General features: G+C 47.7%; 194 protein-coding genes, 3 tRNA genes, 2 other RNA genes and 2 riboswitches (2 of these 201 running past the window's edge). Of the genes, 71 read left to right on the top strand and 128 right to left on the bottom strand.

All coding sequences use genetic code 11. The features are described from left to right. The 3 genes from WJT86_RS10275 to WJT86_RS10265 all read right to left on the bottom strand — a co-directional run. A protein-coding gene (locus WJT86_RS10275) for a monovalent cation/H+ antiporter subunit A (RefSeq protein ID WP_346337472.1) crosses the window boundary here: on the bottom strand, nt 1-2,714 show its 5' portion. 193 nt of this gene lie to the left of the window's left edge; only the first 2,714 of its 2,907 coding nucleotides appear in the window; its start codon is at nt 2,712-2,714; its stop codon lies beyond the left edge, outside the window. Nucleotides 2,715-2,908: 194 nt separating this feature from the next. Then, on the bottom strand, nt 2,909-3,331 hold the full coding sequence (locus tag WJT86_RS10270) for a universal stress protein (RefSeq protein ID WP_346337471.1): 423 nt from the start codon (nt 3,329-3,331) through the stop codon (nt 2,909-2,911). A 94-nt stretch (nt 3,332-3,425) separates the two neighbouring features. Then, the gene (locus WJT86_RS10265) at nt 3,426-3,746 is read right to left on the bottom strand and encodes a 2Fe-2S iron-sulfur cluster-binding protein (RefSeq protein ID WP_346337470.1); all 321 of its coding nucleotides are present in this window, start codon (nt 3,744-3,746) and stop codon (nt 3,426-3,428) included. Nucleotides 3,747-4,131: 385 nt separating this feature from the next. Here WJT86_RS10265 and WJT86_RS10260 point away from each other — a divergent pair, with 385 nt between their 5' ends. From WJT86_RS10260 to WJT86_RS10250, 3 genes are all read left to right on the top strand, one after another. Further along, nucleotides 4,132-8,892: an apolipoprotein A-IV repeat region-like domain-containing protein gene (locus WJT86_RS10260; RefSeq protein ID WP_346337469.1), complete on the top strand. Its 4,761-nt coding sequence runs from the start codon at nt 4,132-4,134 to the stop codon at nt 8,890-8,892. 143 nt (nt 8,893-9,035) lie between these two features. After that, the gene (locus WJT86_RS10255) at nt 9,036-9,722 is read left to right on the top strand and encodes a DUF1190 domain-containing protein (RefSeq protein WP_346337468.1); all 687 of its coding nucleotides are present in this window, start codon (nt 9,036-9,038) and stop codon (nt 9,720-9,722) included. A gap of 4 nt (nt 9,723-9,726) precedes the next feature. Continuing rightward, nucleotides 9,727-10,887, top strand: a complete 1,161-nt coding sequence (locus WJT86_RS10250; protein ID WP_346337571.1) for a glutathionylspermidine synthase family protein — start codon at nt 9,727-9,729, stop codon at nt 10,885-10,887. 7 nt (nt 10,888-10,894) lie between these two features. On the opposite strand, the gene WJT86_RS10245 is transcribed toward WJT86_RS10250, so the two are convergent. From WJT86_RS10245 to WJT86_RS10230, 4 genes are read right to left on the bottom strand one after another with little or no spacing between them, the layout of a single operon-like run. Further along, nucleotides 10,895-11,506 (bottom strand): ABC-type transport auxiliary lipoprotein family protein, encoded by a 612-nt coding sequence (locus WJT86_RS10245; protein ID WP_346337467.1) that lies wholly within the window; start codon nt 11,504-11,506, stop codon nt 10,895-10,897. Nucleotides 11,507-11,521: 15 nt separating this feature from the next. Next, entirely contained in the window at nt 11,522-12,394 is an 873-nt protein-coding gene (locus WJT86_RS10240) for an MlaD family protein (protein ID WP_346337466.1), read from the bottom strand. 4 nt (nt 12,395-12,398) lie between these two features. Beyond that, on the bottom strand, nt 12,399-13,196 hold the full coding sequence (locus WJT86_RS10235; protein ID WP_346337465.1) for an ABC transporter ATP-binding protein: 798 nt from the start codon (nt 13,194-13,196) through the stop codon (nt 12,399-12,401). Between the two features lie 30 nt (nt 13,197-13,226). Then, on the bottom strand, nt 13,227-14,372 hold the full coding sequence (locus WJT86_RS10230) for an MlaE family lipid ABC transporter permease subunit (RefSeq protein WP_346337464.1): 1,146 nt from the start codon (nt 14,370-14,372) through the stop codon (nt 13,227-13,229). A gap of 93 nt (nt 14,373-14,465) precedes the next feature. On the opposite strand from WJT86_RS10230, the gene dgcA reads away from it, so the two are divergent. The 4 genes from dgcA to WJT86_RS10210 all read left to right on the top strand — a co-directional run bounded on the left by dgcA (nt 14,466) and on the right by WJT86_RS10210 (nt 17,956). Beyond that, nucleotides 14,466-15,461 (top strand): N-acetyl-D-Glu racemase DgcA, encoded by a 996-nt coding sequence (dgcA, locus tag WJT86_RS10225; RefSeq protein ID WP_407066954.1) that lies wholly within the window; start codon nt 14,466-14,468, stop codon nt 15,459-15,461. Between the two features lie 46 nt (nt 15,462-15,507). Next, a riboswitch (TPP riboswitch) is annotated at nt 15,508-15,606 on the top strand. Nucleotides 15,607-15,709: 103 nt separating this feature from the next. Continuing rightward, nucleotides 15,710-16,375, top strand: coding sequence for a thiamine phosphate synthase (gene thiE, locus WJT86_RS10220; RefSeq protein ID WP_346337462.1), 666 nt, complete (start codon nt 15,710-15,712; stop codon nt 16,373-16,375). A gap of 18 nt (nt 16,376-16,393) precedes the next feature. After that, the gene (gene thiD / locus WJT86_RS10215; RefSeq protein ID WP_346337461.1) at nt 16,394-17,197 is read left to right on the top strand and encodes a bifunctional hydroxymethylpyrimidine kinase/phosphomethylpyrimidine kinase; all 804 of its coding nucleotides are present in this window, start codon (nt 16,394-16,396) and stop codon (nt 17,195-17,197) included. Between the two features lie 141 nt (nt 17,198-17,338). Continuing rightward, the gene (locus WJT86_RS10210) at nt 17,339-17,956 is read left to right on the top strand and encodes a helix-turn-helix domain-containing protein (RefSeq protein WP_346337460.1); all 618 of its coding nucleotides are present in this window, start codon (nt 17,339-17,341) and stop codon (nt 17,954-17,956) included. A gap of 373 nt (nt 17,957-18,329) precedes the next feature. Here WJT86_RS10210 and WJT86_RS10205 read toward each other — a convergent pair whose 3' ends face one another. Further along, on the bottom strand, nt 18,330-21,482 hold the full coding sequence (locus tag WJT86_RS10205) for an efflux RND transporter permease subunit (protein ID WP_346337459.1): 3,153 nt from the start codon (nt 21,480-21,482) through the stop codon (nt 18,330-18,332). A gap of 3 nt (nt 21,483-21,485) precedes the next feature. Next, a complete protein-coding gene (locus WJT86_RS10200) occupies nt 21,486-22,658 on the bottom strand; it encodes an efflux RND transporter periplasmic adaptor subunit (protein ID WP_346337458.1) in 1,173 nt (390 codons plus the stop codon). A 259-nt stretch (nt 22,659-22,917) separates the two neighbouring features. Here WJT86_RS10200 and WJT86_RS10195 point away from each other — a divergent pair, with 259 nt between their 5' ends. After that, entirely contained in the window at nt 22,918-23,529 is a 612-nt protein-coding gene (locus WJT86_RS10195) for a TetR family transcriptional regulator (protein WP_346337457.1), read from the top strand. Nucleotides 23,530-23,543: 14 nt separating this feature from the next. On the opposite strand, the gene WJT86_RS10190 is transcribed toward WJT86_RS10195, so the two are convergent. The 5 genes from WJT86_RS10190 to lysM all read right to left on the bottom strand — a co-directional run bounded on the left by WJT86_RS10190 (nt 23,544) and on the right by lysM (nt 27,663). Next, the gene (locus WJT86_RS10190) at nt 23,544-24,266 is read right to left on the bottom strand and encodes a cytochrome b/b6 domain-containing protein (protein WP_346337456.1); all 723 of its coding nucleotides are present in this window, start codon (nt 24,264-24,266) and stop codon (nt 23,544-23,546) included. A gap of 78 nt (nt 24,267-24,344) precedes the next feature. Next, nucleotides 24,345-24,779 (bottom strand): c-type cytochrome, encoded by a 435-nt coding sequence (locus WJT86_RS10185; RefSeq protein WP_346337455.1) that lies wholly within the window; start codon nt 24,777-24,779, stop codon nt 24,345-24,347. 236 nt (nt 24,780-25,015) lie between these two features. Beyond that, on the bottom strand, nt 25,016-25,348 hold the full coding sequence (locus WJT86_RS10180; protein ID WP_346337454.1) for a rhodanese-like domain-containing protein: 333 nt from the start codon (nt 25,346-25,348) through the stop codon (nt 25,016-25,018). Between the two features lie 142 nt (nt 25,349-25,490). Beyond that, a complete protein-coding gene (locus WJT86_RS10175) occupies nt 25,491-26,987 on the bottom strand; it encodes a CoA-acylating methylmalonate-semialdehyde dehydrogenase (protein WP_346337453.1) in 1,497 nt (498 codons plus the stop codon). Between the two features lie 226 nt (nt 26,988-27,213). Then, nucleotides 27,214-27,663: a peptidoglycan-binding protein LysM gene (lysM, locus tag WJT86_RS10170; protein ID WP_346337452.1), complete on the bottom strand. Its 450-nt coding sequence runs from the start codon at nt 27,661-27,663 to the stop codon at nt 27,214-27,216. A 203-nt stretch (nt 27,664-27,866) separates the two neighbouring features. Here lysM and WJT86_RS10165 point away from each other — a divergent pair, with 203 nt between their 5' ends. Continuing rightward, the gene (locus tag WJT86_RS10165) at nt 27,867-28,058 is read left to right on the top strand and encodes a hypothetical protein (RefSeq protein WP_346337451.1); all 192 of its coding nucleotides are present in this window, start codon (nt 27,867-27,869) and stop codon (nt 28,056-28,058) included. Nucleotides 28,059-28,103: 45 nt separating this feature from the next. Here WJT86_RS10165 and WJT86_RS10160 read toward each other — a convergent pair whose 3' ends face one another. From WJT86_RS10160 to WJT86_RS10050, 23 genes are all read right to left on the bottom strand, one after another. Further along, entirely contained in the window at nt 28,104-28,343 is a 240-nt protein-coding gene (locus WJT86_RS10160) for a hypothetical protein (protein ID WP_346337450.1), read from the bottom strand. Nucleotides 28,344-28,463: 120 nt separating this feature from the next. Beyond that, nucleotides 28,464-28,679: a hypothetical protein gene (locus WJT86_RS10155; protein ID WP_346337449.1), complete on the bottom strand. Its 216-nt coding sequence runs from the start codon at nt 28,677-28,679 to the stop codon at nt 28,464-28,466. A 44-nt stretch (nt 28,680-28,723) separates the two neighbouring features. After that, nucleotides 28,724-29,419 (bottom strand): lysozyme, encoded by a 696-nt coding sequence (locus WJT86_RS10150; protein ID WP_407066944.1) that lies wholly within the window; start codon nt 29,417-29,419, stop codon nt 28,724-28,726. A 4-nt stretch (nt 29,420-29,423) separates the two neighbouring features. Next, nucleotides 29,424-30,527 carry a class I SAM-dependent methyltransferase gene (locus WJT86_RS10145; protein ID WP_346337447.1) on the bottom strand — a complete coding sequence of 368 codons (1,104 nt, stop codon included), beginning with the start codon at nt 30,525-30,527 and terminating at the stop codon, nt 29,424-29,426. Nucleotides 30,528-30,607: 80 nt separating this feature from the next. After that, complete coding sequence (locus WJT86_RS10140) at nt 30,608-31,813, bottom strand: tail fiber protein (protein ID WP_346337446.1); 1,206 nt, start codon at nt 31,811-31,813, stop codon at nt 30,608-30,610. Continuing rightward, complete coding sequence (locus WJT86_RS10135; protein ID WP_346337445.1) at nt 31,810-32,151, bottom strand: hypothetical protein; 342 nt, start codon at nt 32,149-32,151, stop codon at nt 31,810-31,812. The genes WJT86_RS10140 and WJT86_RS10135 overlap by 4 nt, the downstream gene beginning before the upstream one ends. A gap of 7 nt (nt 32,152-32,158) precedes the next feature. After that, on the bottom strand, nt 32,159-33,442 hold the full coding sequence (locus WJT86_RS10130) for a hypothetical protein (protein WP_346337444.1): 1,284 nt from the start codon (nt 33,440-33,442) through the stop codon (nt 32,159-32,161). Nucleotides 33,443-33,454: 12 nt separating this feature from the next. Then, nucleotides 33,455-34,156: a methyltransferase family protein gene (locus WJT86_RS10125; RefSeq protein ID WP_346337443.1), complete on the bottom strand. Its 702-nt coding sequence runs from the start codon at nt 34,154-34,156 to the stop codon at nt 33,455-33,457. Next, on the bottom strand, nt 34,141-34,389 hold the full coding sequence (locus WJT86_RS10120) for a hypothetical protein (protein WP_346337442.1): 249 nt from the start codon (nt 34,387-34,389) through the stop codon (nt 34,141-34,143). Before WJT86_RS10120 ends, WJT86_RS10125 begins: the two co-directional genes overlap by 16 nt. A 9-nt stretch (nt 34,390-34,398) precedes the next feature. After that, nucleotides 34,399-35,232, bottom strand: a complete 834-nt coding sequence (locus WJT86_RS10115) for a hypothetical protein (RefSeq protein WP_346337441.1) — start codon at nt 35,230-35,232, stop codon at nt 34,399-34,401. Continuing rightward, nucleotides 35,225-35,392, bottom strand: a complete 168-nt coding sequence (locus WJT86_RS10110; protein WP_346337440.1) for a hypothetical protein — start codon at nt 35,390-35,392, stop codon at nt 35,225-35,227. Before WJT86_RS10110 ends, WJT86_RS10115 begins: the two co-directional genes overlap by 8 nt. Further along, a complete protein-coding gene (locus WJT86_RS10105; protein ID WP_346337439.1) occupies nt 35,392-36,813 on the bottom strand; it encodes a hypothetical protein in 1,422 nt (473 codons plus the stop codon). Before WJT86_RS10105 ends, WJT86_RS10110 begins: the two co-directional genes overlap by 1 nt. Beyond that, on the bottom strand, nt 36,813-37,175 hold the full coding sequence (locus WJT86_RS10100; RefSeq protein ID WP_346337438.1) for a hypothetical protein: 363 nt from the start codon (nt 37,173-37,175) through the stop codon (nt 36,813-36,815). The genes WJT86_RS10105 and WJT86_RS10100 overlap by 1 nt, the downstream gene beginning before the upstream one ends. 103 nt (nt 37,176-37,278) lie before the next feature. Beyond that, nucleotides 37,279-37,680: a hypothetical protein gene (locus tag WJT86_RS10095; RefSeq protein ID WP_346337437.1), complete on the bottom strand. Its 402-nt coding sequence runs from the start codon at nt 37,678-37,680 to the stop codon at nt 37,279-37,281. A gap of 110 nt (nt 37,681-37,790) precedes the next feature. After that, a complete protein-coding gene (locus WJT86_RS10090; protein WP_346337436.1) occupies nt 37,791-38,909 on the bottom strand; it encodes a phage capsid family protein in 1,119 nt (372 codons plus the stop codon). A gap of 31 nt (nt 38,910-38,940) precedes the next feature. Next, nucleotides 38,941-39,801 carry a hypothetical protein gene (locus WJT86_RS10085; protein WP_346337435.1) on the bottom strand — a complete coding sequence of 287 codons (861 nt, stop codon included), beginning with the start codon at nt 39,799-39,801 and terminating at the stop codon, nt 38,941-38,943. 72 nt (nt 39,802-39,873) lie between these two features. After that, the gene (locus WJT86_RS10080) at nt 39,874-41,790 is read right to left on the bottom strand and encodes a portal protein (protein WP_346337434.1); all 1,917 of its coding nucleotides are present in this window, start codon (nt 41,788-41,790) and stop codon (nt 39,874-39,876) included. 15 nt (nt 41,791-41,805) lie between these two features. Beyond that, nucleotides 41,806-42,858: a hypothetical protein gene (locus tag WJT86_RS10075; RefSeq protein WP_346337433.1), complete on the bottom strand. Its 1,053-nt coding sequence runs from the start codon at nt 42,856-42,858 to the stop codon at nt 41,806-41,808. A 58-nt stretch (nt 42,859-42,916) separates the two neighbouring features. Beyond that, nucleotides 42,917-44,359 (bottom strand): phage terminase large subunit, encoded by a 1,443-nt coding sequence (locus tag WJT86_RS10070; protein WP_346337432.1) that lies wholly within the window; start codon nt 44,357-44,359, stop codon nt 42,917-42,919. Beyond that, the gene (locus WJT86_RS10065) at nt 44,346-44,768 is read right to left on the bottom strand and encodes a hypothetical protein (protein ID WP_346337431.1); all 423 of its coding nucleotides are present in this window, start codon (nt 44,766-44,768) and stop codon (nt 44,346-44,348) included. The genes WJT86_RS10070 and WJT86_RS10065 overlap by 14 nt, the downstream gene beginning before the upstream one ends. 386 nt (nt 44,769-45,154) lie before the next feature. After that, a complete protein-coding gene (locus WJT86_RS10060) occupies nt 45,155-45,721 on the bottom strand; it encodes a hypothetical protein (RefSeq protein WP_346337430.1) in 567 nt (188 codons plus the stop codon). A gap of 40 nt (nt 45,722-45,761) precedes the next feature. Then, nucleotides 45,762-46,391 (bottom strand): hypothetical protein, encoded by a 630-nt coding sequence (locus WJT86_RS10055; RefSeq protein ID WP_346337429.1) that lies wholly within the window; start codon nt 46,389-46,391, stop codon nt 45,762-45,764. Between the two features lie 119 nt (nt 46,392-46,510). After that, complete coding sequence (locus tag WJT86_RS10050; protein WP_346337428.1) at nt 46,511-46,759, bottom strand: hypothetical protein; 249 nt, start codon at nt 46,757-46,759, stop codon at nt 46,511-46,513. 316 nt (nt 46,760-47,075) lie between these two features. Between WJT86_RS10050 and WJT86_RS10045 the strand changes: the two genes are divergently transcribed. Both WJT86_RS10045 and WJT86_RS10040 read left to right on the top strand, forming a co-directional pair. After that, entirely contained in the window at nt 47,076-47,768 is a 693-nt protein-coding gene (locus WJT86_RS10045) for an XRE family transcriptional regulator (RefSeq protein ID WP_346337427.1), read from the top strand. A gap of 84 nt (nt 47,769-47,852) precedes the next feature. Then, entirely contained in the window at nt 47,853-48,095 is a 243-nt protein-coding gene (locus WJT86_RS10040) for a hypothetical protein (protein ID WP_346337426.1), read from the top strand. Between the two features lie 160 nt (nt 48,096-48,255). Here WJT86_RS10040 and mntR read toward each other — a convergent pair whose 3' ends face one another. Beyond that, the gene (mntR, locus tag WJT86_RS10035) at nt 48,256-48,696 is read right to left on the bottom strand and encodes a manganese-binding transcriptional regulator MntR (protein ID WP_346337425.1); all 441 of its coding nucleotides are present in this window, start codon (nt 48,694-48,696) and stop codon (nt 48,256-48,258) included. 193 nt (nt 48,697-48,889) lie between these two features. On the opposite strand from mntR, the gene WJT86_RS10030 reads away from it, so the two are divergent. Beyond that, entirely contained in the window at nt 48,890-50,242 is a 1,353-nt protein-coding gene (locus tag WJT86_RS10030; protein ID WP_346337424.1) for an Nramp family divalent metal transporter, read from the top strand. A 67-nt stretch (nt 50,243-50,309) separates the two neighbouring features. Then, nucleotides 50,310-51,086 (top strand): hypothetical protein, encoded by a 777-nt coding sequence (locus WJT86_RS10025; protein ID WP_346337423.1) that lies wholly within the window; start codon nt 50,310-50,312, stop codon nt 51,084-51,086. 56 nt (nt 51,087-51,142) lie between these two features. On the opposite strand, the gene WJT86_RS10020 is transcribed toward WJT86_RS10025, so the two are convergent. The 4 genes from WJT86_RS10020 to WJT86_RS10005 form a co-directional block, all read right to left on the bottom strand. Next, nucleotides 51,143-53,848, bottom strand: a complete 2,706-nt coding sequence (locus tag WJT86_RS10020) for an autotransporter family protein (RefSeq protein ID WP_346337422.1) — start codon at nt 53,846-53,848, stop codon at nt 51,143-51,145. A gap of 788 nt (nt 53,849-54,636) precedes the next feature. Then, nucleotides 54,637-54,713, bottom strand: a tRNA-Arg gene (locus WJT86_RS10015). 166 nt (nt 54,714-54,879) lie between these two features. Next, a complete protein-coding gene (locus tag WJT86_RS10010; RefSeq protein WP_346337421.1) occupies nt 54,880-56,319 on the bottom strand; it encodes a sensor histidine kinase in 1,440 nt (479 codons plus the stop codon). Between the two features lie 76 nt (nt 56,320-56,395). Then, nucleotides 56,396-57,154, bottom strand: a complete 759-nt coding sequence (locus tag WJT86_RS10005; protein ID WP_346337420.1) for a TVP38/TMEM64 family protein — start codon at nt 57,152-57,154, stop codon at nt 56,396-56,398. Nucleotides 57,155-57,435: 281 nt separating this feature from the next. Here WJT86_RS10005 and rpmH point away from each other — a divergent pair, with 281 nt between their 5' ends. The 12 genes from rpmH (at nt 57,436) to dapE (ending at nt 68,942) form a co-directional block, all read left to right on the top strand. Then, on the top strand, nt 57,436-57,570 hold the full coding sequence (gene rpmH / locus WJT86_RS10000; RefSeq protein WP_346337419.1) for a 50S ribosomal protein L34: 135 nt from the start codon (nt 57,436-57,438) through the stop codon (nt 57,568-57,570). 19 nt (nt 57,571-57,589) lie between these two features. Next, nucleotides 57,590-57,985: a ribonuclease P protein component gene (gene rnpA, locus WJT86_RS09995; RefSeq protein ID WP_346337418.1), complete on the top strand. Its 396-nt coding sequence runs from the start codon at nt 57,590-57,592 to the stop codon at nt 57,983-57,985. Between the two features lie 65 nt (nt 57,986-58,050). Next, nucleotides 58,051-59,829: a membrane protein insertase YidC gene (yidC, locus tag WJT86_RS09990; RefSeq protein ID WP_346337417.1), complete on the top strand. Its 1,779-nt coding sequence runs from the start codon at nt 58,051-58,053 to the stop codon at nt 59,827-59,829. Nucleotides 59,830-59,948: 119 nt separating this feature from the next. After that, nucleotides 59,949-60,605, top strand: coding sequence for a ribosome biogenesis GTP-binding protein YihA/YsxC (yihA, locus tag WJT86_RS09985; protein WP_346337416.1), 657 nt, complete (start codon nt 59,949-59,951; stop codon nt 60,603-60,605). Continuing rightward, entirely contained in the window at nt 60,602-60,985 is a 384-nt protein-coding gene (locus tag WJT86_RS09980) for a DUF423 domain-containing protein (protein ID WP_346337415.1), read from the top strand. The genes yihA and WJT86_RS09980 overlap by 4 nt, the downstream gene beginning before the upstream one ends. 77 nt (nt 60,986-61,062) lie before the next feature. Next, entirely contained in the window at nt 61,063-61,980 is a 918-nt protein-coding gene (gene argB, locus WJT86_RS09975; protein ID WP_346337414.1) for an acetylglutamate kinase, read from the top strand. Between the two features lie 202 nt (nt 61,981-62,182). After that, nucleotides 62,183-62,947, top strand: coding sequence for a 3-hydroxyacyl-CoA dehydrogenase (locus WJT86_RS09970; RefSeq protein WP_346337413.1), 765 nt, complete (start codon nt 62,183-62,185; stop codon nt 62,945-62,947). A gap of 41 nt (nt 62,948-62,988) precedes the next feature. After that, a complete protein-coding gene (locus tag WJT86_RS09965; protein ID WP_346337412.1) occupies nt 62,989-64,182 on the top strand; it encodes an acetyl-CoA C-acyltransferase in 1,194 nt (397 codons plus the stop codon). Nucleotides 64,183-64,244: 62 nt separating this feature from the next. Next, a complete protein-coding gene (locus WJT86_RS09960) occupies nt 64,245-65,381 on the top strand; it encodes an acyl-CoA dehydrogenase (RefSeq protein WP_346337411.1) in 1,137 nt (378 codons plus the stop codon). Nucleotides 65,382-65,434: 53 nt separating this feature from the next. Then, nucleotides 65,435-66,733, top strand: coding sequence for an acetyl-CoA hydrolase/transferase family protein (locus WJT86_RS09955; RefSeq protein WP_346337410.1), 1,299 nt, complete (start codon nt 65,435-65,437; stop codon nt 66,731-66,733). Nucleotides 66,734-66,876: 143 nt separating this feature from the next. Further along, complete coding sequence (gene dapD, locus WJT86_RS09950) at nt 66,877-67,719, top strand: 2,3,4,5-tetrahydropyridine-2,6-dicarboxylate N-succinyltransferase (protein WP_346337409.1); 843 nt, start codon at nt 66,877-66,879, stop codon at nt 67,717-67,719. Nucleotides 67,720-67,778: 59 nt separating this feature from the next. Then, the gene (gene dapE, locus WJT86_RS09945; RefSeq protein WP_346337408.1) at nt 67,779-68,942 is read left to right on the top strand and encodes a succinyl-diaminopimelate desuccinylase; all 1,164 of its coding nucleotides are present in this window, start codon (nt 67,779-67,781) and stop codon (nt 68,940-68,942) included. A gap of 32 nt (nt 68,943-68,974) precedes the next feature. On the opposite strand, the gene msrB is transcribed toward dapE, so the two are convergent. Further along, nucleotides 68,975-69,370 (bottom strand): peptide-methionine (R)-S-oxide reductase MsrB, encoded by a 396-nt coding sequence (gene msrB, locus WJT86_RS09940; protein ID WP_346337407.1) that lies wholly within the window; start codon nt 69,368-69,370, stop codon nt 68,975-68,977. 227 nt (nt 69,371-69,597) lie between these two features. On the opposite strand from msrB, the gene WJT86_RS09935 reads away from it, so the two are divergent. Both WJT86_RS09935 and WJT86_RS09930 read left to right on the top strand, forming a co-directional pair. Beyond that, nucleotides 69,598-69,673, top strand: a tRNA-Lys gene (locus WJT86_RS09935). Nucleotides 69,674-70,126: 453 nt separating this feature from the next. Continuing rightward, nucleotides 70,127-70,993: an alpha/beta hydrolase gene (locus tag WJT86_RS09930; RefSeq protein WP_346337406.1), complete on the top strand. Its 867-nt coding sequence runs from the start codon at nt 70,127-70,129 to the stop codon at nt 70,991-70,993. 101 nt (nt 70,994-71,094) lie between these two features. On the opposite strand, the gene WJT86_RS09925 is transcribed toward WJT86_RS09930, so the two are convergent. The 9 genes from WJT86_RS09925 to WJT86_RS09885 all read right to left on the bottom strand — a co-directional run bounded on the left by WJT86_RS09925 (nt 71,095) and on the right by WJT86_RS09885 (nt 81,241). Continuing rightward, nucleotides 71,095-71,499, bottom strand: a complete 405-nt coding sequence (locus WJT86_RS09925) for a (R)-mandelonitrile lyase (protein WP_346337405.1) — start codon at nt 71,497-71,499, stop codon at nt 71,095-71,097. 164 nt (nt 71,500-71,663) lie between these two features. Next, on the bottom strand, nt 71,664-72,893 hold the full coding sequence (locus tag WJT86_RS09920; protein WP_346337404.1) for an MFS transporter: 1,230 nt from the start codon (nt 72,891-72,893) through the stop codon (nt 71,664-71,666). Between the two features lie 223 nt (nt 72,894-73,116). Beyond that, on the bottom strand, nt 73,117-74,091 hold the full coding sequence (locus WJT86_RS09915; protein ID WP_407066943.1) for an isoaspartyl peptidase/L-asparaginase family protein: 975 nt from the start codon (nt 74,089-74,091) through the stop codon (nt 73,117-73,119). Between the two features lie 17 nt (nt 74,092-74,108). Next, complete coding sequence (locus tag WJT86_RS09910; protein ID WP_346337403.1) at nt 74,109-74,927, bottom strand: M55 family metallopeptidase; 819 nt, start codon at nt 74,925-74,927, stop codon at nt 74,109-74,111. Then, entirely contained in the window at nt 74,924-75,964 is a 1,041-nt protein-coding gene (locus WJT86_RS09905; protein ID WP_346337402.1) for a DmpA family aminopeptidase, read from the bottom strand. Before WJT86_RS09905 ends, WJT86_RS09910 begins: the two co-directional genes overlap by 4 nt. Nucleotides 75,965-75,968: 4 nt before the next feature. Continuing rightward, the gene (locus tag WJT86_RS09900) at nt 75,969-76,862 is read right to left on the bottom strand and encodes an ABC transporter permease subunit (RefSeq protein WP_346337401.1); all 894 of its coding nucleotides are present in this window, start codon (nt 76,860-76,862) and stop codon (nt 75,969-75,971) included. Further along, on the bottom strand, nt 76,859-77,779 hold the full coding sequence (gsiC, locus tag WJT86_RS09895) for a glutathione ABC transporter permease GsiC (RefSeq protein ID WP_346337400.1): 921 nt from the start codon (nt 77,777-77,779) through the stop codon (nt 76,859-76,861). Before gsiC ends, WJT86_RS09900 begins: the two co-directional genes overlap by 4 nt. A gap of 56 nt (nt 77,780-77,835) precedes the next feature. Continuing rightward, a complete protein-coding gene (locus WJT86_RS09890; protein ID WP_346337399.1) occupies nt 77,836-79,368 on the bottom strand; it encodes a glutathione ABC transporter substrate-binding protein in 1,533 nt (510 codons plus the stop codon). Nucleotides 79,369-79,381: 13 nt separating this feature from the next. Continuing rightward, nucleotides 79,382-81,241, bottom strand: a complete 1,860-nt coding sequence (locus tag WJT86_RS09885; RefSeq protein ID WP_407066953.1) for an ABC transporter ATP-binding protein — start codon at nt 81,239-81,241, stop codon at nt 79,382-79,384. A 400-nt stretch (nt 81,242-81,641) separates the two neighbouring features. On the opposite strand from WJT86_RS09885, the gene WJT86_RS09880 reads away from it, so the two are divergent. The 5 genes from WJT86_RS09880 to WJT86_RS09860 all read left to right on the top strand — a co-directional run bounded on the left by WJT86_RS09880 (nt 81,642) and on the right by WJT86_RS09860 (nt 87,164). Further along, on the top strand, nt 81,642-82,523 hold the full coding sequence (locus WJT86_RS09880) for a thioredoxin domain-containing protein (protein WP_346337397.1): 882 nt from the start codon (nt 81,642-81,644) through the stop codon (nt 82,521-82,523). A 104-nt stretch (nt 82,524-82,627) separates the two neighbouring features. Further along, entirely contained in the window at nt 82,628-83,515 is an 888-nt protein-coding gene (locus WJT86_RS09875; RefSeq protein ID WP_346337396.1) for a fructose bisphosphate aldolase, read from the top strand. A gap of 330 nt (nt 83,516-83,845) precedes the next feature. Then, nucleotides 83,846-84,958, top strand: coding sequence for a copper-containing nitrite reductase (gene nirK, locus WJT86_RS09870; RefSeq protein WP_346337395.1), 1,113 nt, complete (start codon nt 83,846-83,848; stop codon nt 84,956-84,958). A 71-nt stretch (nt 84,959-85,029) separates the two neighbouring features. Continuing rightward, nucleotides 85,030-85,887 (top strand): SUMF1/EgtB/PvdO family nonheme iron enzyme, encoded by an 858-nt coding sequence (locus tag WJT86_RS09865; protein ID WP_346337394.1) that lies wholly within the window; start codon nt 85,030-85,032, stop codon nt 85,885-85,887. Between the two features lie 89 nt (nt 85,888-85,976). Next, nucleotides 85,977-87,164 carry an NnrS family protein gene (locus WJT86_RS09860; RefSeq protein ID WP_346337393.1) on the top strand — a complete coding sequence of 396 codons (1,188 nt, stop codon included), beginning with the start codon at nt 85,977-85,979 and terminating at the stop codon, nt 87,162-87,164. Between the two features lie 53 nt (nt 87,165-87,217). Here WJT86_RS09860 and WJT86_RS09855 read toward each other — a convergent pair whose 3' ends face one another. Then, on the bottom strand, nt 87,218-88,621 hold the full coding sequence (locus tag WJT86_RS09855; protein ID WP_346337392.1) for a pyruvate carboxylase subunit B: 1,404 nt from the start codon (nt 88,619-88,621) through the stop codon (nt 87,218-87,220). Between the two features lie 248 nt (nt 88,622-88,869). Between WJT86_RS09855 and WJT86_RS09850 the strand changes: the two genes are divergently transcribed. Next, complete coding sequence (locus tag WJT86_RS09850) at nt 88,870-89,700, top strand: arginase family protein (RefSeq protein ID WP_346337391.1); 831 nt, start codon at nt 88,870-88,872, stop codon at nt 89,698-89,700. Nucleotides 89,701-89,713: 13 nt separating this feature from the next. Here the strand turns inward: WJT86_RS09850 and WJT86_RS09845 are convergent, their stop codons facing one another. Genes WJT86_RS09845 through pdxY form a run of 3 tightly spaced genes read right to left on the bottom strand, consistent with a single transcriptional unit; the run spans nt 89,714 to nt 92,176 of the window. Then, complete coding sequence (locus WJT86_RS09845) at nt 89,714-90,418, bottom strand: NUDIX hydrolase (protein ID WP_346337390.1); 705 nt, start codon at nt 90,416-90,418, stop codon at nt 89,714-89,716. Then, complete coding sequence (locus WJT86_RS09840) at nt 90,415-91,323, bottom strand: PhzF family phenazine biosynthesis protein (protein WP_346337389.1); 909 nt, start codon at nt 91,321-91,323, stop codon at nt 90,415-90,417. Before WJT86_RS09840 ends, WJT86_RS09845 begins: the two co-directional genes overlap by 4 nt. Nucleotides 91,324-91,327: 4 nt before the next feature. After that, a complete protein-coding gene (gene pdxY / locus WJT86_RS09835; RefSeq protein WP_346337388.1) occupies nt 91,328-92,176 on the bottom strand; it encodes a pyridoxal kinase PdxY in 849 nt (282 codons plus the stop codon). Nucleotides 92,177-92,353: 177 nt separating this feature from the next. On the opposite strand from pdxY, the gene WJT86_RS09830 reads away from it, so the two are divergent. Next, the gene (locus WJT86_RS09830; protein ID WP_346337387.1) at nt 92,354-92,872 is read left to right on the top strand and encodes a DedA family protein; all 519 of its coding nucleotides are present in this window, start codon (nt 92,354-92,356) and stop codon (nt 92,870-92,872) included. 54 nt (nt 92,873-92,926) lie between these two features. Here WJT86_RS09830 and ilvC read toward each other — a convergent pair whose 3' ends face one another. The 5 genes from ilvC to miaA form a co-directional block, all read right to left on the bottom strand. After that, nucleotides 92,927-93,946 (bottom strand): ketol-acid reductoisomerase, encoded by a 1,020-nt coding sequence (ilvC, locus tag WJT86_RS09825; protein ID WP_346337386.1) that lies wholly within the window; start codon nt 93,944-93,946, stop codon nt 92,927-92,929. 176 nt (nt 93,947-94,122) lie between these two features. Then, on the bottom strand, nt 94,123-94,665 hold the full coding sequence (ilvN, locus tag WJT86_RS09820) for an acetolactate synthase small subunit (protein WP_346337385.1): 543 nt from the start codon (nt 94,663-94,665) through the stop codon (nt 94,123-94,125). Between the two features lie 20 nt (nt 94,666-94,685). After that, complete coding sequence (locus WJT86_RS09815) at nt 94,686-95,363, bottom strand: glutathione S-transferase family protein (RefSeq protein WP_346337384.1); 678 nt, start codon at nt 95,361-95,363, stop codon at nt 94,686-94,688. 28 nt (nt 95,364-95,391) lie between these two features. Further along, nucleotides 95,392-97,152, bottom strand: a complete 1,761-nt coding sequence (locus WJT86_RS09810; protein ID WP_346337383.1) for an acetolactate synthase 3 large subunit — start codon at nt 97,150-97,152, stop codon at nt 95,392-95,394. Between the two features lie 260 nt (nt 97,153-97,412). Then, complete coding sequence (miaA, locus tag WJT86_RS09805) at nt 97,413-98,333, bottom strand: tRNA (adenosine(37)-N6)-dimethylallyltransferase MiaA (RefSeq protein WP_346337382.1); 921 nt, start codon at nt 98,331-98,333, stop codon at nt 97,413-97,415. Nucleotides 98,334-98,367: 34 nt separating this feature from the next. On the opposite strand from miaA, the gene serB reads away from it, so the two are divergent. Further along, complete coding sequence (gene serB, locus WJT86_RS09800; protein WP_346337381.1) at nt 98,368-99,264, top strand: phosphoserine phosphatase SerB; 897 nt, start codon at nt 98,368-98,370, stop codon at nt 99,262-99,264. A gap of 96 nt (nt 99,265-99,360) precedes the next feature. On the opposite strand, the gene WJT86_RS09795 is transcribed toward serB, so the two are convergent. The 6 genes from WJT86_RS09795 to WJT86_RS09770 all read right to left on the bottom strand — a co-directional run bounded on the left by WJT86_RS09795 (nt 99,361) and on the right by WJT86_RS09770 (nt 104,906). After that, entirely contained in the window at nt 99,361-100,842 is a 1,482-nt protein-coding gene (locus WJT86_RS09795) for a DegQ family serine endoprotease (RefSeq protein WP_407066942.1), read from the bottom strand. A gap of 179 nt (nt 100,843-101,021) precedes the next feature. Next, the gene (locus tag WJT86_RS09790; protein ID WP_346337380.1) at nt 101,022-101,210 is read right to left on the bottom strand and encodes a DUF2065 domain-containing protein; all 189 of its coding nucleotides are present in this window, start codon (nt 101,208-101,210) and stop codon (nt 101,022-101,024) included. Nucleotides 101,211-101,238: 28 nt separating this feature from the next. Continuing rightward, nucleotides 101,239-102,168 carry a protease modulator HflC gene (gene hflC, locus WJT86_RS09785; RefSeq protein WP_346337379.1) on the bottom strand — a complete coding sequence of 310 codons (930 nt, stop codon included), beginning with the start codon at nt 102,166-102,168 and terminating at the stop codon, nt 101,239-101,241. A gap of 10 nt (nt 102,169-102,178) precedes the next feature. After that, nucleotides 102,179-103,330 carry an FtsH protease activity modulator HflK gene (hflK, locus tag WJT86_RS09780; protein ID WP_346337378.1) on the bottom strand — a complete coding sequence of 384 codons (1,152 nt, stop codon included), beginning with the start codon at nt 103,328-103,330 and terminating at the stop codon, nt 102,179-102,181. A 194-nt stretch (nt 103,331-103,524) separates the two neighbouring features. Beyond that, nucleotides 103,525-104,061 (bottom strand): dihydrofolate reductase, encoded by a 537-nt coding sequence (locus tag WJT86_RS09775; protein ID WP_346337377.1) that lies wholly within the window; start codon nt 104,059-104,061, stop codon nt 103,525-103,527. A gap of 50 nt (nt 104,062-104,111) precedes the next feature. Further along, entirely contained in the window at nt 104,112-104,906 is a 795-nt protein-coding gene (locus tag WJT86_RS09770) for a thymidylate synthase (protein WP_346337376.1), read from the bottom strand. Between the two features lie 165 nt (nt 104,907-105,071). On the opposite strand from WJT86_RS09770, the gene ssrA reads away from it, so the two are divergent. The 5 genes from ssrA to WJT86_RS09745 all read left to right on the top strand — a co-directional run bounded on the left by ssrA (nt 105,072) and on the right by WJT86_RS09745 (nt 108,221). Beyond that, nucleotides 105,072-105,428: a transfer-messenger RNA gene (ssrA, locus tag WJT86_RS09765) on the top strand. A 38-nt stretch (nt 105,429-105,466) separates the two neighbouring features. Then, the gene (locus WJT86_RS09760) at nt 105,467-106,048 is read left to right on the top strand and encodes an SspB family protein (RefSeq protein ID WP_346337375.1); all 582 of its coding nucleotides are present in this window, start codon (nt 105,467-105,469) and stop codon (nt 106,046-106,048) included. 299 nt (nt 106,049-106,347) lie between these two features. Beyond that, on the top strand, nt 106,348-107,742 hold the full coding sequence (fumC, locus tag WJT86_RS09755; RefSeq protein WP_346337374.1) for a class II fumarate hydratase: 1,395 nt from the start codon (nt 106,348-106,350) through the stop codon (nt 107,740-107,742). 48 nt (nt 107,743-107,790) lie between these two features. Further along, the gene (locus tag WJT86_RS09750; protein ID WP_346337373.1) at nt 107,791-107,979 is read left to right on the top strand and encodes a DUF4169 family protein; all 189 of its coding nucleotides are present in this window, start codon (nt 107,791-107,793) and stop codon (nt 107,977-107,979) included. After that, nucleotides 107,976-108,221, top strand: coding sequence for a ribbon-helix-helix domain-containing protein (locus tag WJT86_RS09745; protein ID WP_346337372.1), 246 nt, complete (start codon nt 107,976-107,978; stop codon nt 108,219-108,221). Before WJT86_RS09750 ends, WJT86_RS09745 begins: the two co-directional genes overlap by 4 nt. A gap of 32 nt (nt 108,222-108,253) precedes the next feature. Here the strand turns inward: WJT86_RS09745 and WJT86_RS09740 are convergent, their stop codons facing one another. After that, entirely contained in the window at nt 108,254-109,678 is a 1,425-nt protein-coding gene (locus WJT86_RS09740) for an FAD-binding oxidoreductase (protein ID WP_407066941.1), read from the bottom strand. Between the two features lie 109 nt (nt 109,679-109,787). Further along, entirely contained in the window at nt 109,788-110,708 is a 921-nt protein-coding gene (locus tag WJT86_RS09735; RefSeq protein ID WP_346337370.1) for a 50S ribosomal protein L11 methyltransferase, read from the bottom strand. A 91-nt stretch (nt 110,709-110,799) separates the two neighbouring features. On the opposite strand from WJT86_RS09735, the gene WJT86_RS09730 reads away from it, so the two are divergent. Next, nucleotides 110,800-111,189: a hypothetical protein gene (locus WJT86_RS09730; protein WP_346337369.1), complete on the top strand. Its 390-nt coding sequence runs from the start codon at nt 110,800-110,802 to the stop codon at nt 111,187-111,189. A 7-nt stretch (nt 111,190-111,196) separates the two neighbouring features. On the opposite strand, the gene WJT86_RS09725 is transcribed toward WJT86_RS09730, so the two are convergent. Continuing rightward, the gene (locus tag WJT86_RS09725; protein WP_346337368.1) at nt 111,197-113,332 is read right to left on the bottom strand and encodes an FUSC family protein; all 2,136 of its coding nucleotides are present in this window, start codon (nt 113,330-113,332) and stop codon (nt 111,197-111,199) included. 214 nt (nt 113,333-113,546) lie between these two features. Here WJT86_RS09725 and WJT86_RS09720 point away from each other — a divergent pair, with 214 nt between their 5' ends. Next, entirely contained in the window at nt 113,547-115,391 is a 1,845-nt protein-coding gene (locus tag WJT86_RS09720) for an SLC13 family permease (protein ID WP_346337367.1), read from the top strand. Here the strand turns inward: WJT86_RS09720 and WJT86_RS09715 are convergent, their stop codons facing one another. After that, nucleotides 115,392-117,758, bottom strand: coding sequence for an ATP-dependent helicase (locus tag WJT86_RS09715; RefSeq protein ID WP_346337366.1), 2,367 nt, complete (start codon nt 117,756-117,758; stop codon nt 115,392-115,394). Nucleotides 117,759-117,906: 148 nt separating this feature from the next. Between WJT86_RS09715 and WJT86_RS09710 the strand changes: the two genes are divergently transcribed. Together WJT86_RS09710 and WJT86_RS09705 are read left to right on the top strand one after the other, a co-directional pair. Next, complete coding sequence (locus tag WJT86_RS09710) at nt 117,907-118,152, top strand: hypothetical protein (RefSeq protein ID WP_346337365.1); 246 nt, start codon at nt 117,907-117,909, stop codon at nt 118,150-118,152. Nucleotides 118,153-118,931: 779 nt separating this feature from the next. Further along, nucleotides 118,932-120,767, top strand: a complete 1,836-nt coding sequence (locus tag WJT86_RS09705; protein WP_346337364.1) for an aminopeptidase P family protein — start codon at nt 118,932-118,934, stop codon at nt 120,765-120,767. A 4-nt stretch (nt 120,768-120,771) separates the two neighbouring features. Here the strand turns inward: WJT86_RS09705 and WJT86_RS09700 are convergent, their stop codons facing one another. The 23 genes from WJT86_RS09700 to WJT86_RS09590 form a co-directional block, all read right to left on the bottom strand. Beyond that, nucleotides 120,772-121,077, bottom strand: coding sequence for an AzlD family protein (locus WJT86_RS09700; protein WP_346337363.1), 306 nt, complete (start codon nt 121,075-121,077; stop codon nt 120,772-120,774). After that, the gene (locus WJT86_RS09695) at nt 121,064-121,807 is read right to left on the bottom strand and encodes an AzlC family ABC transporter permease (RefSeq protein ID WP_346337362.1); all 744 of its coding nucleotides are present in this window, start codon (nt 121,805-121,807) and stop codon (nt 121,064-121,066) included. The genes WJT86_RS09700 and WJT86_RS09695 overlap by 14 nt, the downstream gene beginning before the upstream one ends. 2 nt (nt 121,808-121,809) lie before the next feature. Then, entirely contained in the window at nt 121,810-123,963 is a 2,154-nt protein-coding gene (gene ligA, locus WJT86_RS09690) for an NAD-dependent DNA ligase LigA (protein WP_346337361.1), read from the bottom strand. Between the two features lie 159 nt (nt 123,964-124,122). Next, complete coding sequence (gene recN / locus WJT86_RS09685; RefSeq protein WP_346337360.1) at nt 124,123-125,844, bottom strand: DNA repair protein RecN; 1,722 nt, start codon at nt 125,842-125,844, stop codon at nt 124,123-124,125. A 7-nt stretch (nt 125,845-125,851) separates the two neighbouring features. After that, nucleotides 125,852-126,748, bottom strand: coding sequence for an outer membrane protein assembly factor BamD (locus tag WJT86_RS09680; protein WP_346337359.1), 897 nt, complete (start codon nt 126,746-126,748; stop codon nt 125,852-125,854). A gap of 240 nt (nt 126,749-126,988) precedes the next feature. Continuing rightward, complete coding sequence (lpxC, locus tag WJT86_RS09675; RefSeq protein ID WP_346337568.1) at nt 126,989-127,936, bottom strand: UDP-3-O-acyl-N-acetylglucosamine deacetylase; 948 nt, start codon at nt 127,934-127,936, stop codon at nt 126,989-126,991. 287 nt (nt 127,937-128,223) lie between these two features. Beyond that, the gene (gene ftsZ / locus WJT86_RS09670; RefSeq protein ID WP_346337358.1) at nt 128,224-130,026 is read right to left on the bottom strand and encodes a cell division protein FtsZ; all 1,803 of its coding nucleotides are present in this window, start codon (nt 130,024-130,026) and stop codon (nt 128,224-128,226) included. A gap of 104 nt (nt 130,027-130,130) precedes the next feature. Further along, a complete protein-coding gene (ftsA, locus tag WJT86_RS09665; protein WP_346337357.1) occupies nt 130,131-131,441 on the bottom strand; it encodes a cell division protein FtsA in 1,311 nt (436 codons plus the stop codon). Next, nucleotides 131,438-132,388 carry a cell division protein FtsQ/DivIB gene (locus WJT86_RS09660; protein WP_346337356.1) on the bottom strand — a complete coding sequence of 317 codons (951 nt, stop codon included), beginning with the start codon at nt 132,386-132,388 and terminating at the stop codon, nt 131,438-131,440. Before WJT86_RS09660 ends, ftsA begins: the two co-directional genes overlap by 4 nt. 355 nt (nt 132,389-132,743) lie before the next feature. Next, complete coding sequence (gene murC, locus WJT86_RS09655) at nt 132,744-134,147, bottom strand: UDP-N-acetylmuramate--L-alanine ligase (RefSeq protein WP_346337355.1); 1,404 nt, start codon at nt 134,145-134,147, stop codon at nt 132,744-132,746. A 58-nt stretch (nt 134,148-134,205) separates the two neighbouring features. Next, a complete protein-coding gene (locus WJT86_RS09650; RefSeq protein ID WP_346337354.1) occupies nt 134,206-134,913 on the bottom strand; it encodes an SAM-dependent methyltransferase in 708 nt (235 codons plus the stop codon). A 49-nt stretch (nt 134,914-134,962) separates the two neighbouring features. After that, entirely contained in the window at nt 134,963-136,066 is a 1,104-nt protein-coding gene (murG, locus tag WJT86_RS09645; RefSeq protein ID WP_346337353.1) for an undecaprenyldiphospho-muramoylpentapeptide beta-N-acetylglucosaminyltransferase, read from the bottom strand. Continuing rightward, on the bottom strand, nt 136,063-137,259 hold the full coding sequence (locus WJT86_RS09640; protein ID WP_346337352.1) for an FtsW/RodA/SpoVE family cell cycle protein: 1,197 nt from the start codon (nt 137,257-137,259) through the stop codon (nt 136,063-136,065). Before WJT86_RS09640 ends, murG begins: the two co-directional genes overlap by 4 nt. A gap of 1 nt (nt 137,260) precedes the next feature. Beyond that, on the bottom strand, nt 137,261-138,682 hold the full coding sequence (gene murD, locus WJT86_RS09635; protein ID WP_346337351.1) for a UDP-N-acetylmuramoyl-L-alanine--D-glutamate ligase: 1,422 nt from the start codon (nt 138,680-138,682) through the stop codon (nt 137,261-137,263). 17 nt (nt 138,683-138,699) lie between these two features. Further along, nucleotides 138,700-139,785, bottom strand: a complete 1,086-nt coding sequence (gene mraY / locus WJT86_RS09630) for a phospho-N-acetylmuramoyl-pentapeptide-transferase (RefSeq protein WP_346337350.1) — start codon at nt 139,783-139,785, stop codon at nt 138,700-138,702. Between the two features lie 70 nt (nt 139,786-139,855). Continuing rightward, nucleotides 139,856-141,307, bottom strand: coding sequence for a UDP-N-acetylmuramoylalanyl-D-glutamyl-2,6-diaminopimelate--D-alanyl-D-alanine ligase (locus WJT86_RS09625; RefSeq protein ID WP_346337349.1), 1,452 nt, complete (start codon nt 141,305-141,307; stop codon nt 139,856-139,858). Next, nucleotides 141,304-142,755 (bottom strand): UDP-N-acetylmuramoyl-L-alanyl-D-glutamate--2,6-diaminopimelate ligase, encoded by a 1,452-nt coding sequence (locus WJT86_RS09620; RefSeq protein WP_346337348.1) that lies wholly within the window; start codon nt 142,753-142,755, stop codon nt 141,304-141,306. The genes WJT86_RS09625 and WJT86_RS09620 overlap by 4 nt, the downstream gene beginning before the upstream one ends. Next, nucleotides 142,752-144,575, bottom strand: coding sequence for a peptidoglycan D,D-transpeptidase FtsI family protein (locus WJT86_RS09615; RefSeq protein ID WP_346337347.1), 1,824 nt, complete (start codon nt 144,573-144,575; stop codon nt 142,752-142,754). Before WJT86_RS09615 ends, WJT86_RS09620 begins: the two co-directional genes overlap by 4 nt. Nucleotides 144,576-144,589: 14 nt before the next feature. Beyond that, on the bottom strand, nt 144,590-145,006 hold the full coding sequence (gene ftsL, locus WJT86_RS09610) for a cell division protein FtsL (protein WP_346337346.1): 417 nt from the start codon (nt 145,004-145,006) through the stop codon (nt 144,590-144,592). Beyond that, on the bottom strand, nt 145,003-146,043 hold the full coding sequence (gene rsmH, locus WJT86_RS09605) for a 16S rRNA (cytosine(1402)-N(4))-methyltransferase RsmH (RefSeq protein ID WP_346337345.1): 1,041 nt from the start codon (nt 146,041-146,043) through the stop codon (nt 145,003-145,005). Before rsmH ends, ftsL begins: the two co-directional genes overlap by 4 nt. After that, nucleotides 146,040-146,537 (bottom strand): division/cell wall cluster transcriptional repressor MraZ, encoded by a 498-nt coding sequence (mraZ, locus tag WJT86_RS09600; protein WP_346337567.1) that lies wholly within the window; start codon nt 146,535-146,537, stop codon nt 146,040-146,042. Before mraZ ends, rsmH begins: the two co-directional genes overlap by 4 nt. 352 nt (nt 146,538-146,889) lie before the next feature. Next, an RNA gene (gene rnpB / locus WJT86_RS09595) (RNase P RNA component class A) lies at nt 146,890-147,259 on the bottom strand. Nucleotides 147,260-147,346: 87 nt separating this feature from the next. After that, nucleotides 147,347-148,777 (bottom strand): lytic transglycosylase domain-containing protein, encoded by a 1,431-nt coding sequence (locus WJT86_RS09590; RefSeq protein WP_346337344.1) that lies wholly within the window; start codon nt 148,775-148,777, stop codon nt 147,347-147,349. Between the two features lie 302 nt (nt 148,778-149,079). Here WJT86_RS09590 and WJT86_RS09585 point away from each other — a divergent pair, with 302 nt between their 5' ends. After that, nucleotides 149,080-149,373, top strand: a complete 294-nt coding sequence (locus WJT86_RS09585; protein ID WP_346337343.1) for a glycine zipper domain-containing protein — start codon at nt 149,080-149,082, stop codon at nt 149,371-149,373. 121 nt (nt 149,374-149,494) lie between these two features. Further along, complete coding sequence (locus WJT86_RS09580; RefSeq protein ID WP_346337342.1) at nt 149,495-150,253, top strand: N-acetylmuramoyl-L-alanine amidase; 759 nt, start codon at nt 149,495-149,497, stop codon at nt 150,251-150,253. Between the two features lie 33 nt (nt 150,254-150,286). On the opposite strand, the gene metH is transcribed toward WJT86_RS09580, so the two are convergent. Genes metH through WJT86_RS09565 form a run of 3 tightly spaced genes read right to left on the bottom strand, consistent with a single transcriptional unit; the run spans nt 150,287 to nt 155,994 of the window. Next, nucleotides 150,287-154,024 carry a methionine synthase gene (metH, locus tag WJT86_RS09575; protein WP_346337341.1) on the bottom strand — a complete coding sequence of 1,246 codons (3,738 nt, stop codon included), beginning with the start codon at nt 154,022-154,024 and terminating at the stop codon, nt 150,287-150,289. Nucleotides 154,025-154,067: 43 nt separating this feature from the next. Then, nucleotides 154,068-154,958 (bottom strand): methylenetetrahydrofolate reductase [NAD(P)H], encoded by an 891-nt coding sequence (metF, locus tag WJT86_RS09570; RefSeq protein WP_346337340.1) that lies wholly within the window; start codon nt 154,956-154,958, stop codon nt 154,068-154,070. 43 nt (nt 154,959-155,001) lie between these two features. Further along, nucleotides 155,002-155,994 (bottom strand): ArsR/SmtB family transcription factor, encoded by a 993-nt coding sequence (locus WJT86_RS09565; RefSeq protein WP_346337339.1) that lies wholly within the window; start codon nt 155,992-155,994, stop codon nt 155,002-155,004. 360 nt (nt 155,995-156,354) lie between these two features. On the opposite strand from WJT86_RS09565, the gene idi reads away from it, so the two are divergent. Then, nucleotides 156,355-156,879 carry an isopentenyl-diphosphate Delta-isomerase gene (idi, locus tag WJT86_RS09560; protein ID WP_346337338.1) on the top strand — a complete coding sequence of 175 codons (525 nt, stop codon included), beginning with the start codon at nt 156,355-156,357 and terminating at the stop codon, nt 156,877-156,879. On the opposite strand, the gene WJT86_RS09555 is transcribed toward idi, so the two are convergent. From WJT86_RS09555 to WJT86_RS09540, 4 genes are all read right to left on the bottom strand, one after another. Continuing rightward, entirely contained in the window at nt 156,880-157,215 is a 336-nt protein-coding gene (locus tag WJT86_RS09555) for a hypothetical protein (protein WP_346337337.1), read from the bottom strand. A gap of 37 nt (nt 157,216-157,252) precedes the next feature. Next, the gene (locus WJT86_RS09550; RefSeq protein ID WP_407066940.1) at nt 157,253-158,758 is read right to left on the bottom strand and encodes an AMP nucleosidase; all 1,506 of its coding nucleotides are present in this window, start codon (nt 158,756-158,758) and stop codon (nt 157,253-157,255) included. Between the two features lie 216 nt (nt 158,759-158,974). Beyond that, nucleotides 158,975-159,184 carry a cold-shock protein gene (locus WJT86_RS09545; protein ID WP_346337336.1) on the bottom strand — a complete coding sequence of 70 codons (210 nt, stop codon included), beginning with the start codon at nt 159,182-159,184 and terminating at the stop codon, nt 158,975-158,977. 207 nt (nt 159,185-159,391) lie between these two features. After that, complete coding sequence (locus WJT86_RS09540; protein WP_346337335.1) at nt 159,392-161,065, bottom strand: formate--tetrahydrofolate ligase; 1,674 nt, start codon at nt 161,063-161,065, stop codon at nt 159,392-159,394. Between the two features lie 402 nt (nt 161,066-161,467). Here WJT86_RS09540 and WJT86_RS09535 point away from each other — a divergent pair, with 402 nt between their 5' ends. From WJT86_RS09535 to WJT86_RS09525, 3 genes are read left to right on the top strand one after another with little or no spacing between them, the layout of a single operon-like run. Next, nucleotides 161,468-162,205 carry a gluconate 2-dehydrogenase subunit 3 family protein gene (locus WJT86_RS09535; protein ID WP_346337334.1) on the top strand — a complete coding sequence of 246 codons (738 nt, stop codon included), beginning with the start codon at nt 161,468-161,470 and terminating at the stop codon, nt 162,203-162,205. 45 nt (nt 162,206-162,250) lie between these two features. Then, entirely contained in the window at nt 162,251-164,023 is a 1,773-nt protein-coding gene (locus WJT86_RS09530) for a GMC family oxidoreductase (RefSeq protein ID WP_346337333.1), read from the top strand. A 15-nt stretch (nt 164,024-164,038) separates the two neighbouring features. Next, nucleotides 164,039-165,295, top strand: a complete 1,257-nt coding sequence (locus WJT86_RS09525) for a c-type cytochrome (protein ID WP_346337332.1) — start codon at nt 164,039-164,041, stop codon at nt 165,293-165,295. A gap of 159 nt (nt 165,296-165,454) precedes the next feature. On the opposite strand, the gene WJT86_RS09520 is transcribed toward WJT86_RS09525, so the two are convergent. After that, nucleotides 165,455-169,150, bottom strand: a complete 3,696-nt coding sequence (locus WJT86_RS09520; RefSeq protein WP_346337331.1) for an autotransporter outer membrane beta-barrel domain-containing protein — start codon at nt 169,148-169,150, stop codon at nt 165,455-165,457. A gap of 562 nt (nt 169,151-169,712) precedes the next feature. After that, on the bottom strand, nt 169,713-171,365 hold the full coding sequence (ettA, locus tag WJT86_RS09515) for an energy-dependent translational throttle protein EttA (RefSeq protein WP_346337330.1): 1,653 nt from the start codon (nt 171,363-171,365) through the stop codon (nt 169,713-169,715). Between the two features lie 268 nt (nt 171,366-171,633). On the opposite strand from ettA, the gene WJT86_RS09510 reads away from it, so the two are divergent. Beyond that, nucleotides 171,634-172,233 carry a peroxiredoxin gene (locus tag WJT86_RS09510; protein ID WP_346337329.1) on the top strand — a complete coding sequence of 200 codons (600 nt, stop codon included), beginning with the start codon at nt 171,634-171,636 and terminating at the stop codon, nt 172,231-172,233. Nucleotides 172,234-172,553: 320 nt separating this feature from the next. On the opposite strand, the gene WJT86_RS09505 is transcribed toward WJT86_RS09510, so the two are convergent. From WJT86_RS09505 to WJT86_RS09495, 3 genes are all read right to left on the bottom strand, one after another. Further along, nucleotides 172,554-172,907 (bottom strand): DUF488 domain-containing protein, encoded by a 354-nt coding sequence (locus tag WJT86_RS09505; protein ID WP_346337328.1) that lies wholly within the window; start codon nt 172,905-172,907, stop codon nt 172,554-172,556. Between the two features lie 4 nt (nt 172,908-172,911). Next, the gene (locus tag WJT86_RS09500) at nt 172,912-173,583 is read right to left on the bottom strand and encodes a hypothetical protein (RefSeq protein ID WP_346337327.1); all 672 of its coding nucleotides are present in this window, start codon (nt 173,581-173,583) and stop codon (nt 172,912-172,914) included. A gap of 80 nt (nt 173,584-173,663) precedes the next feature. After that, nucleotides 173,664-175,040 carry an amidase gene (locus tag WJT86_RS09495; RefSeq protein ID WP_346337326.1) on the bottom strand — a complete coding sequence of 459 codons (1,377 nt, stop codon included), beginning with the start codon at nt 175,038-175,040 and terminating at the stop codon, nt 173,664-173,666. A 119-nt stretch (nt 175,041-175,159) separates the two neighbouring features. On the opposite strand from WJT86_RS09495, the gene WJT86_RS09490 reads away from it, so the two are divergent. Then, nucleotides 175,160-175,300, top strand: coding sequence for a hypothetical protein (locus tag WJT86_RS09490; RefSeq protein ID WP_346337325.1), 141 nt, complete (start codon nt 175,160-175,162; stop codon nt 175,298-175,300). A 62-nt stretch (nt 175,301-175,362) separates the two neighbouring features. Here WJT86_RS09490 and WJT86_RS09485 read toward each other — a convergent pair whose 3' ends face one another. From WJT86_RS09485 to WJT86_RS09470, 4 genes are all read right to left on the bottom strand, one after another. Then, entirely contained in the window at nt 175,363-175,707 is a 345-nt protein-coding gene (locus tag WJT86_RS09485; RefSeq protein ID WP_346337324.1) for a septal ring lytic transglycosylase RlpA family protein, read from the bottom strand. Nucleotides 175,708-175,960: 253 nt separating this feature from the next. After that, nucleotides 175,961-176,203, bottom strand: a complete 243-nt coding sequence (locus WJT86_RS09480) for a transcriptional repressor TraM (protein WP_346337323.1) — start codon at nt 176,201-176,203, stop codon at nt 175,961-175,963. Between the two features lie 91 nt (nt 176,204-176,294). Continuing rightward, nucleotides 176,295-176,696 (bottom strand): hypothetical protein, encoded by a 402-nt coding sequence (locus WJT86_RS09475; protein ID WP_346337322.1) that lies wholly within the window; start codon nt 176,694-176,696, stop codon nt 176,295-176,297. 122 nt (nt 176,697-176,818) lie between these two features. Further along, nucleotides 176,819-177,010, bottom strand: coding sequence for a hypothetical protein (locus WJT86_RS09470; RefSeq protein ID WP_346337321.1), 192 nt, complete (start codon nt 177,008-177,010; stop codon nt 176,819-176,821). A gap of 261 nt (nt 177,011-177,271) precedes the next feature. Between WJT86_RS09470 and WJT86_RS09465 the strand changes: the two genes are divergently transcribed. Continuing rightward, the gene (locus WJT86_RS09465) at nt 177,272-178,741 is read left to right on the top strand and encodes a tetratricopeptide repeat protein (protein ID WP_346337320.1); all 1,470 of its coding nucleotides are present in this window, start codon (nt 177,272-177,274) and stop codon (nt 178,739-178,741) included. A gap of 158 nt (nt 178,742-178,899) precedes the next feature. Beyond that, complete coding sequence (locus tag WJT86_RS09460) at nt 178,900-179,736, top strand: tetratricopeptide repeat protein (protein WP_346337319.1); 837 nt, start codon at nt 178,900-178,902, stop codon at nt 179,734-179,736. 181 nt (nt 179,737-179,917) lie between these two features. Here the strand turns inward: WJT86_RS09460 and WJT86_RS09455 are convergent, their stop codons facing one another. The 7 genes from WJT86_RS09455 to WJT86_RS09425 all read right to left on the bottom strand — a co-directional run bounded on the left by WJT86_RS09455 (nt 179,918) and on the right by WJT86_RS09425 (nt 187,795). Next, the gene (locus tag WJT86_RS09455; protein ID WP_346337318.1) at nt 179,918-180,319 is read right to left on the bottom strand and encodes a hypothetical protein; all 402 of its coding nucleotides are present in this window, start codon (nt 180,317-180,319) and stop codon (nt 179,918-179,920) included. Continuing rightward, nucleotides 180,319-180,933: a Panacea domain-containing protein gene (locus tag WJT86_RS09450; RefSeq protein WP_346337317.1), complete on the bottom strand. Its 615-nt coding sequence runs from the start codon at nt 180,931-180,933 to the stop codon at nt 180,319-180,321. Before WJT86_RS09450 ends, WJT86_RS09455 begins: the two co-directional genes overlap by 1 nt. Before the next feature lie 359 nt (nt 180,934-181,292). Then, a tRNA-Ile gene (locus tag WJT86_RS09445) sits at nt 181,293-181,369 on the bottom strand. Nucleotides 181,370-181,483: 114 nt separating this feature from the next. After that, complete coding sequence (locus WJT86_RS09440; RefSeq protein WP_346337316.1) at nt 181,484-182,728, bottom strand: adenylate/guanylate cyclase domain-containing protein; 1,245 nt, start codon at nt 182,726-182,728, stop codon at nt 181,484-181,486. A gap of 205 nt (nt 182,729-182,933) precedes the next feature. Beyond that, nucleotides 182,934-184,997 (bottom strand): RNA polymerase sigma factor RpoD, encoded by a 2,064-nt coding sequence (gene rpoD, locus WJT86_RS09435; protein WP_346337315.1) that lies wholly within the window; start codon nt 184,995-184,997, stop codon nt 182,934-182,936. Between the two features lie 277 nt (nt 184,998-185,274). Further along, nucleotides 185,275-187,158 carry a DNA primase gene (gene dnaG, locus WJT86_RS09430; protein WP_346337314.1) on the bottom strand — a complete coding sequence of 628 codons (1,884 nt, stop codon included), beginning with the start codon at nt 187,156-187,158 and terminating at the stop codon, nt 185,275-185,277. A 187-nt stretch (nt 187,159-187,345) separates the two neighbouring features. Then, entirely contained in the window at nt 187,346-187,795 is a 450-nt protein-coding gene (locus tag WJT86_RS09425) for a GatB/YqeY domain-containing protein (protein ID WP_346337313.1), read from the bottom strand. A 169-nt stretch (nt 187,796-187,964) separates the two neighbouring features. Here WJT86_RS09425 and carA point away from each other — a divergent pair, with 169 nt between their 5' ends. The 3 genes from carA (at nt 187,965) to greA (ending at nt 193,515) form a co-directional block, all read left to right on the top strand. Then, entirely contained in the window at nt 187,965-189,158 is a 1,194-nt protein-coding gene (gene carA / locus WJT86_RS09420; RefSeq protein ID WP_346337312.1) for a glutamine-hydrolyzing carbamoyl-phosphate synthase small subunit, read from the top strand. 287 nt (nt 189,159-189,445) lie between these two features. Further along, entirely contained in the window at nt 189,446-192,916 is a 3,471-nt protein-coding gene (gene carB / locus WJT86_RS09415) for a carbamoyl-phosphate synthase large subunit (protein WP_346337311.1), read from the top strand. Nucleotides 192,917-193,041: 125 nt separating this feature from the next. Continuing rightward, on the top strand, nt 193,042-193,515 hold the full coding sequence (gene greA / locus WJT86_RS09410) for a transcription elongation factor GreA (RefSeq protein WP_346337310.1): 474 nt from the start codon (nt 193,042-193,044) through the stop codon (nt 193,513-193,515). A 133-nt stretch (nt 193,516-193,648) separates the two neighbouring features. On the opposite strand, the gene WJT86_RS09405 is transcribed toward greA, so the two are convergent. Further along, complete coding sequence (locus WJT86_RS09405) at nt 193,649-194,131, bottom strand: Lrp/AsnC family transcriptional regulator (protein ID WP_346337309.1); 483 nt, start codon at nt 194,129-194,131, stop codon at nt 193,649-193,651. 261 nt (nt 194,132-194,392) lie between these two features. Here WJT86_RS09405 and WJT86_RS09400 point away from each other — a divergent pair, with 261 nt between their 5' ends. From WJT86_RS09400 to WJT86_RS09375, 6 genes are all read left to right on the top strand, one after another. Continuing rightward, nucleotides 194,393-195,337 carry a mitochondrial fission ELM1 family protein gene (locus tag WJT86_RS09400; protein WP_346337308.1) on the top strand — a complete coding sequence of 315 codons (945 nt, stop codon included), beginning with the start codon at nt 194,393-194,395 and terminating at the stop codon, nt 195,335-195,337. Between the two features lie 43 nt (nt 195,338-195,380). After that, nucleotides 195,381-196,322: a thioredoxin-disulfide reductase gene (gene trxB, locus WJT86_RS09395; protein ID WP_346337307.1), complete on the top strand. Its 942-nt coding sequence runs from the start codon at nt 195,381-195,383 to the stop codon at nt 196,320-196,322. A 197-nt stretch (nt 196,323-196,519) separates the two neighbouring features. Next, nucleotides 196,520-197,410, top strand: coding sequence for a LysR family transcriptional regulator (locus tag WJT86_RS09390; RefSeq protein ID WP_346337306.1), 891 nt, complete (start codon nt 196,520-196,522; stop codon nt 197,408-197,410). Between the two features lie 51 nt (nt 197,411-197,461). Next, nucleotides 197,462-197,640, top strand: a riboswitch (cobalamin riboswitch). Next, nucleotides 197,604-198,611 (top strand): ABC transporter substrate-binding protein, encoded by a 1,008-nt coding sequence (locus tag WJT86_RS09385; RefSeq protein WP_346337305.1) that lies wholly within the window; start codon nt 197,604-197,606, stop codon nt 198,609-198,611. Its footprint overlaps the riboswitch before it by 37 nt. Continuing rightward, a complete protein-coding gene (locus WJT86_RS09380) occupies nt 198,608-199,606 on the top strand; it encodes a FecCD family ABC transporter permease (protein WP_346337304.1) in 999 nt (332 codons plus the stop codon). Before WJT86_RS09385 ends, WJT86_RS09380 begins: the two co-directional genes overlap by 4 nt. After that, a complete protein-coding gene (locus WJT86_RS09375; RefSeq protein WP_346337303.1) occupies nt 199,603-200,379 on the top strand; it encodes an ABC transporter ATP-binding protein in 777 nt (258 codons plus the stop codon). Before WJT86_RS09380 ends, WJT86_RS09375 begins: the two co-directional genes overlap by 4 nt. A gap of 33 nt (nt 200,380-200,412) precedes the next feature. On the opposite strand, the gene WJT86_RS09370 is transcribed toward WJT86_RS09375, so the two are convergent. Beyond that, the gene (locus tag WJT86_RS09370; RefSeq protein WP_346337302.1) at nt 200,413-202,470 is read right to left on the bottom strand and encodes an elongation factor G; all 2,058 of its coding nucleotides are present in this window, start codon (nt 202,468-202,470) and stop codon (nt 200,413-200,415) included. 245 nt (nt 202,471-202,715) lie between these two features. Between WJT86_RS09370 and WJT86_RS09365 the strand changes: the two genes are divergently transcribed. Further along, entirely contained in the window at nt 202,716-203,495 is a 780-nt protein-coding gene (locus tag WJT86_RS09365; RefSeq protein WP_346337301.1) for an SDR family oxidoreductase, read from the top strand. Nucleotides 203,496-203,538: 43 nt separating this feature from the next. On the opposite strand, the gene WJT86_RS09360 is transcribed toward WJT86_RS09365, so the two are convergent. The 5 genes from WJT86_RS09360 to WJT86_RS09340 form a co-directional block, all read right to left on the bottom strand. Next, entirely contained in the window at nt 203,539-206,916 is a 3,378-nt protein-coding gene (locus WJT86_RS09360) for an autotransporter outer membrane beta-barrel domain-containing protein (protein ID WP_346337300.1), read from the bottom strand. A 448-nt stretch (nt 206,917-207,364) separates the two neighbouring features. Continuing rightward, nucleotides 207,365-211,453, bottom strand: a complete 4,089-nt coding sequence (locus tag WJT86_RS09355) for an autotransporter outer membrane beta-barrel domain-containing protein (RefSeq protein WP_346337299.1) — start codon at nt 211,451-211,453, stop codon at nt 207,365-207,367. Nucleotides 211,454-211,739: 286 nt separating this feature from the next. Continuing rightward, nucleotides 211,740-216,485 carry an autotransporter outer membrane beta-barrel domain-containing protein gene (locus WJT86_RS09350; RefSeq protein ID WP_346337298.1) on the bottom strand — a complete coding sequence of 1,582 codons (4,746 nt, stop codon included), beginning with the start codon at nt 216,483-216,485 and terminating at the stop codon, nt 211,740-211,742. A gap of 492 nt (nt 216,486-216,977) precedes the next feature. Further along, nucleotides 216,978-218,180 (bottom strand): pyridoxal phosphate-dependent aminotransferase, encoded by a 1,203-nt coding sequence (locus tag WJT86_RS09345; protein ID WP_346337297.1) that lies wholly within the window; start codon nt 218,178-218,180, stop codon nt 216,978-216,980. A 128-nt stretch (nt 218,181-218,308) separates the two neighbouring features. Beyond that, nucleotides 218,309-220,228 (bottom strand): FUSC family protein, encoded by a 1,920-nt coding sequence (locus WJT86_RS09340; RefSeq protein ID WP_346337296.1) that lies wholly within the window; start codon nt 220,226-220,228, stop codon nt 218,309-218,311. A gap of 257 nt (nt 220,229-220,485) precedes the next feature. Between WJT86_RS09340 and uvrB the strand changes: the two genes are divergently transcribed. The 7 genes from uvrB to WJT86_RS09305 all read left to right on the top strand — a co-directional run bounded on the left by uvrB (nt 220,486) and on the right by WJT86_RS09305 (nt 227,402). Then, nucleotides 220,486-223,056, top strand: coding sequence for an excinuclease ABC subunit UvrB (uvrB, locus tag WJT86_RS09335; protein WP_346337295.1), 2,571 nt, complete (start codon nt 220,486-220,488; stop codon nt 223,054-223,056). Between the two features lie 14 nt (nt 223,057-223,070). Continuing rightward, complete coding sequence (gene arsC, locus WJT86_RS09330; protein ID WP_346337294.1) at nt 223,071-223,418, top strand: arsenate reductase (glutaredoxin); 348 nt, start codon at nt 223,071-223,073, stop codon at nt 223,416-223,418. Nucleotides 223,419-223,536: 118 nt separating this feature from the next. Continuing rightward, nucleotides 223,537-223,962 (top strand): hypothetical protein, encoded by a 426-nt coding sequence (locus tag WJT86_RS09325; RefSeq protein ID WP_407066939.1) that lies wholly within the window; start codon nt 223,537-223,539, stop codon nt 223,960-223,962. A gap of 177 nt (nt 223,963-224,139) precedes the next feature. Next, the gene (locus tag WJT86_RS09320) at nt 224,140-224,625 is read left to right on the top strand and encodes a MarR family winged helix-turn-helix transcriptional regulator (protein ID WP_346337564.1); all 486 of its coding nucleotides are present in this window, start codon (nt 224,140-224,142) and stop codon (nt 224,623-224,625) included. Beyond that, nucleotides 224,622-225,332, top strand: a complete 711-nt coding sequence (locus WJT86_RS09315) for a response regulator (protein ID WP_346337293.1) — start codon at nt 224,622-224,624, stop codon at nt 225,330-225,332. The genes WJT86_RS09320 and WJT86_RS09315 overlap by 4 nt, the downstream gene beginning before the upstream one ends. 9 nt (nt 225,333-225,341) lie before the next feature. Continuing rightward, complete coding sequence (locus WJT86_RS09310; protein ID WP_407066938.1) at nt 225,342-226,712, top strand: ATP-binding protein; 1,371 nt, start codon at nt 225,342-225,344, stop codon at nt 226,710-226,712. Nucleotides 226,713-226,790: 78 nt separating this feature from the next. After that, nucleotides 226,791-227,402, top strand: a complete 612-nt coding sequence (locus WJT86_RS09305; RefSeq protein WP_346337292.1) for a glutathione S-transferase N-terminal domain-containing protein — start codon at nt 226,791-226,793, stop codon at nt 227,400-227,402. Nucleotides 227,403-227,453: 51 nt separating this feature from the next. On the opposite strand, the gene WJT86_RS09300 is transcribed toward WJT86_RS09305, so the two are convergent. The 4 genes from WJT86_RS09300 to lgt form a co-directional block, all read right to left on the bottom strand. Beyond that, complete coding sequence (locus WJT86_RS09300) at nt 227,454-228,215, bottom strand: outer membrane protein (RefSeq protein WP_346337291.1); 762 nt, start codon at nt 228,213-228,215, stop codon at nt 227,454-227,456. A 357-nt stretch (nt 228,216-228,572) separates the two neighbouring features. Continuing rightward, nucleotides 228,573-229,355, bottom strand: coding sequence for a peptidoglycan editing factor PgeF (gene pgeF / locus WJT86_RS09295; RefSeq protein WP_346337290.1), 783 nt, complete (start codon nt 229,353-229,355; stop codon nt 228,573-228,575). A gap of 12 nt (nt 229,356-229,367) precedes the next feature. After that, the gene (locus tag WJT86_RS09290) at nt 229,368-230,462 is read right to left on the bottom strand and encodes a class I SAM-dependent methyltransferase (protein ID WP_346337289.1); all 1,095 of its coding nucleotides are present in this window, start codon (nt 230,460-230,462) and stop codon (nt 229,368-229,370) included. Then, a protein-coding gene (gene lgt / locus WJT86_RS09285; protein ID WP_346337288.1) for a prolipoprotein diacylglyceryl transferase crosses the window boundary here: on the bottom strand, nt 230,459-230,686 show its end. It continues 648 nt past the right edge of the window; the window shows 228 of its 876 coding nt (coding positions 649-876); its start codon lies off the right edge, out of view — the gene reads right to left on this strand; it ends in the stop codon at nt 230,459-230,461. Before lgt ends, WJT86_RS09290 begins: the two co-directional genes overlap by 4 nt.

Raw genomic sequence — 230,686 nt, 5'->3', positions numbered from 1 at the left:
CATGCCGCAGCACCTGTACAAGTTGCCAGCAAGAGGCCAATTCCCATCCAGCGCATGGGTAAAATACGTAAGCGTGTCTCAACCCAACGTGTCCCACCGGCCATATATTGCAGAATAAATGCAATAGCCATGGTCAGCCCCGCCGCAAAGCCACCGCCGGGCTGATCATGCCCACGCATGAACAGGAACACCGCCAGAACAATAATTGCCGGGAACATCAGCTGCATAACAATGGATGGAATGCGTAGATAATCAATAACAGTATCGCCCTTCTGACGCCCGGGCTGCGCATCGTCAAAGGCATTTTGAATACGCTGCTGCTCAGGCACGTCAAGGCTTTCAGGAGCTGGGCGGAAACGTCTCAACAACGCATAAACTGTCAGAGCAACAATTCCGAGAACCGTAATTTCACCAAGCGTATCAAACCCGCGGAAGTCAACAAGCAGAACATTCACGACATTCTTGCCACCAGCTTCCGTATAGGATTTCTCGAGGAAGAACTGCGAAATACTTTCTGGCGGAACACGGAGCATCACGACATAAGCAATCGACGCAAGCCCAAAACCTGCAACACCTGCAATGATGATATCGCGTGTATTCTTTACCCGCGCAACTAAGCCTCGACCTTCTGAACGTGTCTGCTGCGCTTTCTTGGGCAACCAACGCAGCCCAAGCAAGATCAGAACTGTTGTCACAATCTCAACCAGAAGCTGCGTAAAAGCCAGATCAGGAGCAGAGAACCAAGCAAAGGTTATGCAGGTTATGATACCAGCCCCACCCAGCAGAATAAGAGCCGCCATACGGTGAATCTTGGCGTAATAGGCTGCTCCAATCGCACAGCATCCGCCAATCAGCCAGAGAACGATTGGAACAGGGTTGACCAGAGCGGAAGGACGAACAAAATCAAGCCCCTGCCCCCATATCGGTAGAAATGCAGCAACAACAGCTACGCAGACCAGCAATCGCAATTGCGGTTGAAGAGACTTTGTACTGAAGAAGCTGTCAACTGAACGCGCCCAGCGCCAAGATAAAGCAACCATCATTTCATCAAAGATACGCCGCCCTTTGATACGACCGATAATCGGCGCAACATCACTGTCTTTCTGACGGTCAAGATAACCGCGCAGACAAATATACAACAGGCATCCCATGAGGAACGCAACGATACTCATGATGAGCGGGAAGTTCAAACCGTGCCAGACAGCAAGACTGTAAGCCGGTGTATTAACACCAAGAATTGAATAAATTGCAGCTGTCAGGAATGGCTTGATCGTCAGGGCTGGAATAATACCAACCACGAAACAGGTCAAAGCCAGAATTTCGACGGGGAACCTCATCCAATGCGGAGGCTCATGCGGAACTTTGGGAAGGTCTGTGGCAGGCTTCCCGAAGAATGTACCGTGAATAAAACGTAGCGAATATGCGACGCTGCAAGCGCTTGCAAGAACAGCAAAATAAGGCGTCAGTTGATCAAGCGCTGATGCTCTATGCGTCAGAATAGTCTCTGCAAAGAACATCTCTTTTGAGAGGAAGCCATTCAGCAACGGCACCCCTGCCATCGCCGCACTCGCAATCATCGCAAGTGTCGCGGTAATTGGCATATAATGGATGATGCCATTCAGCTTGCGAATATCTCGTGTTCCCGCCTCATGATCAATAATGCCTGCGGCCATAAACAATGAGGCTTTAAAGGTTGCATGATTGAGAATATGGAAAACGGCAGCAACCAGCGCAAGCGGACTGCCGAAACTGAGCAGCAGCGTAATCAGGCCGAGATGACTAATTGTTGAATACGCAAGCAACCCCTTAAGATCATTCTGGAAAATAGCGATATATGCGCCAATCAAGAGTGTTGCCAACCCTGCTGTACCAACGATAAAGAACCATGCATCTGTCCCCGCCAGAACTGGCCAGAAGCGTGCCATCAGGAAGACACCGGCCTTCACCATTGTTGCAGAGTGCAAATATGCGGAGACAGGCGTTGGAGCAGCCATTGCCTGCGGCAACCAGAAATGAAATGGGAACTGAGCACTTTTGGTAAGAGCGCCGAGCAGAATGAGGCACAGAGCTGGCAGATAAAGAGCATGCGAGCGGATCATGTCCCCAGAGGACAGAACCGTCTCAAGATCATAACTACCGACAATATGACCGATCAAAATTAAACCAGCAAACAAACACAGCCCACCAATACCCGTTACAGTCAGTGCCATACGAGCACCTTCCCGCGCATTGGCATTATGGTACCAATAGGAAATCAGCAGGAATGAAAACAGGCTGGTCAGCTCCCAGAATAAGGCAAGCTGAATGATGTTTCCCGACAGGACAACGCCAAGCATTGCCCCCATAAACCCAAGGAAAAATGAGAAAAATCGGGAAACAGGATCTTCCGGAGACATATAGTACCGGGCATAGATTACGACCAGAAAACCAATCCCGGTCACCATCATTGCAAACATCCAGGCAAAACCATCCATTCGCAATGTGAAATTCAGTCCGAGCTCAGGAATCCAGATAAGCGTGTAAGTTATAACATTCCGGGCAGATATTTCCGGAAAGAAGCCAAGTGTCAAAAGGATTGCAACAAGAGCAATAATACCGGCTACAAGTGCCCCGCGATCCCGATCATATGTTGGCAAAAAAGCAGCAACAACGCTTCCCACAAACGGTAGGCATAAAATAACAAGCAGAAATATACCGCTAAGGGAAAATGCCATACGCACCTTTTGATTGGTTTAGGGATTGCTGAATGATTCAATTTATATGAAGCAGTAGAACAACTTGCAACCCCGAAAAGTGCTTTTCTATACATTTCACAGCATCATTAGGATGAGACCGTAGTATTAAAAAATAATGCGGCCAATAATATCGACCGCATTATCCTGAATATAAATATTCTACAAAAAATTATTCAGCGGATAACGAGTACCGAAGCTTGAGCATGACGGACAATTGCCGAAGCGTTTGAGCCCAGGAGATAAGTTGCCATGCTTGGTCTATGTGACCCTACAACAATAAGGTCAGCCTTCATCTTGTCTGCTTCATCAAGAACTTCATTATAGATTGAGCCCATGCGCACAACAGCTGAAACATGACCGGCAGGAAGTGGAACTTTTGCGGCAATTTCAGCGAGCTTCTGCTCACATTCAACCTGTTGCTCTGTATCAAAAGACTGCGGAACAAATTCCATATAAGTTACCGGCATAACAGAACGGATATAAATCAGACGAAGATGCCCGTTAGAAATTTTAGCCAACTCGATAGCGCGTTCTAACGCAAGGCTGGAAGCCTCGGTTTCAGCAAGATCGACAGGTACAAGAATAGTATTGAACATAGGCACTCTCCTATTTACTCTAAAAATGTAATACCAATTTTCAGAATAATCCAGCCCAACGAATTACTTAGCCCAGACTGTTAAGAAAATATACTTATCCCTGTCGAACAGGTGTATTTACAACAAGGCCATCAAGCTCAGGTCTGACTTTGATCTGACATGACAGGCGGGAGTTCGGACGAACATCTGAAGCAAAATCGAGCATATCTTCTTCCATAGGGGAAGGTTCACCCACAGCACTCTGCCATTCCTCCGGAATATAAACATGGCAGGTAGCACAGGAACACGCTCCTCCACACTCCCCATCAATTCCGGGAATATCGTTTTTCAGAGCTGTTTCCATAATAGTACTTCCCTCTTCAGCATTAACTGAGCGGGCCGTTCCTGCATGGTCCACAAATGTAATTTCAACCATCAATTCACATCCGTTCTGGCATTCTTACCGACAATTTCACGACCATGGCCAAACAAATATCAGCAGATCTTATGACCATATATAATATCTCAACGCCGAGCCTTACCAGTGATAAAGTGCACCCATAAAATATTTAGGGTTATCCACCCCTTAAGCCCCTCTCATGTTTCTGAAACTTCCGCTGTTAACCAAGTTCTTAATGAAACCTTAAAATTGCCATCAGATTGGGTTCCATAGGTGACGTCAGCGGGATAGACTGGCATGTGATGAGTAGTAAAGTGCCCGAAATGGTAATTATCCATTTTTCTTGCATTTTAACACTTTTACCCTTGCCCAAGCTTTGGGTTGGGAAAGTTTTGAGTTTAGCGTCTTTGAGGACGAATTTATGGCGACGAAGCAGAAAAAAATTAACGATCCGGAATTTGCAGCATTCTCTGCAGTAGAGAACGCTCTGGCAATTGACCTGAACAGTGTCACATCCGAGCCTGCCACCCCGGAACAGGATGCTGCCGAGGTTAGTACGGATAACACCGTAACTGACAACCTCTCCTCGCATGAGGATAACGCTTCCCAAAGCGCAAGCACATCTGATCTCATGGATATGCCGGAACAGCCTGCAGTCGTCGCCCCTGACAAAGCTTCCGTCGCCAATGATGATCGCCGCAATGCTGGAATATTCATTCAGGCCTTACAGCGCCGTCCGTCCTCAGCACCTTACATCTGGGCCTCACTCTTTTCTGCATTATGGCTTGGTGGCATAGGTTATTTTGGCTGGTCGCAGGGTCTCTCCGCCATAGAGTCTCTTTCTGCAACCCTCTCGCCTGCTGTTATTTTCTTTGGTGCCTGCACTCTGCTTCTGCCGGTCGCCGCATTCTTCATTACAGCTATCCTTGCCGTCCGCGCCCACGAAATTCGCATCGCATCACGTGCCATTGGTGAAGCCGCTATTCATCTGGCTCAGCCTGAATCCTTGACGACCGACGCCGTTTTGACTGTTTCACAGACAATCAGACGTGAAGTTGCGGCTATTGGTGATGGCGTAGAGCGAGCAATTGCCCGCGCTGGCGAACTTGAAACCCTCGTCCGTAACGAAATCTCGACAATGGAACGCGCATACTTCGATAATGAAGTACGTATTCACTCACTCATTGATGAGCTTGGCGTTCAGCGTGAAGCCATTATTTCTAATGCTGATCGCGTACGCAGCTCCATGTCTGGCGCCCATGAAACAATGGTTGCAGACCTTGAGCAGATTGCACAACGCATTGCTTCTTCGATGAATGAAGCCAGTGAGCGTGTAAATTCGCTTCTGGATCAGCGTGGAGAAGAAATCCGTAATGGTCTTACCCTTGCTGGCGCAAGTGTGACATCAGCACTTGAAAGCAAGATCAGCGACATCACAGCCGCCTTTGAGCGCACAGGTGGTACACTGACCCAGCATCTTCAGGAAGGTGCAGAATCTGTAACAAAAACCCTTGCCGAAACAGGTAAAGGGGTTGTTGAGAGCCTCTCGTTACAGGGTGAATCTGTTAAGAAAGCCCTTGAAGCAACAGCTGGAAATCTTGAACTCAGCTTCATTACCCGCGGTAAGGAAGTTACGGATCGTCTGGCCGAAACAGGACAGGAAGTATCAGCTTCCATCGCCTCACAGGGCAGCTCGGTTCGCAGCGTTTTGGAAGCAACAGCAAACGAACTGGAAGAAAGTTTCAATCAGCGCGGCCGCGAAATGACAGACCGTCTGATGGAAACAAGCAGTATTGTTGCAGAAAATATCGGCAACAGTATCAATGAACTGCATTCTGCTGTTTCCGGCATTGGCCAGGAAATCGCAACAAACTCCACCCTTCTGGGTGAGCAGCTTACGACGGCAGGCACTAGCATCGTTAATGATATTGTTGCCCGTGGCAGTGAAGTACGTGAACGTATTTCACACGTTGGCTCTCAGGTTGCTGAAGAAATTTCAAGCCGTGGCAAGGAAATTTACGAGCGCCTTGATGGAACTGTTCAGCTTGCCAATGAAACAATTGGTGCACGTGTCGATACTCTTGCTGAGCGTCTGGACAGTGCCAGCCAGCGCGTGAACGATAATGTTCTGCTGCATGGACAAAACCTTGAAAGCAACATCATCGGGCTCAGTGACCGTTTCGCCTCTCTGGTTAACACCCAGATTGACAGCCTCAAAACAACCCTCAGTGGTTATGGGGAGGAACTGGCTGAAACCCTTAATAAACATACATCTGAAGCTCAGGCTAATCTGGCTGGAACCGGTAAAGATGTTGTACTGACAATGGCAGCTCAGGGCACACGCATCAATGACGCCCTGCGTCTGACAGCAGAAACTCTTGCATCTGTCGTTGAAGAGCGCGGTAAAGAAGTCCACACTGCCCTCTCCAACCGCCTTGATGACTTTGATAATGTTATTGGTCGCGGTGTCGAAGCCGTCAGCCATATTTCAACTGAAGTCAATAATCTGACTTCTGTTATCTCAGGCCGCATTGATGAGATGGATCAGCTCATTTCCGTCAAGGGACATGAAATGGCAGATAACTTCCTCAAACAGACCTCTGAAGTTGTTGATCGTCTGTCAACACAGACAACAACACTGTCTAATGCCATCTCCAGCAGTCTTGCTGACATGGATCATCTGCTTGCAACCCAGGGGGATGCCCTCGTCACCCGGACCAATCAGGTTGTTGAACAAATTTCCACGAAAGCAGACAGCATCAATACGGTTATCTCTGAACGTATTGAAGATATGGACCGTCTGCTCGGTGTCCGCGGTGAAGCACTTGTGTCATCAATGGGACAGCGTTCAACCGAGATCACCGCAAACTTTGACACACTGGTTTCCAAGATTGATCAGGCACTTGATGCACGCTCCAGTGCAATCAGTGAAGTTCTCGTTACCCGTACCGCCGAAATGGCTAAGGCTATGGCAGAAAGTGGTCGTGAAGCCGCCCGCACTCTCGAAGCCAGCGCAGAAGAGCTTGGCAAGTCTGTTGCGTCGAAGAGCACCCTTCTTGCTGAAACACTCTCTTCTGCAGCAGAAGAGATCAATGGTGTCCTCGGCCAGAAGGCAACAGAAATTGCCCATACGCTTGATAGCCGAGTCAATGATATTGAAGTCCGTGTCGTCAATCGTCTTGAATCCGTTACACAGGCACTTGAGGATAAAGGACGTTCGGCTTCCGGCATGCTTGGAAGCCGCATTGCAGAACTCTCTGATCTGTTTGACAGCAGAGGCTCTGGTCTCGTCGAGAACATTGGCCTCCACCTTGGTCAGATGACAGCTCTTGTCGATAATGGTGGTGCAAAGCTGATGGAAAATCTGAATGCGCGCATCGTTGATATTGACCGCCTGTTCGACAACAGCAGCTCATCATTGATGACAAGCCTCGGAAACCGTATTGCTGAGATCAGTGACGTCTTTGAAGTCAGTGGTGAGAATGCCATTGAAAAGCTTAACGCTCGCTTCAATGAAATGGGCCACGTTCTTGAGAACCGTGGTTCTGACATTGTGGGCTCAATCAGTGAGCAGCTGGCTGGCATAGAAAATATTCTGGCTAACAAGGGGCATGAAATCAACCATGCTGTTATCTCCGCAACAGCTAAGCTCCAGAACTCTCTGAATGAAAGTGCAAATGCTGCCATTTCTTCGCTTGTCAATTCACACAGCTCTATCCAGAGCGAAATGGCAAGCATTCTGGAGAACTTGAGCCAGGCAGGCGCCATTCTGCATAAAATCTCCAATAATGCCGGTGATCACCTCGGTTCACTCAGTGAAACTCTTGGTACACGTATTCATGAGATTGAAAATCTGCTGGGACAGGTTTCCCAGAAGACAGAAGTGTCTTCCAACCAGCTTGCCCACCACGTCAATACACTGCATCAGGTCTCCAGCGCCGTTATGGGCCGTACCACAGAGCTGACAGAAAGCATGGAGCAGAAAAGCCAGATGCTGACACATGCAGCACAGCTTCAGTCTGAAACACTTTCTGCAACCGCAGAAAAGCTGGAACAGGTCGGCATGCATCTGGGTTCTGTTCTCGATCAGCGTCAGCAGCAGCTTAACCAGCTGATGGAAGCTCTCAACGCACGTGCGAATGATATTGATACGGTTTCTGAGCATCTCACCAGCAACCTGACAAATTCACTTGCACAGATTGAGCAGCAGTTTAATCGCCTGCGCAATACATCTGATACTCAAGGTCAGCAGATCAATGCTGTCATCACGTCAGCATATGAAACCGCAGCGGGCGGGATGCATGAGACTCTCACAAGTGCCGCAACCCAATTCAGCGAAAGCATGAACGAATTGCGTGCAATGACTAGCCAGATCAGAAAAGAGCTGGATGAGACACGCTCAGAACTGCGCAAGGGCATAACCGAGCTGCCTCAGGAAACACAGGAAACAGCTGCAAGTATGCGTCGCGTTGTATCAGACCAGATCAAGGCTCTGAATGAACTTTCCTCACTTGTCACCAAATCCAGCCGTTCCGTTGATACGGAAGTCGCTCCCAAGCGTCAGATCAAAGCTGTAACGGCTTCCGGCATGAATGAAACGATCAGTTCTTCACCAGCTGCCATCAACCAGCAATCTGGAAATCCCTCACAGATTACATCTGTTGCACAGGTTACGGCATCACTGAACTCTGATCGCAAACCAATGCCACAGAGCGTCACGCCTGTCCCTCCTCCTCCGGCAGGAAAAGGCTGGTTGTCTGACCTTCTCAATCGTGCATCACGTGATGAAGATGCCCCAACACACAGCAGTGAAACTAGCCGCGAACGCAGCCGTAGAAACAGTCTTGAGTCTCTGGATGCAATCTCGGTTGATATTGCACGGATGATTGACCACTCAGCAGCCGTTGAACTCTGGGATCGTTATAAGCGTGGCGAGCGCAACGTATTTACACGCCAGCTTTACACGCTTCAGGGGCAACAGGCTTTTGAAGACATCCGCAACAAGTATCGTACAGATACTGAATTCCAGAAGACCGTGAATCGCTACATCGCTGAATTTGAGAAACTTCTGAATGAGGTTGCTCAGGATGACCGCGACTCTATTCTCACGAATACATATCTGACTTCAGAGACAGGTAAGGTCTATACAATGCTGGCTCATGCAGCAGGCCGCCTGCAATAAGCGGATAACCAAATCTCAACAAAAACGCGGCCATTGAGCCGCGTTTTTTTGTCGTTAGCATGTCAAACAATTCATAAGCTCTATGATTTTTTTCATCACTGCCCTATAAGGGAATCTCAACTACCAAGGTTCAGAGGGACGATATGAAAAGATCATCTACGCTAGCTCTTGTTACTGTTGCCGGAGCAGCCATCATTGCCTACTCATGGTATTCTAATAATACCGAGGCAGTGACAGATAGCGATATTTTCACATCGGTCAGTGATTGCATTTCATCAGGTGTTGCAGAAGCAACCTGTAAGGCCCGATTTGGCGAAGCCATGACAACCTATGCGCAGACAGCGCCACGCTTCGTGACAAAAGAAGATTGTGAGAAGGATTACGGAGCCGGTCAATGCGCAACGGCCCCGACAGCTGCAACAGGCGAAACAGTCGCGACAGATAATAATACAACCACAACAGCTCAAGCCTCACAGGCGACATCTGGCAGCACAAGCTATTTCATGCCGATGATGATGGGCTTCATGGCTGCCCGCATGATGCAGGGAACACAATCTGCGGCATCTGCCGCTCCTCTCTATGGCTGTGCAGGCGGTGGGGCCGCCGGAGCCTCCTGTTATTCCAGTAATACTGGCAGAAGTTATTATGCCCGCACTGGTGCTGCTGCGGCACGCGCTGTCAAAACCCCGGTTGCAGAGTTCCGTTCAGGCAACCGTGCCGGGTTCAACGTTATTCCGCGTGGCGGCAGTGCAATAAAATCAGCCGTTCGTTCACGCGGTGGCTTTGGTTCAACCGGACGCGGTTATTCAAGCCGGAGCTATGGCGGATAATCATATGCAGCGTATCAAGGTAAAGGAACGGCCAAACTGGCGTAAAAGCGCAGAAGAAAGTGGCTTCAAATATCACACAATTGATAATCTGCCCTACTGGGATGAAACCGCCTATTACGCCTTTACCTTGAAAGAAATAGAAGAGCAGTTGGAATATCCCTCACAGGAGCTGCATCAGATGGCTCTCGACATTGTGGCTCGTGCTGTTCGCGATGAAGAGATTCTGAAACGTCTAAGCATTCCGCAGACTGCATGGGATGCTATCGCAAGTAGTTATAACCGAGGCGACAGAAGCCTTTATGGTCGATTTGATTTTGCATATGACGGCAATGGACCTGCAAAGCTTCTGGAATATAATGCTGACACTCCGACAGCCCTTTATGAAGCGGCCTGTTTCCAATGGTCCTGGCTTGAAGAGCTGATGGCATCCGGTACATTGCCTGCTGATGCTGACCAGTTTAACTCAATTCATGACCGCCTGATTGCCGCCCTCTCCTCTATTGCAGCCGGAAAAACCTTTCATGTAAGCTGTATGAGTGAATCTGAAGAAGATATGGGCACAGCTTCCTATATTCAGGACTGTGGTAAACTGGCAGGCCTGACAACTGAATTTGTAGATATTCAGGATATTGGTCTGCTGACGGACGGCTATTTCTGCGACCAGAATGCTACGCCAATTGAACTGATCTTCAAGCTTTACCCATGGGAATGGATGCTGGGTGACAGCTATGCCGCCAATCTTGGCGATACGCCAACCCGCTTCCTTGAACCATGCTGGAAAGCTATTCTTTCTAACAAAGGCATATTACCTCTGTTATGGGACATGGCCCCTGATCACCCCAATCTTTTACCCGCTTTCTTTGAAGATGATCGTGAGAAATGGGCCCTGGGTACATCATTTGCCAGAAAACCCCTGTTTTCACGTGAAGGCGCAAATATCATGCTGATGAAAGATGGGGCTGTTATTGATCGGGCTGATGGCGCCTATGGTGGCGAGGGTTATATCCGACAAGCTCTGGCAAATATCCCATGCATAGATGGAAATTATCCGGTTATTGGCAGTTGGATTATTGCAGATGAAGCAGCCGGTATTGGTGTTCGCGAAGATACGACACCAATTACCAAGAACGATTCACGTTTCCTGCCACACGCAATTATTGGCTGATCGCTGATCAGCCAACCCAACGTGCAATTTCAAGCAGAACAGATGACAAAGCGTCATTCAGTGCAACGGCGGCACTTCCGGCATTGAGGCCGTCACCAACCTGACGCTTAGCTGTAAAGACCTTCCCGCGTATGATTTGTCCTGTCCGTGCATTCACGAGACGAACAGACAATTCGACAACCGCTTCATTCCCAGGTGTCACGACGTAAAAGGCACGTACATCTGAGACAAGCTGATAATCAGCAATGACACCACTTGATGGCAGAGCAACAGCACGAAGCTTTGAACCGTTTTCGAATGTATTGATGAGGCGGGCCTGTATCAGGTTTGGCAGTTGATCAGCCCACTGCCCTCCGCCTAAAAATGTCATTGCACCCGTTTCATTACGAACGACAATATTCTGATCACTCAGAGCCTGAAGAGCCGTTGGCGTTGCAATAACAATCTGTCCACCAAGGCGCGCTTTGATACCTGTTGTCGGAGCTGACAGATCATAGGTCGTTGGGGCCGGACCAGTCCCGCAGGCAGCAAGCCCAACTAATATAACGGATACCAACCCCGTCTTGGCAAGACGAGAACAGGAAAGGACTTTCTTCTGGAATGAAGGTTTCTTTGTCATAACATTCGTCCGTTCTTATCTTCCGTTATACTGGGGCATAGATGAGCGAGGCCCTAAAATAAACTGCTGCGGATTGCGTTGTATCCCCTGAATAAGCTTATTCAGTTCATTCAGTGACTTACGGCCTTCGACAGCCAGATTCTGGTACTGCTGCAGGCCAGAGCCTGTAAAGCGCTTCAGACCTTCTGCAATCTCATTCAACTGACCTTCCAGATGATCAGAAAGTTTCTTGATTGAAGCAGCTGCAGCATGAACCTCATCAAGAGCTCCCTTACCTGAATCGCCAATCTGATCCAAAAATCTCTTTACACCTGAAGAGCTATCACCGAGCACATCAGAAAAGTTCTCAACATTTTTGACAATCTTCGTAATAGATTCCTGATTATCACCAACCAACTTATCCATACGTGTTACAAGATCATCGGCACGGGCAGCAATATTACGGGCAGATTCCATCAGGCTCTGAAAGTCAGAACGCTTGGCATAAAGCTCGGGAAAGTCATCCCCCTTCGCAGCAACGAGATCGGCTGCGCGTGGATCACCACCTGTCAGTGATATAGAAGCAGCACCGGTCAAGCCCTGATACTCAAGCATTGCTGTCGTATCCATCCGCAACGGTGTACCATCATCAATTCGGGTACGAACCTCAACCTGCCGCGGGTCCTCTGGCCGGATACGGATATTCATTACCTGCCCAACTGGGATACCATTGAACAGAACACTGGCCCCAACAGACAAACCAGAAACGGAATCTGAGAATATGATATCCAGTGTTTTACGCTGCTTGGCAGAGCCAAGGTCGGCAAACCAGTAGATAAAAGCGAACGCTCCAGCAATGACTGCCAGAGTAAAGGCTCCCACTAGGGCGTAATTTGCTTTTGTTTCCATATCATTATGCCTCATGCTGCCCTGCAAGCACAGCACGAGCCCGCTTACCATGAAAATAAGAATGTACCCAAGGATTTGTTGATTGCAACATATGTTCAATCGGCCCTTGCTCTATAATTTTTCCCTGACCAAGTGCAGCAATACGATCACAAGCTGAGTAGAGACTATCCAAATCATGTGTGACCATGAAAACTGTCAGGCCAAGTGTTTTTTGCAGTGTTTCAATGAGATCATCAAAATCACCCGCACCAATCGGATCAAGCCCTGATGTTGGCTCATCCAAGAAAAGGATATCCGGATCTAAAGCTAAAGCACGCGCCAAAGCCGCACGCTTGATCATACCACCAGAAAGTTCTGAAGGAAATTTATCAGCCGCATCAGCTGGAAGACCAACCATCTGAATCTTCAGCATTGCCATCTCATCCAGAACATCCTGAGGAAGAGACAGATATTCCCGCATCGGCACCTGAACATTTTGCTTGACCGTCAGGGCTGAGAACAATGCCCCCTGCTGAAAGAGAACACCCCAGCGCTGCTCCATCTTCCGGCGCTCATCATGAGAAAGACCATCAACATTCTGGCCAAATACGTTGATTTCACCCGCGCGTTTTTTAATCAGCCCAAGAATAGTACGGGTTAAAACGGATTTACCCGTACCCGAAGCACCTACGAAGCCAAGAATCTCACCCCGATAAATATCAAGATTAAGATCCTTCATAATTGTTTTAGGACCAAAACCAACTTCCAAGCCACGCACACTTATGACGACTTCCTTCTGGGAAGTATCATTATTCTGCGGCATATTTTTTGGCTCAGGCTTGCTCATTGGACCTCAGAAGTTAATCGCTGCGTAGAACATAGCGAAGATACCATCCATCAAAATAACCATGAAGATGGACTTCACAACTGCCGAAGTCACATTACGCCCCAACGATTCAGCTGATCCCTTAACAGCCAAGCCTTCGGAACAGGCAATAACACCAATAACCAAAGCCATGAAAGGCGCCTTTATAATGCCGGCAAAAAAGGTATTCATAGCAATTGCAGACTGAAGCCGTGTCAAAAAGACATCCGATGGAATATCACCATAGAGTGCAGCCGTAATTGCACCGCCCAACAAACCGGACATTGATGCGATGAAAGTGAGAAGTGGCAATCCGATAATAAGAGCCAGAATTCTCGGGACAATCAGAACTTCAATCGGATCAAGCCCCATTACGCGTAAAGCATCAACCTCTTCACTCATTTTCATGGATCCGAGCTCTGCCGTATATGCAGAACCAGAACGACCTGCAATCATAATTGCAGTAAGGAGAACGGCCAGTTCGCGCAATGTCAGAATACTGATCAGGTCAACAACAAAAACTGTTGCCCCAAATGTCTTCAGCTGAAAGATACCTTGCTGCGCAATAATACAGCCAACAAGAAACGAGATCAGAACAATGATCGGCACACCACGAAGAGCAACCTGCTCCATCTGTGTAACAAGCGACGTAAAACGAAATGATTTTGGCCTGAACAGAACACGGATTAACGCCGAGACAACCTGACCAAAAAAGACAATACCATCATAGGCATCCTGGCGTGTCTGGATAACTGACTTTCCAATTTCAGATAAGAAAGTAACAAGTCCAGATTGCTTTTCTTCCTGCTTTTCCTCAACCGTATGAGAAGATATTTCAGTCAGAAGAATATCATGGGTTGCACTTTGCCCCTGTATCTGAACTTTGATACCTCGGCTCTCAAGTGTACGTGCTGAACGAATAATCAGCCAGCTGCCAACTGTATCCAGCCGTCCCAGACCAGACAGATCAAAGATAACTGGCTGATTTTCCTGTATCTCGACAAGTCTTGCCGCGTAATCATCAGCCCTTTTTCCAAGACTTGAGGTCCAGTCTCCCTGCAAGGCAATATGAACCTGATTGTCAGCATGACTGACATCTATCTTCGGTTCATTATCAATATCTGCTGAGTGCACGCAGAAAATCCTTGCCACTAAAAAAGAACGAACTAATTTCTTAACCTAAGTACTTTAATAAAAGCGATAAAATAGTTAAGGTGCATATCAATGATCCCCTGCAAAATACAGACAAAAATTGATCATTTTCCTTTAAAAGAACCTTTCGTTATATCGCGAGGGACACGTACTGAAGCAATCGTTGTAACGGTTGAACTAACAGACCTCAATAATCAAAAGATTGGACGCGGGGAATGCACGCCATATGCACGCTATGGTGAAAGCGTTGACAGTGTTATCGCGCAAATTGAAAATATTCGTCCCTCTGTCGAGAATGGTATTTCTCATGAAGCATTAAGTCGCATCATACCTGCTGGAGCGGCTCGCAATGCGATTGATAATGCGCTTTGGGATCTGGAAGCAAAAGTAACAGGTATTCCAGCTCATATTACAGCTGGTGCCAAGGATTGGGCGCCGGTAACAACCGCTTTCACAATCAGTATTGGCACACCAGAAGTCATGAATAAGTCAGCGGTAAAAGCAGCTGATCGGCCTTTGCTTAAGGTCAAACTCGGTGGGGGGGATAATTTGGACATTGAGCGGATCAAAGCCGTCCGTTCTGGCGCGCCGAATGCCACACTTATTGCAGATGCCAACGAAGGCTGGACAGAGAATAATCTACCGGAGCATTTTCTGGCATGTTCTGACGCTGGATACGCCATGATTGAACAGCCCCTGCCGGCAGAGCTCGACCATATTCTCAAAACAATAGATAAGCCTGTGCCGCTTTGTGCAGATGAAAGCGCACATCGCAGAGAGGCCCTCCCCACTCTTGTTGGCATATATGATCTGGTTAATATCAAGCTCGATAAAACAGGTGGCCTCTATGAGGCTCTTTCAGTTGCCAATGAAGTCCAGCAGCTTGGCATGGATATTATGGTTGGCTGTATGCTGGGCTCATCCTTGGCAATGGCACCCGCTATGATCTTAGCCTCAAAGGCAAAATATGTTGATCTTGATGGTCCTCTGCTTTTATCAGCAGACAGGACGCCACCCCTTCATTGTGAACAGAGCCTGCTCTATCCGCCAACGCCTGAACTATGGGGCTGATATCATTCTCTTGCTTGCTTCTGTTTCAGCAAGTAGCTAGTATCCTAACATCTCCTTGGGGTGCCCTTTAGGGCTGAGAGGTCTGTACCAACCCATGAACCTGATCCGGATCATGCCGGCGGAGGAAAGAGAGATGGTATTGTACATAGATCCAAATCTCAGAATAACGTTGCATTTGGCTTCTTCAGCCTTACGGCATCCCTATATCGCCCTCAAAACTCAGATAAACTTTCTATTACGGATAAAACATGACCAGTGTTGATATTCGCCTTTACGGAATTATTGATCCGCAGATTGCGCGTGGACGTCCATTACATGAGCTTGTATTGGCTGCGGTTCAGGGTGGTGCAACCTTAATCCAGTACAGAGATAAAACATCTGATACGCGCCCAATGATTGAGCAAGCCCGGGCCATCAAGAATGTTCTTGCAGGAACATCCGTTCCTCTTCTTATCAATGATCGTATTGATGTCGCTCTGGCATCAGGTGCTGAAGGTGTTCACATTGGTCAATCCGATATGTACGCACAGGACGCGCGACATATTCTCGGCGCCTCCGCCATCATTGGCCTGACAGTCAACAATGCCATCAATGCAGAAGAATGCAGCAAGCTCCCAGTAGATTATGCCTGTATTGGGAGTGTTTTCCCAACCAACAGCAAGGATGATGCGGGCGCATCTATCGGCCTAGACGGCTTCTCAAAACTGGCCAGACAAATCCGTTCCAGACAGCCTTTTCTGCCTGTCGGTGCTATTTCAGGGATTAATCACAAGAATGCAGCATCGGTTATTGAAGCGGGTTCTGATGGTATTGCCATCATATCTGCCCTTTTCTCCCCTGATGATATTACATCTGCAGCTCAATCCTTGAATGAAGTTATTACCAAAGCTTTTCAAGCTCAGCATAACCAGTAAGCATCCAGAGATACCAATATGACAGCTATCGCAGTAACTATTGCAGGTTCGGATTCTGGTGGCGGTGCCGGAATACAGGCTGATTTGAAAACTTTTTCAGCTCTTGGTGTCTATGGCGCAAGCGTGATTACAGCCCTGACTGCCCAGAACACACGTGGCGTTCAGGGGATATACAACATCCCCCCAGACTTCGTGAAACAGCAGATTGATAGCGTATTTTCAGATCTGGACGTGAATGCTGTTAAAATTGGCATGCTCTCTCAACCAGACATTATCCAAGCTGTTGCGAATGGTTTGGGAAAATACAATCAAGCCCAGATCATTCTTGATCCGGTTATGGTTGCAGCGAGTGGAGATCGATTGATTGCAGAGGAAGCCGTCACAACACTCAAAGAAAGCCTTTTACCCCTTGCTCTTTTAATTACGCCCAATCTACCAGAAGCTGCCGTTATCCTTGGCGACAATCACCCTGCTTCCAATGAACAAGAGGTTATTTCTCAAGCTGAGCGGCTATTAAAACTTGGCCCCAAAGCTGTCTTGATAAAAGGTGGACATGGTAACGGGCCAGAGAGTACAGATATTCTGCTAGATCACAATGGCGTTTATCGCCTCAGCTCTGCGCGCTTAAACAGCCACAATACTCATGGAACCGGTTGTACCTTATCATCTGCAATTACAGCTTTCATTGCCAAGGGTGCAGATTTACGCGAGGCTATTACAGAAGCTAAACGATACCTGACGGCGGCTCTGAAAGCAGCAGACAGCTTGCATATAGGCCACGGGATAGGACCAGTTCATCACTTCCATAAGTTATGGAAGTGATGAAACGAGGCTTTCCATACCAACAGATACACACACCTATTCAGAAACATGGCACTCAATGCCTTAAAGGGTCTTCCTTTTTCTTGCCGTTTGGTCTAACAAACATATGTTCTATTTGTGGAACGTATTGAGGCGAAAATAATGGGTGTTGAAGGTAAAGAACGTCTACGTAGTCTGGAAAGTGGTGCCATGGCACTATCTGGACAACTGGGAAAAACTGTCCAGCGTTTGCGAAAAGCCTACAACCTGTCGCTCTCTGAGCTGGCCGAGCAATCAGGCGTTGCAAAATCAATTATCAGCCAGATTGAGCGTAATGAGACAAACCCAACACTTGCAACAATTTGGCGTCTATCTCAGGCACTTGATGTTTCAATTGAGCGTGTTCTGGCCACAAGCGACGAAGAACCGTTTATTGATAAATCCTCCAAGGCAGATACTCCTATTCTGGTCTCCGATGACGGACGGATGCGTTTGACAATTATTGGCTGGATCAAAACAGTTGAATGGCTTCAGTGGTACGACGTCCAGGCTGATCCTCAAGGTTTTCTGGATTCTGATGCCCACCAGCGGGGCTCTGTTGAGTGTCTCTCTGTGCTCGAAGGCGAGTTCCAAGTTGAAGTTGGCGATGCAATTCAGACAGCCAAAGCTGGTGAAACGTTGCGCTATCGGTGCGACAGGCCCCACACAGTTCGCTGCATAGGAACAGAACCAGGTCGTGCAATGATGGTCTGTATTCTCAAAGCCGCCGTTATGGATTAATCGCCGACAGGCATAAATTTAAAATCACAAGGGCCGGATTGATTACTCAACCCGGCCCTCGCTTCATCCCCACTCGACAGCAATTACGGGGATTAAGCTCTATTGCTTGTATGCATTCTGTGTTTGAACTTGTTCATTATCTCATTAAAGCGCAATGAGAGAAATAAATTCCAATAAAAATTCTCATCAAAAATCTATGATGCTTTACAGCTGTATTATCGCACCTGCATTAAATTTTTCAGTTCTTCGAAATTAAATCGTTTAGTTGAATATCTGATGAATAGACATCGCAATAGTTTATAATTTTATAAAGTGGCATAAAAAAGAGCGGGAAGATTTCTCCCCCGCTCTTTTGTCTTCGAGAAGATATTTATCAGTGCATCGCACGTGATGCAGTTGGATGGGAGCGTTTTTCCCAGAACTGTTTTTTCACACGCTCGCGCATTCTCTGGAATGTTGTGTACAGCATCGGAATGATGAAAATACCAATGCTACTAGCAAACAACATTCCCATAAATACCGGCGTACTGACAGCCTGTCGTGCAATCTCCGAAGCGCCCTTTGCCCAAACCATCGGTACAAGGCCGAGAATAAAAGCAATAGATGTCATCATAACAGCACGGAAACGAAGCTTGGCCCCCGTCATCGCTGCTTCTTCAATACTTAAACCTGCTTCACGCTGCTCTTTCGCAAACTCAACGATAAGAATACCGTTCTTTGCCGCAAGAGCAATCAGCACCACAAGTCCAATCTGCGCATAAAGATCAAGCGCCAGACCAAAGATAAGCAAGCCAATAAAGGCACCTAGAACAGCCACAGACACAGAAAGCAGAACCGGGATAGGAATGACCCAGCTTTCATACAATGCAACAAGGAACAGATAAGCGAATAGCAAGGCAAGAGACAGAATGATCATTGTCTGACCAGCCGCCTTTTTCTCTTGATATGCCATACCAGTCCACTCATAGCCGTAACCAGCCGGCAGTACTTTCTGAGAAATTTCCTCCATTGTATCCATAGCCGTACCAGAGGAAACGCCAAAGTTCTGCGCCCCATTTATGGTAACGGAACGATAGTTGTTATAACGCTGAATGAACTGTGGTCCGGTAATCGTCTTAGCTGTTGCAATAGACTGTAACGGAACCATCTCACCACTACTGTTACGGACATAGATATTCCAGATATCATTGATATCTCGGCGGTCCGCTGCTTCACCTTGAATATTGACCTGCCATGTACGACCAAACATGTTGAAGTTATTAATGTAATAACCACCCAAGGTTGATTGCAGAGATGTAAAGATATCATTGATGCTCAGGCCCAAAGCTTGTGCCTTATCACGATCTATATCGAGGAAAATTGAAGGTGCATTCGCAACATAGGTGGTTCGAGTATAAAGGATATTTGGATTCCCACGAGTAGCGGCACTCAATCCCTGCGCAACACTCGCCATACTTGCAGGATCCGCCCCCTCAAGACTTTCAAGCTGATATTCAAAACCACCAGATGCTGAAATTCCCATAATAGGCGGTAGATTGAAACCAAAAATGAAGGCGGTCATGATGTGACCGGTTTGTCCCATCATTTTCTGGATGAGAACCTTGGCATTATCTGATGCAGCTTTGCGGTCTTCAAATGGCTTAAGCTTTGCAACCATAAAGGCCGCATTACTTGCAGAGAAGCCATCAAGCAGCGAGAAGCCTACAATTGAGACCACATTCTCTACCTGAGGCATCTGCTGCAATATTTTCTCAACTTTCTCAACATCTTCCTTGGTGCGATAGTAAGAAGCTGAAGCAGGCAACTGTATGCTTACAAAGAACGCGCCCTGATCTTCTTCCGGCAAAAAGCTGCTCGGCGTGAAAAGAGAGAAGACATATGTGGCTAATCCGCAGAAAACGACAACAGCAAGAGAAAGAATAGATACACGCAATCCCTTTTGGACAATATGGGCATATCCATCTCTTGTCTGGTCAATCTTTTCACTAATCCATCCCATAACACCTTTACGGTTATGAGCAGGACGCAAGAACAGAGCACAAAGTGCTGGTGACAAAGTCAATGCATTAATAGCAGAGATCACCATTGAGGCACTGATTGTAACCGCAAACTGACGGAACAAGGCACCAGAAATACCAGAAATAAAGGCAATCGGTACGAACACGGAAAGCAGAACCAGAGTAATTGCAATAATAGGTGCAGTAACCTGTTCCATTGCTTTCTTTGTTGCATCCACAGGAGACAGTTCTGGTTCTTCTTCCATCACACGTTCAACGTTCTCCACCACCACAATAGCATCGTCAACGACAATACCAATTGCCAGCGCCAGAGCGAGAAGAGAGATCGTGTTTGCCGAATAACCCATTACGAGAAGAACGGCGAAAGTACCCACCAGACTGACCGGAACACAAACCGCCGGAATAATAGTTGCGCGCAGGTTCCCAAGAAACAGGAACACAACGATAGCAACCAGAGCGAAAGCTTCAAAGAGTGTTTTAAACACTTCGGCAATCGTGTCATTCACGAATGTTGTCGAGTCAAAAACAGTTTGTAGCTTAATGCCTTCTGGCACACGCTGACGCAGTTTTGAGAGTGTCTCTTCAACATTCTTAGAAGCCTGAACAGCATTGGCACCCGAGGCGAGATACAGCCCCATACCAACACCTTCTCTACCATTCAGACGACTACTTGCATCTTCATTTTGTGCACCAAGTTCAATACGAGCAACATCCCTTACCCGTAGGACAGAACCATCTGGATTAGCGCGTACGATAACATTCCCGAACTCTTCAGGTGTTGTCAGACGCCCTTGTGTCTGCATATTCAGCTGGAACTGCTGATCTTCTGGCATTGGATTTGCACCCAAGCGACCGATCGCAGCCTGCGTATTCTGAGTACGAATAGCATTGATGATATCTGATGGCACGAGGTTCAAACTGTTTAATCGCGTCGCATCAAACCAGATGCGCATTGAATAGTTTAAACGACCAAACAAAGTTGCCTGACCAACACCTGCTGTTCGAGACAGCTCATCAAGTACGTTGATAACGGCATAGTTTGTAAGGTAGAGAGAGTCGAATTTCTCATTCTCAGATGTCAAAAACACGAACTGCAGAATTGAGGCTGATTTCTTTGAAACTGTTAAACCTTGAGCCTGAACTTCAGCAGGCAATTGAGACATTGCCGTCTGAACACGGTTATTGACGTTAACTGTTGCAATATCAGAGTCCGTGCCGAGATCAAAACTAACAGTCAGAGAGTATGAACCGTCGTTACCGCTCGTACTCTTCATATAAATCATCTTATCGACGCCAAGGATTTTTGACTCGATAGGCTGAGCAATTGTCGCCTCAACAATCTCTGCAGAAGCACCCGGATAATTGGCACTAACAGTGACTGAAGGAGGAACAATATCCGGCAACTGTTCAACCGGAATACGGGTGAGGGAAAGTAATCCTGCCAATGACAGGATAATTGAGATAACGATTGCCAGACGTGGGCGATCAATAAAGATAGACGAAATCACTAGTTATTTTCCTTCACCAAGAGCCTGGGAAGTCGCCGGAACAGGCTTTACAGGGATACCAACCCGGAATGCTGGGTTTTGTGTCCCCTCAAGGATAACCTGATCGCCGTCATTAAGCCCCTCAACAATCGAAGCAATAACAGGTGTTGAGACACCACGCTTAACCCGGCGAATTTCAGCTACATTCTCTTTATTGACAACGTATACGAAATCACCCTGTTGATCTGACATAATCGCTGCACGAGGAACTGATGGTAGTTTCTGGCTACTGGCAGCTTCAACAATAACAGTTACAAACTCATCATTAATAAGTTCACGACCTAATGATTTGCTACCAACTCCTTCTGGAAGTTTTGGATTAGCAATCACGGCTCTAAGCGTAATAGTATCTGTACCTTGAGCAACAGTCGTATCGACGAAGTCAATCTTACCCGTTTGGGAATAGATCTTTCCGTTTGGCAGCCTCAGATTGACCTTTACGGCATCCAGCCCACCCTTGTCAGCATTCTTATCACGCAACTCTTCCAAGGCACGAACGGACATCGGGAATACGACATACATTGGGTCCTGACTAACAACTGTAGCCAAAGTTCCTGATGTAGGCCCAACAACGTTTCCTTCTGTGACTGATGAACGACCGATGCGACCATCAATAGGAGAACGAATTTCAGTATAATCCAGACTGATCTGCGAATTTTTAAGTTGCGCTTTCGCAGATTCGATCTGAGCTACAGCACTCTTCTGAGCTGCCCGGGCATTATCGGCAGTACTTTGGGAACCTGCATCTTTAGCAAGAAGCTGAGTAGCGCGAGCAAGTGTCAAATTAGAAAGTTCACCCTGAGCTTCCTGCTGAGCAACGATGGCTTTCTTCGCAGCAACATCAGCCTCGAACGGGCCTCGTTCCAACCTGTAAAGAAGATCGCCTTTCTTTACATCGGCGCCATCTTCAAACAGCTGTTTTTCTAGGTAAGCAGTAACACGTGCAACCAAAGCGACACGATCTGTCGATTGTACACGCCCTGAAACCTCTGTCCGATCAACCACAGGCTTTGACTCAATCGTAATAACCCCGACAGGAGGTGGTCCGGAAGGGCCGCCCATCTGTGCGTAGGCAGGTAAAGTCATTGCAAGGAAAGCTCCTGACAGAGCGATTTGGCGAACAGAAAATCCAGGCACGAGCGACCCCTTCAAGGCAAAGCAACAAAAAACGAACAAAGATACATAACCTTATTTGGATATAAGGATAAAGTATCTGGAATCTAATACTCCAATTAGAGCGCCACCTTATTTATTCCATCCCGGATGTACAGTGCCAAATGTCACATACATACGCGATGTATGGATATAGCTCTGAGCTTATCAACGCTTTAATTATGCACTCTGATACGCAATAGGTTGCTTAGGCCTTATATGATATGTCCCTCTGGAGAATGGCATGCGTCGCACCAAACAAGAAGCTGAAGAAACACGTCAATTAATTTTACAGGCTGCGCGTATACTGTTTGTCCAAAAGGGTTTTGCGGCAACGACACTGGATGATATCGCCAGTAAAGCTGGTTTCACACGCGGCGCAGTTCACTGGCATTTTAAAAACAAGTTTGGTGTTCTTCTTGCCATTCAGGAAGTTGAACGCTCACCAATGGAAGAACTGGTAAGCAGACTTGGTATAGATGAAAGCCTTGATCCACTTGCTGCCTTAAGCATTACAACCCAACGCTTTTTCATTGATCTTGCTGAAATCCCTGACAGGCGACAGCTATTTCAGGTCATATTCAGAGAGATGCATAATACCAAATTTGACCGCGGTTTCTCCAAAGCGGCACATTTTGAGCAAGAAGTCCGGCACCTCATCATCAATATTTTAAAAATTGCAGAGGACAGAAACTCTCTCTCTGAAATCTGGTCACCAGAATCGGCTGCCCTCGCCCTCCAAACAATGATCAAAGGCATAATTACAGGTTGGCTATATGAAACCTCATCCTTCAACTTAGTAGAGGAAGGTATACCTGCAATAAAAAACTTTTTGACGAGCCTACGTAAATCTTAGAAGGATTCGCGATCTCATAAGAATGGCGCATCACCCCATAAGTAAACGATACCAAACACAACGGCTGCTGAAAATACGAAGCATGTAAAGGCAAGCCCCTGATGCGACAGACGTGCACTTTGAGCATCAGAATAATTGCCTGATTTTTTGCAACCAGTAACCATTGCAGTAATCATACCATCGCGTTTTAACACAGCATACGCAATGTTTGAGAGAACGTGAATGCAGACCAAAGCAATAATAAGATTAGGGCCGATGCGATGAAAGTAGCTCATCCATTCAGCTGTACTTTCTGAAACATCCGACGCAAATGGCCCGGCAAAAAGCATCATAGAGATATCATCGGCAGTGAACAGACCTGAAATTGCTTGAGCTGCAACGACAAGCAAAAGAGCAACAATCATCATAGCACCAGCTGGATTATGCCCCAGATAATGCTTGCCCTTACCAGAAAACATTTCAAGGAAATAGCGGATTGCGGCAAAAGGCTTTACAAAATTAATAAACCGGGATGTAGAACTTCCCCAAATTCCCCACATCAGACGGAAAAAAACCAATGCGAGAATGGCGTATCCATTAATCTTGTGCCAATTGAAACCTATTTTATCAGCAAAGTTATTCGTTACAAAAGCAAGAACAATAAGCGTCACAAGTGTCCAGTGGAACAAGCGAGTGGCAACATCCCACACAGGTACTTTATGCCCAGTTTCTTTAAAATTATGTTCTGCCTTTTCCAACGCCGCCTCCCCGTATGCTCTTAACTCTCTTAATGTCAAAAAAGGCCGGAGAGCTCCCTCTCCGGCCTAATATAATTATTATTTCTTAATACGATAATCGTCATGGCAACCTTTGCAGGCGCCCAGTACTGTTTTGATTTCACTTTTAAAGGAAGCTTCATCTGTTATTTTTGCAGAAGCGTCAGCAGAGGCCTTTCCCCAAGCTGCAAGCTTTGCATCAAAATCAGCTTTATTTTCCCAAATTTTTGGAGAAGCTGTTGTATCTTTTCCTTCTTTGCTGTTCTCTGGATAGAGAGAAGGATATTCCTTAGCTGCTTTCTCATAAGAAGCGAGAGCCGCCTTAACTTTCTCAATATCAAAAGGTGCAGCACCCTTCAGCATATCAGCAACAGGCTTCGTTGCATCACCAGCATTTTTCATTAATTCAATACGATGGGAAACAACATCGGTCTCTGCAAAAGCAACTGTTGCACATACAGTAACAGCTGCTGCAGCGATAAGGGAACGAAGCATAAGAACCTCCTGAGTTGTACTCTAAGTTTTGAGATGCAGCAGGTTATCAAGCTCACGCTTAAATCCCCCCTGACACACTTTAGAACATATTTAAACTTACTCAAAAATTATAGATCATAAATACAACTCAAAATTCAGTGCCGTTCCGCACCCTCAAAATATAATTTGAAAAAATGATTTAGTTAAAAAGTTGGTATATCTACTTTAGTGAAAGTAATAGCCTCAACCTTCAATAGCTAGAATTCTATTTCTTCTCCAGAAGCCAACCAATCTTTAAAACCAGCTTGGTAATGTTCGCAATAATCAAAACCAGCATCTTGCAATGCTTCGAGAAGTTTAGCAGTGCGCACACCCGCTGCACACATAAACACAACGCGAGCTGTTGTATCATTTGGCAGCGATGTCTGATCAAATTGGGATAGAGGCAAAGAGAGCGCACCGGGCACATGTCCCGCAATAAACTCATAAGGTTCACGTATATCTATCAAGATAATACTTCCATCCGCCATACCTTGCTTCAGATCAGAACGGCTCACATCTGAAATCTTATATTGTGAAACTAAGGACAATAGAATCTCCTAACTTAACCCCGCTACCGCAAGCTACGCCTTATTATGTCGAATATAAGATTATTACTTCAAATAAAATTAAAAGCTTTGAAAACTAGATAATATAAGGCGCTGCAGCTTATGAATGCAGCGCCTTATATATTTAGCGCATCGTAGGAATAGAGAATTCCGCACCATCTTTAATGCCGGAAGGCCAGCGTGATGTAACTGTCTTCGTTTTTGTATAGAATCTAAAGGCATCTGGTCCGTGTTGGTTCAAATCTCCAAAACTGGAGCCACGCCAGCCACCAAATGTGTAATACGCAACAGGCACAGGTATCGGAACATTGATTCCTACCATTCCAACATCAATACGAGAGGTAAAATCACGAGCAGCATCGCCATCACGAGTAAAAATTGATACGCCATTTCCAAATTCATGACTATTGATAAGGGAGACCGCTTCCTCATAGTTTTTGGCGCGTACAATTGATAGGACTGGCCCAAATATCTCTTCCTTGTAAATACGCATATCGGGTTTTACGTGATCAAACAGGCATCCTCCAAGATAGAACCCGTTCTCATAGCCAGAAACCTTGATATTACGCCCATCAGTAAGTAATTGAGCTCCCTCTTCCACACCTTGTGAGACATAACTCAGTACCTTTTCCAGATGAGCTTTGGTAACTAATGGTCCATAATCGGCCTTATCATCAGTGGAGGGCCCGATTTTGAGTTCTTTAATCCGAGGAACAAGGGCAGCAACCAAACGTTCAGCAGTTTCCTGTCCAACAGGCACTGCCACAGAGATTGCCATACAGCGCTCACCAGCAGAGCCAAAACCTGCCCCAATAAGCGCATCGGCCGTCTGTTCCATATCAGCATCTGGCATGACAACCATATGGTTCTTCGCCCCACCAAAACACTGGACACGTTTCCCATTGGCACAACCACGGCTATAAATGTACTTGGCAATCGGGGTCGAGCCGACAAAACCAATAGCCTTGATCTCTGGATCATCAAGAATGGCATCAACGGCTTCTTTATCACCATTCACAACATTGAATATACCGGCAGGTAGACCAGCTTCAATGAACAACTCAGCTAATCTGAGAGGAACACCCGGATCTCGCTCTGAGGGCTTTAAAATAAATGCATTGCCAGAAGCAATTGCAGGACCTGCTTTCCATAATGGAATCATTGCCGGAAAGTTGAAAGGTGTAATACCGGCAACAACCCCTAGAGGCTGGCGCATTGAATAAACATCAATTCCCGGGCCTGCTCCGTCAGTAAATTCACCTTTTAAGAGATGCGGGGCACCAATTGACATCTCGATAACTTCAAGACCTCGTTGAATATCCCCTTTAGCATCTGGAATAGTCTTACCGTGTTCGCGAGCCAACAGCTCAGCAAGTTCATCATATTCAGCATGCACAAGCTCTAGAAACTTCATAAGGATGCGAGCTCTACGCTGCGGATTCGTTGCAGCCCACGCAGGTTGTGCGAGTTTTGCATTTTTAACAGCTTCAGCAACTTCGGATGCTGAAGCCAAAGAAACCTTCGCAGAAATTTCTCCGGTCATTGGAGTGTAAACATCTCCAAAACGACCGCTCTTCCCTGAAACAGGCATTCCTCCAATAAAATGGCCGTATTCTTTCATAATCAATCCTTTTGTTGCCATTGAACCCTGTGCGGTTATTCCGAACACATCCTGCAGCCAGGTTCATTTATACTGTCAGGCGTTCCAGCCTCTCCAATATTTAAAACTCTGACAAGCCCTAAAGAAAGCTAATAGACTAAGACAAAAGGCGGGAAGAAAAGCTTGCTCATACCAATAAAAAAGCGGTTACATTAATGTAACCGCTGCATGTTCTTTTAAGGACTGCTTATTTCACAGCATTGGGAATTCGAAGGACCCAACCGGGCTGAATGAGATCCGGATTTTTTACAGGTGGGGTGTTTGCCTTAACGATGTCAGTATATTTAGCTCCCTGCCCTTTTCCATAATGGGCTTCTGCAATTTTCCAGAGTGTATCGCCCTTCTGAACGGTATACATCACAGATTCTGAACCAGGTTGTTCAATTGCAATTTTATTATCTACTTTCGCAACGCCAACAGTGTTTCCAACCGTAAGAGCGATCTTCTCAGCCTCTTCTGTTGAAAGTGCATTTCCGGTCAATGTAACTGTATCACCATCAACTGAAACCTCCACGCCTTTAGAAGCAAGGCCATGATCCTCAATCGCCTTTTTAAGCTCTTCTGCCGTGGCGGCTTTTGCTTCACCACTACCAAACAGACTAGCACCAGCACTTTTAATAAAACTAAGCAATCCCATAGGAATCTCCTCTAATATCTCTTTCAACAAAATAGAGCAGACAAGAAATTATAACAGCCCCAACATCAGAAAAAATATCTCCTCCAACATAGAATGCGGCTCTTTAGTCAACCAAAGTATTTCAATATTTTGACCGAAATCATAGAAGTATATCACATTTCCTTCATGCTATTTTCATCGTGAAGTAGCTATGAGGTGAAAGTATGCTGAAGCTGGGTATTTTGATCTGGATTCTGGCGGCCGTTGTTTTAGCAGGATGTTTTGTTACTGTTGTCCTGCTCGTTCCTCAACTTGAAGTTAATGCAATGCAGCATATCCCTTTAGTAGCATTGGCTGGAGCACTCGTTGCAATTCTACCATCATGGATGATTGCGCGATCTATTCTCAAACCATAACAAAAATGGCCCCCGGGGAGAAATCCCCGGGGGCCATTTAAATTATCATTTGCCTGTTTTAAACCAACTGGCAACTTTCATAATATTTTCAGCAATGCCAACTGAAGCAATAAAAATTCCAACAAGTGTAATAATAAACCACTTTATGAACTTAGATATTGTCTGAGTGGAACGTACAAGCTGCAATCCGTCCTGCAATAACTCAATATCTTCTTCACGTAATTGCTCAAAGAAATCCCGTGTCCGCGGTGGTAAGTCTTTATACAATTTTTCCTGATCTATCATGGCTCCCACCCACAAACGCTTTGACCAAACTTATTATGGGAGAGTATCTGGCGTGCAGTATCTGAGCTCAGATTAGGAATATCTGTAGCCTGAGGACGAATAGGTTGCCAGCCAGAACAACTATTCCCCACCATCTGGTTTTTGCCGCACCCACTGAGACAAATCAGAACAAACGGAAGCATTGCCCAACTTGGAAGTTTCATCATTAATCTTACTCCGTTTTTGATGAGCGCTGACAGCTTCCTGATTTTGCAGTGCTCTCTCTACATCTCTGCCTCGAGAGAAAGCTTTAGAAATGGCATAAAAAAAAGCAGCAAAAGCTGCAATACATGTCATCAGAGCCCTGCCAAGCTTTGTACCTGTAAACCAGGCTAAGATAGCTAGCATGCACTCAGACCTTTTAGCCGACGGAACGTCGCATAAAAACCAAGCGCTACCCCAATTAAAGTCAATCCAATAAAAACATAACGAATGCTAGGCAAGCTCTCAACATAAGGTGAAATCTGATTAGCGGCCTCCGTAAAAACGGTTCCCAACGCACCAACACTCGCAACAGCAGCAGCCTGACCTTCAGGTGAATGCGTCACGCTTTGTTGTTCACTAGAAGCTTCAATATAATTTGAAGCAACAAATTCACCTTTAACCCATAGACCACATTCTGCAGCCCGCCGATTAACGAGCCCCTTCACTTTCTTCCCGCCAGCATTAATCCACTTCATTAGCTCTGCTGGCACCGAAGCATAATCCCCAGCGTTCAGTTTTTTCAACAAAGTGGATTTATGCAGAGCACCCGTATTAAAATCAAAGGAAACCAGAACTGCAAACTGATTATCTGTCAGAGGAACTTTGACAAGCTCAGTAACGCGTTTTTCAAATTTTTCCAGATCACGCTTCAAAATCTCTTCAGCCTCTGTCTCCGTAATCTTCATCCCAGAAGAAACAACAGGAGCACCTGCAGAAGAAGTATGCCCATATCCAATCGTTAAAATACCGACAACATCCTTATAAGCTGTTGTTCTTAAACCTTCCCATTGTTTTATTAGTTTCAAACCATCAATATTAATTTTTTGCACCATTGTATCAATTAAACTGAAGATTTCTTATCCGCCTTAATATGGAAGTAAGTCTCCACCCCTTAGATTTATAAATTACGTTAATTTCATTCTGAAGACGCTCTTTCTCTTCCTGAAGAGACTTCTTTTCCAATATCAAGTTTCTATAATAAGCTTCAAGTTTTCCCTTTTTATTTAATTCACTATTAACATCAGAGATATAAGGTTCAATTTCTATTGTAGAATTTTTACTTCTTTTCCTTAAAACGGCAGTGAACTCCACTCTCCCATAAGGAGTATGGTAAATACGCTCAGGATAGAGATCACTAAAGCCTGCATTATATAGAAAAGATGTAATCTCATAGAATGAGTTTGGCGTGAACTGCCACGCATGACAATCGTGATATTGCCCATCAGGAAGTACACCACTTAACACCTTTTGAAGTGTTTCCGGGTATTCTTTATAGCGAGCTTCCCCGTGCTCTCCGCGCCAATGCTTATTTGCATCATTATGAGTTGAGTATAATCTTTGGGCAATCGGGCTCCTGGGCTCATGAACCCTCATGCCAAGCGCATGAGCAGCCAAGACATCAACTAAATCTGTTTCCCGCACAAAATGATCAAAACAATAACGTTTATCAGGACATATAATATAATATCTGCCCTCATCTTCTAAAATTCGAGAAACCCCGGAAAGATGATCAATTAAATCTGGCTGATGTTCAATACTATGACTACCAAAAACGGCAGAAAAATTCTGATCCACAATATCAAGACTGCAATCTTTAGAAACATAGTTTATATAAGGGACATGTTTAGTTTCAAAACCAATTTCCAGAGCTCTTTTAATTAATTCCTCTTGATTAAGAACATCAAAATAAGAAACATTTTTTCCCACAACTGCTGGAGTATGAAACGGTCCAATCTCAAGAATGCTTTTCTCTTTCTGGACAATTTTTATAAATTCCTCACGGCTTGCAGGCGGACTTCCTGAAAGTCCTTCGTAAATTCCACTCTCTCTAAAATGATTACGTAATTCTTGGCTATTCAAAGACGAGAACACTGGTAGATGTTGCTTGTAAAAATCAACATCAAAAACAGGAGGAAGCATCTCATTTTTGTACATTGCCATCTGTATCCTTATTTTTAAAAGAGTTTGCTCATTTATTTAGTAAAGTATCACGCATAGAAAAGAAATAATATCATGCAGTGTTAATACTTTAATATTTTATTCCACCCGATATTTCTCGGGCGATTCTCTCCACTCATTCCCATATTTATATCTGTAAATGCCCGTCGAGCAGGTTCAATAGAAGAAGAGCCTGTCACATACAACCTACTAGCATTAGCTACTACATCAGAACCAAAGACAGGAGCTTTTTGAGCGGAATTATCTTGATGACCATAGAACCCATTCCCATCCCAACCTATTGCTGTACGATGTTTATGGGGTTGTAATAATTGCTCTTGAAAACTACCTAATTCTCGCTCAGCGTCAACTCCCCTTTCACCATCAAAAACTCTAATAAACTCTCCCCGAGGATCAGGTAACCGAAAAGTTGTCTCACCATCTCCAAAACTAAAAGTCCCCCAATCACTTTCAGCCCATTGAGCTTCTGTTACAAGCCGTGCCGAGGTATTCACCGTATACCAAAGTTTTTTATAATTTAACCGTGATAATAATTGCCCCTCCATTATTAGCCATCCATCTGGAGCAATCAAAAAAGGCCAGTCAATAACTGCACCAGTCGGCATTAAATCATGAAGGTTAAAGCCCAGCAATTCCCGGGCTTGATCACTAGTCAGATTTTGTGGATTACCATCTGTGTCCAGCCTTCCCTTAATCGTATTAGCCGGCATCTGTGCCAGGTTTTCATTTTGGATGATATTGACTGTAGAACCCCATGCTGGACCAGTCTCTCCTTTTGGGCCTTGCGCCCCTTCAGGTCCTTCTGGCCCGACAGGCCCCTCTGGGCCAATAGGTCCGGGAATTCCCTGTATCCCTTGCTCTCCCTGTAAGCCTCTTTCACCGGTCATACCTCGAATATCTGTTGCGAGGGATATCTCATCAACAAATCCGGATACTCCAACATATTTACCGACCTCTGGAAGCTCGCCCTCGCCACCGATCCATGATGTTACTTGCATGACCCTACGATCACCGTCACGAAGAACGGAAATAACAGGCGTCCAGCCCTTTTGTCCTATGCCTCTAACATCAACAGCATCGGCAATGGTTTCAACGTACCCATTTTGTCCGATATAAAGCCCAGATACGGGTTTCTCACCTTCCCCGCCCATCCAGTCAGACACCTGCATAACAAGCCTGAACTCGTCAGGTACAACAGCTATCACGGGCGTCCATGCATTTTTACCGGACAGACCCGCTTTCATAATGCGAACTTGAATCTCACTCATGGTACATTTCCCTTCTCAACCTCAATCGTTCCGGTAAAAATTTGTCGGGCAATACCTTCAATATTGGCGACCATTCCAACGTTATAGATACCGGGGCATAAAGTTCGCATGCGGCTAACATCAAATTCCCATTCGAGAATTCCATTATCTTTTGCGAATAATTGCCCATCACCCTGTTGTGCCGTAAACACTGAGCTATTGTTAGGTTGATAGTTCAGACTCATTCTGGCTTGAGCATTCAACAGATCAAAAGGCTTCCCATTTTCATCTGTAATCTGGACACGATCTATCCATGCCTCCCGATTACTAACCGGGGACAGGCGTAATCTGACACTCATATATGCCTCACAATTTTATGTAATAAGACAGAAGCAAAGAAGGCGGTAGAGCAGCATAAGCTTTGTTCTCACCAGTCAAAGCAATATCTGTTTTAGCAACGTGGGAGTGCTCTCCATTCTCATAAACTATCAGATCATGGGAGTGGGCACCGGCATAATCTGTCGACCGCACATTATCGCCAAGAAAATAATTCCCGCCACCTGCAACACCAGCGATTACCGGTCCTATCGTCAAAGAGCTAATATTGTGAGCATGGGCGCCCATATCGCTTGTCCGACCACCATGCACATGCTTTCCGGCTGCTGTTATTGCGGTTGCAGCTTTATGACTATGGCTTGGAAGCTGCTCCTGCGTCAGGTAATACATAGTATCACCACCCTCTGCTCCCAACACAGATGCATCCTTAAAAAGTGACATCTTCATCATTGCGCTCGTAGATGATGATGCCGGCATAGAAAGAATAAGCTTCATCCCTTCTATTGACTTAATAATCGTATCGGTTGGGATACCCGTTCCAATGATCACCATTCCTGCAATAATACCATCTGCATCTGTCACATATGCTTCTGTACTACCTTTAGTTGTCGTGATTTCGCGCTGTATCTGCAAACGGTAAGAAGTCGGGCCGCCCATCCCGTCAAGCCCCATAGGAACTCGGCCTCGCAGGTCCGGCAAACCAAGCTGGCGATTATTATTCCAGTCTGAAATAGCAGTAGATCCACGAGTAACCTCTGAGCCATTGGCATATACTGGCAAGTAAAGTCCTACTTCCTGGAGCTCCCAGAGATGAACAAACAAATTAAACGCAGTACCAAGAGGCTGAGTATCACCAGCTGGCTCACCAAAAGGTAATTCAGATGCCGCAGATTGTGAGTTCCCAATCGTATTACCATTACAGCGGACAAAACCAGCTTTTGCCCCTGTCCTGAAAGCAGCAAGGATATCACCAGTTCTTAAAGTCGCATTAGGATCTTGAAGCGGATATGTCTCATTCGGCTCAGTACCATCAGAAGTAAATGATCCAGACAAACCATCTACCTCAGAAATAATAACTTCACCCGGCGTAACAACTCTAAGCTTGTAATCACCTTTACCCACGTAAATAGGCGGAACCATCCCATGGCCATTTGTCAAAATTGGGCGAGAATGGGCTGCCTGCATCACATTATCTCTAAAAACAGTCTTAGGCGTAGTTGTTCCAGCCTCATAAACATACACTTTTGCCCCAACGACAGGGCGACCATCATAAAAAATTGTCTGTAAAGACAAGGGACAAAGTACAGATGTCATTAAAAACTCAATTCAATATAAAAATGGGATGATCTTACACTTAACTTCTTGCCTATATTTAAAATAAGCATCAAAATTCATAATTAAGAATTCTTCTTCGAACCTAATTCGAAGGCAAAATATTATAAAAAACAAAGAAATAAGAGCTAATCCAATTACAGATTGGATTAAAAAGCTTCCGCCAAGAAGCAACAGAATATTAAAAAGATAAATTGGATGGCGTATATACTTGTATGGCCCTGTTCTGATTATCCTTTGCTCTCTTTCTGTCTGAAACCGTACTACAGTTGAAGCAAATGGATTATGTTTCAGACTAATATGAATAAGAGCCTGCGATAACACCAAAAAAGAAAATCCAATATATTTTGTCCATTCTGGAAGGACACCTAATTGAAAACGTCCTCCATCAAAACCAAGAATAGCAATCCAGATGTTAAGCAATATCAGAATAATCCATGAGATAATCCTGTCTTCTTTGATCTGCCCCTTCTCAGGATTTAAACGCTCATAAACAAGTTCGGGATTTTTATGGTGCAGTAATGTCAGGCTAAAACCAGAAGGCAAAGTATAAATCAGTAAAAAAAGCCAACCTTCAAGCCAATAAAAATTCCCAGCAGCACTAAAAAGTAGAATAAATACGAAAACAAAACGACCTAGGGTTGCGAAAAGAATTCTAAGCAATAAATCCCTTTTCAAAGTTAGAATCTGCGCCAATTATTAAGATATTCTGAGTTAGGATTCACGTATATGCGTTGTACATTTGTAGGTTGAATCTGGCTGTCATTATTCATTTTGCGAGCTATTCGTGCCTGCAGATCACGCTCACGGAAATCATTATCTAAGTTTTGTTGTTTAATTCCCCGGGAAAAATTTGCCCCTTTCATAAAAGAGTCAAACAAACCGCTGGTCATCTTAAAAGTATCAACCTCTGTAGAATACTTACCCATTGCAACTCCTTAAAGCATCATTGCACCAAGAATACTGGCACCTGTTTGAATCCCACCCATAATAGCCCCAAATCTATTTGATGCAGCCTGCTGCCCGGCCATATACCCTTGCCCGGTATTCTCCGCCATTTTATCAGATACATTGAGCGTATTTTGAGCAAGCTGTTGCGAAAACCCAAGCTCATTATTGGCAAGAGCGCTATTGAGGCCCCCAAGTCTGTCTCCTAAGCCTTGAGCCAGCTGAGCCCCCTGGTTGCCATAATTCATTGCAAGAGATGCCAACCCTTGATTAGCATTTGCAATACCATTTGCAGCCTGCATTCCCGTGTTAGTCATATTATTCAGATTAGACAGATAGTTACTGTAAGTCTGATCTGCGGTTCCCTGCGCATACTTTAGAATATCAACGGTGTTATTCCCGGATGCGAGACTTCCACGTGCTGCAGCAGATCTGTTAAGAGCATCAACTCCCTGGTCCATCATAAACTGATAGCCTGGACCGGTACGAAAGTCCTGCATTGCCTGAGCATAACCCTCGGCACCGTTAAGTCCCATCGCATTGGCATAAGCAGTATTTGCCTGCATACCCGTATTATAAAATGGATTATAAGTATCAGCAGCTCCTTTTAGCTGGCTCTGGGCAGAACCATAGGCGCTATCGAGAAGTCCCTGAGCATTATTATAAGCATTCTCATAAATACCCTGGTTCTTATTTAAATAATTTGCAGCAATATTCTTACCTAATTCGAGTGCTTCACCAGCTCCCTTAAGGCCAGTCATAAGCTGCTTGTTTTCCTCCATAGAGGCCTGCCGACCCCCTTTACCTGAAAAAATACTAGCCATTTTCAGAAACCTCTTTCCGCTGTTTTAAACCAGCATCTGATTGCTCCAGCTTTGCATTTAGCCGAAGCAGATAGTCATAAAATTCTTTGGTCATTCGCCCCTGATCATCCACAATTCTGGTTTGAGGCGGCAATAAGGGTGGCAGTCGCTTTTCGGTCATCAGTAAAGCCCTACCTTTGCTTCCTGAACCCCTCCGGCTAAAGTTACCGGAACTGGGTCAGAAACACGCAACTTCCACTTTCTTCCCTGTGCTGCTGACATACCTGTATTCAAAACAGAAGTGAGTGTCTGGTACTGACCTTCTCGGCCTAATCGGCGATGTAATGGGTTCGACCACGAAACCCCACCATCATCAGACCATGAAATTTCTATCAGTGGTTCTGTTTCAACCGGATCAAGGCCTATTTCCCGTCCATAGCCAACGTTTAAATCAAAATCAGCTCTCCGACATTGAACCCTGGATGGGAAGCCTTTGACAGCATCGCTCTCAACCTCAAATACAAGAGGTTCAGTATCCTCCGTGAGAATACGATCAGAAAGTTCAAAGAGCTTTCCACTTTCTGTGTCACCCACAATCCACTTACCCTGTACATAGACAGAATAAGCAGCTCGCCAGCGTTGCTTGCGATTGGATTTTCTTTGATGCCACTCTCCTGTTGTAACATTATATTCCCATGTCCAGTTGGGCGAAGATAATGACCAGAAGGCGTTCTCTCCCATCACATAGACAGATGCAATCAATGTATCCTTGTCAGCAACAGACCGGATATCTCTCGTAACATCCGGGATGGAAACGGTCTGCGTCTGATATCCGGAGAGAAGCCTGACAGTACCGTCCTGAGCGACGAATAATAAGTCTCTGTCCCAACCTTCAACGGCACCACCAGCTACTGCCCACTTACCAATCAAACCAACCGGAATAACCGCCTGTCTGGCAAGCGGAAAAGGAGCTGTCCCAACATCTTGCAGAACTTCAATCGACGCAGTTCCAAAAGCATAAAACAATTGCCCGGAAACCATTCCACGTAAAAGCTTATCAGGTGTAGACTCGGCCCTCCAGCTTGAAAGACTGTTGATCTCTGTTGAGTTTAGCTCTGACGCGATAACTGTGCCATCTTGGTACGTGAACAGGAAATAGCCATCTAACATGGATACATCATTCGGAGAACCAACACTTCCACCTTTCGCATCATATTCAACGACAGTGTTCCCAGAGATCATGTACGCAGTGTTATTGGAAACAATGACATAATCTGTGTCTTCTCGATTATTTCTCGCGACCGTTGCGGGAACAGCACCATTCACTTCCCCACTGAGAAGAGTAGTCTTACCTTGATAATCAACCCGGGCTGCCCTGTCTTTGAAAATCCAGAGCACATCATTATTTAACTGAAACAAACCTCTCGGCCCATGGTACAGACCAGAGAAATTTAACGGATCTGCAAAGATCTTCATTCCAGCAACACGGCGCCAGTATACCTTGTCTCCCTCACGTACCGCATGAGCATTGACAAGCCTTCCCTGTCCCAGAACCGGATGTGATCCAGGGCGTGAGGAAGTTGGAAATGGAATAATTGTCATCAGAAATACAGTGCTGGTGTTGGTTGGGAGCCACGTTCTGTCTCAGACATCGCACGAATATTAAATTCAGCTTCAAGAGCAATCTGGCGAGCTGCCATTACATCACTTCCACCCAGCTGATAGGCAGAAGCTGCGTTACTTGCCAAGATTTGAGCAAGAGGTAAAAGCAGCTCATCAGGGAATTCGTCAGCATCGTACTCTGCTTCAAGATATATAATCTTCTGAGCCGCCAGAACCGCAACCGTACTTTTCAAAATACGATCCAGTTTGGCATAATCTTCGGCTTCTACGGGTTGACCTGCTCCAAGGACACCCAGATTATTCAAAGCCTGTTCAATAAGTGTTGCTTTCGAAAAACTCATCGTATCCCTCAGCGTATAACTATTTTTGATATCTGGAGTGTAGAAGTCAGATTACCCTCCAGATAGATTCCAAACTGGGGTTTGGGTTATCAAACCCCGACTTTTACATGTCGCGTGGGGATACACCGTCTACAATGTAAAAAACGGCAAGCTTCAGCACCCCATTCTTCGCTGTAGGTGCAGTCTTGGCTGTCAGCTTCAAAACTGTACTCTTGCGGTATAAATGGAAGCTGTTCTTTGTAAGGCTGGAAGCAGGCACAACCCCATCAGCAAAACGTGCTGGTACCTCTGCATCACCGAGATTGAATGTGCCATCAGTAAAACCTTCAGCAGCAATTCTTGCATCAATGATGCGCGCACCAGCTGGTACTGCAAGCATCGCAACAGACTGGCCAACTGTGAGATTGGTATCAAATGTAAATGTTGAGGTTGCACATTTCAGATCACCACCAAGCCCATGGCCAGCAGCATCCGTAGCACTGACGCCCTGATTTGCATTAATCATATATTTTCCTTGGAATTTTATCAGAGAAAAATGCTCAAAAGGCATTCACTCCAGATTGAGTAGAAATAATCCGGGGCGGCAACATTGCCGCCCCGCCGCACAGATCTGCATTAGGCCAATACATAGCCCGTCAGCATGCCATGGTCGATCTGGGAGGTGCTCTCATCAAGTGGGCCGGTAAATACGGTTTTTTCAATGCCACGAAGTTCACGAACGGCAACACCGTTAATGTGGCCATAATCGCGGGCATCCGTCTTAAAGGTTGCCTCTTTACCAATCGCATAAGCAATGGCCTGTGCACCACACAGGTAATATGGCTCGACATCTTTACCATCGGCCCCAGCACCACGGATAATGCAACGCTCAGTAATTTCCGGAATCTCACGGATAATGATGTTATCAATCATCAGATCATCCGGACGGAAAATCGGGTTGCTGTTACCACGATCCATGGCATAACGCAGATCATCCCGGACCTCAGGATCCTGCTTCAGATTCATGAATGTCTTCGCACCGACAAACATGACATAACATTCAACAATATTGCCCCCTTTACCGCTCATACCATTCCGCTCTTCAACGGTAGATGGACGAATGATGCGGCGGGCTGTGCGGGCCATCATCCGCGCATTCTGAACTGTTGCCTTCGTCAATGCCGTATCAACATTAGCCAGCGCAGTAGAGAAAGTTGGGTTATAATTATCCTGCGTATTACCAAAGAGAACACGATCAGAGTTTGCGGCAGTCCAGGCATTACGAATACTTGCAGAAGCAGGAAGATACCCATTGATGCCCGTAACATCACGGATACCATTCTTTGAGTTCAGGGCATCAATGATATCATTACGTGTAATTTCCGCCATAAAGTTGACGAGGCCTGAACGACCAGAGTTCAGCAGATCAACAACTGTACGAAACTGATCAGAATTGGAAACGGCAACACCTTCACCAACCCAGTCAATACCGACACGGAAGTTATAATTTGCCATCCCCTTCTCATTGCCTTCAATAGGCTGAGAACCACGCTTTGGCTCACCTTTTAGTTTGGCAAGCAGAGGGATGTTAATAGTGTCACCCGTCTCGTTCTTAGATTGCGAACGCAGATGAATAACGCTGTTCTGGTTTTTACCCATAAAATTCTTGAAGCCGGACTGGCGCACATATTCACGATACGCATCACGTGACCAGCGCTTGACTGCAAGCTCAGAATTCAAATCAATTGTTGTCATATATATAAAGCTCCATACAGCCCCTCCGCATCTATTTCAGGATGTCATCAATCGGGTCATCGGAAAGAACAGGCGCCATAACGCTTGCATTTCCGCCCCGTGCGCCAGCAAGAGATGGCGGGGGAGCTGCGAGGTGAGATTTTTGATAGGAAATTGGACCGTTCGATCTTTTGTTCGGACGATCGGATTGTTCAAGCAGCCAGTCATCCGCCAGAACTCCTGTTGGATAACGCTCTAACACACCGTTACGCTGCAACTGTTTGTGGAACTCAACAAGAGCCCCACCAGGATTAGGGTGACAGAGAATATACTTGGCAACCTGGGGGTTGGCTCTGGCCATTTCGTAAGCTGCTTCAAAGTCTTGTCCAAGATGCTCCTTGGCACTTTCGAGGCTGCTTTCAATAAAACCTAAATGCTGCTGAGCCTCCAAAGCTTCTTGCTGTTGCTGCTGTTGTATTCGCTGCATTTCCATGTGTTGCTGGTATGCAACCGGATCCGTTACTGGATCTGGAGGTTTAACACCCTCTTGCTGCACACTGACGAGAATACGTCTGAGTTCCTCAGCTTCTGCGCGGCTGGCCTTGACTTCATTTCTCATTTCCAGAAATGTTGCTAAAGGCACTGTCTTTACCCCTTCAGTATTCTCATCGTCAGCAACCGCTTCAGATAACGTATCTTCAGCTTCAAACTCCTCCATTCCTTCCGGATTATGAGAGGTGTTTTCTTCAAACTGGTTATAACTATCTGATCCCATGTCAGCTGCTGTCATATTCTCTGTCATGTTGACTTTCTCGCGGTCTTGCGTAATGCCCGGTCCCCGGCATCGGGTGCGAATATGGACGAGTATCCGCAACTCGTAGAGCCCGTTATCTGGCGGTCGGCTGCACCGCATAAAAAAAGCCGCTCGTCAGCGGCTTCATTTAATTCTAAGTATTTTCAGCAGGTATTTTCTCTACTCTGATGCTTAGCTCTCGTTAGCTAAAATCGACTGTTCAATCTTGTCATTTTGCGCAGCCTGAAAAGCTTGTAACTGCTGCATCAGTACTGCAACGTCCAGTTCGTCTGGCACATTCTTGAGCATGGTTTTTCTTGCCTCTGCCTGATCTTTCATAGCAGAAGCGCCGTACTTCATTGCATAGGCCTCCTCCTTGGCAATTTCTGCCAGAGCCTTTCGCAAAACCAGCTGCTGCTGTTGCGGATCAGGTTGTCCTTGCACCTGAATGGCCTGCATCAATTGCCGTTTTACCTGCGCCCGTACGGGCGATGAAGCAATCAATGCTGACAACACCTGCGGTGTTGCGCCAAGCCCACTGGCTTTAACGAGAGAGATGAGCTCCTTAAACATCTCATCCTGCAAGTTGGCAGAGGCCACAACACGATCAACGATCAGATCAACATCCATCTTCGCAATGCGGTTGCGCATGATCGGTAACCCTGTCTGTGGGTTAATCAGGGGTGTCCCAATGGCATCAACAACAGGTTCGTTGATCTGAATAAACTTGGGCGAACCAATGTCATCCGTTACGCGAACCCACATAGGTGCCTGCCAGAATTGGCGGGCCCTCGCCCATATCTGACGATAAATACGTAAAATCCAGTCATTATAGCCAGAAAACAACGTCGCAAGCGTCTGTAATCCGGCCTGCTGCTGAGCGAGAATAGCGCGACCAGACTGGTGCTCACTTCCGCGCCCCATAAGAGCGTTATTGGCCCCCTGTTTATCAATGAAGCGGCGTGCATCATTGAGAAGCTCAGCCTGCCCGGCAAACTCGGTAGATGTTGGAATAATACCAATATCCTTACCCCACTCTGCCGTACGGGCCAGGACAATATCACCATCAGGCTTGTTCAGCTCACGGCGCAAAGTCTGCGGGTCGTTCGCCGCAATAGAACCTTCTTTGCGATAAGTCTGGCGCGTATTGAGCAGATGTAACATTTTTGAGCGACGATGATTAATCTCATCCTGAGCCGAGAGCATTGAACGCACAACACCGTAACGCTCATTATCACGGTTGACATAAGCTGATGCCAGTTCAATCGGGCACGTCGGCTCACCATCGGCATTACGATAAGGCGATTCCTGCGATGAGATAACACCTGCACCCGTAAAGATCGAATGCATCCAGATGCCAGCTTCAATATGATAAAGCTCAACGATCAGAACACGGTTGCGTTTTCTATCAGACCAGACACTACCAATTGGCCTGTCTGAATAGCTCTCACCACCATCTTCGGCAAGGCCACTGTCATCCAATGCACCCTCTACCGCCTCTCGTGATGCCTCACCATACATGGCAATAACATCTTCAGAGTTCATCCAGATGGCTGAACCCAGATAACGTGCATCAGAGAAATCCGTCTCGCGGGAAAATGGGTCATAAACCAGTGTTTCCCAACGCAGTTTGCGAATTTTAATATCAAATGAGCCAAGCTTGTTCGGCACAACCTCAACAATTGCGCCGCCTGTACCTGCAATCAGCATATCCCGCAAAACATCAATTCGATGCTTCGCAAAACGTTCGCCGTCACAGACATATCGCAACGTATCTGTCGCAACTTCAGCTGCCTGCTCACTATTTGGCGTTCTGGCCCAAGCCTTCGGACTAGTATCAGATTGCTCCTCAACGCCACAAATGCTTTCAATCTTGTCTTTGATGACATTCATCGTCACCGGTGGCTGCCGGCGCCGTGCAAGCTCTTTCAGCTCCGCATCAGTCCATTGAATGTCATGATAATAATCAATATCCCTCTGAGCTTCCCGACGCGCAATCTCCGTTGAGTTACGGCATTCATTAAACAGGGATTTCAATATAGACAGGCGCGTCTCGCCCTCAAACGTCCCGACAGCATCATCGAGAATAGTATCAACTGTAGATGTCATTAATTTTCGCTTCAGTTAGTTTATTCTTTTGAGATAACGCTGAATTGCATTATTTTTTATCTGGTGTGCATCTTCTTTGCTGATGAGACCAGAGCGATATAAACCTTCAGCCTCATCATATTCAAAAAGCTCAGGATCATTAATATGCTTCATATCACGACGAGGCTTATCCAAGCGTCGTTCAATACGTTCTGGCGTTAATTCATATTCTTCAGGTTCTATTGAAGCTTCAAATTCTGCACCTGTGCCAACGCCATCGGAGGCTTTAACCCTACCACCGATTGCAACCTTGTTTCTGTCGTTTAATCCTACGTGCCCTCCCAGAGCGCCTCCTGACCCACCTGAAAGAATTAGTGCTCCGTCTAGGCCAATTGAAAAATCACTATTACCATCTGGGAAAAAGAAATCAGTTACAGCATGCGGTACTTTTATTTTGGTTCTCATTGGAATTTTGGAGTCTACGGTCGCACCAAAGCTCACATCTCCTCGAGCACCAACAGGGAAACCATTATAGGTCACAAACCCGCCATTAACTTCAGCCCCAATATCTCCCAAATTATTCTCTACCCCACCCTCAGACGAGCTATTCTCGGTCTTATGTGAGTATAAATTAGTCTTACTCGTTCCTACCTTCAGCTTTGCAGGAGCGTGTACACTATGAAATTTGATAATATTTCCATTGCCAACATCTATTTCCTTAGTATCTGGCTTAATACCAAAAGCAAAGCTTGGTGGCTCAACCTCAGTATTTCCAAATCTGCGCTTCTCTCCGAGTACCCATTCCCCTCCATAACCATTTGGAAAGGCTTTATAATTAATTAAATTACTATCTTCAGGTTCATCAACAACCTCTTTATTCACTTTAGGGTAAGCGATCTTTGAGTAGTCAAGTTCTCCAAGGTCCGTAATCTCATCAGCCTTAGTCGGCATAGCTCCCGGCATATTTCGCATCAATGCATAACGACTGACGGCCTCCTGTTGAGCTGCTAAAGCCTGACGTTCAGCCTCCGATAAAATATTAGTTCCTGTTGTATTTCCCTGCGCAGGTTGAAGACGACCACCCGCCATCAGGTAGTCCATAAATTGACGTCTATACATTAATCGATCTCTAAATTATTTGGTTATCTCAAAGCCGCCACGAGCTACCATCACCACTAATCCAGCGGTCGATATCAGGCGGTTGCGGAACGTTTAGATGCTGATCATTCTTACTCCGTACCCATGGGCGGGACGTGCACGCATAGCGCGCTTCATCCGCAATATGGTCTTCAGCCTCGGTATCGAGGTCCTCCGGCTTCAGCGGATCATGCTGGAGTACAGGAACGGTCCTGATAAAATCCCGACAGTTTGAAAATACAAACATCATCGGGTGCCCATCGGCATTTCCGCGAAGACGGGCACGGATCAAGTCCCACCCACCCAGTATTCCATTGCGTGAAATACGTGTTTTATTGCCTGTTGGCTGCCAATCAACGCCATTTTCAGCCATGGTTTCAGCAATGGTTGGCCCGCCTGTATTGGCAAAACAGGCATCATCGAGAACGCCATAAGCAACGCTCTCTCCGGCCTCCAGCTGCGCAATCTGGCGCGCAACTTCAGCAGCAGATAACTTCAGCCCGGTATTGGGCTTATTCTTTTGGCAGCCATACCATTCCCGATAACGAACGATGGCGCCGCGGGGCAGGAAACGGCCATTCATCACCGTATCCTCTCCCACAACACACCACCAGCCAATCGAGAATGGCTTGGCTGTTCCCCAGTCACCGGAGCGAAAACGCAACCAGTGCTCGGGAATGGAAAACGGTTGCAGGATATGTTGTTCACTATCCCAGCAATCAAAAAAGGCGCCTTCAACAGCGCCCCAATCTCCTTGCAACCATGCTTTTACTAACTCTTCCGAACCCACCATATGCAATCGGTCCACATAACCGGGGTCCGCATTCATCAAGATACGGTTATCCGTAATACGGGATGGAATAACTGCCATTCGATGGATAGCCCCATTCGCCAGCTTACGCTCAATCACCTGAGGTTTTTCAGGAAACGGCACAAGCTGGTATCGATTGGCAATCCAGTGTTGACCCGGCCCGCCAGGGTTACCGGTCAGGATCATCTGAACAGGCACACCGTTGGCAGATCGTAACAAACCAAAAAGCCGATCAATCGCGGCCGGATCAGGGTACTGCCCCACCTCTTCAACCCAGACATCAGAAAGATTACGTCCCTGATATTCCTGCGCATCTCCTGCGCTATCAAGATAGGAAAACCCTATCTTGCCACCATTCGGCATTGTCCAGATTTTACGGCTTTCATTAAACACACCACCAAGTGGCTTGAATATCTGTCGTGATCGACTGATGGCATCTTCAGATGAAACGGTTGTTCTGCGGAACATAACAGCATTGAAATCAGCTCCATAAAGCCTTTCTTTCAGTGCCCACTTCCCCAAGACACCATCTGTCTTACCGCCACCGCGTGCCCCACCAAAGAAAATTTCCGGATAAGGACAATCGACAAGAGCCTTTTGCGGCCCACTCTGCGGACGCCAGATATAGCTATTCTGTGGCATATTTCTGAGCCCATTCTTCATCATTTAATGGCTTATCGGTTATCGTCCGATTGGTATTCTTGCTTTCAACCCGTTCCTTCACAAAGCCATTTAGCTTTGCGATGTCCATATAGGCCCCACGAGCAACATTCTTAGCCGTTGCCGCTTCTGAAGCTTCGCATTCTCTGGCAATGCGAAGTAAGCCTTCTGTCAGCATTGCAATTGTTACAGAATTGTTCTGCGTAACACCGGAACTGATTTCGTGAATGCGCTCCAAAATACTTTGATCATTTTGTAGATCAGATAGTCGTTTTTCTGCTGCAGTTCCCTTCTCCTTGTAACCGGCAAGGCGAAATGCTTCTTCAGCCCCCCAGTCCATTGCAAGCGCCTGAGCAAATCGCTCATGACGCTGGTTCTTCAGTTTTGCCATCGTCACACCTAGGGCTGGCACACCGTTGAGAAACAATATCCAGTTTGCGTCTGGTCATCCGGCCTCATAAAAGCCTTTCCATTTCTCAATAAAATTAAGCCGCACCCTTTAATAACTTCATGAAATAAGGAAACAAAAAAGGCCACGAACCAAGACTGGTTCATGACCTGTAATAAAATATCACCGTAATAAAAAACTCGCCGTCAGTTTCGGCGGGTGATTTGCTATCCATTTTTGGTAGCATAGTCTTTATACCCCATACCACCTGACATGTCAATCACTATTTGTTCTTTTTTTGATCTTTTTTTGTTCTTATTAAATATCAATGATTTACAGAAAAGGCCCAGTAATCTGGGCCCTTTTTTTATTCGAAACAACTCAGAATTTCAGGATAGTGGCATTTGCTCCTGTCGAGTACAAAAACGTTCCAAGCTTCCACGCGTTCCCCAGTAATCCGCCAGATAATCCAAGGCATCACGCACTCGTCGAGCAACATATAGCTGCGGTTCACGTCCGCCTATATCCTGAGCTTCATCTTCTATTTTACGGCCCTGGCATATGATTCTGACCAATAGTTTAAAATCAAACTGCCCAAGAAAAGCGGCAATCTTTCTAAGCTCCAGACCAGCATCAGCTGCATGTTCCGAAAAATGCCCACCGGTTGCAGAAGTATCAACACGTTCATGATCATAACGAATTGTGCTGATCTGCCCTACACCTGTCTGATACCAGATATTTTGCAATCTTTGCCCTGCAATGAACTGTGCATCATCAATACGTTTGCGAGCCTTCCAATGTAGAAGAACATCATGCTTGGTATTGATCCTTGCCTTATGTTTTACGCCCTGCTCATAAGGGTCATCGACCAGCATATTGACAGCATTAAAGCAACCATCCCGGCCATAGCCTAATTTTTCCGAAGTATTTTTTACTTTTCGGATCATTGTATTCATGCGTATCCCCTTGCTTCCAGAGCTGGGAATACGCAGAAGCCTATCCCCACAGCTCTTCTTTAAGCCATTCTACAGCTGGAATGATTTCAGCTGCCAATTCATTATCTTTAAGCGTACACTGCTGGGCATATCGTCTTGCTCCCAGAATGATCTGGTTTGCATCACGCCCAATACGAAGCTTACTCATGAAGACAGACAGAACCGCTTTCTGTTCATCGGCACTCATTTGTCTTGGATATGCCGCCACAAAACGGCTGAATTCTTCTTCATAATCTTGGCCGACATGCAAAGCGACGACAGCGTCAATGCCAATCGGAGGTGGCATTGAAATATTTCGCAGGCCAATAATCCTGAAAGCATCAAACTGTAATAACTTCTCAATAGATTTCTGCCGCGGAGATCTTGCATCAAGCTCAATTGCAACAGTTCCACCACGGTATACAGCCAAGACATCCAGACGACCCGTACGTCTTTGCTGTAATTTTGAGACCTGCTCTTCAGTACAAACTGAAAAACCTGCCCGCTCAAGTTCTGACACAACCGCTTTCTGTAGTAACCCTGCCTTATCAGGCAGCCCATACAATCTTTCCAAAGTTGTAACAGCATGCATACCTGCCTTCTGCGCAGACTTAGAAGAACGATGTAAAATTTTTTTACTTATGTTTTTCATTGCAAGACTCTTCTTGATTGAAGAATGCAATCTATTGAAATTAGGTTTATTTTCCAGCAATGAATAATAATAATTAAATTATATTGTTTATTTAGAATTTTTTGCTTAGAAAAAAAATCCTAAATAAAAATATATTCTTCCATTACGTAACCTTTAAATGGATCTTGCACCTTCCTACTTAACAAATCATAGGCAGAACGCCCTTTTGGTGGATCTCCACAAATGAGAGCTGTAACATCCACTCCTTTACCCTTTTTTCTTTCAAACACAAGATCACCTAAAGAAGGAAGTTTCATTGGCTTCTCTCCAAAAACCCTATCAGCCAGCAGACAATTCGTTCTTGTTTTGTTCTTTGTTGATTTTTCCATATGACATTCCATGAGATTCTCCTTTACGGTCAGAAACTAGGCAGCACTTGAAACATCGCGGTTTGGTAGGAATATCCTGACGAATTCTCACTGAATATGTGTAAGAAATTCCACTTTCACATTCGACACACCGGTACAGGTTCTTATCAAAAACCCGACCACCATAAATACCGCGATGTAACATATCATCAGTTACGTATTGAAACCGGCGTGCACCGGAAGAATTTTGAGTTGCTGTATCCATGATTATTATGTTAGGTTAAACTTAATTTTAAGTCAAGTGCAAACTTAACTTAATTTTCTTAAGGTATCCAACATGAGCACACTTGGACAAAGAATTAGACAGGCCCGTAAGGCTAAAAACCTAACTCAGGCAGATGTCGCCCAATACTTCGGCATCAAACCTGGATCCGTCTCCCTTTGGGAAAGCGATGACACCAAACCAGAACTATCAAAACTGGAACCATTGGCCCGTCTTTTGGGCGTAACGGTATCCACATTGCTAGGCGATGGATCCCTTCCCACTTATGGTATGGCACCTGATGCACATAAGAAAAATAACATACCCACCCCATCAGAATTCAGTGAACCATTCGACATTCCCCCAATTCCTAGAAAAAGAATCCCCGTTTACGGTCTCGCTGTTGGCGGAGAAGATGGACGCTTTGAAATGAATGGACAATTGATTGATACTGTATTTTGCCCACCCGGCTATGAAAACGCTCCTAATCTTTACGCAGTATACGTTGTTGGAGAATCAATGGAGCCTGTATTTTCCCCCGGACAAACAGTATGGGTCCACCCTAATCGCGCCCCAAGACGTGGTGATGACATTATTATTCAGGTCCACTCAACCTCTGAGGAAGAGCCTCCATATGGCTTTATAAAGCGCTACGTTTCCAGCACGCCGTCGAAAGTGATTGTTGAGCAGTTCAACCCACCTAAAGAAATTGAATTCCAGAAAGAAAACATCCTCTCAATCCATAAAATCATAATGGTTCAAAAATAAAATGTTATGCAACACCTAATATTTGAATTGACTTTTTACTAAGTCATGCTAATATGCTTCATATAAAATAATAGGCATATTTAAGTGACAATTGAGAGATTTTTCTTTAGCGATCTCTGTATTCTTCCCACAATTGCCAGTGCACTGGAAGGTTATGCACTCATCCGGGGCGGCGATGACTGGACAGTTGAAGAGATTTACCTCCGTAACATTGGAGGTACCTTAAAACCTGCACATGACATGCGCCTTTTCAGTCTCGTTGAGGAAGCTTTGGAAAGAGATTTTAGCAAGGATATTATTGGTCAATGCGGCTCTTCTATAGAATAGCTCACAGCATCAACCTCTCATACAGCTGAATTGGAGTTTCAGGCATGACGGCGGCCAAAAATAGCAGATAGAATACTTTGCGATCAGCAACCTTTACGCTTAAGACTACACGGATATAATCGTACAGGCAGGGATATTACCAATAAGCCCCTCCCCCAGATTAGCGGTCTGATTTCTTCAAGAACGCTTCAAAAGCAGCAAGCGTTTTATCTGATACATGATGTTCGATGCCTTCTGCATCCAACTCGGCTGCATCTGCAGGAACGCCAATAGCCACAAGAACATCAAGGACAAGACGATGTCGTACCCGCATCCGCTCTGCCATTTCAAGGCCACTAGGCGTTAGAAATACACCACGATAGGGCTTGGATGTTGCCAAGCCTTCTCGCTTCAAACGCGCAACTGCTTTTGCTGCAGTTGGATGTGCAACACCCATAAGTTTGGCAATATCCGTTAAACGTGCCTCCCCGTGCTCTCTGATCAGATCATCAATCATCTCGGTATAATCTTCCAGAAGCACCTGGGACTGGGCCGTTCTTGCACAGTCAAAACGCTGGTTAGGCTCTATAGCCTTTCCCTCACTGTTTTTACTCCGTGCCATCCAGCCTCTCCTACTATTTATAAACTTTAACTCCAGTCTCAGTAACAAATTAAAGCCATGCCTTCAAATCATAAACTCTTTTTCAAATTCTTTGATATTTGGCTTTATGATAAACAATATTGACAAAAATGTAGCCTAGGCTACATTTATAAGGTGATATTAACCGAACCTAATTGGATTCAGGCTTTTAGTTATGCCCAATGATACTGCAAATTCATCGCTAGCAGGCAATCTGGCAGATACCGGTGAAATTGTATCCGATCTGTCCCTTTCGAACCGCACGCGTCTACATGTTACCCAGGCACTTTCTGGAAGCCGTCGCGGACCTCGTTCAGCGTTACTATTTGCAGGCCCTGCAGTTATTGCCTCAATTGCTTATATGGACCCGGGTAACTATGCCACCAATATACAGGCTGGTGCAGGTTATGGCTTTACACTTCTTTGGGTTGTCGTGGTTGCAAACCTGATTGCCATGTTATTTCAGGCACTTTCTGCAAAACTTGGCATTGTAACCGGCCATAATCTTGCAGAAATGTGTCGCGATAATTTCCCCAAACCTGCGGTCTGGGTCATGTGGTTTGTCAGTGAAATTGCAGCAATGGCCACAGATCTAGCCGAGTTTCTTGGAGGGGCTATAGGTCTGGCTCTCCTGTTTGACATGCCACTAATGTACGGCATGCTGGTCACGGCAATTGTAACCTATGGTATTTTGCTATTTGAGCGCCGCGGATTTCGTCCAATGGAATTAATCATTGGTGGCCTCGTCTCCGTGATTGGCCTTTGCTATCTGCTTGAAGTCTTTATAACCCCCATTGAATGGCCAGCAGCCTTTCAGGGTATGATTACTCCCAAAATTCCAGATTCTGCAGCTCTGACAATTGCAGTAGGCATTATTGGTGCCACAGTTATGCCCCATGCGATTTACCTGCATTCAGGCCTTACTCAGAACCGTATTGAAATTACCAGTGACCAGCAACGCCGAAAACTTGTTCGTTATTCAAACATAGAGGTCGTTCTTGCCCTTGCCGTTGCCGGTATGGTCAATATGGCAATGGTTATGATGGCAGCAGGTGCCTTTCATGGAAGCCATTCACATATAGCAGAAATTGAAACCGCTTATCATTCTCTAACGCCCCTTCTTGGTGGAGCAGCAGCTGCTGCTTTTCTGATCTCCCTTATTGCCTCAGGCGTATCAAGCTCTGTTGTCGGCACCATGGCAGGTCAGATGATCATGCAAGGCTTTGTGAACTTCCATATCCCGGTATGGTTACGCCGCTTGATTACCATGGTTCCAGCCTTCATCGTTGTTGCGATGGGCGTCAACACAACTAAAGCCCTGATTATTAGTCAGGTAATTTTGAGTATGTCCCTCCCCGTTCCCATGCTTGCGCTGGTCTATTTTACCAACAGAAAGGCAACGATGGGGGCCTTTGCCAACGGGCCTGTAATCCGTTTTCTTTCTATATTCGGAGCCGCTGTCATTCTCTTCCTGAATGTTATTCTAATTCTTGAAACCTTTGGAGCTCCAATACCTTATTTAGGTTGAAGTAGTAATAAGAACATACCTTTGATAGTATGCTTTTGAATTCTGAAATTTGCATTATGGAAACGAAATGAAATTATCTGTCAGTTACAATTTCTTCAATGGAGAGGAGCACTTAGAGAAAAGCATCCTCTCAATCCGAAATGTCGTTGACCATATTAGTATTGTGTTTCAGAAAGTATCTAACTCCGGTGAAACAGTTTCTTCTTCTGCCCTTGATGCCCTGGAGCGCATAAGAAAACAAAAGCTTGTTGATGTAATTTACGAATACGAGCCAAACTTACAGCTTCGCAGGCCAGAGAATGAAATACAAAAGCGAAAAATCGGACTTAAACTTGCTCGAAGAGCCAGAAGTTCCCATTTCTTTACAATGGATGCAGACGAATTCTATCGGGAAAAAGAACTTTCAAATGCCAAGGATGTTATTTTAAAAAATAAAATAACATCATCAAGTGTTGGCAGTTTCTTCCATCTGAAGCGCCCAATCTGGCGTTCAAAAGATACAACTAACTGCGCGTTCATTTCAAAAGTTGGATGGCTGACAAAGATAGCAGATTTACCCTATCCTGTTGAAATGATTGATCCCACAAGAAAAATCCATGTTTGGCCATTACGTCATCATCACTTTGATGAAACGGATGTCGCAATGTACCATATGAATTTTGTTCGACAGGATATCAGCAATAAACTCAGAAACTCATCAACAACTGATCAGGCCTTTTTAGATAAGGTTGGAGACAGTATTCAAAATTGGACTGAGGGAACACCATTTATATTCCCGAATAAGGGTACTTTTGAACTACAAAACGTTCCGAATGAGTTTGATACGTTTGATCCAAATAAGTAAAAAAAAAGCCGGCCCTTTCAGGCCGGCTTATTGATGCGACACAGGAAATTACAAACTTACCAAGTGTATTTCACCCCAAGCAGGCCACCTACATCACTGTAGCCGTTGCCACCAAACTTGGTTGAAACCTCACCCCAGGCTTCCCAGCCATTGGCAAACTCACCCTGAATACCCAGTTTGATCTCAGCACTGTTGCGAGGAAGATCAGAACGGACAAAGTCGCTGTTCATCAGCAAAGCACCACTTTGCTCACGATACCACCAGTTGGCTTCCATGTAAGGACGGAGCTTCTTGTTGCCATCATAGGTATAAACACCGGAGAAACGGCCACCGACACGTGTCACAAAGCCATCATCTTTCTTAGACTTGACCAGCGTTGCCCCACCTGTCTCGAAATGGCTGTCTGCTGAGTAATTAACATAGGCAACCTGCACCTGTGGCTGGAAGAGAACCTGCCAGCTTTCAGAGCGCATAAGTTCAAAACCATAACCAGCTTCAAGCGATACGGTAAATGTACGGCTGTCATACTTTTCTTTGTTCAGGCCATAACCATGAACACTATTGTCATACCAGCCATATTGCGCCCAGCCATCGACATAAAGGCCCGTGCCATTCTGTTCGTTCTGGTGCCAGGTGCCATAAACACCAACACTGTAACCATCAACTTCGCCCTTGGCCTTGTAAAGCGCACGGCGGTTTGATTTTATATCGCTTGAGGTATTGCCATAACCGACCATCAGACCGCCATGGAATGTACCATTACTGCCTTCATAGTTCAGCAGACTGATACCAGCCTGAACAACAATCGTATCGGACTGGATATTCAGTGTCTTACCTGCAGCCGAGTAATCACTACGGCCACCAATAACACGAGCCCAGCCATAACCGCCATTCTGCTTACCATTCAGACTGCGGCCAAAACCTTCACGATCATGATATGACATCATGAACATCGAACGGGCAGCATTCTGGTTAGCCAGATAGGCGCCAGCCTCAGGACGGACAATCGAAACTTGAGGTCCCGGTATTGTTACGCCCGGTCCTTCTGATGATGATCCACCACCTTCAGATCCGCCCCCTCCAGAGCCTCCACCAGTCGGCGGCAGAACTCCACCCGTTGCCTCAGTGGACAGATACCAGTCATCTGCAACACCACCACTACCGGAGCGGATCAGGCGATAATCATAAGCACCAACTGCCAGACTCTGTGTGGTTGAACGATATCCCGGTGATGACGGATCAAGCGTAAAGGCATCAGCCGCTGTTGTTGCGCCATTGATAGTCTCAACGACACGGATACCCGTTGTTGTTACAGCACCTGTCCCGCCACTGTTGACGATCATCAGGTTGGTTGTACCTGTCGTTGTACCACCATCAAGAATCAGGCGATCCGTCGCTGAACTATCATTTCCCAGAGCCGTATTCATGACAACCCGGCCACCATTTGAGGTCAGACCACCTGTCACAGTCAGCGTATGCCCGGGAGCACCATTCGCCAGAATAACGGTACCACTGTTATCCAGCATACCAATCGTATTATCAAAACTATTGAAATCGAGCGTTGCTCCAGCAGCAACAATAGCATCAGACAGGCCAAAAGCACTGGTTGAACCTGCCTTCAGCGTTGTACCGCTGCTGACGCTTGTTGTGCCAGTATAGGTATTTGTACCCGACAGTGTCGTCACACCAGCTTCATTCTTAACAGTGCCGACACCGGAAATATCCGTCGAGAAGTCATAAGTGCTACTAACATCGGTATGGTTGAAATTAAGAATCGCCTGACCACTTCCCATTTCAACGGCAGCAGCCTGAAGTTTACCGGGAGCAGTTGCCGCCTCTCCGGAAGCAGACCCTATATTCAGAATACCTGTCGTGCTTGAAAGCTCACCTAAGAAGACCTTGCCACCAACAGTCACCAGACCACCATTATTGATGGTAAGCTCCCCTGTGGCCGCCCCAAACGATGCACCACCGGCAATATAGCCAATATTGAGATAGTTACTTATGCTGAGTGCAGAGTTTTCACCACTGACGATGACTGTACCATTGCCACCATTACCGTTGGAGACATAGCCCGTCGTAGCTGAGACTTTTGCACCATCGGTTATTTTCAGTGTTCCAGTTCCTCTCCCGGCAACATACAGAAAATTATTAATAGTCCATGTGGTACCCGGACCTGTTATCTCCGCAATACCTGTGCTTCCAGTCTGACTTGCGACAACCCCTGTCGTACTGGTTACGGTTGCTCCATCCGAAACAAGGAACTCACCACTGCCGTTATACCCAACCACAATATCATTGGTGATTCCCCAGCGACTTCCAGAACCGCTCACAATAACAGTTCCGTTGGATCCAGCCTCTTGTCCGATATGACCAAAATTACTTGCTGTTACAACGGCTCCATCAAGTATTTCCAGACGGCCAGTTCCATAATAGCCGATATAACTGAGACCCGTAATTGTCCATTGAGAACCGGCACCACTCAACGTGACAGTACCACTGGAGCCTGCATTGTAGCCCATGGTTCCTGCACCGCTGGTAACCTTACCACCATTCAGTACTTCAAGATTACCAACACCACTATAACCGATGCGCAGGGAGCCAGAAACATTCCATACAGGTGAGGTCGGAACAGCTGAATTAAGATCACCGCTTCCAGAAACTGATTGGGCTTCGACAAGCCCATATCCACCACTGACAAGAAGACCTGCAATAGCTGTCGAGCAAAGAAGTGCCTTTACGGCATGCTTTGAAAAATACATCTTAAATCCCCACTTAACGCTATATTTGTCTTATTATCGCGTTCATGAACAAATAATATTGGCTATCACATTAATTTAATACGAACATAAATGTCAATCATCAATAAGGATTAAGCGTAAAAATAATAATTTTTCATTACAAACCAATATTGATATATAATATTTATTATAGAATATACATATGAATCAAAACAGAAACAGATCAGAACTGAAGAGTAAACGCTTAAGCCTTTTGTGAGAAATTTCACAAATACAGAAACTAAGATATACCAATATTTATTAGACTGCCCTCAAAAAATAATATTTATATTCTTTAACAATAGCCTATGCTCATACATCAGTCACTTTCATATAAATGCGATCATATCTGAAAGCACATAGCCAAAGAGTGGCAGCATCAATCCCTCCATCTGCCCACATCCAAAACTTTTCATCAGATCATAAGTATCCGTAAGCTCAACCCATGAACATTTATAATCTGGGCACTCTTGTACCCATTTCTCATTTGCACTGCCCGTCATCATTAAGATAACAAGCACCAGCACAAGTAGCTTTTAATGTTAAGCAAGGCAGAATTTGCCCATATAATTTATGAAATGTTGTTAAATTTTTATAATCAAGGAGCCAATATCGGTATCAAATTCCCTTATTTTTTTAATTTTCAAACGGTAATCTCCAGTACTGAAATAGTTCTTAAACAATTTAAAATACTAAACATGCCCATAACAAAGCCATTGCATTCAAAAAAAAAGCAAAAGCATAAACAATTAAATTTTCAATGAAATAAATGGCGCGCCCGAAAGGATTCGAACCTCTGACCCCCAGATTCGTAGTCTGGTGCTCTATCCAGCTGAGCTACGGGCGCGCATGGCGTATTTCCTCGTCGGAGGAAAAGCTGATGCGGTGGAGTAATACCTTGTGAGCGGCTTGGCAAGCCCCCTTTTGTGAAAAAGTGCATTTTCCGCGAAAACATTTTGGATTTTTTCAAAATCCCCTCAGTTTCTCGAGAGAAGCCATCAACGGTTAGTGGTTTAAACCTTGAGAAAATCTGCCCGAAAAGGAATGGTAATCGTAAAGCTTGCACCCTGCTCCACCTCATTGAGCACTATGCTCCCACCATGAAGCTCTATAATTTCTGCGGCAATTGCCAATCCTAGGCCTGAACCCGCATTCTTTGCTTGCCCGGCCTTACTGCTTTGAAATGGCTTAAAGAGGTTTTTGCGAATTATCTCAGGCACGCCTACTCCGTTATCTTCAATCGTTATTGAAGTGGCCTGTGCCGCCTTTGCGGCCATAATTTTAATTTCCTTCTGGGAAACATTCGCTTCTGAAAGCGCCTGAAAGCTGTTGCGCATGATATTGGCAATGACGCGCGTAAGTTGCTCACGGTCTGCATCAACGACAATATCCTTGGCAACATCTATTGAAATACGAATCTCTTTACCAGTTGGGAAGCCTGCCAACTCTTCACTATCATTAAGAATATCGAGGACGGGAAAGACCTCTCGCTTTGGCTCTTCTTCCTGAACGCGCCCAAATGCCAATGTCGCTTCACAAAAGGCAATAGCTCGATCAAGCACACTCACGAGCCGGGGAACAGTTCTCTGAACAAGATCATCCGGAACATTCTCTAATCGATCAGCCAACAACTGGGCTGTTGTAAAAATATTGCGCAGCTCATGGTTGATTTTACTGACAGCAAGACCAAGCTCTGCCAGATGACGCTTTTTACGCAGCTCTTCTGCAAGGCTACGCTCCATCTTCTCAAGCGCATCCTCAGCAAGGCCTATTTCATCTCCCCTACCGCTTATCTTTATGATGCGGGTCGTATCTTCTGGTGATTGAGCAAAATGTGTGATGCTACGAGACAGCCGTAAAACAGGAGCAACAATTATCCATTGAAGCGCCCAGTAAAGCAGCCCGGCTGTCACAAGCGATGTAAAGATTGAATAGCCCAGAAATATTTTTGAAAAGGCAATAAGTTCTCTTTGTAATGGGCGCCGCTCAATGATGATTTCAACGGAGCTCATCCCCGGCGCATTACCAATAATCCGGGAGCTGCCTGATTTACCCCCCCATAAATCATCAAGGGCGCCATATAACATCTCATTCCAGGAACTATCACGCAGATCAACAACCTTACTGATATGAGGATTGATTGTGCCTTCAGCTAACAGATTGCGGACCCCATTACGCTCAAAAGCAAGATACTTAACGCCAACGCCGTGAAGCACTTCCATCTCATTCTCAGGAGATAGCTGCTTACCACTGGAAACATCCATAACCAGGGCAGCAATATGGGCAGCTGATATGCGATCATTCAGAAGTGCCCTGCGATAATAGGATAATGCAGGAATATAAATCAGGATTTCAGCAATCGTCGCGAAGAGAATGGTCAGTATCAGCAGTCGCCCCGACAACCCCAAATTTGGCTTTCTAATCCATCCCTTCAGGATTTCAGGCAAAGGCATCTACTGTTTTCCCTGCTTGTGACATCTTCTTTACGAATAACGACAAGAGATAAGGCCGTATATGTTAGCTGACACATTACCTTTTATAATCATCTACAACCTGATTGCCAGCGTAGGATTTAATGAGGATCGGCACTAAGGCAAGGGCAGCAAGCGATAGCGACAGAAGAAGTGTTTTAGGCGTCCATAATTGCGACGTAGAAAATGCCTCATCACAGAACTGGCTTGCAGATAACAGGCATTGCTCAAAAAATGATACATTATCTTTAGCAATATCTCTCAGGCTGTTTCCCGTGAATGCGGCAATAAAGGCACCCGGTGCTATACCAATCATAGTTGCAGCAACGAATATCATCGGCCTGATTCTGAAGAATGCTGCAGCAATATTGACGACAAAGAAGGGTACAACCGGCTGAAACCGGAGAAAAAGCATATATAGGAACGCGTTTTCTTTGATACTCTCATTCAGGCCATGGAATTTTCTGTTCAGGTAATCCTGACCAATTTCTATCAACCCATATCGCGCAACACAGAAGAATATGAAACTTCCAAGAGTCTTTGCAAAAACTGCAATAGCCCCACCGATGATTCCCCCAAAGAGAAACCCGCCAATCAGCGTCAGAGGCAAAGCAAGGGGCAAGGAAAGCACAACCGCCAACACATAAAGGCTTATAAAAATAAACAGCAGAGGCAGATTTACTTCATGTGTTGCGCTCGCTTCAGACAGCAAAATCAGACCGAAGCGTTTAAAATCTATCCACCCCATCAAACCTGAAACAAGGATTGAACAGCCTAACAGAATAAGCAAAATAAAAGGCAGAAGACGTTTTCTCAATAATATCCCCCAGGGCCTGACGGTTATAAAAAATCGAATTTAGATAAGCCCTATATGACAGCATCATCATATTTAGCCCTTTGTATATGGAAAATACCTATAACTTAAAAAGAGCGCCAGGGTTAGAAAGTTGTTATCAAACACATTGACTTTCCGTAGGCTGTCAGCCATAAGGCTTCCTACAACGGCGCTCCTTGCGGGGCGCTGCGCTTTTTTTGTTTAGGACAGGCGGTTTTACCGCCGCGGTGCAATATGCATCGATCCGCCCCGGAGATGAGACCGTGAAAAGAACTTATCAACCAAGCAAGCTCGTCCGCAAGCGTCGTCACGGCTACCGTGCACGTATGGCGACACGTGGTGGCCGTAAGGTTATTGCAGCCCGTCGCGCTCGTGGCCGCAAGCGTTTGTCAGCCTGAGGTTTCGAGGGCTAACCCGTTGAGCGCAGAAAATATGTGTGCCATCGGGCGAATAAAGAAACGACCGGACTTTGTTGCGGCGGCCTCTGGCCGCCGCTTCCATACCGAGAGGATGAGTGTTCAAGGGCGCCTTCGTTCTCCCAATGAGCATACCGAAAACCCGGGCCTCCGCTTTGGTCTGACCGTAACTAAAAAGGTTGGGCATGCAACAGAGCGCAATCGCATTAAGCGCCGCCTGCGTAACGCCGTCGCACAAGCAGTGTCAGGCCATGAAAATATTGCGATTGATATGGTGATTATTGGCCGGCGGACTATCCTTTCAGCAGAATATAACGTACTCGTAAGCGATATCGCGAGCGCCTTGAGGGTGGTATCAAAGCCCAAAAGCGTAAACCATCAACGCAGGGATCCCTGACATCAACGTCACACGGTGTTCCTGGAAATCAGGTGAACCGGCGAAATACCGCCTGGAAGAGAATAATGAGTCAAGAGAATCGTAACCTATTTCTCACTATCATCATTTCCATAGCCATTCTTTTTGGCTGGAACTATGTTTTCCCGACCCCAGAGGCTCCCCCTGCTCCTCCTCAGCAGCAGACTCAGGTTACGCAGCAAAACACTGCAACACCTCAGGCACAGGCCACCAAGGTATTGGAAACACGTGATACCGTTCTGGATCAGTCCCCGCGCGTCAAAATTGATACCCCATCCATTGAAGGATCTATCTCCCTCAAAGGTGGTCGTATTGACGATGTGAAGCTCAAAAATTACCGCGAAACAGTTGATCCAAGCAGCCCGATCATCACTTTGATGACACCAAAGGGCGCAGCAAATGCTTATCAGGCAGAATTCAACTGGCTCGGCACAGATGCATCTCAGCTTCCAAACAGTGATACTCTCTGGACAACCAGCAGCACTGCATTGACCCCAACACAGCCGCTTGTTCTGACATGGGACAACGGTAAGGGCCTTGTATTTACGCGCACCATTTCCGTAGACGATAAAGCCCTGTTTACAGTTGCAGACAGCGTCAAGAACAATTCAGAAGCTGCCATTGACCTGACACCATACGGCATTATTGCGCGCTACGGTAAGCCACAGGTTGCTGGTTATGCCGTTCTCCACGAAGGCATGATCGGTATTCTCGGTGACAATGGCCTGCAGGAATATACCTATGACGCCGTTGCGAAAGAAGCCGCCGGGGCCAACTATGATCACGGTAAGGAATGGGCCAATCTTAAAGGTGGCTATGTCGGTTTCTCAGACAAATACTGGGCAACAGCGCTGATCCCAGATCAGAGCCAGACCTATCGTGGCTCTTTCACGCAGCGCGCAGACCCAACTGTTGGCAATGTCTATCAGGCGGCTGTTGTGGGTACGACCCGCTCACTCGCAGCAGGTGCAACAACAGAAAACACGCAGCATTTCTTCGCTGGAGCCAAAGAGGCCTCTGTTCTTGATGCTTATCAGACACAGCTGAAGGTAGATCGTTTTGACCGTTTGATTGACTGGGGCTGGTTCTTCTTCATCACTCGGCCACTCTTCAAGGTCATTGATTTTCTTTACAAGTTTGTTGGCAACTTTGGTGTTTCCATCCTTGTCATCACTCTGCTGATCAAGCTCATCTTCCTGCCACTGGCGAACAAGTCTTATGCCTCAATGGCAAAGATGAAAGCCGTACAGCCGGAAATGACAGCCATCCGTGAACGCTATGCTGATGACAAAACCAAGCAGCAGCAGGCATTGATGGAGCTGTACAAGAAAGAGAAAATCAATCCGGTTTCCGGCTGCTGGCCGATGCTGGTTCAGATTCCGGTCTTCTTCGCTCTGTACAAGGTTCTGTTTGTCTCGATCGAAATGCGCCATGCGCCATTCATCGGCTGGATCAAAGATCTTGCAGCACCCGATCCAACAACAATCTTCAACCTGTTTGGCCTCATTCCGTTTGATCCAAGCACCTTCCCTGTCATCGGTTCCTTCCTGATGCTTGGTGCATGGCCGGTCATTATGGGTCTCACAATGTGGATTCAAATGAAGATGAACCCACAGGCAGCAGACCCAACCCAGCAGATGATCTTTGCATGGATGCCACTGATCTTCACATTCATGCTGGCTCACTTCCCTGCTGGTCTGGTTATCTACTGGGCATGGAACAACACCCTGTCCGTCATTCAGCAGTACTTCATCATGAAGCGTCATGGTGTAAAAGTTGAGCTGTGGGATAACCTTAAAAATGTTTTCAAACGTAAGGCTGCCTAATCAGCTAGGTTAAAAGAAAATGGAACAAGGGCCGGGTTTTCATATCCGGCCCTTGTTTTTTATTAAGGTTCAGTTGATATCATACCTGCATAAAAATATTTCAGATACGGACAGATGAGATGAGTGAAGACGCCGACAAAAACAGGGAAATAGAAGCAGGTCGCAAATTATTTGCCGGCCCCTCTGACTTCTTCTGGGGTGGAGCCTCTCTCGGCGGCCTTCCTCCAATCGAGCGAATTGAGATTGCATTTGCAGGGCGCTCAAATGTAGGAAAATCCAGTCTCGTGAATGCTCTTACCGGTCGTAAGACGTTGGCCAGAACCTCCCATACACCCGGGCGAACACAAGAGCTGAACTTCTTTAACATCAATAATGCATTCAATCTGGTTGATATGCCCGGTTATGGTTACGCCGCAGCGGGTAAGGAAAAAGTCGCAACCTGGACAAAACTTATCCATGATTATCTACGCGGTCGGGCAAGCCTGGTACGTGTACTGGTTTTAATAGATTCCCGGCATGGGTTTAAACCTATTGATCTTGAGGTTCTTGATGGCCTTGATAAAGCCGCCGTTTCCTATCAAATCGTTTTGACCAAAATTGACGAACTGAAAAAAGGCGAGCTTGAAAAGTGCGTTGAAAGCGTCCAACAAGCACTGAGTAAGCGCCCCGCGGCCTATCCGGAGGTCATGATGACTTCCAGCCGCAAAGGGCTTGGAATCGCTGAACTGCGTGCCAGTATTGCGAAGCTGGTAAGTGAAAGGTCAACGACACAATGAATATTCAAGATCGTCTGCTTCTGATAATCGCAGGTCTGTTTGGTGTCATAGGCGTCTCTCTCGCCTCACTGGCAGCTCATATGGCTGACATTGACACGGGCCGTTTGGCAACGGCTGCAAATATTATGCTCTTTCATACCCCGGCAATCATTGCTGTCGCCATCATTGCCCACATTGATATGGCTTCAAAAGTCATTTCCCGTCTGGCTGGATGGTTTTTTGTTGCAGGCATTATGCTTTTCGCTGGCGATCTCTGCATGCGCGTTTTTGTTTACGACAGACTTTTTGCAAATGCTGCACCAACAGGTGGCTTCCTGATTATCGGAGGTTGGTTATTGGTTTCAATAGCAGCTATTTTTGCTCAAAAGCGAACAGACTAAAGCCTGATCAATTCGTCTTTTGCCTCAGAAAAATCTGAGATAAGCTATGTAATCATTTCCGGAAAATGGAAACAATCATGAGCGACACAACTTCTGTACAAGACAAGAATTCTCTTCCCAACGTCCATGTTCAGGCTGAAATTCTCGTTCAGGCCCTTCCCCATATGCAGCGATATGATCAGGAAGTTGTCGTCGTAAAATACGGCGGACACGCTATGGGCGATGCCGATGCGGCCAAGGATTTTGCAGAAGATATTGTTCTGATGGAACAAGCAGGCCTTAAGCCAATCATTGTTCACGGTGGTGGCCCCCAGATTGGCAAGATGCTTGAAAAGCTTGGCATCAAATCTGAATTCGCAGGTGGCTTGCGTGTTACCGATAAGGCAACCGTTGAAATCGTTGAGATGGTACTGGCGGGCTCAATCAATAAACAGATTGTTGGCTGGATTTCAGCTGAAGGCGGAAAAGCTATCGGTCTGTGCGGCAAAGACGGCAACATGGTCAAGGCCCGCAAATTGACCCGTACAACGATTGATCCGGATTCCAACATTGAAAAGGTTATTGATCTTGGCTTTGTTGGTGAACCAGAAAAGGTCAACCGCGCTATTCTCGATTCTGTTCTTGGAGCAGAACTGATACCTGTCATCGCCCCGGTTGCAGGAAGTCATGACGGGCAGACATATAACGTCAACGCAGATACCTTTGCAGGTGCCATTGCCGGTTCTATGGGGGCAAAACGCCTGCTGTTGCTAACTGATGTTCCGGGCGTTCTGGACAAGAACAAAAACCTGATTCCGGAACTGACCATTGATGACTGCCGTCGTCTCATTGCAGATGGCACGATTACAGATGGTATGATTCCAAAAATCGAGACCTGCATTTACGCTCTTGAACAGGGCGTGGAAGCAGTTGTTATCCTTGACGGCAAGGTTCCTCATTCTGTTCTGCTCGAGCTTTTCACAGACCATGGTGCCGGTACCCTGATCCGCCGATAATTGAATTTCATCATTTCTTTTTAAATCCGGTCAGTTTTCTGATCGGATTTTTTTATTGTTTTAAGAGTGGGTTATAGGCCAGTCGGCTTATTTTTCTAAGACTTTAGGCCAAGAATTCGGCTTTTGTAGCGCTATGATTTGTTGCCAGTTATGGCAAAAGACAATCCAGAAAGTTGAACTCCCCTAACTTCAGGAGCACTTTATGGATATCCGCAATAATGTTTTCATAATTACAGGCGGAGCATCGGGGCTCGGCGCCGCAACAGCAGAAATGATTGTTGCCCAAGGTGGCAAGGTTATTCTGGCTGACGTCAATCAGGATGCCGGTGAAAAGAAAGCTACTGATCTTGGCAGCACTGCAAAATTCATCAAGACCGATGTCACAAGTGAAGAGAGCGCAATAGCCACATTCGCTGCAGCTCAGACAATGGGACCTTTAGGCGGCCTGATCAACTGCGCCGGCATTGCACCTGGTGAGAAGGTTCTTGGCAAAGAAGGCCCTCATCGGCTGTCCACATTTGCCAACTGCATCAACATCAACCTTGTAGGCAGTTTCAATATGATCCGCCTTGCTGCTGAGGTCATGCAGAACAATGAACCAAATGCAAATGGGGAGCGCGGCGTTATCATTAATACCGCTTCAATTGCAGCCTTCGAAGGACAGCTGGGCCAGGCAGCCTATTCTGCCTCCAAAGGTGGCATTGTCGGCATGATGCTGCCAATCGCGCGCGAATTAGCCCGTTATGGCATCCGTGTTATGACCATTGCACCAGGCATCATGGAAACACCGATGCTGCTGGGCATGCCTCAGGAAATACAGGATGCCTTGGGTAAAATGGTTCCGTTTCCTGCCCGTCTTGGCAAACCGGCAGAATACGCCGCTCTGGCTGAGCAGATCATCACAAACAGCTATCTGAACGGCGAAGTCATTCGTCTTGATGGGGCTATCCGGATGCAGCCCAAGTGATATAGTTCAGTATCATCAATAGAACAAAACGAGAGATGAAGATGTCTAAAGATCCAGTTGTAATCGTATCAGCAGCACGTACCCCTATGGGCGGCATGATGGGGGACCTCTCCAGCCTGTCCGGACCAGAGCTGGGCGGCATCGCCATCAAGGCAGCTGTTGAACGCGCCAAAATCAAACCTGAGCTCATTCAGGAAGTGATTATGGGTTGTATTCTGCCCGCTGGTACACGTCAGGCTCCTGCCCGTCAGGCAGCTCTGAACGCTGGCCTTGCCATGTCTGCAACATGTACCACAATCAATAAGGCCTGTGGTTCCGGCATGAAGGCCGCCATGTTCGCCAATGACCTTCTCTCCGTGGGCACGAATGATGTCATGGTTGCTGGTGGCATGGAATCCATGTCCAATGCCCCCTATCTCGTTCTTAAAGGACGTGGTGGTTATCGCCTTGGACATTCCCAGCTGATCGACCACATGTTCTATGATGCTCTTGAAGATGCATACTTCCCAGAAACCAAAGGCCGTCTGATGGGCACCTTTGCGGAAGATTGCGCAAAAATGTACGAATTCACCCGTGAAGAGCAGGATAATTTCGCAATTACCTCAACAACACGCGCTCAGAAAGCCATTGAAGACGGGTCTTTCGACTGGGAAGTCGTGCCTGTTGCGGTCTCCAGTCGTAAGGGTGAAATTCTCGTCAAGCAAGATGAACAGCCACCAAAAGCCAAGCTTGATAAGATTTCATCCCTGAAGCCAGCATTCAGTAAGGATGGAACGGTTACAGCGGCTAACTCCAGCTCAATTTCAGACGGTGCAGCAGCCCTTGTTATGATGCGCCGCTCAGTTGCAGAGAAACTTGGTCTGAAGCCACTGGCAACAGTTGTCAGCCATGCCTCCAATTCCATGGAACCGCGTTATTTCCCGATCGCACCAATTGGTGCCACCAAAGCTCTGCTTGAAAAAACGGGCTGGAGTACAAACGATGTTGATCTCTGGGAAATCAACGAAGCTTTCGCCGTCGTGACAATGGCTGCCATGCGCGATCTCAAACTTGATCATGAGAAAGTCAATATCCATGGCGGGGCTTGCGCACTCGGCCACCCGGTTGGTGCATCCGGCGCGCGTATCATCACCACTCTGCTTGGCGCATTGCGTAAGACAGGTGGCAAGCGCGGTGTTGCAGCCATCTGTATCGGTGGTGGTGAGGCAACCGCGATTGCAGTTGAAATGGAATAATAACTTTACCGCCCCTGTCCCCTGATTGGGGCGGTTTTACTATCTGAATACAGGAGGAGCCTTTGTTACTCACAGCCGAACAGGAAATGATCCGCGATTCCATGCGATCCTTTGTCCAGGAAAACATCGCTCCTTTTGCTGCTGAATGGAGCAAAAATCACACCTTTCCGGCTGATGCGCTTAAAGAGCTCGGCGCTCTCGGCGCTCTTGGAATGACAATCCCGGAAGAATGGGGTGGTGCTGGTCTTGATTACATGTCGCTTGTTCTGACATTGGAAGAAATTGCCGCCGGTGATGGTGCAACCTCAACCATTGTTTCTGTCCAGAACTCTCTGGCCTGTGGCATCCCATATAAATATGGCTCTGATGCCCAAAAGGAAGAATGGCTGAAACCTCTAGCCCGCGGCGAGATTATTGGCTGCTTCTGCCTGACAGAACCTCATACCGGCTCCGATGCCTCTGCATTGAAAACAACAGCCGAGCGCGATGGTGATTTCTGGATACTGAACGGAACCAAGCAGTTTATTACCTCGGGTAAAAATTCCGCAGTTGCCGTCGTCTTTGCCGTTACCAATAAAGCGGCCGGCAAAAAGGGCATCTCCTGCTTTCTCGTTCCAACCAATACACCGGGCTATATTGTTTCCCGTATTGAAGAGAAGATGGGACAGGCTCCGTCTGATACCGCTGAAATCATCTTTGACAATTGCCGCATCCCTGCTTCTGCCATGCTTGGTCAGGAAGGTGAAGGCTACAAAATCGCTCTTTCCAACCTTGAAGCTGGCCGCATCGGTATTGCAGCTCAGTCTGTCGGGATGGCACGTGCTGCATTTGAAGCCGCTCTCAAATACTCCAAGGAACGTCAGACATTCGGACAGCCGATTATCAACCATCAGGCTGTCAATTTCAGATTGGCCGATATGGCAACCCAGATTGATGCCGCACGTCTGATGGTCTGGCGGGCTGCCCAGCTTAAGGATGCTGGCCTGCCCTGCCTGAAAGAGGCTTCCATGGCCAAGATGTTTGCATCTGAAATCGCCGAAAAGGTTTGCTCGGATGCCGTCCAGATTCATGGCGGTTATGGCTATGTATCTGATTTCCCTGTCGAGCGTATCTACCGTGATGTCAGGGTTTGTCAGATTTATGAGGGAGCAAACGATATCCAGCGGATGGTCATCGGCAGGGCACTGGCAGCAGAATAAAAACCAGGCGCCAGTAATCAGCTGAAACGTATCTTTCGAATGTTGGAGGGAACATGTTTTCATTCAAAGAAGAGTATAAAACCAAACTGAAAGCGGCAGACGAAGCAGTCAAACTGGTTCAGAATGGTGATGTCATTGTTGTTCCGACGGGTTGTGGGGAACCCCCTACTCTTCTGACAGCCTTATCCGAGCAGCGCCATCAGTTTAAAGATGTCAAAGTCTCACAAATTCTTCCACTCAGAAAATTTGGTTACTTTGACAAAGAGACCTCCCAGAATGTCCGCCCTTATGCGTATTTTCTGGGTGGGCCGTCCCGCCCGATCATTCAGGAAGGCTTTGGGGACTACATTCCCCATTACTTCGGAGAACTGCCAGACCTGATCCGCCGGAAATACATCAAGACAGACGTCGTTTTCTCTCTTGCCTCACCGATGGATGAACATGGCTATTTCTCACTGAGCATCGGTACAGACTACACCCTAGATGCAGCCAAGAACGCCCGTGCTGTTGTCCTCGAAGTCAATCCGAATGTGCCATATGCTTTCGGCAACAACCAGATACATATCTCTCAGGTTGCAGCCGTCGTTGAAAATGATGATCCGCTGATTGAAGTCGGTCTGCCCGAGATTGGGCCAATCCAGAAGGAAATCGGGAAGCTGATTGCTGACATGATTCCAGATGGCGCAACACTCCAGATTGGGTACGGCTCCATTCCAGATGCTGTGGTCATGCAGCTTAATCAGAAGAATGATCTTGGCATTCATACCGAAATGGTCGGCGACGGTATTCTGTCGATGATTGAAAGCGGTGTCGTTAACAACAAGAACAAGAACTACCTCCCCGGCAAGATGGTCGCGACCTTTGCTCTGGGCTCGAACAAGCTGTTCAAATACATGCACCGCAACCCGCAGATTGAAATGCATCCGGTGGATTTCACCAATGATCCGTATCTCGCCGGGTTGAATGATAACCTTATTGCAATCAACTCAACTATGCAGATTGATTTTGTGGGTCAGTGTGGTTCTGAAAGTCAGGGCTTCAAGCCTTATTCCGGTACCGGCGGCCAGAGTGACTTTATGCGGGCAGCCAATCGTTCCAAGGGCGGCAAGGGTATTATCTGTATGCCCTCTACGGCCAAGAATGATACCATCTCACGTATTGCTCCGGTTCTCTCACCCGGCACACATGTGACAACCAGCAAGAACGACATCAACTATGTCGTGACGGAATATGGTGTTGCTCAGTTACGCGGTAAATCAGCTCATGAGAGGACCCGTGAGCTGATTGCCATTGCTCATCCGAAGTTCCGCGATGAACTTAAGGATGAAGCAAAGAAAATGGGCCTCTGGTAGGCTTCAGATATCCTCTGATGAAAGGCCGGTATTAACCGGCCTTTCTGCTTTTCAAGCGTGTGCTGTCAAATCCTGATGACATGCCAGGCTACTCTTGCTAAGCATAGCTCTCGTTAGTCAGAAAAAACGGAAACATAAAACTGATGTCATACACTGATCTTGCTTCCACTATTGAAGCTGCATGGGAAAACCGTGCTGAAATCAACGCCGCAACCAAGGGCGAAACCCGCGATGCCGTTGAAAACGCCCTTAACCTTCTCGACAGCGGCAAAGCCCGTGTTGCTGAGAAAGAAGCTGGCGAGTGGAAAGTCAATCAATGGCTGAAGAAAGCCGTTCTGCTATCCTTCCGTCTCAATGACATGGGCCTGATCAGCGGCAGCTCCGGTGGCGGTTCATGGTGGGATAAGGTTCCATCCAAGTTTGAAGGCTGGGGCGAGGAAGAATTCCGCTCTGCCGGTTTCCGCGCCGTTCCAAACTGTGTGGTCCGTCGCAGTGCCTTTATTGCGCCCGGTGCCGTCCTGATGCCATCCTTCGTTAACCTCGGTGCCTATGTTGATGAAGGCACAATGGTCGATACATGGACAACCGTTGGCTCCTGCGCCCAGATCGGCAAGAACTGCCATCTCTCTGGTGGCGTTGGCATTGGTGGCGTTCTTGAGCCTTTACAAGCTGGCCCGGTTATCATTGAAGACAACTGCTTCATCGGTGCCCGTTCAGAAGTCGCTGAAGGCGTTATCATTGGTGAAGGTGCCGTACTCTCCATGGGCGTTTACATCGGCGCTTCCACCAAGATCATTGATCGCGAGACGGGCGAAGTCTTCAAGGGCCGCGTGCCTCCTTACTCCGTCGTGGTTTCCGGTTCGCTTCCGGGCAAGCCTCTGCCTGATGGCACACCGGGCCCATCGCTCTACTGCGCCGTCATCGTGAAGCGCGTCGATGCCCAGACACGCTCCAAGACAAGCATCAACGATCTGCTGCGCGACTAAACCTTATTCTCTGGAAAAGCCGGCTGATAATGGCCGGCTTTTTTATTTTGGAGCCTTCGATGTCCATCCCCTCTCCGCTTGATCTTCTGGCCAGCCTCATTAAGTGCCCGTCCGTCACCCCGAATGAAGGTGGTGCACTCAGCTTACTTGAGAGCATTCTAAAACCTGCGGGTTTTGAAGTTCATCGTCCCGTCTTCTCGGATACCAACACCCCGGATGTCGAAAACTTCTATGCCCGTTATGGCAAAAACGCACCCTTCCTCCTGTTTGCCGGGCACACCGATGTTGTCCCTCCGGGCGATCTGGCGGCATGGAAACATGATCCGTTCAGCGCAACGATTGAAAACGGTGAAATCTACGGCCGTGGTGCAACCGATATGAAGGGCGGCATTGCCTGTATGGTTGTGGCGGCCCTACGCTTCATCAAAAACAACCCTGACTTCAAAGGCTCCATCGGCTTTCTGATCACGGGTGATGAAGAAGATGTTGCCATCAACGGCACGGTCAAACTCCTAAAATGGGCGCAGGAGCGCGGCGAGAACTTCGACTACTGCATCCTTGGCGAGCCAACCAACCCTGACAAACTCGGCGACATGATCAAGATCGGCCGTCGAGGTTCTCTCAGTGGCAAGCTCACAGTACATGGCAAACAGGGCCATGTCGGTTACCCTGATCTCGCTCATAATCCGGTACCGGATATGATGAAGCTGCTTGAAGCCCTGCTTGCCAAGCCACTTGATCAGGGCAGCACGCATTTCAGCCATTCAAATCTTGAAGTCACCACAGTGGATACCGGAAACCCGGCCACCAATGTTATTCCGGCAAATATCAAGGCTGCTTTCAATATCCGCTTCAATGATCTATGGACATTCGACACCTTGCAGCAGGAGCTCCGCCAGAGGCTTGAGAGCGTTGCTGACGGCAGAATATCCTATACGTTGGATTTTGTACCAAGCAATGCCCCATCCTTCCTGACGCAGCCTGACGACTTCGTGAAGCAACTCCAGAATGTCATTCAATCCGTTACAGGCGCCATGCCCATCCTCTCCACCACGGGCGGCACATCCGATGCCCGGTTCATCAAGGATTACTGCCCCGTGATTGAATTCGGCGGCATTGGCAAAACCATGCATCAGGTCAATGAGAGTATGCCAATTGCTGATATCGAGCCTCTCACCAATATCTACGAGAAAATGGCAGAGGCTTTCTTTGCCAGCCACTAAAGTAAAAGCCCCTCAATAGAGGGGCTTTTTTGTTATTCATCCTGTGGTTTGAAATCGAGCGCCACGCCATTGATACAGTAGCGCAGCCCCGTTGGTGGCGGCCCATCCGGAAAAACGTGTCCAAGGTGAGAGCCACAGCGTGAACAATGCACCTCAGTGCGATGCATGCCATAGCTGCGGTCTTCCGTGGTTCCAATGGCACCCGGTTCCGGCACCTGAAAACTCGGCCAGCCCGTGCCACTCTCGAATTTGCCATGGGACGCAAATAGTGCCTGCCCGCAGCCTGCACAATAGAAAGTACCAGCCCGCTTCTCATGATTAAGCGCACAGCTCCCCGGCCGCTCCGTGCCATGCTCACGCATCACCGCATATTGCTCATCTGTCAGAATATGACGCCACTCTTCTTCTGTATGGGTTACAGGAAACATCTCTTCCTCCCGTTTGATCTCTTCCCCTTATATAAGCCAGCAGAGATCAGATTAAACCCAAGCACCTTTTCTTTTACGAAATGCACACTCCAGACCGTACCAAAAATTTCCGACAACAAAAAATATACGGTATTTTTCAAAAACTAGCCGCTGGGGGCTGGACAGCACTCATCAGCTTTGTTACACGCTCACATCGCGGAAATATTCCGCCAGCCGAAACGGCTTTTGGGTGTGTAGCTCAGTTGGTAGAGCAGCTGACTCTTAATCAGCGGGTCCAAGGTTCGAATCCTTGCACACCCACCAAATTCCAAGCTGAAAAATATTACTATATAATATGTTAAAACATATTCTCTCATAAAAATTGCAGACAATTTATTTCTATTAGATCTAAATTTTTTAGATAAGATTTTCTACTTTGTACTAAATAGTTTTGGAACAAATCGCACATCGTTACGTTTCCTATAAAGAGCTTTTACTAAAGGAGAGAACTTATGGGACGCGGGATTCTGCTCTGGCTTTTAGGCGTACCAATACCAATCATTATTATTCTATACCTTTTCTTTTTACGCTAGATAAGGATGGGAGAGGAAGTTTACGTTTCATGTTACCAGCCTCTCCTCTCAGATTTATTATTTACAGATAATCAGACACTTGGCATTACGAGAAAAAGTATTTTGCTTTCATTTTGTCACTAATGATATATGAGCCCCTGCGCCCTATCTCTATTTCCTAAGACAGGCATATCCGGATAAGCTCATGCGCTACATTATCTTGATCCTTTCTACGATCAGCCTCTTCTCCCTCAACGCTTCCGCCCTCCCTTCTCAGGATGTGCCGCCTATCAGCGCTGAGGCCTCAGAGCGGTTCACGATCAGCCAGTATGATATTGCCACTGCGGTTGACAGCTATCGCATCTACCTCGCCATCCCGAAAACAGCAGCGCCGGATAAGGGATACCCAGCTCTCTATCTGCTGGATGCCAATCTGCAGTTTCCGATGACGGTGAATGCCTATAAGCCTGAGAACGGGCCTGCTCCGGTAATTGTGGGGATTGGGTATAAGGGCGATGGGGTAAATTTTACGCCAGACCGGACGCGTGATTATACAGTGCCTGCAACGGGAGAAGATTATAAGGAAGGCGGGAAGAGCCCGGCTTTCTATCATTTCATCGAAGATCAGGTTAAGCCTCTGGTTGCCGAAAAGGTGAAAACAGACCCAAAGCGCCAGACGTTGCTTGGGCATTCGTTTGGTGGGCTTTTCACACTGCATGTCATCTTCAACCATCCGGAAGCCTTTACGCGCTATGTTGCTGTCAGCCCGGCGTTATGGTGGGGGAAAGGTATTGTCATCCCGAATGACCTGAGTTTACCCAAAGCTATGCCTGAAAAGATTATCATTACGGTTGGTTCTATCGAAGAAATCCCCGATATGAGCAAGCTGCCGGATGACCCGGTTGCCCGCAAGCGCATTGAGCTTCGCCGTCAGGGGCCTAAAATCCGGGATATTGCAAAGAAGCTGCAGGATGGAGGCTGGCCTGTTGCGTTTTTCAGTGACCCGGGCAAAAACCACACCACCATCATCCCGGATGCCATTGATGAGGCATTGAAGCTGGCCGTAAAGTAAGCACTTCCGGCATCCAGTATATTCCTGATCAACAGAAGCTCGGGTCGCCTTGTTTAAACACGCGGCAACCTGAGCCTTGAAATAAAATCACAGTCCTGATTTTACGATGCCCGCTTTGTATATTGCTCGTCTGTCACCTGCTCCATCCAGCCCACCACTTTACCATCCAGTGCTTCAGCAATAGCAATATGGCTCATGGCCGTATCAGGTCTGGCCCCATGCCAGTGCTTCTCTCCGGGTGGAAACCAGATGATATCACCTGCATGGATTTCCTCAATTGGCCCTCCAAAACGTTGCGCCAGACCACTGCCGGAAACAACAATCAGGAGCTGGCCTAAAGGATGTGTATGCCATGCGGTACGGGCGCCGGGTTCAAAGGTAACGGTTGCCCCACCCAGACGTGAGCTCTCCGTCCCGCTAAACGGGGCATCAAGGCGCACGGAACCGGTAAAATACTCTGATGAACCCTTACTTGAGGGCTGAGAACCATTTCTTCTGATTTCCATTTTTGTTTCTTCCTACATTATGGAGCTATCGGCCTAATGTAGGGCACAATGGATTATCGCATTAGATGGTTCTGGCAACATGCACATATGAGCATAACTCATAAATAAAAATCCCCTTCAAAGCGATGCTTGAAGGGGATTTCAAAGCTTACTGAGAAAATATCTTATTCTGTCTTTGGATTTTCTTTCACAAACAGCATTGCGACAATACCAATGACTGTTACGAAAGCTGCAAAATAGAAGCCATCATTCAGGCTGCCACCGGGGCGTTCTGCCAACCAGCCCGTTACAACAGGTGCCAGAGTAGATGAAGCCATTCCAAAGAAGTTATAGAGACCAAAAGCCGTGCTTAAAGAAGCTTTTGGCGCATTATCCGCAACCAGCGCAACCAATACTGGGTTGAGCGCAATCTTACCAATCATGCCGTAGAGAACGAGCACAGCGATAAGAACCGTCGTGGATTCAGAAGCAACAATACCCCAGATAGCCAAGAGTGACAGTGGCATCATGCACAGTACAACCGGCTTTCTAAGACCAAGCTTATCCGAGATATAGCTACAGAGAATTGTACCTATGATCGCAATCCAAGGAACGATAGAGGTATAACCAGATGCTTCAACCATGGTCATGCCACGGACTTTGTTCAGGTAATACGGCAGCCATGTGATGATGACAAAGAAGCCGTAAATCGAACAGAAAATCGTAACATAAGCCAGAACAAGGTTACGGTTTTTGAACAGATCCCAGAAACTGAAATCAGCCTTTTCTGCAGCCTGCTTGCTCTTTTCAGCAGCATTCACCTCATAGGCGTTCTCACGAACAAAGAACAACATTGCCAAAGCAATCAGGAAGATTGGAATAGCAATGGCCCAGAAAGGAGCCTTCCAGGAGAAATGGTACGTTTCAACCATGACGCTCGAAAGAAACAGGCCAAACGAAATACCAAAGGACATGCCACAGTTAATGATGGCACTGCCAAGTGTAATCCACTTTTTCGGAATTGCTTCAGATGAAAGGGCAAACTGTGGGCCGTAATAACTACCCTGCGCAGCGCCGACGATCATCCAGAGGATAAGAAACATAGCAAATGTTGTCGACAGGCTGACGGCTGCAATGGCTGCTGCAAAAAGCATAAAGCCAGGAACCAGAACCTTCTTGCGCCCAATGATATCGCCGAGAATTCCCGATGGAACCTGCAAAATTGTATAGGTCAGGAAAAACAGACTCATGATCATGCCGAGCTGTGTTTTGCTGAGGCTAAACTCCTGCTCAATATGCGGCATAACAGGACTAAGAACCAGACGCCCCGCATAGAGCGCAATCCAACCGAAGAAGAAAATTGCAACAACACGCCACCAATAGGGGATTAACTCTTTCCGCGCTTTTTCTGCCATTGTTCTACCCTCATTTATAAATGATCCCGGATTCATTGCCCGAGCATGTTTTTATGATACGTTTTGTATTAAAGTTGCGAAGGAATATTTGCTTCTCGCAAACAAACTGTAAAATCATCGCCTTATAGATAAGTTTTTTTCAAAAATGCCGTGGCTTTTTAATAGGTCAAACAGAAACAGGTTCGGAGATTCCGGACCTATCAGTCTGCTTCATAAATCATTCTTATGAGTCGGCGGGAGCTTCTCTATACTCTTCATGATAGATTGCCGTATGGAATGTCCCATCTTCCCGGATAAACCCGCGATACATGCCAGAACAGTTAAACGGCAGGGCAATGTTTCTCTTTGGATCAACAGCGATAATCCCGCCAGAACCACCTATTGGCCCAAGAATATCTAAAACCAGTTCATCAGATGCCTGTTGAAGAGTTTGACGTCCCCAACGCATCCGCGAAGAGATCTCCTGCCCGACAGCATGCCGAATAAAAAACTCTCCATGCCCTGTAGCAGACACAGCACAGCCCTGATCATCAGCCCAGGTTCCCGCACCTATGACAGGTGTATCACCTACACGCCCCGGTTTCTTGGCTGTCATTCCACCTGTCGATGTTGCAGCAGCGACATGACCTCGGACATCACAGGCCACAGCGCCAACCGTGCCGTGCTTACGGCTTTCATCGCCATCATCCGGCAGGTTTTCAGCCCGGCGCTGTAATTCATTCTGAAGGGCATCCCAACGCGCCTGCGTATAAAACCACTCTGGATCAACAAACTCTAACCCGGCTTCATGACAGAACTCTGTGGCACCTTCCCCCGCAAAGAAGACGTGTTCAGACTGCTCCATAACCGCTTTGGCTGCCAATACCGGATTACGGGGGCCGCAGATACCTGTGATAGCCCCTGCCCGCTTTTGCGCACCTTCCATGATGGCCGCATCCATTTCATGCTGGCCGGCACTGTTAAAGACAGCCCCACGTCCCGCATTAAACAGCGGGTCTTCCTCAAGCTGTACGACAGCAGCCGCAACGGCATCAACAGCTGAGCCATCCTGTTTAAGAACTTTATAGCCAGCATCCAATGCCTGCCTCAGACCTGCATGATAGGCATCTTCTTTCTCCGGGCTCATCAATGCCTTATTGATTGTTCCTGCACCACCATGGATGGCCAGTACAAAACCAGTATCATCAGACATCATCATGTCCCTTCCTGAAGCAATCAACGTAAGAATGAAGAAAGAGCCGAAACGGTATTTACCCAGCGAATGGCATCTTCAATGCTTTCAGTATTAAAGATAACAGTCAGTGCATCTTTCCGTTTTGCACCCGGAATGATCGCCGTCAGATCCGCTAGAGCAGGACTGGACATTGTCAGGGCAAGTTCAAAGGGTGGCTGTAAAACAAAAGGCGTCATAGCACCAAGGTCAGACAGGGCACGAATGGCTCCGTCACGAATAGCATTTCTGGCAACTTCAAGAGGCAAATTGGCAGCGGCACGATTGCCAATTGCCTTCTTCGTCTCAACCATCACGGCCTGCGGAAACAATATGCTGTTCTCGGCAAGACAAAGATCATCACCCGACATCAGGACAACCGGGACGCCAATAGAACCGGCATACGCTCCATAAAGCCCCGCCTCACCATAGCTGACACCATTCAGAGCGATATCCTTGAAGGCAAAACCATTTGTCGTATGGGCCAGCACACCATAAGAACTGGCGCGGGTATGAAAACCGATACAGAAAACCGCATCAAAAGATGCATCCAGACCTTCAAACATATTGAGAGGCTTTGGTTTTCCGAGAATAAAATGAGCCTCAGGGTTGAGCAGTTCAGGGATGAGATTGACCATCGGGCCATGGGCATCATTGACCAGTATCTCGGTCGCGCCCTTGCGCAATGCGCCATCAATGGCGGCATTGACCTCTTCAGTCATCAGACGCCGGGCACGCTCATATTCAGGATTACCGGGACGCGTCTGCTCCGGGATAACAACCCCCGCACAACCTTCAATATCAGCAGATATGTAGACCTTCATTTTTCAGCCCCGTTATTTAAAAGCCATTCTGCCAGTGATGGACGATGGTTCTTGCCACGTCCTGTCATTGGTTCAGCCGCACACATGGCATTCAACACAGCTTCCTGTGTTCCCTCAGCGGCAGCCTGAAACAGAATATCAATACAAGCCTCATTCAGCACTTCAGCCGATATGATTTCCCGCTTTTCATCATGCCGAATACGGTTTGCAGTTGAGAAAGCCAGCGCAATATCACCGCTCCCATTCCCCCAGAACGATCCCAGTCGGGCAAGCCCTGCCCCACTCCGACGGGCCACACGGCGTAACTGGCGATGATCCAGCGGAATGTCCGTTGCCAGAATGATGATGACCGACCCCCGTTCCGGCTCTTTAATACTATCAGGAACAGCGCGACGGCCATCAGGTAAAACAAGATCACCAGCCCGGCCAAAGTTCGCCTGAACCAGCACACCAAGATGAAACACCTGCCCATCAAGCTTAATCTGGCGGGAAGAGTTGCCAATACCACCCTTAAAGCCAAAGCAGCTCATGCCATTTCCGGCACCGACATTACCCTGCACAACAGGGGCACTGCTGGCACGAAGCAGTGCCTCACTGGCATGGTCTTCAGTAATAGCCATAGACTGAATATCGCTGAGCCAGCCGTCATTACATTCCATCACGACAGGATTAACCGTTCCTGTTGTGCGGCCAATATCAGGATTTTCCTCTATGGCTCTACGGATTAATGCTGTCGCACATGCTGACACACCAAAGGTATTTGTCAGCAGAATGGGCGTCTCTAGCGTCCCAAGTTCATTAACCTGCATCAGACCAACGCTTTTCCCAAAGCCATTGATCACTTCAGCAGCGGCAACAATCTTCTGGCGAAACAGGTTACCCGGTTGCGGAATAACCGCTGTCACGCCGGTATGCACATCACCAGCGTTTACAGTACAATGACCAACAGAAACTCCGGGCACATCTGTGATTGTATTAAACGCACCCGGCTCTAGTGTTCCGCACAGTAGCCCAAAGTCTCTGGCCAGTTCAGGCATTGGTTCAATCCTGCTTCAGTTTGGGATCCAGTGCATCACGTAAACCATCACCAAGAAGGTTAAACGCCAGCACGGTCACGAAAATGGCCAACCCCGGATAGAGCGCAAGATGCGGCTCTGTCTCAATATAAGTACGCCCTGCAGCAAGCATCGCCCCCCACTCAGGGCTTGGCGGCTGCGCACCAAGACCAATAAAGCTCAGACTGGCAGCCGTCAGAATGGCAGTACCGATACGCATCGAGAAATAGACGATAACGCTTGGCAAGGTTCCCGGCAGAATATGGCGTAGCATCAGAAGATTGTTACTGACCCCAATAGCGCGTGCCGCATCCACATACACACTCTGCTTGATTGCCAGCGTACTGCCACGAACCAGACGTGCAAATACCGGAATTGAGAAGACAGCAACTGCATAGATCACGTTATCAACGCCCGGCCCGAGAATACTGATGACAGCAATCGCCAGAACAATGCCCGGAAATGCCAGAAGCACATCGCAGATACGCATAATCAGGTTATCAATCCACCCGCCATAAAAGCCACTGATCAGCCCGAGAGCGATACCAACGAGACCACCAATCGTGACCGATAGAAATCCAACGGCCAGTGAAATGCGGGCCCCAAAGATGATACGGCTGAAAATATCCCGCCCATAATCATCCGTCCCTGCCCAATGCGCCCATGATGGCGGCATCGTAATGGCATCATAGTCAGGTGTATCAAGTCCATAGGGCGCAATGAAATCTGCAAAGATTGCGACGAGTACTAAAACAACCAGAAACAGCCCGGCAGCAAGTGCAATCTTCTGCTTGCAGAAGCGGCGCCAGAATTCGCGCAACGGACTACGAACTTTCTCAGCCCGACGGCCTGAAACTTCAACTTGAGATAGCGTACTCATTTGTAACGTATCTCCGGATTAGCAACGGCATAAAGCACGTCAACAATAAGATTAATCAGGATGAACTCCAGAGACAGCATCAAAATCAGTGCCTGAATTGCTGGATAATCACGATAAGAAACAGAGTCGATCAGATAACGGCCAATCCCCGGCCAGCTGAAGACACTCTCAACGACAATAGAACCGCCCAGCAAAAAGCCGAACTGAAGGCCAAGCATTGTAATGACCGGAATCAGAGCATTACGCAGGGTATGCTTCCAGATAATTCCCTGACTGGGAACACCTTTTGCACGCGCCGTACGAATATAATCTTCCCGGAAAATCTCGATAAAGGCAGAGCGGGTAAAGCGCGCCATAACGGCCGCGACACCCAAGCCCAATGTAAATGATGGCATGATATAATGCTGCCAGGTGCCATAACCACTTGTCGGCAACCAGCCCAAACGGACAGAAAAAAAGCTCATCAGCATTAGGCCAACCCAGAATGCGGGCATGGAAATACCTGAAACGGCAACCGTCATTCCAAGATAATCAGGCCATTTGTTTCGCCGTACTGCAGAGACAACACCAATCAGCAGACCAATAACTGTCGACCATGCCATGGCAAAAACAGTAAGCCAGAGTGTGGGCATAAACCGGCTGCCAATTTCTTCAGAGACAGGACGCTTTGTGCGGATTGATCGTCCAAAGTCTCCCTGAAAGGCTCCGGCCATAAATCGGAAATACTGAGAAATAACCGGTTGGTCGAGACCAAGATCCTGCCGAACCAGTTCAACGTCAGATGGCGCCGCATCCGGCCCAGCTGCAATACGTGCAGGATCACCCGGCAGAAGCCGGACAAAGCCGAAAACGACGACTGAAATAACCAGCAATACCGGTATGATACCGATGATGCGCTTGATCAGATATTGCAGCATTAAAACTTATCTCCGGGAACCGGGGCCCGAAAAGCCCCGGCCCGTTATATCAGGAATTACTTGAATTCAACTTCATCAAGCTGGAAACCACGATCGGCCATCAGGACAAAACCTTCAAGGTTTTTAGCCTTACCAGCGAGATTGCGATCAACACCCAAGAAAATCCACGGTGCATCCTGCTGGATTTCCTTCTGAACGATGGCGTAAAGCTCAGCGCGCTTGTTGTTGTCAGCAGTCCCAACAGCAGCTTCAAGAGCTTCATCTACCTTCGGGTTCATGTAATAGGCAGCATTAAACAGCTTTGGTGGGAAGCCCTTGCCCCAGAACAGAGGACGCAGAGCCCAGTCTGTGTCACCAGTTGAGGCAGACCAACCGCCATACATCATCTGAACCGTTGCTTCTTCCGGTGTCTGGGCACTCCAGACTTTGCTGCTCAGCACGCCAGATTCAAGCTGCTGAACTTTCAGCTTTACGCCAACCTGTGCAAACTGCTGCTGCAGAAACTGAATGGCACGACCAGCCGCCGTATTATTACCGGCGACGATCTCTGCATCAAAACCGTCCGGATAACCTGCTTCTGCCAGAAGTTCCTTAGCCTTCTTAGCGTCATAGGTATAAACTTCCTGCTTCACATGGTACTGCATGATTGAAGGAAGAACAGAGTCAGATGGCGTACAGAAGCCATTGAAAACAACCTTACAGAAAGCTTCCTTATTGACGGCATAGTTCAGGGCCTGACGCACCTTCACATTATCAAAAGGCTTCTTCTTTGTGTTCATGCTGGCGAACCATTCGACAATGGAAGGCTCATTAATGACAGACAGCGTCTTGTCATTCTCAATCTGTCGAACCATTTCGGTAGGCAGAGGAACGACAACCTGTGCCTCACCTGTCTTCAACATGGCAAGGCGTGCACCACTTTCAGGAACGGTACGGAAAATAACGCCATCAACCTTTGGCAGGCCTGGCTTCCAATAGTTCTCGTTCTTAACAACTTCCATCACGTCACCGTTCCAATTCTTGAACTTGAACGGGCCTGTACCAACCGGATGACGGGAGATTTCCTTGCCATATTGCTTGAGCGCAGCCGGACTGATCATCACAGCACCAGCATGGGCAAGGTTATTGACCAGAGCACCAAACGGCTCTTTCAGAACCAGCTTGATTGTATACGTGTCAATGATTTCAACCTTATTAACCATCGAAACAAGGCTGTTACGCTTCAGACGGTTTTCCGGGTTAGCAACACGCTCAATATTGATCTTCGCTGCTTCCGCATTGAAATCTGTACCATCGTGGAACTTAACACCCTTACGAAGATAAAAGGTGTATTCCGTCGAGGCATCATTGACTTCAAACTTCTCAGCCAGAATTGGGTAAATCTTCATTTGCCCATCAAGACCAAAAAGCCCCTGATAAATCGTGCGAGCAGCCGAATGAGACAACGTTTCATTCACGTCTGCCGGGTCAAGACCAACGATATTTTCCTGAACGGCAACAGTTAGAGTCTTTGCAAATGCTAACCCCGGAAGGGCCATAACAACAGAGACAGCCCCTGCTGCAAGACCATATTTAATATTCTTAAGCATGCTAAGTTCTTCCTTATGAAAAGTCCCCCACCTTATGGCGGGCAACAAAATGGTCTGTACCAACCTGAATGAGCGGCTCAACAAGAGGCTCATCGCCGATCAGGCGCATTGGGCTGGGAATTTCACCTTCAAGCATCTTCATATCCCGGCTACGCTGAGCTGGATCAGCAACCGGAACAGCAGCCATCAATCGACGGGTATAAGGATGCTGAGGATTTTGGAAAATTTCCTGTCTCGGACCAATCTCAACGATCTGTCCAAGATACATGACAGCAACGCGATGACTGATACGCTCGACAACCGCCATATCATGGGAAATGAACAGATAGCCAAGCTGTTGTTCACGCTGCAAATCCATCAGAAGGTTAACGATCTGGGCCTGAATGGAGACATCAAGAGCAGCAACAGCTTCATCCGCAATAATCAGCTTTGGATTGGAAGCAAGCGCTCGGGCAATGCAAATACGTTGCCTTTGTCCACCAGAGAACTCATGCGGATAGCGCTTGGCGTGCTCAGACTTCAGACCAACCTTTTCAAGAAGCTCTGCAACACGGTTCTCAATATCAACACCGTTTGCAAGGCCATGGGTGATCAAAGGTTCTGCAATTGAAAATCCAATTGTCAAACGTGGATTAAGTGAAGCAAACGGATCCTGAAATACATACTGGATTTTCTGGCGCATCTTGCGCCTTTCCACTTCACTCAGCCTACCCAGCTCTTGCCCGGCAAACTGTATATTGCCGGACGAGGCCCGCAAAAGCTGCATGATGGCACGGCCCGTCGTGGACTTGCCACAACCGGATTCTCCAACCAGCGCCAATGTTTCTCCCGGCTGCAAAGAGAAATTCACCTTCTCAACAGCATGGATATTCCCAGCCAGGCGCCCAAAGATACCCCGGTAAACGCCAAACCGAACAACCAGATCTTTAACCTCCAGCAAAGGAGCTGAAACATGATCAACAGTATTCTGAATAGTGCTGTGTGTCTGGGTACGGGTGGCCTCTTCGGTGTCATCAACCTTCAGAAGATCAAACTTCACCGGAAGTGGTTGATCCGTCAGGCTGCCAAGTTTCGGAACAGCTGATAAAAGTGCCTTTGTATAAGGATGCTTAGGGGTTGCAAAAATCTGCTCAACAGCCCCCTCTTCAACCTTCTCTCCGCGATACATCACAACAACACGGTCCGCCACTTCCGCAACAACGCCCATGTCATGGGTGATGAACATCACAGCCATTCCCATTTCCTGCTGCAGTTGTCTGATCAGACGGAGGATTTGGGCCTGTATTGTCACATCAAGAGCCGTTGTCGGCTCATCAGCAATCAGCAAACTTGGACGGCAGGATAACGCCATTGCAATCATCACACGCTGGCGCATACCACCTGAGAGTTGGTGAGGATGGCGATCCATCAGCTTAGCTGCATCCGGAATACGAACTTTCTGCAACATCTGCAGAGCTTCTTGTCGCGCTTCTTTCTTATTCTTGCCCTGATGAAGCATAACGGCTTCGGCAATCTGGTCACCAATCGTAAACACCGGATTGAGTGATGTCATGGGCTCCTGAAAAATCATGGCAATTTCATTACCACGCATGGAACGTAGACTTTCAGGTGCTTCCTGAGCCAGATCCTTTACTTGACCATTTCGCGTATGAAACTTGATTGAACCGTCTGCAATTTTTCCACCTGCATAGTCAATCAGGCGCATAATGCTGAGAGATGTTACCGACTTACCGGAACCAGATTCACCAACAACGGCAACTGTCTCACCAGGTGCAATCTGGAAATCAAGCCCTTTAACGGCTGTAAATATCCCATCCTCACTACTGAACTGAACAGTAAGGCCCCGAACATCAATAAGCGGGTCTTTTCCCATTGTTTGCATCAACAAAAATCCAGACTTTCCCAGCAACCCTTAAAGCATAAAGGCTTACCCGATACCTAAAAAGCGACTAAACCCTTAATTAAGATCACAAAAATTTATCTTGAATTGTTTATTCATAGAACGAAAGAACCAGACTTCCCACAAAAAAAGTCACGATATCACACCTGTAAATTACCTTACACAGGAGAGATATCTTCAAACATCATAATGGAATAATTATATTTAAATTCAACGTACAAGAGCAAAATCAAACAAAAAACAAGCCCAGCAATAGAATATTTTTTCAATGAAAAGACGCAAAAATATCAAATTCAAGCTACTATTCATTTTATAATTAAAATAAATAGTCATCATATGAAAAATGCATGACTTTTACTTTGCGAGACGGAAAATGAAAAAAATTTATATGGCTGCACTAGCCCTCATCTTATCCTTCTCTCCATCATTTGCTGCAACAGAATGGGGGAAATTTAAAGGTGAGCCAAGAGGTCTCACCCTCACACTGGAGGGGAAAAAAGCAGAAAACCTTCTGAAAGTAGTATCTAATCTTCCATGGATTTCCGATGGAAAGGATGCTCCTAAACAAAAATACCTCTATGTTCTTTATCAGCCGACATGTTCATATAGTCAGGCTCTCTTCAAAGAAACACGGAAGATTACAGCGCAATCCGACATTCAAATTCGTTGGATTCCTATTAGTCCGGATGGCTCATTAAATAGCCTTTATGAGAACCGTAACGTAGAGACGCTGAAAGAAGCATTTGAAAACCAGCAAATTCCTTATGTGAAGGATACCAAAAAATCAGCCAACATTAATGCTTATGCGTTAAGCGGCCTGACACTTATGCTTTATGCCAAACACTTTTCACCGGATGGCAATCTCTATTTTCCAACCATGATTTACGGAAACTCGGAAAAAACCTTCGTAACCATTGGTCCGGCAAAAGACATGAAGAAGCTTCTTGATAGCATTCCTGAAACAGAGAGTACTAAAATTCCTGAAGCAATCAGTCTGGGCGCAACGAAGCCGGAGCTGACCAAGATCAAACCAATTGAAAACTATAAGAACGAGAGCGGTAAAAGAGTAGCAATTCGTTTATATCCGGATAAAAACGCAGCCGACATTGGTGGCTTACTTCCAGGCGATGAATGGCCGCAGCCAACAAACAGTGTCTCAAAGAATGGCTTCATTGCCTTCCAAATCTCCACTCAAGGGTCATATATGTTCATTGAGGATGAAGAGTTTGTGAAAAGAGCCCTTGCTGAAAAATAGTGACCCGTAAAAATATTTTCATCTCAGGACATTTGCCCTCTTGATGTCCTGAGAAGGCATAATAAACTACCCAGATATAAAAATTGGTACCGGAAGGAAATGGCATGAACGAAGAACAGCTCCGTCGTATGCATGAAGATCAAGGTTTTATTGCAGCTCTTGATCAAAGCGGTGGCAGTACTCCAAAAGCATTGCAGCAATATGGTATTCAGGAGAATGCCTATTCGAATGAAGAAGGAATGTATGATCTTGTGCACGCCATGCGCACACGCATCATCAAGAGTCCGGACTTCAATTCTGATTTTATTTTAGGTGCAATTCTCTTCGAAAATACAATGCACCGTTCCATTGATGGAAAACTGACAGCTGATTATCTTTGGGAAGAGAAAGGTATTATTCCTTTTCTGAAAGTCGACAAAGGATTGGCTGACCTCGAAAATGGCGTTCAACTCATGAAGCCAATTTCTGGTCTGGATGATCTTCTCAAGCAAGCCGTCGCCAAGAACATCTTTGGCACAAAAATGCGCTCGGTTATCAAGAACGCAAATTCAGAAGGCATCGCAGCTGCGATCAAGCAGCAATTTGAAGTTGGCAAACAGATAGCAGCAGCCGGGCTGATCCCAATTCTAGAGCCTGAAGTAGACATCCACAGCCCTGACCGCTCGGAATCAGAGAAGCTTCTGAAACAGGAAGTTAAGAAACATCTTGCAGCTCTTGATACCAAAACAAAGGTCATGTTCAAGTTCTCAATCCCTGTTGAAGATGATTTCTACAGAGACCTGATGGACGACCCACATGTCGTTCGGATTGTTGCCCTATCAGGCGGATACTCTCAGGCAGAAGCAAATGAGAAACTTCTCAAAAACCACGGCTTGATTGCAAGCTTCTCAAGAGCACTGGCAGAAGGCCTTAGCGCTCAACAGACTGACGCTCAGTTTAATGCAACTCTGTCTGCATCCATCAAAGCAATCTATAGCGCTTCAATTACATAAAAACTGATACAAATGTGTCCCCGGACTTTCCCTTTGACATTTCCGGGGACACACTTATTGCTCTAGCGCAAACAAATTTCATATTTAGCTCTTTAGCCCCATTTATTGCCTCAAAATTTCGACTTCGCTTATTTTAAATCAAAGATATTTTTCATCTCCCTACATAGCCTTTACTCAGCAACAAAACAAAAACTGTTGCCGATGAACCTGAGGCTCATTCTCTAAGCTCATCGATACAAAAGACACTCTTAGCCGATGTCATGCCTGTGTTTACTCAACAGGCAGGCCGTTGGTGGGGAACGTAAATATGGCAAGGTCTCGGAGGTTTTTATGATTAATAGAAGAAACGCTCTCCTTCTTACAGCAATCTCAGCAATGACAGTTCCATCCTTGGTGAATTCAGAAAAAGCCTGGGCAGAAGAAGTTTCAAAGCTCCCACGTAAAAAAGTGGATCTGGTACCCGCTCCAAATGTTCATCCTCACGATCAGGTCGCAAAGGATGGCCCCAAGGTTGTAGAATTCCGGATGGTCATACAAGAAAAGCAGATTACAATTGATGATGATGGCACCAAGGTTCATGCCTTTACTTATGATGGTGATGTCCCCGGACCATTGATGGTTGTACACCAAGGCGATTATGTTGAACTGACTCTTGTTAATCCAGAAACCAATACGCTGGAACACAACATTGATTTTCATGCCTCAACAGGCGCTCTCGGTGGTGGTGCACTGACTATTGTTAATCCCGGCGAGGAAGTTGTTCTACGGTTTAAGGCCGACCGGGCTGGCGCATTCGTCTATCACTGTGCTCCCGGCAATGTCATGACACCCTGGCATGTCGTTTCCGGCATGAATGGCGCTATTCTGGTTCTTCCCCGTGATGGCCTGAAAGATGGTGCCGGCAAATCACTGCAATATGACAAAATCTATTATATCGCAGAACAGGATTTCTATATTCCGAAAGATGAAGACGGTAAGTACAAGACCTACGATACACCTCTCGAGTCTTTCCCGGATATGGAAGCGGTTATGCGTACGCTGACCCCAACCCATGTCGTCTTTAATGGTCATGCAAGTTCCATGACAGGGGCAAAAGCCTTGCCTGCCAAGGTTGGCGATCGTGTACTTATCATCCACGCTCAGGCTAACCGTGACAGCCGCCCTCACCTTATTGGCGGCCATGGTGATTATGTTTGGGAAACAGGTAAATTTGCAAACCCGCCATTACTCGACATGGAAACATGGTTTGTCCGTGGTGGTTCAGCCAGTGCTGCTCTTTACACCTTTAAGCAGCCCGGTATTTACGCCTATGTTACCCATAACCTGATTGAAGCAGCAATGCTTGGTGGCACGGCCCACTTCAAGGTTGAGGGTGAGTGGAACAACGATCTGATGAAACAGGTTGCCGCCCCTCGCCCAATTACCAAAACAGATAAGAAATAATCTGGAAGCCATATCAAATGCAGCTGCGGCGTATAATGAATATATGCCGCAGCAATCTACCGGGGGTGGCTATGCGCATAACCATTTATACGATCATAGGCCTTTTAAGTGTGGCCATCGTATTTTACTTCATGGGCCGAAGTGATGGCTCAATGCGCCAGAATACAGCAGATATTGTTATTGTTCCGCCTGGTGAATTTCTTTACCGGACTTCCGGTGAGTTTAATAAGAATAATCGGCCAATAGATGCCCCATTAAAGAAGATCAAATTTACAAAACCACTGACCATTATGCGGGCTCAGGTCAGTGAAATGGATTACCAGAAATGTGTTGACGCCGGTGGATGTAAACCTCTTTCACAGAGTAACCCATCAAGAAGTGATTTTCCGGTTGTCGGCGTCAGCTGGCAGGATGCAACGGATTACGCTAATTGGCTATCAAATCAGACCAGTGAAATCTGGCGTTTACCAACCGATATTGAATGGTCGTATGTAGCCGGATCGCGTTTTAAAGACGATGCTCTTGCTTTAGGAGAAGATGCAGATTTTGCTCAACGCTGGATTGCCCGATACGATCTGGAATCAGCTCGAAAACTTGAAGGCGATCATAAAACACAAAAGATTGGCTCTTTTGGTGAGAATGAAAAAGGGCTTCTGGATATAGCAGGCAATGTCTGGGAATGGACGAATTCCTGCTTTTCACGAAATAATCTAAACGCCGACGGCCAGCCGGCAAATGAACCATTTGTTGTCTGCGGAATTCGCATTACAGCTGGTCAGCACCGCGCTTATGTCTCAGATTTTATAAGAGATGCACGCGGTGGTGGATGTGCTGCCGGCATTCCTCCGAGTAATCTTGGTTTTCGTCTTATCAAAGGTGAAGAAGGCTCTTCCCTTTTCGAAAAGCTGGGTTCAATCATTCGCAGATGATCTAAAGCAAAAATTATTTGCTCATTGGCAACGAACTTTCTCAGCATTGGTTGATATTGCGCCTATCAATTATTTGAAGCGGAACAGCCATGCCTATTGCAACGAAGAAGCCTACACGCCGAAACACGCCGGATGGTATCCCCTTTCTCTCTTATGGCTTCAGACCATTTTTCTTTCTTGGTTCAATACAGGCTGCTTTTATCGTCCTATTCTGGATACCGATATTTTACGGGCATATAACCTCTTTCTCAGCACTTCCTGCTCTTGAGTGGCATATACATGAACTCCTTTATGGCTATCTGAGTGCTGCCGTTGTTGGCTTTCTCTTAACCGCTGTTCCCAACTGGACGGGGCGTCTGCCTGTTTCCGGCCCGCCACTCGGAGCATTAGTTGCCTTATGGCTTGCGGGACGTTTCTTCATATCCGCCTCAGAGTTTACAGGGCTCACATTCGCAGCAATTATTGACGCCTCTTTCCTGTTTGTTGTCATTGGCGTTATTGCAAGAGAGATCATCGCAGGCAAAAATTATCGAAATCTACGCGTATTGGCAGGTGTCATTCTTCTCATGATTGGCAATACCTGTTTCCTTTTTGAGGTCATTACCAAAGGCTATGCCAATTACGGCATACGCATTGGTATTGCCGCAATGCTCATGCTGGTTGTCCTGATCGGCGGACGAATAATTCCAAGCTTCACACGGAACTGGCTCGTACAGAATAACCCCGGTCGTATTCCTATTCCATTCAATCGTTTTGATGGTGCAACAATACTAATATCAGGCATTGCACTGAGCTGTTGGATATTCTGGCCACAAAATCAGATATGCGGTGCCTTATTCATTCTTGCCGGAATCATGCAGTTTGGCCGTCTGATACGTTGGGCTGGCGACAGAACGCTCGCTAACCCATTACTTGCCATATTACATGTTGCCTACCTCTTCATTCCATTTGGATTTATTCTTGAAAGCCTTGCCATATATGAACTGGTGGCTACCAGTGCCGGTATTCATGCCTGGACATCTGGCGCCTTTGCCCTGATGACGCTTGCCGTTATGTCTCGTGCAAGTTTAGGGCATACAGGGCGTGCGTTGAAGGCAACGGTAATCATGCAGGTCATTTATATTCTGGCAGTTTTTGCAGCAGTCACACGTGTATACGCCACTCTTATTGCTGCCAACCAGATATGGGTCTACCTGAGTGGTACATTATGGGTTCTGGCTTTCCTTGGATTTGCAATCTATTACACCCCGATATTCTGGGGGCCTAAACAGCGTTAAATAAAAAACCCGGCTGACACAGCCGGGTTTTTACCAATGAAAATGAGCTTCTGTTAGCGTTTGGCAAAAAACTCCAATGCCACCTGCGGGAAAAGCGCATAACTCAAAACGTCATCCAGACTTGCATCAGGATATCCCTTTTCAGCAAGTTCATGACGCATCATATCCATTTGTGGCTTTATTCGGTTAGCCGGGCGCTCTGTAATTATTTCAGCATCGCCTATAATAGCCTTAGCTACCTCAGGATTCACCGGATGTGGTGTCCGCCCGTACAAACCACGGCACAGATCACGAAACTCAATAGGCACCATCGAATAACGTTCACCAAGGCCGACATTCATGGCAGCCATAGAACCTACGATCTGGCTGGTTGGCGTCACAAGTGGCGGGTAGCCAGCATCAGCACGAACCCGTGGCATTTCCTCAAGTAACTCAGCGTATTTATCTGACCACCCCTGCTGGGCAAGCTGAGAGCGCAGATTGGAGAGCATACCGCCCGGGATTTGATAGGTCAGAACCTTGGCATCAACATCAAAAGCCGTATCAAGCTTAAACTCTTCTTCAATCTTGATTTTCACATCACGGAAATAATCAGCAATTGGGTAGAGTTGTTCTTTACTCAGGCCCGTATCCCGCTCGTGTCCTTCAAACGTGGCAACAAGGGCCTCGGTTGCAGGCTGCGAAGTACCAAGAGCAAAAGGTGACAGAGCACAGTCAACGACATCCGCACCCGCTTCGGCAGCTTTAAGATAAGCCATGGATGCCATACCACTTGTATAGTGACTGTGGATGTGAACAGGCAGATGGGCTGTCTTGGGGTTTGCCTTCAAACGGGAAACCAGATCATAGGCCGTGTAAGGCGCCAGCAATCCGGACATATCCTTGATGACAAGAGAATCGACCTCGTGGGCAGCAAACTCCTCACCAAGCTTCACAAAACCTTCGTTAGTGTGAAATGGGCTGAGCGTATAAACGATGGAAGCCTGAACATGAGCTCCCGTCTTCTTGGCGGCACGAATGGATGTCTCAAGATTACGAACATCATTCAAAGCATCGAAAGCTCTGATGACGCTGATGCCACTTTCAACCATGCGGTTGATAAACGTTTCAACAACATCATCCGCATAATGGTTATAGCCAAGAATATTCTGACCACGCAGCAACATAGAAATAGGCGTTTTTGAAAGTCTTTTGCGCATATTACGCAGACGTTCCCATGGGTCTTCACCCAGAAAGCGCAGACAACTGTCAAATGTTGCACCACCCCAACCCTCAAGCGCCCAATACCCAACATCATTCAGGGCTTCCAGCATTGGTTCCATCTGCTCGAAACGCATACGTGTAGCAGCCAGAGACTGATGACCGTCACGTAAAACCGTTTCCATTATGCCGAGTGGTCGAACACCCTTTGCGTTAGCTTCTTTATAAACGGGTTTAATCGGGGCAAATGAAGCCATAAGAAACCTCAAAACAAAACTAATTTTCTACTGGAAGAACAGTAACACTTTATATTTCCGTGTCCATCAACCCAATGGATGTTTTTTCTGATGATTGTGGAATCTTAAAGCACCTGAAAAATTGCAATAAAAAATATTTTTTCTAATATCTCATTGCCGTCTGGCGATAAAAACAGACTGCATTAAATTATATATGAGCTTACTCATAGCAAAGCTTGTGGCATTTAGCCGCCGATCGGGAGTGTATTATGGCAATTACATTAACAACATTTCAGGGACGTTGTGGCGATCGCAATGGTAAAGGCACACCGGGCGCACGCGCACTTGCAAAGAAGCTTGCAAAGTACCTTACTCTCCAGCCAGAAATTATTGGCAAATCTACACCTGCTGCCTATGAAGGATGGGAGGCAGAGCTTAAGGCATCAAGAGCAGGTTTAAGGGAGCTTTCAGAGCATCTTGCAGCCATTGTAGAAAATGGCACGATACCTGTCACAACAATTCCACGCTGCACCGCAGCTTTGGCGACAATTCCGGTTATTGCGCAACAATACCCGGACGCCTGCATAATCTGGTTTGATGCGCACCCTGATCTGAACACTCCCGAAAATACGGCAAGCGGTTATCTGGGAGGAATGGTACTGGCTGCGGCCGCCGGACTTTGGGAAAGCGGTTTGGGAAAAGGTTTAAAGCTTGAGAATATTGCACTGGCTGGCGCTCGTGATATCGATCCGCCAGAACAGGAACTGATCTCCAAAGCCGCCCTCCCTGCTCTTTCACCATCAGAGCTCAATCCACAAAGTATGCTGGATGCCTTGGCTGGCAGACCTGTCTATATTCACATTGACTGCGATGTCTTTGACCCAAGTGAATTACCCGCAGAATACGTCTGCCCCAATGGTATCACCATGGCACAACTACACTCAGTATTTGATGCGCTTGCAACACGAGGTGATATCATTGGACTGGAGATTTCAGAATTTGAAACGCAGGAAACTGTTACAGAACAGAATGTTCTGGCAACACAGCTGGTAAATGCCCTAAGCCCCGTATTGAACTATTTAAGAAACAAAACCACCTAGGCCCATATCAGCCTTATTCGAATATCTTCTTGAAAAACGTATGGAGGTAAGGCGTCACGGTTTCATTAACATCTGCCATTGAGCGAATGGCTTTGAAACCAAACAGTTCAGGATCTTTTTGAGCGGAAATGTTGCGTATCAAAAGCTCAATCGCCTCGTCTGCATCAACATTGAGCTGCATGGGTTTCAGATAAACCAGATATGGGCTTTGTGTCACGACGATCCAGTCATCAGAAATCTCGACATCTGAAGGCGTCAGACCCGTCTCTTCTTCAAGCTCACGCGTAACACTCCCGAGAAAATCAACAAAGCCACCTTCACGAATATCACTTAAATCAGGCGTTCCTCCTGGAAAATAAACTTTCCCTGCATTCGCAGTATGATCTCCCATCACACCACAGATATAGGCACCATCTTTGCTGCGTAGTGCGGCAAGAGCAAAACCATTGATGATACCTGTATCTGGAATACCCTCATCAAACCATTTCAGAAAACTGGCAAAATCTGTTTTGAAGTAGGTTGCAGAAGAACAATCCGCTTCTGTTTTCCAATTCCGAGCCATTAATATCTGGCCATTGAAAAACTTTGGTTTCTTCTTAATGATCTCCTGCCAGGCAAGATCAATGGTAGCCCTATTCTGTTCAGACCATTCCCATGAGGTATCATCAACCCATGTATCAAGTTTCTTTACCCATAAAACCGAAGGAGCATCTGTCATAACACTAACTCACCCCGTGCTGTCACAACAGCATAACCTCCAATTTCAGAGTAGCTTACAGCACCATTCTCAAGCACCATTTCAAGGGCAAGCTCACTTGGACGACCCATTTCAAACCCCTGCCCGATTGCAAAATTATGTTTGCCATCTCCCATAGGTTCAAACTGCATTAAAGCACCTGTAAAAGCAGCAACCGCTGAACCAGTTGCAGGGTCTTCACTGAAGCCCATCCCAGTCGTAAACATTCTCGCCCTGAAACGCCTGTCTGTCCCGGAGCCATCGCGACTATAGGCATAAATAGAACCACGACCATCATCACCAAAGACCTTATCAAAGGCCTCATTATTGATTTTAATCCGTGAGAGAGCTTCAACTGATACGACAGGGATAAAATCATATGTGACACCAGCCGTATATCGGCTTGGCTCATGTCGATCAAAACCAATATCTTTTGGCTCTAGTCCAAGTGCCCAGGCACAAGCCGCAATATCTCTTCCCTCACCCCAGCGCTCAGCGTGCTGAGGCAGGCGGAAGCGGGCAAAACCTTTTTCAGCACTTTCAACATCAACAGCACAATTGATTGTACCAATTTTCTCATCGAGCCCAAAAGCAACACTACCTGGCTGACCCTGCTGATCAATTGACGCAAGTAAAAAAGCTGTCCCAACGGTTGGGTGGCCTGCAAAAGGCAATTCCATACCGGGTGTAAATATGCGTAATTGTGCACGTTTCCGCCCAGATGTATCAGGTAAAACAAAGACCGTTTCAGAGAGATTAAACTCCTGCGCAATGGCCTGCATATCCTGATCATTAAGACCATCGCTATCAAGAACCACGGCCAGAGGATTACCTGTCAGGCTATTTTGGGTGAAGACATCAAGAATGACATAACGACGAGAGCCCATTTCACTATATCTCCACGGCATCAAAGCGGTTGCTTGGTGTTACAAACTCATCCTGCGCCGATACGGTCAGAATCTCACGGGCTCCAGCTTCTTTTGTCTTTTTCAGGAGCCCATAAACAGAAGAGGCTGCTTCTGCCACAGCGACACCTGCTGAAGCACTACGCATATAATGAACAAAGAATAAGGCTGAAATGGCATCACCTGCACCATTGATGCTCAAATCAAGCTTTGGTGTGCGAACGCGCCAGAACCGGCCTCCCTCACCAGCCACCAGATCAATCTGATCACTTGGAGTGTCTGCCGTGTTGACCGATGTCACCAGAACAACCTTGGGGCCAATTGATGATAGAGTTGTGATTGCAAGCTTAAGCTGATCAATCGTCTTGACTTCCATTCCGGTTAAATTCTCAAGCTCGAAATGGTTTGGAGTCATGATATCAGCCATCGGGACAGCTTTATCACGCATAAACTCGGGAATACCCGGACGGACGAAGATACCGCGACCAACATCACCAATGACCGGATCACAGCAATACAAGGCTTTCGGGTTTGCTTTTTTAACCCGGCTGACCGCAGATAAAATGGCTGTCCCGATATCGGCAGACCCCATATAGCCTGACAAGACACCATCACATGAACCAAGGACACCACGGTCACTAATTCCGTCAATTAGCTCTTCGATCGAGTGCCCATCAAATACACGGCCCTTCCAGTCACCATAACCGGTATGGTTTGAGAACTGCACAGTATGAATGGGCCAGACTTCGACACCCAGTCGTTGCATTGGAAAAACAGCAGAAGCATTACCAACATGGCCATAAGCGACGTGCGACTGGATAGACAGAATATTCATGATTTCACTCATATATTTTTGAAGTTCTTTGAAAAGACACAAAGCCCTGTTGAAGCTTCTACCTAGAGTATCGACATATAATAACAATGTTTTCTAATGCTAAGAACATTATCTCAGCAATTGTATTTTTTAGCGTAAAGCAAAAGAATTTGCTCTTCCAGCGTTTTCAGAGGCCCAATGGACATCAAGAGTTTCACAGATCCGGTTATCTTGTTTGTGCAGCATAATGCTCATCTTGCGCCTCTGGTATGCGGGTTACTGGCATTTGGAGAATCTCTGGCTGTTGTCTCACTTGTCATACCAGCCTCGACAATTCTTCTGGCGCTTGGTGCCCTGATTGCATCCGCAAATCTGGACTTTTGGCCGATCGCCGGAGCAGCAGCTCTTGGCGCAACACTTGGTGATTGGGTCTCCTACGAAATTGCCAAATATTATAAATACGCTGTCTTCCGTGTCTGGCCCCTTTCTCGTAACCCACAGATGGTAGAGAAAGGCTCAGCTTTCATCCAAAAACACGGTATATGGGCTGTTTTTATCGGGCGTTTTTTTGGTCCATTCAGAGCCGTTGTCCCACTTTTTGCCGGTATATTCACAATGCCGTTTATCCCTTTCATGATCGCCAACGTGGCATCGGCAATCATCTGGGCAATTGGCCTGCTCATTCCGGGCTTAGGCCTGACCTGGCTGATGGCATAAAAAACCCCGCATGAAGCGGGGTTTCTCACAGAACTGATTAGTCCTTGGAGCTGATTAGTTCTTGTTCTTGTCGACCAGAGCCTTTTCCTTGATCCAAGGCATCATGTCCCGAAGACGAGCACCAACCTGTTCGATTGGGTGACTGTCATTGCGGGCACGAATAGCTTTGAAGGATGTCTGGTTGACCTTGTTTTCAAGCATCCAGTCACGTGTGAAGTGACCATTCTGGATGTCTGTGAGAACGCGCTTCATCTCAGCCTTTGTTTCAGGTGTGATGATGCGTGGACCAGTGACATACTCACCATATTCAGCTGTGTTGGAGATTGAGTAGTTCATGTTGGCGATGCCGCCTTCATAAATCAGGTCAACAATCAGCTTCATTTCGTGCAGACATTCGAAGTAAGCCATTTCCGGAGCATAACCGGCTTCAGTCAGTGTTTCGAAACCAGCGCGGATGAGTTCAACCAGACCACCACAAAGAACAGCCTGCTCACCGAACAGATCGGTTTCACACTCTTCCTTAAAGGTTGTCTCAATAATGCCAGCACGGCCGCCGCCATTGGCAGAAGCGTAAGACAGGGCAAGATCATGGGCATTGCCGGAAGCATCACGCCAGATAGCCATGAGAGTTGGAACACCACCACCACGCAGATATTCTGAGCGAACTGTGTGACCAGGACCCTTTGGAGCAATCATGAGAACGTCAAGATCAGCACGTGGTTCAATCAGGTTGAAGTGAACGTTCAGACCATGAGCAAACATGAGGGCAGCACCCTGCTTCATGTTTTCATGCAGGTGATCACGATAGATATCGCCCTGAAGTTCATCAGGTGTCAGCATCATGACAACATCAGCCCACTTTGCGGCTTCTGATACGTCCATGACCTTGAAGCCTTCCTTCTCAGCCTTGGCTGCAGAAGAAGAGCCCTTACGAAGAGCAACTGCGACTTCCTTCACACCGGAATCGCGCAGATTGAGAGCATGCGCGTGCCCCTGACTGCCATAACCAACAATAGCAACTTTCTTGCCCTTGATCAGATTGATATCAGCATCGCGATCATAATAGACGCGCATGGTTTCTTCCTCTTCTTATGAGAGCATCAGCTCTCGTTGTGGCACACTGAAAACAACATTCAGCGCAATGATTAATCCAAACTTGCTGAATTAGAAAAATAAAACAACATCAGCAAGCTTTAAATTGACATAAAATGCCAAATTCTTTCACCGCCGGTTCTTTTCAACCGGCTTCTTCACGCCTCGGCCATTCCTCGCGCCATGGCTGCAATACCCGTACGGGAAACTTCAGAAAGGCCGACGGCTGTCATCATGCGAATAAACCGATCAACCTCATCCGTATTCCCTGTCAGTTCAAAAATAAATGACTCAAGTGTCGCATCGAGGGTTTTAGCGCCAAAGGCCGAAGCAAGACGCATAGCTTCAACACGATGCTCCCCCTTGCCAATGACTTTGACCAGACAAACTTCACGCTCAATAGGCGCACCGTTCATTGTCAGATCAACGACACGATGAACGGGTACAAGTCTGTGCAGCTGACTCTTGATCTGCTGGATGATTGCCTGCGTTCCCGCTGTAACAATTGTAATACGGGAGATATGTCTCTCATGCTCTGTCTCTGTAACAGTCAGGCTTTCGATATTATAGCCACGACCAGAGAACATTCCTGCAATACGGGCTAGAACCCCCGGTTCGTTATCAACGATAACCGCCAGAGTGTGCCGGTTAATCGGCTCCTCAAAAGTTGCTTCCGGATAGTGGGTGTTCATCGCATTCATGTTTCTATCCATTCCTGACGTCACAGTTTCCGCAAAATTTCGGTTGGTTCTTCATCAACTTCATCACTTGGTACAATCCATGTTTCCTTCAGGCCAGCGGCCAGCCACTCTTTAAAAGCAGGCAGGGAAAGGATTGTATCCATATACTGACGCGTATCATCAGAAACCGGGATATTATAAGTATCAAGCCGTGTCACAACGGGTGCAAACATCGCATCGGCGGCAGAGAACTGACCAAACAGAAAAGGCCCTTCTGCCTGATGTGCCTGACGCGCAGTGCGGAAGATACTCTCAATACGAGCAACATCTGCCGCAACCGCAGCACCACGATCTTTCCGGGCATATCTCTTACCAAGGTTCATGGGGCATGCGCTGCGAAGCCCTGTAAAACCAGAGTGCATTTCAGCTGAAACAGCTCGCGCCATAGCACGAGAAGCTTGCTTTGCAGGCCAGACAGGTAACTGCCAGGCATCTGCGGCATATTCCATAATGGCGATACTATCCCAAACGGTTATATCACCATCTTTCAATACGGGGACGCGCGCAGTCTCGCTGTACTTCAGCATCTCAGCCCGTGTTTGCGGCGTATCGAGTGGAATTATGACTTCATCAAAGTCCTTTCCCAGCTGCCGCAGAAGCAGCCAAGGGCGTAAGGACCATGATGAATAACATTTATTACCAATAACTAGTGTCGGCATTGATTCCTCCCAAGCGGATCAGCCACTCTTAAACGAGCTTCTTGCCTTCTTCACCAATGATAGAACCAATATCCTTCACAGCATCACCCAGGATCATATCATTATGAGCCTTACCCGATGGGATCATCGGGAAGCAGTTTTCATTCGGATCGACAACACAATCGAAGATAACCGGCTTGTTCGTATCAATCATCTGCATGATAGACGCATCAAGATTTTCCGGATTATCGCAGCGAATACCAACTGCACCATAAGCCTCAGCAAGCTTCACGAAGTCAGGCAAAGATTCACTGTAGGAATGCGAGTACCGGCCACCATGCAGCAGCTCCTGCCACTGACGAACCATACCCATGTACTGGTTATTCAGAATGAATATCTTAACCGGCAGCATAAACTGCATGGCAGTCGACAGCTCCTGAATATTCATCTGAATGGAGGCTTCACCGGCAATATCAATAACGAGGGCCTCTGGATGGGCCAGCTGGACACCAACAGCTGACGGGAAGCCATAACCCATGGTTCCCAGACCACCTGAAGTCATAAACCGGTTTGGCTCTTCAAACTTCAGAAACTGTGCTGCCCACATCTGATGCTGGCCAACTTCAGTTGTGAAATAAGTATCACGATCCTTTGTCAGCTCCTGCAAACGCTGCAACGCGTATTGAGGCTTAATGACATCTTTGGAATTATGATAGGCAAGACAGTTGCGACTGCGCCACTGCTCAATCTGCGCATTCCAAGCCTTCATAGCTGACTTATCCTGCTGCGGATTTTTGCTTTTCCAGACAGAGATCATGTCTTCAAGAACATGCGCACAATCACCGAGGATCGGGATATCAACGCGGACATTCTTATTGATTGAAGACGGGTCAATATCAATATGAATCTTCTTTGAACCCGGAGCAAAGGCATCCAGCCGTCCCGTGACACGATCATCAAACCGTGCACCGATTGCAACCATAACATCACAATCATGCATGGCATTATTAGCCTCAAAGGTACCGTGCATACCCAGCATACCCAGAAATTGCGGATCAGAAGCAGGATAAGCTCCGAGCCCCATCAAGGTTGATGTAACTGCAAATCCTGTCATATGGGCCAGTTCACGCAAAAGCTCTGCAGCTCTAGGACCGGAATTGATGACCCCACCACCTGTATACAGGATTGGGCGCTTTGCTGAAATCATCAGGTCAACTGCCGCCTCAATACGCTGCATATCACCCTTCAAAATGGGCTTATAGGTCTTATGCTTGTTATCTGCTGGTGGAGCATACTGCCCCTTTGCAAACTGAATATCTTTCGGCAAATCAACAACAACAGGCCCGGGGCGGCCGTTTGCAGCAACATAAAAGGCCTCATGAAGAACGCGCGGCAGATCTTCGATCTTTTTGACCAGATAGTTATGCTTTGTGCAGTGACGTGTAACGCCAACGGTATCGCATTCCTGAAACGCATCAGACCCAATCAGATGTGTCGGAACCTGTCCCGAGAGACAAACGATCGGGATAGAGTCGAGCATGGCATCGGCCAGCCCTGTGACAGCATTGGTCGCACCGGGACCGGAAGTAACCAGAACACAGCCAACCTTACCCGTTGAACGGGCATACCCCTCAGCAGCATGGACAGCAGCCTGCTCATGACGAACGAGGATATGGCGGATTTTGTTCTGCTGGAACAACTCGTCATAGATAGGTAGCACGGAGCCCCCGGGGTAACCGAATATCACTTCAACACCTTGGTCAACCAAGGCTTCTATAATCATTTCGGCTCCGGTCATCGTCTCGCTCATTGTCCGCTCCGTCCTCTTTTCCTGCTTGTCTTATCATCTATCAGTATTGATTTAGCCAATAAAAAAGGCCCCTAAGAGGAGCCTACACGCCACCGCCAGAGTTTCGGGTCACACCCGCTCCGTCGATGGCTTTCTAATCACGATAAGAACAATGCGCATTTTTGCCGCTCTGAGAATTAAAGTTGCGTGGAAACGTAGCGATTTGTTTAAAACGGGTCAAGCGAAAATCATTACTTTTTGATCATAGCGCTAATATTTTTTCAATATTCCTTTATTTTCAATGCGTTCTCCAGATGTGACATTGCGACCTCCGGTGAAAGCCACTGCCAATCGGACATCTGATGGCGGAACCAGGTGAATTGTCTTTTAGAATAACGCCGTGTATCTGCCTGCCCGCGAATAACGGCATCTGCCAGTGAGCATAAGCCATTCAGATAGTCGATTAAACCCGGCACGCCATGGGCACGCATAATGGGTAACATCGGGTCGAGATTACGCTCTTTCAGAACGCGGACTTCATCCAGAGTTCCCTTATCCATCATCTTTTCAAAGCGGAGATCAATTGTGCTCTTCAGTTTTTCACGATCAGGATTGAGAAAAGCTTTTATGACATTGGCTTGGGACAACAATCCCGGCACACGTTCATCGTGGAAGGATGACAATGTCCGGCCTGTTGCCTTGAATACCTCTAGCGCTCTTTGAACCCGCACACTGTCCGCTGGCTGCAAACGTTTTGCACCTTCAGGGTCACGCTCAGCAAGATAGCGATACAGAGCATCCTGACCTAACTCTTCTGATAGTTTTCTGACGGTCTCACGCACCTCATCAGGCACAGGAGGTACTGCAGACAGCCCTTCCAGAAGCGCTTTAAAATAAAGCCCTGTCCCCCCAATAATGATGGCCAGCTTCTTTGCCTGCCTAGTTTCACCAAGCACAGCTTCAATATCTTTAAGGTAATGTCCAACAGAATAGTTCACAGCACCATCAACCGTGCCATATAACCGATGAGGTACCTGTGCCTCTTCTTCAATAGTCGGACGTGCCGTAATAATTCTCAGATCGGAATAGACCTGCATAGAGTCAGCATTTATAACCACCCCGTCGAACAACTCTGCCAGTCGGGATGCAATGGCAGATTTGCCAGATGCTGTCGGCCCTGCAATGAGAACAGCGTCGATCATGATTTATTGTTGCTCCCTTTGACAGGTCCAGCCCATGTCTCTCGTCGCTACGCTCGTATCCAACCCTAAAAATCCAGTTTTGGAAAATAACCTTGTTGCGCTTGTGCGGCAAACATTGGGTGAAAAGCAAGAGGCAATCTGGCTTGCTGAGGGAATTGCTGCTGACATTCCACTTTCTGTTTCAGATGATATTAGCAGAGTGGAGGTTGCCATCAGAGAGGCTTTAGGCTCTGCACCTATTGATGTGATTGTTCAAAAAGCTGCCAATCGCCGCAAGAAGCTCTTTCTCGCTGATATGGATTCAACCATGATCGGGCAGGAATGCATTGATGAGCTTGCAGATTTTGTTGGCCTGAAAGAAAAGGTTTCCGACATAACAGAACGCGCCATGCGCGGAGAAATTGCATTTGAACCAGCTTTACGTGAACGCGTTGCATTATTGAAAGATTTACCCATTTCCGTTGTTGGCGAGATTATCGAGAAACGCCTAATTTTAACTCCAGGCGGCAAAGAACTTGTCCGCACCATGCGAAAGAACGGCGCTTACACTTGTCTGGTTTCAGGGGGCTTCACCCTCTTCACAAGCGAAATTGGTGCCATGATTGGCTTTAATGAGCACCGTTCAAACACGCTGATCGTTACGGATGGTAAACTGGTCGGACAGGTTGATGACCCGATCATCGGGAAAGAAGCCAAGCTGGCAACTCTGGTTGAGCTACGCTCTCAGTTTAGCCTTGGAAAAGAAGATACAATGGCAGTCGGAGACGGCGCCAACGACCTTGCCATGTTGCAGGAAGCCGGAATTGGCATTGCCTATCATGCAAAGCCTGCTGTTGCAAAGGCTGCTCATGCCCGCATCAACTACAGCGATCTCTCTGCCCTCATCTATATTCAAGGGTATGAATCGCAGGATATCGTCACAGAACTCTAGATGACGTATCGGAATGAGTAGAACTATTTCTGATAACCCTAGAATAAAAAAAGGGCAGCCTCTCAGCTGCCCTTTTAAATTTAAGACTATGTCATTTTACTTCAGTGGCAGAGCAACGAAGCGGACTTCGCCCTGACCGTTCGCCAGCAGAAGAAGCACAGACTTCTTGCCACTCTTCTTTACGGCTTCGATACGTTTGCCAACATCAGCTGGAGAAGAAACAGCTTCCTGACCAACTTCGACAATGATGTCGCCCGGACGGATTGGCTTGTCAGCAGCCACTGAATCATCTGAAATCTGAGTGATCAGAACACCTTTGACATCATCCTTGATGTTGTAGCGGGCACGAAGTTCTACATTCAGAGCTGTCAGTTCAAGACCGAGTGTATCATTGACCTGTGGCTTAGCATCCTGCTTATCACCACCAGCAGCCTTCTCACCATCTTCGAGACGACCGAGCGTTACTTTCTTGGTCTCTTCCTTACCTTTGCGAACAACAACAACATCGACAGCTTTACCAACCGGTGTTGCAGCAACCAGACGTGGCAGATCACGGATATCTTTTACATCCTTGCCATCAAAGCGGACGATGACATCACCAACTTCAATGCCAGCTGGTTTTGCAGGTCCCTTGTCTTCAACGCCAGCAATGAGAGCACCCTTTGCCTTGTCGAGACCAAGAGCCTCAGCCGTTGCTTCATCAACATTCTGAATACGAACACCGAGCCAGCCGCGACGGGTTTCACCGAATTCACGGAGCTGTTCAACAACTGGCATAGCCTGAGCTGTTGGAACGGCAAAACCAATACCAACTGAACCACCTGATGGGGACAGAATAGCAGTATTGATACCGACAACATCACCATCTGCATTGAACAGAGGACCACCGGAGTTGCCCTTGTTGATGGCTGCGTCTGTCTGGATATAGTCATCATAGCTGCCGGAACCGATATCACGGCCACGGGCAGAAACGATACCAGCGGTCACACTTCCGCCGAGGCCAAATGGATTACCGATTGCAATCACCCAGTCACCAGCACGCAGCTTGTCGGAATCACCAAACTTTACGAAGGGAAGCGGCTTATCTGATTTAACTTTCAGAACGGCCAGATCAACCTTCGAGTCTTTACCGACGATTTCAGCTTTCAGGCGTGTACCATCATGTAGAATAACTGTGATGTCATTGGCATCACCGATCACGTGGTTATTGGTCACAACGATACCAGAGGCATCAATGATGAAGCCCGAACCAAGTGAATTTGAACGGCGTGGACGCATGCCCTCACCCATTCCACGGCGCTTGAAGAACTCTTCAAACAAATCGTCAAATGGTGTTCCACGCGGCATTTGCGGCATGGAAAACTTCTTGCTTTCACTCTTGTTATCAACGGTTGTTGAAGCCGAGATATTAACAACAGCCGGCATAACCTTTTCTGCCAGATCAGCAAAAGACTCAGGCCCACTGCGTGCAAAAGCAACACCAGAGCTGAGTGTGATCATGAAAGCCATAGCAATGGCAAAAGCCTGTTTTGCAAGTAAACGGCTTGAACGTGTCGGATAATCCAGAAGTCGAGACATCTGCGTTCCTTCTTACTTAAAATAAATTAATTACGGCTGCGTAATTCACGCTAGCCGAATATTCTATTCTCATCACGTGTTATTATTTGTCTTTAGAACAACTTTGCAAGTTAAAGACTTGTAATATTACGTACAGCTGGTGGAAAGCATAACGTATTCAGCTACGAGAGATCCGTGTTTCATAAGCTTTTAACGGCATACACGATAGCGACACCAATAATTGCTCCGATTATTCCAGCATAACGAAGCTGGTCGGCCGGCGTATGCGACACCACACGCATAGAGCGTTTGGTAATCATAGGGAAAGCTGCAAATAAAATACCCTCGATCACCAGAACGAGACCGAGGGCAGTCAGTAAATCCATCATAGCTTAAGCGATATGCTCGCAGGCCAGCTTATTGGCCGGCTGCAGGTGCAGGCTGTGCTGGAACAGGTTTTGGAGTGGCAGGCTTACCACCACCCTTTGGATCGCGGAAATACCGGAAGAATTCAGAATCCGGACTCAGAACCATGTTGGTTTTATCGGCAGTAAAGCCTGCCTGATAGGCCTGCATTGAACGGATAAAGTTAAAGAACTCGGCATCCTGACCAAAAGCTTCAGCAAGAATACGGTTCTTCTCGGCATCGCCCTGACCACGCAGTTCCTGAGACTGGCGGTTAGCTTCAGCGATGATAACCGTTGCATCGCGCTGAGCTTTCGCCCGAATAATCTGAGCTTTCTGATCACCCTGAGCACGGATATCCGCAGCTTCACGACGACGCTCAGACACCATTCGTTCAAACACAGCCTTACTGTTGTCAGTTGGCAGATCAACGCGTGTCAAACGCATGTCCACGATGCGAACACCAATGGAAGCAGCTTCCATCTTCATCTGATCCTGAATGTTCTTCATCAGGTTTGAGCGGTTTGTCCGCACAATCGCATCACGTGAAGAACTTGCAAGAATCTGACGCATGGCAGAGTTCGCAAATCCTGTCAGCAAATGCTTCGCACGATCCATATTCGTTGCACCCTGATAGAACTTCAGAGGATCCGTAATCTGGAAGCGAACGAATGCATCAACATCAAGATACTGACGGTCAATCGAGAGAATATTCTGCAATGGCAGAGCCAGACTCATGACACGTTTTTCAAAGAAGTGAACGTTATCGATGAATGGCATCTTGAAGTGTAGACCTGGGTTTGTTGCTGTTGCACGAACAGCGTTAAACCGCAGAACGAGTGCGTATTCCGTCTGGCGTACAACATAGACGGAGTTGATGCCAATGAAGCCAAGAATAACAAGAGCAATCAGGGCAATCCCGGGAATTGTTGAGTTTCTCATGGTTCGCTCCTTACTTGCGTGCGTCCGGCTGGGCTAGTGGCAGCAATGGAAGAACCCCTGCACCCTGAGCTTTCTGATCAAGAATGACCTTGTTTGAATCTTTCAGAACATTTTCCATGGTCTCAAGGAAAATACGCTGACGGATGATATCCGGAGCTGTTGCATAGGCAGCATAGAGATCTTTGAAGTAAACGGCCTGACCGGTACCTTCTGCAACCATCTGCGCTTTGTAACCTTCTGCTTTCTGAATAATCTCAGCTGCTTCACCGCGTGCTTTTGGCACGATCTGGCTGGCGTCACGTTCTGCATCGTTCTGTGCACGAACGGCATCCTGCTGCGCAGCGTTCACATCCATGAAGGCTTCACGGACCTGTGCCGGTGGTACCGCAGCACTGACCTGAACAGCACGAACAAGAATACCGGCACCATAGCTATCAAGAGCCTGCTGAATGGTATCCTGAACCTTCTGGGCTGTGGCACTCTGATCAGTCGTTGTAATGATTGACTGAATGTTGCTGCGGCCAATAACTTCACGCATGGCACTTTCAGCAACAACCTTTACGGTTTCTGCCGGGTCTGCCAACGTAAATGTGTATTTATCAACATTCGCAGAATCAACCTGCCAGATAACGAAGAACGAAACATCGACGATGTTTTCGTCACCAGTCAGCATCAGGCTTTCACCAAGTGTATTACGCTGATCACGGTTACCCAGACCAATCTCAGTCCGGCGCTGTGTCGTCACGTCCTGCTTGATAACCTGACCAATAGGATACGGCAGGTTATAGTTCAGACCTTCACCTGTAGAGCCAGTGTAACGGCCAAAAATCATGTTTACGCCCATTTCAGTCGGGCGAACGGTATAAATACCTGTCAGCAGCCAGACAACAACAGCTGCTAAAACGATAAACAAAGCGCCTTTGCCACCCAGAGATGGCTTTGCAGGGGTGCCGCCATTACGGCCGCCACCGCTACCGCCGAAAATATTTTTCAGCTTATCCTGACTTTGACGAATAAGTTCTTCCAGATTAGGTGGCTGATTGTTATTACCGCCTCCACCATTATTACCGCCATTGCCTCCGGATCCCCAAGGGGTCTTATCCCCTTTATCTGATCCGCCTTTTTGGCCCCAAGGGCCACCGCTTTGGTTACTCCAAGGCATCTATCGCCGTTCCTCATCCGTTAGTGTGCAAGGCATAAGCCTATGCCGCAATGGCATGAAACTGGTCTTCAGCATATGAGCCTTTTGACGGGTCATCTACCGAATGTTTACGCTTGAAAGACTTGTCCTAGTTTTGAATCTTATCTTTCAAGCATTTACACCTAATGTGCAAGTGGGGAATCCTGAACCGGAATTCAAGATTTAGTGAAGTTATTTCGTACAAGCCCGACAAACGAAAAGTCATATTCGTCACCGTCAGAAGCTTTATGCTCTTCACGGTAGCTTTCTGAAAACTGCTCGCGATCAAATTCCGGGAAACGCGTATCACCTTCAGGTGTTGCATGAACTTCTGTCAGATGAATGGCCTGAACATCGGGCAAAGACAGGGCATAAATCTCTGCACCACCGACAATAGCAATGCCGTCTGCCCCCATTTGCCGACCAGCATCCTGAGCAAGAATAACTGCCTTTTCCCAGCTGTCAGCGGTTTCAACGCCTAATGGGCGCACCTCATCCGCGAAGCCTGCGTCTCTCGTGAGCACAATTGTTGTGCGCCCTGGCAATGGTTTACCGATCGATTGATAAGTCTTGCGTCCCATAATCATGGGTTTGCCAAGGGTTAGTTCCTTGAAGTGCTTCAAGTCACTTTTAATATGCCATATCAGCTGGTTGTCGCTACCAATGATACCGTTGTCAGCAGCGGCAACAACGATAAAGAGCGGCAAAGTCATATATCTGTTCCTATTTAAATTAAGGATGCACCTCTTAGAGACGCAGAATATTATACTGCAATCGGCGCCTTAATGACCGGATGCGGATCATATCCTTCAATTTCAATATCTTCGAATTTGAAATCAAACAGGTTCTTCACATCCGGATTTAACCTGAGAGTAGGCAAAGGCCGGAAATCACGGCTCAATTGCAGTTTCGTCTGCTCAAGATGATTGATGTAAAGATGGGCATCGCCAAAAGAGTGAACGAAATCACCAACACCCAAGCCAACTGATTGAGCAATCATATGGGTCAGCAGAGCGTAAGACGCGATATTAAAAGGCACGCCGAGAAAGACGTCTGCCGAACGCTGGTAAAGCTGACATGACAGCTTGCCATCAGCCACATAAAACTGGAACAGGCAGTGACACGGAGCAAGCGCCATTTTGTCCAGATCAGCGGGGTTCCACGCTGAAACGACAAGACGGCGGGAATCCGGATTGTTGCGGATTTCATTTAAAACCCAGCTTATCTGGTCAACAGTGCCGCCATCAGGCTTTGCCCATGACCGCCACTGCTTGCCATATACCGGGCCAAGATTGCCTTGCTCATCGGCCCATTCATCCCAGATAGTGACATTGTTATCCGTGAGATAACCAATGTTTGTATCACCTTTGAGGAACCATAAAAGCTCATGAATGATTGAGCGAAGATGCAGTTTCTTGGTTGTCACCAGCGGAAAACCGTCGTTCAGATTAAAACGCATCTGATGGCCGAAAACAGATATTGTTCCTGTCCCGGTCCGGTCTGTTTTGCGAACGCCCTCGTCCAGAATGCGCTCAAGCAACTGATGATATTGTTGCATAATCTCTTTTCCGCTGCATCGGCAGCGAATCTCCATAAACTTATAATGAACCCATAAACAGATAGAATGCCAATGGCCCAACAGCAAGCCCGCGAAGGAATTTGTCAGGACTATTCCCCGGCCTGTTATCGTTTTCACGGACTAAATTTGTATTCTGTGCCTTTCGCCCTTTCCATTGGCGCTGGGGGCTATTATATTGAAGGGGTCAGCTTTCGGGCTGACTATGGCGATAAATGGTCATCGTAATAAACCTATCGGACCCGGGGGCGGTACCCGGCGCCTCCACCAAAGCCCATAAGATTAAATGGGTTTTGGCGGGGGCGAAATAGGATCGACGAGGGTGTAAAGGGTGTGCTTTTGCCCGGCATTGTACCACCGTTATCGGGCTAACCAATAGTTGCAAACGACAACTATGCTCCGGCTGCAGTTGCTGCGTAAGCGGTACCTAAAGTCGATTCAAAGTCCTAGCGGGTTGCACCGTTAGGCGGGGCTCGGAGGCGCCTGGCAACAGAAGCCTCCACTTTAATTATCAGGCACTTTTAGAATCGCGGGGACTTTTTATGGCAACAGACCTGATACGCTACGACCTTCTCGTTCAGGATGCACTGAAGGGTGTCGTTCGCAAGGTTCTTTCTGATGCTGCAAAAAATGGCCTGCCCGGCGATCACCACTTTTATGTGTCTTTCTATACTGGCCATCCTGGCGTTCATATTTCCAGCAGATTGCTTGAAAAGTACCCACAGGAAATGACGATTGTCGTACAACATCAGTTCTGGGATCTGCATGTTGGCGAAAATGCTTTTGAGATTGGCCTTTCCTTCTCAAATATTCCAGAACGGCTACACATTCCTTATGATGCCCTGACCGGCTTCTTTGACCCATCCGTACAGTTTGGTCTCAAGTTTAACAATGATGACGATGAGCTTGAGGATGATGAAGGCGAGAGCGCCGAAACAATTCAGCTCGAAACCGAATTTGCCCGCCGCCTCCAGCAGGAAAAAGAGAACGCTTCAACCAAAAGTGATAAAGAAACAATCGCTCAGTCAGAGACTGATGGTGAGAAGGTAAAGGAAGAAGCGGATAAAGATGCTTCAAAAGCCGATGCTGAAGTAATCAGCCTTGACGCTTTCCGCAAGAAATAAGCTTAGACAAAAGACTAGTCTTTTCAACCATAAGGAGCTGGCCTTTATCAGATCAAAGGCGGCAAACGCATTGTAATGCATGGACTAGAGGCTCTCTCACCCATATTTAGCGGGTGAGAACAAGACTGCTTTCCATGACAAAACACGTCAAAAGAAACCCTTATGATACTAGTCATCAGATGATGACGGGGGTACAAGCCCATAACCTGATTGAAGTAATCAGCACAGCCTGTTCAGGGCTTGGGGGTTGATAGAGCAATCGATGCGATATCAACGCCGTTTGTTACGGAGAGGAAATCATGTCGTCTGCAATGCGTACTGAAACTGATACGTTCGGCCCAATCGAAGTTCCCAGCGATCACTACTGGGGTGCACAGACCCAGCGTTCACTTCAAAACTTCAAAATTGGCGGCGAAAAGATGCCCCAGCCTTTGATCCGCGCCCTTGCCCTCGTCAAGCAAGCCGCAGCTGAGGTCAATGCTGAAAGTGGCAACCTTGACCCAAATCTTGCCAAGACAATTTCTGAGGTTGCAGCGCAAATTGTTAAGGGTGAATACGCTGATGAGTTTCCACTTGTTATCTGGCAGACAGGTTCTGGTACTCAGACAAATATGAACGTCAACGAGGTTATCTCTAACCTTGCAAACCTGAAGCTGGGCGGAGAGCTTGGCTCCAAGAAGCCTGTTCACCCGAATGATCACGTCAATCGCTCACAGTCTTCAAATGACGTTTTCCCAACAGCAATGCACATCGCTGTTGCCCGCGAAATCAGTGAACAGCTTATCCCTGCCCTGAAGCATCTGCATAAGTCTCTTGATAAGAAGGCAAAGGAATTTGCCAAGATCATCAAGATCGGCCGTACACATACACAGGATGCAACCCCCGTCACTCTGGGACAGGAATTCTCAGGTTATGTGAAGCAGGTTGAATTCGGCATTCAGCGTATTGAAGAAGCACTTCCCAGCATTTTAGCGCTCGCTCAAGGCGGTACAGCCGTTGGAACGGGCCTCAATGCCCCGGTTGGCTTTGCCGAGAAATTTGCAGAACGCGTTGCCAAGCTCACAGGTCTACCATTCGTTACAGCACCAAACAAGTTTGAAGCTCTTGCCTGTAATGATGGTCTGGTTTTTGTACATGGTGCTCTGGCCAGCCTTGCCTCTGGTCTGTTCAAGATCGCCAATGATATCCGTTTCCTTGGTTCCGGCCCACGCTCCGGCCTTGGTGAATTGTCCTTGCCAGAGAATGAGCCAGGCTCATCGATCATGCCGGGTAAGGTCAATCCAACCCAGTGTGAAGCTTTGACCATGGTCTGCACACAGGTTGCCGGTAACAATGCAACGATCATGTTTGCCGGAAGTCAGGGCCACTTTGAACTGAACGTCTTCCGTCCTGTCATGGTCAATGCTGCTCTGCAATCAATCCGTATTCTCGGCGATGCCGCCATCAGCTTTGCTGATCACTGTGTTGAAGGCATTGAAGCGAATACAGACCGGATTGAAGAACTTCTTGAACGGTCCCTCATGCTGGTGACAGCTCTTGCACCATCAATTGGCTACGATAATGCAGCCAAGATTGCCAAGACAGCTCACAAGAATGGAACCACATTACGCGAAGAAGCTATCAAATCCGGTTTTGTCTCTGCAGAAGACTTTGACAAAGTCGTCCGTCCGGAAGATATGCTTGGTCCGAAGTAATAGCATTCAGCGGGAGGGCACCAGCCCTCCCCTATCTAAGTTAAAGAAATGGCTGAGATCATAAATCTGCGTCAGGTACGCAAAAGAAAAGAAAAAACTGAAAAAGAAGCGAAAGCTGAGCAAAACCGCATTCTTTTTGGAAGAACCAAAGCTGAGCGTGAAAAAGCTAAACTTCTGGAAGAAAAAGCAGCCAAGTTTATTGATGGTCATAAGCGTGAAGATAAGGGTGACAAATGAAGGGTGCCCATATCGTTAAGCACTCAATCTCAATTGCCGGCCACCAGACCAGCTTCTCTCTGGAAGAAATCTTCTGGAATGCTCTTAAGTCAATCTCGGAAGAGCGGAACATTTCTGTTCGGGCTTTGATTTCACAAATAGATTCCAGCCGTGGTGAACAAAACCTCTCATCTGCCATCCGGGTTTACGTTCTGGAAAATCTCAAACAGAAATTAGAGACAGCACAACAGTCTGAGAAATAAAACGGCCTCATAAGAGGCCATTCTGCGTATACTTATTTTTCCTGCCAGGTCACAATCTTACCCGGATTCATGATATTCAGCGGGTCAATGGCCTTCTTGATTGTCAGCATCAGATCAAGTGCCTCCCGGCCATATTCAATTTCAAGATACTTCCGCTTTTCCTGCCCGATGCCATGCTCACCCGTACAGGTGCCCTCCATATCAATGGCACGATGAACCATGCGTTCCATGAAAGCTTTCATCCGGGCAACTTCATCAGCATCATCCATGTCAATCAGCAGATTAATATGGAAATTTCCATCACCCGCATGACCAAAAATTGGCCCAAGCAGATTGCTTTCATCAAGATCACGCCGTGTTTCATCAACACATTCTGCCAAGCGGGAAATCGGCACACAGATATCGGTCGGCACATCTTTGACACCGGGACGCAGCAGCTTAACAGCCCAGAATGCGTCATGACGTGCTTTCCAGAGCTTGGAGCGCTCTTCCGGCTTTACCGTCCATGAGAATGGGCCGCCTTCATATTCAGCTGCAATCTCACCAAATAACTCAGCCTGTTCTTTTACGCTGGGTTCAGTCCCATGAAATTCAAGCAGAAGTAATGGCGAGACAGGAAGATCAAGCTTTGAATAATCATTCAGAGATCGAACTGTGAACTCATCCATCAACTCCATACGGGCAACCGGAATTCCGTATTGAATGGCAGCAATGACCGCATCACAGGCATGTTTCACTGTTGGGAATGGGCATATTGCCGCCGAGATGGCCTCAGGCTGCCCATGCAGCTTAAGAACAATCTCGGTAATAATCCCCAGAGTTCCTTCTGAACCAACGAACAAACGTGTCAGATCATAACCAGCTGATGATTTCTTGGCTCGGCTTGCAGTTTTAACGATATCACCATTAGGCAGGACAACGGTCAGAGACAGGACATTGTCTTTCATCGTGCCATAGCGAACAGCATTTGTTCCCGAAGCACGTGTCCCAACCATACCGCCAATTGCAGCATTCGCACCGGGGTCAATCGGGAAGAACAATCCTTTATCCCTGAGATAATCATTCAGCTCTTCACGGGTTACACCGGGCTGAATACGGCAGTTTAAATCTTCAGCGTAGATATCAAGGATATTGTTCATACGGCTGGTATCAACACAGATACCACCATAAGGTGCATTCACATGCCCCTCGAAAGATGTCCCGGTTCCAAAGGGAATAACCGGAACGCGGTTAGCTGCACAGAGCTTAACAATGGAAGAAACCTCTTCCGTTGTTTCAGGATAAACGACCGCATCAGCCGGCTGAGGTTTCACCCATGTCGTAGTATTGGCGTGCTGCTCACGTACCGTCATATTGGTTGTCAGACGATCCCCAAACATTGTCTGGAGTTCACTAACGACAGTATTGATCCGATCAGCGGACGGTTTCTCGTGTACGTGATTCTGAGCAGCCATCATTTCGTCCTGACATTCCAGCTAAATTTACCATTAGGAGAAGCTGAGCTTAGCAGAGCTTTCTCCTAAACAGCAATCACGGAAAAATGTACAGAACGTCGCGCTCCTAAGATTATCTATTCGGAACTTCGTGCTGTCCGCCAACCTTCATCACCAGAGCCACCCAGCCATCCAGATCATAACGGCGCTGCAGATGGAAACCCTGAGCAGCATAGGCTGACAGAATACCTGCAACATCATTTGTCAGCAGTCCTGATAAAATCAGCGTAGCGTCCTTGCTCGCAACAAACGCCAGATCAGGTGCCAACATGCGCAGAGGCTTGGCAAGGATATTGGCCATGACAAGATCAAAGTGTCCTTGACGATGAGCTAACGGACTGCGTGTACCTGGCCCAACATAGAACTGAATCCATGGCGCAATACCATTGAGTTTGGCGTTCTCTTTGGCAACTTCAATAGCAATCGGGTCAATATCACCGGCAACAATTGGCTGACGCAAGGCCTTTGCAGCAGCAAAAGCAAGAATACCTGTGCCTGTGCCAACATCGAGAACATTTTTAGGTTTGCGTATCTTCAGTTCATCCCAAAGTGCCATCAGGCAGCTATGCGTTGTTCCATGGTGCCCAGTGCCAAAGGCAAGAGCAGCTTCAATCTCAATTGCCCAATCATTTTCCTGAACTTTATCGCGATCATGTGCACCATGAATGAGAAAGCGCCCGGCCCTGACAGGCACAAGCCCCTCAAGGGAGGCTGCAACCCAATCTTTCTGGTCAATCGTTGTGAAGACGGCCTGATCAGCTTCATCTCCAACATAAGGTCGGATCAAATCACGAATTGCGTTTTCATCAGGCTGACGAGAGAAATAAGCTTCAAACAACCAAGGGCCGTCATCTACCGTCTCAAAAGAGGCAACAGCAGTCTCGCCCGGATCAAAAACCTCACCCAGCAAATCCGTAATTGTCCGTGCAGCCTTTTCGGTCGTTGTCAGACGTAAGATGTGTGTCGGCCGAGCCGGTTGCAAACCTTCAAGCATAATCTTTTCTATTCCCAATTAACGAAATTTGATCTAACATTATAAGATTATAAATGTAACTGCCATTATTTTAGACTCTAAGGGGCATGAATTGCGTTTTAAAGATCAAATAATTCTGGCCTACATTTATTTCAGAAATTTTTTCCCCGCCATAATACTTGCGATCTTTGGCCTCATTGCTGTTATCACTATCCCTTACCTCAGATCATCTCCTGAAGACAACCGCTGTGGTGATAATCTGGAGCAGGTAGAAACAGAACTTTTGCGAACAATGCAAAGAATGGGCACCTTTGGCGGAACTCAATCCCAGCCGCTGTCTGAGACCTGTAGCGCTTATAGAGATTTTCTTAATCTCGCAGCAAACTCATACCCTTATCTGAAACGCTGTGGCCACTCAGATAAAGTTGGCGGTTTTTCTTCAGAGTTTTTTACGCTTCGTATCAAAAAAGCCAGTGAATTCATCAATAACAACTGCAGGTAATAAGTCTTCAGGCAACTGCCGCCACATGGTCTATTGTGGGATGCTCAGGATTTGAGAGAATATAACTCAATGTATTGACACTGTTGATCATCCGGTCACAGGTATCCAGAAAACTGAGAGCAAGGAAGTCCTTGTCATCACCATTCTGCTCCAGCTCAAGCACAAGATTTCGATAACATTTTCTCAAGTCAATCAGCATAACTGGAGCACGGTTCTCGCGTACGGCATGTGACATCTCCATCATTGCCTGCACAATAATATCTCCCAGTTCACGGGCATGTGGCGCCTTGAGAATATGTTTATCCGGGTGATCATCCATGGCAGCCTCAAATGCAAGGGCCGCCCGCGTGTACAGCAATGATGTTGCAAAGATCGACTCTGCCCGTTTAACCCGCTCAATATTATTGGGCTCATTACGCAGGCGCTCAAGGGACGCAATGACGTTGGTTCGCCGATAGCGGGCTGTAACGCGCGCTTCATAGCATAACCTGTCATCATCAAACAAAACGGCCTGGAAATACTGACTGTAGGCTGCAAGCATATCGGCAATCATACCACGCTCCCTGCCCCGCTCCCAAGTCGGCCATAACAGATAGGTTACAATTGCGACCAGAGACCCCAACAGGGTGCATAAACCACGATCAATAATCGCCTCTTCTGGTGGGAAGCCTTCCAGAGATAAAAGCAAGACAACCACAGCCGTCAGAAGACTGATGGCAATGCCATAATGAATCGTGACCATACGACGGAATGCAAAATATAATATCCCAATCAGTACAACAATCTGGAGAGGGCCTGTAAATCCAAGTGCCATAATAGCCGTCGCAACAATTGCTCCAAGGAAAGTGCCTAATGTCCTTAAAAGGCCGAAACTGAATGTATTTCCAAATTCAGGTTTCAGAACAACCGCTGTTGTCATTGGGAGCCAGTAGCCTTGTGGCAGATCGAAGTAAACATAAACTGCAACAGCGGCCAGCATACATACAACACAGCGAATAGCGTGGCGGAAAGCAACGGATGACCATGACAGGTTCGCACGCAGAATGCTGATTGGATCACCGGTCTGAAGGCTACGAGGCAGCTGAGCTTCTTTCAACTGCGCACGTTCTTCACCAAGACTGCCCGCATAATTTGAATTTCGAACAGCAGCACGCAGCTGCCCCGACAAGCCAAGAGCACGCGCATCTGCAATATGTCGCGCACTCCATTGCTGAACATCACCTGTTGTCTGGCATGTCTGATCAAATTTACGAACAGCTTCTTCAAACGCTTTCAATGCCACTTCTGCAGCCTGAGGCGGACGTGCCCGATACAGAGCTACTGAGATACCACGCAGAACAATAGCTGCCTGTTTCAAAACTTCCTGCAAATCAGGACAATCAAGACGACTGCGCTGATCAAGCAGAACCAGAATTTCCATACGGATACGTTCAGCCAATTGTGTCAGAACATAAAAAGCTTCCATCGCCCGGCCATTGGCATGATGTTTGCCAAGAAGAAGATCCTGCACATCATTCAGCGCTTCGGTTACCGGAAGAGCTGACATCGTAGAGGAGCGGTCACGGGCAAGTTCAGATAATTGGCGATAGACATCGGCAACTGCCATTCGCTCAGGCCGATATCGCAAAAGCGGCCAGGCCATAATGGCAAATAAAGTTGCAATACACCCACCCGCAAAGAAGAGACCTGCAGCCCCTAAAGCATCCCAGAAGGGAGTGGGACGAGTAGATGTAATAACCAGAACCACCAGCGCCCCTGAGCCGACCTGTGCTGCTGCCGGTCCAAGACAGACCAGCATGGCGCAACCAAATGCCCAAAAAGCGATAACGGGCATAATCAGCCACTCATATGCCCCCAGAGAAAAGCCGGCAAAAGCTGATATCGCAACACCGAGTGAAGCAAATAACATTCGCTCCAGCCGCAACTTATATGGCCCCGGTCGATCAGAGAAAACAACATTCATTGCGCCCGATGCGATAGCCATACCAATGACAGGATGTCCCAGCGCGATACATATGCCTAAGGGAAGGACGATACTCAGACTATTGCGCAAGGCAATATTGCTCGGCACGATCGGCCGTTTCCACTGAAACAGCATACGACCGACAATGCTATCCTTTAATATGCTGACAAAACTGGACATGTAAGCGGAAACAAAAACAAATGCTGGCCCAAGAGATGAACGCCAGCTTAGACGCTATCCATGTAACCAAATTACGGCTGAAGAATGTTGAACTGCTTACCTTAAATACAGAAACATTATGAACCTGATCTTAATGGTCTGGTTCAGTTTTAAATATAAGCAACACAGCTGTGCATAGTAATCTCGTTCAAAAACTTGACTTAACAGGACAATTTTGGTCGAAACTATTCCCATGACCCGTGAACTTGCAATCGTTCTTCTGCTCCTTTGTGCAGCTATCATTATGTTTGCCCGCAACAAACCTCGTATGGATGTTGTGGCACTTATCATGATTGCTGCCCTGCCATTATTCGGCATTCTGACAATCGATGAAGCGCTTGCAGGATTTTCAGACAAGAATGTTATTCTTATTGCACTGCTCTTTGTCATAGGTGACGGTCTTGTCAGAACAGGTATTGCCCAACGCGTAGGTGACTGGCTTGTCGCTAAGGCAGGCAGGCAGGAAACACGCCTGATTCCCCTTCTGATGCTACTTGTTGCGGGTTTTGGCTGTTTCATGAGCTCGACAGGTGTCGTTGCCATTTTCATACCGATCGTCCTGCGAATGTGCCAGAACGCCAATATCGCAGCCAGCCGACTGATGATGCCGCTTGCATTTGCGGCACTCATGAGCGGTATGATGACATTAGTTGCGACACCTCCAAACCTTATTGTTCATGGGGAACTTGTCAGACGCGGTCTTGAAGGTTTCAGTTTCTTCAGTTTTACACCGTTTGGCCTGCCTATCCTTATAATCGCTATTCTTTATATGCTTGCCACCCGCAACCTGTTTGGCAAGCGGGCAACATCCAGCTCCCAACCACAACGCCCTCACCTAGCATCATGGGTTGAAGAATACGCACTCAACAATCGAGAAGCACGCCTTCGCGTTCTTCCAAAATCAACACTGATTGGTAAAACGCTGGAAGAGCTTGATCTCCGTGCGACGGCTGGTATCAATATTCTCTCAATTGAGCGTAGCAGAACCTTTGGTCGCAAACTGGTCATTCCTCGCCGCGATACGCAGTTGAATGAAGGTGACATCATATTACTTGATGTCACAAATATTCCGTCCAATGCTGAAGAACTGTGTGAAATACATGGCTTACAGATTATGCCCCTTTCAGGAACATACTTTACCGACCGTTCTCAGGAAATTGGCATGGCAGAGGTTATGATCCCCGCCGCCTCACAGCTGATTGATAAAACTGTCGTAGAGGCACAGTTCAGAACTGAATATAATCTTGCTGTTGTTGGTCTGAAGCGTGGTCAAACCGCCTTTGAAGGTTCCATCAGTAATGAGCGTTTTCAGATTGGTGATACCCTGCTGGTTATCGGCCCTTGGCGGTATATCAACAGATTGAAAGATGAGTTCCAGAATCTTCTGTTGCTTAATTTGCCTGAAGAAGTGGATCAGGTCATTCCAATACCCGCACGTGCGCCACACGCACTGATTGTGCTTGGACTTGTTATATTTTTGCTGATTACCAACGTCATTCCCAATGTTTTAGCGGCCCTGATCGGCTGCCTTCTGCTTGGATTATTTCGTTGTATTACAATGGATGCCGCTTATCGCTCAATCCACTGGCCGAGCCTTATACTGATTGTCGGAATGCTTCCCTTTGCGCTGGCACTCCAGAAAACCGGCGGCGTAACGATTGCAGCAAATGCTCTGCTTGAGATTGTTGGCGATAGCAGCCCACGTATCGTGCTGATTGGCCTGTTCGCGGCAACCGCAATCCTTGGTCTGTTTATCTCGAATACAGCAACGGCTGTACTTATGGCACCAGTTGCCCTTGCACTGGCTGACGGGTTGAGCGCTTCTCCTTACCCCTTTGCAATGACTGTCGCTCTGGCAGCTTCGGCAGCATTCATGACCCCTGTTTCATCACCGGTGAATACACTGGTCATCGGACCGGGTAATTACACATTTTTTGACTTTGTAAAAATCGGTGTCCCGATGACATTGGCTACGATGATTATCACTGTTTTTCTCGTGCCAATTCTCTTGCCATTCTAATCAGGCATTCTTTTGAAGAAAGCTTTCGAGCACCATTTTGCGACCTGCCTTGTCAAAATCGACGGTGATTTTATTTCCATCGACTCCCGCAACGGTTCCCGGGCCAAACTTCATATGGAAAGTGCGCTCTCCAATGGCGAATGAAGCATCACCACTATTATCAGAGCGGGCAATAACCTTACCTTCGATAATTGGGGCCCCACGTCCAGTGCTACTGTTCTGAGAACGGTAGCTCTGGTGATTATCACTCTTTTTGTTGTTATAGGCCTGCGCCCTCTGCCACCCGGGTGTCCCGTATGATGATGAGAAAGCCGGGGCATTATCAAAACGCGACTGATGCGAATAATGCGCTGGCGCATCCAGAACCTCAACAGATCCCTCTGGAAGTTCATCAATAAAGCGGCTTGGTACTGTTGAATTCCATAACCCGTGAATGCGTCGGTTAGAGGCAAAATAAATCTTGGCCCGACGCTTTGCTCGTGTCAGTCCAACGTGAGCAAGCCGACGCTCTTCTTCAAGACCTGCACGCCCACTCTCGTCCAGCGCTCGCTGGTTCGGGAATAATCCTTCTTCCCAGCCAGGCAAGAAAACCGTATCAAACTCAAGTCCCTTGGCCGCATGAAGCGTCATCAGGCTAACGCGGTCCTCGCCTTCTCCTTCATTCGCTTCCATTACAAGCGAGACATGCTCAAGAAAACTTTGCATGTCCGGAAACTCTTCCATGGAGCGAACGAATTCTTTCAGGTTCTCCAAACGGCCTGCCGCATCGGCAGTACGTTCTTTCTGCCACATCTCAGTATAGCCGGATTCTTCAAGAACGGTTTGAGCAACTTCAGACTGCGGCATCGTCTCTGCCATTTTCGCCCAGCGTGAGAATGATGTCAGAAGGTCACGCAATGACTGCCTTGGCTTTGGCCGCAGTTCATCTGTCTCAATCATCTGCCGGGCCGCTTCCATCAACGGCACACCCGTACTACGCGCATAGTTATGCAGCATCTGGATCGTTGCATCCCCAAGACCGCGCTTAGGAACATTAACAATACGCTCAAAGGCCAGATCATCGTAGAACGAATTTGTGCAGCGCAGATAGGCAAGCGCATCGCGGATTTCTGCACGCTCATAGAACCGGGGGCCGCCAATCACACGATATGGCACACCAAGTGTCACAAGCCGGTCTTCTATCTCACGCATCTGTGCTGAGACGCGTACGAGTACGGCAATTTCTGACAGAGCATGTTTACGGTTCTGCAGAACCTCAATTTCCTCACCGATTAATCTGGCTTCTTCTTCAGAATCCCACGCACCAGTTAAGGTGACTTTCTCACCATCTTCCTCTTCCGTCCGCAAAGTCTTGCCCAGACGGCTCTGGTTTTGCGCAATCAGGTGAGAGGCAGCCGACAGAATATAACCTGTCGAGCGGTAATTCCGCTCAAGGCGAACAACGGTTGCACCGGGAAAGTCATGCTCAAACCGAAGAATATTATCAACTTCAGCGCCACGCCAACCATAAATGGACTGGTCATCATCACCAACACAACAAATATTCTTCCGCGTCTGCGCCAGAAGTCTCAGCCAAAGATACTGGGCAACGTTTGTATCCTGATACTCATCAACCAGAATATAACGAAAACGCTCCTGATACTGTGCGAGAACATCGGGGTTTTCACGCCAGAGGCGCAGACATTCCAGTAGCAGATCACCAAAATCTGCAGCATTCAGTGTCTTCAGCCGCTCCTGATAAGCCTCATAGAGCTTTGCACCCTTGCCTTGTGCAAATATCCCAGCTTCACCCGGAGGAACCTGAGCAGGTGTCAGACCGCGGTTTTTCCAAGAATCAATAATGCTTGCCAGCTGACGGGCTGGCCACCGTTTCTCATCAATACGCTCAGCCTCAATAACCTGCTTCATCAGGCGCAACTGATCATCAACACCAAGGATTGTAAAATCAGAACGTAACCCAACAAGCTCAGCATGACGGCGCAGTATTTTTGTCCCGATCGCGTGAAATGTTCCAAGCCACTGCATTCCCTCTGCGACAGGCCCAATAAGGCCCGCAACACGCTCTTTCATTTCACGTGCAGCCTTATTGGTAAATGTCACAGACAAAATCTCGAATGGCCTTGCTTTTCCTGACGCAATAACATGAGCAATGCGGGTTGTCAGAACGCGTGTTTTACCGGTTCCGGCACCTGCCAGAACAAGAACGGGCCCATCCAATGTTTCAACGGCCCGACGCTGCTCTTCATTAAGATCCGTTAGATACCCCTGAACAGAGACAGACGCACGCGCACGTGCTGACAGCGAATTGTGTTTCGCTGCAGGTAATCCAAAATCATCAGAGAAAGGAGAAGAGTCATTCTTATTCATAAAAGAGAACATGAATCAAAATGCGTATAAGGTCGAGACAAAAAGATGTGTTTTCGCACGTTTCAACGCTATTCTCCCGATTTTTTCACACATGCCAGAGAAACAGCGTTATATTTATTCAGTAGGTCAGAAATAAGAGGAGACAGCCATGCGTGTCATATCTTCCATCGTTTGGATAAGCATGCTGGCCGTGACCACAACGGCTCATGCACAATATGAAGGTCGACAGGAGCAGCAATACCAACAATTAAACCGCTCCATTGGACAGAAACAGCAAAACATGCAGTTTCGCCAGCAAAACCAATTTGAAAACAATCAGCTGCAACAGAACATTCAGCGAAATCAGTTTTTTCAGCAGGCCCCTGTGCCAAGCCCTCAATTCCAGAGGCGTTAGTCGAACAAGAGTTCATTTCAAAAATAACGCCAGAAATACAAAAAGCCGCCTACTCGGCGACTTTACAAGGTGCCCCTTTTTTGGGCTTTATATGTATTATTATATCCCCCACGGGCTTTTATAACTTTTTATAACACACCCCCACGGGTTTAGTTCCCCCACGGGTCTTCACCTTTTACCAAGCTCCCCCCACGGGTCCTTAGCGTCGTCTTAGTGTTCTGAGTTCCCGCTGGCTTGTTTTTTATTACCCGCGAATCTCGGAAACTTTTTCTACTCTCTTTTTTTATTATCTTGTTATGTACACAACATATACATCTTTAGTTGTATTTGAGCTATATCAAATTCGTCATGATATGAATGCGCTCAGTGCATAACAATATTTTTTTCCACAAACAAACTTAAATCAAGTTATTATTTATAAAATCAAATTTTGTTTTTTGCCCCCTGTGTATAACTATATGTATATTTTTAAAATATGACTTAACTATGACGCAGAAAAAAAAGAAACTATATTTAAAATTACCATGATTTTAATTTCATATTATAAGATATACTTTAATTTTTTCAATTTATAGATGAGAAAAAAATTTTAAATAAAATAAACACGCCCGTAAATTCTCCATATTTTACATGTGAATATTATTTTTTTAGATGCCTTCTGCAAAATGAAAACTTGCCCTTCCAATTTATTTTGAGGGAAATCTTAATTTATAAAGTCTATAACATTCCCGTGAATTTATATTGAACCCTCGCATTCCTTAAAGAAACAAGGCCTTGCAATGTCATCTCAATTTCCTGCTGCTCATTTTCAGTCATTTTCTTCATCGTCTGATTCCTCAAAAAGCGCTTTACGCATTGAGGCCTTGCGTGAGTGGCTTAAACAAAATGGAGTTGATGGTGTCATTATTCCGCGTTCTGACGAACATCAGTCGGAGTATGTCCCTAAAAACTGCGAAAGACTTTCCTGGCTAACAGGATTTACAGGTTCGGCTGGAAATGCCGTTATTCTGGATGATAAGGCTGCAATCATCGTTGACGGGCGTTATACTATTCAGGCAGCCCAGCAGGTTGACCAGTCAGTAATCACGGTTATTCAGCTTGCAGAAATGACGGCAGAACAATGGATATCTGCCAATCTCACTGCTGGTAAAACATTTGCATATGATCCGTGGCTGCTGACAAAAGATGCCTCCAAGCGCTTAGAGGCGGCTGTAAAGAAGGCTGGAGGCAGACTCGTAACTCTGACGAGTAACCCAGTTGATCAAATCTGGGATGACAGACCGGCCGCCCCAAATACACCAGTTACAATTCACCCGATGATTTATGCTGGAGAAAGCGCCTCTGATAAACTCACAAGAATTCAGGCCTATCTGACAGAAGCCAAACTTGATTGCCTGATTATATCAGACCCACATAATCTTGCCTGGACATTCAATATTCGTGGGGGAGATGTCCCTCACACCCCGCTCAGCCTTGGTTATGCGTTCATTCCGGCAAGTGGTAAGGCTCAATTATTCATTTCCTCGTCTAAAATTAGCAAAGAGGTCCATCAGGAACTTTCAGCTCTTGCTTCCATTTCAGAGCCAGATGCGCTGCTAAAGGCAATAGATCAGTTAGGGCAACACAATGCACTTGTCCGGATTGATGCTGCAACAGGTGCCATTGCCTTATCTCAACGCCTTGAGGCTGCTGGTGGCATTGCAGATGTTAGTTCAGACCCCGTTACCCTGATGAAGGCAATTAAAAATACCACAGAAATTGCAGGTTCCAGAGCCGCCCATAAACGTGATGGTGTTGCCCTTACCCGTTTTCTTCACTGGCTAAGCACAACAGCACCGTCCGGCAACCTGACGGAGATTGACACTATCAATGCTCTGGAAAGCTTTCGCAGGGACACAGGCTGCCTGAAAGATGTCTCATTCACGACAATCGCAGGCGCAGGTGCTCATGCCGCCCTCCCCCATTATCGGGTGAGCTCTGAAAGCGACCAGCCATTGCGGATGAATGAAATTTATCTCGTAGATTCTGGTGCTCAATATGAAGATGGCACAACGGACATCACGCGCACACTCATCATTGGCAAACCCACAGCCGAGATGAAAGACAGGTATACCCGCGTTCTCAAAGGTCATATTGCTATTGCGTGTGCGGTTTTTCCAGCAGGCACCAGCGGCGCACAGATTGATATGCTTGCCCGCCAGCCTCTATGGGAGGCAGGCTTAGACTTTGATCACGGAACCGGGCATGGCATTGGCAGCTATCTTTCTGTCCATGAAGGCCCGCAGCGCCTGGCAAAAACCGGAACAACACCTCTTGAGGCCGGCATGATTCTGTCAAACGAGCCGGGCTATTACAAGGTTGATGCCTTCGGCATTCGGATTGAAAATCTTATTCTGGTTGAAGAACGTACAATTACGGGAGCAGAACGGCCAATGCTTGGTTTTGAAACATTGAGCTTCGCACCGATTGATCTTGCCCTCGTAGAGGCCTCTCTACTCACAGAGCAAGAAAAAGCATGGCTTAACGGCTATCATGACCGCGTCCGTGAAATTGTCGGTCCAGAGCTTGAGAAAGAAACTCGGGCATGGCTGGAAGAAGTAACGGCTGATATTTAAGCCGTTACCCCAGCAACATCCTGAAAACGACAACAGAGGCAACGCCAATACCAATCGTTGCAAGTACGGGTAAACGTAAGGCTGCAAATATTGTGACAATTGCAGCCAGCGTTTCCGCCCAGCCTGTTGCCAGAGCGGTTGGGGCTATAACAGACACGAGTACGGCAGCTGGTATCGCATTCAAAGCCGTCCGTCCCCTGCGGCTCAGCTTCAAATGACCAGCAAGCAGCAGGCCAGACAGCCGCGTTCCATAGGTGACAATCGTCATCCCTATGATGACCAGAAGAGTCGTTGAATCAAGCTGCCACATTTTCACCCTCCCCTGTATCGGCAAAGAGGTAGGCAACAATAATACCGCAGAAGGCACCAATCATGATATGCCACGGTGAGCCTAGAAAATAATAGCTCAGGGCTGCTGTAATCGCTGAAGCTGCAATGGTCATTAATGTCGTACGCGAGCGTTCAAAGCCAGTTACAAGAGCAATAAAGACAGCTGTAAAAGCAAAGTCAGCACCAATTCTTTCAGGAGGCCCCAATAAGGGTCCAACCAGCGCCCCAATAACTGAGAAGCTAAACCAGGTCGTGGGAAAGATCGCAATCAGCGTAAACCAATATGCGGCAGTCACCTGATGATTCTGTGCACGTTTTTCTGCAACAGCCCAGATTTCATCGCTCATAAAATAAACGGCAATCCAGCGCAGAGGCTTGCTCATAACAAGTTTCGGCCCAATGGATAGCCCCATCAGCATATGTCTGGCATTAATCAGCAAGGTTGAAAATAGAATAGCCAGGACGGGAATTGGCTGCTGCCACAACTCAAGAGCCGCAAATTGTGAACTTCCGGCAAAAACCAGAAATGACATCAGAAAGGTTTCCAATAACGAGAACCCCTTGCCGGATGCCAGCGCACCAAACAGCATGGCAATCGGGATCATCGCAACTGACAAAGGCCAGATATCTCTGAAAGCCGGAATAATATCGTCTTTCAGGTATGATCTCGTCTGCCCCAAACTGTCTTCATCTTCAATTATACTATGCACAATCAATACCCACTGACGAGTGCAAGCCAGGCATCCTCATCCAGAACCAGCACCCCAAACTCTTGAGCTTTGGCAAGTTTTGACCCTGCCCCGGGCCCAGCAACAACAATATCTGTCTTCTTAGAAACGGATCCCGCTACTTTAGCACCGAGACGCTCAGCCATAGCTTTAGCTTCATCACGTGTCATACGTTCCAGTGAACCAGTAAAGACAACCGTCTTGCCAGAAACTGGCGTATCATCATTCCCGGCCTGAAGAGGTTCTGGTATGACTTCAGCAAGCAGGTTTTCCAACAGCTCACGATTATGCGCTTCTTTGAAAAACTCAACGAGTGAATCGACGACAGCTACGCCAACACCATCAATAGAAATAAAATCGGTGTAGGCCTCTGAAGTTTTATCTGCGGCTGTAATGGCCGCCTCCTTTAGTGCGTCAAAGGTCCCAAAATGCCGTGCTAGCAGCTTTGCATTTCCTGCACCGATATGCGGAATACCCAAAGCAAAGATAAAACGGTTTATCGGCAACGACTTTCGCGCACGAATAGAAGCAAAGAGATTTGTCACGCTCTGCTTCCCCCAGCCATCCCGCTTTTCAAGACGACTGAGATTATTCGCATTACGCTCTTCAAGAGTGAAGATATCAGCCGGTGTCTTGATCAGGTCAATATCATACAGCTCAATAATGCGTTGCCCGCCGAGCCCTTCAATATCAAAGCCCTGACGGCTGACAAAATGAATAAGACGTTCACGCGCCTGTGCCGGGCAAATCAGACCACCGGTACAACGCCGAACAGAATCCTCTCGTTTAGTGCGTTCGTTATATTCACGCACAGCATGACTGCCACACGCAGGGCATACTTTGGGAAACTCATAAGGTTTGGAATCTGCCGGGCGCTTTTCAAGGACAACATCAATCACCTTCGGAATGACATCACCTGCCCTCTGGATCACAATAGTGTCACCAATGCGAACATCACTATTGCGAATTTTCTGACCATCGCCACCGATGCCCATAATGTAATCTTCATTGTGAAGTGTTGCATTTGACACAACAACCCCACCAACCGTTACAGGTCTCAAACGGGCTAATGGATTTAAGGATCCTGTTCTGCCGACATTGATGTCGATACCTTCAAGAACAGTGAAGGCTTTTTGGGCTGGAAATTTATGAGCTAAAGCCCAGCGTGGAGAACGGGCGATAAAACCAAGCCGCTCCTGCAGAGCAAGATCATCAACCTTATAGACAACACCATCAATATCGTAACCGAGGTTTGAACGGTTTGTTTCAATCTGGTGATAATGCGCCAATAGTTCTTCAACGCTATGACAGCGAGCGGTCAGAGGATTAATTGTAAACCCATAGCTTTCAAACGTATGTACCATATCGTACTGGGTTTGTGCCGGCATGGCGCTCATTTCACCCCAGGTATATGCAAAAAAGCGTAATGGCCGAGAGGCCGTTATTGACGGATCCAACTGGCGCAAACTACCGGCCGCAGCATTGCGTGGATTTGCAAACTGAGGCTTTCCAAGTTCCTCCTGGCGCCGATTGATCTCCTCAAAATCAGCATGCGAAATGTAAACTTCACCTCGGACTTCACAAACAGCCGGAAGATTATCGCCTTTAAGTTTCTTTGGTATCTGGCTGATCGTCCGTGCATTGGCCGTGACATCCTCTCCCTCCGTTCCATCACCACGCGTTGCGGCATAGACCAGATCACCATTCTCATAACGAATGCTCAGTGACAGTCCGTCAATCTTGGGTTCGGCAGTCAGAACTGGTGGTTTATCAACGGGAAGCTGGAGAAAACGGCAGATACGCTCAATGAAATCCTGAATATCTTCATCAGAAAAACCATTACCCAATGATAACATCGGAACACGGTGTTGTATTTTCCCGAATTTCTCAGAAGCCTTAGAGCCAACTTTACTTGCAAGCGTATCCTGAGACTTCAGTTCCGGAAAAGCTTCCCGAATAGCCTCATAACGAAGACGTAACGCATCATATTCACCATCAGAGACAGTCGGTGCATCGTCTTCATAATATCGCTTATCATGCCCGGAGATTTCTTCAGCCAGTGCAGAGAATTCTAGCCGAGCTTCAATCGGTGTCAGTTTATCGACAGCGATGGCGCGGGATGGGCTCGAACTGGACATGGTATCCTCAGATAAATCTACCGGTAAAATTCTGTTTGAAGTAACGGTATAAAGCAGACCTTATAGCAGGCTAACCGTAACAAACCCACAATAACCCGACTGTTCTTGGCGGCAACAGCCCATAGGCTCAATTTTAAACTTCTCACAGAAAACTATAAATCAGAGTAATTTGCCCTGCGCTGCATTGGCATTCTGCTTGATCTTCTTGTGTTGTCCAGCGGCCTGTAAAAGATGCGCTGCAGCAGCTCTTGCTTCATCAGAAATTGTCTCACCAGCCAGCATACGGGCAATCTCTTCCTGACGCGGCTCTGCAGTCAGGCTGATAACCCGTGTGACTGTCTTCTCACCATCCGGAGCCAGACTTTTCTGTATCTGGAAATGGCTCGTGGCACGTGCAGCAACCTGTGGTGCATGCGTAACAGCCATGACCTGTACTTTCTCAGCCAGTCTGGAGAGACGCTGCCCAATCGCATCTGCAACCGCCCCGCCAACACCTGTATCAATTTCATCGAATACCAATGTTGGTGCAGACCCTTTATCGGCCAGAACAACCTTAAGAGCCAACATAAAGCGTGATAATTCACCACCTGATGCAACCTTCATCATTGGGCCAGGGCGCGTCCCCGGATTCGTTTGTGTCCAGAATTCGACTTTGTCGAAGCCAGTGGCATCCCGTGATGTCTCATCATGGCTGATTTCTGTGATGAAACGTGCATTTTCCAGTTTGAGAGGTGGTAATTCATTCTGGACAGCTTCATCAAGCACCTTTGCTGTTTTGAGGCGCCCTTCAGAAAGCTTTCGAGCAAGTCCCAGATAATTACTCTCAGCCTGATCAACAGCCTGTTTCAGAGAACCAAGTTGCTCTTCACCAGCCTCTATGAGCCCAAGATCATTAGAATATTTGTCACGTAAGACGGATAACCCATCTACCGGCACATCATATTTGCGCGCTGCAGCACGCAGTGCAAAAAGCCGCTCTTCAACGCGCTCTAAATCCTGCGGATCAAATTCTGTCTGTCGGAGCGCTTCCTCAAGGGCATTACGGGCACTATCAAATGCAACAAGAGCCTCATCAAGAGCTTTCACGCTATCTGTCAATAATGCAGGAGCCTGATCCTGTCGCCTTTCAAGGCGGCGCATAGCGGCAGACAACTGCGGCAAAGGTGAATTCTGACCCGCAACAATCTCAAGTGTCTCAGAAATATCCTGAGCGACCTTCTCCGACTGCATCATAAGCTGGCGTCTTTCAGACAGCTCCTCCTCTTCCCCCGGTGACGCGGCAAGAGTTGTCAGTTCATCGACTGCAAATTTCAGAAAATCAGCTTCCTTACGGGCCGTTTCAATTTTTGCCTCGTGATTTTTTAATGCCTGACGGACAGTCCTTAGGTTTTCTGATGCTGATGCGACCTTTGCCACGAGTTCGCCCAAGCCACCAAAAACATCCAGAATATTGCGATGACTTGAGGGATCAAGCAAAGCACGGTCATCATGCTGACCATGTATCTCAACAAGAGCTGCACCCACTGACTTTAAAACCTGTACGCTCACAGGCTGATCATTAATGAAGGCACGTGTCCGCCCATCCGCCATCTGGACACGACGGAGAATAAGGTCACCTTCTGTATCGATATCAGATTGTTCCGCGATAAGACGGGCGGGGTGCTTTACAGGACAGTCAAATACTGCTGTCACCTGCCCTTGTGCTTCGCCATGACGAACCAGATCACCGTCTCCGCGCCCGCCTAAGGCGAGCGCGAAAGCATCAAGTAATATTGACTTTCCGGTTCCGGTTTCACCCGTCAGGACACTTAAGCCGTCCCGAAAGTCAAGCTCCAGCCTGTCGATCAGGACGATGTCACGGATCGCAAGCTGAACGAGCATTTAGCCATTAACCCTCAAGTCCAACTGCGCCAGCGAGGCCTCGGAATGAGCGGCTGATCCAGGAACCTCTATCTTCACGTGGTTCAAGACCATTGGACTGAAGAAGCTTATAGGCATCCTTGTACCATGGGCTATCCGGGAAGTTATGGCCGAGAACCGCTGCAGCTGTCTGAGCTTCATTCGTGATACCAAGAGCCATATAGGCTTCTGCCAGACGCTCAAGAGCTTCTTCAACGTGACGGGTCTGCTGATACTGAGAGACAACATCGCGGAAGCGATTGATGGCACCAGTGTAATTGCGGTTATTAAGGTAATAACGGCCAACTTCCATCTGGTTGCCAGCAAGCTGATCCTTAGCAAACTGGATCTTCTTCTTGGCGTCAGCAACATATTCAGATTTTGGATAGCGATTAACCAGAACCTGCAGGGACTCCATGGCCTTTGCAGCAGCTTCCTGATCACGTGTGATATCAGGAATCTGATTGTAGCTGGACATAGCCATCAGGTACTGGGCATAAGCCGCATCTTTACCATTTGGATAACGCTGCAAGTAACGCTGAGCGGTTGAGATTGTATCTTCCCACTGCTGCTGCTGATAGCGTGTATAGGTTTCCATAATCAGGGCCTTTGGAGCCCATTCAGAATATGGAGCCTGTTTTTCCAGCTGCTGGAATTTCTTCGCAGCGGCATCATAGTCACCCTTCTGGAGACGTCCGAGACCATCATTATAGAGCTGATCGTTCGGAACATCCGGCGTGGTGTCCATGGTGTATTTGTCGGATTTGTCAAAGGGGTTGAGCGACGAAAGCGTATCGCAGCCTGCTAATGTTAACCCACATACAGCAACAGCCAATGTACGCACAACGGCGCCCTTCGCGCCCTGAATTCTCTTGGCGAAAGGCATGCCTTCTCGACCCTCCAAAAATTTAACCCAATAAAAAGCCATTATGGCCTTCCTGCTTTTTAAACCAAGCTGAACGAGTTAACCAGTACTTTCCGAAGTTTATTGTTAACCGCTCAGATTATGTTGAAAATTTATTCGACAAAAAGCGCTGTTTCTAGGGCAAAACCAACATAAAAAGCAGAACGTCAACAAAAAAGGCAGCTAAGCTGCCTTTTCAAAATATCATCACTGGAAGTGATATCAGCGCATTTCGGGTGCATAGGCCGGAGCAACCCTAGCACTCCGTGCTTCGAGCATAACCTTCTCGCGAGCTGCCGGAACTTCAACAATTGTATAGTTGGAGCGATCAGCAAACAGAGCTTCCAGCACAAGGAAGTTCATCTTATGACCGCCACAATATGAACGGTATGTTCCCAGAAGCGGTAGCCCAGCCAGAGAAAGATCACCAACAGCATCAAGCAGCTTGTGGCGAACAAACTCATCAGCGTAACGCAGACCTTCGGGATTCAGTATCTTATCGCCATCAATAGCAATAGAGTTTTCGAGTGAAGACCCTTTGGCAAAACCAATCTTCCAGAGCTTCTCGACATCACTCATAAAACCAAAAGTTCTGGCCTTGGAGATTTCCTTACGGAAAACGCTTGGCGACAGGTCAACAACCATACGCTGACGTCCAATGACTGATGTCTCAAAATCAATATCAACATCAAGGCGGAAGCCACGGTCATTTGGCAGAAGCTCAGAGAAAGCCTTACCGTTCTCAACGCGAACGGGGCGGAGAACCTTTACATAACGACGGCCTGCACTCTGCTCAACCAGACCAACCTGATCAATAGCTTCAACGAAAGGTGCCGAGCTGCCATCTAGAATTGGCATTTCTGGTCCATCAATCTCAACAAGGACGTTATCAACGCCCAAGCCGGTGAAGGCTGCCATCAAATGTTCGATTGTCGAAACAGACCCGGCCTCTTCATCGCCAACAACAGTACAAAGCGCAGTTGCACTTACCGTTACATGGCGTGCTTCAATCAGACGCTCGCGGTTGTTTGAAAGCCCAGTGCGAAGAAACTTGATGCCGTGGTTGGCATCAGCAGGATGCAACACAATCCGCACTTCTTGACCGGAATGAACACCGATACCGGAAAGCGCTACAGGGGATTGAAGTGTTGTCTGATATGTTTGCTTCATCATCACTACCCAGGAAGAACGGAAGTATCTGCTCTTCCTAAATCTTTCGTACTGTTCAACTACGGCGCACAATAGTCTCGCGCGAGCAACTAGCCAAATCACGCTTCGTTACGATGTGTTACAGAGTAAATAATATCTTTAAACACCGACAAGCCATTGTAACTTATCATTAAATCATAAAAAAACTCTTACAGGTTCATCACCGGTAAGAGGCCATTGTTACAATTTGTAACAGATAGGTAAAAGAATCTCCCGTGCCGAGGGAAGCACGGGAGATTCGATTGTCTTCAGTTTGCCTGACGACGAAGGAATGCTGGGATCTCCAGCTGATCTTCTTCAGCAGCACGTGGCGCTACTGGACGTGGAGCTTCCATGCTTGCCTGTGGGGCCGCTGCCTGTGGAGCAACCGGACGACGGCTATATTCAGCATGAACAGAAGAAGCCTGCGGCTGTGGAGCCATAACTGGTTCCTGACGCTGCTGAATAACAGGCTGCGCCGGAGCAGCTTCCTGCTGATGAGCTTCTTCGGCTACATCTTCACGACGGCCGAAACCGACAGTTGCAAGACGCTGAAGCAGGGAAACACGCTTGTGTGTTTCGTGATGCTGTTCTGTTTCACCAGACTGCTGAGCGCGAATCTGGTTCTGAGCAGGCATTGGCAGTTCGTCAACGCGCGGCATACGAGCAGGACGAATAACAGCATGCTCTGGAGCTGGTGGAATGAAGCTCTCTGGCAGAGCAACTTCTTCCTGAACCTGAGCAACAACAGGGGCAGCCATTTCATAGTTGGTTGCCATTTGTGGCTGGGCAGGTGTCATCAGAACATTGCCATGCACGATTGGCTGCTGTGGAGCAGCTGCAACCATGACCGGAGCAGGAGCAAATGCCTGAGCTGTTGTCTGAACAGCTGGTGCAGGAGCCGGAGCTTCTTCAACAACAGGAGCTGGAGCGACTGGAGCCGGAGCAACCGGGGCAGCGACAGCAGCAACTTCAACAGGAGCAGCAACCGGGGCTTCCTGAGCAACTGGCTGGGCAGCACGGGCGCGGGCTTCTGCACGCAGACGTTCTGCAACTTCAGAAATACGCTGTTCTGCAACTGATACAGGATGCTGGGCATCAATAAGAGCCTGATCAATACCTGTTGCAACAACCGACACACGGATAGAACCTTCAAGGCCTTCATCGTAGGTTGCGCCAAGAATGATATTTGCTTCCTGATCAACTTCTTCACGAATGCGTGTTGCAGCTTCGTCAACTTCGTACAGGGTCAGATCCTTACCGCCTGTGATCGAAATCAGAAGGCCGCGAGCACCCTTCATGGAAACTTCATCAAGCAGTGGGTTAGCGATAGCTGCTTCAGCAGCCTGAATGGCACGGCTCTCACCCGTTGCTTCACCTGTACCCATCATGGCCTTGCCCATACCGCGCATAACGGCACGAACGTCAGCAAAGTCAAGGTTGATCAGGCCTTCTTTGACCATCAGGTCAGTGATGCAGGCAACACCTGAGTAGAGAACTTCGTCAGCCATTGCGAAGGCATCAGCAAATGTTGTCTTCTCGTTGGCAACCCGGAACAGGTTCTGGTTTGGAATAACGATCAGAGTGTCAACAGACTGCTGCAGCTCTTCGATACCAGCTTCGGCAACGCGCATACGGCGGATACCTTCAAACTGGAAAGGCTTTGTAACAACACCAACAGTCAGAATACCCATTTCACGAGCAGCGCGGGCAACAACAGGAGCAGCACCTGTACCTGTGCCACCACCCATACCACCGGTGATGAAGACCATGTGAGCACCGGAAAGCTGATCACGGATTTCGTCGATCACTTCTTCAGCTGCTGCACGACCGACTTCCGGCTGAGAACCAGCACCCAGACCTTCAGTAACCTGAAGACCCATCTGGATAACGCGCTGTGCCTTAGAAGATGTCAGAGCCTGAGCATCTGTATTTGCAACAACGAAATCAACACCGAGCAAGCCCGATTCAATCATGTTGTTTACGGCGTTACCACCTGCACCGCCAACACCAAAAACTGTGATGTGTGGCTTAAGTTCCCGGATATCCGGAGCTTGAAGATTAATTGCCATGACCCAATGCCCTCTCGTGGCGTCTCACTAAAACTTGCGTGCGGCGGACACGCGACTGTTACCAATGTTGTGACAACAGCCGCCGCGCTGCCGCCTGCTCAAACTTAAAAACTTTCCCTTAACCAACGACCCACTCTTGAGAAGTAGCCATCAGTACCGGTTCCTTTGAAAAAGCCGGAAGAACGCGGTTCGAAATATTCGATATGCGCAACCTGCGGATAAACCAGAAGGCCTACAGCAGTTGAAAATGCTGGACCTTTTGCAGCTTCAGGAAGCCCCTTGATACCAAGCGGACGACCAACACGAACCTGACCTTTGAAAATCTGACGTGCGAGCTCTGGCACCCCAACGAGCTGACTACCGCCACCCGTCAGAACAATGCGACGACTTGCAACTCCGAGGAAACCGGAGTGGCGTAATCTGTCACGAACCAGTTCCAGAATTTCCTCAACCCGTGGACGAATGATACGAACCAGATGGGATTTTGGAATGTGGTTAGGAATATCACGCTCGTCTTCATCAACCTGAGGCACAGCGATCAGATCACGGTCATCAGAACTGGAAGGAACTGTCGAACCATAAAGCGTCTTGATACGCTCAGCTGAAGCCACACGTGTTGAAAGACCACGCGCGATATCCATCGTGACGTGATGCGCACCAACTGCAATCACATCTGCATGGACAAGGTAGCCATTTGAGAACACGCTTGTGCTGGTTGTCCCTGCCCCGAGATCAATAACCGCACAACCCATATCAGCTTCATCATCAACCAGCGCAGCAAGACCCGATGCGTAAGGTGTTGCAACAACCGCTTCAACACCAAGATGGCAGCGCTCAACAGCCAGCATCAGATTGCGTGTTGCGGCATTTTCAGAGCTGACAACATGCAGATCAACACCGAGCTTCTCGCCAATCATGCCTGTTGGATCAACAATATTGCGCTGAGCATCAAGCATAAAGCCTGTTGGCAGAGCGTGTAGCGGAAGACGACCGGTACGTGGGTCGTGGCGGCTTGCCGTCTCCAGAACCCGATACAGATCATTATTCGTTACAGGATTGCGCACATTGACTTCAGCTTCGAAGTGCTGAGAGCCAACACGACCACCTGTCATATTGACGATAACAGACTGAATTTCCACCTTAGCCATACGCTCAGCAGCGTGAACAGCATGACGGATAGACATTTCAGCAGCATCCAGATCAACGATTGCACCTGCCTTGATACCAAGCGAGCGCTGATGACCGATACCGATAATCCGGGCAAGATGTGTCCGACCCTTCAGGGCTTCCAGACCTTCTGCCGGACGAAGCTCAGCAACGAGGCAAACCACCTTGTTCGTTCCGACATCCAGAACAGACAAAGTTGCACTACGGCGAGCAGAAAGTGGTTTCATGTTGTGTGTAAAGGAGTTCATGACTGAATTCCTTTCACGCCATAAAATTTCTTTTTCTTCATGGTTTCAGCACGCGCAGCTGCTGCCTCTCCAGATAAACGCACAACAACCCTGTCAGGCATACGCAGATCAACAGCCAGAATATCTTTTTCAAGAACACTCTGTGCCCGCTCCAGCGACACCATTCTCTGCAAAGCTTCCATCGTGCCAGTCTCAGGAAGGCGGACATCAACGCCGTTTTCCATCTTGAGCGTCCAGCGACGACCTGCAACATAAGTTCCAGCCCGGATTCTCTTCTTCAGAGGGCCTGCAGCATCAAGCAGAGCTAAATATTCTTTGATATGCTTATTTGCATTCTCACCAACAACCAGTGGCAGAGAAGCAAAGCGTGCATCAACCGTGTGATCTATAACAGTACCGTCTTCAGCAACGATGAAAAGCTCACCATTCAGTTGCCAGATTGCAAATGGCTCACGCTCTGTCAGAGTAATCACGAGCTCATTCGGATACAGCTTACGCACGGCGGCAGTTTTAACCAGCGGCATTCTTTCAAGCTGGTCACGCATTTCATTTGCATCAACAAACAGCAAAGAAACTTTCGGGCTGATGCCAGCAGCACCCAAAATTTCACTTTCGCGCAGCTGATTGATGCCAGCAATTGTTACGCGGTCAATGCCAAGGCCGAATGCACGGGCAGCGACATGGTACAATGGACCATTTTCATTAATGAATTCGTTAATTTGTCCACTCTGCCACAGACCAAAAAGTGCTGTGGCACTGAAGAAGCCAGTCAGAAGATATGTTCCGAGAAAACGCGGCAGCACACGGGACGCAGATTTTCTGTAGTGCTTACGTGAGGACTTCCTTGAATAGGTAAAACCGACCTCTGGAGCATTCACCCACCCACGAGGAGCAGAGGCATAGGCGTCCGTTCTACCGGTAGAACCGGTAGTAACTGGTCGCTGCATGCGTCCTGTGCTCCTCATTTACGTCGTGCTCCCAAAAATTGCCTCTACCCACACCGCGTTCCTCACGGGTAGCTGTCGGAAAAACCCGCCAGTTCACTTCATGATTCGGATACTTGGTGCGTCTAAAACCAACTCTTGAGCAACTTGGTTAATTTTACGTTTACGTTTTGCTTAACGGGCAAATAATTCGACGATTGCCTTCACTTTTTTTATTTACGACTGATAATTTTCCACACTTGTAAAATTTCATGTCTCAACAAGCAAGAAAATGCCCCACTGAGGAAACAGTGAGGCATTTTTCTTAAAGGTACCGAGATGGGTATAATTTCTTTAACGGCATCACCCAGTCAGGGTTTCATTTTGCAAGAGCGCTAAGCTCATCGGGAAGAGCGTAAGCCCATTGGGTAATATTACCCGCACCAAGACAAATAACGTAATCACCGGGCTTCGCAACTTCACGAACCATCTGGGCAAGTTTCTCAGGAGTTTCCAGAGGAAACGCATTACGATGCCCGCGGGTTTTCAACCCTTCAACCAGTGTATCGCGATCAAAACCCGGAATTGGCGCCTCACCAGCTGCATAAACTGGCGCTACAATAACCGTATCCGCATCATTGAAGCAGGTGCAGAACTGTTCAAAGAGAGACTGCAGACGCGTATAACGATGCGGCTGTACAACAGCGATAACATTACCTTCAGTTGAGGCACGTGCTGCTTTCAATACGGCGGCAATCTCAACTGGATGATGTCCATAGTCATCGAATACAGTCACATCATTCCACGAGCCTGTCCGGGTAAAGCGTCTTTTGACACCACCAAAGTTTGCAAGAGCTTTGCGAATTGCTTCATCACTCACACCAAGCTCACGCGCTACTGCAACAGCAGCCGTTGCATTCAGAGCATTATGAAGGCCCGGCATAGGCATCGACAGATCATCAATTGTTGTCACATCACCAGCACGGTCACGGATGGTGAGTTTGAACTTAATCTGCCCCCCACCCTGCTGAATATCGGAAATACGGATATCAGCCTGTGGATTTTCACCATAGGTAATGATGCGGCGATCTTCGATTTTACCAACCAGTTCCTGAACCGTTGGGTGGTCAATGCACAAAACAGCAAAACCATAGAATGGAATAGATTCCACAAAATGACGGAATGCATCCTTGATCGCATCGTAGGTTTTAAAATGGTCAAGGTGCTCAGCATCAATATTGGTGATGATAGCAACGTCAGCAGGAAGCTTCAGGAATGTTCCGTCAGATTCATCAGCCTCAACAACCATCCAGTCACCACCACCCATACGGGCATTGGTGCCATAAGCATTAATGATACCACCATTGATCACTGTCGGATCAAGGCCACCGGCATCAAGAAGGGTTGAAACAAGAGAGGTTGTCGTGGTCTTGCCATGGGTACCAGCGACTGCGACACAGCTCTTGAAGCGCATCAGCTCGGCAAGCATCTCAGCCCGGCGGACAACCGGCAAACGGTTTTGACGCGCCATGAGAAGCTCAGGGTTGTCACGCTTAATAGCAGTAGAGACAACAACGATAGCGGCGTCGGCGACGTTCTCAGCCTTGTGACCGATAAAGGTTTTAATCCCCTTATCTGCAAGACGCTTAACGTTATAATTATCCGCCGCATCCGACCCTTGTACAGTATACCCAAGATTGTGCATCACCTCGGCAATACCGGACATGCCAATACCGCCAATTCCAATAAAGTGAATAGGTCCAAGTTTTGTCGGAAGTTTCATCGATCTCTCTTTACACACTTAGCCTTGCGGCAGTTCAAACATTTCATTTCATCAGATTCTAGAGAACCCTCGCCACAAGCTGCACAAAATTAAAGTACTTACCCGCTTCCGCTTCCATCATTGGAATATCACCCACCGCATACGGGTTGGGGGAAGCCAGCCAGTCATCCCAAGCGCGTTTGCAACAATCCATCTCGCGACAGTTTTCCAAGCGAACACCCGTCTCTTTACTCCAGAGATCAGTCCACCATTCCAGAGAATGGAAGTTCGCATCTGGCGGCAAGAAAGGTTTTAACTCGGATGGAATACCATCGCGAAACTCTTCCTTGAGGCCGGGAACAGCAATTGCGATTTGGCCTCCCTTCTTAACGAACGGAAGCAATGCAGACAGCATGGTCTCGTTACAGCCGAAATAATGATACGCATCAATACTGAATAAAGCGTCAAAATAATTATGGCTGAATGGCAGCTGTGCCGTTGCATCAACAGATAGTGGGATAATCTGATCTTCAAGGCCTAAAGCTGAAAAGCGGCTGAAATTTTCTGTCGGCGATATCCATAAATCCGCTGCAAAAACCTTTGCTTTATGCTTTTGTGCCAGCAGAACTGAAGAGATACCGTTTCCGCATCCAAGATCAAGAACTGTTTTTCCCTGAAGCGGCTGCATATAAGCCGACAGCTCCTCTGCTATTAACATAGCATTCGGGCCCATCATCGTTTCAAGTAACAGCTGTCTGTCAAACTGGTCAGTAAACGGATAATCCATACACCTCGCCCCACTTCGGGATTTTTCTGATGTCTGGCCCTTACTGACTTTAATCTTTGTCAGAAAGGTGACGTAAAATCTCAGCAGCCAACCTATCCCCTGCATCCTTTATACCAACAGAGGCCGCAGCAGTAGCGGCCTGAGAAAGCCTCTCCGGCTTTTCAAAACATTCCGTCAGTTCGGCGCAAAGACGAGCGGGCGTAAAATCATTTTGCAGGATGACACGGGCAGCACCCACATCTTCAAGATACTTTGCGTTAGCAGCCTGATCCTGATCAATCGCACCCGGTAGAGGAACCAGCAACGATGGACGCCCCAGAACAGCAAGTTCTGCAACAGTTGAAGCACCAGAACGGGCAACAATGAACTGGGCATCTGCCATACGTTTTGGCAGATCCTTAAAGAATGGTGCAATCTCAGCTTCAACACCAATTTCATCATAGACCTGCTTAACCCGCTCATAATCTTCAGCACGGGCCTGCTGTGTCACATGCAGCCTTTGACGCAAGTTGTCTGGGAGCAAACGTAAAGCCAGAGGAACAATATCGCTCATCACTCTGGCACCCTGACTACCACCGAATACAAGCAGATGCAGCTTATCATTCGCGCCAAGTGGCTTGAATGGAATAGTAGATGCTTCAAGAACAGCAGGCCGCACCGGATTACCGGTATAGATCATTTCTGCCTTGGCTTTGGCCGGAATATTCTTGGCTTCTGGAAAGCCTGTTGCAATCAATGATGCCCGCCCGGCAAGCAATCGGTTGGCACGCCCCATAACGCCATTCTGCTCATGAACAACCGTTGGGATACCAAGCAGTGAGGCAGCAAGCAGGGGGGGAACAGTCGGATAACCACCAAACCCCACAACCGCATCCGGCTTTAACCGACGCAAAGTTGGCATGGCCCGCAATGTGCCGAGAAGCAGCTTAACAGCGGCCAGTCCCTTTTTGATAACGGAGCCGCCCGATGGGGATGCTGATGTGACCTGTACAATTTCATCTGCCGGGAATGAGCCTGAAATATTACCCACGCGGCCATCAGTCATCAAAATGATACGCACACCATGGGGCTTTAAAGCACTGGCCAGAGACTCTGCAGGAAACAGATGCCCACCCGTCCCTCCGGCTGAAAGAACAATCAAAGGCTGTTTCATGCTTGTGCAGCTCCGGAAATACGATGCTCTTTGCGTGTTGGCTGTTTCGGGCGCTTACGCTCATATGTTGGGTAATTCCCCATCAGCTCTGATCGTGGCCGTCTGCGGGTCAATGCCAGCAGAAAGCCCATAAGCAAAGCCAGAGAAACAAGTGATGACCCTCCATATGAGATGAACGGCAATGTCATGCCCTTAGCTGGCATCAGATGCACGTTAACAGCCATATTGATTGAGGCCTGCAACCCGAGCAGCAAAACCAGACCGGAAATACCAAGACGAATAAATCCATCATCTGTCTGTCTGGCCTGATAAAGACCACGCAGAACAATCAGTGCGTAAATAAACAGAACGCACAGGCAGACAATGACCCCAAATTCTTCAGCTGTTGCAGAGAAGATAAAGTCAGTGTGCACGTCAGGAAGAATACGCTTTACCGTTCCCTCGCCCGGACCACGCCCAAACCAGCCACCATTATTAAAGGCTTCCATCGCCCGGTCGACCTGAAATGTATCGCCTGATGATTTATCCATGAAGCGCTCAATACGGGAGCGAACGTGTGGGAAAAACTCATAAGCTGCAATGATGCCAACGAAGCCGGCTCCACCGAGGCCAGCCACCCAAAACCAATGCAGGCCAGCCACAAAGAACAAACCACACCAGACAATCGTAATCAGCATAGTCTGACCAAAGTCAGGCTGCAGCATCAATGGAGCAATGGTTGCCGGCAATAATAACAGCCCGAAAATAATCCCGGGCATATCGCGACGTCTGCCAGCCTCAGAAAAAGCCCATGCAGCAATGATAACAAAAGCAGGTTTAACAAACTCGGATGGTTGGATACCAATGCCTAAAAGTCTGATCCAGCGGTGAGCACCCTTGATTTCAGGGCCATAAAAAATTGCTGCGACAACCAGCAACATAGAGATCACATAAGTCAGCAATGCCAAACGCCTGATATGCCTGAGCGACAGGAAGGAGATGGCCAGCATCAAAAGTATTGTCGGGATCAGATAAATAACCTGCCAGTGCACGAAATAAAAGGTTGGCAGATTAAGCCGAGCAGCAACAGGCGGGCCACCAGCCATCAGAAAGACCAGACCAGCAATCATGAGAACGGCAACACATCCCAGCAGAAGCCGGTCAATGGTCCACCACCAGTCACTGAAAAGAGAACGTTCGGCGCGGGATACCATGTCAGTTCACCTTACCATTGAAACCCGGCAGAGCCTGAACGAGTTGGCGGAAGTGGTTTCCGCGTACCTCAAAGTTCGGATACTGGTCATAGGATGCACAAGCTGGCGACAGAAGAACAACAGGTTCACGACTGTCCTTCTCCAGAGCAGCATTTTTTGCAGCTGTGACGACGGCATTCTCCATCGTTTCACAAAGAGTATAAGACACTTTGCCCTCAAGAGTTGCGGCAAACTCTTGTGATGCTTCACCAATCAGGTAAGCATGACGAACGCGCCCAAAATGTTCTGTCAGGGATGTAATCCCGCCTTCTTTCGGCTTACCACCAGCAATCCAGTAGATGCAGTTGAAAGACAACAGGGCCTTTTCTGCTGAATCTGCATTAGTGGCTTTTGAGTCATTCACAAAGGCAACAGGGCCAACATGTCCAACCTGCTCCATTCGGTGATGTAGTCCCGGGAATGTCCGAAGGTGCTGGGCAATGACTTCAGGCTTCATAAGGAAAGGAGCCGCCATGAGCGTCGCAAATGCTGCGCAGGCATTCTGGCCATTATGACGACCGCGCAGCGAAGGTATCCCGGTGAGATCAGCCATAATGATACGATCCATGGAATTCAGTCGAAGATAGATATCTTCTCCAACAAGGAAAACATCAGCTTTATATGCATCATCTGTTGCAATGCGCACGAGCGTATGTGCCGGATCATTTACAAATTTTGCGGCAATATTCTTCAGTACAGGCAAAGTGCCTTCGTCATCTGAAGAGATCACCGCAGTTTTTGCATGCGCAACAAGGCGCTCTTTGATGGCGGTGTAATTTGCCATCGTCCCGTGACGATCAAGATGATCAGGGGAGATATTCAGCAACAGACCAACGTCAGGCGCCAGCGAGGGTGCGAGGTCAATCTGGAACGAAGAGCACTCGACAACATAAACACGGTTTGCAACCGGTGGTTCAAGAGCCAGAATAGCTGTCCCGATATTGCCACCCATCTGCACATCATGCCCACTCTCCCGCAGGATATGTGTGATCAGGGCTGTTGTGGTTGATTTACCGTTTGTCCCAGTAATGGCAATGAGCGGCGCGTTCGGCGCGACCTTCGCACGCTCACGGCAGAACAATTCTATGTCACCGATAATCTCAATACCTGCCTCGCGTGCAAACTTCGCAGTCCAGTGAGGTTCTGGATGCGTTAGTGGTACGCCAGGGGATAAAACAAGAGCCGAAAAGCGTGTCCAGTCTGCTTCCCGCAGATCAGCAACATCGACACCAAGAGCTTCTGCTTCAGCCATCTTTGCAGGATTATCGTCACAAGCCATCACTTTTGCACCACCCGCTTTCAGTGCGAGTGCTGTGGCAAGCCCCGAGCCCCCAAGGCCAAACAGGGCTACTTCCTTATCAGCAAAAATTGTGACTGGTGTCATGACACGAACTTTCCCGACTACCGGATCTTAAGAGTAGAAAGACCAATCAGAGCCAATACAAATGCGATGATCCAGAAACGGATGACCACCTGTGACTCTGTCCAGCCCAGTTGTTCGAAGTGGTGATGGATAGGTGCCATCTTGAAGACGCGCTTACCGGTCAGCTTGAAGGATGCAACCTGAATAATCACCGACATGATTTCAAGAACAAACAGACCACCAACAATTGCCAGAACAATCTCATGCTTTGTTGCAACGGCAATCACACCAAGAAGACCACCAAGAGCCAGGGAGCCAGTGTCACCCATGAATATCTGTGCAGGCGGCGCATTGAACCACAGGAAGCCAAGCCCTGCCCCAATCAATGCCCCACAGATAACCGACATTTCACCGGAACCGGGCACATAGGCAATCTGAAGGTAATTGGCATAGACATAATTACCGGCCGTATAGGCGATAAAACCAAATGTACCGGCAGCAATCATAACAGGCACAATAGCCAGCCCATCCAAGCCATCCGTAATATTAACGGCATTGCCAGCACCAACAATGACAAGCGCACCAAAGAATACGAAGAACCATCCCAGATTGATCATCACGTCTTTGGCAATAGGAAAGGCAAGCTTGTTTGCCAAAGCACCCGGAGCAATAAAGGCAATCGCAACACAGGCAGCAACGGCAATCAGGGCTTCAATTGCCAGACGGGATTTACCGGAAAACCCTTTATGGGACTGCTTGGTAACTTTAAGAAAATCATCATAGAAACCAACCAGCCCAAAGCCGATGGTTACAAACAGAACAACCCAGACATAACGGTTGGTCAGATCGGCCCACAAAAGTGTTGCAACCAACACCCCTGAGAGGATCATCAGGCCACCCATGGTTGGTGTTCCACGCTTTGTCTGCAGGTGCGACTGCGGACCGTCCTCACGGATAGGCTGCCCCCCCTTCTGATGAAGGCGCAGCATGGAGATGATGGATGGGCCAAACCAGAAAACAAACAGCAATGCTGTGGCTGTGGCGCAGGTCACACGAAAAGTCTGATACCGGAAAATATTCAGCGGCGTAAAAAAGTGGCTGATATCTGCAAGCCAGTACAACATTTAACCGGTAATCCTTTTCAAAATCGACAAGTACCTAAAGTACTTCTGATCAAACTCATTTACTTCCAGTTTAAGGCTGTCCAAGAGTACTGCCATGCATTGCTGATGACCCAACAACACCATGACGTTCCTTCAGGGATGAAACAATAAGCCCCATCTTGCTGGAAAGTGATCCCTTTACCATAACGGCATCATGAGCCTGCACAGTCGCATTCAGCGACTCAATCAGACCTTCTGAACTTTCCGCATACGCTGCTACGATGTTCTCTGGAAGAGCATCGACAAGGTTTTTCATTAAAGAACCGGCTGCGAAAACAAGATTCACACCAGATTCAATGATAGATTGTGCTAATTCTTTGTGAAGCTCCGGACCTTGTGGGCCAAGTTCACCCATTGCACCAAGCACCGCTATACGACGTCCCTTACCGGACAGGTCAACCATACCAAGATTAGCAAGAGCAGCACGCATTGACGCCGGGTTTGCATTATAACTTTCATCAACCAGCAGAAATGGAGCTTTTTCAGAACCAAGTATTAATCGCTCACCACGTCCCGCAGGCGGAACAAGATCAATCAGAGCATCTGCTGCATCATCAACATTACCGCTAGCTGCGAAAACCGCGGCCAAAACAGCCAGTGAATTGAGAGCCACATGCTTACCCGGGCTACCAATTCTGTAGGAAATTTCACGGCCAAAAACGGAAACGACCACGTCTGAATACTCAGATGTTGTATCAATTCTTATGGCACGTATGTCAGCTTTTTCACCTTCACCAAACGAGAGTATACGCCCAGCCCGCGATGCCGAGGCATGCATCTTCAGTCGTTCAAAATACGGACTATCCATCGGCAGGATAACAGTACCACCTGCCTCAATGCCTTCGAAAATCTCAGCCTTTGCATCCGCGATATCAGCAATTGATTTAAAGAATTCAAGATGAACAGGAGCAACGGTTGTAATGATTGCAATATTGGGACGAACCAGTTTAGTCAGAGGAACGATTTCCAATGCGTGGTTCATGCCAATTTCATAAATGCCATAAAAGGTATCACGTGGTGCCCGTGTCAGCGTTAGTGGCACACCCCAATGATTGTTGTATGACGCCACAGATGCATGGGTTGGAGCCTGACGAGATAACACCAGCTTAAGCGCTTCTTTCGTACCCGTCTTACCGACTGACCCGGTAACAGCAATAACCGGGCCCTTGGCGCGATTACGCGCCGCCACAGCCAGTTTTTGCATACCTTCCAGAACATCACCGGGAACAGCGAATAAACGCCCTGCACTTTTCAGCCCCTCTGCACGTGACAGTGAGACCATTGCTGCACCCGCCCCGTTTGCAAGCGCATTTACAACAAAATCATGGCCATCACGTGCATCCCCTGCCAAGGCAAAGAACAAATCACCATTCTGGATTGTACGGGTATCAATAGATGTTCCGGTGATGTCATTACCATCACCAAAGCACTGCGCTCCTGTTGCTGCAATAATTTCATCCGCAGTCCAGAGAGAGGATGTCATTTGCTGCACCCCACAATGGCTGAGCGGATTTCTGCATGATCAGAAAATGGCAGTGTCTTCTCACCAACAATCTGCCCCGTCTCATGCCCCTTACCGGCAACAATCAAGATATCGCCAGATTGCAGTTCTGATACGGCAGTATGGATGGCAAGTGAACGGTCACCAATTTCCCGGGCACCCTTCGCCTCGGCCATGATTTCCGCACGAATAGCTCCAGGCTCTTCCGAGCGTGGGTTATCATCTGTGACGATAACCACATCAGCCTTTTCACTCGCAATCTGCCCCATGATTGGACGTTTGCCACGATCACGGTCGCCACCACATCCAAACACGCAGAACAGACGCCCCGTAACGAAAGGCCTGACCGCATCAAGAACATGCGAAAGTGCATCTGGCTTATGAGAGTAATCAACAATGCACATGGCACCATTGATTTCACCAACCTTCTCAAGACGGCCGCAGACCCCCATCAGGCCATTTAGTGCCTTCATGACCCTGCCAGTAACCTGCTTACCTTCAGAGTTGATCACGCAGGCAGCTGCGACAAGAGCATTTTCAACCTGAAAATCACCAAGTAATGGGAACTCAATCTCAAACCGTTCCCCATAAGCCTCAACAACCAGCATCTGGTGAAAATTCTGGACCTCAGCTGAAAGCAACCGGATATCTTTACCCTTCAACCCTGTCGTTGTTACACGCAAACCACGTTTTTGAATGCGTGGCAGAAAGATATCTGAATAGGCACCATCTGCATTGACAACAGCAAAGGCATCATCATCAAGCAGCTCTTCAAACAGACGCAACTTGGCCTCAGCATAAGCCTCAATGGTTCCGTGATAATCCAGATGGTCGCGCCCCAGATTAGTAAAGGCTGCACCTTTAAGACGAACAGATTCCAACCGGCGCTGTTCAATACCATGGGAGGATGCTTCCATCGCCAGACATTCAATGCCATTGGTTGCCAAACGGTTCAGGGTCTCGTGCAATGATATGGGATCGGGTGTTGTCAGTGAACCGTAAGCGGCACCATCATCCGTAATAACACCAAGCGTGCCAAGACTGGCCGCACTCTTCCCTGCTGCACTGAAAAGCTGACGGGAAAAATCTGCAACAGAGCTTTTCCCGCTCGTACCGGTTACAGCAACAATCGTTTCAGGCTGGGCTGGGTACATACGGGAAGCAGCAACGGATAACGCCTGCCTGACATCTCGTACACGGTGATAGGGAACGGATAATCCGGCAACCTCTGCCTGTTCACCAACGACAGCCACAGCCCCTGCTTCAACGGCCTGCTGAGCATATTGCATGCCATCAACTTTTACACCTGGCACTGCAATAAAAACATAACCGGGACGAACACGTCGGCTATCGGCCGTGATGCCAGTAACTTTCAAACTGGCAGCATCAGTTTGTGCATTGGCGAAAAGATCAGAGAACAGCTTTGTCATTTCGTACCCCATGCTCCAAGTTTTTCCATAAGCGGGAATGGATGTGCAGGTGGCTCAAACCGTGGCTCAACACCAAGTAGTGGTGCAATGCGGCGGATAATTTTACCGGTAACTTCACCAGCATTCCACGCGGCTGTTGAGTAACCATAGGTTTCTGGCAAACCTTTCGGTTCGTCAAAAATTACAAGAACAAGGTACTTAGGCTTATCTGATGGAAAAACAGCCATGAAGGTCGTGAAATTTTTATTTTTTGCATAACGACCACCGATAACCTTATCAGCAGTACCGGTTTTTCCACCCACAAAATAACCAGCGACAGAAGCCTTGGAGGCAGAACCGCTAACCGCATTCAATCGCATAATATAGCGCATAGCCTCACTGGTTTCAGGCTTGATTACCTGAGTGGCAACCTGTCGGGCCTCTTCCTCAGTGCGCTTCAGAAACGTCGGCGTTATCATATAACCACCGTTCACAAGAGCAGCGACTGCCATCGTTGCCTGTAATGGAGCAACAGCAAGGCCGTGACCATATGAAATCGTAACGGTATTCAGTTCACCCCACCGGGATGGCACAATAGGCTCTGCATTTTCAGGAAGCTCTGTACGCAAGCGGGTCAACTGGCCCATTTTACGAAGAAATGCCTTATGACCTTCAACACCAACGCCTAAAGCAATACGGGCCGTACCGATATTTGATGAATGCAGGAAGACTTCCGGAACAGTCAGAATACGATTTGTTCCGTGATAGTCACCAATAGAAAACTTGCCGTAATGCAGTTTGGAACGGGCATCCAATGTTGAGTTAATGGTGAACTTACCGCTGTCCATACCCATTGCAAGTGTTAGCGCCTTGAAGGTTGAGCCCATTTCATACACGCCAACATTGATGCGGTTGATCCGGTCCTTTTCCAAAGCATCAACTGGATTATTCGGGTTATAATCAGGCAATGATACCAGAGAGATAATTTCTCCGGTATTTACGTCCATAACCAAGCCACCGTTTGCCAGTGCCTTAAACTTCTCAAGACCTTTCACCAGTTCATCACGCATGACGTGCTCAACACGTAAATCAAGTGAAAGCTGAACAGGTTTTAAAGTATTTGAATCGACAAGAAAGCCTGCACTTGAGAGATCCTGCAAACCCTGATTATCAATGTATTTCTCAATACCGGCAATACCGTGATTATCGATATTGGTGAACCCTAGGATATGCGCACCTGCCGGCCCATTTGGATAAACACGCTTGTTGTCAGGCAGGAAGCCGACACCCGGGATACCCTGACGGTAAGCATCAGCCTGCTGCTTCGGCGTAATCTGACGTTTAACCCAGACAAAGCCCTTACCCGTGCCTAACTTGTCATAAAGCTCACGAGCATTGAGATCCGGGAAAACAGCTGTCAGCTTCTCGACAGCCTCATCACGATCAATGATATTTCTAGGTTCTGCAAAGATGGACCATGTCCTGACATCAGTCGCCAGTATCTCCCCATTCCGATCAACAATATCCGGACGGGATGCAGACATGTCATTAGCTGAATAACGACGCGCCGTTGCAGATGTATCCGATGTTACAGCAAGGTAAACCAGCTTCGCAGAAATAGCTCCAAACAGCAGAACAAAACAGAAGCTGACAAGCCCAACACGAGCAACACTGCGCTCAGCCTGCAGATAAAAAAGCCCCTTTATTCGGGCAAACAGGGTCTTCGAAGGTTTACTTTCCTGTCCATCCTCCAGAATAGCATGAGAGGCCGCAGAGTTTTTTTCTGCAGCCTGCTGTTCCGGATTTTCTCCCTTATTTTTTTTATTCTGTTTAACGCGCATCTTTTGCACCACTATTACCGCATGGGCGCAGGTGTTGAAGGAGCCGGGGCGATTGCCCCTGTAACATTGACATCAGAGACAGAATTACCGGATGCAGAAATTATACCACCCAAACCAAGGGCCTGTAGCTTCTTACCGATTTCGTCTCCACGGTCAGGACGGTTCGGAATTTCTGACCAGCGTCCTAACTGCTCTATGTCCATAATTTGCAAATCGAGATTTTGTAGGGCAGCCGACTGCAGACGTTCAGGGTTGTTCAGAAGCTGCCATTCAGCTTTCAAAACAGCAATGGAGCCTTTTTCTTTCTCAATCTTGTTCTTAAGCTTGGCAACCTGCTCAGAATAATACAGGGTATCGTATTTAATTGAGTAGGCATAAATCGCAGATGAGATCAGTGCGAGAATAGCGATAATATGTAGAAAGCGTGTCATCGCCTCTCTCCTCTCGAACGGGAGCGATCAGGAAGTCCTGCTAAAATATCCAGTGAATCTAAAGGCGGAAGCGGCGCAACTTCAGAGCGGACTGCATAACGAAGTTTTGCAGAGCGCGCCCGCGGATTAGCCGCAACTTCCTTATCAGTTGGAACAATCGGCCCCTTAGCAGGCGCAACAAAAGTTGCTTCCGGCACTGCCATCATAGGCAAATGCCGCGACCCTGTCGGCGTACGCCCTGTACGTGCCGTGAAAAACTGCTTCACAATCCTGTCTTCCAGCGAATGGAAGGTTACAACGGCAAGACGACCGCCTGGCTTCAGGACCTTTTCAGCAGCATGCAAGGCCCGAACAAGTTCACCCAGTTCATCATTCACTGCAATGCGCAGAGCCTGAAACACCCGGGTTGCCGGATGCGCACCACCGGGCTCAGCCCAGACATGAGCCGCAACCAGATCAGCAAGCTGCTTGGTTGTTGTCAGAGGTGATTTACGACGCGCCTCAATAATGGCCCGCGCAATCGCCCGCGAACGACGCTCTTCACCATAGTGGAAAATGATATCTGCAAGCTCGGCCTCTGTTGCTTCATTGACCAGATCCGCAGCACTACGACCGGCCTGCTCCATGCGCATATCAAGCGGCCCGTCGAAACGGAACGAGAAGCCGCGTTCAGCCTCATCAATCTGCATGGAAGAAACGCCAATATCCAGCACAACACCATCAACAGGTGCCCACTCGGAAACCAGCTCATCAAGATTACCAAAACGCCCTTCAACCAGCGTTACCCGGCCACGCGCCTGACGCACGAGCATATCACCCCGGCGAATAGCACTCGGGTCTCTGTCTATACCGATAACTGAGGTTCCGGCGTGCGACGCCAGAATACCGCGCGTATAACCACCGGCACCAAATGTGCCATCAACATAAAGCCCTCCGCGACCAGCGCTAAGAGCTTCACAGACTTCCGCCAGGAGAACCGGAACATGTCGGGCTGGTCCGCCTGCGGCTTCGGTCCGTCCGTCGCCGCTGCCCTTCATTGTTCTTTCACTCCCGGCAGAGAATTCTGTGTTACGCGACCATCCGAAGCGCGTACACCCAATCCCCTCTTGAGGTCTCTCACTTTCGCGCGCGCCGCCTCCAGATGCACACGAAAACGCTCCGGTTCCCAAAGCTGGAATTTCTGCCCGAGACCTACGAAGGTCACCGCATCGCCAATCCCCGCATGGGTTTTTACTGTTTCGGTCAAAATGACACGTCCTTCCGAATCCACCTTCAGGATTTCGCTTGTTCCGAACAACGCCGTCGAAAGCTGATCCCGCTCGTCTGAATAAGGTGCCATTGTCGACAATAACGCGTCGATCTCCCCCAGAAGAGCATTGCCGCCTGCGTCTAGCGCTGGAGCATCCAGCGCCGGATGAACGTAGAGCCCTTCGAAACCATCCCGAGCCAAAACGGCTCTGAACGGCGCAGGGATCGACACCCGCCCCTTCGCGTCCAACCTGTTTGTAAAATTGGAAACGAAGCGGCCCACCACCAGCACAACATCCACTCTTGAGAAACTGACCCCTGACAGCCAACCGACTGTCACCCCCCGTCCAGATGGAACTGCGGATCGTTGCCTGAATACCCGCATAGTATTCAGGCGAATCACACATTTCGTCTCTAACCGGGACAGTTTGGGATAGCATGGGATTCTATGGTCGTCAATGGAATACAAGGTCTGAATCGCACCCAGACCGGCTCGCCTTATCAGACACCTTTATAGTTAATGAAACGTTAGGAAATTGAGGAATTCTCATGACTTTTTGCAGCATTTATCCCTCAGGTGGGGGAATATCCCAGCCGAGTACATTCAAGCTATCCACAAGCTGCTGAAAAAAGAAAATGTCAGCCGGTCTATAAGCCGGGTTCTGTAGGGCCCGCGCAAGCGGACGTGGCAGTCATTCCTCTGGGACTACTGTTACCAGCAGCCTCAAGCAACCAACCCGGATGACCAGTCTGAAAGCAGACCTGGGTTTCCCCTGTCATCCCTATTCGGTTTTGCTCCCGGTGGGGTTTGCCTTGCCAGATACGTTACCGCATCTGCGGTGCGCTCTTACCGCACCCTTTCACCCTTACCCATAAATGGGCGGTTTGCTTTCTGTGGCACTTTCCCTAGGGTCACCCCCGCCGGACGTTATCCGGCACCGTACTTTCATGGAGCCCGGACTTTCCTCCCCGAAGAAACTTCGAAGCGACTGCCCAACCGGCTGACCGAAAACCTGTGCGGCATCCAGCATCATTCCGTCAAGTTAAAAGGAAAGCTTTTGAAAATTTGAGCCGATTTGTACCGGATTTCTCTCAGTGAAGGTTCTCACTGAAGATCATTTTCACCTTAGAGCAATATTTGCGGTTCGCGCTTGTCATCGACACCGCACGATGCCCACCCTGATAACGCATGATCGTTCCGCATGTATCTCCACCAGCCAGTTTGTAAGCCATTGCGAGATATTTGATGCCGTATTGCAGATTTGTATCGGGATCAAACAACCCCGATGCGTCACCGCCATATCCTAATGATTGCGCAGTTCTTGGGTGAATTTGCATCAGCCCGATGTAAGGACCGTTTCGGGCTCTCGGGTTATAGCGGCTCTCAACCCTAACAACCGCTTCAGCAAACTTATACGGAATACCATTTGCAGCCGCATGTTTTGAAATCAGAGAGCGTAAGCTCGCAGCGCGATCCGGATCATCACCAATGATATGGTTGAGCTTTGACATTCGTCGCTGACGTGGTGCCACATTATCAGTCTCCGGCTCACCAACACTTGATGGTGGTGAATTGAATAATCTTTCAAAGAAATTCGGAGAACCATTCTTGCTTTGAGCAACTGGTGCAGGTTGATTTGCCGCCACCACATCACTCTGCACATTGGTATCTTCAAACCCCGCAGGGCGCTGAGGAGGCAATGGCACGGCAACATCGATCTCATTTGGAGGCATGATAGATTGCTTGGCACCTTCAGGATTTGCTGGAATATTTGCAGAGGCGACAACCTGCGGTGCCTCTGCCTGAACCTGTGGCTGCTGTAAGCTGGCACGCAGAGCCACCGCAGAACGACCCTGACCATCCAGAGTACCTGCGGCCTCAGCCGTTTGCACTTGCGCATCACGCGGGCGTTCTGGCGGATAAGGTGCAAAAAGAGTAGTAGTCTTTTCCGGCTTTTCTTGAGAAAGCTGCTCTACCACTTCCTGCTTCTCTTCTCGCGGAACACGCTTAAAACCATTGGCATTAATAACCGGCGCTGCTCCCACCAATGGCTTTTCAGAAACCAGTAATGACCCATTCATACCCATATTACCGCGAAGCTGGTTTGTCGGCGGCAGAACGAATGGGGGAGCAGAAGGCGATGCCAATTGCTTAACTGGCACTGAAGGTTTTATTTCCGGCGTCCCCATCTCACGGGGCTGTGGTGGGCTGGTTTCTTTGAGTTGTGGGGCCTGAGCTGCAACAGTTGAACTGTTCTCTGCCTGTTTCTTGTCTACGTCTTCAGCAACAACAGCATCCAGTCCTTTTGGGCGTTTTGGAGGAATGGGTGCCGCAATGTCTGTCTCAGATGGCTGGGAAGATACATTTATGTCGGCCGGAGTGCGGTTCCATTCGTGGATGGGCACCAGCATCTGGGCACGGTCATTCCCACCGCCTTCAGCATAAGCAACAGAGCCATAAAGCATGGAAGCCGACATCACCGACATCAGGTATAGCATACGGATGAAACGATCTTTTACCATCTCACCCTCCTGTTCAGTTGGTTAACCAAGGGCCCGAAAATGCAAATACAACTTGGGCATTTTTGTGTCGTGTGTTTTTGAACTCAAGCATTCTTTAAGAAAAAAAATCTAGCAAACATGATTCAATTTTAAAATACAGCACCTTAGTGATGAGGCATTAATCACGTTAGCTCAAGAAAAGCAACATCAGATATTATCGTGATGAGGGCTGGCGCATGGCAAATACTGACCTATATCTGAAAAATGAAACTAGCAGGCTTAAAACCTGTTGCGTCTAAACCATGTCAATTAAGGAGAATAGTATGAAAACTATTTTATATCTGACAATGACGTCAGCTCTCGCCTTATCCTTAGGTGCCTGTAACAGTTATGACCGCGGAGATCGTGCCCTTGGTGGTGCAGCCCTTGGCGGTCTTGCAGGTGCTGCAGTTGGTGGCGCTGCAACAGGTAAAGCTGGTGGTGCTCTTGCTGGTGGTGCCCTTGGTGCAGCTGGTGGTGCAGTGATCGGTTCAGCAACAACACCTGATCGCCCACGCTATCGTGATGGTTATTATCGCAACGGTCGTTATTACCGCAACGATCCATATTATTATTGATATTTCATCACTTGAAAACATTTACAGCCGGGAAATCCCGGCTGTAGTTTTATCCTGATACATTGTTCCCCTCATAATATTCAGATAGATATACGGCATCCCAATGATGGAAATTGCCGATATGAGCCAACATCCCAAACCCGACAGCCCTGTTGCCACCAAAGTATTTCCGTCACCCAACCACGGTGAACGGGTCGGGGTATCCGCACCTGATCTGATCATTCTGCATTACACCGGGATGCCAGATGCCGGTGAAGCCCTGCAGCGGCTTTGCAACCCGGTCGCTGAAGTCTCCTGCCATTACTTTATCTTTGAAGATGGCCGCACTCTTCAGCTTGTACCCGAAGCTCGTAGGGCATGGCATGCAGGCGTATCATCATGGGCTGGACAAAAAGATATCAACTCACGCTCCATCGGCATTGAGATTGCAAACCCCGGCCATGAGGGTGGCTTACCTCCCTTCCCGGAAGCTCAGATCAAAGCGGTCATTGCACTTTGTAGAGATATTGCCCAGCGCTGGCAGATTAAACCGCAGGATATTCTTGGGCACTCCGACATTGCTCCCGGACGCAAGGTTGACCCCGGTGAATTATTCCCGTGGGAGCAGTTGCATCGCGAGGGTATCGGGCATTGGGTTCCACCTGTCTCAATGACAACCGGCCCAATTTATAAGCGAGATGATCAAGGTGCTCCCATTGAGGCCTTACAGGCCATGTTTGCCATGTATGGCTACGGCATCATGATCAATGGCGTTTATGATCAGCAGATGGAAGATGTTGTTGCTGCTTTCCAGCGCCACTTCCGTCAAAATCAGGTCGATGGTATCGCCGACACATCAACTCTGGCAACATTGCGTGAACTGATTAATTCCCGACCATAACTAATTAAAAAGCCCCGTCTCCGGGGCTTTTTCTTAATCTCGGCTTGGTGTGTAATTCAGTATTGGGCCAAGCCAGCGCTCCATCTCTGCAACCGGGCGTTTTTTACGCTCTGCATAATCCTCAACCTGATCACGTTCAACTTTGGCAACGCCAAAGTAATAGGCATCAGGATGCGCAATATAGAGACCTGATACCGATGATCCTGGCCACATGGCATAGGATTCTGTCAGCTTAACGCCAATGCGACGCTCGGCATGCAACAGATCAAAGATCGTCTGCTTCTCAGTATGGTCTGGCTGTGCCGGATATCCCGGAGCAGGACGGATACCGCGATATGCTTCACTGATCAGGGCATCATTGTTAAGATTTTCATCTGATGCGTACCCCCAGAACTCTTTGCGAACGCGTTCATGCATCCGCTCAGCAAATGCTTCAGCGATACGATCTGCCAGAGCTTTGACCATGATTGATCGATAATCGTCATTGGCGCGTTCAAACTTCTCGGCAATACGCACTTCTTCAAGCCCGGAAGTAACAACAAAGGCACCAACATAATCCGCAACGCCACTATCCCGGGGGGCAACAAAGTCAGACAGACAGACATTCGGCTTACCATCACGACGTGGAAGCTGCTGGCGCAAACCATGCAAGACAGCGAGTTCTTCCGTGCGGCTTTCACCGGTATAAAGCTTTATGTCATCACCTTCCGTATTGGCAGGCCAAAAACCGATGACTGCCTTTGGATTGAACCAACGTTCGGCAACAATCTTCTGAAGCATTTCCTGCGCATCTTCATAAAGCTGACGCGCGGGTGCTCCCTGCTTTTCATCCTCCAGAATAGCCGGAAAGCGTCCTTTCAGCTCCCATGTCTGGAAGAATGGTGTCCAGTCGATATAAGGGAGCACTTCACCAACATCATATGTCTGGAAAATACGGGCATCGGTAAAGCTCGGCTTCTGGACGGAGTAGTTCGCCCAATCCAGCTTCAGGCTATTGTTACGAGCCTGTTGCAGAGGGATACGCTGCTTATCAGCCTCAGCACGCGCATGGGCATCCGCAACCTTGCGATATTCTGCACGGATACCTTCAACGTATTCTGCCTTGTTTTCTTCAGACAGCAGTGAAGATACGACACCAACAGCCCGGCTGGCGTCATTGACATGGATAGCCTGCCCCTTCGCGTAGGAAGGGTGAATTTTAACGGCTGTATGAACGCGGCTTGTCGTTGCACCACCGATCAGCAGTGGAATATCAAAGCCCTGTCGCTCCATTTCACTGGCAACATTGACCATCTCATCGAGAGACGGCGTAATAAGGCCCGAAAGTCCAATGATATCGACATTCTCTTTTTTAGCCGTATCGAGGATCTGCTGCATCGGTACCATCACACCGATATCAATGACCTCATAGTTATTACAGGCCAGCACAACCCCAACGATATTCTTGCCAATATCGTGAACATCACCCTTTACTGTCGCCATCAGGATTTTACCGGCAGACTGTCTGCCTGTATCACCATTGGCTTTCTTTTCTTCTTCCATGAAGGGCATGAGGTAAGCCACGGCCTGCTTCATGACACGGGCTGATTTAACCACCTGCGGCAGGAACATCTTACCGGCACCAAACAGGTCACCAACCACGTTCATTCCGGACATCAAAGGCCCCTCGATGACATCAAGTGTCCGAGTGGAATTCTGACGTGCCTCTTCCGTATCAGCATCAATAAATTCAGTGATACCATTGACCAGCGCGTGTTCCAGACGCTTCTCAACCGGCCATCCACGCCATTCCCGATCAACCACTTTCTGTGTGGTTGAGCCATCTCCCTTAAAGCGTGGAGCAGCTTCCAGCAGACATTCTGTTGCATCCGCCCGACGATTGAGAACAACGTCCTCACACAGCTCACGCAATTCTGGATCAATCTCATCATAAACAGCCAGCTGCCCGGCGTTTACAATCCCCATATCCATACCAACCTTGATGGCGTGATAAAGGAAGACAGAATGCATCGCCTCACGGACCGGCTCATTCCCACGGAAGGAAAACGACAGGTTGGAAACACCGCCTGAGACATGGGTATGTGGCAGAGTTTCATGAATGATGCGTGTCGCCTCGATGAAGTCGACGCCATAGTTATTATGCTCTTCAATACCCGTTGCAACGGCAAAGACGTTCGGGTCGAAGATAATATCTTCTGGTGGGAAGCCCACCTGTTCCGTCAGGATTTTATAGGCACGCGTACAAATCTCGACCTTACGTTCCTGCGTATCAGCCTGACCTTTTTCATCAAAGGCCATGACGACAACAGCAGCACCATATGAGCGACAAACGCGCGCCTGCCTGATGAAGTTCTCTTCGCCTTCCTTCATCGAAATAGAATTGACAATTGCCTTACCCTGCAAGCACTTCAGTCCAGCCTCAATGACCTCAAACTTTGAGGAATCCACCATGACCGGAACACGGGCAATATCTGGCTCAGAGGCAACCAGATTGAGATACTCAGTCATCACCTTCTCTGAATCCAGAAGGCCTTCATCCATGTTCACGTCAATAATCTGCGCACCGACAGCCACCTGATCACGGGCAACATCCAGAGCCGTTGCATAATCACCGTTGGTGATCAGCTTACGGAAACGCGCAGAACCCGTAACATTGGTCCGTTCCCCAACGTTTACGAAGGGAATATCTTTGGTGAGAACAAACGGCTCCAAACCTGACAGACGCATCAGGGCTTCAACTTCAGGAACTGAGCGCGGCTTCTTGCCTTCTACTGCCTTTGCAATGGCAGCAATATGTGCAGGCGTTGTCCCACAGCAACCGCCAAGAATATTCACCAGTCCGGAGTCAGCAAACTCTGAAACCAGAGCCGCCATAGCCTCCGGGCTTTCGTCATAGAGACCAAACTCATTTGGAAGGCCAGCATTTGGATAAGCACAAACCAGAGTATCGGCAACCTGCCCGATCTCCTGAATATGCGCACGCATTTCACGGGCACCAAGAGCGCAGTTCAAACCAATCGATAAAGGCTCAGCATGACGAACCGAATACCAGAATGCACTTGGTGTCTGCCCTGAAAGCGTACGACCGGAAAGATCAGTAATCGTTCCGGAAATCATGATTGGCAGGAAAACACCTCTTTCTGCAAAGACAGTCTGCGCCGCAACAATGGCCGCCTTGGCATTCAGCGTATCAAAGATTGTCTCAATCAGAATGATTTCTGAGCCACCATCCATCAAACCACGGACCTGCTCAATATAAGCATCCCGCATCTGATCGAATGTAACGGCACGATAGCCCGGATTATTTACATCCGGAGAAATTGATAATGTGCGGTTTGTTGGCCCAAGTGCGCCAGCAACAAAGCGGCGACGACCATCCTGCTTCTCAGCAATCACGGCAGCTTCACGAGCAAGCTGCGCGCCTGCCCGGTTCAGCTCATGAACCACATGCTCCAGCCCGTAATCTGCCTGTGCAATGGATGTCCCTGAGAAGGTATTGGTCTCGACAATGTCAGCACCAGCCAGAAAATAATCGAGATGAACTTTCCGAACAGCATCCGGGCAAGTCATCGACAGGATATCGTTATTGCCTTTGAGATCGATTTTGCTATCGCGGAACAGATCTCCACGGAAATTTTCTTCTGTCAGCTTCTGCTTCTGAAGTTCCGTTCCCATGGCTCCATCGAGGATAAGAATACGTTCAGAAGCAGCCTTCTGAAGAGCTGCAGCAATTTCCTGACCATCAAGCGGGGGAATTTGAAAATCGGACATAAATTCTTACCTCGGGAACCTAGGTTAAAGTAAAAACCGGTTTTTACTTCTGGGCACGCAATCCAAGCAGATGACAAATGGCATAGACGAGATCGGCCCGGTTCATTGTATAGAAATGGAAATCATTGACGCCCTGGTCAACCAGATCAAGCACCTGCTCAGCAGCACAGGCAGCTGCAATCAGACGTCGCGTCTTCGGATCATTCTCCAACCCTTCGAAACGATTGGCAAGCCAAGCGGGAATACTTGTCTGTGTTTTCTCGGCAAAGGCAGCTGTCTGCGTAAAGTTCAGAACCGGCAGAATACCCGGTACAACCGGAATTGTTATACCCCTTGCCCGCACCTTATCCATAAAGCGCATGTAAACATCGTTGTCGAAGAAAAACTGGGTAATCGCTCTATCTGCACCCGCATCAACCTTGGCCTGCAAAGCATCAATATCAGCATCCAGACTGGAAGCTTCCGGATGCTTCTCTGGGTAGGCAGAGACGGAGACTTCAAAATCACCAACCTTCTTGATTGCCTCCACCAGATCACAGGTCTGCTGGAACCCTTTCGGGTGTGCAACATATCGAGCATCCAAGCCATCAACTGGGTCACCACGCAGGGCCACAATATGACGTACCCCAGCCTCGCGATAGGAATGCACAACATCCAGTACATCTTCCTTACTGGCGGCAACACATGTCAAATGAGCGGCTGGCTTCAGGTGCGTTTCTTTGACGATACGCGCAACAGTCGCATGCGTGCGCTCACGGGTTGAACCGGCAGCTCCATAAGTGACTGATACGAAATTCGGGTTCAGTGGTGCCAAGCGCTCAATGGATTCCCACAAGGTTGCTTCCATCTCATCGGTCTTTGGTGGGAAAAACTCAAATGAAACATTGATTGGGGAACCGCTCTGGCGGCTCAACCGCGTATGATCCAATGTCATTTTTAGCTCCTGATTTCTCTTACTTTTGCTTGAAAATTAAAGATTACCCAACATGCCCGTTCAAAGGCCAGTCGGTCATAATTCGTTTATCCTGCCCAAGCCATATGGAAACAGTCAGTGCTTCTTTTGCACCCTTTGGCGGTGGCAGATCAGAGGTTGCTGCACACTCCAACCCGGCTTCATTAAACCAGCCAGTCATCTGCTCAGTGCTAAAGCCCAAACGACGATGCTCCTGCTCTTCACGCAGGAATTCAAGATTATGCGGTGCGAAGTCGATAATCAGCAATCGCCCGCCAGGGCGTAAATATCGTGATGCTTCACGGATCGCCCGGGCCGGGTCATCAAAATAATGCAAGACCTGATGCAGCACAATCAGATCAAATTCATCCCGTTCAAATGGCAGAACATGAATATCCCCCTGCCGCAGCTCAACACCACTTAACCCGGCCTTTTCAAGATTAGCGCGGGCAACAGAAAGCATCGCATGGCTGGCATCAAGACCTACAATGCGGCTGGCCTTATCGCCCAAGAGTTTGAGAATATGGCCAGTTCCGGTACCCAGATCGAGAAGACCACGAATGGGTTTATCACCAAGAATATCCAGAATAGCTTTATCAACGGCCTCTTCTGACGCATGGAGAGAGCGCAAACGATCCCATTCATTTGCCAGACGAGAGAAATATCCCTGAGCCTTCTCTGCCCGTTGCTGACGCACAAGCGTAAGACGATCACGGTCATTGGCAATGATACGATCAGAGATATCCAGACACTCAAAAATCGTGCTGAGAATTCTCGAGATATCGGTTTCCTGAGCGAGAGAAAAGAAGGCCCAGGCCCCTTCCCGATGACGCTCAATCAAGCCTGCATCAACCAGCAGCTTCAAATGGCGGGAAATACGTGGCTGTGACTGTCCCAGGATATCTGTCAGATCTGATACGGAAAGTTCGCCACCTTGCAAAAGCACAAGAATACGGAAGCGTGTTTCTTCCGCAACTGCTTTTAAAACAACAAGTGCCCGATCCATCGAAAGAGCCATGGAGCAAAATCCCGCAATCTATTTAGATAAGATATAAAGATATCTTTATATCAATAAAAAAGAACTGACAAGCGGAAAGGCTCTCCCTTCACAGGTTCGAGCAGAAATTCTTAAACAGTTGTTGTCAGGCTTTGCTTCCAGCAGGTCTTTTTGCCAAAACTAAGGTAGCATCAGTAAACTTGAGGTCATCAAAATTAAGCAGTCAGCATAAGAGTGCGCCATTTCAATTATTATCGGATATTCGCTTACCGAATATCTTTCTTCAACCAAAAGCTATAGCACGACATATCCGTCAGAAAGATATATATCCTTGATATCATCATCCTGCGTTTCAGAACGCAAACAATGGATAACAGATAGATGAGTAAAATCGGGGATATGCTGGTTCTCGTCGATGAAAATAACACGGAAATTGGCTCTGAGAACAAGCTGAAAACCCACCAGACCGGCGCGTTACATCGTGCCTTTTCCATCGTTATCTTTGATGATGAAGGACGGATGCTGTTGCAACAACGTTCGCTCATAAAATATCATTGTGGTGGCTTGTGGACCAATACCTGTTGCAGTCACCCGCAGGTTAATCAAACCATGGATGAGGCATTACATAAACGTCTTCAATTTGAGATGGGCTTCGACTGCCCTCTCACTTTTCATCACAGTTTTACTTATCGCGCTGAATTTGAAGATACTGGCCTGATCGAACATGAATTTGATCATGTCTATACCGGTCTCTTTAATGGAGCCCCCCAGCCTAATCCTGATGAAGTCATGGCTTATGCATGGCATGATATGGATGAGCTTGATGCCCTGATAGTAAAAGAACCAGAGCGCTTCACACCCTGGTTCATCATGATAGCCAATGAATTAAGAAACGAGAAAGCCTGATTACTTCTTTGGCTTCATCATATTCGTGACGTGATATTCTTCATAAAGCCTTGTGCGCAGCTCTTCCGGTGTGGTTGCCTTATCAGAAGGCAGGCCGCCCGGCGTCATATCGCGATAGCGTGAAAACTGCATATAACAGTTGACCATAAAGGCACCGGCAACTGCGACAGCCACAGCAACAATATTCTCCCACGTCAGCGCTTCTGTACGCCAATATCTCATCAGGATAATAATCACTGCCGTTAAGATCGCAAAAATGACGACCTTCTCATACAGTATTCTCAGAAGCACGATTACATGTGCACTGATACGATCCCAGCGTGTTATTGTTTCCATTATTGCCCCAACTTATCCAGCTCTGGCTTTACTGTACCTAACGGAACAGTGGCTCATCAAAACTACGCAGCTTCCGTGAGTGCAATGACGTCAACTGACTCTGCATAATACCCAATGCCCGGATGCCAATCATAAGATGCTCGCCAACGGCTCTCTCATAAAAAGCATTTGCAGCTCCCGGCAATTTAATTTCACCATGGAGCGGCTTGTCCGAAACACAGAGCAATGTACCGTAAGGAACACGGAAACGATAGCCCTGAGCTGCAATTGTCCCACTTTCCATATCAACAGCAATGGCACGGGAAAGATTAATCTGGCGGCGCTCACGGGACCAGCGTAATTCCCAGTTCCTGTCATCATAAGTCACGACAGTACCTGTTCTGAGGCGGCCTTTAAGCGCTTCACCGCGTTCCCCCGTGATCTGGGCCGCAGCTTCCTGCAGTGCCACCTGCACTTCAGCAAGAGCTGGCACTGGTACATCAGGAGGTACGGCTTTATCCAAAATATGATCGCGGCGCAGATATCCGTGAGCCAGAACATAGTCACCAATGCTCTGGGACTGGCGCAATCCGCCACAATGCCCGATCATCAGCCAGCAATGTGGGCGTAAGACAGCCAGATGATCGGTAATCGTCTTCGCATTTGATGGGCCAACACCGATATTAATCAAAGTCAGCCCGGCACCACCATTTTTCCTTAGATGGTAAGCAGGCATCTGGAAACGGTGCCATGGAGAAGAAGCCGCACGTTTCATAGCCTCCTTCTCATCCATATCTTTATCAATAATAACTCCGCCAGGCAGTTCTAAGCTATCGTACAGGCCTTCATTGATCTGCTGAAGAGACCAATTGATGAACTGGTCTACATAACGATGATAGTTTGTCAGCAAAATCCATGGCTGAACAGATCGCCAGTCCGAACCCGTATAATGAACAAGGCGGCTTAAAGAGTAATCGACGCGAACAGCTTCAAACAGTGATAATGGCCATGGCCCTTCCTCGCTTGTCTGAAACTCACCATCGGCAATTTCATCACCAACACTTGAGAGTAATGGAACGGGGAAATAATGAGAAACTTCCGGCCCCTGCTCTGCTCCCTTGAAAAGCTGGTCACCTTTTTCAAAGGTATAGGGATAAGGGATCTCCTGTTCAGAAAGCCCAACCTGAATCTCTACACCATAGTCAGCAACAAGCTCTGTCAGCATATCGAGGAAATAGCTACGGAAAGCTTTTGGTTGCGTTACCGTTGTCCGGTAAATACCTGGCTTTTGAGGTTTTGCATAAGCTCTTTGGCGGTCAGCTACACCCGATTTCGGCTCGAGAGCACCACGATAGATGATACGTAATTCCGGATATCGGAAACCTGCACGCTCCTGAGCCGTTGGCGGCTCACCACCCGCAGCAAACTTCTCTAACGCTGCACTTTGTGAACGTATTGCGTCCCTGTAAAGCGCCTCGAGTCTATCCACGGCCTGTTCCGGAGTTGCGATATTCTCTAGAGGGCAAATATCTGCATCAACACAATGTTCAGTCTTATAGTTCAAATGGCACCTCGGCGTTTCGTAATTCTTATCGTTAATCTGGTCGCTTATAGTTCAGATAGAGTTGCCATGTCTGTTCACAAGAGCACACCAGATTTCTGAGCAGTTATCCAGAAACATAACAAGATTGCAGAACTATGACATAGAATATTATTCTATAAATATTAAGCCAACAAAAAAGCCGCACGAAGCGGCTTAATTCTGGGATATTCAGACAGCTTAATTCAGTACAAGATTGGATGCAGCCGTTTTACCGCGATCGGACTTCAGCTCATAGCTAATTGCCTGCCCTTCCGTCAGTGTCTGCAGGCCAGATTCCCGAACAGCAGTCACATGTACAAAGACATCCTTGCCTCCATCCTGAGGCTGAATAAACCCATAGCCTTTGACTGGATCAAACCACTTAACTGTTCCGGAATTCTTATCCATAACGCGTTTCCTCTTCTCTTTATTTACAAAATGAAAGGAGCTTTAAAACTCTACATTTCAACATGATTAAGAAGGGCTACGCGAGAACCGTCAAGTTCGCTTTTGGTAAAACACTTGTTAGATTTTCCCGCATTCAAAAAGAATAATATTTCAATACACGGACGCAAAAATACAAACATACCAGAAATAATTTATTGATAATCCTGATTAAAATAATCCATCAACCAGACCATCCCGGGTTACAGAAATTGCCTCTGCGGCAGGCTTTCGTGGCAAACCGGGCATCGTCATAATATCTCCGCATAATGCCACAACAAATCCGGCGCCAGCTGATAATCTGATTTCTCTAATCGGGATGATATGCCCGGATGGTGCCCCCATCAGATTTTTATCCGTGCTGAAAGAATACTGCGTTTTCGCAATACAGACAGGCAGATTACCCCAACCTTCTTTCTCAAGTTTGGCAAGCGTTGCGGCAGCTGACGCTTCAACAGCGATATCAGCTGCCCCATAAATCTTCTGGGCGACACTTCTGATCTTTTCGGTCAATGGTTGATCATCCGAATAAGTCAGTTTCAGATTAACGGCACTGGAGGCAATCGCTTCAATCACTTGACGCGCCAGCTTTTCAGCACCTGCACCACCATCACTCCAATGGCTGGAGAATATTGCTTCAACACCTAGTCGATCACGGCAAAGATCACGGACAACCGCAAACTCAGCCTCCGTATCCGTCACAAAATGGTTGAGAGCAACCACAACAGGCAAGCCAAATGACTGCATGTTTTTGACGTGACGCTCCAGATTGGCAAAGCCACGTTTTAAAGCCTCTATATCTTCATGTGCCAGATCAGCTTTTGCGACCCCACCATGCATCTTGAGGGCACGAAGGGTTGCAACAACAACACAGGCATCCGGACTTAAACCTGTCTGCCGGCATTTAATATCAAGAAATTTCTCTGCACCCAGATCTGCACCAAAACCTGCTTCCGTCACGACATAATCCGCAAGCCTCAGCGCTGTTTCAGTTGCAATCACTGAATTACAGCCATGCGCAATATTGGCAAATGGCCCACCATGAACAAGCGCAGGTGTCCCTTCAAGAGTCTGTACGAGGTTTGGCTGCATGGCATCGGCTAAAAGAGCTGCCATAGCGCCAACCGCTTTAAGATCACCTGCAGTTACAGGCTGACGATCTGTAGTCTCTGCCACAACGATACGCGCTAAACGCTCCTGGAGATCATCAAAATCCTTTGCCAGGCAGAAGATGGCCATGATCTCGGAGGCAACGGTAATGTCATAACGGCTTGAATGTGAGTACCCGTTTGACGGGCCTCCTAAACCAACCACAATATCCCGCAGGGCACGATCGTTCATATCAACGACCCGGCCCCAGTTGATGCGACGGGTATCAATATTGAGCTCATTACCCCAATAGACATGATTATCAACCATAGCGGCCAGCAGATTATGGGCTGCCGAAATCGCATGAAAGTCGCCTGTAAAATGAAGATTGATCGCATCCATCGGCGCAACCTGCGAACGCCCTCCGCCTGTCGCACCACCTTTTTGACCAAAGCATGGGCCAAGAGATGGCTCACGTAAAGCAAGCATCGTTTTGCAGCCAACACGCTTAAGGGCATCACCAAGACCAATAACTGTTGTTGTCTTCCCCTCACCCGCGGCTGTTGGTGATATGGCCGTTACCAGAATGAGTTTACCACGTGGCCGGTCCATCAATTGTGCAATGAATGAACGGTCAAGCTTCGCAATATAACGCCCATAAGGGTTCAGTACATCTGATGGAATATCAATTGAAGCTGCGATATCTGTGATTGTCTTAAGAGGCGTTGAGCGAGCAATCTCAATATCTGTTGGCATATCCACTCCCCATGCAGTCAATTATTTCCAATATGAAAGCCTTACCTGACAGGAATTTTCTGTCAAACAAAAGCCTTACAAGAGAAAAGAAGACGACTGAATGCTCACAAAATTTAAGTAATAACTCGTTTGATTTCAGCAAAAAACGTGCGCGACCGCACAACTCCTTGAAAATACACTAACTCATTGTTTTAACATATTTAGTTGAGATTTATCTTGCATGCGTTTCCATAGAAATTTTTAATCAAACCGTTGTGCGATCTACTTTTGAACGATTAAAAGACAGAAAATATTTGTTAAATAGATCAATACGTTAGCCTATTGCAGAAATTTCAACCCCCATGCTAGCCTTTTGATATTGCCAATGTTTGGGGAAGCTCCCCGCAACAATTGGAGCAAAAAATGTCTCTCCGCAAAAGCATATCAAGACGGCAGGTTCTTATCTCGTCAACAGCCGCCACCATTTTCATAGCAGGAAGTGCAGTCGCAAAAAGCATTTCCGGGGCCATGCCTTGGCAAGGTGGCATCGCATCGCCCGTATCACCCCTTAATCCAAATGGCTGGCTGACCTTCTCACCTAAAGAAGTTGCAATCGTTGAGGCCATTGTAGACAGGCTTATTCCTGCTGATGAAAGCGGGCCTGGCGGTAAAGACAGTGGTTGTGCTCTGTTCATTGACCGCCAGCTTGCTGGTCCTTATGGCGGCGCAGAAACCATGTATATGCGACCACCATTTATGACTGGTGTTCCCGGCCAGGGAACCCAAACGCAGTTCTCTCCCAAACAGCAGTATCGTCTCGGACTATCAGCCCTTGACGACTATTGTATCAGAACCTTGGGTAGCAAAGGGTTTGCTTCGCTTTCACCAGCCGATCAGGATAAGGTTCTGCGGGATATGGAAGCAGGCAAAATCAAATTTGAAGGTATTTCTGCAAAAGATTTCTTCCATCTTATCCTGACAAATACGCAGGAAGGCTTCTTTGCCGATCCGATTTATGGTGGCAACAAGGATATGGCAGGCTGGAAACTTATTGGCTTTGCCGGAGCTCGCTACGATTACCGGGATTACATAGACCAGCACAACAAACCCTTCCCGCTTCCGCCTGTCAGTCTGCAAGGGCGCGCGGAATGGAACCGCTGATTTTCAAAATATAAAACTGAAATTATTTTAAGACAGGAGCATATTATGGCTCGCAAACTTCCCCGCAAGGATGTCGTTATTATTGGCCTTGGCTGGACAGGTTCTCTACTGGCAAATGAGCTGACAGATGCAGGCCTAGATGTCGTCGCAATTGAGCGCGGTCCCTGGCGTGATACTGCAACCGACTTCTCTCCAGCCCAGAGCCCGGATGAGCTACGCTATGCAATACGCCTTGATCTCTTTCAAAGACCTGCTCAGGAAACCTATACCATACGCCATAATGCCCAGCAGACGGCACTACCTATTCGCCAGTTCGGCGCATTCTTACCGGGCACAGGTGTTGGCGGTGCAGGAGCCCACTGGAACGGTCATACATGGCGCTTCAATGAAACAGATTTCCGGTTACGCTCACATCTGACATCACGATACGGAGCCGATGCCATTCCTGAAGACATGTCTATTCAGGACTGGGCTGTTTCATATGATGATCTTGAACCCTTCTACGATGCTTTTGAAAAAATAGCAGGCATCTCCGGTAAGGCAGGGAACCTGCGCGGACAAATACAGGAAGGCGGAAACCCTTTTGAAAGTCCACGCCAGAATGAATACCCCCTCCCGCCTCTGAAGGACAATTATTCCAACGAGCTTTTTGCGCAAGCCGCAAGAAGTATGGGTTATAAACCCTTTTCACGCCCATGTTCGAATGCATCACAAACCTATACCAACCCGCTTGGTGTCACGATGGGCCCCTGTACCTATTGCGGCTTTTGTGAGCGTTTTGGTTGCGGCAACTATTCCAAGGGAAGCCCGCAGACATGTGTCCTTCCTGTTTTAATGCGCAAATCCAACTTTGAGGCCCGCACCAATTCTGAAGTTCTGAAAATTCTCAAACATCCGTCGGGTGAACGGGCTAGTGGCGTTCTTTATGTTGATGCCAGCGGCGAGACCTTCGAACAACCAGCGGATATTGTCCTTGTCTGCCCGTTCGGACTTCACAGCGTCCGCCTGTTGCTTCTCTCCGGTATTGGTACACCGTATGACCCGGTAACGGGCGAAGGTACGGTTGGTAAAAATTTTGCCTATCAGACATCCGGCTCTGCACGGCTTTTCTTTGAAGGCAAGCATTTCAACCCGTTCATAGCAGCCGGTGGGTTCGCCCAGTGTATTGACGAATTCAACGGTGATAATTTTGACCACGGCGGCCTTGGCTTTGTTGGTGGTGCATGTATTGCGACATCAAATACCCATGGCCGTCCGATCTCTTCATCACAGATTGTACCTCCCGGAACGCCACAATGGGGTTCTGGCTGGAAAAAGCAGCTTGCCGACACCTATCAGAACTCAATGCTGGTTTCCGGACAGGGAAGTTCATACTCGTATCGGGACTGTTATCTCGATCTTGACCCAACCTATACGGATCGCTTTGGCCGCCCATTGCTGCGCATGACTTTCGACTGGAAGGACAATGAGCGCAAAATGACAAAGTTCATTGCAGAGAAATGCGTTGAGATCGGCAAAACGATGGGTGCAAAAACTATTGCAGCCTCAACATCAACGGAAAATCCGTTCTCCGTTGTTCCATACCAGACAACGCATACAACGGGTGGTGCCATTATTGGTGACAGCCCAAAGAACAGTGTAGTCAATCGGTATATGCAGAGTTGGGACTTGCATAACGTCTTCGTTATGGGCGCATCAGCTTTCCCACAGAACCCCGGCTACAACCCAACTGGCACAGTTGCAGCCCTGGCACTTTGGGCATCACACGCTATCCGAACCCAATATCTGCAACAAAACGGACCTCTGGTCCGTAGCTAAGGGGAGTATGAAACAATGAAACATCTCAGCTTCCCACAACTCCACAAAGCAGTTTACACACTGGGCCTTCTGGCAGGAGTTCTGACAACCTCCTCATCTGCAATCGCAGCCGACGACGCTTATTTTGAGACTTTACAGAAGGGGCTTTACTTAACCCGGGCAGCAGATTGCCAGGCATGTCACACTGCGCCGGGTGGCATTCCTTTTGCGGGTGGCCTCAATATCAAAACACCATTTGGTACGATGATCTCCCCCAACCTGACACCGGATGTTGAAACAGGTATTGGTGGTTGGTCCGATCAGCAGTTTCTGATGGCAGTCAAACATGGCATACGCCCGAATGGACGCAAGATTTACCCAGCCCTCCCCTATAACTACTACACCAAAGTGACGGATGAGGATGCGCTGGCGATCAAGGCTTATCTCAACTCACTCCAGCCAGTCAGAAACCCTGTCGTAGCCAACCAGCTGCCTTTCCCATTCAGCATTCGCTATGTTGTAACAGGCTGGAACATGTTCTATTTCACGCCGGGTGATTTCAAACCAAATCAGAATAAATCGGAAGAATGGAACCGGGGTGCCTATCTGGTTGATGGTCTTGGTCACTGTGGCGCCTGCCACACCCCACGCAGTATACTGGGTGGCGAAACAAGCGCCTATCTGCAAGGCACGGAGATAGAAGGTTTTACAGCCCCTAATATTACCAGTGATAAAAGAGTTGGTCTTGGAGACTGGTCAGTCGATGATATCGTTCAATATCTCAAGACAGGCCGCAACCATATAACAGCTGCAACTGGCCCAATGGCTGAGGTCGTCAACCTATCGACACAGCACCTGACAGACGCTGATCTAAAGGCAATGGCTGTCTATCTGAAAGATCTGCCAGGTGGTGGCGATAAAGCCCCGATACCTTTGGCAGCGACAGATTCAGTTATGAAAGCTGGTCAGGCCATTTATATTGATAACTGCTCAGCCTGCCACGCTTCCAATGGTGCCGGGGCCTATCCAATCTTCCCATCACTTAAAGGCAATGCAATCGTGCAGTCCAAGAGCACAGCAACATTACGCCATGTTGTCCTGAACGGTGCAAAATCAGCAGTCACGGATACAGCACCGACAGCACCGGCTATGCCTGCTTACAACTGGAAACTTAATGATGATCAGATTGCAGCTGTTCTGACCTACATCAGAAACAGCTGGGGCAATGCGGCTGCGCCTGTCAGTGCAAGCGAGGTAAAAGATACACGCTCTTCACTTGCTGTCAGCCACTAATAAAGCGGATAAAACACAGGACAGAAAAACACTTCTCTGTCCTGTTTTATTTTCGCCCCTGACCCGGAATAAGTGGGGGCACGAAATATCCGGATCAGGGTCTGCAAGGAATGCCTTGTGCTCTGGTTGGAAGAAGAGCATTCCTGCATTATTATAAATTCACCACTTCATCCGATATCCGGCCATACCGCTGAAGCTGTAATCATCACCAAAGTTCTTCGTGCTGCTGCCAAGATTGGCATTGGCATAGATGGAGTATTTGTCATCATTCCAGTTGTAGGAACCACCGACCCCGATCTCGGCCCACAGGCGTTCATCCTGAGTATGGAAAGCAATATCACTGACCGATACTCGGCTGCGTCCCCGGAACTCATTGTTCAGGTTGGCAATTCCGTAAACATGGGCGCGACTCCGCGTATTGTCTTCCGCTTTCCAGGAAGCTTCATAATCCATGGCAAGACCAAGACGTGCTTTAAAGCTGTCGCTGCTGCCCAGTTTGACATGCGACCCATAGACATCCCTGAAGCTTGAGAAGCCGACATCCGAGTAGACCAGCTGGATTTGCGGGATCAGCGAGAAGTTCTCATTCAAATGATAGCGCCAACCCGCTTCAACAGACAGGACATAGCCATAACCACTGTTGTCCTTGACCATCTTGCTGCCGGTTGTGGTTGAGGACAGATCACTGTTGAACCATGTGTATTGCCCCTGAGCATCCACATAGAGACCGTTTTTGCCATACCATGTCAGGCTGGTACCGAGACTGTAAGATTCGGTATCAATTTTGCCATAACCTGTGGAGCTTTTGATCTTGGCATTGGCGTTCCCATAGGAGAAACTGACACCACTAACCAGTAACGAGCCATCGACTGCTTCGTAAAGGGGGGCATCCAGACCGGACTGGAATTTCCAGTGATTGATATTGCTGGTTGCATCGACAGTTGAGCGTCCTGCTTCCGAACGCTGGCGGTTATTCTCGGCACGCGCCCAGATGCCTGTGCTTTCAACCGACGCTCCGCCCAGACCAGCCTGCGGCTGCCAGAAGCGTTTACCGACACGCTGCTGCAAGGTGGAAACCGTATTCAGCTGCGCCAGCACTTGCGGATACTGCTGATAGACAGCGGCAGCCGGATGGTAACGAGGTGTGGAGATATTGGGGCCCGGCTTGTCCAGATCAGACGGCAAATCAGTCATAAGTCCGGAAAACAGATACCACTCGCCACCGGTTGCGCCACCAGTTTCCCGGTGGTGGAGCGTATAGGCAAAGGCACCACCAATCACAGCCTGTTGGCCATCTGTCGTGACGTAGTCACCGGCCAGTGTAAAGGCATTATCCGGAGAGATGCCTCCAATCTCAATAACCTGAATACCGTTGATAGTATAGCCACCCGTACCACCAAGATTGGCGACCCGGACAGTGGTAGTACCTGAAACATCGCCGGTAATAACCAGACGATCTGTCGGAGAACTGTCATTGCCAAGAACAGTTTCAACTAACAGCACACCATTATCACCGGTATAGTTTCCGGCAACGGTCAGCGTCCCTATTGATACCCCCGGAGCAATGGTTCCGGCGTTGGTGGTATCACCGATGATGCCGTTACCTTCCAGCCTGCCGCCAGACAGGATACTAGCGGTTGCGCGCGATATGTCATTATTAATCTGGACGATACCTGCCTCACTAACCTGAATTTCTCCGGTGAAATCGCCATGAGAATTAGCAAAAATAGTGCGTCCAGAGATAGCTTTGATCAAACCGTCACCGACCAGTCCGTTTCCGGAGCTGACGGTGTTATCAGCGCCACCGTTAATACCGGCATCAAACACATAATCCGTTTTAATATGGTTGAATAAAATAGAGCTGTTATCTGACGAATTTAGTAGTATTTTTTTTGCTTCTATTGTTCCTGGTGCCGTAGCAGGTTGCTCTGCTTCTGCTCCGATAATAATTCTACCTGTCGCACTTCCATTGAAACTGACAGAAATCGCTTGTCCAGCGGTAGAGACATGGCCTCCATCGGATATTGTGAGGATACCGTCGCCGTAATATCCGACATATAGCTCTCCACCGACATCCCATCTTGCGCCTGCACCGGTTATGTTTGCTGAGCCGATTGAGCCTGTATTATGGGCAATAAAAGCATCTCCAGTGGTTGTTACAGTACCGCCATTTGATATTGTGAGCGTACCATCACCGCTGTAGCCGACTGCAAGGTTTCCAGTAATCCACTGAGAGCCTGCATCTGTAACCGTAACCGTGCCGTTTGAAGCATTGTTGAAGTAGCCCCCAACAATAGCATACGCATTCGTTGTGACCTTTCCTCCGTCGGAAATAACAAGTGTGCCATCCCCCCCCCTGTATCCGACATAGAGCTCTTCATTATTCCATTGAGACCCCGTGCCCGTTACCGTAACAGCTCCGGTTGAGCCTGAACTGCTTCCCAGATAAGAATAGCCACTTGAAACACGGCCTCCTTCGGAAATGATAAGTATGCCATTTCCCTCTTCTCCGACTGTAATCTCTCCACCTATATCCCAGCGTGACCCTGATCCGGTTACAGTGGCTGTGCCATTACCGGTACTCTCAGGCCAGTCGCCGGGGCCGGGCATGCGAATAGTATCGCCAAGAGTGGCATCGCCTGCAGTACTGACAGTTCCGCCATTTGTAATGATAAGGCTGCCAAGATTGATGTGTCCTAGAATGAGAGAACCATCGATTTCCCATCGCGATCCAGTACCGGTTATGAATGCATTACCCTCACCGGCTACGTATTCTCCGTCCCGATATCCCACATTGTTGCCAAAAGAGACATCACCTGAAGTTGTGACGACACCACCATCCGCAATTATGAGGTTACCAACAGTCGCCCCCCCGATTTTGAGAAAACCTGTGATATCCCAACGTGATCCTGCCCCAGTGACGGTAGCTGTGCTGCTTTCAAAACCTGTACCAAGGAAATGCTCACCTGAGCTTGTGACAACGCCACCATCTTCAATGGTAAGAGACCCGATATTCTGAAAGCCGATATAGAAACGTTGGCTGCTGACATTCCATTGTGACCCAACACCCGTCACAACAACCTCTCCTGCCGCACTTATACTTGTAGAAGAACCTCCAAGGTATATATCGGTCGAATTTGTGATAACATTTCCACCATCAGAGATTATGAGCTTTCCATTGCCTGAATCACCGATAACCATCCGATAGGTCGTGATATTCCATTGTGACCCTGCACCAGTCACTGTCACAGTTCCGTTTGAGTTCTTCCCAATATATGTGAGTGTTGAATTTACAACACCACCATCAGCGATGATAAGATTTGCAGCACCACTAAAGCCGGCATACAGAGCATCAAGGTCCCACTGTGATCCTGCACCGGTTACAATAACTGTGCTCGTCGAACCGGCAGCATAACCTAGATAAGCGTGTCTAGTTGTAACAGTAGCCCCATCTGCAATAGTAATGATGCTGTTTCCGGAATATCCGGCATGAAGGTCGCTCGTTCTCCAGCTTGACCCGGGGCCTGTTACAGTAACCGTGCCAGTTGAGCCTGTATTTGCGCCAATAGTGGTATCATATGAAATGACACTGCCACCATTCGAGATTGTGAGGCTGGCATCCTGATCATTACCTACTGTCAGGGTACCACTGGTCCACGGTGAATTCATATCCCCGGGAACCGTTATCTCCTCACCATCAATAATATATTGCGCCAGAGCAGCAGGGCTGCTTAGAGCCAGTGCCAGTGCAGATGTACCCGCAAGGAGCAAATGGTAAGCATAACGTCTGTTTGCTTGCAGTTTTTGATGTATTATTTTTGCAAAATAATGTGACCCCAGAGAGCTCGTATTCAAAGTTCTATCCCCACTTATAGATAACGTGGGTTTAAAAATTTGTTCAAATGGTTAACAAAAAGTTAATTTCACTCAAAACGAATGTTATTTTATTTTGACTTATGTCATCAATGTATAATAAACAACTGATAAAACTTATAAAATTTCAGTAATAAAAACATGTATTTTGTATTTAATTTCAAAAATAATGCATAGAATATTTTTCTTACATTGAAATGGCATATAAATGATTCACAAAAATCAAATATGAAACGAATCAATATGAATTTTAAAGCAACTAAATTTTGGTTATTCAAATTTGCATTTTAGATAAAGTCCAGATGACATAATTTTCATGTCAATATAACGATCTGGAACATCATAATGTTTACAGTCACGTTTGCGACTTTTGCATTAAAAATATGATGATATTACCTCAAAATCCTCGGTTATATACCTGCATCCCTATTTGCAAAATTGATATGGCAACAATGCACCGAAGACGCTGATTGATCGGAACAGCATATTACAGACAAAAAAACGGGGCTGATATCAGCCCCGCATCCGTTAACCGCTTTTATTTTCAGCGTGTAAACTTCTTGTACTTAATCCGGTGCGGGATTGTTGAATCTGTTCCCAGACGACGCTTCTTGTCTTCTTCGTAGTCGGCAAAGTTACCCTCAAACCATTCAACATGGCTGTCGCCTTCAAAAGCGAGGATGTGGGTTGCGATACGGTCAAGGAACCAGCGATCGTGGCTGATGATAACAGCACAACCGGCGTAATCTTCCAGAGCTTCTTCAAGCGCACGTAACGTATCAACGTCAAGATCGTTGGTCGGTTCGTCGAGGAGCAGAACGTTTGCACCACTCTTCAGAATTTTGGCAAGGTGGACGCGGTTACGTTCACCACCCGAAAGAACCCCAACCTTCTTCTGCTGGTCACCACCTTTAAAGTTAAAGGCAGAAGCATAAGCACGTGAGTTGATTTCACGCTTGCCGAGATACAGAATTTCATTACCATCAGAAATTTCTTCCCAGACAGTCGCATCGTCCCGGAGAGTATCACGTGACTGGTCAACATAACCAAGCTTAACGCTCTCACCAATGGTGATGCTGCCCTCATCCGGCTTTTCCTGCCCCGTAATCATACGGAACAGGGTCGACTTACCAGCACCGTTCGGGCCGATAACACCAACGATACCGCCCGGAGGCAGTTTGAATGAAAGTCCATCAATCAGCAGCTTGTCTTCAAAGCCCTTCTTGAGGTTTTCAAACTCAATAACGTTATTACCAAGACGCTCGGCAATCGGAATGATAATCTGGGCAGTTGTCGGGGCCTTGTCATTAGCCTTGGCCACCAGCTCTTCATAACGCTGAATACGGGCCTTGGACTTGGCCTGACGTGCCTTCGGTGAAGCAGCAACCCACTCACGTTCGCGTTCAATGGTGCGCTGATGAGCTTCTTCCTCACGGCCTTCCTGTGCAAGGCGCTTCTGCTTCTGCTCCAGCCAAGAGGTATAGTTACCTTCATAAGGAATACCACGACCACGGTCGAGCTCAAGAATCCAGCCAGTAACATTATCAAGGAAGTAGCGATCGTGGGTCACGATCAGGATAGCGCCCGGATAATTACGCAGATGACCTTCAAGCCATGATGTTGTTTCAGCATCAAGGTGGTTGGTCGGTTCGTCGAGGAGCAGCAGTTCTGGCTGTTCGAGCAGCAGGCGGCACAGAGCAACGCGGCGGCGCTCACCACCGGAAAGCTTATCAACGGCCCAGTCATCTGGTGGGCAGTTCAGGGCATCCATTGCCTGCTCAACCTTGGAATCGAGATCCCAAAGGTTCTTGGCTTCAATCTCATCCTGCAGACGGGTCATCTCATCAGCCGTCTCGTCGGAATAGTTCATCGCCAATTCATTGTAACGATCAAGAAGGGCCTGCTGTGGCGCAACGCCTTCCATAACGTTTTCACGAACCGTTTTTGTAGGATCAAGCTGAGGTTCCTGAGGCAGGTAGCCAACACGGGCACCCTCTGCAACCCAAGCCTCACCATTCCACTCTTTGTCGATACCAGCCATAATACGCAGAAGCGTTGACTTACCGGCACCATTGACGCCGAGAACACCAATCTTTGCATCAGGGTAGAATGACAGATGAACATTATCCAGAACCTTCTTCCCACCAGGGTAGCTCTTGGACAGGCCTTGCATGTGATAGATAAATTGACGAGACACTGAATGATCGCCTTGCTGTTAGTTCAATATGAATGGAATTCTTTCAATAGTGCTTAGCAGGAGCACGAGGCCGGGGCAAGCGGCGGCTTAACGGCTCCTAAAAATTACATAGCAGGCATATTATAAAAATAGCGCTTTTTAATAATTGAATATTGCCAAGCTTAGCGTTACTCCATTAGTGGGATGTAATTATCAGCATCACATCAGCCTGATGATTAGCAACTTATAACAACAGCTTTTCAAAGCGCAGCATAAAGTAGGAAACATCATGACCGTTCTCGTTGGCAAACAGGCCCCTAATTTTACAGCCGAAGCAGTTCTTGGAAACAATATTATCCAGACAGTCAATTTTAACGAAATTACCAAGGGCAAGTACTCTGTTCTCTTCTTCTATCCAATGGACTTTACATTCGTTTGCCCGTCAGAGCTGATTGCTTTTGATCATCGCCTTGAAGAGTTCAAGAAGCGTAATGTTGAAGTTATTGCGGTTTCCATCGACAATCCTTTCACACACCTTGCCTGGAAGAATACTCCAGTGAACAAGGGTGGCATTGGACAGGTCGGCTACACAATGGTTGCCGATATCAAACACGAAATCGCACAGGCCTATGGCATTGAAGACGTTTCAGGCGTTGCGCTGCGCGCTTCATTCCTGATTGATGAAAACGGTATTGTTCAGCATCAGGTCGTCAACAACCTGCCATTGGGCCGCAATGTTGATGAAATGCTACGTATGGTAGATGCCTTACAGTTTACAGAAGAAAACGGTGAGGTTTGCCCAGCTGGCTGGATGAAAGGCCAGGCAGGCATGAAAGCTTCAACAGAAGGTGTTGCAGAATATCTGTCTGAGCATAATTCCAACCTCTAATAATATGAAGAAAAGGCCTCAAAAACATTGAGGCCTTTTCTTTTTTCTATTCAATTTTAAATTAAATAAATTATTGCCTTGTATTTGACACATTCATCGCTATATTAAGATGATCAATATCGATATTATTGATATTGCGGTTCAGTCATCTTGCAAATTGTAAGACTTGTCTAAAGACATAGCTGAAACGCAATAACATAATCTCCTGGAATATATTTCCTTCTAGGCATGTGACCACGGATGTACTGGCACGAGCTGAATGCAAGTAGATACAGGAGAGAACGAGGAAGAGCTGGATCATATCGTCCGGCTCTTTTTTGTTATGCGGAAAGCTCCTGCATATATTTCTGTAAGAACAGGGCATGGTTATAGGTTGTATCATGTGCCGCATAAAGCAGGGTTACCTTCCCCTCTGCGATAATCTTCTGAAGGTGAGCGACAGCTTCGGGATTTCCAGCGAGCTCCTGCCGATACCGTCTTTCAAACTCCTGCCTTTGCGACATATCCTGATGGAACCACTTACGCAGCTCATTGCTTGGCGCAATTTCCTTTAACCAGAGTGTCAATTGCGCTTTGCCCTTTGTCATCCCTCGCGGCCAGAGACGGTCAACAAGAATACGCTGCCCATCGTTGCCATCTGGCATATCGTAGACACGTTTAACGGCTATCTGCATCTTATTACTCATTGGCGACAAAGATAAATTCAACAGCCGCAATATAGGTTGACGGCCTGAACTTGTACTTGCTCTTCAGATACTGATATTCATCCCAAATACGATAAGCAGACTTCTCTGAAACAGACTGCGGGTTATCATTACTATTGATAAACAGCTTATTGCTGATACGCGCCAGATACACAGGCCATGAAGGATGGAAGTCATCCTCCTGCTTCTTGCTGCCAACAACAGTGGCATCCTGCTTGGATACCCAACTACCAAAGAAACTCCACTGAGGCGCACCAATGATATCCGGCAAATCAAAAATAATATGGAAGAGCAGATAAAGGCCTGACATTTTCGGAAGATCCGCAACTTCAATATATGACTGAAGAGCACTCTCAAGTTCCTCTTGCCGCCCCTGTTCAACAGCCTCCAGAAACTTAACTGATACCTCTTTCAGATTGACAAGATCAGACTGCGTCATCGGCGTCTTGACTGATGCTTGAGACCAATCCGGAAGCAGCGCAAAAAGCTCTTTCAAATTGCTCAAGACAGATTGGGAAAAGGCAGAGGTTGCAGACACGCCGGCTGCTATACCGAACAGCCCTGCAAATCCCCAACACAAACTCTCCCTGCGCGTCAACGTTGATCGCATGTCAGACTGGCCGATGATCTGACCAATGTGCTTCATGAGTATCTCCTGTCGCAAATCAGTTAGTTTTCAGTGACCTATCGTTGAGCGTCAAATATGAAAATTCAGTGACCGGAGTACTAAATTTTAGGGAAAGGTGAATTCAGAAGCTTCTCAATGCTTAATGCAACAGCAAGCACACGCTCATCCTGCCCTGCCTGACCTGCAACTTGAAAGCCAATAGGCATTCCAACCTTTCCCATACCACAGGGAAGAGACACACCACACCAATCCAGAAAATTACCTATTGATGTATTACGTAATGTCTTGGCATTGGTTTGAAAAAACAGATCGTCATCACACAGTGGCGCAATTTCTGGTGCTACATGGGGTAATGTTGGCGAGAGCAGTAATTCATCCGGTTCAAGCATGGCCCTAACCTCCTTAATCAGCCGCGCCCGTACTTCCAGAATTTCTGCGTAATTCTCAGGTGTTGTCTTTTCACCCAAGCGGATACGCGCAACAACGCGTGCGTCAATTAAAGCAGCCTCGGGGCCATTCAGTCTTTCTTTATGAAACTGATAAGCTTCAGCTGTCACCAGCGCCCCTGTTCGCGCAAAGAGTTTTGATATTTCATCAAATACCGGAAAGCTGATGCGTCGCACATGCGCCCCCGCCTGCTGGACAAGATTAACCGCGACTTCAAAAGCCTCAATAATCTCAGGTTCTGCCTCATCAAACATGACATTCGACGGTATGGCGAAAGATTGTCCGCGCAAAGGCAATGCCTCCATGTCGGCAACTGGCTGTCCACGCATCGCCGCATCAATCCAGATAGCATCCTGCACATTGAGACAGAGAGGCCCAAGTGCATCCAGACTTATTGCTAAAGGCACAATACCCTTCATACTGTAACGACCACGCGTTGCTTTATAGCCAACAACCCCGTTGAAAGCAGCTGGAATACGAACCGAACCTCCCGTATCTGTGCCAATTGCAACAGGTACAAGCCCAGCCGCAACAGCAACCCCTGCCCCTGATGATGAACCACCCGGTAATCGCGGAACATCCGTAGAGTTCGGATTATGTGGTGTGCCATAATGGGGATTAATTCCAAGACCTGAGAAAGCGAATTCACTCATATTGGTCAGGCCAACGGCAACCATTCCGGCTCTATTCAGGGCTGTCACAACATCAGCATCATGAGACGCTTCCGGGCTGTCTTTCAGAACAACGGAACCGGCTGTGGTTGTCCGACCTGCAATATCAAACAAATCTTTCCAGGCAACAGGGATGCCATCAAGTACACCACGGGATTTACCCAGCCGAATACGCGCCGAAGCCTCCTTGGCTTCGTTACGGGCCCGCTCGGTCAAGACAGCTGTAAAAATGGACGGGTCATCATGAGCTGTAATAGCAGAAAGTGTTTCTTCGATGAGATCAACGGGATCCAGCTTACCAGACTGAATATCTGCAGATAACTGTGAAACCGATTTTTTATTACGGCATGAACCCATCACACATTCCTCACCCAGATAGACTTGAAACGCTACTCTATAGACCATAAAAAAATGCATGCCAGTACATTAATTATGGTAGAGCATGTCACGACTTCTATTACAGTAAAGGTAAAAGAATGAAACGCTTCCTAATTCCAACATCACTTCTTATTGTTGCTTTTACTTTAAGTGCCTGTGCCAATACGTCATCACGTGTCCAGCGTACAGATTACTTTTCAGGCCTCAGCATTTCAATGCCAATCGGTGCTGCAAAATAAGGCTGCCTGTAAGGGCAGCCTTAAAGAGTAATTCACAATAGAGGTCTGTCTGACGCAAGGCGTCAATTGATAACTTCATAATCTACGACGCTCACACCGCGCGCAATCATTCCAAGTTCAGAAGCACAGCCACGAGATAAATCAAGAATACGACCGGTCCTTTTTGCCGGGCCGCGGTCTGTTACCTGACAGGTTACAGCTTTACCCGAATGCCTGTCAGTTATTCGAAGAACCGTTCCAAACGGCAGAGAACGATGTGCAACTGTTTTTCCGTGGGGGTTGTAGCGCTGTCCAGAGGCTGTATGGGTTCCAGATTCATGTCCGTACCAAGAGGCTTTCCCAGTCTCAGCCTGTGCCGTTGAGCATGTCAAAAGAAATGCCGCGACAGCAATATATCGTAATTGCATTACACCTCATAATTATTCAGCGTGTTCTTAAACAGAAGGTGATTAATATAAGAGACATCCTCAGATCTAATCACCCGTTGATAGCAGGGATATCTGATGTCTATTTATGTCATAAATGTGGAATCTGATTTTTATTACTAATATTTAATATTATTATATTTTTTCATTAAAGATAATTACTAACAAATCCTTAAAATTTATCTCAGTAAATTATAGTTTTTCTATTCATCAAATTTTTCTTACAGCTTACAGATTACTCTGCAATTTTAGGAACATAGCCGAGAACATCAATCAGCATCCCGACAACCATCTGCTGATCATCATGTGCCTGTACTGCATCTGTATATGCAAGACTTAAAGCTTCTGTTCGTTCTTTCCCGGCAGCTGTCAGCTTATCATGCAGGTTTTGAACCTGAGCCAAAAGTTTTCGATGCTCAATGATGGCATCTACTGCCATTCCCTCAATCTGAGATTGGTCAAGGTCCTTAAGATTCATTATGCCTCGCCCTTTAAAAACAAACAAAGAAACAGCGTAGAGGGAAATTTATACTATCTCCCTCTCCTTATCCAGCTCTTAGATAAAATTTCTACCAGGTTCGGACCTTATTAACCGGGCCCAAACCACCGGGCCTGACAGCACGACCGGGAACTGCTCGTGTCCGCGGCATCATCGGCCTGTTCATACCATTAACAGGCATCCGCTGTTTCATTTGTGGCTGCGGCATTCCAACAATAGGCCCACGTTCTTTAGGAACAGGATTGATGCCGACAGGGCCACCATAATAAGGCCGCCCGTAATAGGGACGTCCATATCTGTACGGCCTGTCATACCGATAACGATAGCGGGAATAGCCATAATAGCCATCATCCCAGCCATAATATGGATTACCTGAGTAGTAGTACTCACCATAATAGCCACCCACAGGTGTGACGCAGCCACCAAGCAAGAGAACCACCGGAATGATGAAGCATAATGCAAGCTTTTTCATCACTTCCTCCTCTGAATATCATATCTTGATATTAGGGCTCTTAGAGCTGAAATTCCAGACATATTGCAAAGATAATAAAAAAGGCCCGCCGTAGCGAGCCTTCTCAATACCGAACAGGCAGATTAGTTTTCTTCCTGCTCGAAATGACCACACCAGTCAGTGGATGTCACAACCGGCCACAGACCACGTGCATCCGGCTCAGGCTGTGTAACAGGCGGATTAAAGCGGCAAAGCCCTTTATCCGTATCTGCCTTACCCTGATTAACAATGTGATCTTCATAAAATGCGCAGCTGCTGCAGGAAAGATTGCTCATGACTGATCTCCAGATCATCACTTTAAAAAAATTATAAACTAGAATTTTTATAAACTAAATAAACATATCTGGCAAGTTTGATTTAATGGGTAATGCAATCGTATTCCAAGTTTAGATATATAGTTTAATTAAAGATAACGCATTGATAAATAATGATAATTTTTTATCTAAAAAGTATTTCTTATAAATACTAACTTGACCAGAAATCATCTCTAAGAAAAAAATTTCATAGTCATCTCCTCTCTACTCCCAAGGATTACTATGAGAAGGTCAGCAAGAAGCTTCATCATTCTAACTTTGTGCATTGTAATTGGCTGTGCCATTCTCTTTCTTGCATCAGTAGGCGCAAAAAACGAAAAGCTGGAAATAGATCTAGCCAATTCAGAAACTCTGGAAGAAGCACTGCCTAAAGCCGAAAAAGGTGATTATTTACGACAATTCCACGTCGGCGTCATATATTATAAGAGTGCTGCCGAAGTCCCGGAGAATATGAAAAAAGCTATTTACTGGTTTAAAAGAGCAGCTGAACAAGGTGACAGTACAGCTCAATATAATCTCAGCTATATTCTTGGAGATAAAGAAAGCCCTTATTTTGACAAGGATCAGGCACTTTACTGGTTACAGATGTCAGCCAATCAGGAGAATGCATCAGCTCAAAATGATCTTGGGCGCGAATATGCCTTTGGGTCTCTCGTTCCCCGAAACAAGAAATTAGGAGAGGAATTGCTCCTTAAGGCAGCAGAGAAAAAAGTAAGAATAGCCGCATATAATCTTGCATTACTCTATTATTATGATGATGAAAATGAACTGGAAATGCCGTCTTCTGAAGCATTAAAATGGATGAAGATAGCAGAGGCCAACGGTATTTTAGCCGCTCAAAATGATCTTGGTCTAATGTACCGAGATGGATTGAAAGCCCCAAAAAATCCTGCACTAGCTAACGAGTTACTAAACAAAGCAGCAAGTCGCAATTACTTACAAGCCCAATATGAACTAGGCCTTAGTGCCTATAAAGGCCTTGGTCAGGCTGTTGACAAGCAAAAAGCGATTGAATGGTTCAAAAAAGCAGCATGGCAGGGACATTATTACTCCCAGAGAAAACTGGCTGGTATGTATTACGATGGTGACGGCACCCCACAAGATTATGAGCAGGCCTTCTTCTGGTTTAAAAAAGCAAACCATACTGGTTCTATCGAATCTAAGATCAATCTCGCAAACATGTATCTCTATGGGCATGGAACAGAAAAGAACGCAACGAAAGCTTTCCAGTTATTATTTGAAGCAGCAGAAGAAGGCAGCGCAATAGCTCAATACCGGTTAGCAAAAATGTACTCTTTAGGAACGGATGTCACAGCCAACTATCAAACAGCTTTTATGTTATTTTTAAAATCAGCTGAACAAGGCTATGCATTGGCCCAAACGGCCCTCGGCCATGCCTATTTAATCGGCCGTGGTGTTGAACAAAATATTGAGCAGGCAATAGAATGGACAACAAAAGCAGCGGAACAAGGCCACGCCAATGCTCAGTTGATATTAGGGAAAATGTACTATTCAGGCCTGATACAGCCGCAAGATAAAATAAAAGGCCTTGAGCTCATCCAAAAAGCTGCCCAGCAAGGCGAAGAAGAAGCCTTGCGTATTCAGAGTGATACTAGCTCTCTTGAGCTCTTTACTGAAAAATTCAAAAATTTTATGGAAACGACTAACCTAAATAGTATGGAAAATAATTAGATCATTGGTGGAGTAACGGAGCCTTTCTTCAGCTTCAAATATCCTTCTACAGACTGAAATCATTTACAATTTATCAGACTAATTGTACAAAAATTTGTGTTAGAAATTATAAAAAAAAATAAATGAGAGAAATAAAATTTCTCAATTATAGGCTACAAATGAGACAATTTACAGTTACCATTTCAGCTGCTTTAGCAGCTGTTTATCTACATACATCCCCAGTCAATGCGCAAACTCTTACGTGCGAAAAAGCCTATGAGAGCAAGGCATATGATGAAGCATTTAAACTATGCGTGCGTTCTGAAGAGCAAAAAAAACCAGAATCTCAGTTTATCATGGGGTTGATGTATAATAGCGGCAAAGGCACCTCGCCAGATAAAAGCAAAGCAGCTCAGTGGTTTGCAAAAGCGGCAGAACAAAACCATGCGAAAGCTCAATACAATCTGGGATTGATGTATTTTACAGGTGATGGCTTTCCGAAAGATTTCTCTATTGCCGCAAAATGGTTTCAAAAGGCTGCGGACAATGGTTATGCCAGCGCCCAATATAATTGCGGCATCATGTTTGATAAAGGCGTCGGTGTTCCTGAAAACAGCGAAAAAGCCTTTCAGTATTTCAAGAAAGCGGCTGAACAGAACCATCTCAAAGCGCAGTATAACCTCGGCAATATGTACGCCAATGGACAGGGTACAGCTATGAATAAAGAGCAGGCTGCTCTTTGGTATAGTAAAGCTGCGGAACAAGGCCTGCCACAAGCTCAATATAGCCTAGGCAATATGTATATTGCTTCCAAAGATAATGCGAAAGCCAGTTATTGGTTTGAAAAGGCGGCAGAACAAGGTAACGCACAAGCACAATACAAACTGGGCATAGCCCATTACCTCGGCTTGGGAATACCAAAAGATAAATCAAAAGCCATCTTCTGGCTTGAAAAAGCTGAAGAGCAAGGTCTGCCAGAAGCAAAGAGAATGCTTGAGAAAATGCCAAAAGAATAAAAAGAGATTTAATGAAAATGGTGGGTCATGAGGCCCCAAGCAGGCCATTATGAGAGATGTCACCGATACATAAATTCGTTGAAAAACAAAGGAACCTATTCAACTTTGTTCACGTTATTTCATTGGCGTTTCGTTGGCGTTTCGTTGGCGTTTCGTTGGCGGTAGGCTGATAAGTCCTTAACTAGCGATCAACACATCCCGCAAACTTTTTCACCCAAAACGGGGTAAATGGAGACAAGCAGATTCCATTGGAAATACGAAGAAATACTTGCCCATTAACTTCTACATGAGGAATGAATAATTTTCTCTTTATACCCAAAGATAACTTGTCGCCTGGCTCTACGCGAGACTTTCTATAATTAATATATGATTCTTCTTTTAAAAATTTATGTTCGTATTCTTTAAGTATACAAGTCTCGTCAGGTTTTGTTCCACGGCATTTATTAATAGGGACAAGTAGATGTTTACCATCTTGACTGCGATCAGTACAAACTACAAATAGGTGTTTTCTTTCTGGATCATGCGAAGGACCAGAAGCAATTAAAATTGTATTTCTCTTTAATATGAGCCCCATTGCTTCCATCAATTAAGTGATGCAAACAACTTATCAATTTGAGCATAATCGTCAATCATTTCTTCTTGCTCATTGCTATCCTCAATACCGACATATCCTAAAATTCGAGATAGAGGTATGGAAGCAGAACCACCGCAAGGATCCTCCCACTCTGGAACATTTTTTTTATCGTGCGTCCAGTCCTTTAGTTGGTACTGGTTCATATGACCAAAATCTTCCCAAAGCGCTTCCAAGTATTGAACTTCCGCTACACTCAGTTCATCAAAATCAGATACAGAGAACTTCCTAGCTGTAGCAATATTATAATTTTTGACTTCTTTAAGAAACTCAGACCAGCCTTCTTCATCTGAGATTTCTGCTGTATAGACACCTTTAGCAAAATCATATGTCGTTGAATTCACAGGACCATGGGGCATAGAACAACGCGGCTCTTCCAACATTGGAAAACCACTTTCTTGAATACTTTTCCTATCAGACAAATAAACAAGCTTCATCGCCTTTAGAATATTAATCCTCCCACCCTCTTTTGTAGCAAAAAAAGCTATAATTTGAGCAGCTTTTCTTGCATTATAAGCTGGATCAATTTTTTGCTTATAGGTAGATGGATGGGGTAACCTAACCATATAAAATCACCTTCAATTACTAAGTGTCATTTTGCGGTTACCAAAACGCCTATATTTATTACGACTCTATGTGAGTTATTATAGAACAAAACCGGAAAAAGTCCAATATTTTCATATATTTTCTGTGGATTAGTGTTCGTTGCCGACTTGACTTTAACAGAGTCCAATATTTTTAGCTATGATAGTTCATGAAACGAGAACAATGAAAGCTCAAATCATAAAAAACACCATCTAATGCGAGATGGTAGTAATATCATTAATGCAATCGGCAATAATCCGCATAAGCGTCAACCTGTGGGTGTATCTGTGGGGGATAATGCTGATAAAGAAAATGAACAGTCGTAAGCCATTGAAAACATTGGTGGGTCAGGAGGGACTTGAACCCCCAACCAGACCGTTATGAGCGGCCGGCTCTAACCAATTGAGCTACTGACCCGTAGCATGGATATGATGCTGGATGTTCATTAACTGGAAAAGGCTGTTTGAGGCAATGGGTAATTATGCTTTTCTCGCCCTTTCCTGCTCTTTTCCCGAAAAAGCTTAATCAAGCCTAATTTTTACTCGGACGATAGATATCTATCGGATCCGTTAATCCTGGCACAGGATAAGAACCGATACGCTCCAGATCAAACCACAATTGCTCAGCAAAGGGCTTGCTGGTCAGTAGTGGTTCATGGAGATCGCGGTTCATCCGGGCAATACGACTTGCCAAATTCACGTCAGGGCCAATGACGGTAAAGTCCAGCCGGGAGCCTGAACCAACGTTTCCGTATGCGGCTTCACCATGGTGCAGGGCAATACCGATTGAAACAGGCTGTTTAAATCGGCCACTCTGGTTGGCCTGCTCAATCATTTGCAAGCTTCTGGTCGCTGCCTTAAGCGCACTATAGGCGGCAGAACCCGTATCATCAGCATAATCCCGGAAAATCGCCAGAATTCCATCACCAATATATTTTAAAACCTCTCCACCATTCTGCTCGACGCAGGGCACAACGCAGTCAAAATAGGTATCAAGCAGGTCAACCGTCTCTTCCGGGCTCTGAACAGCAGCAATGCGCGTATAATCCCGCATATCAGCAAACAGAATTGCAGAGCGGATACGTGTTACCTGCCCACGGCGTACAGTGCCGGAAAGGATTTCCTGCTTTGGTTCACTACCAACATAAGTGCTCAACATTGTATGAATCTTGTAATTCGCAATGAGAACTTCCAGTGTTAGCGTCAATGTTGGCAGAATGGCATCAATAATTGCCAGTACTGAAGGGCCAAAACTCTCTGGATCCTTACTGGCAAAGCCAATCGCATTTCTAGTCTCATCAGCATAACTTAACGGTACGAAGAGGCACCGATGGTACCCCTCTTCCTTGAACTTCTGTAAGACAGGAAACTTTTCAAGTTCCGGATCATCAAGATCAAGCAGAAGCCACTCACCTGTCCGGTTTACAAAATTCAGGGGCGTACTCTCATCAGTCAGCAGCTCATCTTCTTCATGCCGAACCACATAAGTTGTGGTGCCGGCTTCCTCTGTCCAGAAGCGGCCAACACCTGCGTATTCCGAATGTAACGTCTGAATAATAGCTGCGACATTATCAATTTTCAGACCTGCCTGCCCTAGTATCTTACCAAAGGCACTCAAAAAATCTTCGGCAGGAAACTTACGTGGCACCTCTGAGAGCAGCCGATCTCTGATCAGGAGCGCAGTGGCTAATTCTTCAGGTGAAAGCGAGGAGATAGCCGGTACAGAATAGTTTTCAGAAGCCTCCTGCATACATGTCCGGAATCTGTTCTTAGGCATGTCGCCACCACTGTCAGTCTTTATTTCGGAAGCAGGTGAAGCTGGCCATGGATATTGGTAGCCAGAACCCGACGTTTGGAAAACTGAGGTAACGCAAGATTACCCAGCCAGAGCTTATATAGGAAGCGCTGCTTTCTATTACAAAGGTATAAAACGAAAAATGGCCCCATTAGGGCCATTTAATCTTATTCTCTTAAAATCTGAATTAATTATCCAGGAAGCTACGCAGCTTACGGCTACGGGATGGATGCTTCAGCTTGCGAAGAGCCTTGGCTTCAATTTGACGAATACGTTCACGTGTCACCGAAAACTGCTGGCCAACCTCTTCAAGAGTATGGTCGGTATTCATCCCGATACCAAAGCGCATACGCAGCACACGCTCTTCACGCGGCGTCAGTGATGCCAGAACGCGTGTTGTCGTCTCACGCAGGTTAGACTGGATCGCAGCATCAATTGGCAGAATGGCGTTCTTGTCTTCGATGAAGTCACCAAGATGGCTGTCTTCCTCGTCACCAATTGGTGTTTCGAGGGAGATAGGTTCCTTGGCAATCTTGAGGACCTTACGAACCTTCTCCAGAGGCATAGCCAGCTTTTCAGCCAGTTCTTCCGGTGTTGGTTCGCGACCAATTTCATGCAGCATCTGGCGCGAAGTCCGAACGATCTTATTGATCGTTTCAATCATATGCACCGGAATACGGATTGTACGGGCCTGATCGGCGATTGAACGGGTAATCGCCTGGCGAATCCACCATGTGGCATAAGTCGAGAACTTGTAACCACGGCGATATTCGAACTTGTCGACGGCCTTCATCAAACCGATATTGCCTTCCTGAATAAGATCGAGGAACTGCAAACCACGGTTTGTATATTTCTTGGCGATAGAGATCACCAGACGCAGGTTCGCCTCAATCATCTCCTTCTTGGCCTGACGCGCTTCACGCTCGCCCTTCTGGACCATGGAAACGATACGACGGAACTCCTGAATCTCGAGGCCGGTTTCAGAGGCCAGCGTATGGATACTGTCACGCAGAACGTGAATCTGATCCTTACCGTTGGCAACAAATTCCTTCCAGCCTTTACCGCCCAGTTTGGAAACACGTAAGACCCATTTCGGATCCAGTTCCCAGTTCTGGTAGTGCTTCAGGAATTCTTCCCGGGCAACGCCATAGCTCTCGGCAAGGCGCATCAGGCGGCCCTCGTGAGAAATAAGACGCTTGTTAATATCGTACAGCTGCTCAACAAGAGCTTCAATACGGTTATTGTTCAGAGAAAGCGACTTAACGTCAGCAACAATCTCTTCCTTCAGCTTCTTGTACTTACGTTCCTGTGCAGGCGTAAGCTGCTTGTTCTGCATGCGCTGTTCCACATGCTCAACCTGCAGACGGCGAAGCTTCTTGTAGTTGTTTGCAATGCAGTCAAATGTCTCAAGAACACGCGGCTTGAGCGCCATTTCCATGGCAGACAGGGACACGTTATTGTCCATGTCATCATCATCAAGATCGCCGTCGAGATCAGAAACATCACCTTCTTCACCAGAAGCACCATTAATCTGCTCAGCTGGAGCTGGACGCGCTGCAGCAGCCGGTGCTGGTGGCGGAGCGACAGGTGGCAGGCCAGCAATACCCTCAGCAGCTTCTTCATCACCCTCTTCGCCATCTTCACGTCCAACACGTGTATCTGGCCCGGAGTAAGTTGCTTCAAGATCAATAATATCACGCAGGAGAACACGCCCTTCGACGAGCTCATCACGCCAGATGATAATAGCCTGGAATGTCAGTGGGCTTTCGCAGAGGCCGGCAATCATCGCCTCACGGCCAGCTTCTATGCGCTTGGCAATGGCGATTTCGCCTTCACGAGACAATAGCTCAACAGATCCCATCTCGCGCAGATACATGCGCACAGGATCATCAGTACGGTCTGTTGGCTCTTTAGCGTTTTCTTTTACAACAAGGGCACGACCCGATGTTGTTGCTATGCCACCAGCAGTGGCATCAACTTCACCATCCTGATGCTGTGCTTCTTCAGCCTCGTCAGCATCAACGACGTTGATACCCATTTCAGAAAGCTGACCGAGGATATCCTCAATCTGCTCAGAAGAGTATTCTTCTGAGGGCAGCACATCATTCAACTCGTCATAGGTTACATAGCCGCGTTCTTTCGCGACTTTGATCATCCGTTTCACAGCCTGATCAGAAAGATCAAGCAACGGACCATCACCCTGCTCCTGAGTTGTTTCTGTCTCGTCTTTGTCAGTAACCTTGGTCGCCATGCTTCCTCAACCTGATCCGCGCTGCCTACCGGAAAGCAGCAAATGCGAACGGGCGCTAAAATGCCATTCCGCATTTTAACACCACGGTCAATACCTTAACTACCGAACGACAACCGATTCGGCCAGCCGTCCAATTCATACGCCACGTTGTAATGGCGAAAAGCCGAATAGTCTCTCCTAAAAATCAAATTCTCAGAAAAATTATTCGTCTCAATAACTCATTATTATCTAACTACCCTGATTTGCCTTAACAAATCAAAAACGTTAATCTGCAAGTTCAAACCTTGTCTATATCAGCCTCAGCTCCGTCAAGGGAAAGAATCTGGTTTTGCAGATCGACTAATCTGGCAAAATTCTCTTCACTTTCATCCTCTGCCAGCAGCCTATGCGCATCTCTCAGCTCTTTATGTAGTGTGTGCGCCCTGTGATGCAAGGTAATAGCCTGCTTTAATGCATCCTCCAGCCTAATTTTATCAGCAAATGGATCTAGAACCCATTTATCTCCAAAATGAATACGGGTTTTCAAATGTTCAAAAGCTGTCAGCAAACCTGTTCGTTCAAGGCGATTACGTATAATATCTTCAGTAACATAGCCCTCACCTTGTGCCACACAGTCAATCAGCACAGAGCGGATGGAACGGGCACTGGCTGCGTCAAAATCAAGCAAGGCAAATTGCTCTGCCATAGACTGGAGCAGTTCCGGGTGTGACGTGAAAGCGCAGATAATCATACTTTCACGGGGTGATTCGCTCCCTCCGCCGATGAAAAGCTGGGAACGCGCAAGCTGTGGGCTTGCCTTCATGCCCTGTTTTGCTCCGCCTGAAGAATATCCCCCAACATTGCTACCTGGATATCTGCGATTATTATCGCGGCCCTTCTGATAGGATTGCTGATAGGGGTTCAGCGCATTGAGACGACTTCTGATCTCATCACGATAAAACCTTTTAAGCGTCTCATCACGAATACCGGCAACGACTTCCCTGAAGCGTACTTCCAGTGCAGCTCGGCGCTCCGGCGTATCATAAGCACCGGATTCTGTTTCTCTTGCCCAGAGCATATCAACCATAGGTTTTGCTCCGGCAATAATGCGTTCAAAAGCTTCTGCACCACCCGAGCGGGCAACATCATCAGGGTCTTGCCCATCGGGCAGCAGCGCAAAACGAATGGATTTTCCGGCACTCAGAGTTGAAAGAGCCACATCAAGTGCCCTGTAAGCAGCACGTCGACCGGCCTTGTCTCCATCGAAACAAAGAATAGGTTCATCAGCCATTCGCCACAATAAGCCAAGCTGGTTTTCAGTCAGTGCCGTTCCAAGCGGAGCAACAGCATTGGCAAAGCCGATAGCATTCAGAGCAATGACATCGACATACCCTTCCACGGCAATGACTGTGCCGCGATCATGAGCAGCATTGCGGGCCAGATGATGGTTATAAAGCAGATGCCCCTTGTTAAAGAGCGGCGTATCCGGTGAGTTCAGATATTTGGCAGGAACATCAGGAGACAGGGTTCGTCCACCAAAAGCGATAACCCGCCCACGGACATCACAGATCGGAAACATCACACGCTCACGAAAACGATCATAAGGCACCTTGATGTCTTCGGCAGCAACCAGCATGCCCGTCTCAATCATCATTTCAACGGGAACACCTTTTGAGGCAAGAAAATCGCGTAATGCATAACGTTCGGGTGACGCATAGCCAATTCTAAACTGTTTCTGAATACGCTCGCCCATACCACGGCGCTCCAGGTATTCTCTGGCTTTAGCGCCCACTCCCGTTTTAAGGTTGGCCTCAAAATACTGAGCTGAAAGCTCCATCACTTCATAAAGCGTCTTGCGCTTAACTTCCGTTTCCCGCTCTTCTCTGGTTGAAACAGGCAGCGCAATACCAGCTTCATTGGCAAGCCGTTCAACAGCTTCCGGAAAGCTTAAACCCTCTGTTTCCATCAGAAAAGTAAAGATGTCTCCGTGCTTTCCAGAGGAGAAACAATGATAGAACTGCTTCTGATCATTGACGTAGAACGATGGAGTCTTCTCGGCATTAAAAGGGGAAAGCCCTTTCCATTCCTTGCCCGCCTTCTTCAAAGACACACGTCTCCCAACAACCGTAGAGACCGGTATTCGGTTCCGGATTTCCTCCAGGAATGACGGGCTATAACGCAAAATTAAACCTCAAGACCCCATATCGTCAGGACATAATGGTGTCATAACTGAAAAATGGGGAAGTGCCTGCAAACGAATTGCATGCTCCCCACAATTCACATCCCAAGCTATTGTTTTATTATATATGGTGCCTGACGGAACTTCGCCACCCGGACGAAAAACTGTCCGGGTGAAACCTTATGCAAAATCAGGAAAGCATTTCCTTGACCAGAGCACTGGCCTTACCAAAGTCCATCTGACCGGCGTACTTGCCTTTCAGCAGGCCAATGACTTTGCCCATATCCTTGATACTGGCAGCACCAGTTTCTGTAATTGCGGCAGCAATGGCAGCCTTAACAGCAGCCTCATCCATCTGGGCAGGCAGATAAGAGCTAATGATTGCAGCTTCTTCGCGTTCCTGAACGGCGAGCTCAGGACGTCCGCCCTTTTCATAAATATCAGCAGATTCAGTACGTTGCTTAATCATCTTTTGCAGCAGGGCCATGATTTCATCGTCATTCGACTGCTCTTTGCCCGCCCCACGCGCCTCAATATCACGCTCTTTCAAAGCAGCAATAATCAGGCGAATGGTTGCCAGCTTTTGCTTTTCGCCGCTTTTCATTGCCTGCTTCATATCTTCTGTAAAACGCTGGCGCATTGAGCTTCTCCTTAATCAATAAGCATCAGATGGAGTGATCTTTCATTGACCTTGCACCCCATCATCCGCTAAATCCAAACACTTGAGCGCATGCGGTTAGCAGACGCTTGGCCGACTTTGTCGACCTCCTGTCTATGCACATAGAGAGATCACGACCATGCCGCAATACATGCACGCTACGGAAACCCCTTCCAGCGGATGGGAAGAACCGCGCGCAACAGCTGTTCTCGTTTTAGCAGATGGCACCGTTATAAAGGGTTTTGGTCTGGGAGCAACTGGTGAAGCATCCGGTGAGGTTTGTTTCAACACAGCCATGACCGGATATCAGGAAATTCTGACTGACCCTTCCTACTCTGGGCAGATCATTACTTTCACATTTCCCCATATCGGGAATGTCGGCGTCAACGACGAAGATATTGAAAGCGTCAACGCCGCATCATCAATCGGTGCCTGTGCCGTTGTTCTGGCCGCAGACATCACAACACCTTCCAACTGGCGCGCAACACGCAATCTGGACAGCTGGCTGAAAAGCCGCAATGTCATTGGAATATCCGGAGTTGATACACGTGCCCTCGCAGCTTTGATTCGCAGCAAAGGCATGCCCAATGCAATTATTGCTCATGAACCAAGTGGCAATTTTAATCTGAAAGCCCTTGAATCAAAAGCAAAGAACCTGCCATCAATGGATGGTCTTGATCTGGTTCCCGGTGTCACCAGCACCCAGCGCCTTGACTGGGATCAGACAACCTGGACCCTCGGTGAAGGGTACGGCAAACAGGAAAATCCGAATTATCACGTGGTCGCCATAGACTATGGCGTTAAGCGCAACATTCTGCGTCTGATTGCCAATGCTGGCTGCAAGGTAACAGTCGTACCAGCCACAACATCAGCTGAAGATATTCTGGCTCTCAAGCCGGATGGCGTTTTTCTGTCAAATGGTCCGGGAGACCCGGCAGCAACCGGCCAATATGCCGTACCGGTAATCCGCACCCTGATTGCCAAGAAAGTCCCGTTATTCGGTATCTGTCTTGGACATCAGATGCTCGGTCTTGCTGTTGGTGCATCAACCACCAAGATGCATCAGGGACACCACGGTGCCAACCATCCGGTTAAAGATAAAATAACCGGCAAGGTTGAGATCACATCGATGAACCACGGCTTTGCCGTTGATGCATCCACGCTTCCTGAAAACGTGGTAGAGACCCATGTGTCTCTGTTTGATGGCACGAATTGCGGCATTGCACTGACAGATGGCATGGCTTTCTCAGTTCAACACCATCCGGAAGCTTCTCCCGGCCCTCAGGATAGCCATTATCTTTTTGATCGGTTTGTTGAACTGATGGCAAAATCCAAAGCTGCCTGATCTTTTAAAGAAGAACCATATGCATCATCACTTTGTAATAAGATGCATATGGTTGAACACGTAAAACTTGCGCTTACCGTCTTTAGTCGGAAAGCACTTTTCATCCGGCATTTGCACGTGTATGGACTAACTTTAGGCCACTTCATAATCATAGAAGTCGCTTAGGAAATTTATTTGCTGCAGCCCTGCATCAAATCGGCTGGTTTGCCGGAAAGCTTCCGATCATTGCTTGATCCCATCCCATAGGCTCGCCAAAGCCGAGGGAGCAGAAACCGCCTGAGGCCCCTATGCCCAAACGTACTGACATCTCTTCTATTCTCATCATCGGTGCCGGACCTATCATTATCGGTCAGGCCTGCGAGTTTGATTATTCCGGAACACAGGCCTGTAAGGCACTCCGAGAAGAGGGTTATCGCGTTATTCTGGTAAACTCCAATCCGGCAACCATCATGACGGATCCGGAACTGGCAGATGCCACATATGTTGAGCCAATCACACCAGAAGTTGTTGCCCGGATTATCGAGAAAGAGCGTCCGGATGCGCTCCTCCCAACAATGGGCGGCCAAACAGCACTTAACTGCGCCTTATCGCTTAAAAAGATGGGTATTCTCGACCAGTTCAATGTTGAGATGATTGGCGCCACAGCTGAAGCCATTGACAAGGCTGAAGACCGTGAACTCTTCAGAGAAGCCATGACAAAGATTGGCCTCTCGACACCAAAATCATGCCTAGCCAATGCATCCGACCTCAAGAAGGCCGATTGGGATGCCTATATGGCAGAGCGCAATGCAACCGAGGCAATGGACCTGCATCCGGGCGACAAGAAACGTCGTCTTGGCGGGTTGGACTTCAAATGGAACTCCACCGAGAATGAGCGCCGCAAGCGCTATCAGGAACATGCCATGGGTGAAGCCCTTATGGCCCTTGCTGAAATCGGTCTTCCAGCCATTATCCGTCCTTCTTTCACCATGGGTGGAACAGGTGGCGGCATCGCCTATAACCGTGAAGAGTTTCTGGACATCGTTGAACGCGGGCTTGATGCCTCGCCAACCAATGAAGTTCTGATCGAGGAAAGTGTTCTTGGCTGGAAAGAGTACGAAATGGAAGTTGTTCGCGATAAAAAGGACAACTGTATCATCGTCTGCTCCATTGAAAACATCGACCCGATGGGTGTTCATACAGGCGACTCCATTACAGTCGCCCCTGCCCTGACACTGACAGATAAAGAATACCAGATACTGCGGGATGCATCGCTTGCCGTTCTGAGAGAGATTGGTGTTGAAACCGGTGGTTCCAACGTCCAGTTTGCGGTTAACCCTGAAAACGGGCGGATGATCGTGATTGAGATGAACCCGCGCGTCTCCCGTTCGTCCGCTCTTGCGTCCAAAGCAACAGGTTTTCCGATTGCCAAGGTCGCAGCTAAGCTTGCCGTTGGTTATACGCTCGACGAAATTGCCAATGATATTACGGGTGGTGCCACACCCGCATCCTTCGAACCGACCATTGACTACGTCGTCACAAAGATTCCGCGCTTTGCCTTTGAGAAGTTCCCCGGTGCTGAGCCAACTCTGACAACCGCAATGAAGTCGGTTGGCGAAGCAATGGCCATTGGCCGCACATTCCCGGAATCCCTGCAAAAAGCATTGCGGTCTCTCGAAACAGGCTTAAGTGGTCTGGACGATATTGAGATTGAAGGTCTGGGTAAGGGTGATGACAAGAATGCGATCAAAGCCGCCATTGGCACGCCAACACCGGATCGTATCCTTTACGTTGCACAAGCTTTCCGCCTTGGGTTTACTCTAGAGGAAGTCTATGAAGCCTGCAAGATCGACCGCTGGTTTCTGGAACAGCTGCAAGCAATTGTGGCAACGGAGCAGAAAGTTATTAAGCACGGCCTTCCGCAAACTCCGGAAGCCTTGCGTAATCTCAAAGCCATGGGTTTCTCTGATAACCGCCTTGCCGTTCTCGCCAAGATTGAAGAGAAAGCCGTTCGTGCATTAAGGCATAAACTCAATATCCGCCCGGCTTTTAAGCGGATTGATACCTGTGCTGCCGAATTCGCATCTCCAACAGCCTATATGTATTCAACTTACACCAGCCCCTTTAACGGCACTATTGCGAATGAAGCCGACCCGAGTGACAGAAAGAAAGTGATCATTCTGGGTGGAGGCCCCAACCGTATCGGTCAGGGTATTGAGTTTGATTACTGCTGCTGTCACGCCTGTTTTGCGCTGCATGATGCCGGGTTCGAGACCATTATGATCAACTGCAACCCGGAAACAGTCTCAACAGACTATGACACTTCTGACAGGCTGTACTTTGAACCTCTAACAGCGGAAGATGTTCTGGAGATCGTTGATATTGAACGCTCAAAAGGCACCCTTCACGGGGTTATCGTGCAGTTCGGCGGACAGACGCCTCTAAAACTGGCCCGTGCTCTGGAAGAGCATCAGGTCACTATTCTTGGCACTTCCCCTGATGCCATTGATCTTGCAGAAGATCGTGACCAATTCAAACGACTGCTCGACAAGCTGGACCTGAAACAGCCAAAGAACGGCATTGCCTATTCAGTTGAACAAAGCCGCCTGATTGCGAATGAGCTTGGCCTGCCATTTGTCGTACGGCCATCCTATGTTCTTGGCGGCCGGGCAATGGCGATTATCCGCGATGAGGCTCAGTTTGAAGATTATCTTCTCGGTACACTGCCAAGCCTTATTCCGTCGGATATTAAAGCCAGATATCCCAATGATAAGACGGGCCAGATCAATACCGTTCTGGGCAAGAATCCCCTGCTCTTCGATCGGTATCTTTCTGATGCGATCGAGATTGATGTTGACTGCCTGTGTGATGGTAAGGAAGCGTTCATTGCTGGTATCATGGAGCATATTGAAGAGGCCGGAATTCACTCCGGTGACTCCGCCTGCTCCCTGCCACCACGTTCACTCTCAGCTGAAACCATTGCAGAGCTGGAACGTCAGACAAAGGCACTCGCCCTTGCTCTCAATGTCGGCGGCCTGATGAACGTACAATACGCCCTGAAAGATGGTGTTATCTACGTTCTTGAGGTCAACCCACGTGCTTCCCGTACGGTACCATTTGTTGCAAAGGTTATCGGTGAACCAGTCGCCAAGATTGCAGCACGCGTTATGGCCGATGCAACACTGGCAGAGTTTAATCTCAAACCGAAAAAACTAAAGCATATTGCTGTCAAGGAAGCAGTGTTCCCATTTGCCCGCTTCCCGGGTGTCGATGTATTGCTTGGCCCTGAAATGCGCTCAACCGGTGAAGTTATCGGCCTGAGCTCTGACTTTGGCACAGCGTTTGCCAAAAGTCAGCTTGGGGCCAGTACCAATGTCCCGCGGACAGGTACTGTCTTCGTCTCCGTTAAGAACGACGATAAACCTAAAATTCTGGAAGCTGTCAGATTGTTGTCTGAGCTTGGCTTCAACATCACGGCATCAGGCGGCACACGCCAGTTTCTTGAAGACAACGGGATTCCAGCCCGCAAGATCAATAAGGTTCTTGAAGGTCGGCCTCATGTGGTTGATGCCATTAAAAATGGTGACATCCAGCTGGTCTTCAATACATCTGCAGGCGCCGGAGCAATATCTGACTCACGCAGCGTGCGTCGCGCAGCCCTCTTGCATAAAGTGCCATATTATACAACAGTGGCAGGAGCACTGGCTGCGACCAAAGGCATTCATTCCTACTCCAAGGAAGAACTTTCAGTCCGGTCATTACAAGAGTACTTCTCTTAAAAAGTATTTTGTGCTATATGCTAATTTGCAATCGCAATTGATAGGTCACTATCAGTTGCGATTTTTCATTATTTTGGCGGGTCAGTTGTAAGCTGGCCCGTTAGCTTTAAGGAATGAGAGCAGATATGGAAAAAGTGCCACTTACGGTTGCAGGTTTCAGTGCCCTTGAAGAGGAATTGAAGCAGCGCCAACAGGTTGAGCGCCCTCGCATTATCGAAGCGATTTCGGAAGCCCGTGCTCACGGTGACCTCTCCGAAAACGCCGAGTATCATGCGGCCAAAGAAGCACAGTCTTTGAATGAAGGTCGTATTCTTGAGCTTGAAAGCATGATCGCCCGAGCAGAGGTGATTGATATTACAAAGCTGGAAGGCAACCAGATCAAATTCGGTGCAACTGTTGAACTCGTCGATGAGGATACAGAAGAAGAAAGAACTTACCAGATCGTTGGTGACCCAGAGTCCGACGTCAAACTGGGACGCATTTCCATTTCTTCCCCAATTGCCCGTGCTCTGCTCGGTAAGACAATCGGTGACAGCGTACAGGTTCATACACCTGGCGGTGGCAAATCATACGAGGTTGTCGCTGTTCGCTTTGTCTGATTGACAGAGGGAAGCAACAAGCCCAAGCCGCGCAATTGTGCGGCTTTTTTATGGCCTTGCATCTCTGAGCAGGCAAAACAAAACCCGTAAAGAAATAAATCCGTACGGGTCTTTTTCGGAGCTTTAAGAAAACTTATTCTTTAGCAACAATATGATCGAGAGGCACCAGAGGTTCATCTTTGACTGCATCAATTGTCAGAGCAGTCCTGACATTGCGAACATTTGGCATTGAGGTCAGATCACTGACCAGGCTCTGGAAAGAATGCAGGTTTTTGGCAACGCATTTCAAAATGAAATCAATATCACCTGAAAGTGTCCAGCACTCCCGAACCATATCCCATTTGGATATCTGCTCTTCAAAGTTAGACAAATCTTCCTTGCCCTGAACCTTCAGCTGCACCATGGCAAAGCAGACAAGCTCAAAACCAAGGGCGCGGGGATCTAACATGGCGCGGTAAGACTTAATGATTCCCGAACGTTCAAGAGCACGAACCCTACGCAGACAGGGAGGGGCAGAAAGACCAACCCGACGGGCTAGTTCAACATTCGTTATACTGCCGTCAGCCTGTAGCTCTTTTAAAATAGCCCAGTCGATGGCATCTAGTCGTTCGCTCACTGGCAGGAACTCCAATTTATGATTCTGTTATCTCGATACCCATGGAGGTAAAAAACTATGTCGTTGAGTAGCTTGATCGAGATATTGATCAATCCCTGACAAAATTTTACCTATTCAGTAAAATCAGACCTATGATCTTGTTTCTATCTGCATGTAGACTTAGAAATCAAGGCCAAAGCGATTGGTCACACATATCTATGCAGTACTATCTCTGTTGATGGGCACAAGCTGGTTCTCAATTATGAGGAAGGTTATTATTAAATGCTGATCTGGGTTTTGACAGATGGCAAAGCAGGCGACGAGGTCCAATGTCTTGGCGTTGCAGAAGAACTTGGCGGACAGATAGAGCTACGCCATGTCGCAGCACGTGCGCCATGGTCATGGCTGGCACCTTGGGGACCAGTCAGCCCATCTGATAGACCCGGACATCCGGAAAGCCCCATTAGAGCCCCCTTCCCTGATTGCGCAATCGCCTCGGGACGACAGGCGGTTCCGTTTCTCCGCTTGCTTAAGAAGCTGTCTCCAAAAACCTATACTGTCTTTTTGAAAGATCCAAAGACAGGAGCGGATACAGCTGATCTCATCTGGGTACCGGAACATGACAGTTTACGTGGTGAGAATGTCATGACGTCCATCACACCACCCCATCGCCTCACCGCCGCAAAATTGCAGGCAGCACGGCGTTCCGGCGATCCCCGCCTCGATAAGATCAAAAGCCCTCGGGTTGCTGTTTTGGTAGGCGGTAAAAGCCAGCACCATCACTTTACAGCAACAGACATCAGCCTCTTTATTGAGAAACTGCAACAACTGATTACATCTGGTGCGCATCTTATGATTACCGCATCACGCAGAACACCGTCTTCACTGATTTCTGCACTTGAGCAGCTGGTGAAGAGTAAGTCCGGTCATTTTCTATGGGATGGAACAGGTGACAACCCATATCTGCCCATGCTTGCCACCGCAGATTACATCGTTGCGACAACAGATTCTTTCAATATGATTGGTGAGGCAACAGCAACGGGTAAACCCATTCTGGCTTTTGAGCCCAGTGGTGGGCATCCAAAATTATCTCGCTTCATCGCCCATTTGGTAGACTATGGAGCTGTGCACCCGCTCACAGGCCATCTTGAAGGAAGGCCATATAATCCGTTAGATGTTACCCAACTCATAGCATGCCGGATCAAAGAAAGAATGGCAGATCGTTAAAACTGCTCTGTTCCGGCACCAACCGCGCTTTTAGGAGAATGTAATGGCTGACCGCCACGCTAAAGTTTTAATCATTGGTTCCGGCCCGGCAGGGTACACAGCAGCAGTCTATACGGCCCGTGCAATGCTGAAACCTGTTCTTATTTCCGGAATGCAGCCAGGTGGGCAGCTGACAATTACAACCGAAGTTGAAAACTATCCTGGTTTCGCGGACCCAATTCAAGGTCCATGGCTGATGGATCAGATGCGTGCTCAGGCTGAAAACTGTGGCACTGAAATGATCTCAGACCACATCACCAAGGTCGATCTCTCCTCCCGCCCTTTCCGTATTGAAGGTGATGCCGGTTCCTACACCTGCGATTCCTTGATCATTGCGACGGGCGCTCAGGCACAATGGCTTGGCTTGCCATCCGAAACAAAGTTTCAGGGCTTTGGCGTTTCAGCTTGTGCAACCTGTGACGGCTTCTTCTTCCGCAACAAGAATGTGATTGTTGTCGGTGGCGGAAACTCAGCTGTTGAAGAAGCTCTTTATCTGGCTGGTATTGCAGCCAAGGTTACCGTTATTCACCGCCGCGATTCATTCCGTGCGGAAAAGGTTCTGCAGGAACGTCTTCTCAAGCATGAGAAAATTGAAGTACTCTGGGATAGCGTCATTGAAGAAATCTGCGGTGACAGCGCACCGCTGTCCGTAACACATGCCATGGTCAAGAATGTCAAAACCGGCGAAACCAGCCGTGTTGATGCTGAAGGCGTGTTCGTAGCCATTGGTCATAAGCCATCAACTGAGATATTCGCCGGACAGCTTGAGACTAAGCCAGGTGGCTATCTCAAGACTGCTCCAGACTCAACAGCAACCAACATTCCTGGGGTCTTTGCCGCCGGTGACGTCAGCGATGATGTATTCCGCCAAGCTGTAACAGCTGCTGGCATGGGCTGTATGGCCGCTCTTGAGGCAGAACGTTTTCTTGCTGCTCAGGAAGACTAAGAATTGAAAGCCCTGCAGTCTATTTTTCAGAATGCAGGGCTTTTTTATGGTCTAATACATTTGCATAGTTTTTGCATTTCACCCTTGCGTTTTACGCATAATGCTCCACTTTAACGACTGTACTTAAATCAAAAAGGCATAGCCACTCTGAGTAAGCAGAGTAAATTCAAGATGAGGGCCTTTTGAAGGAAGCTGTTGTGGACTGGGATAAAATCAGGGTTTTCTATAATGTTGCCGAGGCTGGCAGCTTTACCAAAGCAGGTGATGAGCTGGGCCTCAGTCAATCAGCTATCAGTCGTCAAATCAGCGCCCTCGAGCGTCATCTGAAAGCTCCTTTATTCCACAGGCATGCGCGTGGTCTTATCCTAACGGAACAGGGTGATATCCTGTATCGCGCAGCTCGTGATATGCGCATGCGTATCGAGACAACACAGGCTCGCCTCTTCGAAACCAGTGAAAAGCCATCAGGTACGCTCAAGGTCAATACAACTGTTACCTTAGGCTCATTCTGGCTGGCACAAAGAATATCGGAATTTACAGACCTCTATCCCGATGTTCACATAGAACTCATCCTGACCAATGAAGAGCTGGATTTATCCATGCGTGAGGCTGATGTTGCCATTCGCATGCGCCGCCCGGCCCAGCCTGATCTGATTCAGAGACGCCTCTTCACCATTCACTATCACACCTATGCTTCACCGGATTACATAAAGAAGTTTGGTGAACCTAAAACAATTTCTGACATTGATGAGCATCGACTTGTCTCATTTGGTGGTGATGAGCCTTCTCACATCCTTGCTGTTCACTGGCTCGCAACAGCCGGAAGAGATATCAATAATCCGCGTCCCTGCCACTTACTTGTAAACAACATTCTTGCCTTGAAAAACGCGATTAAAACGGGAACAGGCATTGGCGCCCTCCCCGATTACGCTGTTGGACAAGACCCAGATCTTGTCCAGGTTCTGCGTGATGTTGAGATGCCATCTCTTGATAGCTATCTGGTTTATGCAGAAGAAATGAAATCGGTTGCCCGTGTTCAGGCCTTCCGGGACTTCCTCGTTACCAAAGCTCAACGCTGGTCCTTCTGATCAACACAGATTGCACCATCTAAGCAGTTCCCTCTGCTGGTTAAATGCGTTAGTGTATTTTTCGTAACAGGCCCCTAAGGGATAATAGGGAACCGGGTGCAATTCCCGGGCTGCCCCCGCAACTGTAAATGGCGAGCCTTACGCCTCATGCCACTGGAGTAATCCGGGAAGGCAGCGTAATCAGCAAAGACCCATGAAGTCAGGAGACCTGCCCGTTACATCGTCCTTCAAGCAACCGGGTGGGTTGGTTGATCGGGTGCTCCCGGGTGACGATATCGATGTAACCACGCGGGCAGAAAATGAAATTAACGACCCCCCCATTGAGACTTCAACAGATCAGCATAGGCCAAATCAACCAATGCTAAGATTTCTCGCGGCGCTCACAGTTACCTTTTCCTGCCTGATAACTGCAAATACCGGACACGCAGAACCGAAGCGTATTGTTTCGCTCAATCCCTGTCTGGATACTGTTTTAATATATGTTGCAGATCGGGAGCAAATTGCGGCCCTCAGTCACTATGGCAGAGATCCGGAATCTTCAACAATCTCTGAGATTGCTAAAGACCTGCCATATGTTTCCGATAGCGCAGAAGAAATTCTCAGCTTAAAGCCAGACCTTATTCTCTCCGCTGGCCATTCTTCACCTGCAACACGCAAGGCCCTTGAACAAATGGGCTTGCCGAGTCAGATGTTCACTGTTCCCAATACACTGCAGGATAACTATGAGCAGATCAGACGTATTGCCTCTCTTGTCGGGCATCCTGATCGCGGCGAGGCATTAATCAGTACAATAGATACAGCCATAAACCAGATGCGCCCGGCATCAGCTGCAACCAGATATAAAACCTTGATTTTGCAATCCAGTGGTCTTGTCGCTGGCTCTGGGACATTAATTGATGAAATGATGACAATAGCTGGTCTTGATAATGCAGCCAGTCAATACGGCATCTCTCAATGGGGAACGGTCAGTCTTGAGCAATTAATAGCTGATCCTCCGCAATTACTGCTAATGGATATGGAAAACAATACGAAGCCGACATGGGCAGACCGTATTCTACATCATCCGGCTTTAACGAACCCAAAAGTCAGCATGAAACGTGCACCTATTCCGCAACCATTTTTGTATTGTGGTGGCCCGGTTATCATAAAAACGGCCGAGGCCCTTAAGAAAGCAAGAGATATAATGGAGAAAACACCATGATCATCAGGCAAAGAAGCCTTCTGATCGGGCTGACACTTATTCTGGTTATTCTTGCTGCCATAAGCTTAAGTGCCGGGAGAATATGGATACCGGCAGAGGTATGGTGGAACCATCTGTTCTCAAATACTGCCTATGATCCACGCTGGGCCATCATATCGGAACTTCGCCTCCCACGGACCCTGCTGGGTATCATCATCGGTGGTGCTCTCGGTCTTATGGGGGCTGCCATGCAGGGCTACACACGCAACCCTCTGGCCGATCCCGCAATTCTAGGCATATCAGCAATGGCAGCCTTTGGTGCTGTCATGAGCCTCTATCTTGGCCTTGTCATCCAGAATAACTGGACACTGCCTGTCATGGCAATGTTGGGGGCTATTATCGGTGTCATTCTGTTACTTGCCTTATCCGGGCTCACATCTGGCGTCATCACCTTCATTCTGGCTGGCATCATCCTGAATACCGTTGCAACAGCTGGCGTATCTTTAGCTCTTAATCTGGCACCCAATCCATGGGCTGTCAGTCAGATTGTAAACTGGTTGATGGGGTCTCTTGCAGATCGCTCATTTGATGATCTCTATACCGCGTCACCATTCATTATTATTGGCTGTCTCATGTTGCTCTCCACCGGCAAAGCACTTGATGCTCTCACATTTGGTGAGTTGGGGGCCCGATCTCTTGGCATTAATCTCAAATCCACCCGCTGGATACTGGCTATCGGGGTTGGATTGGCAACCGGCGCAGGCGTTGCTGTTACCGGTGTGATTGGATTTATCGGCCTCATCACACCGCATCTGATGCGACCATTCGTTGGTGCGCGCCCAAGCAGGCTTTTACCTGCCAGTGCATTGGCCGGAGCTTGTGTTACTCTCGCAGCCGATATTCTCGTCCGGCTAATCCCATCTGTGGTTGAGATCAAGCTTGGCGTTGCCATGGCAATTCTAGGCGGTCCATTCTTTCTTGCACTACTGATTGCAATGCGTCGGAGGCTTACATGAGTACACTGTCTGCCTCTGGCTTATATGTCAGCCTTGGCCAGAAATCTGTTTTGAAAGATATTGATCTCACATTCAAATCAGGTCAGGTCACAGCCATTGTTGGCCCTAATGGCGCTGGAAAATCCACGCTTCTTACCTGTCTTTGCGGTCTGCGGGCACCAACAACAGGCCAAGTGTTCCTTGATCAGACACCGCTCCTGTCCATGAAATCGGCACACCGCGCGCAAAAGCTCGGCTTTCTCCAGCAAAATCCAGAGATTGCATGGGCTATTGATGTGCTCACAATGGTCAGTCTAGGGCGCACACCATATGCTGGTTTCAACAAACTGACAGCCGTTGATCATGCGGCTGTCAACAGAGCCATGGCACAGACAGATATGCTCCCCTTTGCTGATCGGGATGTGACAACCCTTTCTGGAGGTGAACGCGCACGTGCTATTCTGGCACGGGCTCTTGCCGGAGAACCGGAATGGCTTCTTGCAGATGAACCTTTTGACGGGCTGGATCCTCGCCATCAACTTGAAGCCGTCAAAATATTCCGTGAAATGGCTACTACAGAAAGTAAGGGTGTCATTGTCACCCTGCATGATCTTACCTTAGCTGCACGGCTTGCTGATACCATCATCGTTCTGGCAGAAGGCAAAACCATTGCCATCGGCACTCCGGAAGAAGCCTTGACGCCGAGTATCCTTGCAAAAACCTATGGCGTGGAAACCCGAACAATAATGAGCGAAACAGGCCCCATTATTCATATTGTCGGCCTGTCCCGCTAAATGTGTGTTTATGGGAGTCCATCTCCCATAAACTTACTCACCTCTGTTCGCAGCAACCGCAACATCAGCTGCCTTGCCAACTAATTCAGACATATGGCTGAACTTCGTAGAGAAGGTACCAACCCCAGCTGTGGCAGACCTCAGTTCGATAATCATATCACTAATTTCAGCCTCTGGGATTAATGCCTGAAGTATATCCCAGCCCTGCCATCCGGGCCGGGCATCATAGCCCAGTATCTGCCCGCGTCTGGCAGAAACAAGCGCACTGGCTTTAGCGATTGTTTCACTTGGAACAGCAATATCAACGGCAAGAACCGGCTCCAGCAGAACCGGCTGAGCATTCGGCAATGCTTCCTGCAATCCAATCTTTGCGGCCATTTGAAAAGCCGCATCAGATGAATCAACCGCATGATATGAGCCATCGGTTAAAGTCACGGCAATATCAACGACAGGGAATCCAAGTATGCCTTTACGCAAACCATCCTTAATTCCTGTTTCCACCGACGGGATGTATTGTTTCGGCACCACACCACCCGTGATTTTATCATTGAAGACAAAACCTTCGCCACGAGGCATCGGTGCAATCTCAATCATGACATCACCATACTGGCCATGACCACCTGACTGCTTCTTATGACGTCCACGCGCACTGGACTGCCCTTTGATGGTCTCGCGATAAGCCACTTTAGGTTGTGATGTATGCACCTCAACCTGATAGCGGGATGCAAGCTTTTCCAGCGCAACCCGAAGATGCATTTCACCTTGCCCATGCAGCCGGATCTCACCCAGATCAGGACGTGTCTCAATAATGTAGGACGGATCCTCTTCCGCAATTTTTGCCAGACTTGCAGTCAGACGTACATCATCTTTGCGGTCCTTGGTTTTAATAACCATGGCATAAACCGGTTCCACAGCCTGTAACGAAATAACCGGTTCAGGCGCAGTCTTTTCTGTCGTAAAGCTTTCACCTGTTGCAATATTATCCAGCCTTGCAAAAGCAGCAACATCACCTGCAACAGCTTCGGCAAGGCGTTGCGTCTGGCCTGGCTTCATGACAGTCAATCCGGCAATGCGCGTTTCACCTCCGCTACTTCCGGTGACCGTATCACCTTCAGTAAAACGACCACGCAGAACACGGGACAAACTTATCTTGCCACCATGTGTCGTGTGAAATGTCTTAACAACATGAGCGAGAGGTGGCCCTTCAGCCTCCAGCTGCAATCGATCCAGTGTCTGGGCAAGTCCCGGACCATCATGGCGCAGAGTCTTTAAAAGACGTGTCACCCCATTGGCGCGCTCAGCAGAGCCAAAAAGTACCGGAACAAGATTACCGGCTCTGAGATCTTTGGTAATTTCATCAAAGACCTGATCACGAGGTGGTTCAATCTCGCTGATCAAGCCTTCCATCAGCTTGTCATCATAATCTGCCAGTTTCTCGAGCATCTCGAAACGGGCATCCTTCTCACGCCCGACATCACTGGCAGGAATATCAACAACCTCACTTTCAGCATGCTCGCGATAGATCGCAGCCCTTTCAAGCGCCAGATCAATATAACCAACGGCAATACCATCTTTCCAGATGGGAATTTGCCGTAGCAGCAACGGTGTTTTTGATGCTGGCTGTAGAATAGACAGGGTGTCATGAATACGCTGGGTTGCAGCATCAATCTTATTAATGAAAAGAATACGCGGTATACCCGCCTCTTCCAGCTCTTTCATCACCACTTCAAGGGCCGGGAGCTTACGCTCATCTGCTTCACAGACAACGATTGCAGCATCACAGACCGGGAGTGTCGCACGCATATCCCGCAGGAACTCTACCGAACCGGGGCAATCAATAAATGTCATGGTTTCGCCGAGATACGATACCGTCGCAACATTCGGCTCCGTACTCATAATATGGGCGCGGGCCTCGGCACTTGCGTCACCATAGGAAGAACCATCAGCAACACGGCCAACCCGTTCGAGGGCCCCGCTACGCAATAAGATGCTTTCCAGAAGAGTTGTCTTGCCGCTCTGAAAGGGGCCAACAATTGCGAAACAACGTGACCCCTTACCTACTCTGCCATTTTTAATTTCAATATTTGCCATGACGCGGTCCTTCCCAAAGCAATGGGGCGTTCTATCAGGTGGACCAGCGACTGGGCGTCAGCCCACTCAAAACGCATGTGCTATGCTTGACCGGAAACCAAATCTTGGCAAGTCATTTTCTTAGACTTTATTGTCGAGGCGCATTGCCGCAGTTCAGAATAGTTTTTTACGCAGTAGCCTTTTCAAGAACTCTCTTTTAAGCTGGGCTTTATTAGCTGCCGAATAAATTGATATGGAGGGCAAATATGGATCTTGGTATCAGAGGTAGAACGGCTCTTGTCTGCGCCGCCAGTAAAGGCCTGGGTCGTGCTTGCGCAGTTGCACTTGCTCAAGAAGGTGTCTCTGTCACCATCGTTGCCCGTGGCGCAGAAGCACTGGAACAAACGGCACAGAACATTCGTGACATCATTGGCGTTGAAGTCAAAACCGTTGCAGCCGACATCACAACACCCGAAGGCCGTCAACAGGCGCTGGCAGTTTGCCCCTCACCTGATATCCTGATTAATAATGCGGGTGGCCCACCACCCGGCGACTTCAGAGAGTGGGATCGTGATAAATGGATTGCCGCACTTGAAGCCAATATGCTCACCCCCATTGAGCTGATCAAGGCAACTGTTGACCAGATGATTGCCCGGAAGTTTGGCCGCATCGTCAATATCACCTCGTCAGCTGTTAAGGCCCCAATTGATATTCTCGGCCTATCCAATGGTGCCCGCTCCGGACTGACAGGTTTCGTTGCAGGCATAGCCCGCAAGACGGTTCGCCACAACGTCACGATAAACAATCTGCTCCCCGGTCCATTTGAGACGGCCCGTTTACAGCATACACTGGAAGTCAGGGCCCGGATGTCCAAGCTCTCTGTCAAGGACATCGCTACTCAGGAACGCGCAATGAACCCTTCAGGCCGTTTTGGTAACCCCGAGGAATTTGGAGCAACATGCGCCTTCCTCTGCAGCGACAAAGCCGGCTTCATCACTGGTCAGAACATCCTCATGGATGGCGGCGCCTATCCGGGAACATTCTGACAAAAAAGGCGCCCGATCCGGCGCCTTTTTTCATACCGTAAGCTTACCACTTCACATTGACACCGAGACGGCCATCCCAGGCTTCGCGGCCTTTGTTGTCGAGCGAGTGATTATAGCTGCCTGTACCAAAGACGGAGACGCTCTCGCTGATCTGTCCTGAAGCACCGACACCGATTTCACCCCATGTTCCTGTCAATGAAGAGGAAATGGCAACCGGGTTGTAACCGTAAACGTTGGAAACAGTCGTCTTGGAATCCCCCATGAATTCATGCCACAGGTTTACACGAACCCAGGTTGAGAATGGCATGGAATTTGATACCTCTCCACTGGCCCATGTCTTGTTCAGTCTTAAGCCCAAGCGCCCGCGCAGGGAATCCGTATCGGCAATATTAAACTGACCATAGGCATCGTTGAAGCTGCCAAATGAAGTGTTCTGGTAAGCAAGCTGGGCCTGCGGCTCAAGTGCCAGACCATTACCCATATCATAGGTATAGCCGCCTTCAAGTGATGCGATGAAACCAAATCCATCCGGCTTCAGCTTCTGGCCTTTTACAGATTTGGCATCTGTCGCGTACCATGTCCCCTGCAACACGGCATCGGTATACCAGCCGCCATTGTCCTTATGGGTCCAGTAGGCACCGATGGTGTAGGCATCAGAGTTAATATCACCGGCCTTGCCACCGTTGGCGGCTTTTACGTTACCGCTGATATTGCCGTATCCGACATAGACACCAGCCTTATCAACCGTTCCGGCCTGCTCCTGACCAAAGATATCAAGACCAGCCTGAATACCACCAAACGTGTAGTCGTAACTCGGACCACGCTTCTCAAAGCTACCGACATCACGAATACCACGGTCACCGATCAGGCGGGCCCAGCCACCTGCAAACAGTTGCGGCTCTCTATTATCATATGATGCAGCACTACGTGCTACCGCCCGGTTACCGGAAGCATCTTTCACATAACGGTCCTGATAAACCGACTGCGAACGGATAACCGGCATATCACCGACACGCTCATGCAATGTGTCCAGCATGGCGTAACCATATTCCGTTGCAATCGGTGCAATGGCAGATGCCAATGGAACCTCAACGCGATAATTCTGGATGGTCGGCATTGCAAAGGAACGGACAGCCGAACCCGTATAGGCGACATTATTGCCAGAATTGCCACCAACTGTCTTGTTACCACCGTTCGTGGTAATCGTTCCTGTTCCCGTTCCTCCACCATTATCAATAGTGCCTGTATCAACAAGAGCACTCGTTAGATAAAGGTTCGTAGCATTACTTCCCGCACCGGGAAGCAGGCTGTATTCATAGGCACCGGCGGCGACACGACCAGACAACTGGAAAACACCAATCGCACTGTCACCCTGACCGCTGGTCTGTATCAGCAGAATACCATCCCCGGTTGTCGCGGCTCCGAGACCACCAGCATTCACCACTGTAACATTTGTTGTCGCATTATTGGTGATAGCCCCTTCAATCACGAGACGATCTGTTAGGGATGCGCTATCGCCCAGCACGGTATTAAAGACAATTGTACCGCCATTACTGACATAATCACCAACTGTCAGAACTGTTCCGGGCTGGCTGACTGAGCGTGAAAGACCATTTGACTGGGAGAGAGACTGGTTAAGCCAGACAGTACCGGCGTTATCAAGGGCTCCGATCTGCTGATTGAAGCCGGCAACATCAAGAGTTGCGCCATCCCTGACCGAGAAATCAGAGGCCGCACTGAATGTCTGCTCGCCACCGGCCCGCAGGATACCACCATAAACCGTTGTCTCACCTGCAAATGTATTGGCACCTGTCAAGGTCGTCGTACCTGAGTAGATATCCATATTGGCTGTACCGGCAACCAGGGGAGCGAACTCATAGTTGCTGTCGGTATGGTTAAAAACAATCCGGCCACCGACACCATCAATACGCGGCGCTTCCACTTTACCAGAAGCGGCAGCAGCCTCACCGGCAGCAGCACCAATGTTGAGAATTGCTATGTCACTTTCCAGCGTAATCCGTGTCTGAACAGAAACCAGCCCGCCATCAGCAACGGTTATTACACCTTGATCATTTTCAATACCGGTACCGGATCGCAACTCAGAACCAGTACCACTAATCAGGGCTATCGGTATCCCCTCTGCAGATGCAGGCCCAAAATATATACCATCATTCACAGTACTGACTTTGGCACCATCTCTAATAGACAAAGCACCATACCAACCTATACTGAAACCATTGCTGAACGTAAGCGCAGATTCAGAACCTGTTACGACAACATCTGAATAATATCCGGCTCTTCTTTCGTCTGCAGCACCTGCATTTTCTATAGTGAAACTACCATAGATACTACCTCTACCTGCATTGACAACAGCACCATCAGAAATCTCAAGATGTCCTGTCCAACCATATGTATTGAAACCGTTTGCTGAGGAATTGCCAGTACCGACTGTCAGGTTATTCTGGGAAGCGGTATCCTGTGTAATATTCCACTCGGTTCCCTTACCCGTAACAACAACACGAGCCTGTCCACCTATTGTAGTTGGGGCACTGTTGTCTAGGTTGTAAAATCCAACATTCGCAGTTCCACTTGTGACCTTTGCCCCGTTGGAGATTGTCAGTGAACTGTTGCCGTCAGATGCAACGGAAAGCTTCCCGTCGACATTCCATTGTGAAACGATGGCTGCATTGGAAGCGGCAGCCCCTGAAACAACTGCCGTAGCACCGGAAAACAGGGACACATTCGTGGAATTGATCACACTGCCGGACAGAACTTCCACCTTACCGGCTGAAGAGAGCGAACCACTGTTCCACACGCCACGGTTCTGCAAAACGACAGAACTGCTGGCACCAACTCTGCCAGATGCGCCAGTTACAACCGCACTATCCTCAATCTGAAGCGTACCTTTTGATGAAGCATCCGTTCCAACAACGATGGCATTCGTATTGGTCCATATCGTTCCAGCACCTGTTACCTTCAGCGTACCATCACCACCACCACTGCCGAGGTAAGTTGAACCACCTGTTACGTCGAGAACAGCCGTGCCTGAAATCGTCAGAATACCGACACCGCCCTCTTCACCAATCCACAGACCATTGCCAATATTCAGGGAAGCATTGGCTCCATCAATGACAGCATTACCGTTACCGACAGAACCACGGCCAATGTGCATATCCTGAAACACGTTCTGTGTTTCATTGGTCTTGATGGACAGATTGTTGGTATTTCCGGCCTTCGGGTTTCCATACTGATCAAAAACCGTATCACCGATCACCAGTGTATCCGCATCAATAGCCCATGCATCCTGCGTGAACAGCGGAGCACCAAGAGCCAGCATCATCGCGAGAGAGAACGAAACCGAACGTGAACGGATGATCCCCGTACGATCCTGACGGAAAGCTGTATAAGAAAAGATAGCCATGTTTATGCCCCGTAGCGCAGGAATTTATCTAATTAGATTTAGAAATTAATCCTACCATCTTATAGAGACAGTTAATGGTCAACGAATTGCCGCCAAAGCAGTTAACCAATTATGACCAGATATTCCGGGCATTAAGTTATGCCTTCAAGAATTATTTATATTATTCTTGTGTTTTCACAAATTAAGACCGCAACATATTTATAATAAATAATCCACAATATTATAATTCGTTATTATTTTATTAAAACAACATCAAAAATGGCTGGAAAAACCGATTTTCAGTTCCAGTAATATTTAACTGTACATTGATACGGAGGCGCCTGTTTGATTTCCGGTTTTCCCATCACCCTGGCTTCCCTGTCATGGTCTCAGCTGTCGACAATCAGGAAGACATTCATAAATAAAAAAGGCGCCCAAAAGGCGCCTTTCTCAATAATATCTTTTTGGTTTACCAGGTCACATTGACACCAATACGACCACTCCAGGCTTCACGTCCTTTATTATCAAGCGAATGATTATAGGCACCTGTTGCAAACAATGCTGTTCTATCGCTCACCTTACCAGAAACACCAGCGCCAATCTCACCCCATGTACCACCCAGTGAAGAGTGAACAGGAACCGGGTCAAGACCCATAAGGTTCGTCACTGTCGTCTTTGAGTCACCCATAAACTCATACCAGATGTTACCACGTAGCCATGCATTGATCAGACGTGGCTGCGCCTCAGAGCCTGCATTCCATGTTTTTGCAACACGCACGCCAATACGGCCACGCAGCGAGTCACCGTTATCAATACTGAACTTGCCATAAGCATCCCTAACATCATCAAATGAAGTTGTCTGGTAGGCAAGCTGGGCCTGTGGCTCAATCGTGATGCCATTGTCGAGTTTAAAGCTGTAACCACCTTCAAGAGAGGCAAGGAAACCATAACCATCCGGCTTCAGGTTCTGCCCTTTGGAGGATTTGGCATCCACAGAATACCAGGTATTCTGAATAACAGCGTCTGTATACCAACCCTGTGCGGAGTAATGGGTCCAATAGGCGCCGAGGGTATAGGCATCCGTTTCGATTGAACCGGCATTAGCCGTATAAGTTCCTTTCACGCGAGTATTGATACTGCCGTACCCAACATAGATGCCAGCCTTATCAGTTGAACCATCAGCAGCTTCACGGCCATAGACATCAAGGCCAGCCTGAATGCCCCCAAACGTGTAATTGTAATCAGGTCCGTGGGACTGGAAGTTGTTATTGTCCCGAATACCGCGATCACCGATGATACGTCCCCATGCACCACCAAACCACTTCTGGTTATCAGATCTGCTGACTTCAACCTTTACGACCTGCTTTTTACCATTCTTGCCCCGAACAATCCGTTCCTCGAATTTAGGCTCAGATATGGTAATAAAATTATGGGCAACACGCTCATTGAGGGTACCGAGCATGGAGTATCCATATTCAATAGCAACTGGCGGAATAGAGGCAACCAGAGGAACTTCTACACGGTAGTTTGGTTTTTCCGGTTCGCCGGGCATTCCCGGCACCGTTCCTGTATCCTCTGCTGTATTACGCAGATACCAGCTTTCCTGTCCGTCTTCACCGCCACGATAAAGCCCATATTCATAGGCACCTGCCGCAACGCGCGAACCGAGTATGAAGGCCCCCATAGCAGTCGTTGCACCACTTGAAGCATCGACAACCTTGATGCCATCACCTGTCGTGTAACCGCCCAGACCACCAACATCCGTGAAGTTTAAAAATGTCAGACCAGTTGCAGAGCCTGTGGCCTTCAAAACAAGCTGATCTGTCGGACTACTGTTATCGCCAAGAGCAATATTCATGTAGAGCATACCATTCTGACCACTATAATTTGTAGAAGTCAGGCGAACACCCGGTATTCCATAATTTGTATTCAGGTAAATACTGCCAGCATTATCAATGGTATCAATCGTCTGATTGAAACCCTGAAGTCTTAAAGTGCCGCCGGCATGAACGGTTGTTGCTGATGCTGAGCTGAAGACATCAACACCACCTGCCTGCAGGATTCCACTATAGATATTGGTTTCGCCGCTATAATCATTGGCAGCTGTCAGGATTGTCGTGCCACTGTAAACATCTACGGCACCAGCACCTGTCATCATTGGTGAGAAGGTATAGTCATTAGAGGTATGATTAAAGACAATACGGCCTTCACCGTCACCGAACAGGATTTCAGATGCACTAATCTGCCCAGGGGCAAGAGCTGTATCTGTTGCAGCAGCACCGATATTAATAATACCAGTGGAGCCCGCATTCGTAGCAACATACAATGTGCCTTCAGCAGCTTTAGCAGTCCCGTTATCGGTCAGTGTCAGCTCACCGTAACCACTTTCGCCAATCGTCATTGCACCCGTACTGTTCCAGGCTGAACCTGCACCGGTAATCGTCATTCTGGCAATGGCTGAAGCATTGACACCGAGTGTACCTGTGCCTCCGTTATTCAGCTGACCAGCAGAAGCAATGGTGATGTCTGTATTACCACTGTCACCGGCAATCAGATTGTCAGATATATTCCAGACACCGGCAGTTCTGATATTGACCGTCGCGGTAGAACCGACTTCATTACTGATGTAACCACTGACTGACCGAACTTCACCACTGCCTTCGATCGTCAGATTACCAGTTCCGAAAACTGCGAGGGTAAGATCACCGTCATTATCCCATAATGAACCTGCACCACTGACAGTAACGGTACCTGTATTATTTACACCGACAAAGCTCTCTGCATTTTTGACAGTGCCACCGTCAGTAACATTAAGATTACCCGTGCCATAGAGGCCAACGGTCAGTCCGCCACTGTTTTCCCATAGTGAGCCATTGCCACTAACGGTCACAGTTCCCGTTGCTGGCTCTGACTCTCCCAGATAGCTTTCAAAACTTGTGACTTTACCACCATTAGCGATGGTCATTGTGCCCTTACCGTAAGCCCCCACAAAGAGGTTACCATTAACCTCCCAGAGAGACCCGTTACCACTGACACTGACAACACCTGTAGAGTCTTCTTCCCGGGCGAGATAGGCTTCAGTACTTGTAACAGTACCAGCATCCTCAATGGTAAGTGTTCCGACGCTACCCGGTCTCATACCGATAGAAAGCTCACTGTTATTCGTCCAGACTGAACCACTGCCAGTTACAACAACATCTGCTTTTGAGTTCTCACCCTGCGCAACATAAGCCTCATTATTGGTAACAGTTGCTCCGGCAGAGATGGTCAGGGATCCTTGGCTGTCCTCATAGTTCCCCATAATAAGGTTGCCAGCGTTTTCCCATGATGAGCCATTGCCTGTTACAACAACTTTTCCTTTTCCAGTACCGGAGACTCCAATATATCCGTCTGCGTTTGAAACCGTGGCTCCATCCTCAATAATAAGCGTACCCTCTCCCGAACTGCCGACAGTCAGAGTACTGTTATTAGTCCAGGAGGACCCTGCCCCGCTTATTGTTGCAATACCAACGCTGAATTGAGAATTACCTACCGCACCCTCATCACTTGTAATCATGCCACCATCTGTGACAACAAGAGTGCCGTTTCCTCGTTCTCCGACAAGGAAATCATTGTAGGCTTCTACCAAGGCGCCATTCTGAACATAAAGAGTTCCTGTACCGGTTGCAGTATTGCCGACTATAATTCGGCTAGAGGCTGTTACGGTTGCACCTTCGTCAACGGTCATGACGCCTGTGCTCTCATGGCCAACAAACAGATACTCAGTTGTCCATATGGAATCTGTACCTGTGACCAGAGCGGTTCCCTGTGAGCCAACACCCGTACCCACTCTGGCCTCACCAGTTGTGAAACTCCCGCCATCGGCGATAGTAAGAGAGCCTTTGCCAAAGAATCCAATGGACATAGCATCGGCATTTACTGTCCATGATGATCCAGCCCCAGTTATGAGAACTTCACCTTCTGCCCCTGCAGCCCAGCCAATGTAACTGTTGTCCGCACTGGTAACAGTTGCGCCATTGGAGATGGTCAATGAGCCTTTGCCATTATAGCCAACAAAAATATTGGCATTATTGTTCCAGGTTGAATCAGTACCGGTTACAGTTACAGTACCTGTCGAACCTGTATTGAAACCGATATAGCCATAGAAATTTGAAACAGTCCCACCGTTTTCAATCGTGAGAGTGCCTGTTCCCGAGTGTCCGACATACGTGGACCCATCATCGCTCTCACGATCATTGTTCCATGTTGATCCGGGACCGTTTACAATAACAGTGCCCTGAGAGCCTGCTTCATATCCAATAAAGCCATCCTTATTAATAACTTCGCTACCGTTGATAATTTCAAGTTGACCGGATGTCGTATTTCCGATGATCAGCTCAGTCGGCCCAACGTCCCATGGAGACGGTTGATCATTCGGTACGATAACAGTCGTACCACCATCTATAATCTGTTGTGCCTGAACAGTCGGGCTGCATAGCATGAAAGCAGCTATCGCAATAACTGAGACGGATTTAATATGAAAAGCGGCAGACTTAGATGTAACAGTTTTAGTAGACATTTTTAGGCAATCCATCTGAATTATGTTTTCCTGCTCAAACTTAACTTTGATCCGAAATTAAACGCCCCTCGAATCATCGTCGTTTGTATTAATTTTTATGTATTTTATAGTTAATAATTGTTTAATTTTTATTTTAAACTCAATGCATATGGCATAATATTCTACTATACGTTGCATGATATTGGGGGATTAAATTTTAAATAAGTCGCGCCTTTCTAAAGTCAAAAAAACACCGAATATATAAATACCCGGTGTTCTTAAATTTAACCTTGAAGCTTTGGCTTCCCTACCACATCACATTGACACCAATGCGACCACTCCAGGCTTCACGACCGTTGTTATCAAGTAAGCGGTTATAAGCCCCCGTCACAAACAGCGAAGCCTTATCGCTGACCTGACCGGAAACACCAGCTCCGATCTCACCCCAAGTACCGCCAAGGCTTGTTTTGACCGTTACAGGATCAAGGTTCTGAAGGTTGGTTGCACTTGTCTTGCTGTTCCCCATAAACTCATGCCAGACATTTGCGCGTAACCATCCTTTGATCAGACGCGGGCTTGCTTCTGTGCCAACATTCCATTCCTTCGTGGCGCGCACACCCAGACGACCACGAAGCGTCTCTGAATCTGTCAGCAGGAACTTGCCATATGTATCCGTAATCTTGTCAAAAGACACATGCTGGTAGGCAATCTGCGCCTGAGGCTCAACCGTCACACTGTTGGAGAGTTTGATGCTGTAACCTGTCTCGGCTGAGAACACGACACCATGTCCATCAGATTTGAGCTTCGGCCCAAGAACCGAATTAGCCTCCGTATTATACCAGGTCGACTGGGCCACAAGATCAGTATACCAGCCCTGTGAGGAATAATGCGTCCAGTAGGCACCAACCGTATAGGCATCCATCGATATGGTACCGGCTTCACCATCGTAAGCACCGTTTACATTGGATGAGGCCTTACCATAACCAACATATACCCCAGCCTTATCCTTCGAACCTGATGCCGTTTCCCGGCCATAGATATCAAGTCCGGCCTGAAGGGACGCCATTGTGTAGTCGTAATCAGCACCACGCTGTTCAAAATTATTGACCTTACGGCTTCCGTGATCACCTGTCAGACGTCCCCAGCTTCCCTCAAACCAGTCCTGACGGTCTCCCGAAGGAGCAACTTCAACCATTGCAACCTGCTTTTTATCATTCTCACCGCGAATGATACGCGCCTCTGTGACAGGCGCGAGCTTCTTCTGGACAACATAATCACCAACACGTGCATGCAGGGTACCGATCATCGCAAAACCATACTCCTGAGCAACAGGTATGATCGAAGCAGCCAGCGGGAATTCAACACGATAATCAGGTTTTTCAGTCGTTTCTATTTCTGGAAGTGTATTGCGCAGATACCAGTTCTGCTCACCACCACTGCCACCACGATGCAAACTGTACTCATAAGCACCTGCTGCAACGCGATTGCCCAACATATAGAAGGCATCAGTTGATGTGGTTGCATCTCCAACAGCCTTGATGATCATAATACCGTCACCTGTCGTATAGCCACCAATGCCACCGGTATTATTGATATGCAGAAGCGTCTGACCCGTTGCCGAGCCTGTAATCACCAGTTGATCTGTCGGGCTGTCATTGCCAGCAAGTGCGGTATTCAGGCGGAGGTTGCCGCCGTCACCACGATAGTTACCGACTGTCAGCTGGCTACCTGGAGCGCCAGACCGGGTATTGACGTAAATCCAACCGGCATTGTTCACACGATCAATCGTCTGGTTATAACCAGCCATATCAAGTGTTCCGTCTGTCCGGATATCTGTCAGGGAAGCCTGACTGAAAACACTCTCACCACCTGCCTTGAATGTACCACTGTAGATGGTTGTATCTCCGGTATAATCATTGGCTGCCATCAGAACCGTTGTTCCGGCATAGACATCAACAGCACCCGCACCACTCATCATAGGTGAGAATGTATAGTTATCAGAGGTATGGTTGAAGACAACACGGCCCTCACCATCACCAAACTGGATTGTTGCAGCCGTTGTTGAACCGGGGTTCTCAGCAACTTCACCGGCAGCAGCACCAATATTGATAATACCTGTTGAGCCACTATTGACTGCAACATAAAGCTTACCATCAGACGGTTTTGCAACGCCATCATCGCGGAGAGTGAGTTCACCATGACCGTCAACACCAACAGTCATAAGACCATCACTGGACCATGTGGAACCACTGTCTGTAATCAGCATCGTGCCTGTTCCACCTGCCCCGACACCGAGAGACGCAATCCCATCATTATGGATACGACCAGCAGAACTGATCTCAATATGACCGGTACCGGCAATACCAACCAGCATATCTGCCGTTGTCGTCAATGAGCTGTTGTTACTGATTAAGACCTGACCTTCTGAAAAACCAGCCTGACCCACATGGATATTATCGGAGCTGACAAAGCCTTCTTGCTCAATATTCAGCGTCGCTTTACCCGCATCGGCAATTGTCAGATCAGCCGTGTTCGACCACGTGGAGCTGTTACCGGTGACAAGAATATTTGCCTCTGAACCGACCTGCTGCCCGGCAGTCGCATTGGTGCTGTTCACCTGCCCGGCATTGGTAATGTTAAGCTCACCCTGACCTGCATCGGCAACCACAAGATCATTCATCGTAGCCCAGAGAGAACCTGAACCATCAACATTGACAGTACCCTGAGCACCTACCTGAGCGCCAATAACAGCATCGATATGAGTTGTCTGGCCACCAGAGCGTACATTGACTGTACCGGTACCGGCATCTGCAACAGTCAGTTTATCACTGAGCGTCCAGAGGGCATTAGCTCCATCAACATTGACAGTTCCATCAGAGCCAGACTGGACACCGATAATGGCAGTTACGCTTTCCAGATGACCGCCGCTGGAGATATTGATGATACCTTTACTTGTATCAGCATCAGCAACAATCAGCTCCCCAGTATTTTGCCATGTAGAAGTAGCCCCTGAAACAGAACTACCGATATTGACTGTTCCATCAGAGCCAGCTGAAGAACCAATAACACCGGCAGCACTTTCCACCTTGCCGCCATCTGCAATACTTACCTCACCGGTACTGTTACTGTTGGCGACTGTCAGCTTCTGACTATTGGTCAAAAGACTACCCTGCCCTGTAACAGTGACAGTACCTATACTGTTAAGTGTATCACCTACAACACTGTTAGTAGAGGAAACCACGCCGCCATTGCGGATGTTCAGAATACCCGTTCCGCCGGTCTGACCGATAGAAAGCTTATCAGCATTGGTCCATTGTGAACCGACACCATCAATCGTGACCGTTCCCTTACCATTTGTATAACCGACAACTGCAATCTGTGAGCTTATCTGGCCGAATGTATCGACGACAACCTCTGCATTACGGTTAGTATATCCAACAATAAACGAGTTACTGTTCACCCAGCTGGAACCACTGCTGATTATGACGGAAGCAGTATTAAAGGCTGTGTTATTTAGTGAGTAACCAACATAGCCATCCCGAGTAGACAACAGGGCGCCATTTGTTAGGGTAACTCTACCGCTTGAGAATGTATGCCCGACATACAAATCTGCCGTATTGATCCAGACAGAGCCCGCACCATCAATATTGGTTATCCCAGTTGCAACTGTTCTGTTACCACCAACATAACCATTGACACTACGGACAATACCACCATCACTGATATTAAGGGTTCCGACACCACTATCACGCCCAATATCTATAATGGAATTTGCCGTCAAAGTGCTGTGCTGACCAGTTACTGTCACAGTACCGGTTGCATTCAAAGCACTTGTTGCAATCGTCAGAGAATCTGTTGTAACCGCTCCACCAGAGTTCACGATCAGCTGGCTGGACTGGCTTTGATAGGCACCAACAACCAGTGTGCTGTTATTAGTCCATGTTGAACCTGAACTCACCGTAACAATGTGCGTACCATAAACCCTGTTAGCTGCACTCTGGCCAATAACGGCAGAGCCGGTTGACAATTTTGCATTATTGGTAAGGTTTACTGCAGCAACGTAATTATTATCAAACGCGGACAGAACCCATGCCTGTGTGTTGATCCATTGAGAGCCAGCACCATCAATATTGGTAGTGGAGTTGCCTATTTGGGCTGTTCTACTGGATAGGGTCCCTTCATTCTTAATATTCAGGATTGCGCTGTACCTGATTATGGACCCTATAGTAAAGCTGCCCGTTGAAAGCTTGGAGTGACTATCCTGAATAGTTACAATCCCGGATTGAACACTAGTACTACCACTGGTAACGGTTCCCTTGTCATCAATAACCAACTCAGGGTTGGCCCCAGAGAGCAAAAGTGTGCTGGTCATTGTCCAGTCAGCACCGGAAGTAACTCTCGCATAGGCCGTCGAGTCATAATAGAAGCCAACAGTCCCTGTCGTGCTCGTTATTTTAGCACCATTCGATATAACAAGACTTCCAGTTGTATCAGGGCGTATAGCTGTTCCGCCATAATCACCACTTCCAACCATGATTTTTTTGAAAGTGCCTGTTGTTCCAACACCATCAAACACAGCTTCAGCCTTGCCTCTACCTCCAACCAGAAAGTAGTCAGCAGAAACTGATGCGCCATTATCAACGGTCAGAAAAGACTGAGATCCGAGTACATCTGACATCTGAAGCTTTACCTCAGTCGTACTGCTCATACTCAAGGAAGTTCCCGAACCACTTATTGTGACTTTCCCGATCCCACCCGCTGCAAAACCAATATTAAAGCCACCTTGATAAATGGAAACATTCGCACCATTCTCAACAATCAGTGTTCCATCAGTACTACCACCAACAGCTAGGCCCTCATTAGGTGCCCAGTTAGATGGATAATCTCCAGGTACAGTCACGATTGCCCCATTATTAATTGTAAGGGCATAAGCATCTACCGAAGCTACCTGTACGGCAAACGAAAAAACCGTAGCAGCTGCAAATGTTACTGAATGCGCACGAATGATAGAGCGCAAACAGAAGCCCTGAGAGCCTCCCAACAACTTCTTCATTTTCAGTTGCCCCGTTAGATCAGCCTACATCACTGCTTTTTTTTAAATTATGATGCTGGCTCTAAATTTCGGTTTTCGGTCATGAGAAGCATCGCGAATCTCTTGAAGGAATTATTATTGAATATGTTTATTATAGTTAACTGGTCGTTAATTATGCAATATATAAAATTTATCTTCACAATATATCGATATATTTTGATTCAAATTTTAATTTTGATTGATACAATTTTTTTGAAAATTCCATTATTTTTTAGAATTTTTTGCTACCAATGGAGAGCTTGAACTTCAAGTCTATATTGCTTTTGAAACAAGCGCGAAACAAAGACATATAAACTCCGATAAGCTATGCTGAATTAATTGGTTAATATGAAAACAACATAATCCCTCAATATCATTGAGTTTCCTCTGACCATTATCATTGTACCAGAGATTTTAAACAAAACAGCCCGGAACTCCTGTTCCGGGCTGTTCAGCATTACATGGTGTAAATTGTTACTTCAAAGAAGCACAGAAGCGCTGGATACGCATGCAGGCATCTTCAAGGACAGCATCAGATGTGGCGTAAGAAACACGCATATATGGGCCGAGACCAAAGGCGCTACCATGAACGGCAGCAACACCTTCTGCCTCCAGAAGTTCTGAGACGAAATCTTCGTCAGTTTCCAGAACTTTACCAGATGGCGTTGTCTTACCCATGGCATCTGCCAAAGATGGATACACGTAGAAGGCACCTTCTGGCGTTGGGCATTTCAGGTACTTGCACTGGTTGAGCATGGAGACAACCAGATCCCGACGGCGCTGGAATGCCTTCTTGAAAACTTCCAAATGTTCCTGCGGTCCCTCCAGGGCTTCAACGGCAGCCCACTGCGCAATCGTACATGCACCCGATGTCTGCTGGCCTTGCAGCATATCCATAGCCTTGATCAGCTTTTCAGGGCCGGCCGCATAACCAATACGCCATCCAGTCATGGCATAGGCTTTGGAAACACCATTGATGGTCAGAGTACGATCATAAAGCTCAGGCTCAACCTGCGCAGGTGTTACAAACTTGAAATCGCCATATGTCAGATGCTCATAGATATCATCGGTCATAACCCAGACATTCGGATGACGCAGCAGCACATCCGTCAGCTTCTTCATCTCGTCATGGGTATAGGCAGCACCGCTCGGATTGGACGGTGAGTTGAGAATAACCCATTTGGTCTTTGGCGTAATAGCCTTTTCGAGAACATCCGGCTGGAGCTTAAAGTTATGCTCCATCGTTGTTTCAATCAAAACAGGCGTACCACCCGCAACAGAAACCATCTCAGGGTAAGACACCCAGTAAGGCGCTGGGATAATGACCTCGTCACCAAAATTAACAGTCGCCATCAGAGCATTGAACAGAACGTGCTTCCCACCGGTACCGACCAGAATCTGGGAAATCTTGTAATCAAGATTATTCTCACGCTTGAACTTGCGAACAATGGCCTCGCGAAGTGGCAGAATTCCGGGAACGGGAGGATAACGCGTTTCACCACGCTTAATGGCAGCAATAGCTGCTTCTTTGATATGTTCAGGTGTTTCAAAATCAGGCTCACCAACCGAGAGGCTGATAACGTCACGGCCCTGATTTTTAAGGTCTCGCGCTTTTTGTGTCACGACCAGAGTTGCAGACGGCTTGATGCGAGCCAGAGCATCGGACAGAAAAGCCATGGTAAGACCTCTTGTATTTTCAGATTGATGAACGATCATTTATTAAAGCACTGTATGAATACAGGCAAGGAAAACTATTCCATAATTTCTCAGAAAAACAACCATGCGACAATTGGGCTTTCAGCCAATCACTCTGTTCCCAGCTGCGCACGTTTGAGGCCATACTGAATGTCATCAATCGTTGCCAGCAGTTCAGGCGGTACGTTCTGTGAAAGTAATTCATGCCGCAGATTATTTATCTGCTGAGGCATTGTCTTGAAATTATTATCCTTAGCCGAAATAAGCTGCAAAAGCTGGCGACAGATTTTCTCTTCATCCTGAGAGAATTTCCCACTGGCTATATCAGCCTGAAGCTGGCGAATGGCATGCGCTATAGCAATCGGAGCAACCACTGTTTCCAGTTGAGAGCGGCGCTGAGGTCCTGCCAGTAAGGCAAGCCGCATTGACCGATGTAACATTCGTGTCAGGCGATTGCCTGTATCTTTTGCCCGACGGCCAGATGCCAAAATCTTAAGATCATCAATAAAAGCATGCTCCAGATCGCGCCCGGGAAAGGCAGCCTTGGCCGGAACGATAAAACGGAATGCAATAATCACAATGATAATGGCAATGGTCATGGACCAGCCGATAGACCATGAAATCTCCATCCCGCCATGCAGCGGCATCATCGGCTGACAGGTCACAAACAGGGACATACCATAATCAATGGCCGGTTTTTCTGTCGGCGGATAAACACGGGCCAGCGCACCAATAATAATGAAAGGTGCCAGAATAAGCAGTACATGCATATAGCTGGTTGCGAATTCCAACATCAGCCAGCGGCAGATCAGGGCAGCGGCAGTACCGACGACAGTCCCGTAAAAGACACCTAGAAGTGCTTTCTGCGGATTAGGGAAAGTGGAAAAAACAGTCAGAAAGATTGCCATCCCCATGAGGGTATAAGGTCCGCCCTGCCAACCCGTCACAAGCCATATAGTGGCAATAAATGCAAAGGATACAAATGTCCGAAGTGCCGCCCGTAATGCCCCGGGAATATCCCGATGTAATGCATACTCCACCCGCTCAAGCGAAGAGGCATCGCGTGTAAAATCATCCAGCGCATCTATTGCCTCTTTGAGAGCAGAATAAAGTGCATTTATAATGTTACGATCTTCTGGGCTGCTCTGACAGGCAGCTTCACATACCTTTACCAGAGCTTCATCAGAAACCTGATGGTTTTCTTCTGCTGCGAGTCTTTCAGACAGTTGGTGAAGCACCTGAGCAATGGCACGCCCTTCCCCATTTTTAATAAGTTTCCTGTGCGATAAAGTTGCGGCAATAGCCATGGCATTGATCAGTTGCAGCAGAAATACCCGCAAAAACCGCATCCGCTTATGCGCTTCAGGAGAACCGGCAGCAACAGCATCAATGGTTGCCTCTATCTCGGCAATTTCCTGAATAAGTTTCCGTTCTGTCTCAACAAACTGCTTTTGTGACAACGCATCAGCAATCCAGTTTATCGTGTCAGCACCTGCAGCACGTGAACGACGCGCAAAGGCAGCACGCGGTGAACGCGGAGCAAAGAGCGCACTGACCAGCATTGAAATCAGAACACCAAGCACTGTTGAAAGAACACGTGCCCAGGGTAAATCATGCGGATGTGACAGATCACCAATATCCGGCAGAATGACGATGGCCATTGTATAGCCAATCAGCAGCACACCATAACTTTTCGAGCTGGCAACAAGGTTCCCAATACCCGTGCAGACAACAATCACCAAACATAGTGAGAAGACCACATAGACAGGCTCGGCTGTCAGTTTCAGCACCAGGAAGGCAATAGCTGTACCAATCCCCGTTCCGATTAAACGATAGAAATTGCGTTCAATCATCATGCCACGTGTTGGCTGGGCAACAATCCAAACCGTCATGGCTGCCCAATAGGCATTCTGAAGCCCAAGCAATGTTGAAACGGCCAAAGCCAGAACAGACGCCAATGCCAAGCGTGCAGCATAAAGCACTCTGGAACGATCAAAGGCAGAAACAATTTTCAAGACAGCTTGAGACATCCGAAGAAAATGATCCGTAGGATAAAGTTGGCGGAGAGGTAAAGAAGACATCAGTCGAAAACTGATACAGTTTTTATTGTAGTAACGAACACCCCTACTCAACAGCAAATTTCGACTTTCCGCAGCAGAAGTGTACTTCTCCCCTTCCAATAGCAAGAACGAATTGGCAACATTGACGAATCCGCCTATTCTGGCGGATGTAATAATTTTTGAGGCTTACGCTTTTTATTGCGGACGAGAAGGACCATATACCTACTATGGCAAGACTACCCAAACCGACCCGCTCAAAAGCATCAAAACCAGATCTGCAACCGCTTGATCACCATCTGGCGGAACTGCTCAATCCTGCACTGAATCGTGAACGAGAGCAGCAGGAAGAGCAGAAGAAAAAGAACAAGGCACAATCGCAAGGATTATCCGAACAGCCACAAGCTGCTTTCGAAGCGAAGACACCCGTCAAAGCCCCTAAGGTCGACCCGGCCCTTGCCCGCAAATTCAAACTGGCACCGGCAGAGGGTGCAGGAGATGGTGTTTCAGCAACAGTAGCAGCCCTGACGCAGCTGCTAACCGATGGTAATCCGCTGTTCAAGAATGGCAAGCTCTGGACACCGCATCGCCCACCGCGTCCTGAGAAGTCAGAAGGCGGTAAAAGCTTCTTTTTCAAATCTGAGTTCGAGCCTTCCGGTGACCAGCCAGCAGCAATTGCGGAACTGGTTGAGGGTATCAATAACGGTGAGCGCGATCAGGTTCTGCTTGGTGTCACGGGTTCCGGTAAAACCTTCACAATGGCCAAGATCATTGAGGAGACCCAGCGCCCGGCGCTTATTCTGGCACCGAATAAAACACTGGCGGCCCAGCTTTATGGGGAGTTCAAAAGCTTCTTCCCGGATAATGCTGTCGAGTATTTCGTATCCTATTACGATTACTATCAGCCAGAAGCTTATGTACCCCGTTCTGATACGTATATTGAGAAAGAATCCTCGATCAACGAACAGATCGACCGAATGCGCCACGCAGCAACCCGTGCTGTTCTGGAACGCGATGATGTCATTATCGTTGCATCAGTCTCCTGTATTTACGGTATTGGCTCGGTCGAAACCTATACGGCCATGAGCTTTACAATACAGGTCGGAGACAGGATTGAGCAAAGACAGCTGATCGCCGATCTTGTTGCCCTCCAGTATAAACGTATCCAGAATGATTTTGCCCGCGGCACATTCCGTGTTCGTGGTGACGTAATCGAACTCTTTCCAGCCCACCTTGAAGACAGGGCATGGAGGATATCGCTGTTTGGTGATGACGTTGAATCGATTACCGAGTTCGATCCTCTGACCGGACAGAAACAAAATGACCTTGAGTTTGTCAAAGTTTATGCCAACTCTCACTATGTGACGCCAAGGCCAACATTGCAGCAGGCTGTTAAAAGCATAAAAGAGGAGCTGAAAGCCCGCCTGAAAGAACTCAATGGCATGGGCCGTATCCTCGAAGCACAAAGGCTGGAGCAGCGCACCGTCTTCGATATGGAGATGATGGAAGCAACAGGTTCATGTGCTGGCATTGAAAACTACTCCCGCTATCTCACAGGTCGACGCCCGGGTGAGCCACCACCTACCCTGTTTGAATACCTCCCGGATAATGCTCTTATTTTCGCGGACGAAAGCCATGTGACGATTCCACAAATTGGCGGCATGTATCGCGGTGACTTCCGTCGCAAGGCAACCTTGGCAGAATTCGGCTTCCGACTGCCTTCCTGTATGGACAACCGTCCTCTGCGCTTTGAGGAATGGGATGCCATGCGTCCTCAGAGCGTCCATGTATCCGCAACACCGGGTAAATGGGAAATGGAACAAACAGGTGGTGTTTTCACAGAACAGGTTATTCGTCCGACCGGTCTGATTGATCCACCCGTGGAGATCCGCCCGGCCAGAACACAGGTTGATGATCTGCTGGGTGAAATTCGTGAGGTCACCGCCAAGGGGTATCGTACCCTTGTCACGACACTCACCAAACGAATGGCTGAAGATCTGACGGAATATCTGCACGAAAACAACATTCGCGTCCGCTACATGCACTCAGATATTGATACGATTGAACGTATTGAGATCATCCGCGACCTACGCCTTGGTGCATTCGATGTGCTCGTCGGCATTAACCTTTTACGTGAGGGACTTGATATTCCAGAGTGTGGCTTTGTAGCCATTCTCGATGCCGATAAAGAAGGCTTCCTGCGTTCTGAAACATCACTGATTCAGACGATTGGCCGCGCAGCCCGTAACGTTGATGGCAAGGTTATCCTCTACGCAGACCATATTACCGGTTCCATGGAACGGGCGATGTCCGAGACCAACCGCCGTCGTGAAAAACAGGTTGCCTATAACGAAGAGCACGGTATTACGCCTGCATCAGTCCGCAAGAATATCTCGGATATTCTCGATAGCGTTTACGAGCGAGACCACGTTAAAGTCGACACGGGTCTTGTCAGTGGCAATAACGCAATGGGCCATAACCTCAAGACGGTTATTGCCGATCTCGACAAACGCATGCGTGAAGCTGCAGCCAATCTTGAGTTTGAGGAAGCAGCCAGACTGCGTGATGAACTTCGCCGCCTTGAAGCGACCGAACTCGCCATTTCGGAAGACCCAATGGCAACACAAGGTGAAGTTGAGAAAGAGGCCGGAAGCTACAAGGGTGAAAGAAGCTACGGAAAACGTGCGAACCTACCACCAAAGTCATCTAGAATATCCAAGCCTGATCTGGATGATATGGGGCCAGGAACAGACCGGGAGCGCCCTGTTGCATCCCGCCCTCCTCCGAAACGGAAGAAGTGAACAGAGAGCTCATTATGGAAACGATAATCTATCATAACCCTGCTTGCGGAACCTCAAGGAAAGTTCTTGAGCGCCTCCAGAATGCCAGTGTTTCGCTCACGGTTATCGAATATCTCAAGACCCCTCTCACCAAAAATGATCTGCATAAGCTGATCTCGCACCTCTCAGTTCCAGTCAGGGACATCATCCGGGAACGCGGCACTCCTTATGACGAACTTGGTCTTGATAATGACGCACTGACCGATGATGAGCTGGTTGAAGCAATTGCAAAACACCCCATTTTGCTGAACCGGCCAATTGTCGTATCAGATAAAGGAGCAAAGCTTTGCCGACCAGCAGAACTGGTTGAAGAGCTTATCTAATGACAGGTAAAAATAACGGGTAATGGGTCTTTGGCTATTGAAGCCTTTGGACAATTACCAAAATATTCTTTACAGGAACATTGATCAAACTGTTCTTGAATATTGAGAGGGTTTCAATTTGGCAGGAATGTCTGTCAGTCTTGATGGCAACAACATTCAGTTATCATTCCAGAAAGATAATCAATCCACTGCGGTTGTTCTGGATGCTGAGGCTGCACGCTCTCTTGTCCGCGCTTTAGGACAACTGCTCAACGTTCTTGATGATCAGGACGATGATGAAACAGAAGAGCTCTCCGGCCTTGAACAGATTGAAGAAAACGTTGAAGGCGAAGTTATCGATACATCGGATATGATTGATATTACATCGCCCACAATCGACATCGGGCTGGATTCAGAAGGTCATGCCATCCTCACATTCCAGGCAGGTGTCTATGCACCAATGCTGATCAGGTTGAGGGACGAGGAAGCCCGTTATATTGCAAATGGCTTACTCGAAATTCTCAACAGCCCTCAGGATATCCGCACCTCCGGAGGTGGACATTGATCACTGTCAGCATCTGCTAACAGTTTCTGATCGACAGACAATTGACGCCTACATCCGTGTCTGGGATAGCTATATCTCTGATATTAAATGCTAAAGGATCAGATAGTGGCGACTTCCTCTCTTAAACAGGGAATGCCGATTGAAACATCTCTTGACCATCCTGAGCAGAAAAGCCGGATGGAAAAGGTTTATGATCCATTGCATAGAAGTGAACTCATAGAACTTCTATTCTTCGCATATCGTGATTTCGTCAGTGACCCAGACCGTAATCTGTCAGATTTTGGTTTCGGGCGGGCACATCACCGGGTTCTGCATTTCGTCCATCTACATCCCGGACTGACCATCGCCGAACTGCTCGATATACTGCGCATTACCAAGCAGAGTCTGAATCGTGTTCTGAAAGAGCTGATCCAGAAAGGTTTTATTGAGAGCAAGACAGGTACATCAGACCGTCGCCAACGCCTGCTTTATGCAACAGCAACAGGTATAGCCCTTTCACAGAAACTGTCTGATCTTCAGGGCGAGAGGATCAAGCGGGCATTCAGCACCCTCCCCGACGGAACAAGTGATATTGTCTGCAAGTTTTTGCTTGCTATGATAGACCCATATGATCAGGATCATGTCACCAAACTGGTTTATGGTCCTCCAGAGGCCAAGTCATGATGCAAAGACCACAAGTCGAAACTGCTGATCACGCTCCCCACATCCTTGTTGTCGATGACGACAGACGTCTGCGGGAACTGCTGGCGCGCTTTCTTCAGGAGAACGGCTATCGCGTTACCACCGCAACGCAGGCTGCAGAAGCACGCGCAAAAATTGAGAATATCATTTTTGATGCTCTGGTTCTCGATGTCATGATGCCCGGTGAAAACGGGTTCGATCTTGCTCGCAGCTTGCGAGAAAATTCCGATATTCCTATCCTGATGCTCACCGCAAAAGCGGATGCTGATGACCGCGTTACAGGTCTTGAAATCGGTGCTGATGATTATCTTCCAAAGCCTTTCGTCCCGCGTGAATTGCTTTTGCGCCTCGGCAATATCCTGAAGCGGACACCTGTTGTGGTTGAGGAAGAGCGGCCAGAAACAATCAAATTCGGGCCTTTCAGTTTTAACTTTGCTCGTGGTGAGCTTCGCAAAGATGATGAACTTATCCGCATCACGGAAAGAGAACGCGAAATTCTAACGGTTCTTGGGTCTCAAACCAGCGGCCAGGTCTCTCGTGAAGAACTAAGTGGTAGCGAAGGGGCAAATGAACGGACAGTTGATGTTCAGATTAATCGCCTGCGTCGTAAAATTGAACAGGATCCGGCAAACCCTGCCTTTTTGCAAACAGTCCGTGGCATTGGCTACCGGCTTGTGATTGACAGGTAAAACGCCTCAATGACTCCTGCCCCTACCCCTCCATCGAAGAAGCCCCGGAACCTTATCCGGAAGGTTATGCGCTGGATCGGCAATAAAATGCCGAAGGGGCTGTATGCTCGCTCGCTCATCATCATCATTGCACCAATGGTGCTGCTGCAATCGGTTATTGCCTATGTTTTCATGGAGAGGCATTGGCAGACAGTCACACAGCGCCTGTCTGCGGCAGTGACGGCCGATATTGCCGCGTTGATCGATATTTACCAAAGCTACCCGCAAGATGCAGATCTAGATACTTTAAGCCGGATTGCCTCCCAGCGCCTGCAACTTGATGTCGATATTCTGCAGGAGACCCAGTTACCGCCAGCCAGCCCCAGACCTTTCTTCTCTATACTGGATGAGGCTTTATCTGATGAGCTGAGTAAGCAGATACTTTATCCCTTCTGGATTGATACAGTCGGCCGCTCCAACCTGATCGAAATTAGAGTTCAGCTCGACGACAAAACCTCTATGCGTGTGCTGGCCAGACGATCCCAGGCCTATGCATCAAATTCACATATCTTTCTTGTCTGGATGGCTGGTTCATCGCTTGTCCTGATCGGCGTCGCTATTATCTTCCTTCGTAACCAGATCAGGCCAATATTACGTCTCGCTGAAGCAGCTGAAAGTTTTGGTAAGGGGCAGGATATTGACTTCCGACCCCGCGGAGCGCGGGAAGTGCGTCAGGCCGGGCATGCATTTCTTGAAATGCGTCGACGTATTGAGCGCAATATTGAGCAGAGAACCGCCATGCTTAATGGCGTCAGTCATGATTTGCGAACCATCCTGACACGTTTCCGTCTCTCCCTCGAACTGTTCCCCCCAGGCCTAGAGGTTGAAGATCTCCAGCGTGATGTCGAAGAAATGAACCGTATGCTGGAAGGATATCTGGCATTTGCACGGGGCGATTCCGGTGAGCAGGCATCTACGGCTGACTTAAAAGGTCTTCTAGAAGAAATCAGAGCAGATTCAGAGCGTCACGGACACACCACAACACTAGAAATTATTGGTGACCCAACGATCACAGTTCGCAAAGATGCTTTCCGCCGTATGCTGCACAATCTTGTTTCCAATGCGGGACGTCATGGCCAGAAGGTTATGATCTCAGCTAATCATGAAACACGCTGGCTGATTGTCCATATTGATGACGATGGCCCAGGCCTGCCGGCAGATATGCGGGAAGAAGTTTTCAAACCGTTTGTCAGGCTTGACGAAGCGCGCAATCAGGATGAAGGCGGCTCTGGGCTTGGTCTTGCAATCGCCCGTGATATCGCACGCTCTCATGGTGGCGATATTATCCTCGGCGATAGTCCGATCGGCGGATTACGTGCAACTGTCAGATTACCAGCCTGATGCCACTAAAGCGTAATTTAACAAGTCTCAACAGCCCTTCATTATAAAAAATGTTACTCTAATCATTGGTCATCATTCATGCTCACACTTCTCGGCTCACCTACCTCTCCCTTTGTGCGTAAAGTACGTGTATCAGCTGCAATACTTGGTCTGGAACAACAGATTGAGGTCAAGGATGCGGATACCAGCTCACTGACATCTGAACTTGTCGCGCAAAACCCGCTTGCCAAAATCCCAACACTTATTCTGCAAGACCAGACAACTCTTTATGACTCTCGGGTCATCGTAGAATATCTGGATTTTCGGGCGGGCGGGAACATCATCTTCCCTGAAGGACAAGCCCGCTTCATTGCCTTGCGCCAGCAGGCCCTTGCAGATGGGCTTATGGATGCCGCACTGCTTCAGGTTTACGAAAAGCGTATGCGCGCAAGTGAAAACTACGATGAGGGTTGGATCGAGCGCCAGAAAGTCAAAGTGGCAAATGCCTTGAACTACGCAGAGGCTCATCTGGCCATCCCGACAGAGAAGGTTCATATCGGCCATATTGCTCAGGCCTGTGCTCTTGGATATCTGGACTTACGCTTCAATGGTGATTGGCGTAAATCATGCCCCAGACTTGAGAGCTGGTTAAATAGCTTTAGCGAACGTGTACCGGCTTTTTCAAAAACAGCCGCCAGTCTCAAAATATAAATAACCCCGGCAGGTTTCCCTACCGGGGTTATCACTCTAAGCTCTAAAGAATTAGAACTTGTAGTTTACACCAGCGCGGACAACGTGGAAATCAGTGCTTTCCTTTGTTGAGAGCTGGTTAGCATTGATATCAGTCCAGATGCGTCTCTTGTCGCCAAGATCGACGTAAGCATATTCACCTTTAACCGTGAAGTTGTCGGTGATTGCATATTCGAGACCTGCACCAACTGTCCAGCCAACGCGTGTGTCAGACTTGGAACCAGAAAGAGTATAGCCTGTTGCGAAATCGCTATAAGCAGCACTTGTCTTTACGGAACCGTAAGCAAGACCACCTGTTACGAAGACGAGCAGACGATCAACTGGTGTGAAACCAACGCGTGGGCGAACTGTACCGAACCATTCAACCTTGTTCTGACCACGAAGCTCGTCATAAGCCAGACCAGCTGCTGTGTAGTTATAGGAAGTGGATTCGCGCTTCAGATCAATGTAGTTGAAGTCAGCTTCAAGACCGATAACGAAGCTACCCATCTGGTAGTTGTAACCGATCTGACCACCGCCTGTGAACGAACCGTCATCGCTTTTATCTGTAGCGCCGAAGCTATCAGGATAGTAGCCATTGAAGTTCAGGTTCTTCAGCTTGTTGTCACCATTGAAGGCATAACCAGCGTTAAGACCGACATAGAAACCTGTCCATGTGAAGACTGGTGGAATGTAAGCTGGAGGAGCCGTACGACGGCTAGGCAAGTCAGCAGCAGAAGCAGTACCAACAGCCAGAACGGCCAGAGCAGCACCTGCAAGCAAGATCTTCTTCATAATTAACTCCCGTTTATAATCAGCCATATCGGCCTCGACTATTCTGTCAGGCCTCAGGTTATCCGTAATATAGCGCGTTAAAAGACAACTGGCTGTTACCTTCTAAGCACGCTTCAAAACGAGAATGTGTCTGAAAAATGGCAAAAGCATGTAGTATCTATGCTCAATACTCTTCCCAGAAACAATCCGTTAACATTTCCTCTTAGTAAAAGGCAGATAATATCTTTTTTCTAAAAGGAAATTACTGCAATTTACTCGCAGTAAAGAGGAATTAGTTCCCCGTTTTCAACGCATGAATTTAGAAAGAGTTCCGAAGAAAATACAATTTAGGAAATTATGCCATAAATGCTTATGTTTTTATTTAGATACAGAAGCATCTGTCAGGCAGATCGCCGATATTTGCCTGCCATAGTCAGGCTCCTGACGGTGCGTTGCACGACGAAAACTGAAGAATCGCTGTTCGTCTGCGTAAGTACATAACCCAAGATCATGGAAATTACCAATCTCGGCCACCACCATACGACCTGCAATATACCCTTTAAGATCAAATAGGAAATAGCCATCTTTGCTACTTCTGTTGAAATATCGGGAGTTTTCCGCAGTCTTTTCTATGAAGCGGTCTCTGAATTCAGATCCAACCTCATAATTTTTCTGACTGATACAGGGACCAAGAACTGCCGTAATCGTACGGCGCTCGGCTCCAAGCTTTTCCATCTCAGCAATCGTTGCCTCAAGAATACCGCCGATTGCACCCTTCCAGCCTGCATGGGCGGCACCAATAACGCCATGATGAGGATCGACGAATAAAACCGGGCCGCAATCAGCAGTCGAAATCCCCAATGCAATACCGGGCACTTTTGTTACCATGGCATCTGCCTGCGGGCGTGGAGCTCCCCATGGAGTTTCAGCAACAACAACTTTATCTGAGTGTATCTGGTAGAGGCTCACCAGATTAGGCTCTGTAACGCCAAGACATTCCGCCATCCTGCGCCGGTTTTCCTGTACATTATCTGGCGTATCCGAAGACCCAAGTCCACCATTCAAAGACGTATAAATGCCAGAAGAAACGCCACCCTCACGCGTAAAAAACGCATGACGGACAGATTTCAAACCAGAAAGTTCAGGGGCTTCAATCAGCATCTAATGCTCACTTCAAACAATAGTCAGAATGCCATTTTGGTTGATGGCAATCCCGGGCAGTTCCTCATTTGTCAAAGATGATACAGCGAGAATCTTAAATAATTCTCCCATATTTTGAGAATCTGTTTCAATCAAACGCTCAACAGCCCGATATATATTATCGGCCTCATCCGGCGCAGCTTTAGCGAGCATAGATGCTCTGACCTCAATACCCAGCTGACGTAAAAATTCGCCCTGACGTGCGAGCCCGTGAACAGATAATCCGGCGTGACGGGCAACACTGGCAAGATACTGAAAACAGACATGTGTTGTCAGATCAGCCTCTCCTGCCCTCTCCAGAACATCAACGAACTGGTGCCTGTAAAGCGCCTGCAGGCTATCACCATAAGCGGGAGCGGCATATCCATAATCAATCAGCAGAGCTGTTCCACTCTGTTTCTTCAAGCGGAGAGAAAGATCAGTCATATAAGAAATGCTGGCAGCAGGATATTCCAGTAACTGTCCTTCTTCCGGCTTCAGCGGCATATTAATCTGCTCAGACTTAAACAGGCCAAATCTGAAGCTGTGATTATCTTCTGCAAGACCAATACATCTTTGTCGCCATTGCCCGCCATCTGTCACATATTGCTGTACAGGCAACGCATCAAAAAACTCATTTGCAACGATCAGTATTGGCGCATCATCTGGCAGGCTTTCCAATGTTTCATGCCAGACAACCTTTTTCTGAGATGTACCAAGCGTCTGTTGCTGCTTTTCCCGAAGAACAGGACTGGTTTCAACAAGATGGACCTCTAGCGCCTCATGAAAAGCAGGAACAAGCTGGCTGGCACGCAAGGCATCAGCAGTCAAAGTTCCCCGCCCCGGACCTAGTTCAACCCAGAGAACTCTTTGGGGAGCTCCCATTAAACTCCAGATTTCAGCGAACCATAAACCTATTAACTCACCAAATATCTGACTAATTTCAGGAGCTGTTGTGAAATCACCTGCGGCTCCTAAGGGATCACGACTGGCATAATAATGTTCAAGGCATAGCCCCATATAGCGCTCAACACTTATTGGGCCATTCAGAATAATCAAATCACGTATCTGGTCAGAAAACGATTTCATACGGTTGTGCTAACCTTGGTTTTCATCCACCCATTCAGAGCCAGAATAAGAACAATAACTCCGCATATTATCATGGGCAAAGAAAGGAACATTCCCTGAGTGATACCACCACCCATAACCGACCAGTCACCACCAATGATGAAACTGCCCTCAGGTTCACGGAAAATTTCGCAGATACTGCGAGCTAGACCATAACCAATAAGGAACAAGCCGCTCAGGATACC

The organism is Hohaiivirga grylli, assembly GCF_039655745.1.
Classification (GTDB): Bacteria; Pseudomonadota; Alphaproteobacteria; order Rhizobiales; family Beijerinckiaceae; genus Hohaiivirga; species Hohaiivirga grylli.
Note: the sequence above shows the minus strand (reverse complement) of the source record. Positions and strands in the feature narration are given on the sequence as shown.

Excerpts from the sequence above, each read along its gene's own strand:
- WJT86_RS10270 (WP_346337471.1), bottom strand. The coding sequence starts at position 3,331 with ATGTTCAATACTATTCTTGTACCTGTCGATCTTGCTGAAACCGAGGCT.
- WJT86_RS10265 (WP_346337470.1), bottom strand. The coding sequence starts at position 3,746 with ATGGTTGAAATTACATTTGTGGACCATGCAGGAACGGCCCGCTCAGTT.
- WJT86_RS10260 (WP_346337469.1), top strand. The coding sequence starts at position 4,132 with ATGGCGACGAAGCAGAAAAAAATTAACGATCCGGAATTTGCAGCATTC.
- WJT86_RS10255 (WP_346337468.1), top strand. The coding sequence starts at position 9,036 with ATGAAAAGATCATCTACGCTAGCTCTTGTTACTGTTGCCGGAGCAGCC.
- WJT86_RS10250 (WP_346337571.1), top strand. The coding sequence starts at position 9,727 with ATGCAGCGTATCAAGGTAAAGGAACGGCCAAACTGGCGTAAAAGCGCA.
- WJT86_RS10245 (WP_346337467.1), bottom strand. The coding sequence starts at position 11,506 with ATGACAAAGAAACCTTCATTCCAGAAGAAAGTCCTTTCCTGTTCTCGT.
- WJT86_RS10240 (WP_346337466.1), bottom strand. The coding sequence starts at position 12,394 with ATGGAAACAAAAGCAAATTACGCCCTAGTGGGAGCCTTTACTCTGGCA.
- WJT86_RS10235 (WP_346337465.1), bottom strand. The coding sequence starts at position 13,196 with ATGCCGCAGAATAATGATACTTCCCAGAAGGAAGTCGTCATAAGTGTG.
- thiE (WP_346337462.1), top strand. The coding sequence starts at position 15,710 with ATGACCAGTGTTGATATTCGCCTTTACGGAATTATTGATCCGCAGATT.
- thiD (WP_346337461.1), top strand. The coding sequence starts at position 16,394 with ATGACAGCTATCGCAGTAACTATTGCAGGTTCGGATTCTGGTGGCGGT.
- WJT86_RS10210 (WP_346337460.1), top strand. The coding sequence starts at position 17,339 with ATGGGTGTTGAAGGTAAAGAACGTCTACGTAGTCTGGAAAGTGGTGCC.
- WJT86_RS10195 (WP_346337457.1), top strand. The coding sequence starts at position 22,918 with ATGCGTCGCACCAAACAAGAAGCTGAAGAAACACGTCAATTAATTTTA.
- WJT86_RS10185 (WP_346337455.1), bottom strand. The coding sequence starts at position 24,779 with ATGCTTCGTTCCCTTATCGCTGCAGCAGCTGTTACTGTATGTGCAACA.
- WJT86_RS10175 (WP_346337453.1), bottom strand. The coding sequence starts at position 26,987 with ATGAAAGAATACGGCCATTTTATTGGAGGAATGCCTGTTTCAGGGAAG.
- lysM (WP_346337452.1), bottom strand. The coding sequence starts at position 27,663 with ATGGGATTGCTTAGTTTTATTAAAAGTGCTGGTGCTAGTCTGTTTGGT.
- WJT86_RS10165 (WP_346337451.1), top strand. The coding sequence starts at position 27,867 with ATGCTGAAGCTGGGTATTTTGATCTGGATTCTGGCGGCCGTTGTTTTA.
- WJT86_RS10160 (WP_346337450.1), bottom strand. The coding sequence starts at position 28,343 with ATGATAGATCAGGAAAAATTGTATAAAGACTTACCACCGCGGACACGG.
- WJT86_RS10155 (WP_346337449.1), bottom strand. The coding sequence starts at position 28,679 with ATGACATGTATTGCAGCTTTTGCTGCTTTTTTTTATGCCATTTCTAAA.
- WJT86_RS10150 (WP_407066944.1), bottom strand. The coding sequence starts at position 29,419 with ATGGTGCAAAAAATTAATATTGATGGTTTGAAACTAATAAAACAATGG.
- WJT86_RS10145 (WP_346337447.1), bottom strand. The coding sequence starts at position 30,527 with ATGGCAATGTACAAAAATGAGATGCTTCCTCCTGTTTTTGATGTTGAT.
- WJT86_RS10140 (WP_346337446.1), bottom strand. The coding sequence starts at position 31,813 with ATGAGTGAGATTCAAGTTCGCATTATGAAAGCGGGTCTGTCCGGTAAA.
- WJT86_RS10135 (WP_346337445.1), bottom strand. The coding sequence starts at position 32,151 with ATGAGTGTCAGATTACGCCTGTCCCCGGTTAGTAATCGGGAGGCATGG.
- WJT86_RS10130 (WP_346337444.1), bottom strand. The coding sequence starts at position 33,442 with ATGACATCTGTACTTTGTCCCTTGTCTTTACAGACAATTTTTTATGAT.
- WJT86_RS10120 (WP_346337442.1), bottom strand. The coding sequence starts at position 34,389 with ATGGGTAAGTATTCTACAGAGGTTGATACTTTTAAGATGACCAGCGGT.
- WJT86_RS10115 (WP_346337441.1), bottom strand. The coding sequence starts at position 35,232 with ATGGCTAGTATTTTTTCAGGTAAAGGGGGTCGGCAGGCCTCTATGGAG.
- WJT86_RS10110 (WP_346337440.1), bottom strand. The coding sequence starts at position 35,392 with ATGACCGAAAAGCGACTGCCACCCTTATTGCCGCCTCAAACCAGAATT.
- WJT86_RS10105 (WP_346337439.1), bottom strand. The coding sequence starts at position 36,813 with ATGACAATTATTCCATTTCCAACTTCCTCACGCCCTGGATCACATCCG.
- WJT86_RS10100 (WP_346337438.1), bottom strand. The coding sequence starts at position 37,175 with ATGAGTTTTTCGAAAGCAACACTTATTGAACAGGCTTTGAATAATCTG.
- WJT86_RS10095 (WP_346337437.1), bottom strand. The coding sequence starts at position 37,680 with ATGATTAATGCAAATCAGGGCGTCAGTGCTACGGATGCTGCTGGCCAT.
- WJT86_RS10090 (WP_346337436.1), bottom strand. The coding sequence starts at position 38,909 with ATGACAACAATTGATTTGAATTCTGAGCTTGCAGTCAAGCGCTGGTCA.
- WJT86_RS10085 (WP_346337435.1), bottom strand. The coding sequence starts at position 39,801 with ATGCGGTGCAGCCGACCGCCAGATAACGGGCTCTACGAGTTGCGGATA.
- WJT86_RS10080 (WP_346337434.1), bottom strand. The coding sequence starts at position 41,790 with ATGACATCTACAGTTGATACTATTCTCGATGATGCTGTCGGGACGTTT.
- WJT86_RS10075 (WP_346337433.1), bottom strand. The coding sequence starts at position 42,858 with ATGGCGGGTGGTCGTCTTCAACCTGCGCAGGGAAATACAACAGGAACT.
- WJT86_RS10070 (WP_346337432.1), bottom strand. The coding sequence starts at position 44,359 with ATGCCACAGAATAGCTATATCTGGCGTCCGCAGAGTGGGCCGCAAAAG.
- WJT86_RS10065 (WP_346337431.1), bottom strand. The coding sequence starts at position 44,768 with ATGGCAAAACTGAAGAACCAGCGTCATGAGCGATTTGCTCAGGCGCTT.
- WJT86_RS10060 (WP_346337430.1), bottom strand. The coding sequence starts at position 45,721 with ATGAATACAATGATCCGAAAAGTAAAAAATACTTCGGAAAAATTAGGC.
- WJT86_RS10055 (WP_346337429.1), bottom strand. The coding sequence starts at position 46,391 with ATGAAAAACATAAGTAAAAAAATTTTACATCGTTCTTCTAAGTCTGCG.
- WJT86_RS10050 (WP_346337428.1), bottom strand. The coding sequence starts at position 46,759 with ATGGAAAAATCAACAAAGAACAAAACAAGAACGAATTGTCTGCTGGCT.
- WJT86_RS10045 (WP_346337427.1), top strand. The coding sequence starts at position 47,076 with ATGAGCACACTTGGACAAAGAATTAGACAGGCCCGTAAGGCTAAAAAC.
- mntR (WP_346337425.1), bottom strand. The coding sequence starts at position 48,696 with ATGGCACGGAGTAAAAACAGTGAGGGAAAGGCTATAGAGCCTAACCAG.
- WJT86_RS10030 (WP_346337424.1), top strand. The coding sequence starts at position 48,890 with ATGCCCAATGATACTGCAAATTCATCGCTAGCAGGCAATCTGGCAGAT.
- WJT86_RS10025 (WP_346337423.1), top strand. The coding sequence starts at position 50,310 with ATGAAATTATCTGTCAGTTACAATTTCTTCAATGGAGAGGAGCACTTA.
- WJT86_RS10020 (WP_346337422.1), bottom strand. The coding sequence starts at position 53,848 with ATGTATTTTTCAAAGCATGCCGTAAAGGCACTTCTTTGCTCGACAGCT.
- WJT86_RS10010 (WP_346337421.1), bottom strand. The coding sequence starts at position 56,319 with ATGCCTTTGCCTGAAATCCTGAAGGGATGGATTAGAAAGCCAAATTTG.
- yidC (WP_346337417.1), top strand. The coding sequence starts at position 58,051 with ATGAGTCAAGAGAATCGTAACCTATTTCTCACTATCATCATTTCCATA.
- yihA (WP_346337416.1), top strand. The coding sequence starts at position 59,949 with ATGAGTGAAGACGCCGACAAAAACAGGGAAATAGAAGCAGGTCGCAAA.
- WJT86_RS09980 (WP_346337415.1), top strand. The coding sequence starts at position 60,602 with ATGAATATTCAAGATCGTCTGCTTCTGATAATCGCAGGTCTGTTTGGT.
- argB (WP_346337414.1), top strand. The coding sequence starts at position 61,063 with ATGAGCGACACAACTTCTGTACAAGACAAGAATTCTCTTCCCAACGTC.
- WJT86_RS09970 (WP_346337413.1), top strand. The coding sequence starts at position 62,183 with ATGGATATCCGCAATAATGTTTTCATAATTACAGGCGGAGCATCGGGG.
- WJT86_RS09965 (WP_346337412.1), top strand. The coding sequence starts at position 62,989 with ATGTCTAAAGATCCAGTTGTAATCGTATCAGCAGCACGTACCCCTATG.
- WJT86_RS09955 (WP_346337410.1), top strand. The coding sequence starts at position 65,435 with ATGTTTTCATTCAAAGAAGAGTATAAAACCAAACTGAAAGCGGCAGAC.
- dapD (WP_346337409.1), top strand. The coding sequence starts at position 66,877 with ATGTCATACACTGATCTTGCTTCCACTATTGAAGCTGCATGGGAAAAC.
- dapE (WP_346337408.1), top strand. The coding sequence starts at position 67,779 with ATGTCCATCCCCTCTCCGCTTGATCTTCTGGCCAGCCTCATTAAGTGC.
- msrB (WP_346337407.1), bottom strand. The coding sequence starts at position 69,370 with ATGTTTCCTGTAACCCATACAGAAGAAGAGTGGCGTCATATTCTGACA.
- WJT86_RS09930 (WP_346337406.1), top strand. The coding sequence starts at position 70,127 with ATGCGCTACATTATCTTGATCCTTTCTACGATCAGCCTCTTCTCCCTC.
- WJT86_RS09925 (WP_346337405.1), bottom strand. The coding sequence starts at position 71,499 with ATGGAAATCAGAAGAAATGGTTCTCAGCCCTCAAGTAAGGGTTCATCA.
- WJT86_RS09920 (WP_346337404.1), bottom strand. The coding sequence starts at position 72,893 with ATGGCAGAAAAAGCGCGGAAAGAGTTAATCCCCTATTGGTGGCGTGTT.
- WJT86_RS09915 (WP_407066943.1), bottom strand. The coding sequence starts at position 74,091 with ATGATGATGTCTGATGATACTGGTTTTGTACTGGCCATCCATGGTGGT.
- WJT86_RS09910 (WP_346337403.1), bottom strand. The coding sequence starts at position 74,927 with ATGAAGGTCTACATATCTGCTGATATTGAAGGTTGTGCGGGGGTTGTT.
- WJT86_RS09905 (WP_346337402.1), bottom strand. The coding sequence starts at position 75,964 with ATGCCTGAACTGGCCAGAGACTTTGGGCTACTGTGCGGAACACTAGAG.
- WJT86_RS09900 (WP_346337401.1), bottom strand. The coding sequence starts at position 76,862 with ATGAGTACGCTATCTCAAGTTGAAGTTTCAGGCCGTCGGGCTGAGAAA.
- gsiC (WP_346337400.1), bottom strand. The coding sequence starts at position 77,779 with ATGCTGCAATATCTGATCAAGCGCATCATCGGTATCATACCGGTATTG.
- WJT86_RS09890 (WP_346337399.1), bottom strand. The coding sequence starts at position 79,368 with ATGCTTAAGAATATTAAATATGGTCTTGCAGCAGGGGCTGTCTCTGTT.
- WJT86_RS09885 (WP_407066953.1), bottom strand. The coding sequence starts at position 81,241 with ATGGGAAAAGACCCGCTTATTGATGTTCGGGGCCTTACTGTTCAGTTC.
- WJT86_RS09880 (WP_346337397.1), top strand. The coding sequence starts at position 81,642 with ATGAAAAAAATTTATATGGCTGCACTAGCCCTCATCTTATCCTTCTCT.
- WJT86_RS09875 (WP_346337396.1), top strand. The coding sequence starts at position 82,628 with ATGAACGAAGAACAGCTCCGTCGTATGCATGAAGATCAAGGTTTTATT.
- nirK (WP_346337395.1), top strand. The coding sequence starts at position 83,846 with ATGATTAATAGAAGAAACGCTCTCCTTCTTACAGCAATCTCAGCAATG.
- WJT86_RS09865 (WP_346337394.1), top strand. The coding sequence starts at position 85,030 with ATGCGCATAACCATTTATACGATCATAGGCCTTTTAAGTGTGGCCATC.
- WJT86_RS09860 (WP_346337393.1), top strand. The coding sequence starts at position 85,977 with ATGCCTATTGCAACGAAGAAGCCTACACGCCGAAACACGCCGGATGGT.
- WJT86_RS09855 (WP_346337392.1), bottom strand. The coding sequence starts at position 88,621 with ATGGCTTCATTTGCCCCGATTAAACCCGTTTATAAAGAAGCTAACGCA.
- WJT86_RS09850 (WP_346337391.1), top strand. The coding sequence starts at position 88,870 with ATGGCAATTACATTAACAACATTTCAGGGACGTTGTGGCGATCGCAAT.
- WJT86_RS09845 (WP_346337390.1), bottom strand. The coding sequence starts at position 90,418 with ATGACAGATGCTCCTTCGGTTTTATGGGTAAAGAAACTTGATACATGG.
- WJT86_RS09840 (WP_346337389.1), bottom strand. The coding sequence starts at position 91,323 with ATGGGCTCTCGTCGTTATGTCATTCTTGATGTCTTCACCCAAAATAGC.
- pdxY (WP_346337388.1), bottom strand. The coding sequence starts at position 92,176 with ATGAATATTCTGTCTATCCAGTCGCACGTCGCTTATGGCCATGTTGGT.
- WJT86_RS09830 (WP_346337387.1), top strand. The coding sequence starts at position 92,354 with ATGGACATCAAGAGTTTCACAGATCCGGTTATCTTGTTTGTGCAGCAT.
- ilvC (WP_346337386.1), bottom strand. The coding sequence starts at position 93,946 with ATGCGCGTCTATTATGATCGCGATGCTGATATCAATCTGATCAAGGGC.
- ilvN (WP_346337385.1), bottom strand. The coding sequence starts at position 94,665 with ATGAATGCGATGAACACCCACTATCCGGAAGCAACTTTTGAGGAGCCG.
- WJT86_RS09815 (WP_346337384.1), bottom strand. The coding sequence starts at position 95,363 with ATGCCGACACTAGTTATTGGTAATAAATGTTATTCATCATGGTCCTTA.
- WJT86_RS09810 (WP_346337383.1), bottom strand. The coding sequence starts at position 97,152 with ATGAGCGAGACGATGACCGGAGCCGAAATGATTATAGAAGCCTTGGTT.
- miaA (WP_346337382.1), bottom strand. The coding sequence starts at position 98,333 with ATGATCGACGCTGTTCTCATTGCAGGGCCGACAGCATCTGGCAAATCT.
- serB (WP_346337381.1), top strand. The coding sequence starts at position 98,368 with ATGTCTCTCGTCGCTACGCTCGTATCCAACCCTAAAAATCCAGTTTTG.
- WJT86_RS09795 (WP_407066942.1), bottom strand. The coding sequence starts at position 100,842 with ATGTCTCGACTTCTGGATTATCCGACACGTTCAAGCCGTTTACTTGCA.
- WJT86_RS09790 (WP_346337380.1), bottom strand. The coding sequence starts at position 101,210 with ATGATGGATTTACTGACTGCCCTCGGTCTCGTTCTGGTGATCGAGGGT.
- hflC (WP_346337379.1), bottom strand. The coding sequence starts at position 102,168 with ATGAGAAACTCAACAATTCCCGGGATTGCCCTGATTGCTCTTGTTATT.
- hflK (WP_346337378.1), bottom strand. The coding sequence starts at position 103,330 with ATGCCTTGGAGTAACCAAAGCGGTGGCCCTTGGGGCCAAAAAGGCGGA.
- WJT86_RS09775 (WP_346337377.1), bottom strand. The coding sequence starts at position 104,061 with ATGACTTTGCCGCTCTTTATCGTTGTTGCCGCTGCTGACAACGGTATC.
- WJT86_RS09770 (WP_346337376.1), bottom strand. The coding sequence starts at position 104,906 with ATGCAACAATATCATCAGTTGCTTGAGCGCATTCTGGACGAGGGCGTT.
- WJT86_RS09760 (WP_346337375.1), top strand. The coding sequence starts at position 105,467 with ATGGCAACAGACCTGATACGCTACGACCTTCTCGTTCAGGATGCACTG.
- fumC (WP_346337374.1), top strand. The coding sequence starts at position 106,348 with ATGTCGTCTGCAATGCGTACTGAAACTGATACGTTCGGCCCAATCGAA.
- WJT86_RS09750 (WP_346337373.1), top strand. The coding sequence starts at position 107,791 with ATGGCTGAGATCATAAATCTGCGTCAGGTACGCAAAAGAAAAGAAAAA.
- WJT86_RS09745 (WP_346337372.1), top strand. The coding sequence starts at position 107,976 with ATGAAGGGTGCCCATATCGTTAAGCACTCAATCTCAATTGCCGGCCAC.
- WJT86_RS09740 (WP_407066941.1), bottom strand. The coding sequence starts at position 109,678 with ATGATGGCTGCTCAGAATCACGTACACGAGAAACCGTCCGCTGATCGG.
- WJT86_RS09735 (WP_346337370.1), bottom strand. The coding sequence starts at position 110,708 with ATGCTTGAAGGTTTGCAACCGGCTCGGCCGACACACATCTTACGTCTG.
- WJT86_RS09725 (WP_346337368.1), bottom strand. The coding sequence starts at position 113,332 with ATGTCCAGTTTTGTCAGCATATTAAAGGATAGCATTGTCGGTCGTATG.
- WJT86_RS09715 (WP_346337366.1), bottom strand. The coding sequence starts at position 117,758 with ATGAATAAGAATGACTCTTCTCCTTTCTCTGATGATTTTGGATTACCT.
- WJT86_RS09710 (WP_346337365.1), top strand. The coding sequence starts at position 117,907 with ATGCGTGTCATATCTTCCATCGTTTGGATAAGCATGCTGGCCGTGACC.
- WJT86_RS09705 (WP_346337364.1), top strand. The coding sequence starts at position 118,932 with ATGTCATCTCAATTTCCTGCTGCTCATTTTCAGTCATTTTCTTCATCG.
- WJT86_RS09700 (WP_346337363.1), bottom strand. The coding sequence starts at position 121,077 with ATGTGGCAGCTTGATTCAACGACTCTTCTGGTCATCATAGGGATGACG.
- ligA (WP_346337361.1), bottom strand. The coding sequence starts at position 123,963 with ATGTCCAGTTCGAGCCCATCCCGCGCCATCGCTGTCGATAAACTGACA.
- recN (WP_346337360.1), bottom strand. The coding sequence starts at position 125,844 with ATGCTCGTTCAGCTTGCGATCCGTGACATCGTCCTGATCGACAGGCTG.
- WJT86_RS09680 (WP_346337359.1), bottom strand. The coding sequence starts at position 126,748 with ATGCCTTTCGCCAAGAGAATTCAGGGCGCGAAGGGCGCCGTTGTGCGT.
- lpxC (WP_346337568.1), bottom strand. The coding sequence starts at position 127,936 with ATGAAGCAAACATATCAGACAACACTTCAATCCCCTGTAGCGCTTTCC.
- ftsZ (WP_346337358.1), bottom strand. The coding sequence starts at position 130,026 with ATGGCAATTAATCTTCAAGCTCCGGATATCCGGGAACTTAAGCCACAC.
- ftsA (WP_346337357.1), bottom strand. The coding sequence starts at position 131,441 with ATGAACTCCTTTACACACAACATGAAACCACTTTCTGCTCGCCGTAGT.
- WJT86_RS09660 (WP_346337356.1), bottom strand. The coding sequence starts at position 132,388 with ATGCAGCGACCAGTTACTACCGGTTCTACCGGTAGAACGGACGCCTAT.
- murC (WP_346337355.1), bottom strand. The coding sequence starts at position 134,147 with ATGAAACTTCCGACAAAACTTGGACCTATTCACTTTATTGGAATTGGC.
- WJT86_RS09650 (WP_346337354.1), bottom strand. The coding sequence starts at position 134,913 with ATGGATTATCCGTTTACTGACCAGTTTGACAGACAGCTGTTACTTGAA.
- murG (WP_346337353.1), bottom strand. The coding sequence starts at position 136,066 with ATGAAACAGCCTTTGATTGTTCTTTCAGCCGGAGGGACGGGTGGGCAT.
- WJT86_RS09640 (WP_346337352.1), bottom strand. The coding sequence starts at position 137,259 with ATGGTATCCCGCGCCGAACGTTCTCTTTTCAGTGACTGGTGGTGGACC.
- murD (WP_346337351.1), bottom strand. The coding sequence starts at position 138,682 with ATGACACCAGTCACAATTTTTGCTGATAAGGAAGTAGCCCTGTTTGGC.
- mraY (WP_346337350.1), bottom strand. The coding sequence starts at position 139,785 with ATGTTGTACTGGCTTGCAGATATCAGCCACTTTTTTACGCCGCTGAAT.
- WJT86_RS09625 (WP_346337349.1), bottom strand. The coding sequence starts at position 141,307 with ATGACATCCTCTCTCTGGACTGCGGATGAAATTATTGCAGCAACAGGA.
- WJT86_RS09620 (WP_346337348.1), bottom strand. The coding sequence starts at position 142,755 with ATGACAAAGCTGTTCTCTGATCTTTTCGCCAATGCACAAACTGATGCT.
- WJT86_RS09615 (WP_346337347.1), bottom strand. The coding sequence starts at position 144,575 with ATGCGCGTTAAACAGAATAAAAAAAATAAGGGAGAAAATCCGGAACAG.
- ftsL (WP_346337346.1), bottom strand. The coding sequence starts at position 145,006 with ATGACACGCTTTCTACATATTATCGCTATTCTCGCACTGATCTCATCT.
- rsmH (WP_346337345.1), bottom strand. The coding sequence starts at position 146,043 with ATGAAGGGCAGCGGCGACGGACGGACCGAAGCCGCAGGCGGACCAGCC.
- WJT86_RS09590 (WP_346337344.1), bottom strand. The coding sequence starts at position 148,777 with ATGGTAAAAGATCGTTTCATCCGTATGCTATACCTGATGTCGGTGATG.
- WJT86_RS09585 (WP_346337343.1), top strand. The coding sequence starts at position 149,080 with ATGAAAACTATTTTATATCTGACAATGACGTCAGCTCTCGCCTTATCC.
- WJT86_RS09580 (WP_346337342.1), top strand. The coding sequence starts at position 149,495 with ATGAGCCAACATCCCAAACCCGACAGCCCTGTTGCCACCAAAGTATTT.
- metH (WP_346337341.1), bottom strand. The coding sequence starts at position 154,024 with ATGTCCGATTTTCAAATTCCCCCGCTTGATGGTCAGGAAATTGCTGCA.
- metF (WP_346337340.1), bottom strand. The coding sequence starts at position 154,958 with ATGACATTGGATCATACGCGGTTGAGCCGCCAGAGCGGTTCCCCAATC.
- WJT86_RS09565 (WP_346337339.1), bottom strand. The coding sequence starts at position 155,994 with ATGGCTCTTTCGATGGATCGGGCACTTGTTGTTTTAAAAGCAGTTGCG.
- idi (WP_346337338.1), top strand. The coding sequence starts at position 156,355 with ATGAGTAAAATCGGGGATATGCTGGTTCTCGTCGATGAAAATAACACG.
- WJT86_RS09555 (WP_346337337.1), bottom strand. The coding sequence starts at position 157,215 with ATGGAAACAATAACACGCTGGGATCGTATCAGTGCACATGTAATCGTG.
- WJT86_RS09545 (WP_346337336.1), bottom strand. The coding sequence starts at position 159,184 with ATGGATAAGAATTCCGGAACAGTTAAGTGGTTTGATCCAGTCAAAGGC.
- WJT86_RS09540 (WP_346337335.1), bottom strand. The coding sequence starts at position 161,065 with ATGCCAACAGATATTGAGATTGCTCGCTCAACGCCTCTTAAGACAATC.
- WJT86_RS09535 (WP_346337334.1), top strand. The coding sequence starts at position 161,468 with ATGTCTCTCCGCAAAAGCATATCAAGACGGCAGGTTCTTATCTCGTCA.
- WJT86_RS09530 (WP_346337333.1), top strand. The coding sequence starts at position 162,251 with ATGGCTCGCAAACTTCCCCGCAAGGATGTCGTTATTATTGGCCTTGGC.
- WJT86_RS09525 (WP_346337332.1), top strand. The coding sequence starts at position 164,039 with ATGAAACATCTCAGCTTCCCACAACTCCACAAAGCAGTTTACACACTG.
- WJT86_RS09510 (WP_346337329.1), top strand. The coding sequence starts at position 171,634 with ATGACCGTTCTCGTTGGCAAACAGGCCCCTAATTTTACAGCCGAAGCA.
- WJT86_RS09505 (WP_346337328.1), bottom strand. The coding sequence starts at position 172,907 with ATGCAGATAGCCGTTAAACGTGTCTACGATATGCCAGATGGCAACGAT.
- WJT86_RS09500 (WP_346337327.1), bottom strand. The coding sequence starts at position 173,583 with ATGAAGCACATTGGTCAGATCATCGGCCAGTCTGACATGCGATCAACG.
- WJT86_RS09495 (WP_346337326.1), bottom strand. The coding sequence starts at position 175,040 with ATGGGTTCATGCCGTAATAAAAAATCGGTTTCACAGTTATCTGCAGAT.
- WJT86_RS09490 (WP_346337325.1), top strand. The coding sequence starts at position 175,160 with ATGAAACGCTTCCTAATTCCAACATCACTTCTTATTGTTGCTTTTACT.
- WJT86_RS09485 (WP_346337324.1), bottom strand. The coding sequence starts at position 175,707 with ATGCAATTACGATATATTGCTGTCGCGGCATTTCTTTTGACATGCTCA.
- WJT86_RS09480 (WP_346337323.1), bottom strand. The coding sequence starts at position 176,203 with ATGAATCTTAAGGACCTTGACCAATCTCAGATTGAGGGAATGGCAGTA.
- WJT86_RS09475 (WP_346337322.1), bottom strand. The coding sequence starts at position 176,696 with ATGAAAAAGCTTGCATTATGCTTCATCATTCCGGTGGTTCTCTTGCTT.
- WJT86_RS09470 (WP_346337321.1), bottom strand. The coding sequence starts at position 177,010 with ATGAGCAATCTTTCCTGCAGCAGCTGCGCATTTTATGAAGATCACATT.
- WJT86_RS09465 (WP_346337320.1), top strand. The coding sequence starts at position 177,272 with ATGAGAAGGTCAGCAAGAAGCTTCATCATTCTAACTTTGTGCATTGTA.
- WJT86_RS09460 (WP_346337319.1), top strand. The coding sequence starts at position 178,900 with ATGAGACAATTTACAGTTACCATTTCAGCTGCTTTAGCAGCTGTTTAT.
- WJT86_RS09455 (WP_346337318.1), bottom strand. The coding sequence starts at position 180,319 with ATGGAAGCAATGGGGCTCATATTAAAGAGAAATACAATTTTAATTGCT.
- WJT86_RS09450 (WP_346337317.1), bottom strand. The coding sequence starts at position 180,933 with ATGGTTAGGTTACCCCATCCATCTACCTATAAGCAAAAAATTGATCCA.
- WJT86_RS09440 (WP_346337316.1), bottom strand. The coding sequence starts at position 182,728 with ATGCCTAAGAACAGATTCCGGACATGTATGCAGGAGGCTTCTGAAAAC.
- rpoD (WP_346337315.1), bottom strand. The coding sequence starts at position 184,997 with ATGGCGACCAAGGTTACTGACAAAGACGAGACAGAAACAACTCAGGAG.
- WJT86_RS09425 (WP_346337313.1), bottom strand. The coding sequence starts at position 187,795 with ATGCGCCAGCGTTTTACAGAAGATATGAAGCAGGCAATGAAAAGCGGC.
- carA (WP_346337312.1), top strand. The coding sequence starts at position 187,965 with ATGCACGCTACGGAAACCCCTTCCAGCGGATGGGAAGAACCGCGCGCA.
- carB (WP_346337311.1), top strand. The coding sequence starts at position 189,446 with ATGCCCAAACGTACTGACATCTCTTCTATTCTCATCATCGGTGCCGGA.
- greA (WP_346337310.1), top strand. The coding sequence starts at position 193,042 with ATGGAAAAAGTGCCACTTACGGTTGCAGGTTTCAGTGCCCTTGAAGAG.
- WJT86_RS09400 (WP_346337308.1), top strand. The coding sequence starts at position 194,393 with ATGCTGATCTGGGTTTTGACAGATGGCAAAGCAGGCGACGAGGTCCAA.
- trxB (WP_346337307.1), top strand. The coding sequence starts at position 195,381 with ATGGCTGACCGCCACGCTAAAGTTTTAATCATTGGTTCCGGCCCGGCA.
- WJT86_RS09385 (WP_346337305.1), top strand. The coding sequence starts at position 197,604 with ATGAAGTCAGGAGACCTGCCCGTTACATCGTCCTTCAAGCAACCGGGT.
- WJT86_RS09380 (WP_346337304.1), top strand. The coding sequence starts at position 198,608 with ATGATCATCAGGCAAAGAAGCCTTCTGATCGGGCTGACACTTATTCTG.
- WJT86_RS09375 (WP_346337303.1), top strand. The coding sequence starts at position 199,603 with ATGAGTACACTGTCTGCCTCTGGCTTATATGTCAGCCTTGGCCAGAAA.
- WJT86_RS09370 (WP_346337302.1), bottom strand. The coding sequence starts at position 202,470 with ATGGCAAATATTGAAATTAAAAATGGCAGAGTAGGTAAGGGGTCACGT.
- WJT86_RS09365 (WP_346337301.1), top strand. The coding sequence starts at position 202,716 with ATGGATCTTGGTATCAGAGGTAGAACGGCTCTTGTCTGCGCCGCCAGT.
- WJT86_RS09360 (WP_346337300.1), bottom strand. The coding sequence starts at position 206,916 with ATGGCTATCTTTTCTTATACAGCTTTCCGTCAGGATCGTACGGGGATC.
- WJT86_RS09355 (WP_346337299.1), bottom strand. The coding sequence starts at position 211,453 with ATGTCTACTAAAACTGTTACATCTAAGTCTGCCGCTTTTCATATTAAA.
- WJT86_RS09350 (WP_346337298.1), bottom strand. The coding sequence starts at position 216,485 with ATGAAGAAGTTGTTGGGAGGCTCTCAGGGCTTCTGTTTGCGCTCTATC.
- WJT86_RS09345 (WP_346337297.1), bottom strand. The coding sequence starts at position 218,180 with ATGGCTTTTCTGTCCGATGCTCTGGCTCGCATCAAGCCGTCTGCAACT.
- WJT86_RS09340 (WP_346337296.1), bottom strand. The coding sequence starts at position 220,228 with ATGTCTCAAGCTGTCTTGAAAATTGTTTCTGCCTTTGATCGTTCCAGA.
- uvrB (WP_346337295.1), top strand. The coding sequence starts at position 220,486 with ATGGCAAGACTACCCAAACCGACCCGCTCAAAAGCATCAAAACCAGAT.
- arsC (WP_346337294.1), top strand. The coding sequence starts at position 223,071 with ATGGAAACGATAATCTATCATAACCCTGCTTGCGGAACCTCAAGGAAA.
- WJT86_RS09320 (WP_346337564.1), top strand. The coding sequence starts at position 224,140 with ATGGAAAAGGTTTATGATCCATTGCATAGAAGTGAACTCATAGAACTT.
- WJT86_RS09315 (WP_346337293.1), top strand. The coding sequence starts at position 224,622 with ATGATGCAAAGACCACAAGTCGAAACTGCTGATCACGCTCCCCACATC.
- WJT86_RS09310 (WP_407066938.1), top strand. The coding sequence starts at position 225,342 with ATGACTCCTGCCCCTACCCCTCCATCGAAGAAGCCCCGGAACCTTATC.
- WJT86_RS09305 (WP_346337292.1), top strand. The coding sequence starts at position 226,791 with ATGCTCACACTTCTCGGCTCACCTACCTCTCCCTTTGTGCGTAAAGTA.
- WJT86_RS09300 (WP_346337291.1), bottom strand. The coding sequence starts at position 228,215 with ATGAAGAAGATCTTGCTTGCAGGTGCTGCTCTGGCCGTTCTGGCTGTT.
- pgeF (WP_346337290.1), bottom strand. The coding sequence starts at position 229,355 with ATGCTGATTGAAGCCCCTGAACTTTCTGGTTTGAAATCTGTCCGTCAT.
- WJT86_RS09290 (WP_346337289.1), bottom strand. The coding sequence starts at position 230,462 with ATGAAATCGTTTTCTGACCAGATACGTGATTTGATTATTCTGAATGGC.